The 229128-nt window shown below is 68.6% G+C and carries 208 protein-coding genes, 3 rRNA genes and 2 riboswitches (2 of these 213 running past the window's edge); of the genes, 120 read left to right on the top strand and 91 right to left on the bottom strand.

The annotated features are described in order from the left end of the window. Nucleotides 1–210, bottom strand: the 5' end (the start) of a protein-coding gene (gene bdeA, locus SD37_RS25720) for a bis(hydroxyethyl) terephthalate hydrolase (protein WP_044851171.1). Its footprint begins 648 nt before the window's first position; only the first 210 of its 858 coding nucleotides appear in the window; the start codon lies at nucleotides 208–210; its stop codon lies off the left edge, out of view. Between the two features lie 139 nt (nucleotides 211–349). Here bdeA and SD37_RS25715 point away from each other — a divergent pair, with 139 nt between their 5' ends. Both SD37_RS25715 and SD37_RS25710 read left to right on the top strand, forming a co-directional pair. Continuing rightward, nucleotides 350–946, top strand: coding sequence for a QsdR family transcriptional regulator (locus SD37_RS25715; RefSeq protein WP_044851170.1), 597 nt, complete (start codon nucleotides 350–352; stop codon nucleotides 944–946). A 48-nt stretch (nucleotides 947–994) separates the two neighbouring features. Further along, a complete protein-coding gene (locus SD37_RS25710; RefSeq protein ID WP_044851169.1) occupies nucleotides 995–3379 on the top strand; it encodes a LuxR family transcriptional regulator in 2385 nt (794 codons plus the stop codon). Nucleotides 3380–3434: 55 nt separating this feature from the next. On the opposite strand, the gene SD37_RS25705 is transcribed toward SD37_RS25710, so the two are convergent. Then, a complete protein-coding gene (locus SD37_RS25705; RefSeq protein ID WP_044851168.1) occupies nucleotides 3435–4448 on the bottom strand; it encodes a prenyltransferase/squalene oxidase repeat-containing protein in 1014 nt (337 codons plus the stop codon). Nucleotides 4449–4483: 35 nt separating this feature from the next. After that, a riboswitch (cobalamin riboswitch) is annotated at nucleotides 4484–4610 on the bottom strand. 109 nt (nucleotides 4611–4719) lie between these two features. Beyond that, nucleotides 4720–4835, top strand: a riboswitch (cobalamin riboswitch). Between the two features lie 83 nt (nucleotides 4836–4918). On the opposite strand from SD37_RS25705, the gene SD37_RS25700 reads away from it, so the two are divergent. The 6 genes from SD37_RS25700 to SD37_RS25675 are packed head-to-tail and all read left to right on the top strand — an operon-like array spanning nucleotide 4919 to nucleotide 12446. After that, nucleotides 4919–7411, top strand: a complete 2493-nt coding sequence (locus tag SD37_RS25700; RefSeq protein WP_044851167.1) for a hypothetical protein — start codon at nucleotides 4919–4921, stop codon at nucleotides 7409–7411. Continuing rightward, a complete protein-coding gene (locus SD37_RS25695) occupies nucleotides 7408–7992 on the top strand; it encodes a hypothetical protein (RefSeq protein WP_044851166.1) in 585 nt (194 codons plus the stop codon). Before SD37_RS25700 ends, SD37_RS25695 begins: the two co-directional genes overlap by 4 nt. Nucleotides 7993–8009: 17 nt before the next feature. Continuing rightward, nucleotides 8010–8930, top strand: coding sequence for a YML083C domain-containing protein (locus tag SD37_RS25690; RefSeq protein WP_236725115.1), 921 nt, complete (start codon nucleotides 8010–8012; stop codon nucleotides 8928–8930). Next, nucleotides 8930–10039 carry an energy-coupling factor transporter transmembrane component T gene (locus tag SD37_RS25685; protein ID WP_044851165.1) on the top strand — a complete coding sequence of 370 codons (1110 nt, stop codon included), beginning with the start codon at nucleotides 8930–8932 and terminating at the stop codon, nucleotides 10037–10039. The genes SD37_RS25690 and SD37_RS25685 overlap by 1 nt, the downstream gene beginning before the upstream one ends. Further along, nucleotides 10036–11631 (top strand): ABC transporter ATP-binding protein, encoded by a 1596-nt coding sequence (locus tag SD37_RS25680; protein ID WP_044851164.1) that lies wholly within the window; start codon nucleotides 10036–10038, stop codon nucleotides 11629–11631. Before SD37_RS25685 ends, SD37_RS25680 begins: the two co-directional genes overlap by 4 nt. Further along, nucleotides 11628–12446: an ECF transporter S component family protein gene (locus SD37_RS25675; protein WP_044851163.1), complete on the top strand. Its 819-nt coding sequence runs from the start codon at nucleotides 11628–11630 to the stop codon at nucleotides 12444–12446. Before SD37_RS25680 ends, SD37_RS25675 begins: the two co-directional genes overlap by 4 nt. Before the next feature lie 48 nt (nucleotides 12447–12494). On the opposite strand, the gene SD37_RS25670 is transcribed toward SD37_RS25675, so the two are convergent. Beyond that, entirely contained in the window at nucleotides 12495–13118 is a 624-nt protein-coding gene (locus tag SD37_RS25670; protein ID WP_044851162.1) for an SRPBCC family protein, read from the bottom strand. A gap of 138 nt (nucleotides 13119–13256) precedes the next feature. Between SD37_RS25670 and SD37_RS25665 the strand changes: the two genes are divergently transcribed. From SD37_RS25665 to SD37_RS25650, 4 genes are all read left to right on the top strand, one after another. After that, the gene (locus SD37_RS25665) at nucleotides 13257–13892 is read left to right on the top strand and encodes a TetR/AcrR family transcriptional regulator (protein WP_044851161.1); all 636 of its coding nucleotides are present in this window, start codon (nucleotides 13257–13259) and stop codon (nucleotides 13890–13892) included. A gap of 91 nt (nucleotides 13893–13983) precedes the next feature. Next, nucleotides 13984–14616: a hypothetical protein gene (locus SD37_RS25660; RefSeq protein WP_083255078.1), complete on the top strand. Its 633-nt coding sequence runs from the start codon at nucleotides 13984–13986 to the stop codon at nucleotides 14614–14616. A gap of 112 nt (nucleotides 14617–14728) precedes the next feature. Continuing rightward, entirely contained in the window at nucleotides 14729–15025 is a 297-nt protein-coding gene (locus SD37_RS25655; RefSeq protein ID WP_037313469.1) for a hypothetical protein, read from the top strand. A 202-nt stretch (nucleotides 15026–15227) separates the two neighbouring features. Further along, nucleotides 15228–15461 carry a hypothetical protein gene (locus SD37_RS25650; RefSeq protein ID WP_044851160.1) on the top strand — a complete coding sequence of 78 codons (234 nt, stop codon included), beginning with the start codon at nucleotides 15228–15230 and terminating at the stop codon, nucleotides 15459–15461. Nucleotides 15462–15491: 30 nt separating this feature from the next. Here the strand turns inward: SD37_RS25650 and SD37_RS25645 are convergent, their stop codons facing one another. Further along, nucleotides 15492–15716, bottom strand: a complete 225-nt coding sequence (locus tag SD37_RS25645) for a hypothetical protein (protein ID WP_044851159.1) — start codon at nucleotides 15714–15716, stop codon at nucleotides 15492–15494. Nucleotides 15717–16016: 300 nt separating this feature from the next. Here SD37_RS25645 and SD37_RS25640 point away from each other — a divergent pair, with 300 nt between their 5' ends. Both SD37_RS25640 and SD37_RS25635 read left to right on the top strand, forming a co-directional pair. After that, nucleotides 16017–16286, top strand: a complete 270-nt coding sequence (locus tag SD37_RS25640) for a hypothetical protein (protein ID WP_236725114.1) — start codon at nucleotides 16017–16019, stop codon at nucleotides 16284–16286. Between the two features lie 15 nt (nucleotides 16287–16301). Beyond that, the gene (locus tag SD37_RS25635; protein WP_044851157.1) at nucleotides 16302–17015 is read left to right on the top strand and encodes a hypothetical protein; all 714 of its coding nucleotides are present in this window, start codon (nucleotides 16302–16304) and stop codon (nucleotides 17013–17015) included. A 163-nt stretch (nucleotides 17016–17178) separates the two neighbouring features. Here the strand turns inward: SD37_RS25635 and SD37_RS25630 are convergent, their stop codons facing one another. Beyond that, nucleotides 17179–18831, bottom strand: coding sequence for a glutamate--tRNA ligase (locus SD37_RS25630; protein ID WP_044851156.1), 1653 nt, complete (start codon nucleotides 18829–18831; stop codon nucleotides 17179–17181). A 244-nt stretch (nucleotides 18832–19075) separates the two neighbouring features. Between SD37_RS25630 and SD37_RS43245 the strand changes: the two genes are divergently transcribed. Then, complete coding sequence (locus SD37_RS43245; RefSeq protein ID WP_167369658.1) at nucleotides 19076–19252, top strand: hypothetical protein; 177 nt, start codon at nucleotides 19076–19078, stop codon at nucleotides 19250–19252. Here the strand turns inward: SD37_RS43245 and SD37_RS25625 are convergent. Continuing rightward, nucleotides 19199–20140 (bottom strand): MBL fold metallo-hydrolase, encoded by a 942-nt coding sequence (locus tag SD37_RS25625; RefSeq protein WP_044851155.1) that lies wholly within the window; start codon nucleotides 20138–20140, stop codon nucleotides 19199–19201. The genes SD37_RS43245 and SD37_RS25625 overlap by 54 nt on opposite strands. A gap of 82 nt (nucleotides 20141–20222) precedes the next feature. On the opposite strand from SD37_RS25625, the gene SD37_RS25620 reads away from it, so the two are divergent. Beyond that, entirely contained in the window at nucleotides 20223–21092 is an 870-nt protein-coding gene (locus tag SD37_RS25620; protein ID WP_044851154.1) for a LysR family transcriptional regulator, read from the top strand. A 38-nt stretch (nucleotides 21093–21130) separates the two neighbouring features. On the opposite strand, the gene SD37_RS25615 is transcribed toward SD37_RS25620, so the two are convergent. From SD37_RS25615 to SD37_RS25600, 4 genes are all read right to left on the bottom strand, one after another. Continuing rightward, a complete protein-coding gene (locus SD37_RS25615) occupies nucleotides 21131–21547 on the bottom strand; it encodes a hypothetical protein (RefSeq protein ID WP_044851153.1) in 417 nt (138 codons plus the stop codon). Nucleotides 21548–21567: 20 nt separating this feature from the next. Then, the gene (locus tag SD37_RS25610; RefSeq protein WP_236725113.1) at nucleotides 21568–21978 is read right to left on the bottom strand and encodes a VOC family protein; all 411 of its coding nucleotides are present in this window, start codon (nucleotides 21976–21978) and stop codon (nucleotides 21568–21570) included. Between the two features lie 98 nt (nucleotides 21979–22076). Continuing rightward, nucleotides 22077–22568: an MSMEG_6728 family protein gene (locus tag SD37_RS25605; RefSeq protein ID WP_044851151.1), complete on the bottom strand. Its 492-nt coding sequence runs from the start codon at nucleotides 22566–22568 to the stop codon at nucleotides 22077–22079. A gap of 43 nt (nucleotides 22569–22611) precedes the next feature. Further along, the gene (locus SD37_RS25600; RefSeq protein ID WP_044851150.1) at nucleotides 22612–23517 is read right to left on the bottom strand and encodes a glutaminase; all 906 of its coding nucleotides are present in this window, start codon (nucleotides 23515–23517) and stop codon (nucleotides 22612–22614) included. 170 nt (nucleotides 23518–23687) lie between these two features. Between SD37_RS25600 and SD37_RS25595 the strand changes: the two genes are divergently transcribed. Next, nucleotides 23688–25085: an amino acid permease gene (locus SD37_RS25595; protein WP_044851149.1), complete on the top strand. Its 1398-nt coding sequence runs from the start codon at nucleotides 23688–23690 to the stop codon at nucleotides 25083–25085. Between the two features lie 65 nt (nucleotides 25086–25150). On the opposite strand, the gene SD37_RS25590 is transcribed toward SD37_RS25595, so the two are convergent. Together SD37_RS25590 and SD37_RS25585 are read right to left on the bottom strand one after the other, a co-directional pair. Further along, nucleotides 25151–26635, bottom strand: a complete 1485-nt coding sequence (locus SD37_RS25590; protein ID WP_044851148.1) for a CoA-acylating methylmalonate-semialdehyde dehydrogenase — start codon at nucleotides 26633–26635, stop codon at nucleotides 25151–25153. A 26-nt stretch (nucleotides 26636–26661) separates the two neighbouring features. Beyond that, nucleotides 26662–27531: a Cgl0159 family (beta/alpha)8-fold protein gene (locus tag SD37_RS25585; RefSeq protein ID WP_044851147.1), complete on the bottom strand. Its 870-nt coding sequence runs from the start codon at nucleotides 27529–27531 to the stop codon at nucleotides 26662–26664. 116 nt (nucleotides 27532–27647) lie between these two features. Here SD37_RS25585 and SD37_RS25580 point away from each other — a divergent pair, with 116 nt between their 5' ends. Beyond that, nucleotides 27648–28397 carry a GntR family transcriptional regulator gene (locus SD37_RS25580; protein ID WP_044851146.1) on the top strand — a complete coding sequence of 250 codons (750 nt, stop codon included), beginning with the start codon at nucleotides 27648–27650 and terminating at the stop codon, nucleotides 28395–28397. On the opposite strand, the gene SD37_RS25575 is transcribed toward SD37_RS25580, so the two are convergent. After that, nucleotides 28377–29834 carry an APC family permease gene (locus tag SD37_RS25575; protein WP_044851145.1) on the bottom strand — a complete coding sequence of 486 codons (1458 nt, stop codon included), beginning with the start codon at nucleotides 29832–29834 and terminating at the stop codon, nucleotides 28377–28379. The genes SD37_RS25580 and SD37_RS25575 overlap by 21 nt on opposite strands. A 358-nt stretch (nucleotides 29835–30192) precedes the next feature. Between SD37_RS25575 and SD37_RS25570 the strand changes: the two genes are divergently transcribed. Further along, nucleotides 30193–30408 carry a hypothetical protein gene (locus SD37_RS25570; protein ID WP_065912976.1) on the top strand — a complete coding sequence of 72 codons (216 nt, stop codon included), beginning with the start codon at nucleotides 30193–30195 and terminating at the stop codon, nucleotides 30406–30408. Between the two features lie 145 nt (nucleotides 30409–30553). On the opposite strand, the gene SD37_RS25565 is transcribed toward SD37_RS25570, so the two are convergent. Continuing rightward, nucleotides 30554–30871, bottom strand: coding sequence for an amino acid permease (locus tag SD37_RS25565; protein ID WP_052674908.1), 318 nt, complete (start codon nucleotides 30869–30871; stop codon nucleotides 30554–30556). Between the two features lie 32 nt (nucleotides 30872–30903). Here SD37_RS25565 and SD37_RS42795 point away from each other — a divergent pair, with 32 nt between their 5' ends. Then, nucleotides 30904–31140 carry a hypothetical protein gene (locus SD37_RS42795; protein ID WP_145926725.1) on the top strand — a complete coding sequence of 79 codons (237 nt, stop codon included), beginning with the start codon at nucleotides 30904–30906 and terminating at the stop codon, nucleotides 31138–31140. Nucleotides 31141–31388: 248 nt separating this feature from the next. Here the strand turns inward: SD37_RS42795 and SD37_RS25560 are convergent, their stop codons facing one another. Beyond that, entirely contained in the window at nucleotides 31389–31838 is a 450-nt protein-coding gene (locus tag SD37_RS25560) for a MoaF C-terminal domain-containing protein (protein ID WP_037313393.1), read from the bottom strand. A gap of 99 nt (nucleotides 31839–31937) precedes the next feature. Next, the gene (locus tag SD37_RS25555; RefSeq protein ID WP_044851143.1) at nucleotides 31938–32411 is read right to left on the bottom strand and encodes a carboxymuconolactone decarboxylase family protein; all 474 of its coding nucleotides are present in this window, start codon (nucleotides 32409–32411) and stop codon (nucleotides 31938–31940) included. A gap of 228 nt (nucleotides 32412–32639) precedes the next feature. On the opposite strand from SD37_RS25555, the gene SD37_RS25550 reads away from it, so the two are divergent. From SD37_RS25550 to SD37_RS25505, 10 genes are all read left to right on the top strand, one after another. Further along, complete coding sequence (locus tag SD37_RS25550) at nucleotides 32640–33521, top strand: SIS domain-containing protein (RefSeq protein ID WP_044851142.1); 882 nt, start codon at nucleotides 32640–32642, stop codon at nucleotides 33519–33521. 7 nt (nucleotides 33522–33528) lie between these two features. Further along, nucleotides 33529–34434 carry a 1-phosphofructokinase family hexose kinase gene (locus SD37_RS25545; RefSeq protein WP_044851141.1) on the top strand — a complete coding sequence of 302 codons (906 nt, stop codon included), beginning with the start codon at nucleotides 33529–33531 and terminating at the stop codon, nucleotides 34432–34434. A gap of 340 nt (nucleotides 34435–34774) precedes the next feature. After that, on the top strand, nucleotides 34775–35656 hold the full coding sequence (locus SD37_RS25540; protein ID WP_065912975.1) for a class II fructose-bisphosphate aldolase: 882 nt from the start codon (nucleotides 34775–34777) through the stop codon (nucleotides 35654–35656). Nucleotides 35657–35737: 81 nt separating this feature from the next. Continuing rightward, nucleotides 35738–37129: an ABC transporter substrate-binding protein gene (locus tag SD37_RS25535; protein ID WP_044851139.1), complete on the top strand. Its 1392-nt coding sequence runs from the start codon at nucleotides 35738–35740 to the stop codon at nucleotides 37127–37129. Continuing rightward, nucleotides 37129–38070 carry a carbohydrate ABC transporter permease gene (locus tag SD37_RS25530; protein ID WP_044851138.1) on the top strand — a complete coding sequence of 314 codons (942 nt, stop codon included), beginning with the start codon at nucleotides 37129–37131 and terminating at the stop codon, nucleotides 38068–38070. Before SD37_RS25535 ends, SD37_RS25530 begins: the two co-directional genes overlap by 1 nt. A 19-nt stretch (nucleotides 38071–38089) precedes the next feature. Then, a complete protein-coding gene (locus SD37_RS25525; RefSeq protein ID WP_044851137.1) occupies nucleotides 38090–39019 on the top strand; it encodes a carbohydrate ABC transporter permease in 930 nt (309 codons plus the stop codon). A gap of 6 nt (nucleotides 39020–39025) precedes the next feature. Next, nucleotides 39026–40093, top strand: coding sequence for an ABC transporter ATP-binding protein (locus tag SD37_RS25520; RefSeq protein ID WP_044851136.1), 1068 nt, complete (start codon nucleotides 39026–39028; stop codon nucleotides 40091–40093). Beyond that, nucleotides 40090–41946 (top strand): DUF5107 domain-containing protein, encoded by a 1857-nt coding sequence (locus SD37_RS25515; RefSeq protein WP_044851135.1) that lies wholly within the window; start codon nucleotides 40090–40092, stop codon nucleotides 41944–41946. The genes SD37_RS25520 and SD37_RS25515 overlap by 4 nt, the downstream gene beginning before the upstream one ends. Nucleotides 41947–42072: 126 nt before the next feature. After that, nucleotides 42073–42858, top strand: a complete 786-nt coding sequence (locus SD37_RS25510; RefSeq protein ID WP_044851134.1) for a DeoR/GlpR family DNA-binding transcription regulator — start codon at nucleotides 42073–42075, stop codon at nucleotides 42856–42858. 601 nt (nucleotides 42859–43459) lie between these two features. Then, entirely contained in the window at nucleotides 43460–46594 is a 3135-nt protein-coding gene (locus SD37_RS25505) for a TIM-barrel domain-containing protein (RefSeq protein ID WP_236725112.1), read from the top strand. 48 nt (nucleotides 46595–46642) lie between these two features. On the opposite strand, the gene SD37_RS25500 is transcribed toward SD37_RS25505, so the two are convergent. Then, nucleotides 46643–47284 carry an FMN-dependent NADH-azoreductase gene (locus SD37_RS25500; protein ID WP_044851132.1) on the bottom strand — a complete coding sequence of 214 codons (642 nt, stop codon included), beginning with the start codon at nucleotides 47282–47284 and terminating at the stop codon, nucleotides 46643–46645. Nucleotides 47285–47366: 82 nt separating this feature from the next. Here SD37_RS25500 and SD37_RS25495 point away from each other — a divergent pair, with 82 nt between their 5' ends. The 3 genes from SD37_RS25495 to SD37_RS25485 are packed head-to-tail and all read left to right on the top strand — an operon-like array spanning nucleotide 47367 to nucleotide 49015. Continuing rightward, nucleotides 47367–47846 carry a MarR family winged helix-turn-helix transcriptional regulator gene (locus SD37_RS25495; RefSeq protein ID WP_145926724.1) on the top strand — a complete coding sequence of 160 codons (480 nt, stop codon included), beginning with the start codon at nucleotides 47367–47369 and terminating at the stop codon, nucleotides 47844–47846. A gap of 42 nt (nucleotides 47847–47888) precedes the next feature. After that, a complete protein-coding gene (locus SD37_RS25490; protein ID WP_044851130.1) occupies nucleotides 47889–48482 on the top strand; it encodes an ATP-binding protein in 594 nt (197 codons plus the stop codon). Beyond that, nucleotides 48479–49015: a hypothetical protein gene (locus SD37_RS25485; RefSeq protein ID WP_052674907.1), complete on the top strand. Its 537-nt coding sequence runs from the start codon at nucleotides 48479–48481 to the stop codon at nucleotides 49013–49015. Before SD37_RS25490 ends, SD37_RS25485 begins: the two co-directional genes overlap by 4 nt. Nucleotides 49016–49059: 44 nt before the next feature. On the opposite strand, the gene SD37_RS25480 is transcribed toward SD37_RS25485, so the two are convergent. From SD37_RS25480 to SD37_RS25460, 5 genes are all read right to left on the bottom strand, one after another. Next, a complete protein-coding gene (locus tag SD37_RS25480) occupies nucleotides 49060–49773 on the bottom strand; it encodes an ABC transporter ATP-binding protein (protein WP_044851129.1) in 714 nt (237 codons plus the stop codon). Further along, entirely contained in the window at nucleotides 49763–50536 is a 774-nt protein-coding gene (locus tag SD37_RS25475; protein ID WP_044851128.1) for an ABC transporter ATP-binding protein, read from the bottom strand. Before SD37_RS25475 ends, SD37_RS25480 begins: the two co-directional genes overlap by 11 nt. Beyond that, complete coding sequence (locus tag SD37_RS25470) at nucleotides 50533–51663, bottom strand: branched-chain amino acid ABC transporter permease (RefSeq protein ID WP_044851127.1); 1131 nt, start codon at nucleotides 51661–51663, stop codon at nucleotides 50533–50535. The genes SD37_RS25475 and SD37_RS25470 overlap by 4 nt, the downstream gene beginning before the upstream one ends. Further along, nucleotides 51660–52631 (bottom strand): branched-chain amino acid ABC transporter permease, encoded by a 972-nt coding sequence (locus tag SD37_RS25465; protein ID WP_044851126.1) that lies wholly within the window; start codon nucleotides 52629–52631, stop codon nucleotides 51660–51662. Before SD37_RS25465 ends, SD37_RS25470 begins: the two co-directional genes overlap by 4 nt. Before the next feature lie 113 nt (nucleotides 52632–52744). Next, nucleotides 52745–53899 carry a branched-chain amino acid ABC transporter substrate-binding protein gene (locus SD37_RS25460; protein ID WP_044851125.1) on the bottom strand — a complete coding sequence of 385 codons (1155 nt, stop codon included), beginning with the start codon at nucleotides 53897–53899 and terminating at the stop codon, nucleotides 52745–52747. A 485-nt stretch (nucleotides 53900–54384) separates the two neighbouring features. Here SD37_RS25460 and SD37_RS25455 point away from each other — a divergent pair, with 485 nt between their 5' ends. Next, nucleotides 54385–55200, top strand: a complete 816-nt coding sequence (locus SD37_RS25455) for an alpha/beta hydrolase family protein (RefSeq protein ID WP_044851124.1) — start codon at nucleotides 54385–54387, stop codon at nucleotides 55198–55200. On the opposite strand, the gene SD37_RS25450 is transcribed toward SD37_RS25455, so the two are convergent. Further along, complete coding sequence (locus SD37_RS25450; protein ID WP_044851123.1) at nucleotides 55166–56134, bottom strand: LysR family transcriptional regulator; 969 nt, start codon at nucleotides 56132–56134, stop codon at nucleotides 55166–55168. The two genes, SD37_RS25455 and SD37_RS25450, sit on opposite strands and share 35 nt — an antisense overlap. Before the next feature lie 100 nt (nucleotides 56135–56234). After that, on the bottom strand, nucleotides 56235–56663 hold the full coding sequence (locus tag SD37_RS25445) for a PaaI family thioesterase (protein ID WP_037313324.1): 429 nt from the start codon (nucleotides 56661–56663) through the stop codon (nucleotides 56235–56237). Between the two features lie 109 nt (nucleotides 56664–56772). Here SD37_RS25445 and polA point away from each other — a divergent pair, with 109 nt between their 5' ends. The 7 genes from polA to SD37_RS25410 all read left to right on the top strand — a co-directional run bounded on the left by polA (nucleotide 56773) and on the right by SD37_RS25410 (nucleotide 67568). Further along, on the top strand, nucleotides 56773–59514 hold the full coding sequence (gene polA, locus SD37_RS25440; RefSeq protein ID WP_044851122.1) for a DNA polymerase I: 2742 nt from the start codon (nucleotides 56773–56775) through the stop codon (nucleotides 59512–59514). A 64-nt stretch (nucleotides 59515–59578) separates the two neighbouring features. Next, nucleotides 59579–61183: a S1 family peptidase gene (locus tag SD37_RS25435; RefSeq protein ID WP_044851121.1), complete on the top strand. Its 1605-nt coding sequence runs from the start codon at nucleotides 59579–59581 to the stop codon at nucleotides 61181–61183. Further along, nucleotides 61180–63423, top strand: a complete 2244-nt coding sequence (locus tag SD37_RS25430) for a serine/threonine-protein kinase (protein ID WP_044851120.1) — start codon at nucleotides 61180–61182, stop codon at nucleotides 63421–63423. Before SD37_RS25435 ends, SD37_RS25430 begins: the two co-directional genes overlap by 4 nt. A 12-nt stretch (nucleotides 63424–63435) precedes the next feature. Further along, on the top strand, nucleotides 63436–64860 hold the full coding sequence (locus tag SD37_RS25425) for a VWA domain-containing protein (RefSeq protein ID WP_044851237.1): 1425 nt from the start codon (nucleotides 63436–63438) through the stop codon (nucleotides 64858–64860). Then, the gene (locus tag SD37_RS25420) at nucleotides 64857–65945 is read left to right on the top strand and encodes a hypothetical protein (protein WP_044851119.1); all 1089 of its coding nucleotides are present in this window, start codon (nucleotides 64857–64859) and stop codon (nucleotides 65943–65945) included. Before SD37_RS25425 ends, SD37_RS25420 begins: the two co-directional genes overlap by 4 nt. Then, nucleotides 65942–67231 carry an ABC transporter substrate-binding protein gene (locus SD37_RS25415; protein ID WP_083255076.1) on the top strand — a complete coding sequence of 430 codons (1290 nt, stop codon included), beginning with the start codon at nucleotides 65942–65944 and terminating at the stop codon, nucleotides 67229–67231. Before SD37_RS25420 ends, SD37_RS25415 begins: the two co-directional genes overlap by 4 nt. A gap of 10 nt (nucleotides 67232–67241) precedes the next feature. Beyond that, a complete protein-coding gene (locus SD37_RS25410) occupies nucleotides 67242–67568 on the top strand; it encodes a CU044_2847 family protein (protein ID WP_044851118.1) in 327 nt (108 codons plus the stop codon). Nucleotides 67569–68011: 443 nt separating this feature from the next. Here the strand turns inward: SD37_RS25410 and SD37_RS25405 are convergent, their stop codons facing one another. From SD37_RS25405 to SD37_RS25380, 6 genes are all read right to left on the bottom strand, one after another. Continuing rightward, complete coding sequence (locus SD37_RS25405; protein WP_065912974.1) at nucleotides 68012–68590, bottom strand: TetR/AcrR family transcriptional regulator; 579 nt, start codon at nucleotides 68588–68590, stop codon at nucleotides 68012–68014. Then, nucleotides 68587–70482 carry a YhgE/Pip domain-containing protein gene (locus tag SD37_RS25400; protein WP_044851116.1) on the bottom strand — a complete coding sequence of 632 codons (1896 nt, stop codon included), beginning with the start codon at nucleotides 70480–70482 and terminating at the stop codon, nucleotides 68587–68589. The genes SD37_RS25405 and SD37_RS25400 overlap by 4 nt, the downstream gene beginning before the upstream one ends. Beyond that, the gene (locus SD37_RS25395; protein ID WP_044851115.1) at nucleotides 70479–71186 is read right to left on the bottom strand and encodes an ABC transporter ATP-binding protein; all 708 of its coding nucleotides are present in this window, start codon (nucleotides 71184–71186) and stop codon (nucleotides 70479–70481) included. The genes SD37_RS25400 and SD37_RS25395 overlap by 4 nt, the downstream gene beginning before the upstream one ends. Nucleotides 71187–71343: 157 nt before the next feature. Then, the gene (locus SD37_RS25390) at nucleotides 71344–72273 is read right to left on the bottom strand and encodes a GNAT family N-acetyltransferase (RefSeq protein WP_044851114.1); all 930 of its coding nucleotides are present in this window, start codon (nucleotides 72271–72273) and stop codon (nucleotides 71344–71346) included. 32 nt (nucleotides 72274–72305) lie between these two features. Continuing rightward, on the bottom strand, nucleotides 72306–73208 hold the full coding sequence (locus SD37_RS25385; protein ID WP_044851113.1) for a GNAT family N-acetyltransferase: 903 nt from the start codon (nucleotides 73206–73208) through the stop codon (nucleotides 72306–72308). Further along, the gene (locus tag SD37_RS25380; protein WP_044851112.1) at nucleotides 73205–74068 is read right to left on the bottom strand and encodes a class I SAM-dependent methyltransferase; all 864 of its coding nucleotides are present in this window, start codon (nucleotides 74066–74068) and stop codon (nucleotides 73205–73207) included. Before SD37_RS25380 ends, SD37_RS25385 begins: the two co-directional genes overlap by 4 nt. A 304-nt stretch (nucleotides 74069–74372) precedes the next feature. Here SD37_RS25380 and rpsA point away from each other — a divergent pair, with 304 nt between their 5' ends. Further along, nucleotides 74373–75872: a 30S ribosomal protein S1 gene (gene rpsA / locus SD37_RS25375; RefSeq protein WP_037313285.1), complete on the top strand. Its 1500-nt coding sequence runs from the start codon at nucleotides 74373–74375 to the stop codon at nucleotides 75870–75872. A 164-nt stretch (nucleotides 75873–76036) separates the two neighbouring features. On the opposite strand, the gene SD37_RS25370 is transcribed toward rpsA, so the two are convergent. After that, nucleotides 76037–76261: a hypothetical protein gene (locus tag SD37_RS25370; RefSeq protein WP_044851111.1), complete on the bottom strand. Its 225-nt coding sequence runs from the start codon at nucleotides 76259–76261 to the stop codon at nucleotides 76037–76039. Between the two features lie 196 nt (nucleotides 76262–76457). Here SD37_RS25370 and coaE point away from each other — a divergent pair, with 196 nt between their 5' ends. Then, complete coding sequence (gene coaE / locus SD37_RS25365; RefSeq protein WP_044851110.1) at nucleotides 76458–77642, top strand: dephospho-CoA kinase; 1185 nt, start codon at nucleotides 76458–76460, stop codon at nucleotides 77640–77642. Between the two features lie 3 nt (nucleotides 77643–77645). Here the strand turns inward: coaE and SD37_RS25360 are convergent, their stop codons facing one another. The 5 genes from SD37_RS25360 to SD37_RS25340 form a co-directional block, all read right to left on the bottom strand. Beyond that, entirely contained in the window at nucleotides 77646–78272 is a 627-nt protein-coding gene (locus SD37_RS25360) for a response regulator (RefSeq protein ID WP_037313277.1), read from the bottom strand. Next, complete coding sequence (locus SD37_RS25355) at nucleotides 78269–79537, bottom strand: sensor histidine kinase (RefSeq protein ID WP_044851109.1); 1269 nt, start codon at nucleotides 79535–79537, stop codon at nucleotides 78269–78271. The genes SD37_RS25360 and SD37_RS25355 overlap by 4 nt, the downstream gene beginning before the upstream one ends. Continuing rightward, the gene (locus SD37_RS25350; RefSeq protein ID WP_044851235.1) at nucleotides 79534–81054 is read right to left on the bottom strand and encodes an ArnT family glycosyltransferase; all 1521 of its coding nucleotides are present in this window, start codon (nucleotides 81052–81054) and stop codon (nucleotides 79534–79536) included. Before SD37_RS25350 ends, SD37_RS25355 begins: the two co-directional genes overlap by 4 nt. Before the next feature lie 89 nt (nucleotides 81055–81143). Then, entirely contained in the window at nucleotides 81144–82676 is a 1533-nt protein-coding gene (locus SD37_RS25345; protein WP_044851234.1) for an ArnT family glycosyltransferase, read from the bottom strand. 140 nt (nucleotides 82677–82816) lie between these two features. After that, nucleotides 82817–83332 carry a ribonuclease FAU-1 family protein gene (locus tag SD37_RS25340; protein WP_044851108.1) on the bottom strand — a complete coding sequence of 172 codons (516 nt, stop codon included), beginning with the start codon at nucleotides 83330–83332 and terminating at the stop codon, nucleotides 82817–82819. 142 nt (nucleotides 83333–83474) lie between these two features. Between SD37_RS25340 and SD37_RS25335 the strand changes: the two genes are divergently transcribed. Both SD37_RS25335 and uvrB read left to right on the top strand, forming a co-directional pair. Then, entirely contained in the window at nucleotides 83475–84797 is a 1323-nt protein-coding gene (locus SD37_RS25335) for a DUF5685 family protein (protein ID WP_044851107.1), read from the top strand. 91 nt (nucleotides 84798–84888) lie between these two features. Next, nucleotides 84889–87048: an excinuclease ABC subunit UvrB gene (gene uvrB, locus SD37_RS25330; protein ID WP_044851106.1), complete on the top strand. Its 2160-nt coding sequence runs from the start codon at nucleotides 84889–84891 to the stop codon at nucleotides 87046–87048. A 73-nt stretch (nucleotides 87049–87121) separates the two neighbouring features. On the opposite strand, the gene SD37_RS25325 is transcribed toward uvrB, so the two are convergent. The 5 genes from SD37_RS25325 to SD37_RS25305 form a co-directional block, all read right to left on the bottom strand. Then, on the bottom strand, nucleotides 87122–88531 hold the full coding sequence (locus tag SD37_RS25325) for a S28 family serine protease (RefSeq protein WP_044851105.1): 1410 nt from the start codon (nucleotides 88529–88531) through the stop codon (nucleotides 87122–87124). A gap of 89 nt (nucleotides 88532–88620) precedes the next feature. Next, nucleotides 88621–89391, bottom strand: a complete 771-nt coding sequence (locus tag SD37_RS25320) for an enoyl-CoA hydratase/isomerase family protein (RefSeq protein ID WP_044851104.1) — start codon at nucleotides 89389–89391, stop codon at nucleotides 88621–88623. Nucleotides 89392–89439: 48 nt separating this feature from the next. After that, a complete protein-coding gene (locus SD37_RS25315) occupies nucleotides 89440–89862 on the bottom strand; it encodes a hypothetical protein (RefSeq protein ID WP_044851233.1) in 423 nt (140 codons plus the stop codon). 257 nt (nucleotides 89863–90119) lie between these two features. Continuing rightward, nucleotides 90120–91079, bottom strand: coding sequence for an ABC transporter permease (locus SD37_RS25310; protein ID WP_044851103.1), 960 nt, complete (start codon nucleotides 91077–91079; stop codon nucleotides 90120–90122). Next, complete coding sequence (locus SD37_RS25305; RefSeq protein ID WP_083255075.1) at nucleotides 91072–93993, bottom strand: alpha/beta fold hydrolase; 2922 nt, start codon at nucleotides 93991–93993, stop codon at nucleotides 91072–91074. Before SD37_RS25305 ends, SD37_RS25310 begins: the two co-directional genes overlap by 8 nt. 274 nt (nucleotides 93994–94267) lie before the next feature. On the opposite strand from SD37_RS25305, the gene SD37_RS25300 reads away from it, so the two are divergent. Both SD37_RS25300 and SD37_RS25295 read left to right on the top strand, forming a co-directional pair. After that, a complete protein-coding gene (locus tag SD37_RS25300; protein ID WP_037313260.1) occupies nucleotides 94268–95242 on the top strand; it encodes a TerC family protein in 975 nt (324 codons plus the stop codon). A 30-nt stretch (nucleotides 95243–95272) separates the two neighbouring features. Then, entirely contained in the window at nucleotides 95273–97231 is a 1959-nt protein-coding gene (locus tag SD37_RS25295; RefSeq protein WP_044851101.1) for a S9 family peptidase, read from the top strand. A 97-nt stretch (nucleotides 97232–97328) separates the two neighbouring features. Here SD37_RS25295 and SD37_RS25290 read toward each other — a convergent pair whose 3' ends face one another. The 3 genes from SD37_RS25290 to SD37_RS25280 form a co-directional block, all read right to left on the bottom strand. Next, nucleotides 97329–97985, bottom strand: coding sequence for an RES family NAD+ phosphorylase (locus SD37_RS25290; protein ID WP_037313256.1), 657 nt, complete (start codon nucleotides 97983–97985; stop codon nucleotides 97329–97331). A 275-nt stretch (nucleotides 97986–98260) separates the two neighbouring features. Continuing rightward, nucleotides 98261–98842, bottom strand: a complete 582-nt coding sequence (locus SD37_RS25285) for a hypothetical protein (RefSeq protein ID WP_044851100.1) — start codon at nucleotides 98840–98842, stop codon at nucleotides 98261–98263. Nucleotides 98843–99165: 323 nt separating this feature from the next. Next, the gene (locus SD37_RS25280) at nucleotides 99166–100146 is read right to left on the bottom strand and encodes a LacI family DNA-binding transcriptional regulator (protein ID WP_044851099.1); all 981 of its coding nucleotides are present in this window, start codon (nucleotides 100144–100146) and stop codon (nucleotides 99166–99168) included. Between the two features lie 121 nt (nucleotides 100147–100267). Here SD37_RS25280 and SD37_RS25275 point away from each other — a divergent pair, with 121 nt between their 5' ends. From SD37_RS25275 to SD37_RS25260, 4 genes are all read left to right on the top strand, one after another. Next, on the top strand, nucleotides 100268–101758 hold the full coding sequence (locus tag SD37_RS25275) for an FGGY-family carbohydrate kinase (RefSeq protein ID WP_044851232.1): 1491 nt from the start codon (nucleotides 100268–100270) through the stop codon (nucleotides 101756–101758). A gap of 12 nt (nucleotides 101759–101770) precedes the next feature. Then, nucleotides 101771–102175, top strand: a complete 405-nt coding sequence (locus SD37_RS25270) for an NUDIX hydrolase (RefSeq protein WP_083255074.1) — start codon at nucleotides 101771–101773, stop codon at nucleotides 102173–102175. Between the two features lie 212 nt (nucleotides 102176–102387). Beyond that, complete coding sequence (locus SD37_RS25265; protein ID WP_044851098.1) at nucleotides 102388–102873, top strand: MmpS family transport accessory protein; 486 nt, start codon at nucleotides 102388–102390, stop codon at nucleotides 102871–102873. 56 nt (nucleotides 102874–102929) lie between these two features. After that, a complete protein-coding gene (locus tag SD37_RS25260; protein ID WP_044851230.1) occupies nucleotides 102930–103697 on the top strand; it encodes an ABC transporter permease in 768 nt (255 codons plus the stop codon). Here the strand turns inward: SD37_RS25260 and SD37_RS25255 are convergent. From SD37_RS25255 to SD37_RS25220, 8 genes are all read right to left on the bottom strand, one after another. Further along, nucleotides 103660–104346, bottom strand: coding sequence for a histidine phosphatase family protein (locus SD37_RS25255; protein ID WP_044851097.1), 687 nt, complete (start codon nucleotides 104344–104346; stop codon nucleotides 103660–103662). The genes SD37_RS25260 and SD37_RS25255 overlap by 38 nt on opposite strands. 17 nt (nucleotides 104347–104363) lie before the next feature. Then, nucleotides 104364–106232: a Na+/H+ antiporter gene (locus SD37_RS25250; RefSeq protein ID WP_083255313.1), complete on the bottom strand. Its 1869-nt coding sequence runs from the start codon at nucleotides 106230–106232 to the stop codon at nucleotides 104364–104366. A gap of 40 nt (nucleotides 106233–106272) precedes the next feature. Continuing rightward, the gene (locus SD37_RS25245; protein WP_044851095.1) at nucleotides 106273–106668 is read right to left on the bottom strand and encodes a VOC family protein; all 396 of its coding nucleotides are present in this window, start codon (nucleotides 106666–106668) and stop codon (nucleotides 106273–106275) included. 5 nt (nucleotides 106669–106673) lie between these two features. Further along, nucleotides 106674–107078, bottom strand: coding sequence for a helix-turn-helix transcriptional regulator (locus SD37_RS25240; protein ID WP_201769687.1), 405 nt, complete (start codon nucleotides 107076–107078; stop codon nucleotides 106674–106676). A gap of 119 nt (nucleotides 107079–107197) precedes the next feature. Continuing rightward, nucleotides 107198–110296: a glycosyl hydrolase 2 galactose-binding domain-containing protein gene (locus SD37_RS25235; protein ID WP_174567854.1), complete on the bottom strand. Its 3099-nt coding sequence runs from the start codon at nucleotides 110294–110296 to the stop codon at nucleotides 107198–107200. A 139-nt stretch (nucleotides 110297–110435) separates the two neighbouring features. Next, nucleotides 110436–110828, bottom strand: a complete 393-nt coding sequence (locus tag SD37_RS25230; RefSeq protein ID WP_145926723.1) for a YchJ family protein — start codon at nucleotides 110826–110828, stop codon at nucleotides 110436–110438. A gap of 24 nt (nucleotides 110829–110852) precedes the next feature. After that, nucleotides 110853–111344 carry a hypothetical protein gene (locus tag SD37_RS25225; protein ID WP_236725108.1) on the bottom strand — a complete coding sequence of 164 codons (492 nt, stop codon included), beginning with the start codon at nucleotides 111342–111344 and terminating at the stop codon, nucleotides 110853–110855. A 607-nt stretch (nucleotides 111345–111951) separates the two neighbouring features. Beyond that, nucleotides 111952–113211: an HNH endonuclease signature motif containing protein gene (locus tag SD37_RS25220; RefSeq protein ID WP_065912973.1), complete on the bottom strand. Its 1260-nt coding sequence runs from the start codon at nucleotides 113209–113211 to the stop codon at nucleotides 111952–111954. Between the two features lie 274 nt (nucleotides 113212–113485). Here SD37_RS25220 and SD37_RS25215 point away from each other — a divergent pair, with 274 nt between their 5' ends. Both SD37_RS25215 and SD37_RS25210 read left to right on the top strand, forming a co-directional pair. Then, nucleotides 113486–113782 carry an antibiotic biosynthesis monooxygenase family protein gene (locus SD37_RS25215; protein WP_044851986.1) on the top strand — a complete coding sequence of 99 codons (297 nt, stop codon included), beginning with the start codon at nucleotides 113486–113488 and terminating at the stop codon, nucleotides 113780–113782. Between the two features lie 87 nt (nucleotides 113783–113869). Next, on the top strand, nucleotides 113870–114667 hold the full coding sequence (locus SD37_RS25210) for a DUF1684 domain-containing protein (RefSeq protein WP_174567853.1): 798 nt from the start codon (nucleotides 113870–113872) through the stop codon (nucleotides 114665–114667). On the opposite strand, the gene SD37_RS25205 is transcribed toward SD37_RS25210, so the two are convergent. The 7 genes from SD37_RS25205 to SD37_RS25175 form a co-directional block, all read right to left on the bottom strand. Next, nucleotides 114649–115644 (bottom strand): BtrH N-terminal domain-containing protein, encoded by a 996-nt coding sequence (locus SD37_RS25205; RefSeq protein WP_044851987.1) that lies wholly within the window; start codon nucleotides 115642–115644, stop codon nucleotides 114649–114651. The genes SD37_RS25210 and SD37_RS25205 overlap by 19 nt on opposite strands. Nucleotides 115645–115690: 46 nt before the next feature. After that, nucleotides 115691–118597, bottom strand: a complete 2907-nt coding sequence (locus tag SD37_RS25200) for an alpha-L-fucosidase (RefSeq protein ID WP_044851988.1) — start codon at nucleotides 118595–118597, stop codon at nucleotides 115691–115693. Between the two features lie 157 nt (nucleotides 118598–118754). Further along, entirely contained in the window at nucleotides 118755–119441 is a 687-nt protein-coding gene (locus SD37_RS25195) for a hypothetical protein (protein WP_044851989.1), read from the bottom strand. Between the two features lie 36 nt (nucleotides 119442–119477). Then, complete coding sequence (locus SD37_RS25190; protein ID WP_044851990.1) at nucleotides 119478–120203, bottom strand: HEAT repeat domain-containing protein; 726 nt, start codon at nucleotides 120201–120203, stop codon at nucleotides 119478–119480. Between the two features lie 190 nt (nucleotides 120204–120393). After that, nucleotides 120394–120888 (bottom strand): AMIN-like domain-containing (lipo)protein, encoded by a 495-nt coding sequence (locus tag SD37_RS25185; protein WP_044851991.1) that lies wholly within the window; start codon nucleotides 120886–120888, stop codon nucleotides 120394–120396. Nucleotides 120889–120965: 77 nt separating this feature from the next. Further along, the gene (locus SD37_RS25180; RefSeq protein ID WP_044851992.1) at nucleotides 120966–121994 is read right to left on the bottom strand and encodes a DUF6734 family protein; all 1029 of its coding nucleotides are present in this window, start codon (nucleotides 121992–121994) and stop codon (nucleotides 120966–120968) included. 32 nt (nucleotides 121995–122026) lie between these two features. Continuing rightward, nucleotides 122027–122206 (bottom strand): hypothetical protein, encoded by a 180-nt coding sequence (locus tag SD37_RS25175; protein WP_044851993.1) that lies wholly within the window; start codon nucleotides 122204–122206, stop codon nucleotides 122027–122029. 164 nt (nucleotides 122207–122370) lie between these two features. Between SD37_RS25175 and SD37_RS25170 the strand changes: the two genes are divergently transcribed. Continuing rightward, a complete protein-coding gene (locus SD37_RS25170) occupies nucleotides 122371–123564 on the top strand; it encodes a hypothetical protein (protein ID WP_083255312.1) in 1194 nt (397 codons plus the stop codon). Between the two features lie 270 nt (nucleotides 123565–123834). On the opposite strand, the gene SD37_RS25165 is transcribed toward SD37_RS25170, so the two are convergent. Beyond that, the gene (locus SD37_RS25165) at nucleotides 123835–124995 is read right to left on the bottom strand and encodes an HAF repeat-containing protein (RefSeq protein ID WP_418189787.1); all 1161 of its coding nucleotides are present in this window, start codon (nucleotides 124993–124995) and stop codon (nucleotides 123835–123837) included. 304 nt (nucleotides 124996–125299) lie between these two features. Then, nucleotides 125300–125524: a helix-turn-helix transcriptional regulator gene (locus SD37_RS25160; RefSeq protein ID WP_065912972.1), complete on the bottom strand. Its 225-nt coding sequence runs from the start codon at nucleotides 125522–125524 to the stop codon at nucleotides 125300–125302. Between the two features lie 363 nt (nucleotides 125525–125887). On the opposite strand from SD37_RS25160, the gene SD37_RS25155 reads away from it, so the two are divergent. Together SD37_RS25155 and SD37_RS25150 are read left to right on the top strand one after the other, a co-directional pair. Next, nucleotides 125888–126166, top strand: coding sequence for a type II toxin-antitoxin system Phd/YefM family antitoxin (locus tag SD37_RS25155; protein ID WP_044851995.1), 279 nt, complete (start codon nucleotides 125888–125890; stop codon nucleotides 126164–126166). Next, nucleotides 126159–126563, top strand: a complete 405-nt coding sequence (locus SD37_RS25150; protein ID WP_044851996.1) for a type II toxin-antitoxin system VapC family toxin — start codon at nucleotides 126159–126161, stop codon at nucleotides 126561–126563. The genes SD37_RS25155 and SD37_RS25150 overlap by 8 nt, the downstream gene beginning before the upstream one ends. Before the next feature lie 64 nt (nucleotides 126564–126627). Here SD37_RS25150 and SD37_RS42790 read toward each other — a convergent pair whose 3' ends face one another. Beyond that, the gene (locus SD37_RS42790; RefSeq protein ID WP_145926721.1) at nucleotides 126628–127449 is read right to left on the bottom strand and encodes a hypothetical protein; all 822 of its coding nucleotides are present in this window, start codon (nucleotides 127447–127449) and stop codon (nucleotides 126628–126630) included. Between the two features lie 515 nt (nucleotides 127450–127964). Next, the gene (locus tag SD37_RS25140) at nucleotides 127965–128642 is read right to left on the bottom strand and encodes an MBL fold metallo-hydrolase (RefSeq protein ID WP_044851998.1); all 678 of its coding nucleotides are present in this window, start codon (nucleotides 128640–128642) and stop codon (nucleotides 127965–127967) included. A 107-nt stretch (nucleotides 128643–128749) separates the two neighbouring features. Here SD37_RS25140 and SD37_RS25135 point away from each other — a divergent pair, with 107 nt between their 5' ends. Together SD37_RS25135 and uvrA are read left to right on the top strand one after the other, a co-directional pair. Further along, nucleotides 128750–129985: an acyltransferase family protein gene (locus SD37_RS25135; RefSeq protein WP_044851999.1), complete on the top strand. Its 1236-nt coding sequence runs from the start codon at nucleotides 128750–128752 to the stop codon at nucleotides 129983–129985. A gap of 77 nt (nucleotides 129986–130062) precedes the next feature. Then, nucleotides 130063–132918: an excinuclease ABC subunit UvrA gene (gene uvrA, locus SD37_RS25130; protein ID WP_044852000.1), complete on the top strand. Its 2856-nt coding sequence runs from the start codon at nucleotides 130063–130065 to the stop codon at nucleotides 132916–132918. Nucleotides 132919–132991: 73 nt separating this feature from the next. On the opposite strand, the gene SD37_RS25125 is transcribed toward uvrA, so the two are convergent. Then, on the bottom strand, nucleotides 132992–133633 hold the full coding sequence (locus SD37_RS25125; RefSeq protein ID WP_044852001.1) for a fibronectin type III domain-containing protein: 642 nt from the start codon (nucleotides 133631–133633) through the stop codon (nucleotides 132992–132994). Between the two features lie 267 nt (nucleotides 133634–133900). Between SD37_RS25125 and SD37_RS25120 the strand changes: the two genes are divergently transcribed. The 4 genes from SD37_RS25120 to SD37_RS25105 are packed head-to-tail and all read left to right on the top strand — an operon-like array spanning nucleotide 133901 to nucleotide 136359. Beyond that, complete coding sequence (locus SD37_RS25120) at nucleotides 133901–134452, top strand: sigma-70 family RNA polymerase sigma factor (protein ID WP_161780883.1); 552 nt, start codon at nucleotides 133901–133903, stop codon at nucleotides 134450–134452. Next, complete coding sequence (locus tag SD37_RS25115) at nucleotides 134449–135159, top strand: anti-sigma factor family protein (protein ID WP_044852002.1); 711 nt, start codon at nucleotides 134449–134451, stop codon at nucleotides 135157–135159. The genes SD37_RS25120 and SD37_RS25115 overlap by 4 nt, the downstream gene beginning before the upstream one ends. Beyond that, on the top strand, nucleotides 135156–135629 hold the full coding sequence (locus SD37_RS25110; RefSeq protein WP_044852003.1) for an SRPBCC family protein: 474 nt from the start codon (nucleotides 135156–135158) through the stop codon (nucleotides 135627–135629). Before SD37_RS25115 ends, SD37_RS25110 begins: the two co-directional genes overlap by 4 nt. Nucleotides 135630–135639: 10 nt before the next feature. Then, complete coding sequence (locus SD37_RS25105; RefSeq protein WP_236725107.1) at nucleotides 135640–136359, top strand: carbon-nitrogen hydrolase family protein; 720 nt, start codon at nucleotides 135640–135642, stop codon at nucleotides 136357–136359. Here SD37_RS25105 and SD37_RS25100 read toward each other — a convergent pair. Then, entirely contained in the window at nucleotides 136329–137747 is a 1419-nt protein-coding gene (locus tag SD37_RS25100; RefSeq protein ID WP_052674986.1) for an MFS transporter, read from the bottom strand. The genes SD37_RS25105 and SD37_RS25100 overlap by 31 nt on opposite strands. Before the next feature lie 115 nt (nucleotides 137748–137862). On the opposite strand from SD37_RS25100, the gene SD37_RS25095 reads away from it, so the two are divergent. After that, nucleotides 137863–138264: a winged helix-turn-helix transcriptional regulator gene (locus SD37_RS25095; RefSeq protein WP_037313195.1), complete on the top strand. Its 402-nt coding sequence runs from the start codon at nucleotides 137863–137865 to the stop codon at nucleotides 138262–138264. Here the strand turns inward: SD37_RS25095 and SD37_RS25090 are convergent. After that, nucleotides 138254–138835, bottom strand: coding sequence for a DUF6000 family protein (locus SD37_RS25090; RefSeq protein WP_044852005.1), 582 nt, complete (start codon nucleotides 138833–138835; stop codon nucleotides 138254–138256). The two genes, SD37_RS25095 and SD37_RS25090, sit on opposite strands and share 11 nt — an antisense overlap. A gap of 81 nt (nucleotides 138836–138916) precedes the next feature. Continuing rightward, entirely contained in the window at nucleotides 138917–140239 is a 1323-nt protein-coding gene (locus SD37_RS25085; protein ID WP_044852006.1) for a cation:dicarboxylate symporter family transporter, read from the bottom strand. A 204-nt stretch (nucleotides 140240–140443) separates the two neighbouring features. Between SD37_RS25085 and SD37_RS25080 the strand changes: the two genes are divergently transcribed. From SD37_RS25080 to tnpC, 6 genes are all read left to right on the top strand, one after another. Next, a complete protein-coding gene (locus SD37_RS25080; RefSeq protein ID WP_044852014.1) occupies nucleotides 140444–142066 on the top strand; it encodes an ATP-binding protein in 1623 nt (540 codons plus the stop codon). Then, complete coding sequence (locus tag SD37_RS25075; RefSeq protein ID WP_044852007.1) at nucleotides 142063–142731, top strand: response regulator; 669 nt, start codon at nucleotides 142063–142065, stop codon at nucleotides 142729–142731. The genes SD37_RS25080 and SD37_RS25075 overlap by 4 nt, the downstream gene beginning before the upstream one ends. A gap of 37 nt (nucleotides 142732–142768) precedes the next feature. Beyond that, a complete protein-coding gene (locus SD37_RS25070; RefSeq protein ID WP_044852015.1) occupies nucleotides 142769–143134 on the top strand; it encodes a MerR family transcriptional regulator in 366 nt (121 codons plus the stop codon). 18 nt (nucleotides 143135–143152) lie between these two features. After that, the gene (locus SD37_RS25065) at nucleotides 143153–144103 is read left to right on the top strand and encodes an alcohol dehydrogenase catalytic domain-containing protein (RefSeq protein WP_044852008.1); all 951 of its coding nucleotides are present in this window, start codon (nucleotides 143153–143155) and stop codon (nucleotides 144101–144103) included. Nucleotides 144104–144265: 162 nt separating this feature from the next. Then, on the top strand, nucleotides 144266–144814 hold the full coding sequence (locus tag SD37_RS25060) for a snapalysin family zinc-dependent metalloprotease (protein ID WP_044852009.1): 549 nt from the start codon (nucleotides 144266–144268) through the stop codon (nucleotides 144812–144814). Between the two features lie 77 nt (nucleotides 144815–144891). After that, on the top strand, nucleotides 144892–146337 hold the full coding sequence (tnpC, locus tag SD37_RS25055; RefSeq protein WP_083254876.1) for an IS66 family transposase: 1446 nt from the start codon (nucleotides 144892–144894) through the stop codon (nucleotides 146335–146337). A gap of 47 nt (nucleotides 146338–146384) precedes the next feature. Here the strand turns inward: tnpC and SD37_RS25050 are convergent, their stop codons facing one another. The 10 genes from SD37_RS25050 to SD37_RS25005 all read right to left on the bottom strand — a co-directional run bounded on the left by SD37_RS25050 (nucleotide 146385) and on the right by SD37_RS25005 (nucleotide 158494). Beyond that, nucleotides 146385–147638: a choice-of-anchor Q domain-containing protein gene (locus SD37_RS25050; protein ID WP_044851955.1), complete on the bottom strand. Its 1254-nt coding sequence runs from the start codon at nucleotides 147636–147638 to the stop codon at nucleotides 146385–146387. Nucleotides 147639–147807: 169 nt separating this feature from the next. Beyond that, on the bottom strand, nucleotides 147808–148392 hold the full coding sequence (locus SD37_RS25045; RefSeq protein ID WP_044851956.1) for a hypothetical protein: 585 nt from the start codon (nucleotides 148390–148392) through the stop codon (nucleotides 147808–147810). 85 nt (nucleotides 148393–148477) lie between these two features. Further along, entirely contained in the window at nucleotides 148478–149884 is a 1407-nt protein-coding gene (locus SD37_RS25040) for a beta-N-acetylhexosaminidase (protein ID WP_145926720.1), read from the bottom strand. Nucleotide 149885: 1 nt separating this feature from the next. After that, a complete protein-coding gene (locus tag SD37_RS25035) occupies nucleotides 149886–150767 on the bottom strand; it encodes a carbohydrate ABC transporter permease (RefSeq protein ID WP_044851957.1) in 882 nt (293 codons plus the stop codon). Next, nucleotides 150758–151717 (bottom strand): carbohydrate ABC transporter permease, encoded by a 960-nt coding sequence (locus SD37_RS25030; RefSeq protein WP_044851958.1) that lies wholly within the window; start codon nucleotides 151715–151717, stop codon nucleotides 150758–150760. The genes SD37_RS25035 and SD37_RS25030 overlap by 10 nt, the downstream gene beginning before the upstream one ends. A 4-nt stretch (nucleotides 151718–151721) precedes the next feature. Then, entirely contained in the window at nucleotides 151722–153005 is a 1284-nt protein-coding gene (locus SD37_RS25025; protein WP_044851959.1) for an extracellular solute-binding protein, read from the bottom strand. A 12-nt stretch (nucleotides 153006–153017) separates the two neighbouring features. After that, nucleotides 153018–154148: a lactonase family protein gene (locus tag SD37_RS25020; RefSeq protein WP_044851960.1), complete on the bottom strand. Its 1131-nt coding sequence runs from the start codon at nucleotides 154146–154148 to the stop codon at nucleotides 153018–153020. A 27-nt stretch (nucleotides 154149–154175) separates the two neighbouring features. Further along, nucleotides 154176–155564, bottom strand: coding sequence for a GntP family permease (locus SD37_RS25015; RefSeq protein ID WP_044851961.1), 1389 nt, complete (start codon nucleotides 155562–155564; stop codon nucleotides 154176–154178). After that, nucleotides 155561–157156: an N-acyl-D-amino-acid deacylase family protein gene (locus SD37_RS25010; protein ID WP_044851962.1), complete on the bottom strand. Its 1596-nt coding sequence runs from the start codon at nucleotides 157154–157156 to the stop codon at nucleotides 155561–155563. The genes SD37_RS25015 and SD37_RS25010 overlap by 4 nt, the downstream gene beginning before the upstream one ends. Before the next feature lie 33 nt (nucleotides 157157–157189). Then, nucleotides 157190–158494, bottom strand: coding sequence for an amino acid deaminase (locus SD37_RS25005; RefSeq protein ID WP_044851963.1), 1305 nt, complete (start codon nucleotides 158492–158494; stop codon nucleotides 157190–157192). Between the two features lie 269 nt (nucleotides 158495–158763). Here SD37_RS25005 and SD37_RS25000 point away from each other — a divergent pair, with 269 nt between their 5' ends. From SD37_RS25000 to SD37_RS24990, 3 genes are read left to right on the top strand one after another with little or no spacing between them, the layout of a single operon-like run. Continuing rightward, a complete protein-coding gene (locus SD37_RS25000; RefSeq protein ID WP_083255310.1) occupies nucleotides 158764–159741 on the top strand; it encodes a sugar kinase in 978 nt (325 codons plus the stop codon). Next, entirely contained in the window at nucleotides 159738–160502 is a 765-nt protein-coding gene (locus SD37_RS24995) for an IclR family transcriptional regulator (RefSeq protein WP_037313154.1), read from the top strand. Before SD37_RS25000 ends, SD37_RS24995 begins: the two co-directional genes overlap by 4 nt. Then, on the top strand, nucleotides 160499–160882 hold the full coding sequence (locus tag SD37_RS24990) for a RidA family protein (RefSeq protein WP_037313152.1): 384 nt from the start codon (nucleotides 160499–160501) through the stop codon (nucleotides 160880–160882). The genes SD37_RS24995 and SD37_RS24990 overlap by 4 nt, the downstream gene beginning before the upstream one ends. A gap of 68 nt (nucleotides 160883–160950) precedes the next feature. Here SD37_RS24990 and SD37_RS24985 read toward each other — a convergent pair whose 3' ends face one another. The 3 genes from SD37_RS24985 to SD37_RS24975 all read right to left on the bottom strand — a co-directional run bounded on the left by SD37_RS24985 (nucleotide 160951) and on the right by SD37_RS24975 (nucleotide 163065). Continuing rightward, on the bottom strand, nucleotides 160951–161946 hold the full coding sequence (locus tag SD37_RS24985; protein WP_044851964.1) for a 1-aminocyclopropane-1-carboxylate deaminase: 996 nt from the start codon (nucleotides 161944–161946) through the stop codon (nucleotides 160951–160953). Further along, nucleotides 161943–162590 carry a GntR family transcriptional regulator gene (locus SD37_RS24980; RefSeq protein ID WP_044851965.1) on the bottom strand — a complete coding sequence of 216 codons (648 nt, stop codon included), beginning with the start codon at nucleotides 162588–162590 and terminating at the stop codon, nucleotides 161943–161945. The genes SD37_RS24985 and SD37_RS24980 overlap by 4 nt, the downstream gene beginning before the upstream one ends. 115 nt (nucleotides 162591–162705) lie before the next feature. Beyond that, a complete protein-coding gene (locus SD37_RS24975; RefSeq protein ID WP_037313143.1) occupies nucleotides 162706–163065 on the bottom strand; it encodes a DUF1844 domain-containing protein in 360 nt (119 codons plus the stop codon). 268 nt (nucleotides 163066–163333) lie between these two features. Here SD37_RS24975 and infC point away from each other — a divergent pair, with 268 nt between their 5' ends. The 7 genes from infC (at nucleotide 163334) to pheT (ending at nucleotide 170234) form a co-directional block, all read left to right on the top strand. Further along, a complete protein-coding gene (gene infC / locus SD37_RS24970) occupies nucleotides 163334–163909 on the top strand; it encodes a translation initiation factor IF-3 (protein WP_044851966.1) in 576 nt (191 codons plus the stop codon). A gap of 70 nt (nucleotides 163910–163979) precedes the next feature. Next, entirely contained in the window at nucleotides 163980–164174 is a 195-nt protein-coding gene (rpmI, locus tag SD37_RS24965) for a 50S ribosomal protein L35 (RefSeq protein ID WP_007028043.1), read from the top strand. A 62-nt stretch (nucleotides 164175–164236) separates the two neighbouring features. After that, the gene (gene rplT, locus SD37_RS24960) at nucleotides 164237–164614 is read left to right on the top strand and encodes a 50S ribosomal protein L20 (RefSeq protein WP_037313135.1); all 378 of its coding nucleotides are present in this window, start codon (nucleotides 164237–164239) and stop codon (nucleotides 164612–164614) included. Then, a complete protein-coding gene (locus SD37_RS24955) occupies nucleotides 164611–165453 on the top strand; it encodes a TrmH family RNA methyltransferase (RefSeq protein ID WP_083255309.1) in 843 nt (280 codons plus the stop codon). Before rplT ends, SD37_RS24955 begins: the two co-directional genes overlap by 4 nt. A gap of 40 nt (nucleotides 165454–165493) precedes the next feature. Next, nucleotides 165494–166324: a DUF6159 family protein gene (locus tag SD37_RS24950; RefSeq protein WP_044851968.1), complete on the top strand. Its 831-nt coding sequence runs from the start codon at nucleotides 165494–165496 to the stop codon at nucleotides 166322–166324. Nucleotides 166325–166598: 274 nt separating this feature from the next. Continuing rightward, nucleotides 166599–167663, top strand: a complete 1065-nt coding sequence (gene pheS / locus SD37_RS24945; RefSeq protein WP_037313125.1) for a phenylalanine--tRNA ligase subunit alpha — start codon at nucleotides 166599–166601, stop codon at nucleotides 167661–167663. Further along, a complete protein-coding gene (gene pheT, locus SD37_RS24940) occupies nucleotides 167664–170234 on the top strand; it encodes a phenylalanine--tRNA ligase subunit beta (protein WP_044851969.1) in 2571 nt (856 codons plus the stop codon). It begins immediately after the preceding gene. 97 nt (nucleotides 170235–170331) lie between these two features. Here the strand turns inward: pheT and SD37_RS24935 are convergent, their stop codons facing one another. Next, nucleotides 170332–171024, bottom strand: a complete 693-nt coding sequence (locus SD37_RS24935) for a DNA alkylation repair protein (protein WP_037313118.1) — start codon at nucleotides 171022–171024, stop codon at nucleotides 170332–170334. 185 nt (nucleotides 171025–171209) lie between these two features. Here SD37_RS24935 and SD37_RS24930 point away from each other — a divergent pair, with 185 nt between their 5' ends. Beyond that, nucleotides 171210–172799 carry an alpha/beta hydrolase gene (locus SD37_RS24930; RefSeq protein WP_044851970.1) on the top strand — a complete coding sequence of 530 codons (1590 nt, stop codon included), beginning with the start codon at nucleotides 171210–171212 and terminating at the stop codon, nucleotides 172797–172799. A 216-nt stretch (nucleotides 172800–173015) separates the two neighbouring features. Next, nucleotides 173016–173510: a hypothetical protein gene (locus tag SD37_RS24925; RefSeq protein ID WP_037313113.1), complete on the top strand. Its 495-nt coding sequence runs from the start codon at nucleotides 173016–173018 to the stop codon at nucleotides 173508–173510. A 44-nt stretch (nucleotides 173511–173554) separates the two neighbouring features. Here the strand turns inward: SD37_RS24925 and SD37_RS24920 are convergent, their stop codons facing one another. Further along, nucleotides 173555–174520: a helix-turn-helix transcriptional regulator gene (locus SD37_RS24920; RefSeq protein WP_044851971.1), complete on the bottom strand. Its 966-nt coding sequence runs from the start codon at nucleotides 174518–174520 to the stop codon at nucleotides 173555–173557. Between the two features lie 117 nt (nucleotides 174521–174637). Here SD37_RS24920 and argC point away from each other — a divergent pair, with 117 nt between their 5' ends. Genes argC through argH form a run of 8 tightly spaced genes read left to right on the top strand, consistent with a single transcriptional unit; the run spans nucleotide 174638 to nucleotide 182176 of the window. Then, a complete protein-coding gene (gene argC, locus SD37_RS24915) occupies nucleotides 174638–175666 on the top strand; it encodes an N-acetyl-gamma-glutamyl-phosphate reductase (protein WP_044851972.1) in 1029 nt (342 codons plus the stop codon). Next, nucleotides 175663–176823, top strand: coding sequence for a bifunctional glutamate N-acetyltransferase/amino-acid acetyltransferase ArgJ (argJ, locus tag SD37_RS24910; protein WP_044851973.1), 1161 nt, complete (start codon nucleotides 175663–175665; stop codon nucleotides 176821–176823). The genes argC and argJ overlap by 4 nt, the downstream gene beginning before the upstream one ends. Then, nucleotides 176820–177740 carry an acetylglutamate kinase gene (gene argB, locus SD37_RS24905; protein ID WP_044851974.1) on the top strand — a complete coding sequence of 307 codons (921 nt, stop codon included), beginning with the start codon at nucleotides 176820–176822 and terminating at the stop codon, nucleotides 177738–177740. Before argJ ends, argB begins: the two co-directional genes overlap by 4 nt. Continuing rightward, complete coding sequence (locus SD37_RS24900) at nucleotides 177737–178930, top strand: acetylornithine transaminase (RefSeq protein ID WP_044851975.1); 1194 nt, start codon at nucleotides 177737–177739, stop codon at nucleotides 178928–178930. The genes argB and SD37_RS24900 overlap by 4 nt, the downstream gene beginning before the upstream one ends. A 16-nt stretch (nucleotides 178931–178946) precedes the next feature. Continuing rightward, entirely contained in the window at nucleotides 178947–179873 is a 927-nt protein-coding gene (argF, locus tag SD37_RS24895) for an ornithine carbamoyltransferase (protein WP_037313095.1), read from the top strand. Next, nucleotides 179870–180391, top strand: coding sequence for an arginine repressor (locus tag SD37_RS24890; RefSeq protein ID WP_037313092.1), 522 nt, complete (start codon nucleotides 179870–179872; stop codon nucleotides 180389–180391). Before argF ends, SD37_RS24890 begins: the two co-directional genes overlap by 4 nt. After that, entirely contained in the window at nucleotides 180381–180734 is a 354-nt protein-coding gene (locus tag SD37_RS24885) for an adenine nucleotide alpha hydrolase family protein (RefSeq protein WP_044851976.1), read from the top strand. The genes SD37_RS24890 and SD37_RS24885 overlap by 11 nt, the downstream gene beginning before the upstream one ends. 26 nt (nucleotides 180735–180760) lie before the next feature. Further along, a complete protein-coding gene (gene argH / locus SD37_RS24880) occupies nucleotides 180761–182176 on the top strand; it encodes an argininosuccinate lyase (protein ID WP_065912971.1) in 1416 nt (471 codons plus the stop codon). A gap of 61 nt (nucleotides 182177–182237) precedes the next feature. On the opposite strand, the gene SD37_RS24875 is transcribed toward argH, so the two are convergent. From SD37_RS24875 to SD37_RS24865, 3 genes are read right to left on the bottom strand one after another with little or no spacing between them, the layout of a single operon-like run. Beyond that, on the bottom strand, nucleotides 182238–182876 hold the full coding sequence (locus tag SD37_RS24875) for a TetR/AcrR family transcriptional regulator (protein ID WP_044851978.1): 639 nt from the start codon (nucleotides 182874–182876) through the stop codon (nucleotides 182238–182240). Beyond that, nucleotides 182876–183547: a DUF4166 domain-containing protein gene (locus SD37_RS24870; protein ID WP_044851979.1), complete on the bottom strand. Its 672-nt coding sequence runs from the start codon at nucleotides 183545–183547 to the stop codon at nucleotides 182876–182878. The genes SD37_RS24875 and SD37_RS24870 overlap by 1 nt, the downstream gene beginning before the upstream one ends. Then, nucleotides 183544–184119, bottom strand: a complete 576-nt coding sequence (locus SD37_RS24865) for an SRPBCC family protein (protein WP_044851980.1) — start codon at nucleotides 184117–184119, stop codon at nucleotides 183544–183546. Before SD37_RS24865 ends, SD37_RS24870 begins: the two co-directional genes overlap by 4 nt. A gap of 119 nt (nucleotides 184120–184238) precedes the next feature. Between SD37_RS24865 and SD37_RS24860 the strand changes: the two genes are divergently transcribed. From SD37_RS24860 to SD37_RS24800, 13 genes are all read left to right on the top strand, one after another. Then, nucleotides 184239–184874: a DNA-3-methyladenine glycosylase gene (locus SD37_RS24860; protein WP_174567852.1), complete on the top strand. Its 636-nt coding sequence runs from the start codon at nucleotides 184239–184241 to the stop codon at nucleotides 184872–184874. Between the two features lie 32 nt (nucleotides 184875–184906). Then, nucleotides 184907–186181, top strand: a complete 1275-nt coding sequence (gene tyrS, locus SD37_RS24855; RefSeq protein ID WP_044851982.1) for a tyrosine--tRNA ligase — start codon at nucleotides 184907–184909, stop codon at nucleotides 186179–186181. A 347-nt stretch (nucleotides 186182–186528) separates the two neighbouring features. Beyond that, nucleotides 186529–188043 (top strand): 16S ribosomal RNA (locus tag SD37_RS24850). Nucleotides 188044–188366: 323 nt separating this feature from the next. Then, nucleotides 188367–191501 (top strand): 23S ribosomal RNA (locus SD37_RS24845). An 85-nt stretch (nucleotides 191502–191586) separates the two neighbouring features. Continuing rightward, nucleotides 191587–191703, top strand: a 5S ribosomal RNA gene (rrf, locus tag SD37_RS24840). The 16S, 23S and 5S rRNA genes sit together here, the layout of an rRNA operon. A 164-nt stretch (nucleotides 191704–191867) precedes the next feature. Further along, nucleotides 191868–193844, top strand: coding sequence for a hypothetical protein (locus SD37_RS24835; protein ID WP_044856630.1), 1977 nt, complete (start codon nucleotides 191868–191870; stop codon nucleotides 193842–193844). Continuing rightward, entirely contained in the window at nucleotides 193837–194826 is a 990-nt protein-coding gene (locus SD37_RS24830) for an HAD-IIA family hydrolase (protein ID WP_044856631.1), read from the top strand. The genes SD37_RS24835 and SD37_RS24830 overlap by 8 nt, the downstream gene beginning before the upstream one ends. A 22-nt stretch (nucleotides 194827–194848) precedes the next feature. Then, on the top strand, nucleotides 194849–195073 hold the full coding sequence (locus SD37_RS24825; protein ID WP_418189786.1) for a hypothetical protein: 225 nt from the start codon (nucleotides 194849–194851) through the stop codon (nucleotides 195071–195073). Nucleotides 195074–195076: 3 nt separating this feature from the next. Beyond that, the gene (locus SD37_RS24820) at nucleotides 195077–195892 is read left to right on the top strand and encodes a TlyA family RNA methyltransferase (protein ID WP_044856633.1); all 816 of its coding nucleotides are present in this window, start codon (nucleotides 195077–195079) and stop codon (nucleotides 195890–195892) included. Continuing rightward, the gene (locus tag SD37_RS24815; RefSeq protein ID WP_044856634.1) at nucleotides 195889–196800 is read left to right on the top strand and encodes an NAD kinase; all 912 of its coding nucleotides are present in this window, start codon (nucleotides 195889–195891) and stop codon (nucleotides 196798–196800) included. The genes SD37_RS24820 and SD37_RS24815 overlap by 4 nt, the downstream gene beginning before the upstream one ends. Nucleotides 196801–196904: 104 nt before the next feature. Beyond that, nucleotides 196905–198701, top strand: a complete 1797-nt coding sequence (gene recN / locus SD37_RS24810) for a DNA repair protein RecN (protein ID WP_044856700.1) — start codon at nucleotides 196905–196907, stop codon at nucleotides 198699–198701. A 149-nt stretch (nucleotides 198702–198850) separates the two neighbouring features. After that, complete coding sequence (steA, locus tag SD37_RS24805; RefSeq protein ID WP_044856635.1) at nucleotides 198851–200035, top strand: putative cytokinetic ring protein SteA; 1185 nt, start codon at nucleotides 198851–198853, stop codon at nucleotides 200033–200035. Next, nucleotides 200032–200979, top strand: a complete 948-nt coding sequence (locus SD37_RS24800) for a copper transporter (RefSeq protein WP_044856636.1) — start codon at nucleotides 200032–200034, stop codon at nucleotides 200977–200979. The genes steA and SD37_RS24800 overlap by 4 nt, the downstream gene beginning before the upstream one ends. Before the next feature lie 75 nt (nucleotides 200980–201054). On the opposite strand, the gene SD37_RS24795 is transcribed toward SD37_RS24800, so the two are convergent. Both SD37_RS24795 and SD37_RS24790 read right to left on the bottom strand, forming a co-directional pair. Then, nucleotides 201055–201774, bottom strand: coding sequence for an aspartate/glutamate racemase family protein (locus SD37_RS24795; RefSeq protein WP_065912970.1), 720 nt, complete (start codon nucleotides 201772–201774; stop codon nucleotides 201055–201057). After that, a complete protein-coding gene (locus SD37_RS24790) occupies nucleotides 201774–203216 on the bottom strand; it encodes an NCS1 family nucleobase:cation symporter-1 (RefSeq protein ID WP_065912969.1) in 1443 nt (480 codons plus the stop codon). The genes SD37_RS24795 and SD37_RS24790 overlap by 1 nt, the downstream gene beginning before the upstream one ends. 158 nt (nucleotides 203217–203374) lie before the next feature. On the opposite strand from SD37_RS24790, the gene SD37_RS24785 reads away from it, so the two are divergent. Both SD37_RS24785 and SD37_RS24780 read left to right on the top strand, forming a co-directional pair. Then, entirely contained in the window at nucleotides 203375–204052 is a 678-nt protein-coding gene (locus tag SD37_RS24785) for a GntR family transcriptional regulator (RefSeq protein WP_044856639.1), read from the top strand. 172 nt (nucleotides 204053–204224) lie between these two features. Then, nucleotides 204225–205253 (top strand): hypothetical protein, encoded by a 1029-nt coding sequence (locus tag SD37_RS24780; protein WP_145926719.1) that lies wholly within the window; start codon nucleotides 204225–204227, stop codon nucleotides 205251–205253. 262 nt (nucleotides 205254–205515) lie between these two features. On the opposite strand, the gene aroA is transcribed toward SD37_RS24780, so the two are convergent. Continuing rightward, nucleotides 205516–206799, bottom strand: a complete 1284-nt coding sequence (gene aroA / locus SD37_RS24775) for a 3-phosphoshikimate 1-carboxyvinyltransferase (RefSeq protein WP_044856641.1) — start codon at nucleotides 206797–206799, stop codon at nucleotides 205516–205518. A gap of 88 nt (nucleotides 206800–206887) precedes the next feature. Between aroA and SD37_RS24770 the strand changes: the two genes are divergently transcribed. The 9 genes from SD37_RS24770 (at nucleotide 206888) to SD37_RS24730 (ending at nucleotide 216118) form a co-directional block, all read left to right on the top strand. Continuing rightward, a complete protein-coding gene (locus tag SD37_RS24770; protein WP_081736149.1) occupies nucleotides 206888–208588 on the top strand; it encodes a CTP synthase in 1701 nt (566 codons plus the stop codon). Continuing rightward, on the top strand, nucleotides 208585–209220 hold the full coding sequence (locus SD37_RS24765; protein ID WP_037303216.1) for an NUDIX domain-containing protein: 636 nt from the start codon (nucleotides 208585–208587) through the stop codon (nucleotides 209218–209220). Before SD37_RS24770 ends, SD37_RS24765 begins: the two co-directional genes overlap by 4 nt. Before the next feature lie 105 nt (nucleotides 209221–209325). Next, nucleotides 209326–210228, top strand: a complete 903-nt coding sequence (gene xerD / locus SD37_RS24760) for a site-specific tyrosine recombinase XerD (RefSeq protein WP_044856642.1) — start codon at nucleotides 209326–209328, stop codon at nucleotides 210226–210228. A 90-nt stretch (nucleotides 210229–210318) separates the two neighbouring features. Further along, entirely contained in the window at nucleotides 210319–211335 is a 1017-nt protein-coding gene (locus SD37_RS24755) for a ParA family protein (RefSeq protein WP_037303211.1), read from the top strand. Beyond that, the gene (locus SD37_RS24750) at nucleotides 211332–211757 is read left to right on the top strand and encodes a hypothetical protein (RefSeq protein ID WP_044856643.1); all 426 of its coding nucleotides are present in this window, start codon (nucleotides 211332–211334) and stop codon (nucleotides 211755–211757) included. Before SD37_RS24755 ends, SD37_RS24750 begins: the two co-directional genes overlap by 4 nt. Then, entirely contained in the window at nucleotides 211757–212692 is a 936-nt protein-coding gene (locus SD37_RS24745; RefSeq protein WP_044856644.1) for a segregation and condensation protein A, read from the top strand. The genes SD37_RS24750 and SD37_RS24745 overlap by 1 nt, the downstream gene beginning before the upstream one ends. Continuing rightward, a complete protein-coding gene (scpB, locus tag SD37_RS24740) occupies nucleotides 212689–213402 on the top strand; it encodes an SMC-Scp complex subunit ScpB (protein WP_044856645.1) in 714 nt (237 codons plus the stop codon). Before SD37_RS24745 ends, scpB begins: the two co-directional genes overlap by 4 nt. Beyond that, nucleotides 213392–214144, top strand: a complete 753-nt coding sequence (locus tag SD37_RS24735) for a pseudouridine synthase (protein ID WP_037303202.1) — start codon at nucleotides 213392–213394, stop codon at nucleotides 214142–214144. The genes scpB and SD37_RS24735 overlap by 11 nt, the downstream gene beginning before the upstream one ends. A 105-nt stretch (nucleotides 214145–214249) precedes the next feature. Further along, nucleotides 214250–216118, top strand: coding sequence for a Xaa-Pro dipeptidyl-peptidase (locus SD37_RS24730; RefSeq protein ID WP_044856646.1), 1869 nt, complete (start codon nucleotides 214250–214252; stop codon nucleotides 216116–216118). A 74-nt stretch (nucleotides 216119–216192) separates the two neighbouring features. On the opposite strand, the gene SD37_RS24725 is transcribed toward SD37_RS24730, so the two are convergent. From SD37_RS24725 to SD37_RS24715, 3 genes are read right to left on the bottom strand one after another with little or no spacing between them, the layout of a single operon-like run. Continuing rightward, nucleotides 216193–217389: a cation:proton antiporter gene (locus tag SD37_RS24725; protein ID WP_044856647.1), complete on the bottom strand. Its 1197-nt coding sequence runs from the start codon at nucleotides 217387–217389 to the stop codon at nucleotides 216193–216195. Between the two features lie 6 nt (nucleotides 217390–217395). Then, entirely contained in the window at nucleotides 217396–217878 is a 483-nt protein-coding gene (locus SD37_RS24720; RefSeq protein WP_037303196.1) for a cation:proton antiporter regulatory subunit, read from the bottom strand. A gap of 15 nt (nucleotides 217879–217893) precedes the next feature. Then, a complete protein-coding gene (locus tag SD37_RS24715) occupies nucleotides 217894–218286 on the bottom strand; it encodes a DUF4267 domain-containing protein (protein ID WP_044856648.1) in 393 nt (130 codons plus the stop codon). Between the two features lie 208 nt (nucleotides 218287–218494). Between SD37_RS24715 and cmk the strand changes: the two genes are divergently transcribed. The 7 genes from cmk to SD37_RS24680 form a co-directional block, all read left to right on the top strand. Continuing rightward, entirely contained in the window at nucleotides 218495–219199 is a 705-nt protein-coding gene (cmk, locus tag SD37_RS24710) for a (d)CMP kinase (RefSeq protein ID WP_044856701.1), read from the top strand. Continuing rightward, nucleotides 219196–219864, top strand: a complete 669-nt coding sequence (locus tag SD37_RS24705; RefSeq protein WP_044856649.1) for a lysophospholipid acyltransferase family protein — start codon at nucleotides 219196–219198, stop codon at nucleotides 219862–219864. The genes cmk and SD37_RS24705 overlap by 4 nt, the downstream gene beginning before the upstream one ends. Nucleotides 219865–219869: 5 nt before the next feature. Then, nucleotides 219870–221354, top strand: a complete 1485-nt coding sequence (der, locus tag SD37_RS24700; RefSeq protein ID WP_065912967.1) for a ribosome biogenesis GTPase Der — start codon at nucleotides 219870–219872, stop codon at nucleotides 221352–221354. A 246-nt stretch (nucleotides 221355–221600) separates the two neighbouring features. Then, nucleotides 221601–225503 carry a Pls/PosA family non-ribosomal peptide synthetase gene (locus SD37_RS24695; protein ID WP_044856651.1) on the top strand — a complete coding sequence of 1301 codons (3903 nt, stop codon included), beginning with the start codon at nucleotides 221601–221603 and terminating at the stop codon, nucleotides 225501–225503. Between the two features lie 20 nt (nucleotides 225504–225523). Continuing rightward, entirely contained in the window at nucleotides 225524–226936 is a 1413-nt protein-coding gene (locus SD37_RS24690) for a M1 family metallopeptidase (protein ID WP_044856652.1), read from the top strand. Nucleotides 226937–227494: 558 nt separating this feature from the next. Further along, nucleotides 227495–228061 (top strand): hypothetical protein, encoded by a 567-nt coding sequence (locus SD37_RS44240; RefSeq protein WP_335622486.1) that lies wholly within the window; start codon nucleotides 227495–227497, stop codon nucleotides 228059–228061. Nucleotides 228062–228538: 477 nt separating this feature from the next. After that, nucleotides 228539–229128, top strand: the 5' portion of a protein-coding gene (locus tag SD37_RS24680; protein ID WP_044856654.1) for a glycosyl hydrolase family 95 catalytic domain-containing protein. It continues 1696 nt past the right edge of the window; 590 of the gene's 2286 nt are visible here — the first part of the coding sequence; its start codon is at nucleotides 228539–228541; its stop codon lies off the right edge, out of view.

Here is a 229128-nt window from a genome sequence, read left to right as displayed (position 1 = left end):
GTAGTAGATGGTGCCGCCGCCGAAGCCGGTGACGGCCAGGCTCGACACCGAAGTCTGCGACACCGCGAACGAGCCGCGGGAGGCTTCGATGCTGCTTTCCGTCGGGTCCGGCCCCCGCTCATAGGGGTTGTCGGCGGCGTAGGCCGTGGGAGCGACCGTGAGTGCCGCGACGGTGGCCAGTCCACAAAGGATCCGGGTCGTACTACGCATGGTGCCGTCTCCGTTCGCCGTTGAACACAGTCCGTGGTGATGGACTGTGGCAAACGGCCGCCGGGGCCGCATCGGCGAAATCGCCAGTGTTCGTCCGCGGCCACGTTCAGCGGGTCCGCCGCCCGTACGATCGGCGATCGTGAACCCCTCAGCCGAGGACATAGTCCGCACCGCGGCGCGGTGGATCGATCGCGGCATCCGTGTCGACACGTCCGCCTTCGCCCAAGACCTGGGCATCTCGCGCAGCACCCTGTTCCGCCGCGTCGGCAACCGGGAAGACCTGCTCGGTGATGCCCTCTATTACCTGTCCGAGCGCACCCTGACCGCCGCCGCGCGCACCTGGGAGCGCGATGAGGGCGATGTGGTGCGTAATGCGGCGGGCGAACTGCGCTGTCTCGCGATCATGCGCGAATACCGGTCGGTCCTGGCGGCGAGCGCCGGGTTCCGCCGCTTCCTCGACGACGAGCCGGTGCTCGCGATCCGGCTGCTCACCGATCCGGACGGGCGGGTCCAGCCGAGGGTGATCGCGGCGCACGTCGAGTTGCTGCGCCGCGACGTCGACGACGGCGGCTTCGTGCCCGCGGTCAGCCTGGACAGCCTCTGTTACGCGATCGTCCGGCTGGGGGAGGCGTTCCTGTATTCGGACGTCCTCGCGTCACGCACACCCGATCTCGAGGCGGCGTCGACGCTGCTCGCGGCGCTCGTGGAAGGAAAGGTGCCCAGCAGGATCTTGTGAAACACTTGCGCTTGGTGTTTCATCGAAAGGGATTTCGAGGAGGCGCCGATGCCTGTCCGGGACGTCGTGTACCCGCTGCGGGGCAGGGACGATCTCTTCGGCGGGCTGCGGTCGGTCGCCGGGCACGCCGTGCTGGTCCGCGGCGCGGAAGGACTCGGGAAATCGGCGCTCCTGACCGAGCTGCGCGGCGCGTCCGGCGTCCGCCTGCTCGGCGTACGGGGCCTGCGAGCGGAGCGCGCGCTGCCGTTCGGGGCGCTGCACCGCCTGTTCGGCGCCTCGGTCACCGGGGGAGCGGAAGCGCATCGGCGGCTGAGCGAACTCCCGGGGCCGGCGATCTGCTGGGTGGACGACGCGCAATGGGTCGACGCGGAATCCTTGGCGGCGCTGGGTTTCGCGGCCCGGAGGCTGTCCGGGACCCAGGTCGGGATGGTGCTCGCCTCGCGGTCCGGATCCGACGAGTTCGAGTCCGTCGAGCTGGCCCCGTTGACCGCCGAGGCGGCGGACCTGCTGCTGCGTGACCGGAGTGTGCCCGCCGGGGTACGCCCGCAGCTGGTCGAACTGGGCGGTGGGAATCCGGCGGACCTCGTCGCGCTGGCGGCGCAGCTCACCCCGGCTCAGGCCGCGGGCCGGGAGCCGGTGTCGCCGGTCCTGCGGGAACGCCTGGCCGGGTACGCCGCCCGGCTGGACGCGATGCCTGCCGAGGACCGCGTCCGGTTCCTCGCCGCCGTCGTGGATTCCCCGGCGAGCAAGGTGGCGCAAGCGACGTGGTCGGCGGCGGCGTCACCGTCGGATCGCCGCGCGGCGCACGCGCGGCTGGCCGCCGAGGGGGAGGGACCGGACGCGCTCTGGCATCTCGCGATGGCCACCGCGACGCCGTCCGCCCCACTCGCCGACGCCCTCGCCGCCGCACCGGCGGCGGACCACGCGGCCTCGGCCAGGCAACTCGAACGCGCCGCCGCCCTGGCCGTCGATCCGCCGGTACGGGCGGCCAGGTTACTGGCCGCCGCCGACGCCGCCTGGCAGGCGGGGAGGCCGGGCTGGGCGCGGCTGCTGCTCTCTCGTGTCGACGCTGAACCGGGCGCGGTGGCGTTGCTGCACGGGGAAATCGAACTGCGTGACGGCGATCCCGCGGTCGCCACCCACGAACTGGGCACGGCCGCGGAACTGCTGCCCGATCCGGCCGCCGCGCTCCTGCTGGCCGGTGAGGCGCGCAGGCTCGGCGGCGACCTGAGCGGGTACCGGGGCCTGGCGCGGACGGTCCCCGCCGGAGACGGACTGGCCTCCGCCCATTTCAGCGGTCTCACCTCGGTCTACGCCGGACGTCACGACGACGCCGTAGACCCGCTGGAGGAGGCCGTCCGCCGGGGGATGGGCGACGCCGACGTCGCCGGTGCTGTCTGGGCCGCCGAGGCCGCCTTCGCCCGTGGACACGCCGAACGGGCCCATGAGTACGCGGCCGCGGCCGTGAGCCGCGCGCGGCTGGGCAGGCGGCACGCGGAACTGCCGTGGGCGCTGATCTACCTGTCGCTGTCCGCCATCGCGCTCGACCGCCTCCCTTGCGCGCGGGCGGCGTCCCGCGAGGGCCTGCACGCGCCCCACAACCTGCGGATGGAGCATCTGACGTTGCTCGGGCTCGCCGCCGCGTTGCTGGGCGAACGGGCACCCGAACTGGGCGAGGCGGCAGGCGGGATCGCCGAACGCGGCCTCGGCAGGCCCGCCGCCGTCTCGGCGTGGGCGAACGCCTGCCTGGACCTGGCCGAAGACCGGCCGGACGACGCGCTGAGCAGGCTCGAAGACCTCGCGTCGGGGGTTTCCGGCGACCAGCCGGTGATCCGGGTCCTCGCCACCCCGCAACTGGTCGAGGCGGCCGTCCTCGCCGGGCGGCCCGAACGCGCGCGGACGGCGCTGGAGGTGTTCGATCGCTGGACCCTCGCGGGGGCGGAACCCTGCTGGCTCGCGCTGAGCCACCGCTGTCACGCGCTGACCGCCGAGGATCCGGTGGGGGCGGAACGGCGTTTCCGGGCGGCGATCGAGGCGCACCGGCTGGCGGGCGGCGCCGTCGAACTCGCCAGGACGCGGTTCGCGTACGCCACCCTGCTGCGCCGCCATCGGCGGACGAGGGACGCGCGGGATCAGTTCCGCGATGCCTTGCGCGGCTTCGAAAACGTCGGCGCGACCCGGTTCGCCGAACGGGCCCGCGCCGGCCTCCGGGCGACCGGCGAGACCGTCGACGCGCCGCACCGGTCCCTCGCCGGGCTCACCCCGCAGCAGTCCGCCATCACGCGCCTGGTCGCGGCGGGGGAGACGAACAAGGAGATCGCGCGGCGGCTGGTGATCAGCCACCGGACCGTGGATCACCACCTGCGCAACATCTTCACCGCTTTGGGAGTGCGCTCACGCGTCGAACTCGCGCGCCGCTTCGCCGACTCGTGAGCGCACCTCTCCCCGCGCCGCGTTTAGTCCTCTGGATGCGGCAGCTTCGCGTCCTCTAAACGCGGGGGCAGGCGAGCACCGGTGCCTGCGGACGGCCACCGCCGTGCAGGTCGCTCAACGGAACCCTCGCCAGGCCGAGGATCGCCTGGGCGGTCGCGCGCGGGGCGGTCGACGGGTTCAGGCCGGTGGCGTCGTAGGCGATCGCGCCCCGGTCCGCCACCGCGCCGGTGCAGCCGATCTGCAGCGACCGCAGGAAGTCGCGCGCCTTGGCCGCCGCGGCGGGACGGTGACCCGCGAGCGCTTCGGCGGCGAGGCCGGTGCTGTTGGCGTTGGGCGCGTTCGTGCCGAACCCGAAGCCGCCGTCCGCGTGCTGCTTGGTGACGAGCCAGGCCGTGCCCTCGCCGGCGTTCACCGCGTCACCGGTGGCGCGCAGCGCCTGGACGACCGTCGCGGTCGCGTCGACGTCGCTCGTGCACGTCGCTTCCCCGAAGTTCAGCGGGAAGCCGCCGTCCGCGCATTGCGTGCCCGAGAGGAAGGTCACGGCGGACGCGGGAGCGCCCTCGGGGGTGCGGTCGAGCGCGAGCAGCGCGAGCGACTGCGAAAGGGCGTTGGAGTAGTCGCCGAACGCGGACCGGTCGGAGAACCGGCCGGACGGCGTGAGCAGCGAGAGCAAGCCCGCCTTCAGGTCGACACCGCCGAACGACGACGGGTTCGCGCCCCGGATCTGCGCGGCGAGCATCAACTTGGCGTGCGCGCCCGCGTAAGCCTCGGCGCCACCGCCGACGTAGCCGGTGGTGATCTCCGGCTTCGCCAGCCACGCGATCGCCTTGCCCGCGTTCGTGTCCGACACCCCGGCGGCGGCGAACGCGAAGACGGCGTCGATCGTCAAGCCCTGGTCAGGGAACTTCTGGCCGCCGAAGTCAGCCTCGAACCGTTCCCCGTCGGTCAGTTGCCTGGCGAGCCAGCCCGCGGCGGCGCCGGCCTTGTTCGTGGTGGCCGCGGCCGCCGCCGGGGCGGCGACCACTCCGAGGCCGCACAGCATGACGACGGCGAGGACGAAACGTCTCATGAGAACCCTTTCCCGCATTTCCACGACAGGAGTCGGTGGTGACACCGCGCGACGTGGGTGACCGGGCTCGCCGGGAAGGCATACCGTTGCGGGACAGCGCCGGACTCTCACCGGACTTCCCCCACGACCGCGCTGAATCGGACGGTCCGAAGAATGTCATCCCTGGCGCGTGCCGCGGTACCGCCGCACGCGAGCGGTGCTGTGATCCTGGCAACGACCTGGTCAGCGGTGCCTGCCGCCGAAGATCGGGTGCTAACCTCGGCTGGCTCGACAATTCAACACCGCCGCCCGTGACGGGGAAGCCGGTCGAAATCCGGCGCTGTCGCGCAACCGTGGGCCCTTTCACCAGGGCGAGCCGGGATACCGAACGGGCGGACGAACGAACCAGAAGTCCGAACCACTGTCGCGATAAACAGGGGTGACCGCGGCGTTCCGCGCCTGTCCTCCGTCGTGCCGCAAAGGAGGAGTACATGCGCCGCGGATCTCTGGCCGCCTTGTCCTTCGCCGTCAGCGCCGGAGTGGTCGCCGCACTGCTCACCGGCACGGCGACGGCCGCGAGCGACCGTGATGCGGCGCAGGCGAATTCCCGGTGGCTCGCGTCGAAACTGAAGCCGGACGGCACGCTCGACGATCCCAACGGCGGCGCGTTACCCGACCACGGGCTGATGCTCGACGTGGTGTTCGCGATGTACGCGGCGGGCGAAGGCGCGCGCGCCGAACCGATCATGAAGTTCCTCGACGACCAGGGCCACGCCACCGACTACTTCACCTGGGACGGCTTGGTCCCCGGAGCCGGGTACGACGCCGTCATCGTCGGCGGCGCGGTGGCGAAAACGCTGGTCGCCGCCCAGGTCTCCGGCCGGGACCCGCGGAACTTCGACGGCCACGACATGGTCGCCGAGACCCACGGCGCCATCATGCGCCAGGGCCCGGACAAGGGCCGGATCAGCGACTACTCGAAGAACCCGGACCTGGCGGGCTCCGTGACCAACAACGCCAACATGTTCGGCCAGGCGCTCGGTGTCATCGGGCTCGCGGCGGCGGGCGAGAACGAGCGGCTCGCCATCGACAAGCTGCTGACCCAGCAGTGTTCCGAGGGCTACTTCCGCATCTTCTTCAGTGACGTCAAGACGACCGAGACCGGCGACCACGTCCGCCCGGGCGGTTACAAGGTCGCGACATGCGACGAGGGCAAGGCGACCGACCAGTCCGCGCCGGACGGCGACGCCACCGGCCTTTCGCTGTCGGCGCTGCTGGCCGCGCGGAAGGCGGGCGCGACCGGACTCGACGCGCCGATCGCCAAAACCGTTTCCTGGCTCACCGCGCACCAGAGCGCGGACGGTGGCTGGGGCGGCGGCGTCGGCACCGAAGCCCCGAACACCAACAGCACCGGTCTGATCGTCCAAGCGCTCGCCGACGCCGGAGGAGCGGAAGCGGCGGTGGACCGCGGGATGCGCTTCCTCAAGTCCGCGCAGGCCACGGCCGCGGCCGACTCCGGCACCAGGCTCGCGGACGACGTCGGCGCGATCGCCTACAGTCCCGCGGCCTACCGGGCCGCGCGCACCGGCGGCATCAGCGGGCTCGACACCTGGATCCGCGCCGGTGCCCAGGGCTCGCTCGGGCTGGCACAGACCGGCTTCTACGCGCTCGCGAAACGTGCCGGGCCACCGCCGAACCCGGGCACGGTCATCGTCACGCCGCCTGCGGCCAAGCCCGCCACCGGGCCCACCCCGAAGGCCGGTGCGGCGAAACCGAAGAGGACGGGACCGAGGGGGACCACGGTTCTCCGGAACCCGCCGGTGACGGCGGTCCCGCCCGCGGGCACGGGTACGGCGACGCCGTCGGCCCGCCTGGGCGCGTACCTGGCGAACCGGCTGGTCGGCGGCGACCACGTCGAGGTCATCGAGGACGGCAAGACCTACGTCGACTACGACGCCACCGCGGAAGTCGTGCTCGCGTTGCGGGCGCTGGACGAGCAACCGGACACGGTCGCGCGCGCGTCGAAGTTCCTGCTCACGCCGGAGGCCGTGCGGGCCTACGCGCATGGCGCGCCGTACGAACAGGGCGGGGCGTCCTACGCCGGGCCGCTGGCGAAGCTCGTGCTCGTCGCCGAGTTCGCGAAGGCTTCCGATGTCGCGGCTCAGCTGCAGGCCGAGTTGGTGGCACTGCGCGGTCCGGACGGCAGGTTCACCGACACCGGTTCCTTCGCCGACGCGGACGAGACGGTCGAACGCCACTCCTGGGCCCTGCTCGCCACCGCCGCCGAACCCGGTGCCGCCGTCGAACTGCTCCTCGCCGCCCAGTGCGCCGACGGCACGTTCCCGAAGCACCTCGACACCCCGGAGTGCGGATCCGGTGACCTCGGCGCGACGGCCGCGGCCGTCACGGCCCTCGCCGCGCGGCCGTTCACCGACGTCGCACCCGCCACCAAACGGCCGGACGGCTGGTCCGAGCGGCGCGTGTCGGCGTTCACCGCCGCGGTGGGCGCGCTCGGCGTCCGGCCGACCGGCGAAGGCATGGTGACCGGTGAGGCGGGGGAACCGGACGTCGCGCTCAGCGCCGCCGTCGCCGCCGCCCGGCAGGTGGCGGGGCTGGACGCGAGCCGGACCGCGCGTGCGCTGGGCGGACTCGTCCAAGCCGACGGCGGCTTCGTCAAGGGATCCGCCGCGGGCGACGGGAGCACCGACTTCCCGACGAGCTTGGCGGCCGCACCGGGCGTCGCCGGCCGTTCGTGGCTCACCGCGGCGGATTCGCCGTTGTCGCCCGCGCTCCGGCTACCGCTTTCCGAGGTCACCACGGCCGACGCCGCGCACGCCATGTCCGGCTCGCAAACATCGGCCGCCGCCCCGCCTTCGTGGCTGACATGGGGCCTGGCCGGACTCGCCGGGGCGCTGCTGCTCGCGGTGATCACGCTGGTTTTCCTGCTTCGCCGGTTCACCAACACCAAGGGGGTCTCGTCATGAGAAAACTGCTCGCCGTCACGTCTGTCCTCATCGGACTGACGATCGCCGTGCCCGCGACCGCGCAGGCGGTCGATCCGGCCAAGGGGTACAACGGCGTCTGCACGGGGAACGACGCCCTCACCGGCGTCACCGTCGTCGTCGACTTCCAGGAACTGAACGGCAACGGCGGCACCGCCGCGCCGACGATCACGCGCTGCTCGCCCAACGCGAGCCCCGGCACCGCCCGTACGGGCATCAAGGCATTGCAGGACGCGGGTATCGCCGTCGCCGGGACCGCGCGATGGGGCCTCGGTTTCGTCTGCCGCCTGGAGACCCGCCCGTCCGCGACCGAAACCCTTCCGCTGTCGGGCAACCCGAACTACAAGGAAGCGTGCGTCAACACCCCGCCCGCGAACGCGTACTGGGGTTACTGGTACGCCGACGGAACCGGGGCCTCCTGGACCTACAGCACCCAGGGCGCCCTCAACCGCAACGTCGTCCCCGGCGGCTTCGAAGGCTGGTCGTTCTCGCTGAACAAGTCCGCCTCGACCAACCCGCCGCCCCGGGTCACCCCGTCGAACCCGGCCCGCACCGTCCAATGAGGAGGGTCTTCGGCCTGGTGGCGGCGATCGTCCTGATCGCCGCCGCTTCGCCGTCCGCCTACGCGATCGATCAGGGCAAGGGCCATCCCGGTTTCTGCAAGGACGCCACCGGCGTCACCGTCATCGTCGACTTCCAGCAACTCGGCGGCACGACCATCGTGCGCTGCTACCCCCAGTCGTCCCGCGGCACCGGACTGGACGCGCTCAAGGGCGCGGGTTTCCAGATCGCCGGGGTGCAGCGCTGGGGCGAGGGATTCGTCTGCCGGATCGAGAACCGGCCGTCCGCGACCGAGCAGCTTCCGGTCGCCGGCCGCGAAAACTACCGTGAGCAGTGTGTCGACACTCCTCCGGCCGGCGGGTACTGGTCCTATTGGCATGCCTCGAACAACTGCGCCTGGGACTACAGCCAGTGGGGCGTGAAGAACCGGGACTTCGTTCCCGGCGGGTTCGAAGGCTGGTCGTTCTCGCTGAACGCCACCACGGAGACCAATCCGGTTCCCCGCGTCTCCGCGGTGCGGCCCGGGACCGAAGGCCAGCCTTGCGTACCCCGTGAGGAGGCGAAGCCGGTCACCGGCGATCCCGGCGAACGGCAGCGGCCCCAGCCTCAGGCCGGAAACGGGCAGCAACCAGGCGAAGGCAGGCAGGCGCCCGCGGGCGGGGAGCCCGGTGCGGGAGCACCTCCGGTCGCGGGGCAGAGCCCGGGGGCGTTGCCGCCGCCGAAGCCCCGTCCGAGCGCGTCGGCGCGGCCGAAGGCGAAGGATCCGTCGACCAACGTCGCGTTCACCGGCGGGGAGAACGCCGAGGACGTCAACGCGCTGATCGAACGCGAGTCCGGCGCGAGCGACTGGGCACCCTGGGCGGCGGGCGGCGCCGTCCTGGTGCTGTGCGTGGCCGGATTCCTGGTGGCGCGCAGGCGTAAACGCGCGCAGGGAGCCTGATGACCTCGTATTTCCTGCCGCGCGACCTGCATCCGGCCGCCTGGTGGGTGTGGGCGCTGGGGCTGGCCGTCGCGGCGGCCCGGACGACGAATCCGTGGCTGCTGCTGACGATCGTGGCCGTCGCGGGCTATGTCGTGGTGGCCCGGCGCTCCGAGGCCCCGTGGGCGCTGGCGTTCCGGCTCTACCTCTATCTCGGCGCGATCATCGTGGCGGTCCGGGTGTTCTTCCGGCTCGTCTTCGGCGGTTCCGAGGGATCCACGATCATCCTGCGGCTTCCCGAAATCCCGCTGCCCGCCTGGGCGGCGGGGATCCGGCTCTTCGGTGACGTTTCCGCGGAATCGTTGCTGGGCGGGCTTTACGACGGGATGCGGCTGGCGGCGATGGTGATCTGTCTCGGCGCGGCCAACGCGCTGGCGAATCCGAAACGACTGCTCAAGGCGATGCCGCCCGCGTTGTACGAGGTGGGCACGGCGGTGATCGTCGCGCTGTCGGTGTTCCCGCAGCTCGCCGAGAGCGTGCTGCGGGTCCGGCGGGCCCGGAAGCTCCGGGGCGGTTCGGGCAAGAAGGCCAAGGCACTGCACGCCATCCTCATCCCGGTACTGGAAGACGCCCTGTCCCGCTCGCTGCAGCTCGCCGCGTCGATGGACTCCCGCGGTTACGGCCGCGCGGGGCGGATCGAGGCGCGCGCCCGGCTGCTCACCGGCACGCTGATGATCGCCGGACTGCTCGGCGTCTGTGTCGGCGTTTACGCCACTTTGGACGGTTCGACGCCCAGATATCTCGCCGCACCGGTGCTTTCCGCCGGCGTGGTGATCGGGCTCGCCGGATTCTGGTCCGCGGGCAAACGCGTCCGGCGCAGCCGCTACCGCCCCGATCGCTGGCAGCCGGCGGAACTCGTCGTCGCCGCGAGCGGGATCGGCGTCGCGGGCGTGCTGTTCATGACCTCCAGCGTGAACCCGATGGACCTCAACCCGTCGCTGATCACCCTGTCCTGGCCGTCGCTTTCGTGGCTGCCGCTGCTCGGTGTGCTGGTCGGCGTGCTGCCCGCCTTCCTGACCCCGGTCCCCGAACCCCCGTACGCCGCGCTCGAAGAAGAAGTGCACGCATGATCGAACTGAACCACGTCACCTTCACCTACCGCGACCGCTCCGAACCGGTGCTGGCCGACGTGACGCTGTCCATCGGCGAGGGTGAACTCGTGCTGTTCGCTGGCCAGACGGGGGCGGGGAAGTCGACGCTGCTCGGCACGATCAACGGCCTCGTCCCGCATTTCACCGGCGGCCATCTGGAAGGCACCGTGTCCGTCGACGGGGTCACGACGCGGTCGCGGCCACCGCGCGAGTTCGCGCATCTGGTCGGCGTCGTCGGGCAGGATCCGCTCGCGGGTTTCGTCACCGACACCGTCGAGGACGAACTGGCGTACGGCATGGAACAGCTCGGCCTCGACCCGCAGGTGATGCGCCGCCGCGTCGAGGAGACCCTGGATCTCCTCGGCATCGCCGAACTGCGCAGGCGCGCGTTGCGGACGCTGTCCGGCGGGCAGCAGCAGCGGGTGGCGATCGGGTCGGTGCTCACCACGCATCCGAAGGTGCTCGTGCTGGACGAACCGACGTCCGCGCTGGACCCCACCGCCGCCGAGGAGGTACTGGCGACGTTGGCCAGGCTGGTGGAGGACCTCGGCACGACGGTGCTGATGGCCGAACACCGGATGGAACGCGTGATCCCGTTCGCGGACCGGATGATCTACGTTCCGGGCACCGGGGGAGTGGTGGATGGCCCGCCGCCCGAGGTGCTCAAGGACATGCCCATCGCGCCGCCGATCGTCCAATTAGGACGGCTGGCCTCATGGGACCCGCTGCCGATGACCGTGCGCGACGCCCGGCGGCGCGCTTCCTCGCTGGCATTGGGGACCCCGCCGGTCCGGAGCGCGAGCGAGGGCGAGGAGGTGCTCACCGCGTCCGGGATCGTGGTGCGGTACGGGCCGAAGGTCGCGGTGCGGGAGGCCGACCTCACCCTGCGCGCGGGCGAAGTACTCGCGATGATGGGCCGCAACGGCTCCGGCAAGTCGTCACTGCTGTGGGCGGTCCAGGGCTCCGGGCCCCGGCAGGGTGGCAAGGTCACCGTCGAGGGCAAGGACCCGAAGACGCTGAGCAGCGCCGCGGCCCGCGCGCTCGTCGGCATGGTGCCGCAGACCGCGAGCGATCTGCTGTATCTCCAGACCGTCGCCGCCGAATGCGAAGCCGCCGACGCGGAGTCGGGTGCGGAAACGGGATTCTGCCGTGCACTGCTCGACAGGCTCGCCCCGGGCATCGATCCCGGCTCGCATCCTCGCGACCTTTCGGAGGGACAGCGGCTCGCGCTCGTGCTCGCGGTGCAGTTGTCGGCCGCGCCCCGGGTCATGCTGCTGGACGAACCCACCAGGGGCCTCGACTACACGGCGAAGGCCGCGCTGGCGCAGATGATCGCGTCACTGACGGCCGAGGGCAAAGCGGTCGTGGTCGCCACGCACGACGTCGAGTTCGTCGCGACGGTCGCGCAACGCGTGGTGGTGATGGCGGAAGGGGAGATCGTCTCCGACGGCCCGACCGACCGGGTGCTGGGCGGCTCGCCGGCGTTCGCGACGCAGGTCGCCAAGATCCTCGGCGAACCGTGGCTCACCGTCGACGACGTCCGCTCGGCGCTTCCGCAGGAGGTCCCGTGACCGCCGCGCCCGCGGTCCGGCTGGGCCCGCGCTCGGCACTGGTGCTCGCGCTCGCGTCGCTCGCCGGGCTGATGATGTTCCTGTGGCCGCTGCTGGTCCGCGTCGAACCGCAGTCGATGCAGCACGGTCCGGACGCGCCGTTCGTGTTCATCGGCCTCCTCCCCGTCCTGATCGTCATCGTGCTGGCCGAGATGTCGGAAGGGGGCATGGATTCCAAGGCCCTCGCGATGCTGGGCGTCCTCTCGGCGGTGAACGCGGCGTTGCGCCCACTGGGGGCGGGCACCGCGGGGATCGAGACCGTGTTCTTCATCCTGGTACTGGCCGGACGGGTGCTCGGGCCGGGATTCGGGTTCGTGCTGGGCTGTACGTCGCTGTTCGCTTCCGCGTTGCTGACCGCCGGAGTCGGGCCGTGGCTGCCGTTCCAGATGATGTGCTCGGCGTGGATCGGGATGGGCGCGGGACTGCTGCCGCGCCGTGTCACCGGCAAGGCCGAGATCGCGATGCTGGTCGGCTACGGGATCTTCGTCGCGTACGTCTTCGGATTCCTGATGAACCTGTGGTTCTGGCCGTTCATCACCGACGCCGAAGTGCCGTACCACGATGGCCACATCTCTTACGTGCCCGGCGCCCCGGTGCTGGAGAACCTGCACCGGTTCGCCGTGTTCACCCTGCTGACCTCGACGGCGGGCTGGGACACCGGACGCGCGATCACCAACACGGTGGCGATCCTGGTATTGGGCCCCGCCGTGCTCGCCACGCTGCGACGGGCGTCGCGGAAGGCGTCCTTCGGCCGGGAGTTCCTGCCCAGCTCGTGAGTGGTGATGACGGTTCTAACCGTCATCACCACTCACGAGGGGATGTGGTCAGCAGCGGGATTCGGCGGCGGCCTTGAGGTCCTTCAGCCAGGCTTCGAGCCCCCAGCCGAGGTACTGGGTCGCGGTGGCCACGTCGGCCTCCACCTGGGCGCCAGACCAGTTCTCCTCGGTACGGACGAGGACGCCGCCCTTGACCTCGGTGAAGTTCCAGACGTGGATGCCGTTGTCGATGCTGAGCCCCTCGCCGAGGGCGGGGCCGCTCCAGCGGAGGCACTTGCCGCGCTGGATCTGGTGGACGGTCGAGGTGATCGACAACGTGGTGGCGGGGGTCGTCGCGGTGGGCGGCACCGGGGTGGTCCAGCGGAAGCGTGAGTTCTTCCGGAGCGGGCCGTGGTCCAGGCGTTCGTTGCTCAAAACCGGCTCTTGCCACGACGGCCAGCGCTCGACGTCGGTCTGCAGGCGCCAGATCTTGCTCAGGGGCGCCTTGACGAGGGTCTCGGTCCGGTAGTGGATCGGCGCTTTCGTGTCGATCGTCTTTCCCTGGCACGAAAGCGGAGCGGGGGATCCGGTGGTGGCTGCCTGGGCGGGCGTCACCGTCCCGCTCAGGAATCCGATGGCCAGTGGGAGAGCGAGCACGACGATCCGGCGACGGCGCTTCTGGGTGTCCGACATGGTTCTTCTCCTTCGTCCGACGAGTGGGTTAGCTCTTCTTGCGATAGTTAGAAGCTATAACCACGAACGAGTGAGTGTCAATAGGGAAAGTGATAGCCTCTAACTGGTCAGGGCGCCGAGGCTGGGAAGGAGTGGCCGATGGACACGGACGGGACGACCTCGCGAGAGCGGTACCGGGCTCAGGTGCGCGCGGAGATCAAGCAGTACGCGTGGGAACAGTTGGCCACGACGGGCGTCTCCGCGCTATCCCTCAACGCGATCGCCAAACATGTGGGGATGAGCGGTCCCGCGCTCTACCGGTACTTCGCCAGTCGCGACGACCTGATCACGGACCTCGTCCGCGACGCCTACCGCGGCCTCGCCGACGCCGTCCTGGCGGCGGACGGCGGCGTGGCCGAAGTCGCCTACGCCATAAGGGAATGGGCGCTGGCCGACCCGCAGCGCTACCTGCTCGTCTACGGCACGCCGATCCCCGGCTATCACGCGCCCGGCGACACCACGGGGATCTCGAACGAGATCATGAAGGTGCTGCTCGACGTCCACGAAGCGCACGCCGGGCGTGGCAGGCCGACGCCTTTCGACGCTCATCTCGAAGATCATCGCGAGTGGGCGGGCGGTCATCCGGCACCGTCGGCGGTACTCCGGCGCGCCATCACGTTCTGGACGCGGATCCACGGCGTCCTGTCGCTCGAACTCGCCGGGCATTTCGCCGGTATGGGGTTCGATCCCGCCCTGCTCTTCGCCGCCGAACTGGACGACATGCTCGCGGACTGAGGGCATTCTCCATAATGGACAGTTCCCGCTCAGTGGGGCACTCAGGCCGGTTTTCCCGCTGTGCGGTGATTTTCCGTGCTAACTTCCCGGAATGCGCGGAGGATCCAGGGTTCCTTTCGGTAGGACGCTCGCGGTGGCCGTGTCGGTGTTCCTGGTCTCGCTCGTCGGCGCCGGGGCGACGGCGAACGCGTCCGGCACGCAGACATCGCGGCACGGCTGCGAATGCGCGACCCCTTCGATCGACCGATTGCAGCAGTGGCTCGCGTCCGGCGAGGGGACGACGGTTCCGGCGACCGGCAGCCTGCTCGTCCGGGAGCGCGGCGGGTACGCGGCCAAGGTGGACTTCCTCAACGCCGAGTGGCATGTGATCGTGGTCTGGCTGGGGAATCGCTTCGAGGCGCAGGCCGATCTTTCGAAGTCCGCCGGTTTCTGGATGACCTACAGCGCGACGGACGACCTCTACGTTCAGCTGCGCCCGGCGTCGCATTGGAGCGGCGGCGACAAGTGGCTCACGAAGGTGCCGTCGACCGGCGGGAAACTCGTGAAGAGGTTCTTCAGCTTCGCGCCCAGCGCGTGGACCACCCTGCCCGAACTGGGTGAACCGTCGTATTCGTTCGCGTCGGCGCTGACCGAGGCGCGCGGCCTGGTCTTCGTCGGCAAGACCCCGAACAGGCTCGATTTCCGCGGCCTCGCCATCGATCGCTACCGGCCGCCCTGTCTCTGAACGCGTCCGCGTCGAGAGGGCTTGCGGCAGGCCGTCACGCACGGTGCCCGATTTGTCCTGTACGGTGGACTTTCAGCCGCCCCGTGCTCGACCGATCCGAGGAGTACCCCTGATGAGCCTGTTCGACTCGCTGAAGGAGAAGGCCGCCGAACTGCTGGGCGGCGCGGGGGACAAGGTCAGCGAGCTGACCGGCGTCGACCTTTCCGGCGCCGCCGACCAGGTCACCCAGTCCGCCGAGGGACTGACCGAGACCGGTCAGGGCCTCGCCGAGAACGCCACCGCCGCGGGACAGGACGCCGTCGATTCGGCCACCGCGGCCGGTCAGGGCGTCGTCGACTCCACCGGTGCGCTCGGCGACGCCGCCACCGGACTGGCCGGCGGCGTGTTCGACCCGAACGCCCGGGGCTGACCGCCCCCGATCCCCGGTATCCGCGAGATCTCGCGGATACCGGGGATCGTCATATCCGCTAGGTGAGCGGGTTGTCCTGATATGTGCTGCGGAAGCAGCCGCCGCCGTTGACCCGGTGCGGCTGTCGCGGAAAAAAAGACCACCGTCCGCGTGCGGTTCGACGCTATTCTCGGGGAACTGATTCATTCTGTGGGGAGCGGATATGGTCGGGATCTGGATAGCACTCGGCGTACTCGTCCTGGTGATCGGCATCGCCGTGGTCACCGATCTGCGGGATCGGGGGCGAGGCGGTACCCGCGAGTTCATGCTGCCGAGCTGGGCCTCGCGGCGGGCGGACTACACGGAGAACGACCTGGTCCACGGCCGCTGGGTCGCCAAGTCACCGCGCGAACAGGAGGAAGAACTCCAGCGCCGGTACAAGTCGGGTGACGAGTGAACGGTCCGTAGTCCGTCCGAAGTGGACGGTCTACGCCGCGGGCCTGCTCCAGCGCCACGCGTCGTGCAGGACCGCGATCAGGGCTTCGTCGTCGGCGAAGGTCGGTTCTTCCCCGACAGGCACCCAAACCCGGTCGACGATCTCGCCGTGCCGTCGGCGGATCACCGAGATCCCGGCGTAGGACAGCGCCGTGCCGCCGCCGGCGGCCACCCGCCGGGACTCCCAGCGCAGCTGGACAACGCGATCAGCGCTCATGGACCACAACTTTCCGTACTTGCGTACAGGGTAAGTCGTCTCTCGGTGCTCGCGCGTTTCACATCGTCTCCACCGGGTGTCGGGCAAAGATGCTCGACACCCCCGGCGAGCTGCGGATTCCCGCCTGGAATTCGAGCGTTCTGGTGAATTTCGTGGAACGGGCGACGTTACGTCGAGCTGGTGACCCCGATCACAGCGAATGCCCCGATCGTGGGAACATGACGGCGTACGGCACCGAAACCCGGAGGGTGAATGCTCCGCAGAATGCGTCGTTGGCTCGAATTGCTCAGTCTCGGCGGTTTGGCGGTGGTCGGCTTCGCGGTCGGTATCGCGCAACAACTCGGCTGGCTGGACAAGGTCGCGGCGAAGGGGGTCACCACTTTGACCCTGATCATGGTGATCGGTGTGGTCGTGGTGCTGCTCATCGAGCTGACGCCGTTCGCACTACGACGGCGCAATCGAGGTGCACAAACGGTTTCCGGACGCCGCCTTCGTGAGCACGGGCATCACGAACTGCCTGAAGACGCTCGCCCGGCTGCATCGGCGGCTGGCGACATGATCCGTTTCTGAGCGAGGGGTGCAGTGATGCGAGAACTGGACGAGTTCGAAGACGGCTTGATCGAGCGCTTCCGGAACCATCCAGTGCTGCGGGGTGTCGCGGACCTGTCGCTGGAGGACCTGCACACCGTCCTGTCGCAGCGGCGCTTCCTGTCGCTGGCCTTCACCATGGCCTACGACCTGGCGATCGACCTGCTCACCGACGAGCAGTCCATCCGGATCGCCCGCGTGATCATCCGCGAGGCGTACCCGGAAAACACGTCACCGGGCAGTACACCCTCGCACCGCGAGGACCTGATGGCCGACCTCCTCGCCCTCGGCGTCCCCCGCGAGGCGCTGGTGCGGTCCCGGAAGACCCTCGCCACGTCGGCCTGTATCGACACCACCATGGAGTTGATCGCGACCGCCGGGGAGTCGAAGTACGCGGACGTGGAACTCCTGACGATCCTGCGATTCTGGGGCGAGGTCCTGGTTTCGGTCGAGTACGGCGAGCTGTGGCGCCGGGTCGGCCCGATGCTCGGCGACAAGTCCGTCTTCTACTGTCCGCACCACGTGCACGACGCGAAGTCCCGTCCGCTCGCGGCCGCCTCGCCGCTTTCGCTCACGCCTTCCGACCAGCTGGGGTCGCGGCTCGTGCAGCTGATCGACTCGCACGAGGCCCGGGAGCGGTTCCGCGACACCGAGCAGGCCGTCGTCGCGATCAAGTCGGCCTTCTACGACCAGTTCACACTCGGCTCGTGAGTGGTAATGACGGTTCTAACCGTCATTACCACTCACGAGGTCCTGCACCGGCCGCGTGGGCTGAAGCGCCCTTCAGCCCCTCCAAGGTGCGCGGGGCGTGGGCCGGGGTGGTCGTGAGTGGCAAGTGTCGTTCTAACGGCACTTGCCACTCACGAGGCAGCACCTAGCCGACGAGACCGGAGAACCGGCCCAGCGTCTCCTCGCGGCCCAGCGCCTGCGTGATCGAGTGCAGATCCGGGCTCCGGGTCGAACCGGTGATCGCGATCCGGATGATCTGCGAAGCCTCGCGAATGGAGCCGGGGAAGCCTTCGGGGTTCTTCTTGAACTCCTTGGCGTTCTTCGCGAAGCCGTGCTTCGCCGCCACCTCGCGGATCTGCTGGAACCACTCCTGGCCGTCGTCGAGCTGCTGGTAGTTCCCGACGAAGTCGCGCGCGACGGCCTGGACGACCTCACGGTCGACGCCCAGCGCGGCGATCCGCTCGTCGTCGGGGCCGGCGACGGCGGCGTGCAGCTGAGGGAAGAAGAAGCCGTAGACGGCGCGGAACTCGCTCCACTTCTTCAGGTCCTTGCGCGGGTTCTCGGCGCCGTCGCGCTCGACGGCGAGCGCCCGCAGCGCGAGGTCGGGTTCGGCGTCGAGCACGGTCCGCAGCTCGGGGTCGAACCGCTCGGCCCAGGCGCGGACCTCATCGAGGATTTCGGCGCCGGAGAGCGTGGCGATGTGGTCGGCCGAGATGTCGTCGAGTTTGACCAGGTCGACCAGCGGTCCGGCGACGCCGCATTCGTCGAGGTTGATCGGCTCGTCCAGGGCCTGGTCGAGCGGCATTTCGGCGAGACGGCCGTTGGCGAGGCCGCGCAGGTAGTACAGGACGGCCTTGGCGGGGTAGCCGGACTCGATGTAGAAGTCGACGCTCGCTTCGGGATCCTTGCGCTTGGACAGCTTGCGCTTGCTGCCGCCCTCCTGCTTCATCAGCGGCGCGATGTGCGCGTAGGTGATCGGCTCGAAGGCGAGCGCGTCGAACAGCTGCTGGTGCACCGGCACCGACGAGATCCACTCATCGCCGCGGATGACCAGGTTGACGCGCATGAGGTGATCGTCCACGGCGTGCGCGAAGTGGTAGGTCGGCAGCCGGGGGCTCTGGTCGGAGCTCTTCAGGATGACGACGTCGTTGCGGTTGGCCTCGGCTTCGAGCGGGCCGCGGATGGCGTCGGTGAACCGGGCACGGGCGCCGGTGTCGTCCGGGGCGCGGAACCGCACGACGTACGGGTCGCCGGCGTCGAGTTTGGCCTGGACGTCGGCGGGGTCGGCGTCCCGCCAGATCGCCCACGAGCCGTAGTAGCCGGTCGGCAGCTTCGTCGCCTGCTGCCGCGCGGTGATCGCCGCCAGCTCTTCCTTGGTGGCGAAGTCGAGATACGCGCGGCCGAGGCGGAGCAGGTGCCGGACGTAGGTCAGGTAGATCTGCTCGCGCTCGGACTGCTGGTACGGGCCGTAGCCGCCGCCGCGGTGGATGTCCTCGTCGGCGGCGAGGCCGAAGTAGGAGAAGCCGCGCTCGAACTGGTCGATGGCACCCTCGACCTCACGGGACCGGTCGGTGTCCTCGACCCGGACGAGGTACCGGCCGCCGCTGCGGCGGGCGACGTCCTGGTCGATGGTGGCGACGTAGATGCCGCCGATGTGGACGAATCCGGTCGGCGAAGGGCCGAAGCGGGTGATCAGCGCGCCTTCGGGGAGGTCGCGGGCGGGGTACCGCTGTTCCCAGTGCTCGGGTTCGGGCAGGTCGGCGGGGAAGAGGGCGTCGATGACTGCTCGGTCCAGCATGGCGGTTCAGATCTCCCGGCGTCGTGGTGCATGGCGGTTTTCGCCACCGAGGAGCCTAACCGTCCGGCCCGGTCACCTGACGAGGGTGGTCCCGCTGAGGAGTGCTCCACTTGCGCGACCCGCTTGAAGCGAGTGGAGCAGTCGAAAGCCACACGTCGCCCATGGTGCTTCGCACTGTCGGCGGCGGGGTCCGAACCTGCACGATTTCGGTACCGAACACCGCAGGTTCAGAGGGAGTTTTCCAATGAAGACCACCGTTTCCGACGATATCCGCCGCTTCTTCGCCGACTCCGGGATCGACGTCTCCGCGGCGGGCCAGGCCGAAGTCGAGGTCGTGATCGACCACTTCGACAACCGGAAGAACACGTCAAGCGGAGGCGCTTTCGGCTGTTTCACCGGCGCCTGCTGCCTGATGGCCTGAGTGGTCCGCGCAGAAGCAGCCGACGCCCTTCGCTATCCAGTCCCGGCCTTCCCATTCGGGGTGGCGTTCGATCACCAGCGCTTCGAGTTCCGCGGCGATCGTCTCTTCGGGGAGAGCCGAGTCGCGGCGGCGCCAGGTCTCGTCGCGCAGCAGTTCGAGGTACTCGCGGACGTCGGTCAGGATCCGGCGCCCGGAGACGTCGCCATGGCCAGGGACGACGAGGTCCGGCCCGGCGGCGTCCAGCCGTCGCAGCACCTCGATCCACCGCGATCCCGAGACGTCGGTGTCGTACGGCGGGAACCACGGGAAGATCGCGAACTGGCCCGCCTCGACCAGATCCCCGGTGAACAGCACGCCGGCGTCGGGGACGGTCACCACCTGATCACCCTGGCTGTGGGCGCGGCCGGTGGCGCCGAGCCGCACGACCCGTCCACCGAGATCGAGGTCGTATCCGTCCTCGTAGACCACGTCCGGAGCGATCAGCTCGACGTCCTCCAGGTTCCGTGCGACCGGGGCGCCGAGGCCGCGGAACATTTCGAGATAGCCCGGTCCTTTGTGGACCAGATCCGCCGCTTGTGCGCTGTTGACGAGGTAAGTGGCCTGATCCGCGAAAACCTGTGCGCCGAACGCGTGCTCGGGGTGGAAATGCGTCGTGGTCAGGTACAGACGGCGGCCACGGGCGTGCTCGACGGCGAAGGCGAGCACCTTCTCGGCGTTGCGCGGCCCGAGCCCGGTGTCGACGACCAGCACCGAACGCGTGCCCCCGATGACGCCGATATTGGGGACGAGTTCGACGCCGCGGTTCGGGATCACCACGACGTCGCGGGCGACTTCGACGGCCTGGCCGGGGTCGACGGCGGGCTCGTGGACGAGTGGTTCGAAGGGCATGATCCCAATCTCCCGCCGGTACCCGGCCGCCGTCCAAGTCCGATTTCGACGCCCCGATACCGGATGGGTATCATCGCCGGTGATGGAACTCCGCCTGCTGCGCTACTTCGTGGCCGTGGTCGAGGAGCGGCACTTCGGCCGGGCGGCCGCGCGGCTGAGGATGACCCAGCCGCCGCTGAGCCGGGCCATCCAGCAGCTGGAGCGCGACCTGGGCGTGGTGCTGCTGCTCCGCTCGGCCGCCGGCGTCGAACCCACCGCGGCCGGGAACACCCTGTACGCCGAGGCCCGTACCCTGCTGGACCAGGCCGAACGCGCCCGCGCTCTGGTGAGGGCGGCGGCGGGCCCCGCGACGCTCACCGTCGGCATCCTGGCCGACGGCGCGGGGGAGACGGGCGACCTGCTGGCCGCGGCGTTCCGCCGTCGTCATCCCGAGGTCTCGATCCGGTTCCGTGAGGCGGATTTCACCGACCCCACCACCGGCCTGCGCGCCGGTCTGGCCGACGTCGCGCTGACCCGGTCGCCGTTCGACGAAACCGGCCTCAGCGTCCGCGTCCTGCGCTCCGACCCGGTCGGGATCGTCCTGCACGACGGTGATCCGCTCGCCGGCCGGGCGTCAGTCCGGCTGGCCGACGTCGCCGATCGGCCCTGGTTCCAGCTGCCGGACGGAACGGACCCGGTCTGGCGCGAGTACTGGAACGGGACAGTGCCGGTCGGGGGGCGGCCTGCGGGCCCGGTGGTGCGCACGGTCGCCGAATGCCTGCAAGCGGTCCTGTGGAACGGGGCGACCGGCATCGCGCCGCGCGGGCACGCCCTGCCCGGTGGACTCACCTGGGTGCCGCTGACGGACATGCCGCCGAGCCCGCTCGTCGTCACCTGGGTGACTGGCCAGGACAGCCCGCTGATCCGCTCGTTCGCGAAGACCGCGATGGTCGTGAGTGGTAAGTCGCGTTAGAACGACACTTACCACTCACGACCCACGTGCCCCACTACTCAGGTGCTGGGCCGCCCCATTTCGTGCCCTGGGCGCCCCTCGGTGCGGCGTCGCCGCTTGAGCTGCTCTTCGTGCAGATGCAGCCGCCCGTCCGTCAGGTCGTCGGCGACGTCCCGGGTCATTCCGCGGAAGGTCCCGTAGTAGCCGTCGTCGTATTCCTCGACCACCTGGAACGTCCATCGATCCGCCAGGACGTTGAGCCCGATCAGCTCCGTCTCGATCCGGTCCGCCCAGTCCGGATGCCCGGCCTTCCTGAGCTTTTCGACGGCCTCGCCGAGTGCGAAGTCGGCGGTTCCGGTGAGGTGATGGAACGCGTACAGGTGGCCGCGCGCCTGCTCGACCGTTTCGAGGGCGAAGACCAGCTTTCCGACGGCGTCGATCGTCTCGTCGTCAGGTTCTGTGGGTGATCCGGCCATGACCCGGTGATTCCCTGTCGTCAGCCCAGTGAAACCGTGCCGTCTTCGGAGATGTGCCAGGTGGGGTTGTGGGCGATCTCCCAGACGATGCCGTTCGGATCGCGGACATGGGCATGGAAGATGCCGCCGAATTCGCCGGGCTGCGGCTCCTTCAGGATGGTTCCGCCGGCGGCGGTCATGGCGTCCACGACCGACCGGACCTCTTCGGGGCTGTCGACGTTGTGCGAGACCGTCACACCGGAGACCGTGGGGTGGTCGGAACCGTCGGCGAGATCGCGGGTGAAACTCGCCGCGTCGAACAGGCCCAGCACCACGCCCGGCGCCACCTGGAAGAAGATGATCTCGCCCGGTACGTCGGCCAGCGGATGCCAGCCCAGCGCGTCCGCGTAGAAGCGCCGCGCGGCGTCCAGGTCGGCGGTCGCGAAGGTCATGAAGTGCACGTTCTGCCGCACTGTGTCCCCTTCCGTCGACGATCAGCCTAGAGCTGGTCACCGCACCACGTGGCTCACTCCCTTGTGGAAGCGTTTCATCAGGATCCTTTCCGGACGGGAATCCGTCGTGGACGGTCCGACTCGGGCCAGAGGTAGGGCAGGTCGTCGGGCACGTCCGGGAACCGCGGGCGGTAATGCTCCGGCAGTTTGCGGACGAGGGCGGACTGGTGGCTCAGGTGGAATTCGGTGTCACCGAGCCAAGGTGGCAGGCCGTCGTCCTCCGCCAGTTCCGCTTGGGTGCGGACCCGGTCCAGCCCGGTGGCGTGAAGCAGGTCGAGCCGCAGGGTTTCCCGGCAGGTGTCCTGCCTGCCCGTCGCGCGCCAGACCTCGCAAACGTCGAATCCGTACCGGACGAGCGCCTCCTCGTAGCCCGCCCACATCGCCGCCGCCGGATGGTGGCGCCAGCCGTAGCCGGGCACCGTCAGCGCGCGCAGGACCTGGATGGTCTCCACGCGCTGCTTGCCGAGCCGTCGCTGATCGAGTGCGGCGGCCGAGGCCCGGAAGTCGGCGAGCGGGAGGAACGTCTGCACGCGGGCTGGCTTCCCGGTCCGCCGGACTTCGAAACCGCGCTGGTCAGAAGATCGACCAGCCGGTGAGGGTGGTGAACCGGTCCAGCGCCGCGACGCCCGCGACGGAGTTGCCCCGAGCGTCCAGGCCGGGGCTCCAGACGCAGACCGCGCACCGGCCGGGGACGATCGCGACGATGCCGCCGCCGACGCCACTCTTGCCGGGAAGCCCGACACGGTAGGCGAATTCCCCCGCCGCGTCGTACGTGCCGCAGGTCAGCATCACCGCGTTGACCCGCTTGGCCGCGCTGAGCCCGAGCAGCCGGGTGCCGTCGTTGCGGACGCCGTGCCGGGCGAGGAACACCGCCGAGCGCGCGACGTCCGCGCAGTTCATCGCGATCGAGCATTGGCGCACGTACTGGTCGAGGACGTCGGGCACCGGACGGCGCATGTTCCGGTAGGACGCCATGAAGTACGCGAGCGCGCGGTTGCGGTCGGCGTGCCCGGCCTCGGACGCGGCGACCTCGGCGTCGATCCCGATGTCGGCGTTCCCGCTTTCCTCGCGCAGGAAGCGAAGCAGGGTTTCCGCCGCGTCGCCGTGGTGCGCGAGTTCGTCGGTCACCACGAGGGCGCCGGCGTTGATGAACGGGTTGCGGGGGATCCCGTCCTCGTTTTCCAGCTGTACCAGCGAGTTGAACGGGTTGCCTGATGGTTCGCGGCCCACCCGCGTCCAGACCCCGTCGCCGTGGGAAAGCGCGAGCGCGAGGGTGAAGACCTTCGACATGCTCTGGATGGAGAACGGTGTCCGCCAGTCGCCGACCCCGTGCAGCCGACCGTCCACTTCGGCCACCGCCATCCCGAACCGCCGCGGTTCGACCCTGGCCAGTGCGGGGATGTAGTCCGCGACGGAGCCGCGGCCGATCTCCGGCGCGACGTCGTCGGCGATCCGGTCCAGCAGCGCTGCGAGGTCCACGGCCGTAGCGTAAGAGGCCGCCTTCGCGCGCGAAGATCGGGGTTCGCGAGTGAACTTGTCAAATCGAAAAGGGAAATACCAGGAAAACCACCGGAGTGACGTCCGGCACACCTTAAGTCTTCCTTAGCAGTGTTGGTGACCTGCCGCACACGCTCTAGCGTCTGGCAACCATGGATTCCTCGCTGCTCACCGAAAAAGGTGAAAGCTACTCAAAAGCGCTGGGCAACCGCCAAGTGCAGATGATCGCCATCGGCGGCGCGATCGGCGTCGGGCTTTTCCTCGGTGCGGGTGGCAAACTCCACCAGGTCGGACCGTCGCTGGTCCTGTCGTACGCGCTCTGCGGCATCGCCGCCTACTTCGTGATGCGCGCACTCGGCGAACTCGTGCTGCACGAGCCGACTTCCGGCAGCTTCGTCACCTATGCCCGCAAGTTCATCGGGCCGTGGGCGGGCTTCGCCTCCGGCTGGATGTACTGGGTGAACTGGGCGATGACCGGGATCGCGGAGATCACCGCGGTGGCCATCTACGTGCACAAATGGCTGCCCGACGTGCCGCAGTGGATCACCGCGCTGGTCGCGCTCGGTGTGCTGATCGTGGTGAACCTGCTTTCGGTGAAACTGTTCGGCGAACTGGAATTCTGGTTCTCGGTGGTCAAGGTGCTGGCCATCGTCGTCTTCCTCGTCACCGCCACCGGGCTGGTGCTCACCGGCGCCGACATCGGTGGCACCACGGCGGGCGTGCACAACCTGACGGCCCACAATGGATTCTTCCCGGCCGGTATCGGTATCGCGCTGATGACGCTGCAGGCGGTCATCTTCGCGTATTCCGCGATCGAGGTCGTCGGTATCGCCGCCGGTGAGACCAAGGACGCCCGCAAGGTGCTGCCGAAGGCCATCAACGGGGTCGTCTGGCGGATCGGCGTGTTCTACGTCGGTTCCGTGCTGCTGCTGGCGATGCTCCTGCCGTGGCCGTTCTACAACGGCGGCGAAAGCCCGTTCGTCACCGTGTTCAGCCGCCTCGGGATCCCGGGCATCGGCGACGTGATGAACGCCGTCGTGCTCACCGCCGCGCTGTCGAGCTGCAACTCCGGGCTCTATTCGACCGGCCGCATCCTGCGCGCGCTCGCGGACAAGGGCGAGGCGCCTGGGTTCGTCGGCCGGATGAGCAGCCGTCACGTGCCCTACGGCGGCATCCTGTTCACTTCGGCCGCCTACGTGCTCGGCGTGGTGCTCAACTACCTGGTGCCGAAGGACGCTTTCGACATCGCGATCGCGATCGCCTCGCTCGGCGTGATCACGACCTGGGCGACGCTGATCTTCTGCCAGATGCGGCTGCGTCAGGCGGCGCTGCGCGGGGAGCTGGAACGGCCGTCCTACCGGATGCCGTGGGCGCCCTACAGCGGCTGGGCGACACTGGGCTTCCTCGCGCTGGTCGTCGTCCTGATGGGCTTCTCCGACGGCGCGGAGAAGATCGCGTTCTACTCCATTCCCGTACTCGTCGTCGTCCTGGCGGTCGGCTGGCGTTTCGTCGGGAACCGGCAGCGGCGAATGCGGCGCCAAATGCGCTGATCGTGGCCCGCGTTTAGTCCTCTGAATGCGTGGGGGAAACGCATCCAGAGGACTGAACGCGGGAGTCAGCTGGACGTCGGGAAGTTGAAGCCGGCGGCGCTGTGCGGCCATCGGGTGGTCACGACCTTCGCCCGCGTGTAGAACCGGACGCCTTCCGGGCCGTGGATCGGGCTGTCCCCGATGAGGGAGTCCTTCCAGCCGCCGAAGGAGTAGTAGGACATCGGCACCGGGATGGGCACGTTCACCCCGATCATCCCCACCTTCACCTCGCGCTGGAACTTCCGCGCCGCCTCGCCTCCGCCGGTGAAGATGGCCGTCCCGTTGCCGTAGGGGTTCGCGTTGATCAGTGCGATGGCCTCGTCCACAGTGGACACCCGCACGATCCCGAGTACCGGCCCGAAGATCTCCTCGCGGTAGGCGGACATCTCCGGCGTGACGTTGTCCAAAAGAGACGGTCCGACGAAGAATCCCTCCGGATGTCCGTCGACCCGAAGTTCCCGGCCGTCGACGACCACGGTCGCGCCCTGCTCCGCGCCGAGGGCGACCGAGCCGATCACGCGTTCCCGCGCGGCCTGGGTGACGACCGGGCCCATGTCGTTCCCGTCCTCGTGACCGGGGCCGACCTTGATCTCGGTGGCCTTGCGCTTGAGGATCTCGACCAGTTCGTCGCCCGCCGAGCCGACGGCGACGCCGATCGAGATCGCCATGCAGCGCTGCCCGGCGGAACCGAACGCGGCGGCCGTGAGGTGGTTCGCGGCGTATTCGAGGTCGGCGTCGGGCAGGACGACGGCATGGTTCTTGGCCCCGCCCAGCGCCTGCACGCGTTTGCCGGTGGCCGTCGCGCGTTCGTGGACGTACTTGGCGATCGGGGTGGAGCCGACGAAGGACACGGCGGCGATACCGGGATGGTCGAGGATGGCATCGACAGCGACCTTGTCCCCGTTGACGACGTTGAACACGCCGTCGGGCAGCCCCGCCTCCGCGTACAGCTCGGCGACCAGCCGGGAGGCGGACGGAACCCGTTCGCTGGGCTTGAGCACGAACGTGTTCCCGGTCGCGATGGCGATCGGGTGCATCCACAACGGGACCATGATCGGGAAGTTGAACGGCGTGATCCCGGCGACCACGCCGAGCGGCTGGCGGAAACTGTGGACGTCGACGTCCCGCGAGACCTGGTCGGAGAAGCCGCCCTTCAGCGCGTCGGCGATCCCGCAGGCGTATTCGACGATCTCCCGGCCGCGGACGATCTCGCCGCGCGCGTCGTCGAGTACCTTGCCGTGCTCGGAGGAGATGATCCCGGCGAGTTCGTCCTCGTGCCGCACCAGCAGCTCGCGGAAGGCGAACATCACCTTCGTCCGCTGGGACAACGACGAATCGCCCCACGTCTCGAACGCCTTGCCCGCGGCCGCCACCGCGGTGTCCACATCGGACGGTTCCGCGAGCAGCACCTCCGCCTGCGGGCGTCCCGCCGCCGGGTCGTACACGGGAGCGGTGCGGGTGGAGCCCGCCGTGGTCGCGGTGCCGTTGATCCAATGCTCGATGGTCTTCACGGGACAGCCTTTCACCGGTGGTGGATTCACAGCAGCCCGACGGCCGTGTCGACGGCCTTGGCGACGTCGCCGTCGTGCGGGTAGAGCAGGGACCGGCCGACGACGAGGCCCTGCACGGTCGGGAGCGCGAGCGCCCGCTGCCAGGCGGCGAACGCGGCGTCGGGATCCTTGACCTCCCCGCCCAGCAGGACGGCGGGCAGGGTGGAGGCGGCCAGCACGCGCTCCATGTCCTCGACCACCGGGAGTTTCAGCCAGGTGTAGGCCGACGAGCGGCCGAGGCCGGAGGCGATGGTGATGGAGCGGATCACGGCGTCGGGGGAGAGGTCGTTGCGGAGCCGTCCGTCGACCCAGTCCGCGAGGAACGGTTCGACCATCGCGATCAGTTTCCGGTCCGCCAGGCCGTTGATCGCGTTCGCGGTGTTCTCGAGGACGCCAGGGGTCGCCGGGTCGGTCAGGCAGATCCTGGTGAGCGTCTTGCCGCCGTCGAACCGCATCCGTTCGATCGCCTCGGCGTCGTAGCAGGCGAACCGGTCGTCGATCTCGAAACTCGATCCGGCGAGGCCGGTGCGGTTCATGGAACCGATGACGGTCTTGCCCTCCAGCGCGCCGAGGATCAGCAGATCGTCGATGACGTCCGGGGTCGCCAGCACGCCGGTGACCCCGGGTCGCTCCAGTGCCAGGCAGAGGCGGTCCAGCAGTTCGCCGCGGTCGGCCATCGCGAGCGGGTCGGAGCCGACGCCGTTCGCGCCGCGCGCCGGATGGTCGGCGGCGATGATCATGGCGGCGCCCTTGTCGTTGAACGGCGACTTCGCCCGGACCCGGGCGGCCGCGGCCGCCGCGATGGCCTCCGGATCGCGGACCCGTGCGGCGACTACCCGGCGTACTGTGTCCGACACCCTTGATCCTCCTGGCTCGCGTGGTACCTCGACGTTCGCAAGGGTCCGGAACTTTGTCAAGACATATGGACATAAGGTCATAACGACCACAGGGCTCCCCGCGGTAGGCTCCGCGCATGAATCCCTGGGCACCCGGCGAGATCGTGGTGGATCCGAACAGCCCCGAGCCGCTGTACGCCCAGGTCGCCCGGCAGCTCCGGGCCGCGATCGAGGACGGCAGGCTGCCGAACGGCGCGAGGCTCGACAACGAGGTGGATCTGGCCGCGCGGCTGTATCTGTCGCGGCCGACCATCCGCCAGGCGATCCAGTCACTGGTGAACCAGGGGCTGCTCGTCCGCAAACGCGGCGTCGGCACGCAGGTCGTGCGCACCAAGGTCGCCCGTCCGCTTCGCTTGAGCAGCCTCTTCGACGATCTCAGCGAACTCGGGGACAAACCGGAGACCGTCGTCCTGGTCAACCAGGTCGAGCCCGCCGGTGAGGACGCCGCCGAGCGCCTCGAAACGCCCGGACTGACCCGGGTCCGGCGGCTCAAGCGGGTGCGCTCGACCGGCGGCGAACCGCTGGCGGTCATGAACAACTACCTGCCCGACGGCGTCATCGACCCGGACGACGACGAACTGCGGGCCAAGGGCCTCTATCAGCTACTGCGATCAGCGGGCGTCCGGTTGCACGCCGCCCAGCAGAACGTCGGCGCCCGCGAGGCGACCGAGGAGGACGCCGAACTGCTGGGGGAGAAGCCGGGGGCGGCACTGCTCACCATGCGGCGCACCACCTACGACGACGCCGGCCGGGTCGTCGAGTACGGGTGGCATCTCTACCGCGCCTCGCGCTACTCGTTCAACCTCTCACTGACCAACAACGTCTGACGCCCTCGGCGCGGGATCGCGTTCCAGGTCGGTCTCCAGCGCCGCGTACACCGCCGGGCGGAACCGGCGCAGCCAGCCGGCGAGGGCGAGCCCGGCCAGCGCGACGAGCAGGAGTAGCCACGGCAGCAGCGGTACGACGCCGTTGCTCGACCCGGCGAGGGTCGGGAAGTTGAGGATCGCCAGCGTCACGATGAGCCCGAGCCCCGCCGCGCCCAGCCCGGGAGCGATCAGGGTCTTCACGATCCGGCGGTCGCGGGTCCGGCGGAAGTAGACCAGGATCGCGACCGCCGCGAACAGTTGCAGGGTGAGAATCCCGAGGGTGCCGAAACCGGTCATGCTCGCCGTGAGATCGGCGACCGGATCGAGCCCGGCGAGCCGGAACCCCAGTGCCACCAACGATCCGAAGGCCAGTTGGACGATCGAGGCGTGGCGCGGCGCGCCGTTGCGCGGATCGGTCCTGCCCAGCAGGCGCGGCAGCACGCCGGCCCGGCCCAGCGCGTACAGGTAGCGGGTCGCCGAATTGTGCAGCGCCAGCAGGGCCGCGAACAGGCTGACCACCAGGAGCAGCAGCATCACCTTGGTCAGCGGGCCGCCGAGGTACTCCTGGGCGACCGAGAGCACGAGGTCCCCGCTCGACAGATGCGCCGCGGCCACGTCCTGTGCCTGTTCGGCGCCGATCGCGCTGACCACCGCCCAGGTGGTGAACGCGGCGAACACGCCGATGAAGCCGATGGCGATGTAGGTCGCCCGCGGGATCGTCCGCTTCGGATCCTTGGCTTCCTCCCCGAACAGCGCCGTCGCCTCGAACCCGATGAAAGCGTTGGCGGCGAACAACAACGCCAGTCCGCCCGCACCCTGGAACAGGACGGACGGGCTGAACGCGGCGAACGAGAAGCCGTGCCGGAACAGCACGCTGAAGTCCATCACCAGCAGGATCGACACTTCAAGGATCAGGGAGACGCCCAGTACTTTCGCGCTGACCGCGATGCCCCGGCGGCTGAGCAGAAGGACCAGCACGACCGAAAGCGCGCTCCAGAACAGCCAATCGAGTTTCAGGCCGAAGACGTCGTCGATCGCGGTGGAGGTGAAGAACCCGCTCGTCCCGATCGCGCCCGCGACGAAACAGTTGTAGCCGAGCATCGCGATGAATCCGGCGACGAGCCCCGGCGTCCTGCCCAGCCCCTTGACCACAAAGGCGTAGAAGCCGCCCGCGCTCGTGAGTACCCGCGACATCTGCGCGTAGCCGACCGCGAACAGCAGCAGGACCACGGTGGCCAGCAGGAAGGCCGCGACCATGCCGCCGCCGTTCCCGACCGCGATGCCGATGGCCGCGATCACGACCATCCCGGTCAGGGGCGCGACGGCGGCGAGCACGAGGAAGACGATGCCCGGTACGCCCAGGACGTTCTTGGCGAGCGACGTGCCGTCTCGGCTCATTCACTGACTCCTCATCCGCGCTGGAGGAGCCAGTATGGGAGCGCGTCCCGGCCCGTCGTTTGTCGCTGCGCGCGGATCGCTTGCCCGTCAGCGCTGGGTGACGGCGACAGGTACCCGAGTGTGCGCGGATTGACCGGAATCGACGCGTTTGAAGTCCGCGCGAGTGGTTACGGCGGAGCTTCTCCGTGGCGCGATTAGGCTATTCGAACGCATTCACCCACTACGTTCACGTCACCCGATCGAATTGGGTACCCGTCATAATGGGCCGCTCGCCCGACAGGTGGCCCGGTGTTCCGTTAATTGGGGGTACCTCACGGCAAGTGCCCCCTTCGTCGCTGTCCGAAAAGGGGGCACTCGGGTGGACAGGCCGCTCGGAAAGTACACGCTGCTGGTTTCGGAAGACCCTGACGAGATGGGGAAGGCGCTCGCCGGCCTTCTCGGCGAATCCCGGTTGCACTCGAATTCCGCGCCGAAGGGTTCGACGGGGCGGGGGAATGCCCGCCAGACGAAGAACTTCACCGTCGCCTACGTCGAGTATCCGCCCGCGGCCGGACTGCGGGTCGAATGCGGCTGAGCGCGATGCTGGGCCGTGCCCTGCCGCAGCCCCTGCACTCCGAAGAGGTCCTCAACCTCGGCCGTCAGCCCGCCAAAGGCTGGACCCAGCGTCCCTCAAGGAGGCCTTCACGGAACGCGAGGGGATCAGCCACGGGCGGCTAACGCTACTCCGGCGCCGCCGCACCGGCGCGCTTCGAGAACTTCAGGTACACCAGCCACTTCGGCAGCGCGCCGTCACGGCCCATCGCGGCGCCGAGTTTCGCCATGCTCGCCACGAAGACGTTGAGCACCCCGAGGGTGACCACGACCGCGATCACCGCGGCGACCGCGCGGACGGAGGTCCCGAGCCCTTCCCCGAGCATCGCGGCCAGCGGCGCCTGGGTCTCACCGGCTCGCGGTCCGAGCACGAGGATCGTCATCCCGCCGACGGCGAGATAGAGCACGCCGATGATGAGAATGGAGATTCCCGTCGCGAGGGGCATGTCTGCTTCGGTTTCCGGAAATCGGGCGCCAGATGAGTGACGGTTTCCCAACCGGTGAAGGACCACACCGGCAGGCTGATCGCGGTCGCGACCCCGGCGAATCCGTGCGGCGCGAAAGGCTGGAGATTGGCGGTGTCCGCTTTCGGCGCCGCGAGCACCACGGCACCGCCGAGACCATCGTCATCGTCCGGCCGCCGCCGACCAATTCGGTGACATGCGTGGCCCCGAAAGCGCTGGCAGCGGGCATTCCCGCCAGTGTGCCGAAATAGAACCACCAGCCGGTCACCGCCGAGGTCTTCGGCCCGAACGCCCGCAACGCGAACGTCGCGGGCCAGCCGGCGTCCGGATGTCGTCCGGCCAGTGCGCCGAACGTCGCCGACGTACAGCGCGACGCCCTGCGGCACCGTCAGATGCCGGCTCTTCGATCGAGACGGATGCTCGACCGTTGATCGACTCATATCCGTCTGATACCCGGCGAGCGCTCCGGGTTAACTTTCGGCGGAGAACTTTGTCGCGGTCACGATCGTGGCCCGGGAAAGGACGGCCACCCGTGCGGCTTGTCCAAGATCTCGATCGTCGCCTGGTCCACCAGAAAGTATTGCCCGCCGTCTTCGCGGGGATTCGTATACGCCGCCGTCGCGATCGAGCGGCCGAAGTCGGCCATCACCGCGATGGGATAGCCGCCGTCGAAGATCTCGCCGTGCGCCGCCGTCGCGACGGTCCCGGTTTCGTACCAGGTGACGAAATACTGCGCCGGGCCGGTTTCGAAGACGCGTAAGGTCGCCTCCTTCTGCCGGACACCGGCGAAGTCGCCGGACACCCCGGTCCAGATCATCGTCGTCCTGTCCGCGTAGTGCTGTTCCAGCACGTTCCCCGAGCCGTAGTGGAAGTTCGCGCGGAGCCCGACGAGGTCGGTGCTGAGCGGATGGGTCCCGGTCACGGGGAAGAAGCGGACGTCGAGTCGCACGGGCTGAACCTCCGGATCGCTGGTATCCGCAGGTTTAGCAGCCCGGCGCGCCTCGATCGTTGTCCGGTGAAGCGATCCTGTTGTCGGTGGACGCGAGGATCAGGCGAACATGCCGGGCCGGTAGTCGCCCGCCGGGGTCCTGGCGATGACGTTGAGCCGGTTGTACGCGTTGATCGTGGCGACCAGTGAGATCAGCGCGCCGATCTGCTCGTCGTCGTAGTGCTTGCGCACCTGGGCCCAGGTCTCGTCGCTGACGCCCTCGTGCGCGTCCGCGATGCGGGTGCCCTCTTCGGTGAGCGCCAGCGCCGCGCGCTCCGCCTCGGTGAACACGTTCGCCTCCCGCCAGGCGGCGACCAGGTTGAGCCGCACCGACGTCTCGCCGGCGTGCGCGGCGTCCTTGCTGTGCATGTCGGTGCAGAAGCCGCAGCCGTTGATCTGGCTGGCGCGCAGCTTCACCAGTTCCTGGGTCGCGTGCGGCAGCGAGGACTCCTCGATCGGACGGCTCGCGGCGCCGAGACGCTTGACGTACTTGAGGACGACTTCGTTCTCGAACAGGTTCACGCGGGGTTCCATGATCTTTCCTCTCCGTCGGTTGCTGCACATATGACGGGTCTGCCGGAGAGGTTGTGACAGCTTTCGGAGTGACGCCGGTCACGGTGCCGGTCCGTCGCGGTCGACCAGAGCATCGCGCACATCTGCGCGAAGCAAATGCGTGAAACTGCGCTAACAGAGCATTGACGTTGCACAAAACTGCACCTAACGTGACAGCTACTGCGCACAACTGGCACGGATGGGGAGTTCATGAGCGGGACCTTCATGGCGGCGGAGATCGCGAGCCAGCCCGGCTGCTGGCGGGACGCGGGGGCGCTGGCCTCGGCCAACGGTGATCTGCTGCCGCCGCCGGGCGCGCGGGTCGCGATCGTCGGCTGCGGCACCTCGTGGTTCATCGGCCAGGCGTACGCCGTCCTTCGCGAATCCGCCGGACTCGGGGAGACCGACGCGTTCGCCGCGTCGGAGTTCCCGGCCGGCCGCGGCTACGACCACGTCGTCGCGCTGACCCGGTCGGGTACGACGACCGAGGTCCACGCCCTGCTGGCGAAACTGCGGGGCAAGACGCCGACCATCGCGATCACCGGCGTGCCCGGTGAGATCGAGGGCGCCGCGGACACCATCGTCGACCTGTCCGTCGTGGACGAGCGCTCGGTCGTGCAGACCCGCTTCGCCACCACGGCGCTGGCGATGCTGCGCGCGCACCTCGGGGAGGATCTGAGCGCGGTCGCCGACCAGGCCGAACGTGTGCTCGCCGACCCTCTGCCCGACGAACTCGTCGGCGCGGAACAGTTCAGCTTCCTCGGCACCGGCTGGTCCGTGGGCATCGCGAACGAGGCCGCGCTCAAGTTCCGCGAGGCCTGCCTGCTGTGGACGGAGTCGTACCCGGCGTGGGACTACCGGCACGGCCCGATCAGCATCAGCGAACCCGGCCGCGTGACCTGGATGTTCGGGCAGGCGCCGGACGGGCTGGCCGACGACGTCGCCCGCGCGGGCGGCCTGTTCGTCGAGAGCGGCCTGGACCCGCTCGCCGACCTGGTCCGCGCGCAGCGGGTGGCCGGGGCGATCGCCGCCCGCAAGGGGCTCGACCCGGACAACCCCCGCAGCCTCACCCGTTCCGTCGTCCTGACCTGAGGCAGCCGTGATCGTCACCGTCACGCCGAACGCCGCGCTGGACGTCACGTACACAGTGGACGATCTACGGCGCGGTGACGTCCATCGGGTGAGCGACGTGCGGACCCGTGCGGGCGGCAAGGGCGTCAACGTCGCCCGCGTCCTGCACGCGCTCGGTGCCGACGTCCGCGCGATCCTCACGGCGGGCGGTGCGACGGGGACCGCCGTCGTGGACGACCTCACGGCGGTGGGGGTCGCCGCGGATGTCGTCCCGATCGGCGGCGAAACGCGGCGCACCACCACCGTCCTCGCGGCGGACGGCTCGGTCACCCTGCTCAACGAGCCAGGGCCGCGGCTCGCGGACGGCGAATGGCAAGCGCTTGCGTCGGCCGTCCGGGCCCGGAGCGCGGACGTGCTGGTCTGCTCGGGGAGCCTGCCGCCGGGAGCCGGGAGCTACGCTGAGCTGCTCGGCAGCTCTCCGTCCATTCTGGACACTTCCGGTGACGCGCTGCTCGCCGGGCTGGCCGGGCGCCCGTCCGTGGTCAAACCGAACGCCGACGAACTACGCGAGGTCACCGGCCTGCGGGATCCGGTGGCCGCCGCGGCGGAACTGCGCAAGGCCGGAGCGGGTGCCGTCGTCGTCTCACTGGGTGCCGAGGGACTGCTGGCGGTGACCGGATCCGGCACCTGGCACGCGGCACCGTCCACTGTGCTCAGTGGTAACACCACCGGCGCCGGTGACGCCGTCGTCGCGGCGTTGGCGCTGGGATTGAGCCGCGCCGACCCGTGGCCGGACATCCTGCGCCGGGCCGTCGCGCTGTCCGGGGCGGCCGTGCTCGGCCCGCTCGCCGGCGACGTCGACCTCGCGCACTACCAAGCCGAACAGGGGCTGGTCGCCGTGCGCGCCCACCTATCGAGGGTAAGGCAACCATGACGTGATCGTCCCAGTGCTTGGCGACAGGCGAGTGTCTTCCCGATGGGGCAGGGCGTGTCCCATGGCTGTCCGCAAGGGACAGGTTCTCGCGAATCGATGTCCGATTGATGCTCATATGTACGGTCCCGGGCGGGGTCGTGAGTGGCAAAGAGGGTTAGAACGCTGTTTGCCACTCACGACCATCTCGCGAGGCCGGGCGAAATGCTCAAGTCGGACACTTGTGGCCGGGAACTGTCCCTTGTGGACACACGCGGGTCGCGGCCCGGCTTCCATCGGCTACTCGGCCCCGCCTCGGGCCGCGCCGTATGTGCCTTACCTGTCAATAGACTAGGAGACCCTCATGCCTCTGGTGGGAACCGGGGAGATCGTCGGAGCCGCCGCGGCGGCCCGGCACGGCTGTGGCGCGTTCAACGCGATCCAGCTCGAACACATCACCGCGATCGTCGACGGCGCGGCCGCGGCGGAAACACCGGTGATCGTGCAGCTGAGCCAGAACGCCGTGAAATACCACGGCTCGCTGGCACCGGTCGGTACCGCGGCACTGGCCGCCGCCAGGGCCGCGGCCACCCCGGTCGCGGTGCATCTCGACCACGCCGAATCGGCCGACCTCGTCCGCGAGGCGGTGGCGCTCGGCTTCGGATCGGTCATGTTCGACGCGTCCAAACTGGACTACACCGACAACGTGCGCGCGACCCGTGAAGTCGCCGCGTACTGCCACGACCACGGCGTATGGGTCGAGGCGGAACTGGGCGAGGTCGGTGGCAAGGACGGCGTCCACGCGCCCGGCGCGCGCACCGATCCGGACGAGGCGGCGGAGTTCGTCGCCTCCACCGGGGTGGACGCGCTGGCGGTGGCGGTGGGCAGTTCGCACGCCATGCTCACCCGTGACGCCGCGCTGGACTTCGAGCTGATCTCGCGGCTCCGGGGGCACGTGCCGGTGCCGCTGGTGCTGCACGGTTCCTCCGGGGTGCCCGACGACGGCCTGGCCGAGGCGGTGCGGGCCGGGATGACGAAGATCAATATCGCCACCCAGCTCAACAAGGTGTTCACCGCGGCCGTCGCGGGCGATTGGCGGGGGCATCCGGAGCGGGTCGATCCGCGCAAGTACCTCGGTGCGGGGCGGGCCGCGGTCGCCGTCGAGGTGCGGCGTCTGCTCGGTGTGCTCAAGCTGGGGCGTACTGAACCGGAAAAGGTGACGATTGAGCAGACTTTGCGCGATTGAGTGTTGACATGTGCGTGAAACCTCACAAAACTGCGCAACAACAAGCAGAACTTGTGTGATCTTCGATCCAGGTGGTGGCGGATGCGGGTAGGCAAGCTCACGGCATTGACGGCAGGGGCGGCGCTCCTGCTCGCGGGATGCGGCGGCGGGGACACGGCCGGTGGCACCGGCGAGAACGCGCTCCCGGGAGTCGATCAGTTCCTCAACGCGCCTTGTCCGGAGGCGGCGGTGAAACCCGCCACGGACAAGGAGTTCACGTACTGGTCCATGTGGACGGCCGACGAACCGCAGGGCAAGGTCCTGCAGAAGGCCTTCAAATGCTTCCAGGAGAAGACCGGCGTCAAGGTCGACGTGCAGTGGCTGGGCCGCAAGGCCTACACCCAGAACCTGGTGCCCGCGCTGAACACCGACGCCGTGCCGGATCTGTTCGACCAGGACGTCAGCAAGGTCGGCGCGGCCATCATGACGCCGGGCGGCACGCAGAGCGTCGACGACGTGTTCGCGATGAAGGTCGGTGAAGGCGACAAGACCGTCAAGGACGTGCTTTCGCCCAGCTCGTACGACTTCCCGCAGAACAAGGACCGCGAGGGCCACAACTTCATGGTCCCGTACACGATCCAGTCGAGCGCCTGGTGGTTCAACAAGGACGCCGCCGGTGACATCCAGCAGCCGAAGACGATGGACGAGCTGATCGGGCTGTTCGACAAGGCGAAGGCCGACGGAAAGGCCGCGATCAGCCTCGACGGCGACATCCCGTTCTACAACATGTACTTCTACACCCAGCTCGCCGAGCGGTACGTCGGCGCGGGCGGGCTGTACAAGGCGGCGACCGACAAGACCGGCCAGACGTGGAAGACCGATCCCGGTTTCCTCAAGGCCGCCACCGAAACCGCGAAGCTGCCGAAGTACTTCATCGACGGCTGGGACGCGGCGAAGTTCCCGCAGGTGCAGCAGCGCTGGGCCGACGGCGACTCCCGCTTCCTCTACGTCGGCAGCTGGGCGCCGAGCGAGACCCGTGAATACCTGGACAAGCAGGGCGCCGGGACGAAGATCAACTACGGTTCGTTCCAGTTCCCGATGCCCGCCGGTGCCACGCACGACACCGTCGAGCAGATGTCGATCGGCTTCTCGGTGACCAAGAAGGCCAAGCACGCCGAGGCGGCCAAGGCATTCATCGCCTACTTCCTCAACAAGGACCTGCTGTCCGGGATCCCCGCGGTGGCCGACAACCTCGTGCCGCGCGCCGACCTCGCCGTGCCGGACGACCTCAAGCAGGTCAAGGCCGCGATGGACGACCCGAAGAAGGAACACGTCCTGCAGTACGACGGGATCGACGGCATCGCCGGTGGCAAATGGCAGACCGACGTCTTCGACCCGGCCGACATCGCGTTGCTGAAGGGGCAGATCACCCCGGAGCAGTTCGTGGACCAGCTCGCCACCAAGGGCGCCGAGTTCTGGAAGAACCAGGGTTGATGGCCACGGTCACGACGACGAAGGTGCGGGTCCCGGAGGCCGGGGCCCACCTGCGCCGCAAGAAACGGCTGTTCTGGCCGTTCGCCGCGCCGGCGCTGGTGCTGTACCTGGCCTTCCTGGTGCTGCCGACGATCGCGACCGTGGTGCTGAGCTTCACCAGCTGGGCGGGCGCGGGGGACACGCCGGAACCCAACGGCGTCACCAACTACACGCAGATGTGGTCGAGCGACTCGTTCCAGTACGCCTTCCGCAACACACTGGTCTACGTGTTCCTCGGCGGGATCGGCACGTTCGCGCTGGCGTTCCTGTTCACCATGGTGCTGCGGGACATGAAGGGCGGGAAGACCGTCCGCGCGATCCTGTTCTTCCCCAACATCGTGGCGCCGGTGGCGCTCGGGATGTTCCTCGGCTTCGTGTTCAAGTACCAGCCGGGGAAACAGGGGCTGGCGAACTACGTGATGGAGAGCCTCGGCGCGGACGCGGCGAAGTTCCTGGCACCGTCCAATGTGACCGGTGTGGTGACGGCGTCGCTGATCTGGGCCAGTTCGGGTTTCTACATCACCATCCTGATGGCCGCGGTCGACCGGATCCCGCCGTACCTCTACGAGGACGCCGAACTGGGCGGTGCTTCGCCGTGGCAGAAGTTCCGCAACATCACGCTGCCGATGACGTGGGACGTCGTCGGTGTCGCCGGGGTGCTGTGGACGATCAACGCGCTCAAGATCTTCGAGCTGGTGTTCGTACTGGCCGGGCCGGGCACCTACGCCCCGCCCAACGAGGCCTGGACGCTGGGGATCTACGTGTTCGACCGGACCTTCGGCTCGAACGGCACCCCGGACTTCGGCGCCGCGTGTGCCTGCGCGGTGGCGATGATCGCGCTGGTGTCCGTGCTCGTCGTCCTGTTGCGCCGGTTGATGCGCCGTGACGCGATCCAGTTCTGAGTTGTCCATGGGAGACGACATGTCCGTCACCGACGTCGAGGCGCCAGCACGGCCCTCGCCGAAACCGGTGCGCAAGCCACCGCGCAAACCGCGCCCGGCGCCCGGCTCGAAAAAATTCAGCCCCTTGCGGGTGCTCGGTTCCACCATCGTGTGGCTGTTCACCGCCGGCAACATCCTGGTGCTGTACTGGCTGCTCACGGCGTCGTTCAAAACGCCGGTGGAGATCTTCACCAAACCGTTCGCCCTGCCCTACCAATGGTTCCACGTCGGCAAGCCGTTCCGGAACTTCATCTACGCCTGGAACAACGCCGGTTTCGGCGACGCCGTGCTGACCACCGTGGTCCTGGTCGGGCTGGCGACGGTCGTCACGGTCGCCGTCTCGGCCCCTTGCGCGTACGCGCTGACCCGCCTCGGGGTCCGCGGCGCCGGGCCGATGACCAACGTCGTCGCGATCGGGATGGGCGTGCCGTTCCAGACCGTGATCATCCCGCTGTTCGTGGTGCTCAGCAAAGTGCACCTGGACAACGAATACGGTCTGTTCGTGCTGTACGTGGCGCTGTCCATCCCGTTCACCGTGTTCCTGATGACCGGCTTCTTCCGGTCGCTGCCGGACGAACTGGAGGAGGCGGCCGCGCTCGACGGCGCGTCGCCGATGCGCACGTTCTTCTCGGTGATGCTGCCGCTGACCCGCGGCGGCATGATCACGGCGCTCACGCTGAACGCCATCGGCCTGTGGAACGAGACGCTGCTGGCGATCGTGTTCCTCAAGGACCAGGCGCATTTCACCCTGTCCCGCGCGCTGTTCACCTTCTACGGGGCCGCGAGCTACCAGTCGGAGTACGGCGGCCTGATCGCCGGGGTGGCGATCGTCGTGCTCCCGATGCTCGTGCTCTATCTCGTGCTCGCCCGCCGGATCATCACCGGCCTGACCCTCGGCGCCGGAAAGTAGGACCTGATGGCCACCGTGACCTTCTCCGACACCACCCGCTTCTACGCCGGGGTGGACCGCCCGGCGGTCGACGGCCTCGACCTCGAGGTCGCCGACGGCGAATTCCTGGTGCTGGTCGGCCCTTCCGGCTGCGGGAAGTCGACGACGCTGCGGATGCTCGCCGGGCTGGAAGGCGTCGACGACGGCTCCATCCACATCGGCGACCGCGACGTCACCGAACTGCCGCCGAAGGACCGGGACATCGCGATGGTGTTCCAGAACTACGCGCTCTACCCGCATATGACGGTGGGGGAGAACATCGGCTTCCACCTCAAGCTGGCCAAACTGGGCAAGGCCGAACGCGAACGCAAGGTGCGCGAGGCCGCGGCCGTGCTCGACCTGACCGAGTACCTCGACCGCAAACCCGCGAAGCTGTCCGGCGGGCAGCGGCAGCGGGTCGCGATGGGCCGGGCGATCGTCCGCGAGCCGAGCGTGTTCCTGATGGACGAACCACTGTCCAATCTGGACGCCAAACTCCGGGTGCAGACCCGCACCCAGATCGCGTCGCTGCAGCGGCGGCTGGGCATCACGACGCTCTACGTCACGCACGACCAGGTCGAGGCGATGACCATGGGGGACCGGGTCGCCGTGCTGAAGGACGGGATCCTGCAGCAGTGCGACACCCCGGTCGGGCTGTTCGCGCGGCCGGTCAACGTGTTCGTCGCCGGGTTCATCGGCTCGCCCGCGATGAACCTGCTGGAGACCACTGTGGACACCGACGGTGCCGTCGTCGGCGGTACGCGGCTGCCGCTGACCCCGGCGCAGCGGTCGGCGCTGACCGGTCCCGGCATCGTCGTCGGTGTCCGGCCCGAGGGCTGGACGATCGGGGACGGCGGCTACGAGGCCGTCGTCGAGGTCGTCGAGGAACTGGGCAGCGACCAGTACCTGTACTGCCGGGACGGCGACCGCGTGCTCACCGTCCGCACCCCGGGGATGGCACCGTGGCAGCGCGGTGAGCCGATCTCCCTGACGCCGCAACCGGGCGCGGTGCACCTGTTCGACGCCGCGACCGGCGACAGGCTTCCGGACGCATGACCCGCCTGTACCGCACCGGGCTGGTGCTTCCGGCCGCCGAGCTGGGCCCGGAGAACCCGTTGCCGCCGCTGCGGAAACCCGAGGCGGTGGCCAAGGTGTCCAATGTGGACGAGCTGCCGCCGGAGCTGGCGGAGGGCATCGGATACGGCAGGCTGGACACCCCGTTGCCGTGCCTGCTGCAGGACGGCTACACCCGGGATCGTGAGGAACGCGAGCTTCCGGCGCTGGTGCTGGAGAACGACCGGCTCCGCGCCACCGTGCTGCCTTCACTGGGCGGGCGGCTGTACTCGCTGGTCCACAAGCCGTCCGGACGCGAACTGCTCTACCGCAACCCGGTGTTCCAGCCCGCGAACCTGGCCCTGCGGGACGCGTGGTTCGCCGGTGGCGTCGAGTGGAACCTCGGGAGCACCGGGCACACCACGCTGACCTGCGAGCCGATGTTCGCCGCGGAGATCGAGGGCCCGGACGGCACGCCGGTGCTGCGGCTGTGGGAATGGGAACGCACCCGCGACCTGCCGTATCAGATCGACTTCTGGCTGCCCGAAGGTTCGGACCACCTGCTCGTGGCGGTGCGGGTGCGGAATCCGCATCCCTACGACGTCCCGGTGTACTGGTGGTCGAACATCGCGGTCCCGCGGAACGACGGCACACGGGTGCTGGCACCCGCGACGCAGGCGTGGCACTACGGCTATTCGGGGCGGTTGGATCTGGTCGACGTGACCGGAGACCTGACCTACCCGGCCCGCGCGGAAGCCGCGGCGGACTACTTCTTCGAGGTGACCGGAAAGCCGTGGATCGCGGCCGTCGAGAGCGACGGGACGGGGCTGGCGCAGCTGTCCACCGGACGGCTGCGCGGGCGGAAGTTGTTCCTGTGGGGCGAGTCGGCGGGCGGACGCCGCTGGCAGGAGTGGCTGGCCCCCGGCGCGGGCGGCTATCTGGAGATCCAGGCGGGGCTGGCCCGTACGCAGCTGGAGCATCTGCGGTTGCCGCCGGGGGAGGGCTGGGACTGGCTGGAGGCCTACGGTCCCGTCACCGCGGATCCCGCGCTGGTGCACGGAGACGACTGGGCGACGGCTCGCGAGGCCGTCGCCGCCGGTCTGCCGTCGGCGGAAACCCTGGACGAATACCACGACGCCTGGCGGAAGATCGCCGACGCCACCCCGGAATCCTTCATGGCCACCGGTTCCGGCTGGGGTGCGCTGGAGAACCGGCGGGCGCCGATGTGCCTGCCCGGTACGCCGTTCCCGGACGAATCCCTCGGGCCCGACCAGGAGCCGTGGCTCGCGTTGCTCGACGGCACGCCGCCGGACGGGGATCCGCTCGCCGTGCCCCCGGCCACGCTGGTGAACCGGTATTGGGCGGATCTCATGGAGTACGCCCCCAAGAACTGGCTGACCTGGTACCACCGCGGTGTCGCGCATTGGGCGGCCGGACGGCACTCGGACGCCGTCCGTGCCTGGCGCGAATCGGTGTCGGCGGCCGAGAACCCTTGGGCACTGCGGAATCTCGGGGTCGCCACGGCCGGACCCGAGGCCGCTTGGCTGTACCGGCGGGCTGTCGCCCTCGCGCCGTCACTGCGCCCGTTGGTCATCGAGGCGATCGCGGCGCAACTCGCCGCCGGACTGCCGGGAGAAGCGGCCGCGTTGCTGGACGGACTTCCCCGCGAAGGCCGGATCGCCTTGCTGGCCGCCCGTACCTGCCTGGCGCGAGGCGACCTCGCGGGCGCCAAGGCCATTTATGACGACGGCTTCGAGGTCGCGAACCTCAGGGAAGGGGAAACCTCTCTTTCGGACACCTGGGTGGCGGTTTCCGAGGACCCGTTGCCGGAACAGCACGACTTCCGGATGAAGTGACCGGCCGGCCCACCGGACCGGCGTGCCGCTCGCGGCGGACAACCGCGATGCAGCATACTGCTCGAAACAGTGGCCGACAGCGCAACGCCATGCGCGATAGGCCGCAGGGAGCTAGGAGTGGCGCGGATGGCCCGGCACGAACGGCTGAGCACCCTGCTGGACCTGTTGGGGCAGCGGGAAAAGATCGACGTCGAGGACGTGGCCGAGGAGTTGAACGTCTCCGCGGCCACGATCCGGCGCGACCTCGACCACCTCGCGGAACAGCAGCTGCTCACCCGCACCCGGGGTGGCGCGGTCGCCAACGATCTCGCCTACGACCTGCCGTTGCGGTACAAGACCGCGCGGCATGTGCCGGAGAAACAGCGGATCAGTGTCGCCGCCGCGGCGATGGTGGCACAGGGCATGGTGGTCGGTCTCAACGGCGGGACGACCACGGCCGGGGTCGCGCGGTCGCTGGCCACGCGCTCGGATCTCGCGAGCCTGCGTGATTCGCCGGGACTGACGGTGGTCACCAACGCGCTGAACATCGCGCACGAACTGGCCGTGCGGCCGCATGTGAAGATCGTGGTGACCGGTGGGGTCGCGCGCCCGCAGTCGTTCGAACTCAGCGGTCCGCTGGCCACGCGCGTGCTCAGTGAGCTGACGATCGACCTCCTGTTCCTCGGGGTCGACGCGTTCGACGCCGAGGCGGGCGCCTTCGCCCACCACGAGGGGGAGGCGAGTATCAACCGGCTGATGGTCGAACGGGCGGAACGCGTCGTCGCGGTCGCCGACGGTTCGAAGCTCGGCCGCCGTGCGTTCGCGCGGATCTGCGCGACGTCGCAGGTGCACGCCCTGGTCACGGATTCCCAGGCGGACCCGAAGGCGCTGCGTGCGTTCGAGGCCGCCGGGGTCGAGGTCCAAGCCGTCTGACCGAATCCTCAAGCGCGCGAAGGCCCCCTTCCCTCGGCTCAGCCGAGGGAAGGGGGCCTTCACGCGCTTCGCCGAGAGGCATCCTTTCGTGCCTTGAGGGTCAGGGGGCCCGGCAAAGTCGCATAGCTGCTGGTCCGTGCTGCCCGGCACGGCGACCGGCGTGAGGGGTGTGTGGATATAGGGACGTTCAACGTCCCTATATCCACACACCCCTCACTAGCGGTAACACTTGTGCGCCGCCAACCACAGCGAGTGCCTTCACGGACTCCCCGCTGCGGGGAGTGGTGGGTCTGGTGGTCAGTGCTGCTCGAGGTGCGCCGGGTTCTGGGGGCATGTCCCTGACCCTCTGTTGAGCAAGCCAGGGCAACCGAGTGTGACCCCCGCGTCCATGAAGGAATTGGGACACTCAACGTCCCGATTCCTTCATAGACGGCTGCACCATGACAAAGAGGGCCTTCACGGCTTTCGAGCACTCCTTGTGCCATAAGGATCTTCGGCCGACCCGACGAAAGTCGGCAGCACCTCTTCGGCGGGTGACTTCGCGCGAACCGTGCGCTATACAGAGACCATATTGCGTGTTCATGCGCGAAAGGTGTCTCGAATGAGCAGAGTTGCGCAATCCCTGAGTTGTTTGGCCGCAGTGGCCCTTCTCGGGCTTTCCCCGGTCGCCGCCCACGCCGATCCGGCCGCGGCGCCGTCCGGCAAGCTGGGCGATCTCACCGGCATCTCCGGTGACGGCCCCACGGTCACCCTGAAATCGGGAAGCGCCGCGGTGCGCGTCAGCTTCCCGGCCGAAGGCGCCGTCCGCGTCTGGCTGGCGCCGGACGGCACGTTCACCGATCCGGCCGGGAGCAAGATCGTGCTGCCGCGCACGGGCGACCCGGTCACGCCGAAGAAGACCGACAAGGGGGACTACTGGGCGGTTTCCACGGCCAAGGCGACGCTGCGGGCGTACAAGCACCCGATGCGGCTCGCGCTGTACGACGGCGCGGACCGCAAGCGGCTCTGGGAGGAGTCGGCGCCGCTGTCCTGGACCGACAAGCAGACCACACAGACCCTGGCGCGGACGGCGACCGAGCAGTTCGTCGGCGGCGGTGAGCAGAACGGCCGGTTCAGCCATCGTGACCAGAAGATCCGCATCTTCGCCGACTACAACTGGAACGACGGCGGGGCACCGAATTCGCAGCCGTTCTACGCCTCCACGGCGGGATACGGCGTACTCCGCAACACTTTCTCGCAAGGTACGTACGCCTTCACCGAGCCGGTGCGCACCACGCACGACGAGCGTCGTTTCGACGCGACGTACGTCGTCGGCGCGGGGCTCAAGGACGTCATCACCGGCTACACCGATCTGGTCGGGAAGCCTTTCCTGCCACCGCTTTACGGGCTTGAGCACGGTGACGCCGACTGCTATCTGCACAACGCCAACCGCGGTGAGCGGCATACGCTGGACGCGGTGAAGATCGCCGAGGGGTACACCCAGCACGGGATGCCGAACGGCTGGATGCTGGTCAACGACGGTTACGGCTGCGGGTACGAAAACCTCCAGCAGACGGGCGAGGGCCTGCGCAAGAACAACATGCAACTCGGCCTGTGGACCGAGAACGGGGTGCCGAACCAGGTCGAGGAGGTCAAGGCCGGGGTCCGGGTCCGCAAGCTCGACGTCGCGTGGGTCGGCCCGGGCTACCAGTTCGCACTGGACGCCTGCGACACCGCGCACAAGGGCATCGAGGACAACAGCGACGCGCGAGGTTTCGTCTGGACGCCGGTCAGCTGGGCGGGCGCGCAGCGGTGCGGTGTGCTGTGGAGCGGCGACCAGGCCGGCTCCTACGACTACATCAAGTGGCAGATCCCGACCTACGCGGGCGCCACGACCTCGGGGATCGCGTACAACACCGGTGACATCGACGGCATCTTCGGCGGCAGCCCGCAGACCTACGTCCGCGACCTGCAGTGGAAGGCCTTCCTGCCGGTGTCGATGACGATGGACGGCTGGGCGGCGTCGGACAAGCAGCCGTGGCGGTACGGCGAGCCGTACACCTCGATCAACCGCAAGTACCTGCTGCTCAAGGAACGGCTGCTGCCCTACACCTACAGCCATTCGGTGGAGGCGCACCAGACCGGTGTCGGCCAGGTCCGGCCGCTGGCGCTCGAATATCCCGACGATCCGAACGTCTGGGGCGAGAAGGCGAAGTACGAGTTCCTGTCCGGCAAGGACTTCCTCGTCGCGCCGGTCTACGAGAACTCCACCGTCCGCAACGGCATCTATCTGCCGAAGGGGACTTGGGTCGACTACTGGAGCGGCAAGACCTACACCGGACCGACCACTGTGGACGGTTACGACGCGCCGCTCGACACGCTGCCGTTGTTCGTCCGCGCCGGGGCCGTGGTCCCGATGTGGGCCGAGGGCACGAAGTCGTGGCAGACCCGGGACAAGGGCGTCCTCGACCTCGACGTCTACCCGCAGGGCAAGGGCTCGTTCACGCTCACCGAAGACGACGGCGTGACCAGGGCGTACAAGAACGGTGACCAGGCGAAGCAGACGTTCACCGTGGACGCGCCGACGTCCGGCCCCGGCACGGTGACCGTCGGGATCGGTGCCGGTTCCGGTTCCTACGCCGGGAAGCCCGCGTCGCGGAACTACCAGCTGACCGTCCACACGGGAAGCAAGCCCGGCAGTGTGCTGGCCGGGATGACGGCCCTCCGGCAGTACGGCAGCAAGGCCGAACTGGACGCGGCGCCGTCGGGCTGGTGGTTCGATCCGGCCACGGGTGGGGTCGTGCGGGTCAAGACCGGCAAGATCGGCGCCGGTGACCGGCAGGACATCCGGCTGTTCGGGACCAGCGCGGTCGGCGGGTTCTTCCCCGAGGACCACAACGGAGCGGTGACGCTGTCCGTGCCCTCCGTCGCCGGCCCCGGCCAGACCGCGACCGGCACGCTGAGCTTCACCAACGGCACGCCACTGCCGGTCCGCGACGTCGCGTTCTCGCTGCCCGCCAACGGTTTCCGGGCCGAGGTACCCGCCGGTCCGCGACTGGTGATGCCCGGGCAGACCGTCCGGGTCCCGGTGAAGGTCACGCCGGACGCGGGGATCAAGCCGGACGACTACCAGCTCACCGCGACCGCGTCCTATCAGGCGCGGCTCGGGGAGAACCGGGTCGCCGACTCGGTGACGGTCACCGTGCCGCACGGTTCACTGGCCGCGGCCTACGGCAACGTCGGGGTCACCGACGCGGCCCACGTGGCGGTAGGGGACATCGACGGCGGCGGCAGCAGTTTCCGGGCGGAAGGCCTCGCCGAGGCAGGACTCAAGCCGGGTGCGGGCTTCTCCGCGCTCGGTGCTCAGCTGACCTGGCCGCAGACCGGCACCGGGCAGAAGGACAACGTCCTCGCGTCCGGCCAGACGATCGCGGTCCGGGGCACCGGGGCGAAACTCGTGCTGACCGGAACCGGTACGGGCACGGCGAAGGGCACTGTCGTCGTCCGCTATGCCGATGGCAGTACGAGCCAGGCCGAACTCGGCTTCCCCAACTGGTGCTGCGCCGACCCCGCCCAGTACGGAGCGACCACGGTGGCGACCGTGATGGGCAAGAACACCCGCGCCGGCGCCGCGTACCCGACCGTGCCGTACCGGGTCTTCGCGAACTCCGTCCCGCTGACCACGGGCAAGGAGGTCGTCGCGGTGACCCTTCCGTCCAACACCGCGATGCACGTCTTCGCCGCGGGCATCGGCTAAGTCTCGTGAGTGGTAATGACGGTTAGAACCGTCATTACCACTCACGAGTCAGGCGGCGACGGGAGTCCACAAGGCGTCGATGGCGCGTTCGGCCTCGGCCTGGCTGGCGTCGGCCAGCGGGATCAGGTCCGCCATCGCCGGGTTGACCTTCGCCATGGTCAGCTCGGCGATGACGACCCGCGGTTCGAGGCCGGTCAAGGCCACGCCGTGCGGGATCCACGATTCCGCGTGATCCCAGCCCGCGCGAGGGGTGCCTTCGCCATAACCGCCACCGCGTGAGGCCAGGACGATGAAGTCACGGCCGCCGAGCAGGCCCTGTTTGGTCTGCGGATCGAAGGACAGCCCCGGCACGATGAGGTGGTCCACCCAGGCTTTGACCGTGCTCGGCGGGCCGAAGTTGTACAGCGGCAGGCCCAGCAGGATGGTGTCGGCCGACTTCACCTCGCCGACCAGTTCCGTGAAGAGCCGCCACCTCTCGGCCTGTTCCGGCGTGTGCTGATCCGGCGGGGTCAACCTGGCCACGTTGCCCACCGCGTCGAAATGAGGCAGCGGGTCGGCGCCCAGGTCGCGGTAGGTGACGGTGCCTTCCGGATGCGCGGCGCGCCAGGCCGCGGCGGCCCGTGCGGTGAGACGGCGGCTGGTCGAGTTCTCGCCCGTGATGCTCGAGTCGATGTGCAGGAGATGCGTCATGCCTATTATCTTGCATGGATCATTTGTGTAACGCAAACCATTGATGCTGCGGGGTCCATTGGGCGGAACGTACACTCGACGGGTGCCCGAGCTCCCGGTCGTCAACCAGCCCCCGCATCGCTGCGGCGCGCTGCTCGACCACGTCACCCGCCGGATCCGGCTGCGCAGCGAATCCGTCCTGGCGCCGCTCGGCCTGCGCCCACGGCATCTCGTCGCGCTGACCGTGTTGCGCGACTTCCACGGCTGCTCGCAGCAACAACTGGCGAAGACGCTGGAGATGGACGGCACGAACATCGTCGGTCTGCTCAACGACCTCGAAGCGGCGAACCTCGTCGAGCGCCGCCGCTCGCCCGAGGACCGGCGGCGGCACATCGTCGAACTCACCGACGTCGGCGCGAAGCAACTCGTGAAGGCGGAATTCGCGCTCGCCGGCGTCGAGGACGAGGTGCTCGGCGCACTGGACCACGATCAGCGCGAGACGCTGTACGCCCTGCTGCACCAGGCGACCAGCCGGACCGAGCGCGGTGCGTGTCTCGAAGCCTCCCACGCCGACGACTGCTGAGATCTGCCGCACAAGTGGCCGCCGACCAGTCAGAATGTCAGGGTGAGTGACACGGGCGCCGGGTGGCGCAGCACCACGCACTACTGGGCCACTTCCGTCGATGCCGACCATTTGGCGCGGATCCGCCGGAAACCGGGGGAGTTCGCTCCCGGCGGGGTCGCACACCTCGTCCTCGAAGTACTCGCTTATGCGGCGGAAGAAGCCGAAAGCAACGGGGGCGAGCGCGCCACCGTCACGCTCCATCCCGACGGGTCGATCTCCGTGGCGGACAACGGCCGGGGCACCGCCACCCGGGACGACGGGCACGGCGGCTTCGTGAAGAAGCCGGTCATGTCGACGAAGGATCTGCGCTTCTTCGACTTCCCCGACGCGCAATGGCTCCCGGACGGCCATCCGCGGCGCGGGATATCGGTTGTGGCCGCGCTGAGCGACTGGCTCGTGCACACCAACCGGCGGAGCAACGGCTCCTGGACCCAGCGTTACGAACGCGGCGTCCCGGTCACCGATCTGACCCCGATCGCGGACGACGGCACGACCGGGACGACCGTGCGGTTCCTGCCCGGCGCGGAAGTCGGCCCGGCGCGGCTGCCGGACGTCGACGGCTGGCTGCACCTGAGCGTGGAGGTCGTCCGATGAGAAAGTGCGTGACGGTGGCCGCGGCGGCGCTCCTCCTGCTGTCCGGCTGCTCCGGTGGCGAACCCCAGGCGGCGCCGTCGAAAGCCGTCTACGACCTGCCCGCCCGCGAGGTCCGGCCGGACGAGACCGCGCTGCACCTGCCGCCGGCGCTCAACGGGGAGACCGAGTTCTCCCTCATCGGGCTGGCCGCCGGACTGCCCAGCCTCACCGGCAGCCACGCCGAGTTCGAGGCGAAGGGACAGTTCGTCCGGCTCCGGCTGGTGGTGACGGGAAAGGGCCTCTCCGGGATCCTCTTCGACACGCGGCGCCAGCAGCTCGTCACCGATTCCGGCGCGGTGATCGGGGTCGACAACCAGGCCATGACGATCAAGCGCCAGCCGGACAAGTTCGAGCTGGGGCGCGGGGTACGGGTCGAGTTCGATCTCTACTTCGACCTTCCCAAGGAGGCGAAACCCGTGCTGCTGCGGGCTTTCGGCGGTCCGACGCTGACCGACATGAAGAACCTCACCGGCACCGACATCAAGCTGGCATGAAAAGGGCCCCGCCGCGAAAGCGACGGGGCCCTTTTCGAAAGGCGTCAGACGCCCAGATCACCACCGAGGTAGGCGGCCCGCACCTGCGGGTCGTCCAGCAGCTCGGCACCGCGGGCGCTCTTGACCACCTGACCGGTCTCCAGCACGTACGCGCGGTCGGAGAGCTTCAGCGCCTGCTGCGCGTTCTGCTCCACCAGCAGGACCGTGGTCCCGCGCTTGTTGATCTCGCGGATGATGTCGAAGATCTGCGCGATCAGCATCGGCGCCAGGCCCATGGACGGCTCGTCGAGCAGCAGCACCTTGGGCTTGGTCATCAGCGCGCGGCCGATGGCGATCATCTGCTGCTCGCCACCGGACATCGTGCCGCCGAACTGGGTCTTGCGCTCGTTCAGCCGCGGGAACAGCTCGTAGACCTCGTCGAGGTCGGCCTTCAGGTCGTCCTTGCGGGTGTAGGCACCCATCAGGAGGTTCTCCTGCACCGTCATACCGGGGAAAACGCCCCGGCCTTCCGGTGACTGGCCGATCCCGAGTTCGACCCGTTTGTGGCCGGGTGTCTTCGAGATGTCCTTGCCGTCGAAGAGGATCCGGCCGCTGGTCAGCGGACGCAGGCCCGAGATCGTCTTCAGCGTCGTGGTCTTGCCGGCGCCGTTGGCCCCGATGAGCGAAACGATCTCGCCCTCACCGACCTCGATGCTCATTCCCTTGAGCGCGGCGATCTTCCCGTAGTGGACGTTGATGTCCTGAACCTCAAGAAGCATCTTCCGCCACCCCCAGGTAAGCCTCGATCACCTTTTGGTTGTTCTGCACCTCGTGGGGGAGCCCTTCTGCGATCTTCTGGCCGAAGTCGAGCACGGCGAGCCGGTCGCTGATGTGCATGACCAGGCTCATGTCGTGCTCGATGAGCAGCACGGTCCGGCCGTCGTCACGGATCTTGCGGATCAGCTGCTGCAGCGAGTTCTTCTCCGCCGGGTTCATGCCGGCGGCGGGCTCGTCGAGCAGCAGCAGCTTCGGGTCGGTCGCGAGCGCACGCGCGATCTCCAGGCGGCGCTGGTCGCCGTAGGAGAGGTTCTTCGCGGTGTTGTGCTCGACCCGGCCGATGCCGACGAAGTCCAGCAGTTCCCTCGCCAGTTCGCGGCCCCGCTTCTCCTCCTTGCGGTGCACGGGCAGGCCGAGCGTCGCCGAGATCGCGCCGGTCTTGTGGTGCGAGTCGGCACCGACCATCACGTTCTCGAGCGCCGACATGTTGTGGAACAGCCGGATGTTCTGGAACGTCCGGGCGATCCCGGCCTGGTTGATCTTGAACCGCTTCATCCCGTCGACCCGGGTGTCGCCGAAGCGCACCTGGCCTTCGGTCGGCCGGTAGACGCCGGTGACCACGTTGAAGACCGTGGTCTTGCCCGCGCCGTTCGGGCCGATCAGCGCGAAGATCTCACCCTGGTTGATGGTGAGGTTGACTTCCTTCAACGCCGTGACACCGCCGAAGCGCATCGTCACGTTGTCGAATTCGAGCAGCGCGCTCATTTCGTCACCTCCGCCGAAGCCTCGGAATCCGGACCCGCGACTTCGGCGCCCATGGCACCCATCCCGCCCGTTCCTTCGTGTAGTTCCGCCTTGCGCTGCCGCGACGGCAGCAAGCCCTCAGGCCGGAGCGCCATCATCAGCACGAGCACGGCACCGAAGAACAGGATCCGGTACTCCTGCACGACGCGGAAACGCTCCGGGAGCCAGGCGACGAGGAACGCGCCGAGGATGACACCGGGCAGGTTGCCCGCCCCGCCGAGCACCACGGCCGCGAGGATGGTCGCGGACAGGATGAACGGGAAGTTGTTCGGCTCGATGAAGACGGCCTTGCTGGCGTAGACCACGCCCGCCATCCCGCCGAGCATGGCGCCGATGGCGAACGCCAGCAGCTTGAACTTGAACGTCGGGACACCCATCAGCTCGGCGGCGTCCTCGTCCTCGCGGATGGCCGCCCACGCCCGGCCGACCCGGCTCTTGTGCAGCCGCACCGAGAACACGATCGCGATCACGATCGCGGCCAGGATCAGGTAGTAGTACGGCGCCGGGTCGAGCAGGAACTCGACACCGAACATCGGCTCCGGGTGCGGGACGTTGGTGATACCGCGCGCGCCACCGATGGCGTCGGTGTTGGTCGCGGTGATCCGGACGATCTCACCGAAGCCGAGCGTGACGATGGCCAGGTAGTCACCGCGTAGCCGGAGTGTCGGCGCGCCGAGGATGACGCCCGACATCGCCGCCAGGAAGATGCCGAGGACCAGACATCCCCAGAATCCCCAGCCGTACTTGGTGCCCATCACGGCCAGCGTGTACGCGCCGATCGCGAAGAACGCGACGAAGCCGAGGTCGAGCATGCCCGCGTGACCGACGACGATGTTGAGGCCGATCGCCAGCAGGATGTAGATCCCGACCGGGAAGATCAGGACGGTGGTCCAGTCCGCGTCCGGGGACATGAACGAGCCGATCGCGGGCGCCGGCAGGATCAGCGCCCCGATGATCAGGGCGAGGTAAACGCCATAACGCTGCCAATGCGGAGCCCGCGCCCACCAGTCCCGCATCCCGTCGATCGGGTGAAACCCGGCGCGCGTGGGCGTTCCGTTTTCTGTAGCCACTTCTTCGTTGCCCTTCATGCGCGTGCCCGCTGCAGCGATTCACCGAGAATGCCGGTGGGACGGAACATCAAGACCAGCACCAATACCACGAAGGCGGTGACGTCCTTCCAAGCCGAACCGAAGAAGATGGAACTCCAGTTCTCCACCAGGCCGAGCACGATGCCACCGAGCAAGGCGCCGCGCAGGTTGCCGATACCTCCCAGCACGGCCGCGGTGAACGCCTTGATACCGAGGAGGAAACCGATGCGGTAATCGGTGTTCTCGTACTCCATGACGTACAGCGCCGCGGCGACACCGGCCATCGCGCCACCGAGCAGGAAGGTGAGCCGGACGATCTTGTCGATGCTGACACCCATCAGCACGGCGGCCTCGGGATCCTGCGCCGTGGCACGGATACCGCGGCCGATGCGGGTGCGGCTGACCAGCTGGTCGAGCACGATCATCATGATCACGGCACCGACGACGACGAACACGTGGTCCGTGCGCACGACGCCGTTGCCGATGTGGAACAGCGGGTCGTGCGGGATGAACCGGGGCGCGTTCTGTTGCACGCGGCCGGACTTCCCGGTGATCCACTCGATGATGTGGAGACCGAACGCCTCCTGCAGGAACAGCGAGGCGCCGATGGCGGAGATCAGGGCGGCCAGGCGGGTCGCGCCCTTCTTGCGGAGCGGCCGGTACGCCACTTGCTCCAGCAGGACCGCCGCGCCGCCGGACACGGCCGCCGAGGCGATGATGATGACCAGCAATACGGCGATCATCCCGAATACGCCGAGCGTGATCGGCGCGGTGCCGCCCGCGATGGTGATCAGGATGAACAGGGACGTGACCGTCCCGATCATGAAGATCTCGGAATGTGCGAAGTTGATGAGCCGGAGCACGCCGTAGACCATTGTGTAGCCGAGGGCGATGAGGGCGTAGATGCTTCCGGCGACCAGTCCGCCGATGGTGCTACCGAGGAACTGGGCTTGCAGATCTTGAAGCATGACGTGGATGCCTTACGGGACGGGGCGAGCATTTCTTCGCCACATTTGCGGGAAGCGGGGGTGCTGTGCTCGCACAGCGCCCCCGCTCCCGTTAGGTGTTCCTACCTGCTCCGTCAGCCGTTGAGCTTGGCTTCGGTCGAGGCGCCGAGGTTCTTGATGACGCCACCGGTGACCTGGTAGACGTAGATCGCGTTCGTCTGCGGCTCGCCGTTCTCCTTGAACTTGACCTGCTTCGAGGCACCCTTGAAGTCAACGGTCTTCAGGAACTCGTTGATCTTCTCCGAGGTGGTGTTACCGGCCTTGACCGCGTTGATGATGGCGGTCGCGGCGTCGTAGCCCTCGGTCGCGTAGATCGCCGGGTCGACGTTGAACGCGGCCTTGTACTTGGTCACGAACTCGTCGCCGGATCCGGCGTCCTTGATGTTGCAGGGGCAGCCGATGACGGCCTTCTCGGCGGCAGCGGCGCCGGCGCCGCTGACCAGCTGAGCGTCGAGCGAGCCGTCGCCGGTGGCGAAGGTGGCGGTCACGCCGCCGTCACGCAGCTGCTTGAGCAGACGACCACCCTGGGCGTAGTAGCCACCGAAGGTGATGACGTCCGGGTTCGCGGCCTTGACCTTCTGCACGGTCGAGGAGTAGTCCGACGCGTCCTTGGCGAACTTGTCGCGCTCGGTCGGGACGTTCTTCTCCTTGAAGGTCTTCTCGAAGGCGTCCGCCAGGCCGACGCTGTATTCCTGGTCGTCCGAGATGACGTAGGCCTTCTTCGGCGACTTCGCCGTGATCAAGAAGTTGGCGATGGCCGGACCCTGGTCGTTGTCGTTCGCGACGACGCGGTGCCAGTACTTCCAGCCGTTCGAGGCGAGACCCGGGTTCGTCGCCGACGGCGAGACGCTCGGGATCTTGTTCTGCTCCAGCTGACCACCGATGGCCTTCGACTCGCCGGAGAAGGCCGGGCCGATCAGGGCGGTGATCTTGTCCTGGCCGACGGCCGTCGCGATCAGCGACGTCGCCTGCTCGGGCTTGCCCTGGCTGTCGTATTCCTTGAGTTCCAGCTTCGTCGCCGGGTTCGTCTTGTTGTACTCGTCGATAGCGAGCTTGGCGCCGTTGCGGGGCGGGATCACGATCCCGGAGTTCTCACCGGTGAGGTCACCCATGAACCCGATCTTCAGCGTGCTGCTGTCACCGCTGCCGGACGAGCTGCTGCCGCCTGCACAGCCCGCCAGCGCCAGCGACGCAGCCGCCGCGACGGCGAGAACCCGTCCAAAACGCACTCCTGACACCGACTACCTCCCATGACCAACCAGCCGCCGGTAGGCGTTGCCCCCGACACAGGGGCTAGGTTAGGGCAGGAAGATATCCCCCTACGCCATGATCTGCACAGGCGCCCATCACTCTGTGTCCACATCGTGACGGTCGAAACCGGAACGAATTGCACGAAAAGGCGAATGTTGCCGGTTGGCGAGTCTTCGCTGGTCACGCTGGGGATTCACCGTTACCACAGCGATCATGCTTGTGGGTAATGATCATGTTTCAGCCGCGTATCTTGCGCTTTTTCACCACCTTCGTGGGCGGCCGTTCGCCGTAGCAAGGCTGCCCCAAAGGGCGTCAACCGTGCCCTCCTTCTCCTTGTCTCGATGACAACCGATGACAACCGATGGTTGTCATCGGGGTCCGAACGGCTGTTGGAGCACCGCCCCGGTCTCGCGGTTGGCTGTTCCCAGAGCCGGGAAACACCGAAGAACTGGGAGAAACGACGATGAGCGTCGAACTGAGCGGAGCGATCGAAGGCGTGGCGGCGGGAGTCCCGTTCGTGGCCTTGCCCCCGTCGGAGCACGAGCGGACGGCGCCGATGGTGCTCACCTGGCATCTGCTGGGCGCGCCGTTCAGCGAGGCGGCCATGGCGGCGGCGCTGCCGATGCGGGACCTGCCGGCGTGGCGCGTGCACCTCGGGTTGCCACTGACCGGGAAACGCTTCCCCGAAGGCGGTTTCGAGGGCTTCTTCCGCCTCGCGAGCGAGGACAACGTGCTCAACGTCGTCGAACCGCTCACCAAACAGGTCGAGGCGGAGTTCCCGGCGGCGCTGGCGGAGCTGCGGTCACTTTTGTCCATTGAGGACGGTCCGATCGGCCTGGTCGGCGGCTCGCAGGGCGGTGCGGTCGCCCTGCAGATGCTGACCCACGCCGAGCTCCCGGTCGCGGCGGCGGCGCTGGTGAACCCGGTGACCCAGCTGGCGCCGGTGATCGCCGCGAACGAGCGGGTCTACGACGTCACCTACCACTGGTCGGACCGGTCGCGCGCGGTGGCGGACGAGTACGACTACGTGCGGCGGGCGGAGGAACTGACCGCGCCGGTCCTGCTCGTCATCGGCGAGAAGGACGACGTCTCGATCACCGAACCGGCCGAAGCCCTGCACAAGGCGCTGGGGGAGCGGCGATCCGAGCTGGTCACCATCCCGGGCATGGCGCACGAATTCGCCGAAGCGCCGGGAATCGAACCCGCGCCGCAGACCGCGCACGCCAAGCTCGTCGACGCCGAACTCACGCGCTGGTTCGCCCGGCACCTAGCTGTCTGAGGTCGTCGTCCGGCAGCCAAGACCGCCCGGGATCGTAGGCGCACCAACCCTCTTCGTGGCTGGTCCGGCCCACGAGCGCCAGCAGGCGCTTCACGGCCGGGCCCTCGCCGCGCCGCCACACCACTGACCACGGGAACAGCGGTGAGGGCTCGAAAGGCAGGATTCGCAGCTTGAGATCGGAGGCGAGGTCCATGTCGGCACCGGCGAGGGTGACCCGCAGTTTGCCGTAACGGGTCTGTTCCAGGGTGTGCCGGAGGTCGTAGGTGACACCCGAATCATCGATCGGGACGTCGAATTCCTTGCATAGGCGTTGCAAATAAGAAAGCCATTCGACCGGACCCGCCAATTGCGGAAGCCAGATACCTTCGTCCCGGAGGTCGGACAGCTTGAGCACCTCATTGTCCGCGAGCGGATGTTCCGGGGCGAGGAGGGCGACCAGCGGTTCGAGCCGGACGAGCCGGTGCTCGAGTTCGGCGGGCACTTCGCGGCCGAGGTCCGCGACGCGGCCGAACGCGAGGTCGATCTCGCCGCGGACCAGCGGATCGAGCGCGTTGGCCAGCCCGTGCCCGGCGATCCGCTCGACCGCGAGGGCGGGATCGCGCTGGGCGACGCGCCTGAGCATGTACATGGGGGCGAGGCGCGGGTCGATGATGTCGAGGCGCGGAGGGCGGTCTCGCAGGCCCATCGCGGCGACGGCGGCGTCCGCGGCGCGGATCAGCTCGCGCGCGTGCGGGAGGAAGCGGTCGCCGTCGGGGGTCAGCTCGACGGAGCGGTTGGTGCGCCGGAACAACTGGACCGACAGGGCGTCCTCGAGTTTCCGGACCCGCTTCGACAGCGCTTGCTGGGTGAGGAACAGGGATTCGGCCGCGCGACCGAAATGGCCGTGGTCGGCGGTCGCGACGAACGCGCGCACCTGTGCCGTGTCGAGGTCCACGCCTGCTCCCGTCCGGTGTCGTGAAGGGGCCCTCGTGAGTGGGAATGACGGTTAGAACCGTCATTACCACTCACGAGACTTGACCGACTTGTCCCCGGGCTCAGACGCCCGGCGGCCGCTCCCGTACGACGCAGGTCAGCCGCGCGGTGCACGAACGACGGCCCTGGTCGTCGGTCAGGACGATCTCCGCGGTGATGGTCCCGCGGCCGACGTGCACCGGGGTCGCCACGCCGGTCACCCGGCCGGAGCGGACCGCCCGGTGGTGGGTGCACGAGAGTTCGAGACCCATCGTCGCCTTGTCGGTGCCGGCGTTGAGCGCGGCGACCATGGAGCCGAGCGCCTCGGCGACGACGGCGTTCGCGCCGCCGTGGAGGAGGCCGTACGGCTGGAGGTTGCCCTCTACCGGGATGCTGCCCACCACTCGTTCGGGGCTGAATTCGCTGATTTCGAGCCCGAGCTTGTCGTTGAGCTGCTGGCCGGCGAAGGCCGGGTCGATCCCGGCGAAGGATTCGAGGGCTTGTTCGGTCACGCAAAGCTCCTTAACATTCATGTTCCCGCGACCATGATCGCGTCCCGCCGACAGGCCGCAACAGACACGACAGGCAGGACTGTCGGACCCTCACCCTAGACTCGCTCTCGTGAGCCCGAGTGAGAACACGACCGTTGCCAACGCCACACCCGCCACCGCACAGGCCGAGCGGCCCAAACTGCTGCTGATCGACGGCCATTCGATGGCGTATCGCGCGTTCTTCGCGCTGCCCGCGGAGAACTTCAAGACCAAGACAGGGCAGACGACGAACGCGGTGTTCGGGTTCACCTCGATGCTCATCAACCTGCTGCGCGACGAGGCGCCCACCCACCTCGCGGTGGCGTTCGACCTCTCCCGCAAGACGTTCCGCTCGGAGACGTTCGCGGAGTACAAGGCCAACCGCAGCAGCACCCCGGACGAGTTCAAGGGCCAGGTCGGGCTGGTCGAGGACGTGCTGAAGGTCCTCGGGATCCCGGCGCTGACCAAAGAGAACTACGAAGCCGACGACATCATCGCCACGCTCACGACACAGGCGACCGCCGAAGGCTTCGACGTCCTCATCTGTACGGGTGACCGTGACGCGCTCCAGCTGGTGACCGAGCACGTCACCGTGCTGTACCCGAAGCGCGGGGTCTCGGAGATGACCCGGTTCACCCCGGAGGCGGTCGAGGAGAAGTACGGCCTCACCCCGGCGCAGTACCCGGACTTCGCCGCCCTGCGTGGCGACCCCTCGGACAACCTGCCCAGCATCCCCGGCGTCGGTGAGAAGACGGCCGCGAAGTGGATCAGGCAGTTCGGCTCCTTCAACGAGCTGATCGACCGGGTCGACGAGGTCAAGGGCAAGGTGGGCGACGCGCTGCGCGAGCACCTCGGCGCGGTGATGCTGAACCGCCAGCTCACCGAGCTGATCCGCGACGTCGAGCTGGAACTCGGCCCGTCCGGTCTCGAACTGCGGCCCTGGGACCGCGAGGCCGTCCACGCGCTGTTCGACGAACTCGAGTTCCGTGTCCTGCGTGATCGCCTCTTCGCGACCCTGCAGAGCGCCGAGCCCGAGGCCGAAGAGGGCTTCGAGGTCAGCGGCGCGAAGCTCGCCCCGGGCGGGCTCACCGCCTGGCTTGCCGCGCACACCGGCCAGGACGCGCCGGTCGGCCTGGCGTTCCGCACCACCGGTGCCTCGGTCCGCTCCGACCTGAAGGCCATCACCTTCGCGGCGCCGGACGGCGAGGGCGCGTATGTCGACGTCACCGCGATGGACGCCGAGGACGACAAGGCGCTCACCGCCTGGCTCGCCGACGAGAAGGTCCAGAAGATCGGCCACGAGCTCAAGGTCCCGTTGCACGCCGTCCGCGCGCGCGGCTGGGCGTTCGCGGGGCTCGTCATGGACACGGCGCTCGCGGCCTACTTGGTCCGGCCCGGCCAGCGCACCTTCGAACTCGACGACCTGGTCCTGCGTTACCTGCACCGCGAGCTGCGCTCCGAGGCCGACACCGGCGACGGGCAGCTGTCGCTGCTCGACGGTGGCGCCGAGGACATGGAGCAGAAGGAGATCCAGGCCGAGCTGGTCAAGGCCCGCGCGGTCGCCGAACTGGCGGGCGCGCTGACCAAGGAGCTGGAGGAACTCGGCGGCGCGCAGCTGCTCGTCGAGCTGGAACTGCCGCTCCTGCAGGTGATCACCGGTCTCGAAGCGGCGGGGATCGCCGTCGACATCGAGCATCTGACGGATCTGGAAGCGCACTACCTCAGCCGGGTCACCCAGGCCGCGGACGAGGCGTACGCGGTCATCGGCAAGCAGGTCAACCTCGGTTCGCCGAAGCAGCTGCAGGTGATCCTGTTCGACGAACTCGGCATGCCGAAGACCAAGCGCACCAAGACCGGCTACACCACCGACGCCGAGGCGCTGCAGAGCCTGTTCGAGAAGACCGAGCACCCGTTCCTGCAGCATCTGCTGGAGCACCGGGACGCTACCCGACTGCGCACCACGGTCGAGGGCCTGATCAAGGCGGTCGCCGACGACGGCCGCATCCACACCACGCTGCTGCAGACGATCGCCGCCACCGGACGGCTCTCCTCGATCGACCCGAACCTGCAGAACATCCCGATCCGCACCGAGGAAGGCCGCCGCATCCGCGACGCGTTCGTCGTCGGCGACGGATACGCCGAGCTGATGACGGCGGACTACAGCCAGATCGAAATGCGGATCATGGCGCATCTCTCGCAGGACGAAGGACTGATCCAGGCCTTCAACAGCGGCGAGGACCTGCACACCTTCGTGGCGTCGCGCGCGTTCTCGCTGCCGCCGGAGGAGATCACGCCGGAGCTGCGCTTCCGGGTCAAGGCGATGTCGTACGGCCTGGCGTACGGGTTGTCGGCGTACGGGCTTTCGCAGCAGCTGCGGATCTCGACCGAAGAAGCCAAGGAACAGATGGAGGCGTACTTCTCCCGGTTCGGCGGCGTGCGCGATTACCTCCATTCGGTGGTCGGCGACGCGGCGAAGGTCGGTTACACGGAAACGATCTTCGGTCGCCGCCGCTATTTGCCGGATCTCAACAGCGACAATCGCCAGCGCCGGGAAATGGCGGAGCGGATGGCGCTCAACGCACCCATTCAGGGCAGCGCGGCCGACATCATCAAGGTCGCCATGCTGAATGTGCATCGTGCGCTGACCGAGGCGAAGCTGAAGAGCCGCGTATTGCTGCAGGTCCACGACGAACTCGTCCTCGAAGTCGCCGAAGGTGAGCGCGAGCAGCTGGAAGCGTTGGTGCGTCAGGGAATGGGCTCCGCCTACGAACTGGCCGTCCCGCTCGAGGTGTCCGTCGGCTACGGGCGGTCCTGGAACGACGCCGCGCATTAGGCCTCGTGAGTGGTAATGACGGTTAGAACCGTCATTACCACTCACGATCGGTAGGGTCTTACGGGTGGGTTCCGAGCGAAGACGCTGGCGGGTGCGGTTGCGCGATCACCGTGGGCGGATCCTGGGTGCCGGGACCATGCTCGACGGGGAGCACCTCCTCACCTGCGCTCACGTGATCGAAGGCCACGACGAAGTCATCGTGGATTTCGTGGCGATTCCCGGGGTGGAGCCCGGATCCGCCACGATCGTCGCGCAGGCGGCACCCATCGGTGACGACGGCGGCGACGTCGCATTGCTCCGCTTGCGTCACCCCGAGGAACAGATCACCGGCGCCCCGCTCCACCGGACGGCCCTCGAAGACAACCAGCGCGTCCGTGCATACGGCTTCCCGCAAGGTTCGGACGGCATGTGGTCGTTGGCGACCGTCGTCGGCGACGGCGGGCACGGCCTCGAACGCGTCCAGCTGCACCGGACCTCCGACGCCGAGCCGATCACGCACGGGTTCAGCGGCGCCGCGGTGATCGCCGACAAGACCGGGCACGTCGTCGGCATGGTCGCGACCCGGTACGCGACCGAGGCCGCCCGCGTCTCCTGGATGATCCCGGTCGAGACCATGCTCGGGTACCTGCCGGAACTCCGCCGCTGGGCCGAGGGCAGCCCGGCGATCGACCCGAGTTTCGTGCGGTACCCGGAACCGCCCGCGATCGACGTGCTGTTCGCCCGCGAGTTCGCCCAGTGGCTCGGCGGGCACGGCCGGTCGGACGTCTGGGTGATCATCATGGGCGCGGACGATTCCGGCGTCGCGGCCTCCTTGCGCCGCGCGGTCGTCCTCGCCGACCGCGAACACGGCGCGGGCCGGAGCGCGGCCGGGCCCACGGTGCCGCCGGTGGGCAGTGTCGTCCTCGCCGTCGACGCGGTCGGCAAGACCGCCGACGAGGTCCGCCGCCGCATCTCCGAACGGCTCGACGTCGCGGCGGATTCGCCCGCCGGCCGTCACGGGACCGGCCGGACGGTCGTCGTCTACGGGATCGACGAGTCGGCCGAACCCGACGAGCTCGTCGGCGAGGTGCTCGTGCCCCTGGCCCAGCGCGCGCACGAACTCGGTCTGCGGCTCGCGCTGGCCTTCCGCGAGGAGACCTCGCCGGGGGTGAACGTGGTCCGGTCGAGCACCGACGTCCTGCCCGCCGACGAGGACGACATCGAGGGCCGCCTGAGCCTGCTGGAGACGCGGCTGGCCGAACTCGACAAGCTGGAGAAGGACAATCTGAACGACGCCCCTCGCTTCACCGGCGCCCCGGACGCCCAAGCCAGAGTGCGGCGGTTGAAAGGCGCGGTGACGCAATTGCGTTCGGCGGAGCGGGACGGGGAGGCCGAGTGGGTGAAACGGCATCTGCCCGCCTGCGAGCGGACCGTGGCCAGGGCCGTGGAACGCGCCCGCGACCTGCGCCGTCTCCTCGACGAGAACCTCGCCCGGCGCGCGGAACTTCGCGCCCGGCTCGACGCGTACGGCGAGATGGCCCGTAACAACGGCCTCGTCGAGGACGTCGAACTGGACGCCGCCTACGCACCGGCCTGGCGGATGCTCTTCGAAGGACCCTGCGACCTCGGGGCCGCGGCGGACGCGGTCGAGCAGTTCGCGAACATCGTACGGAAACGGATCGACGGATGACGGCCTGTGCCCGGGACGGCTGCCATGGCGAACTCGGCAAGACGGGTTTCTGCAAGGTCTGCGGGCTGCGGCCCGGAACACCGGAAGAGCCCGTGCGGCAGGACAGACCCACGTTGGTGATCCCCGGGCCGGGGGAGACGCCGACCAGGATCACGAGCACCGTGGTGACCCGCTCCCAGCAGATGGCCGGCCACGCGACCGCGGACGACCGTGTCCCGCTGCCGCTCGTCGAACTCCCCGACCTCGCGGGCCGTCTGCTGACCGGACCGCATGTCCCGGAAGAGGAACGGTTCTGCGGCAAGCTCGGGTGCACCGGTACTCCGGTCGGCCGCTCGATCGGCGGCGGGCCCGCGCCCACCGAGGGGTTCTGCCCGGTCTGCCGGACACCGTTCTCCTTCTCTCCCAAGCTCGCGGCGGGCGACGTGGTCGACGGCCGGTACCACGTGCTCGGCTGCGTCGCGCGCGGCGGACTCGGTTTCGTCTACCTGGCAACGGATTCGCGGCTCGGTGGCAGGCACGTCGCGCTCAAGGGCCTGATCAACACGAACAACACCGCCGCCGTGCGGATCGCGGAGACCGAGAGCCAGGTGCTCACGTCGCTGGATCATCCGAACATCGTCCGGATCCTCAACGTGGTCGAACACGACGGCTTCCGCTACATCGTCATGGAGTTCGTCGACGGCCTTTCCCTGCGGGAGATCAAGAACCGCGGCCGGGCGGGGCTGGATTCCAGCGAGGGACGGCTGCTGGTCGAGCACGTCGTGGCCTACGGGCGCGAGATCCTGACCGCGCTCGACTACCTGCACGGTGAGGGCCTGCTGTACTGCGACATGAAGCCGGACAACGTGATCCACGGCGAAAAGCGGATCAAGGTCATCGATTTCGGCGCCATCCGCAAGATCTCCGACGACGAAAGCCCGGCCGTCGGAACCGAGCACTACCAGGTGTCGCCGCGGGAACGGGCGAAACACGGCCTCACCGTCCGGTCCGACATCCACACCGTCGGCATGACCCTGCGGGAACTCTTCCAGGCCAGCGACGGCTGGTCGGTCACCCCCGACGCGCGCGGCGTCCGGTTCGGCATCGAATCGTTCATCCGCGTCCTCGATCGCGCGACCGCCCCGTTCGACCGGCGGTTCGCCACCGCGCACGAGATGCTGGTCCAGCTCGACGGCGTGCTCGCCGAGATCCTTTCCTTGCGGGACAGGCAATCCCGGCCCGCCGGATCGACGCTGTTCACCGAAGGGGCGGTACTGCTCGACGCGGGACTCGGCCAGGCGCCACCGCTGGAGCACTGGACGCGGGGGACGCCCGTGTCGCTCGGCGAACGGCCGTCGGCCGCGGAGATCGCCCTCGGCCTGCCGGTGCCGCGCGAGGATCCGGACGACCCGCGGGCAGCCTTCCTGCGCACTGTCCGAGCCCCCGACGCGGCGCGGCTGCTGAAGAAACTCGACAAGGTGCCCGGTTCGGTCGAGGTCGAGTTCCGCCGGTGCCGGGCGCGGCTGGAACTCGGGGCGATCGTCGAAGCCGCGCGGGCGGTGGCCGAGGCCGAACGTCTGCTGGGCGAGCGCGCCGCTCAGGACTGGCGGGTGGCGTGGCACCGGGCGCTGCTCGCGCTCGGGGCGGGTGATTTCGCCGCGGCCAAGGAGAACTTCGACGCCGTGTACCGCGACATCCCCGGCGAGGAGCCGCCGAAACTCGCGCTCGGCCTCTGCGAGGAGCACCTCAACGGCGCTGCCGCAGCGGAGCGCTACTACGACGCCTTGTGGGCGCGGGACCGGACTCAGGTCAGCGCGGCGTTCGGGCTCGCGCGGGTCCGGTTGTCGCGGGGCAACCGCGCCGCCGCGGTCGAGATCCTCGACCAGGTCCCGGAATTCTCGCGCTACGACGAGGCGGCGCGGATCGCCGGGGTGCGGGTGCTGTCCGCGCCGATGCCGGGCACCGGGGACCTTCCGGTGTCGGCCGAACTCGACGACGCCGTGGAGCGGCTGTCCGCCTTGGAGCTCGACGGCGACGCCTTCGACCGGCTGGTGACGGCCGTGCGGGAGACCGGGCTGGCGGGGGTGCTCCTCGGACAGGACGGCATCACCGACGGCGTGATCCTGCGCGCGGACGAGACGGGCGCCCGCACGGTGCTGGACAAGTCGTACCGGCGGCTCGCCCACCACGCGCCCGGGCCAGGACCGCACGACGTGCTGATCGATCTCGCCAACTCGGTGAGACCGGTGACCCTGGTGTGAGAGAGGGGAATGATGAGCGGGGAGCCGAGTCTGGGCCTCGAAGTGCACCAGAACAAGTTCCTGGCCGAGGGGGACCGGGCGATGACCGCGATCGTCCGGGTCGTCTCCCGCGGTGGCGAGGCGACCGTCGCCAGGACGGCCGCCGAGGTGCTGATGATCGACTGCTCCAGCTCGATGCGGTTCCCCAGCACCAAGATCGGCGAGGCGAGACGAGCGGCCGCGGCCGCCATCGACGTCCTCCCCGACGGCGTGCGCTTCGCGGTCATCCAGGGCACCGATCGCGCGAAGACCATCTACCCCGCCGAGGACGGCCTGGTGACCGCCTCCGCGCGGACCAGGGCGGAGGCGCACGCCGCCGTCGAGCACCTCGCGGCGGTCGGCGGCACCGCGATGGGCACCTGGCTGGCCAAGGCGCGTGACCTCTTCGAACGCGTACCCGGCGCGGTCCGCCACGCCATTCTCCTGACCGACGGCCGCAACGATTCGCAGACCAGGTCCGAGCTGATGAACGTGCTCACCAGCTGCGAGGGCCGGTTCGTCTGCGACGCCAGGGGGATCGGCGACGGCTGGGAGCCGGCGGAACTCACTCAGATCGGCCGGGTCCTGCGCGGCAACGTCGATTCCGTCGTCGAGGACGACAAGCTCGCCGAGGATTTCCGTCAGCTCATCGAGAGGGCGATGACCAAGGTGCTGCCCGAGGTCCGGCTGCGCGTCGGCACCATGCCGTTCAGCAGGCTGCGGTCGGTCAAACAGGTCTTCCCCGACGAGTACGACCTCACCGACCGGTGCCGGGAGGTCGCCGTGCGCGAGGTGGAACTCTCACTCGGCTCGTTCGCGAGCGACGAGACGCGGGACTACCAGGTGATCCTGGATCTCGATCCGGACCTCGAACCCCGCCACGGGCAGGACCGCCAGCTGGCGTGGACGGAACTCGTGCCTGTTCCCGGTGCCACGACCGAGGGGGACGCGCTGGCCATCGAGGGGCGGTGGACCCGCGATCCGGTCCCGCCGACGCTGATCCACCCGATGATCTCGAAGTACGCGGCTCAGGCCGATCTCGCCGAGGCGTTGACCGCCGGAGGTGACGCCTACGCGGCCGGTGACCAGGCCGGGGCCGAACGGCACTGGGGCCGGGCGGCCGTCCTGGCCGCCAAAGCGGAGGACGAGGACACTCTCGGCCGTCTCACGGGTGTCGTGGAGATCGTCGACGCGGAGAAGGGTGTCGTGCGCCTGCGCGCGGACGCGACGCGCAGCCACGCTCTGCATGTCGTTATCCCTTCGAGGGTTTCGGAAATCGCGCCCGCGCAGGAAGATCGTCCGGTGTCCGAACCCGCCGAGGCGCCACCGGTCGTCTGCGCCGTCTGCTCCGGGCTGTCCCCGGCCGGGGCGAACTTCTGCGTCGGCTGCGGCAGGCCGTTCGACGAGGCGGTTTCGTGACGGCGACCCGGGTGCGGCTGGTGCGGCTCCGCACCGGCCTGCTGGCGCTCACCCTCGCGGTCCTCGTGGTCTCCTTGTGGGCGTTCAACAATGTCCAGGACACGGCGGAGAACGTCCGTGACCGGACCTCCCAGGCGGTCCTCGAAGTGACCGCCGCGCGGTCGGCGCTGGTGGCCGCCGACGCCGCCGCGATCGCCAGTTTCGCCTCGGGACAGGCGAAACTGGCCGGGCCGGGCCAGGAGTACTCGAATCAGCTGGCGCTGGCGAGCCAGAGCCTCGCGCGGGTCGCGGAGTTCAACCAGGCAGGCGAAGCAGGCGGCAACGCGCTGCAGGTGGTGGAAAGCCAGGTCGCGGCCTACTCGGGCTCGATCGGGCAGGCCGACGTGCATCTGCGGCAGCCGGACGCCGCGGTGCTCGGCGCGGTCGACCTCTGGCACGCCTCCCGGCTGCTGCACGCCGCCGGTGGCGTCCTCGACGAGCTGGAATCCTTACAGGGCAAGCAACGTGCCGCCTTGGACACACAAGTGTCGTCGACCGGCGTGAGCCTCGCGATGCTCCCGCTGTGGCTCCTGCCGGTAGCGGCGCTACTGGTCCTGCTGGTGCTCACCCAGCTGTACCTCAAGAAACGCTTCCGCCGCGTGGCGAACCTCCCGCTGCTCGGGGCGACCGCGCTGATCGCCGCGATCGGGGTGGCACTGGTGTTCACCCTGGTCAGCCGCGACCGGCTCGACTCGGTCGGGGAGCGGCTCGACGACGTCGCCGCCGCACGGGACGCGCAGATCCAGGCCGCCGACGACGAGGGCCAGCGACGGCTCGCCGACCTGGTGAGCGAGTACTGCGATCAGGAGCAGGGATGCGGCGTGACCGCCGACGAATTCCGGGCGAAGGCACGGCAGGCCACCACGGTGTCGACGGACAACACGCGGGTGGCCACCGCGGGCGTGAAGGCCGTGGCGGCCGACGCGGCGGGAGCGGCCGAATCCGGCGGGCGGGAGTTCCTGATCCCGGCGGGCACGCTGCTCGCGGGCGGACTGGTCCTGCTCGGGCTCCACGCCCGCATCGACGAATACCGGTATCGCCCGTGAAACGGTTGCTGGCTTTGCTGATGGCGCTCTCGCTGGTCGCGGGCGGCTGCTCGGCGTCGCCCGACGGCGGGTCCGTCGTGGTGCTCGCGTTGTGGACCGGTGCCGAGGCGGACGCGTTCCGGCAGGTGCTCGACGCGTTCAAGGCAGACACCGGGGTCGGCTACCTCTATCAGGGCACCCGTGCCGTGGACCAGGTGCTCGCCTCGGACGTCCAGCGCGGCACCCCGCCGGACGTCGCCGTCCTGCCCAACGCCGGGGTGCTCGCGAAGTACCAGAAATCGGGCGATCTGCTGCCGCTGGGCGACGATCTCTCCGCGACGATGGCGGGCTCCTTCAGCCCGCAATGGGTCAGCCTGCAGAAGATCGGCACCCAGCAGCTGTACGCGGTCGCGGTGAAGGCCGATCTCAAGAGCGTGATCTGGTACAACCCGGCCCAGCTGACCGGGGTCCGCCCGACGTCGTTCGAAGGTCTCCGCGCGTTCTCCGCCGGGCTGACGGCCGCGGGCGCCACCCCGTGGTGTGTCGGGATGGGGGCGCCGCCCACCTCGGGCTGGCCGGGCACCGACTGGATCGAGGACATCCTGCTGCATTCGGCGGGACCCGAGAAGTACTGGCAATGGGCGTCCGGCGGGTTGCGGTGGACGTCACCGGAGGTCAAACAAGCCTGGCTGGACTGGGGTTCCCTGCTCGACCCCGCCGGGATCCGCGGCGGTACCGCGGCCGCGCTGCTGACCGACTTCGGCGACGCGGGCAAGCCGATGTTCGCCGCCCGGCCGGGTTGCGTGCTCGAACATCAGGCGTCGTTCATCATGAGCCGCTACCAGGGCCTGAAACGGGCCGACGGGACTTCTCCGCGCCCCGGCGCCGATTTCGACTTCCTCCCGTTCCCCGGCCGCGAGGTCTCCGAGGTCGCCGCCGACCTCGCCGGCATGTTCCGGGACACCCCGCAGGCGCGGAAGCTGATCCGGTACCTGGCTTCGGAGAAGGCGCAGCGCGTGTGGCCGTCCATTCCGCGCGCGAGCGCGTTCTCCGCCAACCGGAAACTAGGTCTCGACGTCTACACCGACCAGGTGAGCCGGAAGGTCGCGGACACGCTCACCTCGGCGCCCGCCCTGTGCTTCGACGCCTCCGACCTGATGCCCGCGGCGATGACCGGCGCGTTCCACCGCGCCGTCCTGGAGTACCTGAGCAACCGGGACCGGCTGGACACCCTGCTCAAGCAGCTCGACGACGTCCAGAAGAGCATCCAGCCCGGCGAATGGCTGAAGATCCAATGTGGACAGTGAAGGAGTACCGGTGCACGAGCTGACGCGGTTCCCGCTCGAAGGCGGCGGTTCGGTGGTCGTCGAGATCGACCCCCTGCCCGGCACCGCCCGGGTCTCCCGGCGCGACGACCTGATCGAGGACGCCAAGGGATCGTTCGAGGCGGCGCTGGCGAACGTGCGGGACGCGGCCGCGTCGGCGCTGGCCACCTTCCGGTCCATGACCAAGGGGCCGGACGAGGTCGAGATCAAGTTCGGCGTCAAGCTGACCGCGCAGGCGGGCGCGGTGATCGCGAAGACCGGGCTGGAAGGCAACTTCGAGGTGAAGCTGAAGTGGGTCCGGGAGCCGGAGGGCTCGTGAGTGGTAATGACGGTTCTATTGAGGGGTAAGCCAAATGTGGCGCGTCCCGGTGCGGGTCCGGACTGGCTGACGGAAGCCGGGCCTTGACCGCGGGTGTCCACAAGGGACACTTTCCCGGCGATCAATGTCCGACTTGAGCAGTTTGCCCGGCCTCGCGAGGTGGTCGTGAGTGGCAAATAGGGTTCTAACCCTCATTGCCACTCACGACCCCGCCCAGGACCGCACAGATCGACATCAATCGGACACCGAGTCGCCGGAAACTGTCCTTTATGGACAGTCAAGAGGCGCGCCCCGCCTCCTCGGGGAACCCCTCGCCGGGCACACGGTAGTGAAGGCCTCCTTCGCTACCGTGAGGGCAGACAAGGGGGACCTTCACGGCGGCGAGCCGATCACGCCACGTTTGCCTTACCCCGCTAGAACCGTCATTACCACTCACGACCGGGTCAGCGTCCCAGGCCCCGGATCAGCACCATCACCGACTCCCGCACGTCGGCCCTCGTCCGCTTCGGCTGGAACCCCTGCCAGTCCAGGGCGACCACCAGCATCGTGCCGAACAACCCGGCCGCGGCCGTCGGGATCTGGACGCCGTCGGGCAGCCGCCCGGCGGCGTCCAGCCGGTGCAGCTGTTCCCGCACGATCGAGATGATCTCCTCGCGCAGCAACGTCAGCGTCTCGTGCCACGTGCCGGGCGTGCGCCACATCTCGCTGACCAGTATCTGGGAGAAACCGGGGTATTCGGCGATGAACTCCAGCGCGGCGTCCACTTGCGAGGAGATCACGTCCATCGGGTCGCCGTCGCCGGTGGCCGCGCGCAGCCGGTCCGCGAGCACACCGACGCCGTAGCGCAACAGCGCGTCGACGAGACCGTCCTTGCTGCCGAAGTTGTAGTAGACGGTGCCCTTGGCGACCTTCGCCTCGGCCGCGATGTCGTCCACCGTCAGCCCGACGAGGCCGCGGCTGGCCGACAGCCGCAGCGTCGCCTCGAACAACTTCTGCTTCGTCGCCTCACCCCGGGTGGTCACAACGCCAGCTCGGGTTTCAGCGCCGACACCGTCCACGTACGGCGTTTCCGCGCGGCCAGCGTCGAAACCAGGATCCCGCCGACGAGGTAGCCCACCAGGACACCGATGTCGCCGAGGATCTCCATGGACGCGCCGCTGTAGAGCAGGTGCCGGAACCCGTCGATCGCGTACCCCATCGGCAGCGCGATGTGCAGCGGGTACAGCGCGTCCGGGATGGTCTGCCAGGGGAACGTGCCGCCCGCGCTGACCAGCTGCAGCACCAGGAGCACCAGGCCGAGGAACTTCCCGACGGCGCCGAAGAAGGCGTTGAGCGCGTGCACCACCGCGGTGAAGGTGAGCGACACCAGCACGGCGAACCCGATCGCGCCGAGCGGATGCGCGACCTTGATGCCGACCAGCCAGGTCACCGCGCCGAACAGCACGATCACCTGCGCGATCCCCAGCACCGCCGAGGGGAGCCAGCCGCCGAGCGCGACCTTGAACGGCGACGCGCCGGCGGTCAGCGCGCGGGTCGAGAGCGGGCGCAGCAGCAGGAACAGCACGAACGCGCCGATCCAGGTCGCCAGTGAGATGAAGAACGGGGCGAGGCCCGCGCCATAGGTCCCCGCCGAGGCGACGCCGGAGGAGTTGACCGCGACCGGGTCGGCGATGGTGTTGGCGGTGGCCGCGCGGGTGGGGTCGTCGGGGTTCGGGATCTCCTTGAGCCCGGCGGCGAGCCCGTCGCGCAGCTTCACCGCGCCGTCGGCGAGCTGGTTCGTGCCGGTGACCGCGGACTGCTCGCCCTGGTTCAGCTTCGCCGCGCCGTCACGGAGCTGATTCGCCCCGTCCGAGGCCTGCGCGATCCCGCTGGTGAGCTGCGGGGTCGCCGAGGCCAGCTGGTGCGCGCCGTCGGACACCTGGCGCGCGCCGGAGGCGAGCTGGCCGAGCTGGCTGTTCGCGGTCTGGATCTTCGTGTTCGCCTGGTCCACCGGCGAGCGGAGCGTGTCGAGGCGGCTCAGGATCTCCTGCACCTGGGTCTCCGGGACACCGGCGTTCCGCAGGTCCTGGGCGAGCTGGGTGCGGTAGTTGTCGAGCTTGGCCTGGATGTCCCCGGACGCCGTCGCCGCGAGCGAGGCCGCGTCGGCGACCTTCTGGTTCCCGTCGGCGACCTGACCGGCGCCGTCGGCGAGCTTCTGCGTCTGGGCAGGCAGCTGGGCGGTGCCCGATTTCAGGGTGCTGAGCCCGGTCGCCAGCTGAGAGCTGCCGGAGGCGAGCTGCGACGCGCCGTCGGCGAGTTGCTGCTGACCGGTCTTCAGTTTGCCCGCGCCGTCGGCGAGCTGCGAAGCACCTGTCGAGGCTTCCTGGATCTTGCCGTAGATCGTCGAGAAGCCGACCAGGAACTTGTCCGCGGCCTCGCTGCCGACCTTCTCGGCGATCGTCTTGCGGACCTGTTCGGCCACCTGTTTCGCGATGGTGCCCGACAGATAGTTGTTGGCGTCGTTGGTCGTCAGCGTGATCGTCGCCTGCTGGGGCTGGAAGTTGCCGGACGACAGCAACGCCGCGGAGAAGTCACGCGGGATCCCGATGGCGAACGAATAGGTGGCGTCGCGGACGCCCTTGGCCGCCTCCTCGGGGGAGACGTCGTGCCACTGGAAGGTGCCGGATTTGACCAGTTCGTCGGTCACTTCGCGGCCGACGTTGCGCTCCGCGCCCGCCGAGTCCTTCGCACCGGCGTCGGAGGTGTAGACGGCCGCCGGGAGCTTGTCCAGCCGCGAGTAGGGGTCGTAGTTCGCGTAGAGGTAGAAGGACGCGTACAGCAGCGGTACCAGGACGAGCGCGACCATGGCGAGCTTCGGCAGGACGCCGCTGCTCAGCCGGCGCAGCTCGTTGGCGGCGATCCGGACGGGGTTCATTCCTGGTCTCCTGAGGTCTCTGGGGTTTCGTCCGGCACGGTCTCTTCCAGCGTCGTCTCCGCCGGGATCGCGGCGGGCGCGCAGCGCACGGGGTCCGGCTGGTCGAGGCCGCCGAGGAGGGCGGGCTTCGACGGCAGGGCCGAAACGGGGGTCGTCGCGGTCAGCACGACGACGGCGAGGCCGCGACCGGCGTGCTCACGGGCGACCCGCGTCCAGCCTTCGACGTCGCTGGTGTGTCTGTCCGGGGTGTCCAGCACGAGTACGCCGACGCCCTCGCGGCTCGCGGCGAGGGCGGTCAGCAGGCGGGTGCGCGTCACCGCTTCGATGTTCTCGAAGCGGGTGGTGGCGAACGCGGCGGCGCCGTGCTCGGCCAGCCAGCTCGCGACGGCGGCCTTGCCTGCCGGGCGCTTGGCCAGTTCCAGTTCCTCCCCGACGACGACCTGCAGCGTCAGCGCGCCGTCCGGCTCGCTGACGCCGGGGGAGTCGACGACGGCGACGACCTTCCGCGCGTCGCCGCCCTCGACGGTCACGGTCCCGGTCGCAGGCTTCAGGCGCCCGGCCAGCGCCAGCCCGAAGGCCGTGACGCCGACTCCGGGCTCGCCGTGCACGATCGCCAGCTCACCGCCCGAGACGGTGAGCGAGGTGGGCGACAGCAACGTGCCGTGGGGCCCGGTGACGGACACCCTGTCGGCTTGAACCCGCACGAAGAACTCCCAGGTCGATGACTCGTGGAACTTTTAAACTGACTGGTCAGTTCAAAAGTTAACGTTGACCTGGGAGGTGAGCAACCGCGCGGGGCCTACGTCACACCCATGGGTGACGAAACCGCCGCAAAACGGACGGAACACCGCCGCTTTTCGGCTAGCGCAGCGCCGAAGCCGGATGGACCTCCCAGGACGTCCACAGTGGACGATAACCCTGCCGGTGCCAGAACACCGAGGAGAGCGGGTTGGTCGGGTTGTAGTAGAGGTAGGTGCCGTCCGCGCCGTCGGCGTCGAACTCCTTGTGCACCACGGACATCAGGGCCTGTCCGAGGCCGCTCCCGCGCAGGCCGGGCATGGTGACCACGTTGTTGACATAACCCCAGCGGCCGTGGGGGAGCAGTTCGGCCTCGGCGGACCCCGGCGTCGAGGCGATCCAGGCGGCGTGCGCGAACGCGGCGACCTCCCCGTCCCGCTCCGCGAGCCACAGCAGCGGGGTGTCCTTGTCGAGGGCGCGCTCCAGCCCCGGGGCGAGCAGGGCGTCGGCGTTCGGGCGGTGCCGCGTGGCGACCTGCCCGATGTAGTCGTGCGTCGACACGGCCATCGCGAGCACTTCGTCGAAGTCGTCGGGCCGGGCCCGGCGGACGGTCACCCCGTCGTCGGCGGGTTCCTCGCGGTGGCGCCCGGTGCGCACGGCGAGTGCCGACATCGGCACCAGCCCGTGGTCGAGCAAGGCGCGGATCGCCTCGGCGTCGCGGCTCGGCCAATTGACCACACAGGACGAATCCTCGCCGGGTGATTCGGCGTCCATCCACGTCCGCCACGCGCGCAGCAGGACGTCCATCCCCTCGGTGCCGGTGTCCCCGATGAAGGGGAACAGCTGGCGCACGTCGGCGGCCGACCACAGCAGCGGGACGTCGTCCGGGCCGTGCAACTGCCGCTGCACCACGCCGGTCACCTGGATCCCCGACGCCGTGGCGGCGTCGACGCGCTCGCCGGCGACCGGCGGCGGGGGCGCCTCGGGCAGCAGCCTGTCGATCGCCGCGAACCGCGTGCGGTGCGCGTCGAACAACGCCTTCTCTATTTCCATTCCGTCCCCAGTGTCCGTAGCGCCGATCACCGCTACCGCAGTGCCGCGGCCGGGCTCACCGCCCACGTCGTCCATAGTGGACGATAACCCTGCCGGTGCCAGAACACCGGGGACAGCGGATTGGCCGGATTGTACGAGACGAAGGTACCGCGCGACGACGGCGAGAACAGCTCGTCGTGCGCGACCGCGGTCAGCGCGCGCCCGATCCCGCGGCCCCGTGCGGCCGCGGTGACCGCGAGGGTGCCGAGGTAACCCCATTCGCCGGGCGGCAGCCGTCCGGCGAGCGCGTCACCGGGGGCCGGTGAGCGCTTTCCGCCGGTCACCATCCCGACGGTGACCCCTTCTTCTTCGGCGACCCAGGCCCGGCCGCCGAATTGCAGGCCGCGGCGGACCTCTTCGGCGAGCAAGGCCTCGGCGCCGGGCCGGACGACGCCATGGCCGACGAACGAGGTGTAGCGGAGTTCCTCGAACCGGAGAGCGACGATCTCCTCCAGGTCGCCGCCGGCGGACTCCCGGACGGTCACCCCGGGCACCGTGTGCCCGTCGCCGGGGGACGGCGCGCGGACCGCCAGTGCCAGTTGCGGTGCGAGCCCGTGGTCGAGCAAAGCGCGTGCCACCACGACGTCGCGGCTGGGCCAGGTGACCGTGCACGACGAATCCGGTTCGGCGGCGGCGAGCGAGATCCGCGTGCGCCACACGGAGAGCAGCGCGTTCATCCCCGCGCCGGCGTCGTCGGGGAGGACCGCGGAGAGGATCTGCAGCCGAGCCGGGCTCCAGAGCCGTTGCCACGAACCGACCGGGAACCGCAGCCGCGCGATCGTCCCGACCGCGCCGCCCGCCTCGACGGGTTCGCCGGGCGGGAGCGGCGGCGGTGGCGGGAGCAGCGGATCGAGCGCGGCGAAGCGCGCTGCCTGCGGATCCGCCTGCCGCGTCATCCCCGCTGGGTGCAGAAGATCGCCGTGCCGGGGAAGAGCTTGCCGCGCAACGGGCTCCACTGCCCCCAGGTACGCGAGTGGCCCTCCGGCCAGGCGGGCTCGATGAGGTCTGTGAGGGTGAAACCGGCATCGGCGAGCGCGCGGACGTAGTCGCCGATGGTGCGGTGGTACTCGACGTACGTCGCGACGCCCTCGTCGTCGACCTCGACGTACGGGGTGCGGTCGAAATACGGCTGGGTGACGGTGAGGCCCTGCGGTCCGGGGTCGTCGGGGAAGATCCAGCGCATCGGATGAGTCACCGAGAACACCCAGCGGGACCCCGGCCGGAGTACCCGGTGCACTTCGGCGAACACGACGTCCACCGAGGCCACGAACGGGATCGCGCCGAAGGCCGAGCACGCCGCGTCGAAGCTCGCGTCGGCGAAGGGGAGCGACTCCGCCGTCGCCTGCACGAGCGGGACGGCGGGACCGGTCCGGTCGTTGCCTTCCCGCGCGTGCCGGAGCATGCCCGCGGAGAGATCGGTCGCCACCGCTTCGGCGCCCTGCGTGGCGAGCCAGCGCGAACAGGCCGCCTGCCCGCAGCCGACCTCGAGGATCCGCTTGCCGCCGACTTCACCCAGAAGTGCGACGTCGGCCTCGCGGACGCCCTCCGGGCACCAGACGAAGTCCGCGTCGCCGAGGAAGCCGCCGTGGGTCGCCTGGTAGTCGTCGGCGTCGGCGTCCCACCAGGCCAGGTTCGCGGCCGTCGCCTCCGGCGCCGAGACCGCCCGGTAGGCGACCCCCGCGGTGCCGAGCCGCTCCTCGGCCTGCGCGTGCCGTTCGGCCGCCGATTCCCGCTCGGCGGCGGACTGCTGACTCAAACCGATATCCTTTCCCCAGGTCAGGGCTTCGCGGCCCAGATCGTCCGCCCGCTGTGATCGCGGGTGTGACCCTGATTGTGCCGTGTACAGGGGGCCGCGTAGGATATCTGTTAGCGCAGTGGGTTCGCGCTACTCTTTCCCCCGGTTCGCTCAGCGTCCGGGTCAGGGGGTCGCGTACCGGATGCGGTGATGCTCGCGGTCGTTCCCTGTGGACGTTTGCTCATGTGGTCACCTCATGCCGGAAGAGCCCATGGTGCCCTAACTGCAAACCCACTACTTCCCATCCACCGGAGCAACCCGCCTAATGACGACCGACACCGCCACCGCCCCGACCGCCCCCACTGGGCCCCAGCAAGTCGCTATCAACGACATCGGGTCGGAGGAAGACTTCCTCGCAGCGATCGACAAGACGATCAAGTACTTCAACGATGGCGACATCGTTGAAGGCACCATCGTCAAGGTCGACCGCGACGAGGTCCTGCTCGACATCGGCTACAAGACCGAGGGCGTCATCCCCTCGCGCGAGCTCTCCATCAAGCACGATGTCGACCCGGCTGAGGTTGTCACCGTCGGCGATGAGGTCGAAGCCCTCGTTCTCCAGAAGGAGGACAAGGAAGGCCGTCTGATCCTGTCCAAGAAGCGTGCGCAGTACGAGCGCGCCTGGGGCACGATCGAGGAGCTCAAGGAGAAGGACGAGCCCGTCAAGGGCACCGTCATCGAGGTCGTCAAGGGCGGCCTCATCCTGGACATCGGCCTGCGCGGCTTCCTGCCGGCGTCGCTGGTCGAGATGCGCCGCGTCCGCGACCTGCAGCCGTACGTCGGCCGTGAGCTCGAGGCGAAGATCATCGAGCTGGACAAGAACCGCAACAACGTGGTCCTGTCCCGCCGTGCCTACCTGGAGCAGACCCAGTCCGAGGTGCGCAGCGAGTTCCTCAACGCGCTCGCCAAGGGGCAGGTCCGCAAGGGTGTCGTGTCGTCCATCGTCAACTTCGGTGCCTTCGTGGACCTGGGTGGCGTCGACGGCCTGGTGCACGTCTCCGAGCTGTCCTGGAAGCACATCGACCACCCGTCCGAGGTCGTCGAGGTCGGCCAGGAGGTCACGGTCGAGGTTCTGGACGTCGACATGGACCGCGAGCGCGTCTCGCTGTCGCTGAAGGCGACCCAGGAAGACCCGTGGCGTCAGTTCGCCCGCACCCACGCGATCGGCCAGATCGTGCCGGGCAAGGTCACCAAGCTCGTCCCGTTCGGTGCGTTCGTGCGCGTCGAGGAGGGCATCGAGGGCCTGGTGCACATCTCCGAGCTGGCCGAGCGCCACGTGGAGATCCCGGAGCAGGTCGTCCAGGTCAACGGCGACGTGATGGTCAAGGTCATCGACATCGACCTCGAGCGTCGTCGCATCTCGCTGTCGCTGAAGCAGGCGAACGAGGGCGTCACGCCGGAGACCGAGTTCGACCCCACTCAGTACGGCATGGCCGCCGAGTACGACGCCGAGGGCAACTACATCTACCCCGAAGGCTTCGACCCGGACACCCAGGAGTGGCAGGAAGGCTTCGACAAGCAGCGTGAGGAGTGGGAGCGTCAGTACGCCGAGGCTCACACCCGCTACGAGGCTCACATGAAGCAGGTCCAGAAGGCCGCCGAGGCCGACGCCGAGGCCGCTGCGGACGCCGCGACCGGTGTCACCTCGAGCGACTCGGGCGAGCAGAGCTACACCTCCGCTCCGGCCGAGGCCAAGAGCGGTGGCACGCTCGCCAGCGACGAGCAGCTCGCGGCTCTCCGCGAGAAGCTCTCGGGCGGCGCGTGATCAAGGCGCTCAGCCAATAGCTGACAGACAGCGGCCCCGGTCCACCACGGACCGGGGCCGCTGTCTTGTGCCCACCACCCCCCGCTTTTCGTCCTCTAAATGCGGTACTTGCGCACGGCAACTACCGCCACCAGAGGACTAAACGCGAGAGAGAGGAGAGGGCGTCAGGAGGTGACGGGCCGGACGGCCGGGACCCAGACGCGTTCGAGTGCCGCGGCGCGGGCCTTGCGGCGGAGTCCGGCGAAGCTGTGCTTGGCGGGAACCAGGAGCGCGCTCAGCCACGTGCGCCGATATTCGGCGAGGGCCTCGGCCACGGGACGATGGAGGACACAGTGCACCAGCCCCGGCGAACCGAGCCGGTGCCTTCCGACGTGCTTCCCGTCTGCCATCTTTCCTCCGTGTGGGCTACCTTCGCCGCGCACGGTACGCAATCAGGCCCCCGAAGCCGTGTAACCGACCGGCGTGTCACCCATAAAGGTTGAGTCACGCGTCACGATGATCTTGCCTTTTGCATCCTTCTGTGCCGGATGTGTACCTCACTTAACCCTGTGCGGTCGCCCGAGGTCGCGCACTAGGCTGATCGTCATGTTGCGTGTGGGCCTGACCGGCGGGATCGGCGCTGGAAAATCAACGGTGGCGAACCGCCTTTCCGAGCACGGCGCCGTCCTCATCGACTCCGACAAGATCGCCAGGGAGGTCGTCGAGCCGGGGACACCGGGCCTCGCCGAGCTCGTCGAGGCGTTCGGGGACGACATCGTCGCGGCCGACGGTTCACTCGATCGTGCCGCACTCGCCGCCAAGGCCTTCGCCGACGAGGAGGCCCGCAAGCGGCTGAACTCGATCGTCCATCCGAAGGTCGGCGCCCGGACGGCCGAGCTGATGGCGAGCGCCGCGCCGGACGCGATCATCGTGCACGACATCCCGCTCCTCGTCGAAGGCGGACTCGCGCCGATGTACCACCTCGTCGTCATGGTCGACGCTCCGGAGGAGGTCCGCGTCCGCCGTCTCGTCGAGTCCCGGGGGATGGCCGAGACCGACGCGCGCGCCAGGATCAAGGCACAGGCCACCACCGACCAGCGCCGGGCCGTGGCCGACGTCTGGCTCGACAACAGCGGAGCGGCCGACATCGTGCTCGCCGACGTCGACGCGTTGTGGGCCGACAGGCTGACCCCGTTCGAAGCCAACGTGCGGCTCCGCAAGCCGCGCCCGCCGATGTCGCCGAAGATCGCGCCGTACGACGAGACCTGGCCCGCGCAGGCCGAGCGGGCGCTCGCGCGGATCCGCGTGGCGGCAGCGGACAAGGCCGTGCGGGCCGACCACATCGGTTCGACCTCCGTGCCCGGCCTGCCCGCCAAGGACATCCTCGACCTCCAGCTCACAGTGTCCACTTTGGACGACGCCGACGCGCTGGCGGACGCCCTTTCCGACGCCGGTTTCCCACGCGCGGAAGGCGACTGGTTCGACGACGCGCACGGCGAAGAGGGCACCTGGGCGAAACGGTTCCACTTCGGCGGCGACCCCCGGCGCCCGGTGAACCTGCACGTCCGGTCGCAGGAGACGCCGGCCTGGCGGCTCGCGCTGCTGTTCCCGGAGTGGCTGCGCCAGAACCAGGACGAGCGGGACGCCTACGCGGCGGTCAAGCACGCCATGGCCGCGAAGCACGCCGGCGACGGAAGTTTCGAGCGGTACACCGACGACAAGCAGGACTGGATCGACGAGGCCTTCGTCCGGGCCGCCGCGTGGGCCGAGTCGACGGGCTGGACGCCGTAGGGCTCAGCTCCCGAGGAGCCCCCGTTCGAAAGCGGTCGCGACGGCGGCCGCCCGGTCCTTCACCCCGAGCTTCGCATAGGCGTGCACGAGGTGTGTCTTCACGGTGGCCTCGCTGATGAACAGCTGTTTCGCGGCCTCCTTGTTGGTCGAACCCCGCGAGATCAGCGTGAGGACCTCGATCTCCCGGCGGCTCAGCGGTTCCGGCGCGGGTGCGCGCATCCTGCCCATGATCAGGTCGGCGACGGCGGGGGAGAGCACGGCCTCCCCGCGCGCCGTCGCGCGCACGGCACGGAAGAGTTCCTCGCGCGGAGCGTCCTTGAGCAGGTAACCGGTCGCGCCGGCCTCGATCGCCGGGACGACGTCGGTGTCGGTGTCGTAGGTCGTCAGCACGAGGATCCGCGCGGGGTTGCCGCGTTTCGCCAGTTCCGCGATCGCGGCCACCCCACCGGAGCCGGGCATCCGCAGGTCCATCAGCACGACGTCGGGGCGCAGTTTCTCCGTCAGCGCGACGGCTTCGTCGCCGGACGCCGCTTCGCCGAGTACCTCGAATCCCTGGTCCGCGGTGAAGATCCCGCGCAGCCCGTCACGGACGATCGGGTGATCGTCGGTGATCAGCAAGGTGATCGTCATGGACGGGCCTCCAGTGCGATGGCGGGAAGGTTGGCCGAAACGGCCGTCCCGCCGCCCGGCTCGGATTCGAGGTGCAGGGTGCCGGCAAGCCGGGCGACCCGGGCGCGCATCCCGGGGACGCCGAAACCGCCCTCACCGGAGGAGACGACCACGCCGGGATCGAAGCCGCGGCCGTCGTCCCTGACGTCGATGGTCACCTGATCGGCCATGTACGACAACGTGAGTCCCACGATCGTCGCGGCGGAGTGCTTCTCGACGTTGGCCAGCGCCTCCTGCGTGATCCGCAGCAGGGTCGCCTCGATCTCGGGGTGCAATGCCCGCGCGGTCCCGGTGGTGGTGAAGCGGACCTCGACGCCGGTCCGCTCGCCCCACAGCCGGGAGACCTCGTCGAGCGCCTCCGGCAGCGTCGCGCCCGCCAGCGGCTGGGGGCCGAGCGCGCGCACCGAACGCCGTGCGGCGGTCAGGTTCTCGCGCGCCAGCGCCATCGCGGTGCCGACGTGCCGCTGCCATTCCGCGGGATCGCCGTTCGCCTCCGCGGCCGCCTCCAGCTGGGTGATGATCCCGGTGAAGCCCTGGGCGAGTGTGTCGTGGATTTCCTGGCTCAGCCGCTGGCGCTCGTCGAGGACACCGGCTTCCCTGGCCTGGGCCAGCAATTGCCGCTGCAGCCCCGCGTTCTCCTCCTGCGCGGCGGCGAGTTCGTCGAGTACGCGTTTGCGTTCCGCGTGCTGACGCGCCATCGCCGCCGAGACGAGTCCGCCGCCTCCGATGGCGGCCGTCTGCACCAGCGTGACCACGAGCCACAACGCGGGCTGCTCGGCGAAGGCCTGGATCGGCCCGCCGTTGGGCAGTGTGTTGATCAGCGCGGAAACCACGAAGACCCCGGCCAGCGCGAGCGGGGCGGGCCGCAGCCGCATCGCGTCGAAGAACCCGGTGATCATGAAGATGAGGAACACCGTGTCATGTGCTTCGAGCACCGCGGCGATCGCGACGAGCCCGGTGAAGGACACGGCGACGACCACCGGATGTCCGGCCCACCGGGCCGGGACGAGGGTGAAGGACACCAGCAGCCAGGCCGCGGCGATCCCCGCCAGTTTCAAGGTGACGGCGGGATCGTTGCCGGAGAGCAGCAAGCTCAGCACCGTGCTCAGCGCCAGCAGCGCGTACGGCAGGAACCGCTCGATCCGGCCACCCCACGGCCGCCGCGGCGCCCGCCCGTCCCCTGGGGACGGCCACAGCGAGTCCTGCCACCGGATCCAGCTGGTCATACCCGGAATTCCCGCAGCCCCGGCCACGCGGTGGCCCAGGATTCGGTGTGCCCGGTGACCAGCCAGATCGGCATCCCGCGGCTCACGTTGCGGACGCCGAGCGCGTTGTCGACGCGGGAAACGATCCGGGCGTCGGTGAACGAGCGCAGCAGCCGCGCCGGATCGGGCCCGACGAACAGCACGGTGTCCGCGGTCTCCGGCGGACGGCCGAAGTACCAGAAACCCCGGCTGGGACTGTAAACGGCGGGCAGACCCAGGTCGGGGCCGTACCGGTCCAGCGCCCCGGCCTGCCAGTACCCCGCCGTCAGCAGGGTGGTGCGTGCCCGCTGCTCCGGTGGGAGCCGGTGATAGGCGTCCGCGACCGACCGGGCGAGGTCCGGCCAGCCGATCTCCTCCAGCGCGTACGCCGGACGCGGTACGTCGCGGCCCTCCGCGAGCCAGGCCGCCGGCCACACCGGGAGCGCGTAGGGGAGGGTGTACAGCGCGGACAACAGGAAGACCGGCCAGGTCGGGATCCAGCGGAACCACGAGGACGGCTTCACCTGTCCGAAGTGGACGGCCGCGCCCGCCCAGAGGACGCCGAACATGCCCGCCGCGTAGTAGTACCGGCCTCCGGACAGGATGAACAACACGATCACGCCGACGGCGGTCCAGCCGAGGAACCGGTACTCGCGCAACCGAGGGGAGAACAGCAGGACCCAAAGTCCATAAAGGACACCGACGACACCGATGCCGAGTCCGGCGCCGGTCAGCAGGGCGGGCAGGAACCCCGCCCGGCCGCTCCAGCCGCCGGTGGCCTCGTGCGCGATGACGTCACCCATCTCCAGCTGCGGCCAGCCGTTCGCGGCCTGCCACCACACGGTGGGCACCAGGGACAGCGCGGCGACAACCGCGCCGATCCACAGTTTGGGCCTGCGCAAGAGATCCCGGGGGCCGAAGACGAGGATCGCGACCCCGGCGGCGACCCAGAACGTCGCGACGAGGAGCTTGACGTTCAGTGCGACGGCGGTGGCGACGCCCAGCCACAGCAACAGATTGTCGTCGCGGGTCCGCATCCATCGCACGAGCAGCCACACGACGAGCGCCCACAACGCCGGGTCGATCGTCGACGTGGCCAGGTAGTGCCCGCTGCCGAGGAACTGCCCGCAGATGGCGTACGCGGCGGCGGCGCGGGTCTGCGCCCGGCGGTCGCCGCCCATCTCGTAGGCGATGAGCCCGGTGAACACGACACCGGCGGCCGTCGCGAGGACGGCGGGGAGGCGGAACACGAAGACGTTGCCCGGCGCGAGGGAGTCCATCGCCCACGCCAAAAGCGGCAGCACCGGCGGCTGGTCGGCGTAGCCCCAGGCCAGCCGCTTGCCGGCGGAGAGGAAGTACAGCTCGTCACCGAAGTAGCCGTACCGCCACGCCGTCGCCATCAGGACCGCCGCGGCCGCCGCGGCGAGCAGTGCCACCGGAAGACGGGCGAACGCCGCCCCGGGCACGGTCGGTGTTTCGGCCGCGCTGGCGGCTTTCATCCAGTCCTCGCAGATCCCTCGGGTGCCGGTCCCCTCGCACCCTACGTCCCACCGGCGTGGCGCGTCGGTCGTGAGCGGACCGGCGAGGCTCAGGAGCCCCAGTCCGTGAGTCGCGGCCACACCGTCCCCCAGGTTCCTTTCAAGCCGGTGGCCAGCCAGATCTTCATACCCTGACTCACGTTCGGGATCCCGGCCCGGTTGTCGAGCGTGCCGACCTCGCGCAGCCGCGTGAAGTACGGCACAAGCGCCGACGGGTCGTTCCCGACGAACAGGACGTCGCGCGCCGAGTCCGGCGGCCTCGGCAACGTGGCATAGCCGCGATTGGGGCTCGACGGTGACGGGAGTCCCAGGTCCGGTCCATAGTGGTCGATGGCACTGGCCTGCCAGTACCTCGCCGCGACGATGCCGGTGTGGGCCGGATCGGGTACGGCGCGATACGCCTGCGCCACCGATTCCGTGATCTCCCGCCAGCCGATCTCCTCGGTCGCGAAGACCGGCCGAGCCCAGACCGGCGTGCTCGCCACCGACGACTGCGGAAGGACCGGGAGCCGCAGCGGGACCGTGATCACCGCGGCCAGGACGAACACCGGCCAGGTGGCGACCCAGCGCCAGTACTTCGACGCTTGCCCCGCCTCGATCTCCACCGCGGCGGCGGCGAACAGCGGGGCGAACATCCCGGCCGCGTAGTAGTAGCGCCCGTTCACCAGCAGGAACACCGCGAGCACGCCGACCGCGGTCCATCCCAGGAACCGGTACGGCCGCAGGCTTCCGGATCGCACCAGCCGCCACAGCCCGTAACAGAAGAGGATCATGCCGACGGGGATGCCCGCGCTCATCACCAGCGTCGGAACGAAGGTGACCCGCCCGCCCCACTCCGCCGAGACCTCCTCGGAGATCGCCGCGCCCATGCTCAGCTGCGGCCACCCGTGCGCGGCCTGCCAGACGAGCGTGGGCGCGATCATCACGGCGGCGAGCACCGCGCCGCCCCAGAACGCCGGACGGCGGAAGAGGTCGCGGGGCCCGCAGACCGCGACGGCCATCAGTGCGACGACCCAGAACGCGCCGATGAGGAACTTCGTGTTCAGCGCGAGCCCGGTCACCACGCCGCCCCAGAGCAGCAGCCCGTCCGCGCGGGTCCCCACCCACCGGACGAGCAGCCAGATCAGCAGCGTCCACAGGAACGGGTCGATGGTGCTGGTCGCCAGATAGTGCCCGCCGCCGAGCATCTGGGTGGACAGCGCGAAGGTGGCCGCCGAGATCACCTGCGCCCGGCGGCCACCGCCGAATTCCCTGGCGATCAACGCGGTCAGCACGACACTGGCGACCATCGCCAGCATCGCCGGTATCCGCAGGACGAAGGGAGAATCGGCGCCGAACGCGTCCATCAGGCGCGCCAGGACCGGCAGGAGCGGCGGCTGGTCGGCATACCCCCAGTCCAGATGCCGGCCGGCCGCCAGGAAGTACAGCTCGTCGCCGAAGTAGCCGTAGCGCCCGGCCGTCGCCGCGAGCACCGCCCCCATCGCACCGGCGATCGCCAGCACCGGTGTCCGCGCGAACGGCGCGATCACCGGCCGTTCCCCTCCGCCGTACCGTTCCCGGAGTTCCCCGGTCTCGGCGACCATGGACATCCGCCCCTCTCGCTCGGTTCCGCTCATGATCGAGAATCCCGTACCGGGGCGGCGCGGTGAATCCTTCGGCCGGACGGGAGCCGCTCAACCGGGAGGATGGGGCGGGGTCAACCGATCGATGGACCCCCGCGCGGTCAGTGCCGTCGCCAGCCGAGCGTGACGTCCTTTGTGGACAGCCAACCACGCAGGTCGTGACCGTGCGAGGCCAGTCCGTCCACGGTCGTGTGACTGATGCCGAGCGCGCGTTCGCCGTCGGCGGGGGAGAGCAGCCCGGCGGTGACGGCGGCGAGGAGTTCGTCGGCGTCGATCACCTGGACGGATTTCTTGTCCCGCAGGACGAGGTCGAGATAGAGGTCGGTGGCGATCCAGACACCGTCTTCGCGGCGGATGTCGACGACGTCGAGGTAGAAGTCCTGATCACGTTCGTGGCCGGGGTTGAACCAGAAGTCGGTGATCCGCAGGCCGAGGTCCGGCAGCAGCCAGGATTCGAGGTAGTGGAACTGCGTCCGCCCAGGCGTCGGCCGCGCCATGTAGAGGCCGAAGGGTTCTTCGCGGTATTCCTCGACGTCCCTCACGATGCCCTTGGGATCCGTGTTGGTCTTCGTGGCCGGATCGAAGTACTCGACCTTGGGCGGATGCGGCGCGGTCATGGGCCCATCTTGGAAGGCCCCGGCGTCCGCGAACACCGCCCAACCGGGTGGACGATCACGTTTTCCCGGTTTCCCCGGAGCAAGCCGCCATCGCCGGATAGGGTGCGCTGGTTCCGCCGTAGGGGTGAGTGGGAGACGACGCATGTTCGGGATCATCAGGCCGTGCCGGCACCGGCTTTCCGCAGGTCTGCACGCGGATTGGCTCGCCCATCTCTGCGGCCTCTGCCTGACGCTGCGCGACGAACACGGACATCTCGCCCGAATGGTCACGAACTACGACGGCTTGATCATCTCCGCCCTCGTCGAAGCCCAGGCGCCGCGCGCGGAGGGACGGCGCGACGCCGGCCCCTGCGCGCTCCGGGCGATGAAGGGAACGTCGGTGGCGCAGGGTGGCGGCGCCCAGCTCGCGGCGGCGGTCTCCCTGGTGCTGGCGTCGGCCAAGATCAGTGACCACGTCGAGGACCGTGACGGGGCCTTCGCGCGGCGGTCCGTCGCCGTCGCGGCGAAGCGGATGGCGACGCGCTGGGCGGATCAGGGTGGCCGGACCGGTACGCGGATCGGGTTCGACACCGGGGTCCTGACCGAAGCCGTCGACCGCCAGGGGGAGATCGAACGGGCCGTCCGCCTGGGCGATTCGGCCCTGCTGGCCACCGAACCCGCCGAACTGGCGACCGCGGCCGCGTTCGCGCACACCGCTGTGCTGGCAGGCCACCCGGAGAACGCGGCGCCGCTGGCCGAGGCCGGGCGCCTGTTCGGCCGGGCCGCGCATCTGCTCGACGCCGTCGAAGACCTCGCCGAAGACGAGGCCGCCGGCGCGTGGAACCCGCTGACGGCCACCGGCACCGGCCTCGCCGAGGCGCGACGGCTGTGCGACGACGCCGTGCTCGGCGTCGAACTGGCCCTTCGCGAGGTGAGCTTCGTCCAGCCCACGCTGGTGCACGCGCTGCTGGTGCACGAACTGCGCCAGGCGGTGCGGCGCGCCTTCGGGCACAGCCTCCTCGGACCCGCGCACGGACATGGTCACGGCCCGCAGCAGCCGCCTCCGGGCTGGATCGGGCCAGGTCCGCGGCCGCAGCAGCACCCCCATCAGCCCTATCCGCAGCAGCAGTACCCACAGCAGCCGTACCCGCAGGGCGGTCACCAGCCGCCGCCTCCGCCGCCGGGTGCCCCGGGCGGCGGCGGCCCGCCCCAGGAGCCGCCGAAGAAGAAGGGGCGGCACAGCGGCGGTGTGCCGATCGACGGTCAGGGCGGCGGCTGCTGGGTGCCGAAGTTCCGGGTCCCGCCCCGGCCGCGGAACTTCTTCTTCGGGTGCGCCGTGGCCACCTACATGTGCTGTTCGTGCCAGTTCTGCTGCCGCGACCCGTTCCCCGGCCCGTGGAGCGGGAAGCCGCGGGAAGCCTGTTCGAACAACTGCGACGGTTGTGACTGCTGTGATTGCTGTTCCTGCTGTGACTGTTCGTGCTGACTCGTGAGTGGTAATGACGGTTAGAACCGTCATTACCACTCACGACCACGCTGAGCGGAAACTGTCGGACCTTGCGCCTACTCTGGTTCCCGTGGCTTTCGCATCCGAACACCCCGTACTCGCCCAGTCGGACTTCCGCCCCGTCACCGAGATCCCCCGGACCGGTGGCCGGTTCGAGGTGGTCAGCGAGTACAAGCCCGCCGGTGACCAGCCGGCGGCCATCGACGAGCTCGAACGGCGGATCAACGCGGGCGAGAAGGACGTCGTGCTGCTGGGCGCCACCGGTACCGGTAAGTCGGCGACCACGGCCTGGCTGATCGAACGCGTCCAGCGCCCGACGCTGGTGATGGCGCCGAACAAGACGCTCGCCGCGCAGCTGGCGAACGAGCTGAGGGAGTTGTTCCCGCACAACGCGGTCGAGTACTTCGTCAGTTACTACGACTACTACCAGCCCGAGGCGTACATCGCCCAGACGGACACCTACATCGAGAAGGACTCCTCGATCAACGACGACGTCGAGCGGCTTCGGCACTCGGCGACGATGAACCTGCTGTCGCGGCGCGACGTCATCGTGGTCGCGAGTGTGTCGTGCATCTACGGCCTCGGCACGCCGCAGTCGTATCTCGACCGGTCGACGAAGCTGAAGGTCGGCGAGCAGCTGGACCGCGACGTCTTCCTCCGCGCGCTGGTGGACGTGCAGTACACCCGCAACGACATCGCCTTCGCGCGCGGCACCTTCCGCGCCAGGGGCGACACGGTCGAGATCATCCCGGCGTACGAGGAGCTGGCGATCCGCGTCGAGTTCTTCGGTGACGAGATCGAGAAGCTGTATTACCTGCACCCGCTCACCGGCGACATCGTGAAAGAGGTCGACGAGGTCCGCATCTTCCCGGCCACGCACTACGTCGCGGGCCCGGAGCGGATGGAGAAGGCCATCCACGGTATCGAGGCCGAACTGGAGCAGCGCCTGGCCGAGCTGGAGAAGCAGGGCAAGCTCCTCGAAGCCCAGCGGCTGCGGATGCGCACCGCGTACGACATCGAGATGATGCGCCAGGTCGGGTTCTGCTCCGGCATCGAGAACTACTCGCGGCATATCGACGGTCGCGAGGCGGGGTCCGCGCCCGCCACCCTGATCGACTACTTCCCGGAAGACTTCCTGCTGGTCATCGACGAGTCGCACCAGACGGTCCCGCAGATCGGCGGCATGTTCGAAGGCGACATGTCGCGGAAGCGGAACCTGGTCGAGTTCGGGTTCCGCCTGCCCAGCGCGGTCGACAACCGGCCGCTGACCTGGGAGGAGTTCAGCGACCGGATCGGACAGACGGTGTACCTGTCGGCGACGCCGGGGCCGTACGAGATGGGCCAGGCGGGCGGCGAGTTCGTCGAGCAGGTCATCCGGCCGACCGGCCTGGTCGACCCGAAGGTGGTCGTGAAGCCGACCGAGGGCCAGATCGACGACCTGGTGCACGAGATCCGCGAGCGGGCCGAGAAGGACGAGCGCGTCCTGGTCACCACGCTCACGAAGAAGATGTCCGAGGACCTCACCGACTACCTGCTGGAACTCGGCATCCGGGTGCGGTACCTGCACTCCGAGGTCGACACCCTCCGCCGGATCGAGCTGCTGCGGCAGCTGCGGGCGGGCGATTTCGACGTGCTGGTCGGGATCAACCTGCTCCGTGAGGGACTCGACCTGCCCGAGGTCTCGCTGGTCGCGATCCTCGACGCGGACAAGGAGGGCTTCCTCCGCAGCGGTACCTCGCTGATCCAGACGATCGGCCGCGCGGCGCGAAACGTGTCGGGTGAGGTGCACATGTACGCGGACAAGATCACCGACTCGATGCGGCACGCCATCGACGAGACCGATCGCCGCCGTGCCAAGCAGGTCGCCTACAACGAGGAGCGCGGCGTCGACCCGCAGCCGCTGCGGAAGAAGATCGCCGACATCCTCGACCGGGTCTACAGCGAGGCCGAGGACTCGGAGGAGATCGTCGCCGTCGGCGGTTCGGGCCGGAACGTGTCGAGGGGCAAGAAACCCGAGCAGGGCGACAGGGTGCGCAGCTCCGGGATGCTGACCGACAAGGACGTCTCCGGGATGCCCCGGGCCCAGCTGGCGGATCTCATCCAGCAGATGACCGACCAGATGATGCAGGCCGCGCGCGACCTGCAGTTCGAACTGGCCGCCCGGCTGCGGGACGAGGTCGCGGACCTGAAGAAGGAGCTTCGCGGCATGGACGCGGCCGGCATCAAGTGAGCACGCGTTTCGTCCTCTGGATGCGGTAGTTGCACGCGCAAGGAACGCAACCAGAGGACGAAACGCGGGGATCTCAGAGGCGCGGGCGCTCCAGCAACGTCAGGTCCGCGTCGAAGTCCGGGAACCCGGCGGGTACCGAACGTGTGGTGACGCCGGGCGTAACCGGCGGCAGGCCGGCCCAGCGCCGTACGGTGTTCGTCGCTTCGCTCGCCTGTGCGGCCGGAAGCTGGGCGATCCGGGCACCGTGGTTCCCGCCCGGCACGGTGTAGCTGTAGGAGTCCTTCGTGCCGAAGCCCAGCCGGAACGGCTCGGCACCCCACGGGTCGTTCCCGCCGTAGACGAACAGCAGCCGCTTGCCCTGCGACTTCACCCAGAAGTCGATGTCCGGCATGGCCAGGTGATCGAACCGGGGGATGTCGACCGACTTCGGCACGAACGTCCGCGCCGCGTTCCGGCCCGGGTACCGCAGAAGATCCCGCAGGTAGCTCTCGTAGGACTCCGGGGCGCCGAGCTGGTACGCCGCCTGGAAGTAGTACGGGACATAGCGTTCGAGGTTCTGGTCCGAATAGGTGTTGAGGCTTTCGACGCGCTCGAACCAGGCGAAGACCTCGGCCGCCGGGGCGCCCGGCTTCGGCACCGTCGCGCAGTCCGCCTGCTTCTGGTACTGCCAGAACGCGAAGTACGAGTCGATGACCGAGATCTCCAGCGAGACATCGGCCGAGCCGACGGTCGTGAACGTGTAACCGTTCTTGACCGCGTCGGCCTCGGCGAGCGCCGCGAACTCGGAACGCCGCGTGAGCACGTCGCGCTGGACGGCCTTCAACGCCGAGCGGCAGGCGGGGTCGTCGCCGACGTTCGCCAGGAACCGGTTGTAGCGGTCGTGCGAGTCGATGACGTCGTTGGGTGCGACGTAGGGGATCGTCGCGTCGACGTCGTTCGGGAAGAACCTACGGAAGTAGGTCGCCGTCATGCCGCCCTTGCTGCCGCCGGTCGCCAGCCACTTGCCGGGGTAGATCCGCTTGAACGCCTCGACGGCGCGGTGCTGATCCGCCGCCGCCTGCCAGATCGTCAGCTGCTTGCCCCAGTCCGGCCGGTCCGGCCGCGAGGGGGTGAAGAACCGGTATTCCATCGACAGCTGGTTGCCGTCGACGATCTGCGTCGGCTCGGAGCGGTTGGCCGATTCCGACACGTTGTACCCGCTTGTGTACACCACGGTCGGCGAGCGGAATTCCTTGTGCAGCAAGGTGAATCGCTGCTGGAAGGTACCGGCGCCCGGCCTGCGGTGGTCGACGGGCTGGGTGTAGGTGAGCTTGAAGAACCGGTAGCCGGTCGGCGCCGGATTCTCCGAGACGACGGTCAACCCGGGTATCCGCCCGAGCGCGTCCTTGATGTCCTCCGGTGCCGCCTGCGCGGCCGGGGTCAGCCCGGCCAGTGCGAGCACGGTGATCGCCAGAACCGACCACGCCGCCGTGAGCTTCCGCATCGATGCCCTCCCCATCGCCGACCTTCGAGCGGTCGGATACTCACAGAGTCCCCGCCGGTCGGCAATCGGCTATCCGGTCGAGCCCGTGCTCAGGCCTGGCCGCGGAGCACCCTGTCGACGTAGGCATTGATGGCCGCGAGCGCCTCAGGGGAGCTCCACAGTTCGAGGACATGGGCGTCGTCGCCGGTGCGGTGTTCCGCGATCCGCTCGTGGAACGGTCGGTGCAGCTGGGCCTTCGTGTGCGCGTACGCGGCCGCGGGGATCTCGGCGAGCTTCTTGGCCAGCTCGACCGCTCGCGGCAGCACGGTCTCCGGCGCGGTCACCTCGTCCACCAGACCGAGCCGGAGCGCGTCGTCGGGCAGGTGGGTTTCGCCGAGGAACGCCAGCTCACCGAGGATGTCGGCGCCGAAGCCCGAGCGCAGGATCTCCAGCGCCGCCAACGGGAACGGGACGCCGACGAGCAGTTCGGTGACCCCGATCCGGCTCGGGCCCGAGGCGAGGATCCGGCGGTCGCAGGCGGCGGCGAGCACCGCCCCGCCGGCGATCGCGTGGCCGTTGAGGGCCGCGACCACCGGACCGGGGAAGCCGAACACCGAAAGGAACGCGTCCGACAACGCGGGCAGGAAGTCCTCGATGTAACCGGCGCCGCCGTCATGCACCCGGCGCAGGTCGACGCCCGCCGAAAAGATGCTTCCCGAGCCTGTCAGCACGACGCCGCGATAGCCGCCGAGCTGGACGTCTTCGAGGCGGACGATCAGTTCCTGGCAGAACTCGGTGTCGAGGGTATTGGCTTTGCCGTGCTGCAGGGTGACGACGGCGATCCCGCCTTCGTCGTCCACGCGGATCGAAGAGGTGGCCATGAGCCCGACCGTACCCGAGCCGGCGGACCTCTACAGTGGAGTCGCGTCTCAGTCGGCCAGGCGCACGGTGACCGTGGGGCTGAAGGAGCGCTTGCGATTCCACCCGGTCTCGGCGCCGATGCTCAGCTGGATGGCCCGGTCGGCGGGCGCCCAGTAGCCGGTGCGGACGAAATACGCGTCCATGGCGCACAGCCTGCTGCAGGACTTGCGGTTGCAGATGGTCTCCCAGCCCCATTGCCTGCCGCTCTCCTCGACGCCGTTGCGGCGGACGAACAAATGCGGGTTGCCGATCTCGCGGCAGTAGGCGCTGCCCTCGGAGATGTAGAGGACGCCGTCGATCTTGTAGAACCGCTTGTTGTCGAGAAGTGTCACCTGACCCGAGACGGCGAATCCGACTCGCCCGCCCTTGCCGGAGCTCATGGTCCAATCAAGAGCGAATTCCTGGACCGGGATCTCGATCGACTGGGTCATGGTGACATCCCCGCTTTCTTCTCGCGTCGGCACCTTCGCACTGAAGATAAGGATTTCCCGGAGGTCGTCGATGGTGAAGGGGAACTTTTCACCCGATGAGTCGATGATCTGAAAAACGATGTTCTCATGCGCATGAAACACCGATTACCGGCGCTAACGGGTGAAGGTCGCCACGGCCAGTGAAAACCGGGGCCCACCAGGGAAGAGGATTTCGTCTTCCCGGTGGACCCCGGTGTTTTTTCAGTGCGGAAACGCTCTCAGCTGGTGATGTCCTTCGTCGCGAATCGCCGACCGGCGAGCAGGAAGAACACGGTGCCGTACAACGCGGCCGACAGCATGCCGTTGGCCATGTTCGTCCAGTCGATATCGGTCGAGATCAGATCCATCCACGAGAACGCGAAATGCGTCGGCAGGTAGTCCCGCAGCCCTTCCAGCGCGGTGATCTGATCGAGGATCTGCGAAACGATCGCGACGATCACCGCCCCGCCGACGGCACCCAGCGGGGCGTCGGTGGCGACCGAGAGCAGCATCGCCAGCCCGGCCACCCACGCCAGCTGCAGGATGATGTAGATCGTCGCCAGGCCCATGGCCACGAGGCTGTCGCCGAAGGTCACCGCGTCCCCGGTCGGGCTGATCGCGTCGCCCGCTCCGTACCAGATGACGCCGACCGCCAGCGAAACCAGCGGCAACAGGATCAGCGCGGCCGCCGAGAGGATGCCGGAGACGATCGCCTTCTGCCGCAGCACCCGGTGCCGGGGGACCGGCATCGCGAGCAGGTACTTCAAGCTCGACCACGACGCCTCGCTCGCGATCGTGTCGCCGTAGAACAGCGCCACGATCATCGGCAGCAGGAACGTTCCGGAGACGAACAGCGCGAGCACCACGAAGTTCGGCGCGCTCGCGGTGGCGAGGTCGACGAAACCGCCGCTGCGGCGGTTCGGGTTGGCCTGCCCGATCTCGAACGCGATGACCAGGATGAACGGCAGCAGCGCGACGAACCCCAGCATGAACTGGGTCCGCCGCCGTTTGAGCTGCCGTTTCAGCTCGACGCCGAGCCGCAGGGTCCGGTCGGCGCGGTACCCGGCCACCGCCCCGTCCGGGCCGACCTCGGTCCGTTCGTGCGAAGCGACCTCGGTCAGCTCCAGCAGCGCGGCCGGGTCGGTGTGCACGCCATGATCCGCCCGGGTCACCGGGGAAGAACCATTGGTTTTACTCACCCTTCGAGTCCTCTCCGACCAGCTGCAGGAACGCGTCTTCCAGACGGCGCCTCGGCCCGGCCTGTTCGACCGCGACCCCGGCGCGCACGAGGGCGGCGACCGCCTCGGCGCGCGCGAGACCGTCGAGATCCGCGTGGACCAGTTCCCCGTCGACGTCGACGCCGGAAACGCCGCCGACTTTCCGCAGCGCTTCGGCCGCCTCGGCGGGCTTGTCGACCCGGAAGGTCGCCTCGCCACTGGACGCGGCCAGTTCGCCGACCTCACCCGAGGCGACCAGCATGCCGCGGTGCATCACGACCACGTGCGTACAGGTCTGCTCGACCTCGGCCAGCAGGTGGCTCGAAACCACCACGGTGCGCCCGGTCGCCGCGTAGCGCTGGAGCACCTCGCGCATCTGGTGGATCTGGGGCGGGTCGAGCCCGTTGGTCGGTTCGTCGAGCACCATGAGCTCCGGCAGGCCGAGCATCGCCTGCGCGATCGCGAGCCGCTGCCGCATTCCCTGGCTGTAGGTGCGGACCCGCCGGTTCACCGCGTCGCCGAGCCCGGCGATCTCCAGTGCCTCGGCGAAATGGGCCTTGTCCCTCGGGCGGCCCGTGCTCGCCCAGTACAGCTCCAGGTTCTCCTTGCCGGACAGGTGCGGCAGGAACCCCGAACCCTCCACAAAGGACCCGATCCGGGACAGCACCGGCGCGCCGGGCGCGATCAGGTGGCCGAACACCCGGATGGTGCCCGCGGTCGGCGTGATGAGCCCCATCAGCATGCGCAGCGTCGTCGTCTTGCCCGCGCCGTTCGGCCCGAGCAGGCCGAGGACCTGGCCGGGTTCCACCCGGAACGACAGATCCTTCACCGCGACGAATCCGCCCGCGTACGCCTTGCGCAGTCCTTCGATCACCAGCGGCGTCTTCGCCAGGCTCTCGTCGACGTCGTGGGCGCGGCGGCGGCGGAACGCGGCGATCACCGTGATCGCGATACCCGCGAGCAGCGTCCCGGCGATCCCGAGCAGCTGCGCCGTCGGCGCTCCCACCCCGACCGAAGTGCCGTGGACGACCGGGACGCCGAGCTGTCCGCCGTCAGCCAGTCCGACGCGGAACACCGCGGGTTCGACCGGGGTCGCGAACGACTGGTCCGTGGTGCCGACGACGAGCCGGAGCGTATGCCCGGCCTCCAGCGGCCGCACGATGCCCGGCAGGGTCACCGTCACCTCGACCGGGCTGCCGTCCGCGGGCAGACCGGAGACGCGGAACGGGGCGACCGCGTTCGCCGGAAGCGCGCGCACGCCCTCGGAGTTGACGTCGTAGAGCTTCGCGAACAGGACGGCTTCCTTCTGCGGCGCGGCACCGGAAGAGTTCACCACTGGATCGGCCGAGACCTGCAGCCGGACCGTGGACGAACCGGCCACGATGGTCTGCGCGTCGAGGGGCCGCGTCGTGAACTGCGCGGCCTGACCGGGCGGGTCCACAGTGAACAGTCCGGACAGCCGGGAAGAACTGGCCACCGCGCCGTTCAAACCGGGGATGCCGCTCACCGCGGCGGGGTTGCCGCCGGCGGGCCGGACGACCGGCTGGGCCGGGCCCTCCAGGGTGAACCGCCGTCGTTCGGTGGCGTCGCCGGTGGCGCCCGGGTACGCCGGTGCGGTGACCGTCCGGACCGACGGGGCGCCGTTGGCGCGCAGCGTGCCCTGGATGTCGTAGCTGAACCCGGTACCGGGATCGGTGCCCTGCCCGGTGAGGGAGAACTTGAGGAAGTCGGCGATCGTCGCCCGCAGCTTCTGCCCGGGTTTCCCGCCGTCGTGGCCGCCGGTGTACCAGATCGTGCGGACCTTGCCGCCCGCCGCGGCGATCTGCCGGGCGGTCGCGTCGGACTGGTCCAACCCGAACAGGGTGTCGCTTTCGCCCTGCACCAGCAGGGTCGGCACGGTGATCTTGTCCGTCACGGACGCGGGGGAGACGCGGCGGAGCAGGTCGATGGTGCGCGGGCTCGCCTTACCGGTGGTGGCGAGTTCGGTGTAGGCCTGGCAGACGTCGGCGGTGAACCGTCCACAAGGGTCGGCCGGGCCGCTCGGTGGCCGCTGGCCGTTCGGGCCGCCGAGCGGAAGGGACTGCGCCGCGGCGCCCGCGGCTCCCGCGCCCTGTGCCGCACCGGATTCGCTCGTCTCGTCACCGGCTTCGGGCGCGTCGTTGGCGGGAGAGCCACTCTGCGCCGCGCCGGAGCCGGCGGAGAAGAAGATGCCGGCCCACGACTTCTTGAAGACGCCGTCCGCGGTGAACGCGCCCGCGGCCGGAGTGGTGGCGGCCGGGGCCGTCGCCGAGGCCGCGTTCGGGAAAAGGCCCTGCGCGAGGTCGTTGTAGGTGATCACCGGCGCGATCGCGTCGACCCGCTTGTCGGTCCCGGCGAGCAGCAGGGACAGCGCGCCGCCGTACGAGGCGCCGGACGCGGCCACCTTCGGATCGCCGTTCTCGCTGAGCACTTCCGGCCTCGTGGCGAGGTGGTCGATCAGCTTCCGGGCGTCGGCGACCTCGCGGTCGGGGTCGTTCAGCGCGATCTTGCCGGTGCTGCGGCCGAAACCGCGGGCGGACCAGGCGAGTACGACGAAACCCTTGTCGGCGAGTTCGCGGGCTTCGGTGGCGACACTGTTCTTGTCGCCGCCGAAACCGTGGGCGAGCAGGACGGCCGGAGCCGGGGTCCGCTCGGGGACGTACATCGTCGTGTCGATCTTGACGACCTCCGGCGAACCCGGTGTTTCGGGCAGGTCGAGGGTCGCTTCCTGGGTTTTCACTGCGGACGGCGCGGGGTCGCTGGTCGTCCACACGACGGCCGCGGCGGCCAGGACCACCACGACCGCGGCGAGCGCGGTGAGCTTCGCGCCTCGCGTGCGAGGGAGCGGGATTCGGGGCACGGAATGACCGTATTTCACCGATGCTGAGAGTCGCCCGTCCGGCTCACGCGGACCACACAAGCGGGATCGGTGTGACGGGAGTTACGCCATCATCTTGGTGACAAGGGCAACCTTAACTGGCGTCATGCGTACAGACAGGTCAAACTGGACCAGCTGTGAGGGGAGTATTCCTTCGCGGCGGTGTCGTCAGCACGGTGGCCTTCGCAGGCCCCCGGCACCGTCGGCCGGTCTCGTACCGGCGGAAGAGACCTCCGGTTAGTTGCTGCTGTGCACTATCCGGAGGGTTGGTTAGATGTCTGTTCCCCTGTGGCTATGGATCGCCACGGTCGGCGGTCTGCTCGCGCTGATCGCACTCGACCTCGTCATCGTCGATCGCAAGCCGCATGAGGTCACCACCGGCGAGGCCGCCAGGTGGGTCATTTTCTACGTCGCGGTGGCCGTCGCCTTCGGTATCGGCGTCTGGGTCTTCGCCGGACACGACCCCGGGGTCCAGTTCTTCACCGGGTACATCACCGAGTACTCGCTGAGCGTCGACAACCTGTTCATCTTCATGATCATCATGACGTCGTTCAAGGTGCCCGCGATCCACCAGCACCGGGTGCTGCTGATCGGCATCCTGCTCGCGCTCGCCATGCGCAGTGTGTTCATCGCCGTGGGCGCCGCGCTGATCGCGCAGTTCGTCTGGGTCTTCTTCCTCTTCGGCGCGGTCCTCATCTGGACCGCGATCAGCATGGTCCGCAACAAGGACGAAGAAGAGGAATACGAGGAGAACGCGCTCACCCGCTGGGTGCGCAAGCTCTTCCCGGTCACCGAAGAGTGGCACGGGCACAAGTCCTTCGTGAAGAAGGACGGCAAGCGCTGGATCACCCCGATGTTCCTGGTGATCGTCGCGATCGGCAGCGCCGACCTGCTGTTCGCCGTCGACTCGATCCCGGCGATCTTCGGCATCACCCAGGAGGCGTTCCTGGTCTTCACCGCCAACGCGTTCGCGCTGATGGGCCTGCGCCAGCTGTACTTCCTGCTCGGCGGCCTGGTCACCAAGCTGGTGTACCTGTCCTACGGTCTCGCGGTGATCCTCGCCTTCATCGGCGCCAAGCTGTTCCTGCACGCGCTGCACGAGTACCACGTGGTGCCGGACTGGCTCGACATCAACAACTGGGTCTCCCTCGGTGTCATCGTCGTGGTCCTGACCGTGACGACGCTGGCCAGCCTCGCTAAAGCGAAGAAACTGGAAGCCGCCGAGCGGGAGTCTTCGATCAGTAGTTAGAACTGCTAAGGATCGGGTACCGTCGGGGCCGTGCGTCCCGTTGACATCGAAGCCCTGACGGTCCCCGGCGCTCCCGCGCTGCGCGGAGACCTGCTGCTCACCGCCGTGAGCAGGCCTGATCTGAAGACGAACAGCTACCGCGGTGGCCTGCGCCGGGTCGACCTCGACGGCGGGGAAGGGCCCTGGACCCACGGGATCCAGGACTCCGCCCCCGCCATCTCCCCGGACGGGCGGTGGGTCGCCTTCCTCCGCGCGGGGGAGGGTTCCGGTCGCGAGGCCAAACCGCAGGTGCACGTGATCGCCGCGGCCGGGGGTGACGCGAAGCGGATCACCGACCTTCCCCTCGGCGCCGGCGCCCCGGTCTGGGCTCCCGATTCCCGCCGGATCGCCTTCGTCGCCCGCGTGCCCGAGCCGGGCCGTTACGGCACGGAGAACGCGGACGGCGAAACCCCGGAACCGGGCGAAGAAGCACCGCGGCACATCACGAACCTCTTCTACCGGGTCGACGACGTCGGCTTCCTCAACGACCGTCCACAACGGCTGTTCGTCGTGGACGCCGTCGCCGCGCTGGACGAGCCCGCCCCCGTCGACCTCACTCCGCTGACCGACGACCGTGCCGACGTCGAGCATCCTTCGTGGACGGTCGACGGTGAGTCCGTCCTGATCGTCGCGCCCCGTGACTGGGCCGCCGAAGACACCGTCCGCTCGGACGTCTACGCCGTCCCCGCCGGGGGCGGTGAACCGCGACTTCTGGTGCGGACACTGGGTACCGCGGCCAAACCGGCTTCCGCGCCGGACGGCTCGATCCTGTTCTACGGCACCGAATTTCCCGGTCTGGAAGAGGTCGCCCGCAACACCGGGCTCTGGCACGCGCCGTGGCCCGGCGGCGGCGACCCGTCGCTCGCGCGGCGGCTGACCGACGTCGAATCGGTGGATTGCGACATTGCAGCCGGCCCTCCGGTCGTCCTCGGCGATGAGGCGCTGGTCGTGGTCCGCCACCGCGGTGCCGCCGAACTGCGCGTCGTGCCGCTCGACGCCGACCTGGCGGAGCTGAAAACGTTGCGGTGCCTGGCGGGTGAATCCGCCGCGGTGAAGTCGTTCACCGTCGACGGCGAACGGATCGCCGCGGTGATCGGGACGCCGGAGAGTTCCGGCGATGTCGTGCTGCTGTCCGGAGCGAGTCCCGCCGTGCTCACGGACTACTCGAAAGCGTTGCGGGACACCGGGATCCGTCCGCTGGAGGAGCTGGACGCGACCGCGTCCGACGGCTATCCGGTGCACGGCTGGGTGGTCCGCCCCGAGGGCGAAGGGCCCCATCCCGTCGTCCTGATGGTCCACGGTGGACCGTTCGCGCCGTACGAATGGAAGGTCTTCGACGAGGCGCAGGTGCTCGCCGCGGCGGGCTACGCCGTCATCCTGGGGAATCCGCGCGGTTCCGCCGGCTACGGCGAGAGCCACGGCCGCAGCATCGTCAACGGCTTCGGCACCGTGGACGCGCTGGATCTCCTGACCCTGCTGGACGAAGCGCTGAAACTGGCCGACCTGGACGGCGACCGCGTCGGCGTCATGGGCGGTTCATACGGCGGCTACATGACCAGCTGGCTCGCCGCGCACCACGGCGGCCGGTTCCGCGCCGCGTGGAGCGAGCGCGCGCTCAACGCCTTCGACTCGTTCACCGGCAGCTCGGACATCGGGTGGTTCTTCGCGGAGGGCTACGTCGGGGACGATCCCGACGAGCAGCGCAAGTGCAGCCCGCTGACCTATGCGGGGAAGATCGACATCCCGTTCATGGTCGTGCACTCCGAGCAGGACTGGCGGTGCCCGCTGGAGCAGGCGCAGCGGATGTACGTGGCGCTGCGACGGAACGGGGCTCCCGCGGAATTCCTGCTGTTCCCGGGCGAAGGCCACGAACTCACCCGTTCGGGGAAGCCGCGGCACCGGGTGCAGCGGTTCGACGCCGTGCTGGAGTGGTGGGGCCGCCACCTCTGATCTCCGGGTCTATGAACGCTATGAAAGGTCCTTTCCTTGCAAAATTTGCAAGGAAAGGACCTTTCATAGCACGGGGGGACACGGGGCAGGAGCGGGTTCAGCTCAGCAGCGTGTAGTTCAGCTCTTCGCACACCCGGCCCAGCGGGACGTCGAGTCCCGGATGGTCGAGGGGGAGCAGTACGTCCGGCGCGACCGGCAGCGAGTTCCCGGCGGGCGGATCCCACAGCGCGAGCGCGGGGCCGCCGGAATCCATGGACGACCGGTACCAGACACCGTCGAGGTCGCCGAAGGCGGCGCGGATGGCGCGGGCCCACGCCTGGGTGATCTTCTTCGGGCCGCTGGAGATCTCCTGCGAGGCGCCGACGCGGGTCGGCCACAGACCGGCGAGGTCGAGCAGCCGCAGTGTGCGGGTCGGCCGGACGACGACCAGGCGCGGGCCGCGGGATTTGCGGTCGACCGTGGACGTGGTCTGGAAGACCTCCGCGATGCTGGTGCGCACGGTGAGGCCGAAGTACAGGACGCCGTTGCCGGGGTCGGTGACCGGGCGCCCGCCGCGACCGGGGGTCTGCGGATCGAAGCGGCCGTGCGGGAGCGGGCCGCTGTAGCGGAACGAATTCCACTGCTGGGGGTGATTGCCGTGCGCGGTGAAGATCCTGACCAGCCTGGTGCCGGGGTGCACCGTCACCACGTCGCTGGTGCGGTGCAGCTCCTTGACCAGGACAGAGCGTGCGGGCGGCAGAGGGAGCCGGGCCATACCTCGGGAGTCGTCCGTCCTTGTCGGGTGATCTTGCTCGGTGGGATCAGCCTACGGCCTACCCCCGACTGAAATTTTCCGTCGTCGGGCAGAACACCTTAGCGTCTGAGGTGAACCCGCGTCCGCGATCGACGTCGGCGGGGTGCCGGCTGGTGGGCCACGTCACGTTGAGTGGACAGGGCACCCCGCCACCGCGATAGCCGGGGCCTTCGGCCAGGGCGGGTTCACGCGTGTGGTCCTTTTCCGGGTGCATCTCAGCTCCGCCGGCGGGCACCTCAGAACGGAGACCCTAGCGTGGCCACCAGCCTGGCGACGTGCTCGGGATCGCCGCCGGAAAGCAGCCATTGGCGCGGGGTGGCGGGATGGTCGTTGATCACCAGATCGGCCTGCGGTGTGCTCATGAACGCGGCCACGACCAGCGCGGGCTGGTCCTCGGGCACGGCGCGCAGCACGACCTCCAGGCCGGGCAGCACCCCGGAGCCGGTGAACTGCCAGGCGGGCAGCCGCCAGCCCTGGTCCTTCCAGCCGGTGAGCCTGCCCTCCTTGAGACGGTGGCGGATGCGGCTGTCGTCCACACCCAGCGCCTTCGCCGCTTCCAGCACACTGAGCGCGGAATCCGCGAGTACGGCGTGCGCGGCGACCGTGCGGGCACGGAAGTCCGGTTCGTCCTCGCTGCGGGGCGAGATGTCCAGCCCGACGTCGGTGAGCGCCGCACGCTGATCCGCCGAGAAGTAATGCGACGGATCGGGGTTCGGCGGGGACAGTTTTCGCGCCGCGTCCTCCACGAGGGTCAGGAACTCGTGGGCGTCGACCTTGAGGCCGGCCTTGGCGAGGACGTTCTCGAGCGCTATGGACATGCGCCTAGGGTAACGCGTCTGTGCGGGTTCGTGCGGTCTCATCTCGATTTCGTGGGTGAATTCACCAGAGATGAACACAGAGCGCACGGAATCAAACACGCGCAGTAGGCAATTTCGCCACAGTGTGCCCGGATCGGGCGGCCTTGTCCAGGCTCCCCGGCTTGACAGGCCGCTAAAGGCAACTTACCTTCCGAATGGTAATCGATTTCTTTCCCACCGCTTCGGGGAACCCGGCTGGTGTGGGGCCGGCTTGGGGGAACAAGGGGGTGGGGCGTTCCTGGGCGGCCGGTGCGAACCGGTCGCCCAGGCACGTCGTGCGTCCTTCAGTCGCGCCTCGAACTCCGGCGCACGATCAGTTTCGCCTGCAACGTGGTCGTCGTGGCCTTGCGCGTACTGTCGCCGATCCGGGCGAGCAGCAATTCGGCGGCGACCCTGCCCACCTCGTTCGCGGGCTGGGCGACCACCGTCAGCGGCGGATCGATGAGCGTCGTCCACGGAGCGTCGTCGAAGGACACGATGCCCACGTCCTGTCCCGATCGCAGCCCGCGTGAGGCCAGCGCCTCCAGTACGCCGATCGCCATCGTGCTGTTGCCGATCAGCAGCGCGTCCGGCGGCTCCGGCTCGTCGAGGAGGCTGAGCGCGGCGAGCCTGCCGCCCTCGGCCCGGAACTCGGCACGCCGGGTGAGCGCGTTCTCCGCGCCGACGGCGTCGGTGTAGCCGGCCAGCCGGTCTTCGGCCGTGCGGACCCCGGGTGGCCCGCTGACGCACGCGACCCGCCGGTATCCGCCGTCGAGCAGGTGCTGTGTCGCGTCGCGGGCGGCGAGCCGGGTGTCGACCAGCACCTGGTCGCCGGTGTTCTCCGACAGCGGCCTGTCCACCGCGACCACGGGTGTGCCGCGCTGGGTCAGCCTGTCGACGTTGGTGGCCCGGCCGGTGGGGGAGAGCACCACGCCGGCGACCCGCTCCTGGAGGGCGACGTCGATGTAGCGCCGCTCCTTCTCCTCGTTGTCGTCCGCGTTGCACAACACCACCGAGTAGCCCGCCGTCTGCGCGATGTCCTCCACGCCACGGGCGATCGCGGTGAAGAAGGGGTTCTCCACGTCGGAGATGATCAGCGCGAGTACCGCGGTCTCCTGACGGCGCAGATTCCTCGCGAGCCCGTTCGGGTGGTATCCCAATTCCGCGGCGGCGGCCTGTACCCGGGCCGCGAGGGCCGGATCCACAGTGGACTTTCCGTTGAGCGTCCTCGACACGGTCGCCGTCGAAACCCCGGCCTTCGCCGCCACGTCGTTGATGGTGGCCACCGTGACCTCCCCTTCTGCAGGTGTCTTGACACCTTCGCACGGGAAGAATAGCTTGGCCGACAATCGTTACCATCCGCTGATCGCGTTATGCGCTGATCGCGTTCCGGAGTTCGGAGGTGCCGTGGGCGACCCGGGCCTGGTGCTCGGCATCGACATCGGCACCTCGAGTTCCAAGGGGGTGCTCGTCGATTCCCGGGGCACCGTGGTGGCGCGGGCGTCCCGGCCGCACGAAACCTCCCGTCCCCGGCCTGGCTGGTTCGAGCACGACGCCGAAACCGTGTGGTGGCAGGATTTCCTGGCCTTGGCCAGGAAACTTTCCGCGGGCGCCGGGGATCATCCCATCATCGGGGTCTCGGTCAGCGGGATCGGACCGGTGCTCCTGCCCGCCGACTCTTCCGGGAAACCCTTGCGCCCGGCGATCCTTTACGGCGTCGACACCCGTGCGTACGACGAAATCCGGGAATTAACCCGGGAATTCGGTGAAGAATCCATTGTGGAACGCGGCGGAAGCGCACTCGGCTCGCAGGCCGTCGGCCCGAAATGGCGGTGGCTGGCCAAGAACGAGCCGGAGGTTTTCGAACGGGCGAAACTCTTCCTGATGGCGAGTTCGTTCCTCGTCCTGCGCCTGACGGGGGAATACGTCCTCGATCACCATTCCGCGAGCCAGTGCGACCCGATGTACGACCTGCGTGAAGCCCGGTGGGCGCCGGACAGGGTCGCCGCGATCGCCCCCGGCGTCGAACTGCCCAGGCTCGCCTGGCCGACCGAGGTGGTCGGCGCGGTCACCGCCGAGGCGGCCGCGGAAACCGGCCTGCCGCAAGGGATCCCGGTGACGGCGGGCACGGTGGACGCCTGGGCCGAGGCGACCGGGGCCGGCGTGACCTCGCCCGGGGACACGATGCTCATGTACGGCACCACGATGTTCCTGATTCAGGTGCTCTCCGATCCCCGTCCCGGCCCCGGGTTGTGGACGACCCGCGGCGTGGTCCCCGGCAGTTATTCGCTCGCGGCGGGGATGGCCACCTCCGGGGCGATCACCGACTGGCTGCGGGATCTCTTCGGCGGCGAGTTCGGGGATCTCTCGGCCTCGGCGGGCAGGGTCCCGGCGGGCAGCCGGGGGTTGCTGATGCTGCCGTACTTCGCCGGGGAACGGACACCGATCCCGGATCCGGACGCGCGCGGCGTCATCGCCGGGCTCACCACTTCCCACGGCCGCGCCGAGTTGTACCGCGCGGCGCTGGAGGGCACGGCGTACGGGGTGCGGCACAACCTCGAAGCCATGCGGGAAGCCGGGGGCGGCGCGCGCCGGTTCGTCGCCGTCGGCGGCGGGACGCGAGGCGGGGTGTGGACGCGCATCGTCAGCGACGTCGCGCGGATCGATCAGGAGATCCCCGCGGAAACCATCGGGGCCGCGTTCGGCAACGCCGTTCTCGCGTCCGTGGCGCTGGGGCGGGAACCGGATATCGAAGCCTGGAACCCCGTCGCCGAGATCGTCCGCCCCGGCGCCGACGCCGATGTCTACGACGAGTTCTATCCGCACTACCGCGCGCTCTACCGGTCCACGGTGGACACCGCGCATTTCCTCGCGCGGCACGCCCTCGCTTCCGGGTGACAGAATCGGATCGTGTCCGCATCCGAGATCGATTCACTGGCCTGGATCCACGTCCGCGACCGCCGTCTGCTGTCGGTACGGACCGAAGGCAAGGCCAAGTTCTACCTGCCGGGAGGCAAACGTGAGCCGGGGGAGGGTGATGTCGCCGGGCTGTGCCGGGAGATCAGGGAGGAACTCGGCGTCGAGCTCGACCCGCTCAGCTTCCGCTTCTTCACGCTGCTGAACGAGCAGGCCGACGGTTTCGCGGACGGCCGCCGGGTCCGGATGACCTGTTACACCGCCGAGCATCACGGCGAGCTCCTGCCCGGCCGGGAGATCGCGGAGTCGGCCTGGCTCACGTCGGCCGACGCCCACCTGTGCCCGCCCGCGGGCCGGCGGGGCCTCGGGATGCTCGCGGACGCCGGGCAGGTGGACTGACCGGCCGAGCCCGCGCTGTCACCCAAAGTGAGCTGTCCGGCTCTCCCCGTTTACGCCGATCGCCCGATGACCAGGTACGCCACCTCGGCGAGGACACCCAAAAGGGTGAATATCGGGTTTCTTCCCGATAACGGCTAACGCGGAGTCACCTTCGAACGAGAAGTAGTCGACGCACTCGACGGAAGTGCGCTCGGACGAGAGAAGACCTCTCCATGGGTGTTCCCACCGCGACCCCTCCGGCATCGGCGCCGGCATCGGGTGCCCCGGGCAGGCTGAAACCGCTCGGGACCGTCGTGGTCGTGCTGGGTGTGATGGCCGTCGCCGTCACCTTGACCAGTTACGTACTGCCGAAGGCGTCCCGGCCGGTGCAGAGCCCGCCCGCGCCCCAGGTCGAACAGGCCGCGGCCGCCGTGCGCACCGTGACGCATTCGGTCGTCTACGAGCTTTCCGGCGCGAAGGGCGCGCAGAACGTCACTTACGTCGCGCAGGGCTCGGAACTCATGCAGAAGACCGAAGTGACGGCGCCGTGGAGTACCGCCTTCGAGCGCAAGAGCCAGGAAGGCCGCGACGAGTTCTACAGCGTCTCCGCGCAAGGGTCGGGCACCGGCGCGCTGAAGTGCCGGATCGTCGTCGACGGCGAGGTCGTCAGCGACCACACCGCTCCCGCCGCGGGCGCGCCGGTGACCTGCACGGCCTGAAACCCATCCCGATGATCCCCAGGGCCTGACCGCGTTTCTGCGGCAGGATGACCGGGATGACTGATGGTGCGATCGCCTTCGGCCCCGTCCTCGCCGCGGTTCTCGTCGCGCTGGCGATCTTCGGCGCGGCCGTGGTGCATTTCGGGCAACTGGGCGAGGGGAGGGCGGTGCTGTTCGCGGCCGCCCGCGCCGTGGTGCAGCTCGCCGTCGTTTCGCTGGTGATCGTCGGGATCTTGAAGTCCGGCTGGCTGACCGCCGGATTCGTGCTGCTGATGTTCGCGATCGCGGCGGTCACCTCGGCCCGCCGGATCGGCGTGCCGAAAGAACCGGCGTGGGTCGCGCTCGCCATCGCGGCCGGCGTGGTGCCGGTGCTGGCGCTCGTGCTCGCGACCGGGGTGGTCCCGTGGCGGCCCATCGCGATCGTGCCGATCGCCGGGATCGTCATCGGCGGCGCGATGTCCGCGACTTCCCAGGCCGCGCGGCGCGCCCTGGACGAACTCGTGTCCCGGCACGGCGAGTACGAAGCCGCGCTGGCGCTGGGTTTCCTGCGCCGCCCGGCCGCACTGGAGATCTGCCGACCCTCGGCGGGACAGGCCCTGATCCCCGCACTCGACCAGACCCGCACCGTCGGCCTGGTGACCCTGCCCGGCGCCTACGTCGGTGTCCTCCTCGGTGGCGCCGGGCCGCTGCAGGCCGGGGTGACCCAGGTGCTCGTGCTCATCGGATTGCTGGCCGCGGAGGCCGTCGCGGTCCTGGTCGCCGTGCACCTGGTCGCGGCCGGGCGGATCAGCCGAAAGGCGACTGAAGATGCGACGTGTCGTTGAACCGCCGCACCATCCACTCGTCGCCCGACACCACCAGATGTGAGATCGAGCCGTTGTCCGCGCCGAGGAACGCGAACCGGTTCTTCGCGGCACTGGCCTGCGCGAACACCTCGCCGATCACGCCGCCGTGGGTGAACACGGCGATCCGCCGGTCCGGGTTGGCCGCGGCGAGCCTGCCGATCGCCGCCTTGATCCGGCCGCTGAAGTCTTCCATCGGCTCCGCGCCCGGGATGACGTCCCAGCGCTGTTCCCGCCACAGCTTCTCGACGATCGGGTGGCCTTCGTGGGTGTAGCGGCGGAAGAGCCCGCCCTCCCAGTCGCCGAGGTGGATCTCCCTCAGGTCGGCTTCGAGTTCCGGCTTGAGCCCGAGCTTCGCGGCGAGCGGTGCCGCGGTCTGCGAGGTCCTCCGCAGCGTCGTCACGTACAGCGCGGAGATCCGTTCGTCCGCCAGGCGGCCACCGACGCGTTCGGCGTGCTCCCGGCCTTCCGGCGCGAGGTCGGGGTCGGCCTGGCCGTCGACCATGTCGAACGGCGTACTGGCCTTGGCCGGAGCCGATTCACCGTGGCGGACGAGGAAGATCTCGGTCGCGCCGGGCGGCGGGGAGAACCGGTGCTGACGGTATTCGATCTCCTGCTCAGGGGTGCTCATGCCCGGACGATACCGAGTCAGCCCAGCTGTTTGTCGACGAAGCACCAACGCCAGGTCTCGCCGGGCTCCTGACTGCGCATCACCGGGTGCAGGGTGTCATGGAAGTGCTGCGTCGCGTGCTTGGACGGCGACGAATCGCAGCAGGCGACGTTCCCGCATTTGAGGCATTTGCGCAGGTGGACCCAGGTGGTCCCGTTCGCGACGCATTCGGCGCACACGTCGGCCGCGTCGGGCTGGACCTCCGGCCAGCTCTTGGCCAGATGCTTGCAGGATCCCGCCGTCGCGGCGGGCGTGCGCAGTTCGCGATCGGAGTCCGGCACGGTCTCCTCCTCCCTGTCCAGCATGGATTCCTCGATGTCCAGGCGTTCGAGGATCCGGCGCAGGACATCATCATCGGCCATCCCGGAGTCGCGCGCCTCCAGGAACTTCGCGCGTTCGACTTCGAGCAGTTTCAGCCGCAGGCGCCGGTAGGCGTCGCTCGGCGTCTCGGTGAGCGCGCTCTGCCTGCCGAGCTCTTCCCACGCCGAATCGGACCGGTGCTGCAGCCGGCTGCGCAGGCGCTCGACGATGTCGTCCGGGTCTTCGGGGGTCCGGACCTTCTCCAGCTCGTCAAGCGCGGCCCGCGTCATGTCGTGGAGCACGGCCGCCTCCTGCAGCGCGTCCTCGCCGGGATCGGGCGGGGGCAGTTTCAGGCGGCGCACCAGCACCGGCAGCGTCGTCCCGTGCAGCAGCAGTGTTCCCGCCACGACGACGAACGCGACCAGGACCAGCACGGCCCGCTGCGGGGTGTCCGCGGGCAGCACGAACGCCGCCGCGAGCGTGACGACCCCGCGCATGCCCGCCCAGGCGATCACGGCCGAATACCGCCACGGCCAGGCGTGGCGGCGGAACAGCCGCCGGGCGAGCCCGATCCCCGCCATCCAGACGATGCGGGTGACGATGGTCGCGGCGAGCGTGGCGAGGCAGATCACGACGAGCTGGAGCGCGCTCAGGCCGCTGTCGCCGACCTCGGTCATGATCCGGCGGACCTGCAGCCCGATCAGCAGGAAGACGATGTTCTCCAGCAGGAACTGGATGGTCTGCCAGTTCAGCCTGCTCGCGAGCCGGGACCGGCCGGAAAGCATGCTGGGCGCCTTGTGCCCGAGGATCAGCCCCGCGACGACCACGGCGATCACCCCGGAACCGTGGATCGCCTCGGCGGCGATGTAGGCGATGAACGGGACCACCAGCGAGAGGGCGGTGTCGGTGACCGGGTCCTGGAGCCGGGTGCGGATCATCGCGGCGATCGCGCCGACGGCGAACCCGATCACCAGCCCACCGCCCGCGGCGAGCAGGAAATCCCCGCCCACCTGCAGCAGGCTGACCGAACCGGCGATGGCCGCGATGGCGGTCCGCAACGCGACCAGCGCGGCCGCGTCGTTGAAGAGGCTTTCGCCCTCCAACAGCCTGGTCAGCTTGCGCGGCATCCCGACCTTGCGGGCGACCGCGGTGGCCGCGACCGCGTCGGGCGGGGCGACCACCGCGCCGATCGCGAGCCCGGCGGCGAGCGGCAGACCGGGGATCACCAGCCACGCCACGACACCGACCGCGGCCGTGGTGAAGATGACGAGTCCCACCGACAGCAGCAGGATCGGCCCGCGGTTACGGCGGAAGTCGATCAGCGACGTGCGGATCGCGGTCGCGTACAGCAACGGGGGCAGCAGCCCCAGCAGTACGACCTCCGGGTCCAGTTCGTAGTCCGGGATACCGGGGACGTACGAGGCGACGACCCCGACCGCGATCAGGCACAGGGGCGCCGACCAGTCGAGTTTCCGCGCCGCGGCGGTGACCAGGAGGACGGCCACCACCAATGCCACGAGTTCTACCGCGATCTCCACGCCGCTCATCATCACCTGAGTGCCCCGGTGCGCGCGCACCGAGGCCGGGCTACCGCTGTTCGATCCGCACCAGGTTGCCGGCGGGGTCGCGGAAAGCGCAGTCGCGGACGCCGTGGGGATGGGTGAGCGGCTCCTGGACGACGTCCGCGCCGGTCGCCTGGATCCGGTCGAACGTCGCGATCAGGTCCCGGGTGGCGAGCAGGATGGTCGCGTAACAGCCCTTGGCCATCAGCTCGGCGATCGTGGCGCGTTCTTCGCCGGTGAGCCGCGGATCGGCGGCCGGGGGACGCAGGACGATCGTCGTCCCCTGCCCTCCCGGTGGCTCGACGGTGATCCCGTTCGGGCCTTCCTCACGTACCTCGAAGCCCAGGATGTCGCGATAGAAGGAAAGGGAAGCCTCGAGATCGTCGGCGGGGAGGAAGGGCGCGTGAATCGAGAGGGTCATACGACTCAAGGTAGGTCGGCGCGCGGAGGCGCCGCTTCTCGATTCCTGATCGGCCGCATGACCTGTTTGACGACGCAGCCGGGCATGCCCCGGCCGTCCTCCGCCGCCTGTTTGCGGTACACGCTCGGCGAGACGCCGACCAGCTCGGAGAACCGGGTGCTGAAGGTGCCCAGTGACGAGAAGCCGACGTCGAAGCAGACCTCGGTGACCGACATGTCCCCGCGCCGCAGCAGCATCATGGCCCGCTCGATCCGGCGGGTCATCAGGTAGCTGTAGGGCGATTCGCCGTACGCGGCCCGGAACTCGCGGCTCAGGTGCCCGGCCGAGACGTGCACCCCGCGCGCCAGCGCCTCGACGTCCAGCGGCTGCGCGTAGTCACGGTCGATCCGGTCGCGGACGCGCCGGAGCATGGCGAGGTCGCGCAGGCGCGGGTCGGGTTTGCCGGTCACCCGGTCAGCGTAACCCACGCTGGGACGCCGAAAGGCCCCTTCGCCGGGCGGCGAAGGGGCCTTTCAGGCGACTCCCCTGGCTAGAGGGTGATCTTGTCGACGTTGGGGCCGCCGTTCGCCGTGGTGGCGACCGCCTTGATCTTGTTCACCCCCGCCGCCAGCGTCACCCGGACGGTTTTCGTCGTCCAGGCCGGCCAGGTACCGGTGCTGCCGAAGGCGACACCCGACGCGCTGATCGAGCCGTTGACGGAGAAGTCCAGCGGACGGCTCGTCGTCGTCCCGTTGGCGTACCGGACGACGACGTCGTAGGTGCCCGCCGACGGCACGGTGACCGTCCACTCGACCGAGCTGCCCGCCACGTTGTCGTAGTTGACGAACCCGGTCCCGGTGTAGCCGGCGTGGTTGGACTCCACCGCGCCCTGGACGATCGTGGCGTCCTCGGCCTGGTAGTCGACCGGGTCGCTCGGGCCGGGGCCGGAACCGTCGGCCGGAACGGTCTGCGTGCCGGTGTTCCAGCCCGAGATCCGCACCGACGGCTTGGATCCCTTGAGGTCGGCGGTGCGGTACTTCGCGGTCAGCGTGGTCGTTTCACCCGGCCACAGGCTCACCGCGTTGTCGTTCCATTCCACCGGGAGCACCGGCTTGCCCGCGGAATCCACCACCTTCGAGTCGACGTAGAACGCCGGGAGCTTGCCGCCGGAGGTGTTCTTCAGCGTCACGGTCGTGGTGGTGGTGCCGTCGGCTCCGGCGACCGAGTTCGCCGTCGCGCCGACGGCCGACTGGCCGAGGTTGTTCAGCCCGGACAGATCGGCGAAGGCCGACTGGGGGGTGTAGTACCAGTCGCTGCCGCCCCAGTTGAGCGTGTCCGCCTTGGTGGAGAGCCAGTACACGTTCCGGCTGACCTCCTTGCCGGACGAATCGGTGAGCACCAGCTTCGCCAGGTAGGTCGTCGACAGCCCGCTCACCGCCGGGACGGTGACCGCGGTGGCCTTGGCGCCCAGCGCGCCGACCGAAAGCCCGGTCTTGGTGTTGCTGTACTTCTCCGTGCCGTCGAGGTTGTACAGCTTCGTGGTCGCCGTCAGCCCGCTCACCGCGTTCGACGTCTGGTTGATCACCACGACCGAGCGGTTGTCGTGCGAGTACTGGATGTGCAGCGGCTCATTGGCCTTCTTCGCGCCGTAGTAGGCGCCGTTCTGGTCCATGTAGGCGTCGAACAGCTGCCAGTGCAGCGAAGTCCACGGGCTGTTGAGCATCCAGTAGATCAACCCGGTCGACGGGTTGGTCGAGTCGGTGTAGTTGCGTGAGTGCGACTCGAATTCCGCGCGGACGTTCTCGTACTGCGAGAGCTGCGCCTTGCGCACGAAGTCGTTCAGGTTCGCCGACGCGCCATAGCGCCTGGTGAGCGCGTCACCGAACAGCTTCAGGTTCCCGAAGGTGTCGGAAGACGAGCGGTGGTACTGCTTGGCCGACGGGTTCTTCCACATCGTGTCCAGTTCGCTCGCCGACATCATCCGCTTCAGGGTGTCCATCGTCGGGATGTCGACGCCCGCGCTGGTCTCGGAGTTGAAGCTCCACGCCCCGCCACGGTCCTTTTGCGACTTGTCGTACCAGTACACCGGCGGCACGTAGTCGTACGGGCCGTTCATCTTCATCCCGGACGCGCCGGTGATCGGGGACGGCCTCGCCGAAGCCGCCGGGATCACCGGGAGCAGGAAGTCGGCGGCCTTCATCGCGTCGAGGTAGCCCTGCTCGATCCGCCTGTCCGGCGCGAAGTCGGAGCCGATGTGGAAGGAGATGACGCTCGGGTGGTCACGCAGGCGCTCGGCCTCGGAGAACATCGACGCCTTGGCGACCGGGTAGTCCGACTCGACCCACGGCTCACCCTTCTCCTCGCCGTTGACCTGGCCTTCCCATTTGTCGCAGCATTCCCAGCCGGGCATCGTGAGCACGCCGAGGTCGTCGGCGATGTCGAAGAACTCGTCCGGTTCGATGTGGCCTTCCAGCCGGACCGTGTTGAGCCCGAGGTTCAGCACGTACTTGAGCTTGTCGGCGGCCGCGGTCTCGTTCCAGCGCAGGAACAGATCCGGCGTGTAGCCGCCGCCCCTGATCAGCAGCGGTTTGCCGTTGACGCTGTACTGCCGTCCGCCGCTGGAGTTCAGCGTCGCCTTGACGTCGCGGACACCGAACTTCGACTTCGCGGAGTCGGACGGCGTGCCGCCGACACTCGCGGTCAGGTCGAGGTCGTACCGGTGCTGGCCGCCCATGCCGGCCGGCCACCAGACGTTCGGGCGGTCCAGGCCGACCACCGGGAAGGTGACGGTCTTGCGCTCCTTGGCCGCCAGCGAGACGGTCTGGCTGACCGGCTTGCCCGCGACCGTGCCGGCCACGGTGGTCTGCACCGCGTTCGCCGAGTCGTTGCGGACGTCGGCCTTCACCGTGAGGTCGGCGTGGTCGAGCGCGGAGTTCAGCTTTTGGATCACGTGGGCGCTGCGCAGGGCGACCGCTCCGCTGCGCCGGACCAGGACGTCACGGACGATGCCCATGTTCTGGTCCGGCGGGGTCTGCGCCCAGTCGATCCAGCCCATCGAGAGATCCTTGTTGGGATCGTTGGGATAGACCTTGAAGGCGACGCTGTTGACACCCGCGCGCACGTGCGCGGTGATGTCCAGGTCATGACGGGTGTAGGCGCCGTTGACCTGGTCCTTCGTCGCGACCTTGGTGCCGTTGACCCAGACGTCGGCCTTCGAGAGCACGCCGCTGAAGTCGAGGTAGGTGCGCGACGAGGTGTCGTCGACGTTCAGGTCGGTGCGGTACCACCACGGCACGGAGAACTGCGCCGCCGGGACGTTCTGCATGTTCGTCGAATAGAACGGGTCGGCGTACTTGCCGTTCTGCAGCAACCCGGCGTAGACCGTCGACCGCGACGAAACGGGGTACCAGCCGGAGGTGGGGAAGCCCGGCTTCGACACCGCCGAATCGTCGCTGACCTGCGCCGAGGACTGGATCACGTAACCGGGGATCGGGGTGGCGTTACCCGCGGCGGCGCCGACGGACAGCGGCACGGCCACTTCCGCGCCGGTGGCGGCGGGAGCGGTGGTCACCCCGCAGACCGCGGCGGCCAGCGCGGTGACGGTCATGGCCAGTAACGGGATCCGGGTTCTCTTCTGCCGAAAACTCACGAGCGCGCCTCCTCGGGCACACGGCGGCGGACCTGGGGTGGAAATCGTTAAGAAAGTTCCCTAACAATGTGGGGAGATAGTAGCCGCCTCGCCACGTGGGGAACAGACCCTTGCTGCGGGTTTGTCAGCGGCGAGCGGGTCAGCCGACGGGCGCCACGTAGATCCACTGCCCGTCCACGCGGGCGAAGCGGCTGTTCTCGTGCATGCTGTCGGCCCGGCGACCTTGCCGGTAGTGGGCCCGGAACTCCACGGTGCCCTCGTTCTCCAGCAGTCCGCCGCCGGTCTTGCCGAGGATCTCCAGGAACGTCCAGCGCTGGTCCGGGTCGAGTTCGAGGTCCGCGGGCCTGGTCTCCGGGTCCCAGGTCTTCGTGAGGTACACCGTGTCGCCGACGGCGAACGCGCTGAACCGCGACCGCATCAGGAGTTCGGCGGTCGGCGCGGTCGCGGTTCCCCGGTGGAAGCGGCCGCAGCAAGCGCCGTAGGGCTCGCCAAGGCCGCACGGGCAACGGGCTTCGTCGGTGATCGCAGGCACGCGGGTGATTGTGTCATCGCGCCGTCAAGGCGAGGGGAACTCGACGGCGAGTTCGACCGCCGTCTCCAGGGTCGCTTCGCTCGGCCGTCCGGCCTGGGGAGCGGACTCGGCGATCACGACCAGCCTCTGCCGCAGACGGGAGTCGTAGTTTTCGCCGGTGAAGCGGCTTCCGTGGTGCGTCTCGCCGTAGAGCGCGACGTTGCCGGTGCCGTCCCTGTCGATGAGCCGCTTCAGGTCGCTTGCCTCGCTCGCCTTCGGCATCTTCACCCACGCGATGGATACCGCGATGGTGTTCCCGGAGCCGTCGTCGACGGTGACGAACATGCGATCGAGATCGGCGCAGGGATGACGCAGGAAGAACTTCTGGACCTCGCCGAAGGAATGCGGTCCGCATTTCAGTTCCTGTTTCGCGGTTTTCTTGAGCTGCCGCCAGCCCAGACGCTGCCATGCCTCGGCATGACGGCCCTTCTTCGCGGAATTCTTACCGGCGCTCTTACCGGATGTCTTGCCTTTCAAGGCTTGACTCGCGGCTGAGTCGAGGGTGGCGGCACCGCCTCCACCTGCGCCGACGCCGACCCCGACCACGGCGACCACTCCCGCGGTGGCCGCCGCCGCGAGGCTGTTTCGGCTTGTCCAGCGGCCTTTATCGTCGCGTGGTTGATCGGGTCTTCCCATGATGTGTTCCGTCCCCTCCCAAGTCCGGAACGGACGATCCTGCTCCGGGATCTGGGGGAGGATCGAGGGCTTTCCGGGGAATACGCCCGGATGGCGCAATCGGTGGTCTCCTTTCTTCACCGGTCTGTTGTGACGGTTCGGCCGGCTCGCCGTGCGGCGGTCTTGGTGGGTCTTGTGTGTGGGCGCGTTTAGCCGGCTAAACGCGGTTCGGGGGTGCGGCCGAGGGTGGTGCGCCGGGCTTGTCGTAGCAGGTCGAGGTATTGGGGCCGGATGAACTCCGGTAACCCGTCTGCGGCCATGCGGACTTCCCAGTCGCGGATGCTCAGGGCTCGTTGTTGGTGACGAGTCGTCTGTGCCTCGGGCATCTCCGGTGGGTCGTCTGTCTGTGGGCATGCCGAGGGGCCCGTCGCCGGTGTGGCTGGCGCGGGCTCCTCGGGTGGCGTAGGGATCAGGCGGCGGCGCGGTGCAGGATGTTGCGCCGGGTTCGCCGTAGCGGGTCCAGATACTGGGGCGGGATGAACTCGGGTAGCCCGTCGGCTGCCATGCGGACTTCCCAGTCGCCGTGGTGGATCAGCCGGTGGTGGAAACCGCACAGCAGCGTGAGATTCCGCAGGTCGGTCGGTCCGCCGTCTGCCCAGTGGTGAATGTGGTGGGCGTGGCAGTTCTTCGGCGGCCGATGACAGCCCGGGAACGCGCAGCCCCCGTCGCGGATGTTCAACGCCCGTCGCTGACCGGGAGTGACGAACCGTCTCAGACGCCCCACATCCAGCGGCTCACCAGCCGCGTTGAGAACGACCGGCAGCAGCAGGCAGTCGCAGGCCGCCATCCGAGCCTCGCGAGCGGTCATTGTCCCGACGTAGTCCACACAGGCGGTCCCAAGACCGGTCTTCAGCTCGTCGAGGCCGATGGTGACGTGCACCAGCGTCCGGTAGCCGGAGGTGCCGGGCTGGTCGGGGCAGGCGATCGCCAGGTCGACCAGGTCCACCCACGCATCACCCAGGCGCTCGGGTTTCGTCCGCAGATCGGCTTGGCCGAACTCGTCGACCGGGCGCGGCGCAGCGTGGGCCTCGAGGGCGGTGGCGGTGCGGGCACCGGCTTCGTCGTCGAGGAGGCCGTTCAGTTTCCAGAACCCGTCTTTGCGGCGTTCCAATGTCAACTCGCGGCGCGGTTGCTTCGGTTCGGGCTCTTTCGGCTCGGCACCGTCGGGGTCGAGCCAGCCGAGTAGGTTCTGTTCGGCTTCGGCCAGCTGCCGGGGCCCGGCGTGCCGGGCCAGATCGGCAAGGGTCCTCTCCGCGCTCTCCCGGTCCTCCACCGATGTATCCAGCGGCAGGCTCGCCAGGAAGTCCAGAATCTGCTGGATTCGCTCGTCCCCGACCGCCCCCTCAGCAGCAGCGGCAGCGGTAGCAGGCGCCACAGCCGGAAGCTCCCTGCCATCCAAACCACGCGTGGGATTCAGCGCGATCGCCCGATTCACCACAGGTCGCGCTTCACCGAAGGAAAGCCCGGCCACGTCAGCGAACCATGTGGCCGTCGATCCGTACCCGTACAAGTCTTTCGCGCCCCGAGACTCGATCTCCGCCAGATACTGCCCCAGTCCGGCGGTGGCGACCCTGATCACCTGCAGGAACTGTTGCACGCCATGGGCAAGCTCCAGCTTGCCGGCGCGCCATAACTCCTGCGGCAACTCGGGAAGGATCGTCTCGGACACCTCACGATAATACCAAAGAATTCGAACACGTGTTCTTAATTTTAAGTGATAAGGAATCAGTGACTACTACTAGTGGGTGATGCGAACCGGGTGACACCCGGTATTCAAGAGAGCTCAGTCGAGAACCAAAGCAGTTAGTCGACTAATTGCGAAGCAGTCGGCCGTCGGCACGTTCACCGTGTGGTTCCAAGTGCTCACACCATCACCGACCGTGCCGCCGACGAGAAGAGCCAGTCGGCGCTGGACAGGTTGTCCGTCGCCTAACATCTGCGTCATGACGACAGTGGAACTGACCCGCTTCAAGGTCCCGGCCGACCGCGCGGACGAACTGCTCCAGGCCCGCCCCGCGATGCTCGCCGACTTCCGGGACGACCGGGAAGGGTTCCTCGACGCCCAGCTGATCCGGGTCGACGACGAGACCTGGCTCGACGTCGTGTGGTGGCGATCGTCCGAGGACTTCGCCGCGTCCCGCGAGAAGGGCGCCAACCTGCCGGGGATCAAGGCGTTCTTCGCGCCCATCACCGAACTGGTCTCCGCGGAGGAAGGCACCACCGCGGACTACCGGGCCTGAGCGCCGCCCACATTCCGGGACGGGAAATATCGCCGCCGCCGCGCCGTTGACCCGTGAGAAGACGCGAGGTCACGGAAGGGATCGGCGATGAGCACAACCCTGGACACGTTCACCCGGGACTGGCAGGACTGGAAGACCCAGCGCGAGCGTGATCTCGCCGATCCGCTCGGCTGGCTCGCCCTGGTCTCGCTCGACTGGCTCGAGGACAAGCCGCGCGCGTACGAGGGGCTGCCCGGCTTGTGGTGGCAGGACGCCGACGCGGCGTACCTCGACCCGCAGGGCGCGGACGTCTCACACGACGGCGAGCGGATCACCGGCGTCCGCCGCTTCGAACTGGTCAACAGCGGTGCGACCACCCGGGTCGTGGCCGGGGACATCGAGATCGAGGTCGCGCGCCGCGGTGGGTACCTGATCCGCGTGCACGATCCGAAAGCCCCCGTGCTCAACGCCTTCCGCGGTGTCCCGGCGTACGAGCCCGACGAGTCATGGGTGCTTACCGGCACCTTCGAGGCCTTCGGCGAGCCGCGGCCGACCACGGTCGGGGCGGTCGTCGAAGGCCTCAGCCATGTGTACGTCTCCCCGGGCATCGTGCGGTTCGAACACGACGGCGAGGAGTACACGCTCACCGCGTTCAACGGCAAGCAGGAGGGCCTGAACATCCTGTTCACCGACGCGACGAGCGGCGTCACCACCTACGCGGCGAACCGGTCGCTCGCGGTGGCCGCCCCCGCGGCGGACGGATCCGTCGTCCTCGACTTCACCCGCGCCACGAATTTGCCGTGCGCGTTCACCGATTTCGCCACCTGCCCGTTGCCGCCGGCGGGAAATCGGCTGCCGTTCGCGGTCGAAGCGGGGGAGAAGCTCCCCTACGAGCGACAGGGCTGAACCGTCGCCAGCGCCGTCATCGCCTCCTGTTCGCGTCGAGCCAGCTCGGACAGGACGGCGGAGGCGTCGGACAGATGCCGTGCATCGCCCGTTTCGCCGGCGTTCTCGAACAAGCGCGCCACTTCGGTCCACAGTGGAGTGATCTGGCGGTACTTCTCGGCGGCGGTACGGAGACCGGCGTCGTCGACGAGGGTCGCGCTCTCCTCCAGGAAGTCGCGGTAGATCCGGCGGAAGAGCGCGCCGCCGGTCCCCGCTTGTTCCATCAGGACGGCGGCCTGCGGCAGGTCGCGAGCGGGATCGCTGCTGCGGTCGAGCCATTTCCGTACCTGGACGGCGGCTTTGCCGATCCCGCGGTGGCCGAGGTTGGCGATGGGCGGATTGAGGAACTCCGCCGCGTTGGCCCGTACGGCCGAGCGAACGGCGTCGGCGAGCGGAACGGGAGTCGCGTCCGCGGCAAGGGTGAATGAACGGTTCTTCGCGGTCATCGGGCCCTTCTCCGCGCGGGCGCGTGCCAGGCTCCCCAGTGACGTCGATACGGAACCACCCTGCTGAGCCGTGTCGACGAGGTACGCGCGCTCGTCGTCGTAGCCGTACAGGGCGACGAAGTGCCCTCCGAAGTGGACCTTCGACGTGAAGTACTCCAGGTGGTACGAGTCGAGCTGCAGGCCGACAGGGACACCCGCGTCGATCTGCTCGGCCGCGTTCCGCCACGCCGTGCGCGCCGACGTCGTTTCCTTGACCCGCAAGGTCAGCCCGAGGCGGTCGGCCAGCTTCCGGGTGATCTCGGCGGGTTTGCGGCGCCCGCCGAGAAAAGGGAACGGCAGGTTCTTCCCGTCCCAGTAGATGAAGCCCAGCCCTTCCCCGAGTCCGAACAGCATCGGCTCGGACAGCTCGACCCCGGCATGGCGCAGGAGGACGTCGAGAGTGCTGGTCTCGCAGTGCTCGCCGCCTGTCGTCTTCACATCGTCGAGGATCATGGGACCAGCCTTGACCCTCTCCCGGGGAGAGGGTCAAGCAGGTACCTCACCCCAGTGACAGCCGATCGAGATCCGGGGCGGACGCGTGGTCGTTGTGGAGCTTGATCGTGTTCGCCCCGGCGCGCAGCTCGACCGGGACCGAGGTCGTGTACTGGGTGTTGTTGCCCGCGCCGTCGACCTTGACCTCGACCGGTGTGCCGCCGTTGACCGTGACGAAGTACGAGCGCGGTCCGTTGACGGTGAAGTCGATGTACAGGGTGTAACGCCTCGCCTCGGCCACGGTGACGTTCTCGAACAGCACGAACGCGCTCGGATCGCCGCCGATGTTGCGCACCTTCTGACCGCCCGAGCACACCCCGCAGTTCGTGACGCCCGCGCTGCCGACGTCGTTCGCCGAGTCTTCGGCCTCCCGCATGAAGACCCGGTCGGACGGCCGTGGACTCACCCGCACCGGCTTGCTCACCGCTTTCGCCCGCCCGAGCAGGTCGAAGGTCGCGGTGACCGGGATGTCGGCCGTGGTGACGCCTTCTGGGGAGTCGAGGGTCCATGAGGCTTCGAGTTCCTGCCCGACGCGCATCGACGCCGCCGTGGCCGGGGCACCCCGCAGGGTCCAGCCCGCCGGGACCACCGGCGCCATGGTGACCCGGCCGATGGCGTCATCGGCGTCGAGCCGCAGCTTCGCGGTCACCTTCATGGACTGGCGCCCCGGGGAAAGCCATTGGACGCCACCGGGTTCGACGGTCAGGGTCGTCTTCGGCGTGTACGACTCGGGCGGCAGGGGAGCGACCGCGATCCGGTCGAGCCCCGGTCCCGTGGCGGCGCCGCTGAACACCTTGACGGTATTGGCGCCCGCCTTTAGCGGGACCGGCATCGCGGTCGAGGCCACGATCCCTGGAGTGTTCGCGTCGATCGCGGTCTCGACGGGGGCTCCGCCGTTGACGCTCACCGACACCGACGTCGCGGATCCGCTCGTGGTGTCGAGCTGAAGCCGGTAGGTCCCGGCTTCCGCGACCGTCACCTCCGGGAAGGAGACCGCGTTGCGTGGGCCGCCGCCGAGCCCGGTGACCTGGAACGATCCGGAGCAGGACGCGCACCGGCCGAGATGGGCGCGGCCGTCGTGGTCATTGCGGAAGGACTCGGCCTCAAGCGGCACCTGGGTACCGGGGAAGGAACTCGGATAGCCGTACGCCACCTTGATCTCATCGATCGCCAGCTGCCGGTAGAACGGCTTCGCCTGCGGCCCGGACCAGGTGTTGAGTACCTCGAGTTTGACGAAGCGGGTGTGCTGCTCGCCGAGTTCGACGAACTGCACTCCGCGGGCACTCGGCATCGCCCCGGTGCGGACCGGCTTGCCCCAGTTCCTGCCGTCGTCGCTGACGTAGACGCGGTAGTCCTGGATCCGGGACGAGTCCTCCGGCCTGCCGAAGGATTCGCGCGCGTGCGTCGGCGACATTTCACGCTGGTTCACCGCGAGGTAGGTCGCCGTCCGCCGCTTGCCGAGATCCAAGGTCAGCGAGACCGGCTGCTTGCCGTCGGCGTCCCAGTAGTTCTCGAAGTTCCCGTCGACGAGATTCGACGCCGGATGGCCCGCCCGCGACGACGAAGCGGTGGCCTTGATCGTGCGGGAGTCGTGGAAGTACTGCTGGCCGGCCGTTTCCACCTTGAACACGGTGTCGTAGATGTCCCAGCCCTTGATGTCCACAATGGTCAGGTAACCGCCGGACTGACTGAACCGCAGTGGCGCGCCCGAGCGCAGATCGGACACCTTCGTGACCTTGTAGCCGTTGTCGCGCAAGCGAAGCAGGTCGGTGCGCGGCCGGGTGACGACGTGGAGGTACTGCGTCCTGGCGTCGGGCTCGACGGTGATGACGCCGTGCGCGCCGTCGTTCCAGAAGCCAGGCTGCATCCCACCGTACATGTACCCACCGCCTTCCTTGCCCTGAAGCGAGGATTTGATCGGCGGTACCCAGCTCGCCATGAAGTTGTTGTACGCCTCTTGCTGCGGCGGGAACTTCCCGTTCACCATGGGGGTTTCGGCCATCAGCGACTTCATCGACGAACCGGCGTTGGTGATGTAGCGCCCGGTGGACAGCCGGAAGTCGACGGCCTGGTCGGTGCCGTCGTACCACCAGCCCCCGTTGGTGGGCAGTTTGTAGTCGGCTTCGGTGAGCCTCGGCATCGGGGTGAACGCGGCCTGCGGATAGTCGTAGGACGGCGTGATACCGGTCTTCTGCTCGTTGCTGACGGTGTCCATGATCGGCGTGTCCTCGTTGTTGTTGCTCAGCAACCAGGACGGCCGTTTCTCACGGATCTGTTCGTAGAGCTTGTTCTTTTCCCAGTACTCGTTGTCGTTGTCGATCCAGAACCCCGCGAGATCCGAGTAGCGGTCCATGACCTCGTGGAAGAGGTCGTAGGAGTATTCGCCGAAACCGGGCCGCGTGGTCAGGTCGACCTGCTTGCCCTTGTAGGCGGAGTACGCGGCGGAATCCAGCGACTCGACGCCGGTTTCCTTGTGCCACTGGGGATCGTCGGTCATGTAGAGGATCGTTCGGACCCCCTTGGCGTTGCCCGCCTTGACGAGTTCACCGAGCAGATCGCGTTGGGTGGCACAGCTTCCCGGGACCTTCGACGGCCACGGCCGCGCGTAACCCAGCCTGCTGTGGAAGGTGGCGAGCACGATGTAGGAGGCGCCGAGCTTGCGCGCCTCGTCCACCCAGTAGTCGGCGCTCCAGCCGCCGTCGGTGACGGCGCGTTCCCAGGCCGCGCAGTCGGTGTGGCGCGGCGCGGTGAACATGCCCCAGTGCAGGAAGAGTCCCGCGGTCGCCTCGCGCAGCCATTTCTGGCGGGGGTGGTGCACCTCCGCGTTCGCCGTCGTCGTGGTGAGCAGCCCCGCCAGCAGGGCGAGGACCACGGCGAGCCAGGCGGTGCGTTGCGCTCGAACTCTCATGACCATCCGCTCTCATCCAGGGCGTGGTTGCCGAGAGATCCGATGATTGCGGCTGATATCTGCGTGGTCAAGCCCCGCTGACCGGGACATAGGATTAGTCATCGGAGGTATGGCGTGACAGAACCCTCTCGTCGAGAGGACGAGAGGGCCTGTCGATCGTGCTTCAGATGTTGAAGCCGGGGTGGGTCGCGAAGGCGTTGTCGATCACGAGATTCCCGCGCTGGCGGGCCCGTTCACGCAAGGCCGACGTCGTGCGGGCACCCTGGGCGTAGAACCACCACAGGTAGAGCGCCCCGTACATCCAGGCGCCTTCGTAGCCCCAGGTCGAGTCGGCGCCGCTCTTGCCGGCACCGAACACCGAACCCGCCGGGAAATTCGCGTTGTGCGGCTTCCCGCCCTGATGCCGCGATTCGTGGATCAACGTCTCCGCACGGCCGGGGACGTCCTTGGAGTACCAGAAACCCAGGTACAACTCGATCCGGTCGTCGGTGAACGGCCCGCTGAAGGACGTGGCGATGGCACTGCCGTCGCCACACAGCGAACGGAGGTCGTCACAGTTGTCCCGGACGTAGCGGCGCGCCCAGTTCAGCATCGGCCCCGAATAGGCGTCGTTCGCGTAGTCCTGTGCCGAATAGGTCAGCAGGTAGCACGCGTTGAACGTCCGGGCCAGCGGCTTGTCGGTGTTGCACGCGTCTTCCCAGCCGAACCCGTCGTCCCAGTAGTCCTTGTTGCCCGAGAAACCGTACGTGTTCCAGAAATAGTCGATGTAGGTCTGATTGCAGATCGAGGCACCGTAGAAATTGTCCCCGGTCACGTTCTTGTCCGGCACGGTGTAGCTGCAAGTGGCCATCGGAGATCACCTGTCTGTAGAAGGAATTCGTTCGATTCAGGAGCGCGGGGGCTCCGGTGGAGGCACGTCGTCGGCGCGCGTGTCCTTCACGTGGCGCCCGCCGACGGCCTGCGGGACACCGCGGACGTCGACGCGCCGGATGTTCAGCAGGCGCTCGTCTTCGGTGCCGCTGAGCGCCTCGCGCACCTGGGCGGCGAGGTCGGGGTCACCGGTCTCGGCGATGGCCTGGATCGCCGCGCGCCGCACCGTGAACACCTCGTGCCGGACCTGCCGCAGCAGCAGGTCCTTGGCCGCGCTGTCGCCGGTGGAAGCCAGGCGTGCCAAGGCTTCCACGGCGGTGGTGCGGATGATCACCTCTTCGCCGACGGTGCTGATCCCGTGCGCCGGGTCGTCGGAACGCTCCGGCGGGATCGGCTGGCGCAGCACGTTTTCGAGCACCGATACGGCCGCTGTGTGCCGTAGATCGGTGAGCAGCTGGACCAGACCCCAGCGTTCCAGGTACTGCTCCTCGGACAGGGCGTCGTACTGCTCGCCGAGGGCCGGGACGACTTCGTCCGCACGTTCACGAAGCCGGTCGAGGCTCCGCTGGTAATTGCGTTCGGCGTCTTCACCGGACGCGGCCATGGTCTCGGCGGCCTGGGTCACCAGTTCGCCGATTTCGCTGTTCGAAAAGCTTCCGAGACCCGATCCGCTCGGGCCGGCTTCGAGGTTGTCGCCACCCGGGCCCAAGGACGGGGTGTCGGGATTGCGTGGGGTCGGCATGAGGTTCTCCTTCGCAGCGGCGATGATGCTGACGGAAGGAAGGAACGCGACGCCGGGCGGCAGATACCTGATTTCCCGAAAATTCCCCTTTCGGGGTGTCCCGGGATTTTCACCGCGGGAATCCGAAAAGGATTTTGCTCACCGGAAACCGGATGGTCGGTGAAAAGCCTTCACGGATTCCCGCTCGTGATCAATGGCCGACGTCGATGACCACGCGGTTGGGGGCGGTCAGTGTGAACACGGTGACCGGCGTCCTCGACCGGACGCCGAGACCGAGGGACAAGGTGCCTTCGTAGTCGCCGGTGACCGCGACCGCCATGACGTTGCGCAGGCCGCGGGTCCGGAACTTCTGCGGACCGGGGTAGGTCGGATTCCCGGCCGCGTCGTGTGCGGCCGCCGGAGTCGCGGTGACCGCGATGAAATACTCGCCGGTCAGCCAGACGATGTCGCCCGATCCGTCGGCGATCAGTTCGTCGACGAGGTCGTACCGGACCGCGGGGACCGGGCCCGCCGTCAGGTCGAGCACGATCCGGTCGAATCCGGTGTTCAGACCGGTGCGGATCCCCGTCATCGCGGGGATCGTCTGCGCCGCGACGGACGCGGGCGAGGCCGCGGCGATGGCGCCGGTCAACATGAGTGTCGTGGCGGCGAGCGCGCCGAGCGCGCGCCGAAGGGTGATGGTCATGGCGATGACCTCCTGCCGGAATACTGGTTCCGGGAAGACGCCTGTGCGGCGGGAAGGTTGTATTCTTCGCTTTATCGTTACTGATCGCCGAAGACGCGTCGAGCGATCTCGAAGTCGGCGGGAAAATGGTTTTTCACTCGCTCGGTGAGCCATCGCATGTAGCGGAGATCGCTTTTCGCGGAGGCGATGAGATGCGTGAAGCACTGGGCGACAGCGACCTTTTCGTCGAAGGTGTCGTGCTGGGAGGCGAAAACGCATTGCACGTCCGTGGCGGTGCCGCCCCAGCACAGCGCGCCGAGAAGATACTGCTCGACGACCAGGTTGAAATCCTCGAGTGGGGCGAGCCGTCGCCAGGCCGCCTGGTTCTCGGCCGACTCGACCAGCCGGATGCCGAGATCGGCGTAGCGGCGAAGCAAGGAAACGGCCGTACCCCCCACGATCCCGGTGCAGAGCGCGGCCTCTCCGGCGTAGTCGCCGAGTTCCTCCGGCAGGAACCCGCCGGTCGCCCGGATGGCCGTGATGACGGCCGCCGGCCGGTAGTAGCCCGCGTCGGAAGCCGGTGCGTGCTCCGGATTCTGCGCGACGATCGCCCCGGAGAGGCCCGTGGCCGGGAAACCGGGCCAGAGGAACACGTCGTTGTCGCTGTGCAGGAAGGGTTCGGTCTGCTCGCGGTAGGCGTGCAGCTTTCCGAGCGCCCACCAGGACGGGTCCTGCCCGGCGAGTTCGTTCAACGAGAGCGAGACGTCGTCGAAGGGCAGGCGCAGTCGCTCCACGAGCAGTTCGTGGCCCTGCTCGTCGGTGACCAGCGCGGTCGTGGGGAACAGGCCGGACGCGAGGCGGAACGACAGGATCCAGGACAGGGCGTGGAAGAAGTCGCTCGGCCAGTGTCTTCCGTGCTGGTGGCGATACGGTTTGCTCCAGAAGGACCAGACCGCGCGCCGGATCGGTTGCCCCGTCGTGTCGCCGGGGCGGACGACCCTGACCCGTGGCGGAACCCAGCCCGGCTCGCCGATCCCGCCGTACTCGCCGGGCGCCGGGGATTCGGGTGCCAGGAGATGGCCGCCGATGGCGACCGCGAGGTAGGGGCCATATCCGTAGTACGGCATCGCCGTGATGTTCGGGGCGCGGAGCGGGAACGTTACGACGGGCCGGAGCCACGGAATCCGCTGAGGTGGAGCACGGCGACCGCGGTCGCCGTGCCGAGTGCCGTCACCACAAGGGATCCGGTGAGTAGATAGAGACCCCCGACGCCGGCCAAGGAGGTCTTGATCAATTTCACGATTCCGTCGTGCTGTTTGCCGGACGCTTCTTTGGCCATTGTCGAACCCCTCGTGTGTGGTGTACTAGTACACCGTAGGACGCAGTGGCCGGTGAGCGGCTTCGCCGGTTCTGATCTTTCGCGGTCAGGAGGAGTTTCTTGTCGTCGTCTCGCGCCGCGAATTGTCGATCATCACCGCGAATCGGATCGAGGTGGAGGGCGTCGTGACAATTCAGCTGGAGGGGGAGCGCCTTGACGGTGCGTATTCCATCGCCGCGGTCGAGGCCGCGCTGCGCTGGCTCGCGGGCCGCAAGGACGGCGAACCGCTCAGGTTCCTGCGCTACGCGATCGAAGACCCGGCGAGCGAATCGGCCGCGGCGCTCGCCTGCCTGGTCCGGCCGACGGCGTCGATGACCGCGGCGACTCCCGAGGTGCGGGCGCTCGCGGTCTGGGGAGTGATCCTCGACGGGATCGGGAAGATCGGCTCGACGACCGAATCCCGGCGCCGGAATGCCTTGCACGCCGCGTTCCGGCTGGGCAGGGTGAGATGGAGATCGACGCTCGACGACCGCTTCACGCAGCTGAAGAGCCTGCCACGCGTGTTCGGCGACCCGCCGCCGACGACCACGACGCCGATGCACAAGGCTTGGCGCCGGGCGGTGAGCGACAAGCTTTCCCCTTGTCTGGCAAGAAATCTGGCGCTGCTCGCGCACGACGGCGAGGCGTGGCGGCCTTACGTGGAGATCGCCAGGGCCTCGGCCGAAGCCGAAGAGCCGACTCGGTCGCCTTGTCGTCGAGCGCCGTCGTCCGGAGCGCAGCCGGTGTACCTGGAACGGCTGCTGGTGGCCGTGGAAATGCGGCGCAGAACGGTGTATCGCCGCTTGACGGTACGCGATGTCGTCGCCTGTGAGGACGGCGTCGATCGGTACCGGGCGCACGCTTCGACCGGCTGGACGGGGGATCTGGCGCCGATCCCCGTCAAAGCGATCTTCGGTTGCCGTGTCGGGACTTCTCCGGGAGTGCGACCGGGAGACCCGCACGTCGTGAACCTGCTGTTCCCGAAACCACTGGGCGATGGGGAGCGCCACGAGTTCATTTCCCTTGCCTGCGACGACGATCTCGAAGAGGAACGGCATTGGATCAACGTCGACGTCGACCATCACGGGATCGCGCCGGGCGTGGTCGACGGCGAGGGCAGGGTGACCGGGGGTTTGAGCATCAGCGTCACCTTCGACGACTGTGTCCCCGAGGCTTGCTGGTGGTATGCGGAGCAGACCGAGTACGAACGGCTGGTGCGGCCGCCTGCCGGTGACCGGCATCTGCTGGAGATCCGGAGCGGCGTCGTGGAGCACACCTTCCTGGCACCCTGTCAGCCGAGGGAGGGGTACGGCATCGCCTTCCGGTGGCCGCGATCTTGACGAAGCGAAGCCACATCCGGCTTCGACGTGGCTCGCTTCGGTGGTTTTCCGGCTAGTTGCCGGTGTTGCCGCCACCCTTGCCGTCGTCGCCGTGAATCGCCATCAAAACCTCCCTGGGTCATGTTCGGGGTCGCGGCGAAACTACCCAGGGTAAGCGTGACTCTTGGTAATGGGGTGTGTCTTTCCGTAGTTCCCGGGCGCGATAGATTGGCGCCGACTTTCCCTGGAACGGGGCCGTCCGATCGTGTCGGACGGCCCCGCTTCGAAGCCCTAGCGGAGTGTCCAGAACACCGCGTGGGTCTTCCCGGTGGAGGTGTCGGCGGTGCCGACGACCCGGCCACTGTCGGTGATCCGGTAGGCCTGGCCGCGGCTGCCGCCGGGCAGCTGGCCGAGTTGCGTGCGTTGCCCGTCGCGGTACCAGACGGTCGCTTGACGCTGGAAACTGCCCGCCGCGGTGCCATAGGCGTCGACCGCCTCGACTTCGGCGCCGAGGTTGTCGTCGGCCAGGACGGTCAGCCTGCCGTCGGGATCCCAGAGCACCGCGTTGCGGCGAGGGGCGTTGAGGTAGCCGGTTCCGACGACGTACCCGGTGGAACCGATGTGATAGAGCCAGACCGAATGAGGGCTGGGCCAGTCCAGGCGATGGATCGTGCCGTCCCGGTCCCAGGTTGCCGGGATCGGGGGCCCGCTCCTGGTCTCGACCATCGACCCGGCGGTCACCCCGGCCTTGTTGATCCGGCCGGCCCCGCTGCTCCAGCTCTGTGGCGCCAGCTCGGTGATCGGCCCGCCGTTCACCCACCGCACGGCGTGGTTCGCCCCGGCGCGCATGGCGCTGCCCGCGATGATCTGGCCGTCGCCGGAGATACCCTCGGCCATGCTCCAGGTCTCGCCGGGCAGCACGCCCAGGTCGGTGGCCTGGCCGTCCGGGTCCCAGCGGAAGCCGTGGAACTGGTTGTCCGGTGTCAGCCAGTTCCCGATGGCCACACCGGTGTCGCTGATCGCCGACGCGGTGGCGTTGTGATAGCCGGGCGGGACCTGCAGCGTGGTCGCCAGCCCGGCGGCGTCCCAGCGGGTGGGCACGGCGTCGGTCGCTGTCAGCACGTAGCCCACGGAAACCCCGTGGGTGTTGATGTCACGTACTTGCCCCTCGGTACCGCCTGGAGTGGGCAGCGCCATGATCTGGCCGCTGGCGTCCCAGCGGACCGGGCGTTTGCGCTGCGGATTGGGACCCGACATCGACAGCCCCACCATCACCCCCGCCTCGTTGACCGCCAGGACCGTACTGTTGTCGTCGCCGGGCAACGTGCCGAGATCGACCGGTCCGACCGGAGTGGCCTGCGCCGTCCCCGTCAGCGCGCCGGTGAAAACGACGAACGCCACCGCGAGCGACCAAGCCTGTCTTCGGCTGCCGCCCACACGATTCCTCATCATGATGACTCCCCAATCATGCTCGGGCGGAGTTCCGCCCCTTCTCGTCGAACAGTAATGGAACCGCTTCGCTAATTGCTCCCGCGATGATGATGTTCCACACGAATAGCCGACTGATTCCGGTTGCGCCATTAGCCCTTGTGGCCCAAATGGGAATGGCGAATAGCGGCAAACGGCCCAATGGGGGGCGGTTGGCCATTTTCTTCCTGGATTCCAGGTATCGGACGGGCTCCGGATTGGAAATACAAGGAAGGGTGAATTCCCCTCGTTATGGCGAACGCCCCGGCCGAGACTGTGCCTGAAGACGCTACCGCCCGGTCAGCTCGCGCCGACCAGTGTCGGTGAGCATGTAATACGGCCGCCCTTCGGCTGCGGACTTGTCGAACTCATGGGCGATCCAACCGCGGTTACCCAACACGTCCAGCATCTCCGCCAGTCGTCGATGACTGACGGACGCCGCACGCCGGAGATCCCTCGCGTAGAAGCGGGCTTCGGCGCCTCCCGCGAGGAGCACCGCCGTTAACCTGCTCATTTCTCGGGCTGTGCGCATGAACCGATTCCAGGCCTCGCCGTCGTGTTCCGACGGTTTCGGAGGCCGAGCGAAACGCGATGACGGATAGCCGACCCATCCTGCCGAAGGCCACCTTCTTGACTTGGCATGCTTCTGGGCGGCTATGCCGGAAGCGCCGTCGTCGTTTCTCGGCGACGGCTACCGCTGATCCGCGAAGCCGGCCACTCTGAGGGCATCGGGCGAGACCTGTTCGCGCTCGGCCGCCGGAAGATCGATCGGGCCGAACCGGTCGTGCCGACACGGCCGGGGTACGGCGTATCGCGTCATCGGCCCACAAATCGGCCTGGTGTAGCCCCAGGAGCTACGCCAGGCTACACTCGCTTCATGAAGGTGATCACCCAGCGCGAGTTTCGTAACAACTCCGCCGCTGTCATGGACGCCGTCGAGGCCGGGGAGGTTTATCACGTCACCCGCAACGGGGTCGAGGTGGCCGAACTACGGCCGATACCTCGTAGGCGGCGTCTGACCGCTGAGGAGTTGGTCCAGAAGCATCGAGGGTTGCCAAAGGTCGAGGCGGCTCAGATGAGGCAAGAGGCTGACGAGTTCTTCGGTACCGAAGACCGTGTTGATTCTGACGACGTATGGGAGCAGGAGCGTGGCTGAGCGTCATGAAGCAGGTGTGCTTGACACCTGTACCTACATCGACCTTGGCCTGCTTGAACCTGCTGTACTGCCGAAGATCCCGGAACTCACCGCTGTCACCATGGCCGAGCTCCATCAAGGGGTGGCGATGGCGAAGGATGCCGCGGTTCGCGCCGCGCGCACTGAGAAGCTCGGTGCCGCCATCGTCGACTTCGCCCCGCTTCCGTTCGACGGTGACGCCGCCGCCCGGTATGGAACATTGGTCGCGCTCGTCCTCGCGGGGAAGCGGGACCCGCGACCTCGGCGGATGGATCTGATGATCGCCGCCATCGCATCGTCGCGGGCTCTGCCGCTCTATACTCGCAACGCTGATGACTTCAAAGGTTTGGGCAACATGGTCGAGGTCGTCGCGGTCTGAACGGCGTCGAACGGGCCGCCGATCTGGTTTGGCAGGTGGGCGCTACATGAGCAAGCGCGATTGCTTATCGGAAGCTCAGTGAGAAGATCGACCCGTCGGATGTAGCCGAGTAGAACTCGTTCGAGTCATCTGACTCCACTTGCTCTTCAGGGCGAGACAACTGTTCAATGGTTTCATATTCGGGCTGGGGTAACTGTTCGGCGAAGGTAACCTGGGCTTCGATGACAGGTTCGGGTCTGTCTTGACCGAGCGTTTGGTCGACAGATTCGCTGATCGCATTCCTGGCCGTGATCTGCCTTCCCGCGAAGCTGAATGTAACGCTGGTGCCGACGGCGTTTCCGAATGGCGTGGAAAAGTTTACGCGGTCTCGTGGGCGACGCGTGAGCCGGTTGCGCATGACGTCGGGCATCCAGTGTTCGAGTCCGGTGAAGTTGCCGCCGAAGTCGGCGAGCATTGCCCATGATGCTCTCACTGCAGCGTTCGTGAGTGCGTGTGAGGACAGATCTCTGGTGTCTTCTCCTAAACGAAAGTGGCCAGCCTCGTTGATCCAGGTCGAGCTGACTTCGTGTTTGGGCTCTTCCTCGTCGGCGGGATCGATTGCGAGGTAGGAAAGCGCGCCGTTGAAGGCAATTATGGAAGTGGCAATGCCGGAGGGAATCCTCCCGTCGACGGTGATGCCGTCGAGTTGCCGAACCGCCTTTTGTAGCTGTCTTATCGCCGTGCTGCGACTTTTGGTCCCCTTGCATTCTAGCGTGCGGATTCTGTAATGGTTTCTGGCGTGAGGCGTCGGCGGCGACAAGGAGATAGTCGGGGCGGTTTTTTCCACTTTTCCGCACTGCGCGTGGCGCTCCCCCTGCGAAAACATAGCGATCGTCCAATGTCGCATCCACGTCGACGATGCTGACAGGAGCGCGGCCTGCGCCGGTCCAAGCAAACCATCGGCGAGCCAGGAGGCCGCCGAATGCGATGCCCATCTCCTCGGACGTCACGCGTCGCTGGTTGCCTGCAATACGGCAGCCCGCGTCGCTCACCTTGAGGCGTCGTGATTTCTTGTCGACGACATCGAAGAAACCCAAATAGCGCAGGAGTCCCCATTGCGTGTACATGTCGAGCACATCGTCTTGGTAGCGCGGCGCTGTCGCATAAGCGAGTTGGTGTAGTGCTTCGACCGGGCGAAGCACTACACCTTTTTGCAGGCTGGAGGCGGGTGACAGGGTCTTGCCAGGATTGACGAAACCCGGCGCGTTCATGACGCGGCGGATGAGCCCGTGACTGCTTTCTCCGTGTAAGTAAGCGTACGAACCGACAACCTTCCTCGCCTGCTCAAGATCCACATCTCCAGTGTCTCAGCAAACGAAGGTTCCAGCCAGGTTGTATGCCCCGTTCGGGAGCGTCGTCAGCTCACCAGCCGCGTTCGCGCCACTCGGCCAGATGCGGCCGCTGCTCACCCAGCGTCGAGTCGTCCCCATGCCCCGGATAGAACCAAGTCTCGTCCGGCAGCTCATCGAAGATCCGCGACGAGACATCGTCGATCAGCGACTTGAAGTCCTCCGGCGAACCGGTCTTCCCGACACCACCCGGGAACAGGGAGTCGCCGGTGAACAGGTGCGGGTGCCCGGCCGGGTCGCGGTACAGGAGCGCGATCGAGCCGGGGGTGTGGCCGCGCAGGTGGATCACCTCGAGGGTGACCTGCCCGACCTTGACCGTGTCGCCGTGCTCGACCAGGAAGTCCGGCGGGATCGGCAGCGGTTCGGCGTCCAGCGGGTGGGCGGCGGTGTTCGAGCCGTTCGCGCCGGCGACGGCGCCGAGGGCCTGCCAGTGGTCCTGGTGCTGGTGGGTGGTCACGACGGTCTTCAGCGCGGGCCTGTCGGGGCCGTGGCCGATGAGGTCGGAGATCCGTTCCGGGTCGTTCGCGGCGTCGATCAGCAGCGCCTCGTTCTCGGTGCGGCAGACGAGCAGATACGCGTTGTTGTCCATCGGACCGACCGACAGCTTCGTGATGGTGAGCGCGTCCAGGGTGCGACGGGCGGCGTCACCGCCGGGCTCGACATGCCCGGTGTAGGTCTCGACGATGTTCACAGCGCACACGGTAGTCGTTCGCCTGCAATCGGTTCCACCCGCACAGGCGACGCACAGGAGCGGGTCGTAGGCTCGCGTCACCCCGCCAGCCGAACCACAGGACACCCGTGCCCGACCCTTCGCCGCCGACCGGAACGCGCGCCCCGCGCCGGATCAGCTGGGACCTGCTCCGCGTGGTCGCCGTCTTCGCGGTCATGCTCGGGCATGTGACCCATCAGGGTGCTCTTCTGCATCCCGAACTGGTGGGGTACCCCTTTCGGGTCACCGCTCAGTTCGGTGCGGCCATCCTTCTGGTGATTTCCGCCTACTTCGTGTGCGCGAGTCTTCGGAAGGGTGAACCTCGGCGGTGGCTGTGGAACCGGATCGCGCGGCTGGTGCCCGCGTACCTGGTCGCCGTGATCGTCACCTACGTCGTCGCCCGCTACGCGACGATCCGCTTCAGCGGACTGCCGTTCCCGCCCGGCCTCTCCGGCTTCCTGTTCGGCGTCCCGCAGGGGCCGCCGACCGATCCCTCGCCGTGGTACGTCCCGACCGGCGCCGACCTGCTCGCCAACCTGGGCATGGTCCAGGAATGGGGCTGGCGCTACGAACTCTTCTACTACCTCGACGGCGCGTACTGGACATTGCCGGTGCAGCTCATGGCGTTCACCGCCGCGGCCCTGCTGTGGCCGCGGCGGTGGCGCACCCACCGGCTCACCGTGGGGCTGCTCTGGGCGCTGGTCCTGGTCCCGCTGTTCCTCCGGTTCGTTGTGTTCGACCCGCTCTCGACGCCCAAGCTCGCGGAAACCTTCTTTTACGGCCTGGGCCTGCACCGCGTGCACGTCTTCGCCATCGGCATCGCGATCTGGCTGTGGGCGAAACGGCGGCTGGCGCACTGGCATCTCGCGCTCTTCCTGCTCGCCGCCTGCGCCGCGCAGGACCTGCAGGTCTTCCCGTTCCACCAGTCGCTGCCCAACGATCCCGAGCGCTGGCCGTCTGCGATCGGCTTCGCGATCATGGTGCTGCTGGTGTGTCTGGCCGCGCGCGGACCGGACTGGCGGTTCCCCGGCCTCGCCCGGATCGCCCCGGCTGTCACCTGGCTAGCGGGCATCTCGTATGGTCTTTATCTGGTGCACCAGGAACTGGGTTACATCCTGGCCCGTGCCCTGCTGAACGTCGGCGTCCCCGGCTGGCTGCGTCTCCCCATCGTGCTGGCCGCCGCCGTACTGGCGGGCTGGGCGGTCACCGCGGGTGTGGAACGGCCGGTCCACCGGTGGCTCACCGCTCGCCGGGATCGACGCGAAAAGCCTGGAAAACCGCAGGTCAAGGACTCGGAACCGGTTTCTGTCGGTGGTGCCTCGTAGCATGGAAGCGGCCGCCCGTGCAGCTATCGACCGGGCCGGCGACCGCAGCTGAGAATGAAACCTGAAGGGACCCTGGCGTGGCTGATCGCCTCGTTGTTCGCGGCGCCCGCGAGCACAACCTCCGCGGCGTGGATCTCGACCTGCCCCGCGACAGCCTGATCGTGTTCACCGGCCTGTCCGGGTCCGGAAAGTCGAGCCTCGCCTTCGACACCATCTTCGCCGAGGGGCAGCGCCGTTACGTCGAGTCACTGTCGGCTTACGCGCGCCAGTTCCTCGGCCAGATGGACAAGCCGGACGTCGACTTCATCGAGGGCCTGTCGCCCGCGGTGTCGATCGACCAGAAATCCACCTCGCGCAACCCCCGTTCGACCGTCGGCACCATCACCGAGGTCTACGACTACCTGCGCCTGCTGTACGCCCGCGCCGGCAAGGCGCACTGCCCGCAGTGCGGGGAGGCGATCAGCAAGCAGACCCCACAGCAGATCGTCGACCAGGTGCTCGCCATGGAGGAGGGCACCCGCTTCCAGGTGCTGGCGCCGGTCGTGCGCGGGCGCAAGGGGGAGTACCTCGACCTCTTCGAGAACCTGCAGCAGCAGGGCTACGCGCGCGTCGTGGTCGACGGGACGGTCCATCCGCTCACCGACCCGCCGAAGCTGAAGAAGCAGGAAAAGCACCAGATCGCCGTCATCATCGACAGGCTCTCGGTGAAGACGAGCTCACGGCAGCGGCTCACCGACTCGGTCGAGACGGCGCTCCGGCTGGCCGACGGCCTGATCGAGCTGGAGTTCGTCGACCTGCCGGAGAACGATCCGCACCGCGTGCGCGGCTTCTCCGAGAACCTGGCCTGCCCCAACGGGCATCCGCTGGCGATCGAGGACCTCGAGCCGCGGTCGTTCTCTTTCAACGCGCCCTATGGCGCCTGCCCCGAGTGCACGGGTATCGGCGTCCGCAAGGAGGTCGACCCGGAACTGGTGGTCCCGGACGACGAGCTGTCGCTCGGCGAAGGCGCCATCGCGCCGTGGGCGGGCGGCCAGAGCGCGGACTACTTCATCCGGCTGCTCGAATCGCTTTCGGAGACCATCGGCTTCCGCATGGACACGCCGTGGCGCAAGCTGCCGGCGAAGGTGCAGAAGGCCGTCCTGCACGGCGTCGACGAGCAGGTCCACGTCCGCTACAAGAACCGCTACGGCCGCCAGCGTTCGTACTACGCGGCCTTCGAGGGTGTCATCCCGTTCCTCGAGCGGCGCCAGGAGCAGACGGAATCCGAGTACATGCGCGAGCGGTACGAGGGCTACATGCGCGAGGTCCCGTGCCCCGCTTGCCAGGGCACGCGGCTCAAGCCGGAGATCCTCGCGGTCACCCTGGAGCACAAGACCCAGGGCGACCGGTCGATCGCCGAGGTGTGCGCCCTGTCGATCGCGGAGGCGTCGCAGTTCCTCGACGAGCTGGAACTCGGCAAGCGCGAGCAGGTGATCGCCGGCGCGGTGCTCAAGGAGATCCAGGCGCGGCTGCGCTTCCTGCTCGACGTCGGCCTCAACTACCTCTCGCTCGACCGCGCCTCCGGGACGCTGTCCGGCGGCGAGGCGCAGCGGATCCGGCTCGCCACGCAGATCGGTTCCGGTCTGGTCGGCGTGCTGTACGTGCTGGACGAGCCGTCGATCGGGCTGCACCAGCGGGACAACCACCGGTTGATCGAGACCCTGGTCCGGCTGCGCGACCTCGGCAACACGCTGATCGTCGTCGAGCACGACGAGGACACCATCCGCTCCAGCGACTGGGTGGTCGACATCGGCCCCGGCGCCGGTGAGCACGGTGGCCACATCGTCCACAGCGGACCGTACAAGAAGATCCTGCGGAACAAGGACTCGATCACCGGCGCGTATCTGTCGGGCCGCAGCAAGATCGAGGTCCCGGCGATCCGGCGCCCGGTCGACAAGAAGCGGCAGCTGACCGTCGTCGGCGCCCGCGAGCACAACCTGCGCGGTCTCGACGTGTCGTTCCCGCTCGGCTGCCTGGTGTCGGTCACCGGTGTCTCGGGTTCCGGGAAGTCCACCCTGGTCAACGACATCCTCGCGACCGTGCTGGCGAACAAGCTCAACGGCGCGCGCCAGGTCCCGGGCCGTCACACGCGGGTCAACGGCCTGGCGAACGTCGACAAGCTGGTCCGCGTCGACCAATCGCCGATCGGCCGCACCCCGCGGTCCAACCCGGCGACCTACACCGGCGTCTGGGACCACGTGCGCAAGCTGTTCGCCGCGACCACCGAGGCAAAGGTGCGCGGCTACCAGCAGGGCCGGTTCTCCTTCAACGTCAAGGGCGGCCGGTGCGAGGCCTGCGCCGGTGACGGCACGATCAAGATCGAGATGAACTTCCTGCCGGACGTCTACGTCCCGTGTGAGGTGTGCAAGGGCGACCGGTACAACCGGGAGACCCTCGAAGTGCACTACAAGGGCAAGACCGTCTCCGACGTGCTGAACATGCCGATCGAAGAGGCGGCCGAGTTCTTCGAGCCGATCAAGGCGATCCACCGGCATCTGGCGACCCTCGTCGACGTCGGCCTCGGCTACGTCCGGCTCGGGCAACCCGCGCCGACGCTCTCCGGCGGCGAGGCGCAGCGCGTGAAGCTCGCCAGTGAACTGCAGAAACGGTCCACCGGCAAGACGGTCTACATCCTCGACGAGCCGACCACCGGTCTGCACTTCGAGGACATCAGCAAGCTGATCGGCGTGATCAACGGGCTGGTGGACAAGGGCAACACGGTGATCGTCATCGAGCACAACCTCGACGTCATCAAGACCTCGGACTGGATCATCGACATGGGGCCCGAGGGTGGTTCCGGCGGTGGCACCGTGATCGCCGAGGGCACTCCGGAGTACGTCGCTTCGGTTCCCGAGAGCTACACCGGCGAGTTCCTGAAGACCGTTCTCGCCTGAGGTCGCCCAAAGTGTTATGAACGGGACTTTCATTGCAAAATTTGCAATGAAAGTCCCGTTCATAACATCGGCACTAGACGGGCGTCTTCCCCGTGGTCCGGTCCAGCACCGGGGAAGCGGGCCCGTAGTAGAAGGCGCGCAGCCGGTACGAAGAACCCTCCTCGCCCGGCAGCGAAGCGAGTCCGGCCGACGTCGTCCCCGGATCCGACATCTCGACGGGCTCGAAGTCGGGAGCACCCGGTTTCCTGATCTCCACGAGGAAACCGTCCTCGTCGCTGGACCGGTCCGTCCAGCTGAACCGCACCATCTCCTCCGCGGCGGGCTCCGCCCGGAAGGCCGCGGGAGCGGCCGACTGGCCACCCGTGCGCAGCGAGACCGGCGGCCCGGCAGAGCCAGAACCAGCCGGTCCGGAAACCGTGACGGCCTCGGACACGGCGCCGTAGAACGGCCGGACCCGGTAGTAGAACCGTGTTTCCGGGATCAGGTCCGGATGCCGGTAGGAAGTCTGCCGCGGCGGCAAGAACCGCAGGATCGTGTAGTCCCCGTGCGGATCGGTGGTGTACTCGACGATCCGGCCCGCGGCGTCCGGATCGTCGTCCGGCCAGCTCAACTCGATGTTCACCGGATCCGTCAGTGTCGCGCGGAAACCGGGTTCTTCGCCGCAGCCCGACACGAAAGCCGCCAGCAGCAGAACGGCCGCGAGTTTCCTTGGCACGCCTCGTCCCTCCCGGGAATCAGGCGGCGGAGTCCGGAGACGTCAGCATACGAGCGCGCCCGGTGATCGACAAGCCCCCGGCAAGACCCGGTTGAACCGTTCGGCCACAACGTCCGTGTGGGAGGCAAGAGGAGGCGGCCATGGAGAACCGAGGAGAGGCCGGTGCCGATGCACAGTTCGATCGCGGCGCGCGCCGAACGATCCACCTTGCCCGTGCGGGTTGCAGTACTGTCCTCGCCGACCCAGAAGACCGTCGGGAGGACACGAGTGGCGATCGGTGGCTGGCGGCCGAAAAAGGCCAAGGGCGAGGACCTGGTCCGGCACTTGTACGCCGAACACGGGAGAAGCCTGCTGGCGTACGCGACGAGGCTGACCGGGGACCGCGCGGCCGCGGAGGACGTCGTACAGGAGACCTTGGTCCGGGCCTGGAAACATGCCGAAGACCTGCAGAACGACGCGAAAGGCTCGGTGCGGGGCTGGCTGCTCACGGTCGCCCGCAACATCATCACCGACCGCGCGCGGGCCAGGGCGGCGCGGCCGCCGGAAGTGCCGGAGCCCGAGGAAGGCGTGCCGACCCCGGCGGTGGAGCGGGATCACGCGCAGAGCGTCGTGGATTCCATGGCCGTGCTCGGGGCGATGGACGGCCTGTCCACGGAGCATCGTGAGGTCCTGGTGGAGATCTACTACCGGGGCCGGACGGTGGCCGAAGCGGCGAGATCACTGGGCGTCGCGCCGGGTACCGTTAAGTCGAGATCTTATTACGCCTTACGGGCGCTCAGAGCCGTGATGTCGGGAACCGGGAAGGAGGTAGCGCGATGAGTGCGGTGGGACACGACCAGGGCCAGCTCGCCGCCTACGTCCTCGGCGGGCTCACCCCGGCGGAGGCGGCGACGTTCGAGACGCATCTCGCGAATTGCCCCACGTGCCGTCGCGAGGTGCGGGAGCTGGCGGAGCTGCGGTATCACCTCGACGAGGTGCCGCCGGAGGCGTTCCTCGAAGGGCCGCCCGACGGAGGCGACCTGCTTTTGCAGCGCACGCTGCGTCAGGTCCGTGAAGAGGAGGGCGCCCAGGAGCGCAAGCCGCGGCGGTTCCTCGCCGTGGCCGGGGCGGCCGTGCTGGTCGTCGTGGCGCTGGGCGCCGGCGTGCTGGTCGGGCGGCAGACGTCGCCCGAACCGTCGACGGTGGCCCTGCCGGTGCCGACGGTGACAGCCCCGGTACCGGGGACCCGCGATCTCGCGGCCACCGACCGGGAAACGGGCGCGCAGCTGGCGGTCCGGGTCGTCCCGGCGGCGGGCTGGGTCCGGCTCCACGCGAAGGCCGAAGGCGTCCGTGAAGGCGAGAAGTGCCAGCTCGTCGTGGTGACCAAGAGCGGTGAGCGGGTCAGCGCGGGCAGCTGGCTGGTTTCGGCGAAGGGGGAACGCGAGGGCACCGGGATCGACGGTTCGGCGTTGGTCGCCCCGGACGACGTGGCTTCGGTCGACGTCGTGACCCTGGACGGCCGGAACCTGGTGTCGGCGCAGGTATGACGGGCTCGCACCCACGTCACGGAAGCGGTCGATACCGCTTCCGTGACACGTGGGTGCTCCCGGCCTCGCCCAAGGCGGTTTTCGACGCCGTCGTCGACCTCGCCGCGTACCCGCTGTGGTGGCGTGACGTCCGATCGGTCAGCAAGGTCGACGAAGACACCGCCGAACTCGTCTGCCGGTCGAGGTTGCCGTACGCGCTGACGGTGCGGATGCACCGCGACCGGCAGGACGAACACGAGGGCCGGGTGCGGGTCCTGCTCAGCGGGGATCTGGAAGGGACGCTGGCCGGCGCGCTGAGCCCGGCGGAAAGCGGCACCCGGCTGGAGATCACCCAGGAGGTCGAAGCCCGGAAACCGCTGCTGCGCAAGCTCGACAGTGTCGCCAGGCCGGTGTTCCGGATCAACCACGCGCTGATGATGCGACGCGGCCAACAGGGATTACGGGGATATCTGCTCGGCCTCGCGGGATAGGGTCCCGGGTATGACGTTGCGTGTCGCCACCGTGCAGCCGTTCACCGTCCCCGCCGACCTCTCCGCGAACATCGCCGAACACGCGAGGCTGCTGCGGATCGCGGACGCCGATCTCTGCGTCTTCCCCGAACTCTCCTTGACCGGTCTCGAATTCGAGGCGATCGCCGCCGACGAAGGGCTCTGGCTGACGCCGGACGATCCGCGCCTCGAACCGCTCCGTGAGGCTTGCCGGGCGAGCGCGGTGCACGCCGTCGTCGGGCTCCCGCTCCTGGAGGGCGGCCGGCGGTACATCGGTTCGCTCGTCCTCGGCCCGGCCGGGGAAACCGTTGCCACGTATGCGAAACGAAACCTGCACAACAGCGAAGAGGAACTTTTCGACGCCGGTGAGCGGCAGGTGATCATCGAGGTCGGCGGCAGGCGGCTCGGCCTGGCGATCTGTCTCGACGCCGCCGATCCGGAGCACTCCAGGGAACTCGCCGAAGCCGGGGCCGAGGTCTACGTCCTCAGCGCGCTTTTCAGTGAGGGCCAGGAAGGCCGCCTGCTCGACCAGGTCGGCGTGGCGGCGGGCCACGGGATGTGGGTGGTGCTTTCGCAGTATTCCGGCAAGACCGGCGGGATGGCCGCGTTCGGCGGCAGCGGGGTCTGGAAACCCGGAGGCGCCGCCGAGGTGCGTCTCGGCGGCGAACTCTCCGAATGGGCCTACGCGACCATCACCGGGGAGGCTTCCTGAGGCGCGCGGCCCCGCAGGGCCACGGCCGCGACGAAGACGGCGAGAGCGAGCAGGCCGGCGCTCAGCGCGTACGCGGTCCGGTAGCCGCTGGTCAGCGCTTCAGCCGTGGTCGCGCCTTCCGCCAGCAGTGATCCCGTCCGGGACGCGGCGGCCGTCGCGAGCACCGCGGTACCGACCGCGGCGCCGATCTGCTGGGTGGTGTTGATCAGCCCCGAAGCGACCCCGGCGTCGGCGGGCGTGGTCCCGGACATCGCCTGCCCCATCAGCGCGGGCATCGCCGCGCCGAACCCGACGCCCATCAGGACGAGGGCGGGCAGGACATCCGTCGCGTAGTTCCCGTCCGCTTCGACCGTGGCGAGCAAGCCGAGCGCCAGCGCGACCAGCGAAAGCCCGGTGACGAGCACCGTCCGCGCCCCGAAGCGGTGATTCAGCTTCTCGGCGAAGACCAGCGACATCACCGCGATCGTGACCGGTGCGGGCAGGAAGGCGAACCCGGTGCTCAGCGCGTCGAGTTCCAGTACCCGCTGGAGGTAGAGCGCGGTGATGAACTGGAAACCGAACAACCCGGCGACCATCAGGACCATCACCGTGTTCGCGCCGGACACCGCCCGGACGCGGAAGATCCGCAGCGGCAGCAACGGTTCACGCGCCTTCGCCTGCCGGAGCACGAACCCGGCGAGCAGCAACAGCGAAACCGCGAGCAGGCCGAGGGTGCGGGCGTCGGCCCAGGTGTACTCCTCGGCCTTGACGATCGTGTAGACCAGCAGCATCAGCCCGCCGGTGACCAGCCCGGCGCCGATGACGTCGGTGCCGCCGCGCAGTCCCGCGCCGCGGTCGGTTTCGAGCAGCCGGACGGCCATCACCAGCGCGACTACGCCGATCGGCAGGTTGACGAAGAAGGTCCAGTGCCAGTCGAGCAGCTGGGTGAGCGTGCCGCCCGCGATGAGCCCGATGGACGATCCCGCGGCCTGGGTGAAGCTGTAGACGCCGATGGCCTTCGCGCGCGCCCGCGGCTCCGGGTAGAGCGTGGTGATCATGCCGAGCACGACGGCCGAAGCGAGCGCGCCGCCCGCGCCCTGCAGGAAGCGGAACACGATGAGCTGGGTCTGGTCCTGGGCGATGCCGGACAGCAGTGAGGCGAGGGTGAACACGCCGAGCCCGGCGAGGAACACCCGTTTTCGGCCGAGCAGGTCGCCCAGTCTGCCGGACAGCAACAGGAGCCCGGCGAAGGCGATCAAGTAGGCGTTCACCACCCAGGCGAGCGAGGACGAGGTGAAGCCGAGGTCGTTCTGGATCGCGGGCAGCGCGACGGCGACGATCGAACCGTCGAGGACGACCATCAGCGAAACGGCGGTGAGTACGGCGAGAGCGAGAGCGCGTCGAGGCATGGAGGGACCCCTCTGTGAATTACGTGGAGACTTTCCCCAGGTGATGCCTTGGTGCATCACTTGTTACAGCGCTCATCTTGTGTGACTCTGTTCCCTGCCGGAAGGAGGCACTTTCATGTCCCAGGGGAACACCGATGTGACCGCGCAGGCCAGGGTGGTCGACCCGGAAAAACTCGAGGTGTGCACGGTGCTCGAGGTGATCAACCGGATCAGCGGGAAATGGGCGATCGGCATCCTGCTGGAGGCCACCCGCGGTCCCGTGCGGTTCACCGAGCTGGAGCGGTCGGTGGAGGGGATCAGCAGGCGGATGCTCACGCTGACGTTGCGGAACCTCGAACGCGACGGCCTGCTCGTCCGCACCGTCTACCCGACCGTGCCGCCGAAGGTGGAGTACGAGGCGACAGCGATGGCGAAGGAGCTGTACGCGTCGCTGAGCGGCCTGCTGCACTGGGCGGAACGTCACCGGGACTCGATCGCGGCCTCCCGCGTCGTCTACGACGAGAAGGTCAGCGCCTGACGGCCACCGCGTGCACGGCCCGCTGGACATGCGAGCACAGCAGGTCGAAATGCCACTTCTGGAACGCCAGGTCCGTGCTGTTCTCCGCCGACCAGCTTTCCCACAGGCCGCCCGGCCGCAGGTAGCGGGACGTGTACGCGGTGGTGAGGTCGGCGTCGATGTGGTGCAGGGCGGCGAGCGCCCACGCCTGGTCGTAGCGCAGCTCCGGCCGCGCGAGGTAGTGGTCCAGATAGGACACGAGGATCTCGGCGTCGGCGAAGGTGCCGAACCGGGCGAGCGCGAAACAGTAGCCCTGGCCGGCGAAGACCATGCCACTTTCCAGGAACAGTTCCCGGATCCGCCCGCGCCAGGCGGTGCGCCGATCGGCGCCGATCAGCCACGCGGCGGTGATCCGCTCGCGCCAGCCGTGGTCGAACAGGAACGCCAGTTCCTCGTCGGTGATCCGCGCGGCGTCCTCGGCCAGGTCGCGCAGGAAGACCTCGCGTTCGGGACCGCGCATCATCCCGTCGAAGTTGCCGTGCAGCAGCTTCGAGTATCGCGAGATCACGTAGCGGTCGATGGCGTCCGGCATACCCGTGAGTTTCCCAGAAAACGAAGAACCGCGGTGCGAGGACGGGGGACCCTCGCACCGCGGTTTCATTCTCGCCGTGGGCTAAACGCGCGCCACGGCCTTCTCCCTGTCTTCGTCACGGTCCTCGTGGGGATCCGAGGCGTGATCGTCGATCAGGGTGGCTTCGTCGAACGGGGCCTGTCCGCTGAAGACCAGGTTGGCCCGGTCGCGGTCGAACTCCTTGGTCCACGTTCCGACCAGGACGGTCGCGACGGCGTTGCCCGCGAAGTTGGTCAGCGCGCGGGCTTCGGACATGAACCGGTCGATGCCGAGGATGAACCCGACGCCGTCGACCAGTTCCGGCCGGTGCGACTGGAGCCCGCCGGCGAGGGTGGCGATCCCGGCGCCGCTGACGCCTGCCGCGCCCTTCGACGCGATGATCATGAACAGCAGCAAGGAGATCTGCTCGCCGACGCCCAGCGGCTGGTCCTGCGCCGTGGCGATGAACAGCGTCGCCATGGTCAGATAGATGGCCGTGCCGTCGAGGTTGAACGAGTACCCGGTGGGCACGGTGATGCCGACGACCGGCTTGGAGACGCCGAGGTGTTCCATCTTCGCGATCAGGCGCGGCAGGGCCGATTCGGACGACGAGGTCGACAGGATCAGCAGGAATTCGCGGCCGAGGTAGCGGAGCAGGGTGAAGATGTTGATCCTGGCGCCGAGCCACAGGACCGAGCCGAGCACACCGAACACGAACACCAGGCAGGTCAGGTAGAAGCCGACCATGATGACGGCGAGGCTGCGCAGCGCGCCCCAGCCGGTTTCGCCGACCACCGCCGCGATCGCGCCGAACGCGCCCACCGGGGCGGCCCACATGATCATGGCGAGGATCCGGAACACGAGCCGCTGGATGTGCTCGATGCCGCGGCGGATCGGCTCGCCCTTCGTGCCCAGCTTCTGCACGGCGAAGCCGGCGAGCAGCGCGACCAGCAGCGTCTGCAGCACCTGGCCTTCGGTGAAGGCGGAACCGAAGCTGGTGGGGATGATGCTCATCAGGAAGTCGACGGTGCCTTCGCCGCCCTCAGCCTGCTTGTGCGCCTTCGCGGCGGCGGCCGGGTCGAGGTGCAGCCCGGCGCCCGGGTGCAGGAGGTTGCCGACGACGAGACCGATCGCGAGCGCGAACGTCGACATCATCAGGAAGTAGCCGAGCGACAGCAGCCCGACCTTGCCGACCTTCGCGGCCTTCGCCACCGATCCGATACCGAGCACGATGGTGCAGAAGATGATGGGGGAGATCATCATCTTGATCAGGTTGACGAAGCCCGTGCCGAGCGGCTTGAGCTCCTTGGCCACACCCGGAGCGGCGAACCCGACGATGACGCCGAGGACCACCGCCGCGATCACGGCCAGGTACAGGTAATGCATTTTGTCTCGGCGACGCGGCGCCGCGTCGGGCGTTGTAGGCACCTTTGCCTCCAGCTCAGGATGGTGTCCGGGATTGCCGGTCACTATCACCCGGGCAGGTGAGCTGGGTCACGGTTGTGTTCATTGAGTTCGCGCGAGCGGTTTCCCGGGAATTCCGGCCGGGCGGGCTGAGCGGCCGGTCCGCCGGTGTGCTGGTATGAGCGGGTGCCCTCGACGACGCGGATCCGGACCAGGCGTGGCAGTCTCGCCCGCCAGCTGCTGATTCTCCAGCTCGTCGTGCTTTTCGTACTCGTCGCGGCCGGATTGACCTTCGCCTATCTCGATTCCGTCCGCGCCACCGAAGACCGCGCGCGGGACAAGGTGACCGCGGTAGCCGAAGCCGTCGCGGACGCCCCCGGGGTGCTGGCCGCACTGTCCACTTCGGAGCCGACCCGGACACTGCAGCCGTTCGCGCAGAGTGTCCGCGCGGATACGGACGTGGACTTCGTGACCATCATGGACAAGAACGGCATCCGCTACACACACCCGAATCCGGCGCTGATCGGGCAGCCGTTCATCGGGAACATCGGCGAGGCGCAACGCGGCGGCAAGGTCGTCGAGACCTACGCCGGTTCGCTCGGCCCGTCCGAACGCGTCGTGGTCCCGGTGCGCGGCGCCGCCGGGCAGGTCGTCGCGCTGGTGTCGGTCGGCATCACCGTCGAAATGATCGACGCCGAACTCCGGGAACGCCTGTGGCCGCTGATCGGGGTCGCGGTGGCCGTTCTGGTGGTCGGCGGGATCGGCAGCTACCTGGTCAGCGCCCGGCTCCGGCGGCAGACCAGGGGGATCGCGCCCGAGGAACTGAGCAACCTGTTCGAGTACCACGAAGCCGTGCTGCATTCGGTGCGCGAGGGGCTGCTGCTCGTCGGCGGCGACGGGCGGGTGGTGCTGTGCAACGACGGCGCCCGCGCGCTGCTCGGCGTCGACGGCGATCCGGTCGGCCGGGAACTGTCCGCATTGGACATTCCGGAAGACCTCGTCGAGGTGTTCACCTCGGGGGAGGAGCGCACCGACGAACTCCACCTCACCGAGGCCAGGGTGCTCGTCGTCAGCACGGCGCCGGTGCGCTCGCGCGGAAAGGCGATGGGCACCGTCGTGATCCTGCGCGACCACACGGAACTCCAGGCGCTGACCGGTGAGCTGACCACCGTGCGCGGACTGGCGGAAGCACTGCGTTCCCAGGCGCACGAGGCGGCGAACCGGCTCCACACGGTCGTTTCCCTGGTCGAGATCGGCCGTCCCGAGCAGGCCGTCGAGTTCGCGACCGAGGAACTCGCGCTGGCGCAGGAACTCACCGACCGGGTGGTCGGCGCCGTCGCCGAGCCGGTGCTCGCGGCGTTGCTGCTGGGCAAGGCGGCGGAGGCGAGTGAGCGCGGCGTCGAGTTCACGATCACGCCCGACACCGTCATGGAGGATTCGGACACCGGGGTCCCGCCGCGCGATCTGGTGACCATCCTCGGCAATCTGATCGACAACGGGATCGACGCGGCGGCGGGCAACGCCGGCGGCGGCGGACGCCCCGGCGTCGAAGTGACCGTGCGCTCGGACGCCGAGGAGCTGCTGCTGCGGGTCGCCGACACCGGACCCGGCGTGGACGACGTCGAGGACGTCTTCCGGCGCGGCTGGTCCACCAAACCCGAAGACGGCCACGGACTCGGCTTGGCACTGGTGGGTCAGGCGGTGCGGCGGCACAGTGGGACGATCGACGTCGGCCGCGACGAGGGCGCGGTGTTCACCGTGCGGTTGCCACTGAAGACGCCGCAGTCGCCGAAGGAGCCGACCCGATGATCAAGGTGCTGGTCGTCGAGGACGAACCGGTGGCCGCCGACGCGCACCGCGTCTACGTCGAGCGGATGCCCGGCTTCACCGTGGCCGGCGTCGTCCACTCCGGCGGCGACGCGCTGCGGTTCTGCGAACGCGAGCCGGTCGACCTGGTGCTGCTGGACTTCTATCTCCCCGACACGCACGGCCTCGCGGTCTGCCGGTCGCTGCGCGCGGCCGGTCTCCCGATCGACGTCATCGCGGTGACCTCCGCACGGGATCTGGCGCTGGTCAAGGCCGCGGTGTCCGTCGGCGTGGTGCAGTACCTGCTCAAACCGTTCACCTTCGCCTCGCTGCGGGAAAAACTGGAGCGCTACGCGGAGTTCCACGGCGCGTCGGGGGAGGTCACCGGACAGGCCGAGATCGACCGGGCGCTCGGCACCCTGCGCACCACCGAGCGGCAGTCGCTGCCGAAGGGGATGAGCGCGCAGACCCTGGAGTCCATCACCGAAGTCCTCGCCTCGGCCGCGGACGGCCTGTCCGCCGGGGCCGCCGCGACCGCGATCGGCGCCTCCCGGGTCACCGCACGGCGCTACCTCGAATACCTCGCCGACAACGGCCTCGCCCAGCGCGAGCCCCGCTACGGCCAGGTCGGCCGCCCCGAGGTCTGGTACAAACCGAAAACCGTATAACGACCTATACCGTGGCGCACGGGCTAACGTGGACTTCGTGAAGATCGGCGAACTCGCGCGGAAGACCGGGGTCAGTGTCCGCGCGCTGCGCTATTACGAGGAAGAGGGCTTGATCAGTCCGGGCCGCGAGGGCAATGGCTACCGCGACTTCTGCGAAGGTTCGGTCGAGGCGGTCCTGCAGATCCGCGGGATGCTCGACGCCGGTCTGCCGGTCAGGCTGATCCGCGAAGTCCTCCCGTACCTCGACGGGCCGGGGGAAGTGCGGCCGAAGGTGCCGTGCGAGTACATGATCGGCGAGGTCGCGCGGCAGCGGGAAGTGCTCGACCGCCGGATCGCGCTCATGACCCGTAATCGCGACGCCCTCGACGCGTACCTGCGCGACTTGACCCTCACACAAACGTGAGGGTTTTAGCGTGCGGCCATGACTTCGATGCGCGCGCTGCGACAGGACTCCGCGAACGGTCCTGAAGATCTCCATCTGATCACCGACGCTTCCGTTCCGGTGCCGGGACCAGGCGAAATCCTGCTGAAGGTCAGCGCGGCGGGCGTCAACTTCGCCGACGTCATGCAAACCCGGGGCACCTACGAAGGCGGTCCGAAGGCGCCGTACATCGCAGGCTTCGAAGCCGCGGGTGAGGTCGTCGGGCTGGGGGAGGCGGTGACCGGGGTCGCGCTCGGCGACCACGTCGTCGGAACCGGTGGCGGGGCCTTCGCCGAGTACATGGTCATGCCCGCGGCCGGCGTGGTCCCGGTACCGGAGGGCTGGTCGGACGAACAGGCACCCGGGTTGCTGCTGAACTGGGCCACCGCGCTCGCCGCGCTCAAACCGCTGGGGCGGCTCGCCGCCGGGGAGACCGTGCTGGTGCAGGCGGCGGCGGGCGGGGTCGGCCAGGCCGCGGTCCGGCTGGCGAAGCACTACGGCGCGACCGTCATCGGCACCGCGTCGCCGGGCAAGCACGACCTGGTGCGGGCGGTGGGCGCCGATCGCGTCCTCGGCTACGGAGAGGATCCCGGTGCGGTGGATCTCGTTCTCGAGTCCGTCGGCGGGGCGACGTTCGCCGCGAGCCTCGCCGCCGCCAAACGCGTCACCGGGCGGGTCGTGGTCTACGGCGTCGCCGGGGGAGAGGCCGCGATCACCAACCGCGAACTGAACTTCCGGCACCAGATCCACCTGATCGGCCTGCACCTCGGTGTCCTGATCGAACACGCGCCGGGGATCTTCGCGGACCTGATGGACGAGCTGCGCGAGCTTGTCGCCGCCGGCGTCTGCGCGCCGGGAAAGCCGACGGTCCACGACCTCGCGGACGGGCCCCGGGTGCTCGCGGAACTGGAGGCGCGGACCACCGCGGGCAAGCTGGTGCTGCGGCCCTGAGCGCCGCGGGCCGAATATCGTCGTATGCGAACGCGTGCATGTCAATAGGACGAAAGTGTTGGTAAATCACCAGCCGCCGGAAGCGACGAAAGTCGGTGCCCGCTCGCGGGTTCCGCTCCTAGATTCACGAACCATTCCGTTGTCCTCACAAGGAGTGGGTCCATGGCAAGGAAGTTCTTCGTCTCCGCGTCCGTGAGCTTGGCGCTGCTCGCCGTCCCGGTGACCGCCGGGCAGGCCACGGCCGCGGTCCAGCCTGCTCAGCAGGCCGCGGCGGTGACCACGGTCTACTACGACGCCTCGGGAGCGCCCAGCTTCCGTGCCGCCATCCAGGCGGGTGCGGCGAACTGGAACAACTCGGTGTCCAACGTGAAGTTGCAGGAGAGCTCGTCGGGAGCCACCCTGCGCTACACCGAAGGCAACGACCCGTCGGGTTCGTACGCCCAGACCGACGGTCACGGCCGCGGCACCATCTTCATCGACTACACCCAGGCGAGGGAGTACGACCAGACGCGGATCGCCGCGCACGAGACCGGCCACGCGCTCGGCCTGCCGGACCACTACGAGGGCCCGTGCTCCGAGCTGATGTCCGGTGGTGGCCCCGGCCCGTCCTGCACCAACGCGAAGCCGAACGCCACCGAGGTGTCGAAGGTCAACTCGCTGTGGGCCAACGGGTTCCGCGCGGCCGGCGCCGTCCAGCGCATCTACAACTGATTCCTCGTGAGTGGTAATGACGGGTAACTAGTCAGGTCCCGGTCACGTGGTGATCATGGTTCTGCGATGATCACCACGTGGCCGGGGGTGAGCGTCCGTCGTATGACGAGTTGGCTGCTCTGGTCGTGTCTCAGGCGGAGACGATCCGGGTGTTGCGGGCCGAGGTGGAGCGGTTGTCCGCGCGGGTCGGGGAGCTGGAACGGCAGCTGAAGACCACGTCGCGGAATTCGTCGAAACCGCCGTCGCAGGATGTGTATGTCAAGCCGGCGCCGAGGTCGTTGCGCCGGAAAACCGGTCGTGGGCAAGGGAAACAACCCGGGGCGCCGGGCGCGAGCCTGACACTGGTCGATAATCCCGGCACCGTGGTTGATCATGTTCCGTCGGCATGTGCGGGCTGCGGGACAGGGCTGTCGTGCCGTCCGGATGTGGGCGTGGTGCGCCGTCAGGTGCATGATCTGCCCGAGATCGTCCCGGTGGTGACCGAGCATCGTCTGTATCAACGTCGCTGCCGGTGCGGGGTGCTGACCACCGCGCCCGCCCCGGCCGAGGCCACCGCTGCGGCCTGCTATGGGCCGAATGTGACCGCGTTGGCCGCGTATCTGCTGACCTATCAGCATCTTCCGATCTCCCGTGCCGCTGAACTGCTGGCCGAGGTGACCGGTATGGCGGTGTCCACCGGCTGGGTCAGCTCGGTGCTGGGGCGTCTCGCGCCCGGGCTGGCCCCGTTCGTCGAGGCCGTTCAGGCAGCGATCGTGGCGGCGCCGTTGGCGCATTTCGACGAGACCGGTGTCCGGGTGCTCGGCAAGAACAGGTGGCTCCACTCGGCCAGCACGCTGTGGTTGACCGTCTATTTCCTGCATGACAAACGCGGCCGCGAAGCGATCGACGCGTTCGGGATCCTGAACGGCTTCGCCGGCATCGCGGTGCACGACGGCTACCACTCCTACCGCACCTACGACCTCACTCACGCCCTCTGCAACGCCCACCACCAGCGGGAGCTCCAAGCCGCGGCGGAGACCCATCCCGATCAGGCCTGGCCCACCGGGCTCAGTGATGTCCTCGACGAACTCAACGCCGCCGCCCACACCGCCCGTGACCTGGACCTGTCCGAGATCCCCGACGACGTCCTCACACCGATGACCGGCCGCTACGACACCCACGTCCGCACCGGCCTGGACCTGCATCCGCGCAACCAACGAGGCCACCCCAAAGGCGGAAGACCCACCCAATCCCAGGCCCGCCGCCTGCTCGAACGACTCGAGAAATACCGCGGCGACACCCTGCGGTTCGCGTTCGACCTGACCGTTCCCTTCACCAACAACCAGGCCGAACGCGACATCCGCATGACCAAAACCCAGCTCAAAATCACCGGCGGATGGCGCACCCACCACGGCGCCACCACCTGGCTCACCGTGCGCTCCTACATCTCCACCATCCGCAAACACGGCCTCAACACCCTCACCGCGCTCCGCGACGCCATCACCGGAAACCCCTGGCTACCAACCCGACCCGCAACCACCTGACTAGTAACAATGACGGTTCTGACCGTCATTACCACTCACGAGATTTTCTAATCCGAGAACTCGTAGGCGCCCGCGTCCACCCGGGCACCGGCGTACACGACGTTCCCGTCGACGTCACGGTCGGCGTATTTCGTGGTGCCGAGGTCGATCGCCGGGCTGCCCGACCGCAGGATCAGGTTCGTCGCTGAGGTGTACTTCGGGTCGGCCACCTTGTCCGTCGCGCCCGGCGTGAACTGCCGGAGCCCACCGAAGTAGACATTGTGGTCGGTGGCGGTGAAGGTCGAGTCCGCGTAACCGACCTTGTACGCCGCCTGCACGACGTTCTGCGTCATCCTCAGCATCTGGTTCGTGCAGCCGCCGTAGCAGACGAAACCCTCCGACTCGGCGTTGGTGAGCTGGAGCGAGTTGTTGCGGAACACGGTGCCGAGGACCGGGCCGTTGCCGTCCTCGGCCCCGCGCGTGATGATCCCGCCGCGCGTCTTGGCGCCGAAGACGGCGTTGTACTCGAAGACGTTGCCGGTCGAGACGCCGTCGGGATCCTTGGTGTCCGTGCCGAGTTCGGTGAAGGTCTCGTTGTCCTCGGAGATGTTGTGGTGGATGACGTTGCGGGATCCGTAGAAGATCTCGACCGCGGCGCCGTCGAGGCCGCCGAAATCGTCGGCTTTCGCGATCGAGCCGCTGATCCGGTTCCAGCCGATGTCGGAGTCGTTGCCCTGGACCAGCACGGCGAACGCGCCGGAGTCGTCGTTGCCTCCCGGGGTCACCACGGTCATGTGGTTGTTGTCGACGAGGTCGTTCTGCGTGACCTCGGTGCGATCCGCCGACGGCGCGAGGTACACGCCCGCCCCGGCGCCGGTGATCAGGTTCGACAGCACCTTGTTGCGGTCTCCGGTCACCTTCACCCCGGCCCACGAGCAGCGACCGGCGTCGGCGGCGACACCGATCTGCAGATCCTGGACGACGTTGTCGTCGCCGGGCAGGGCCACGCAGGCTTCGGCGTTGCCCTTGATGATCGGACGGGCGCCGGTGCCGTACGCGCCGATCGTGACGCCTGAGCCCTTGACGGTGAGACCGCCGGACCAGGCTCCGCCGCGGCGCAGCAGAACGGTGTCGCCCGCCGCGAACGTGGTGGCGGAGACCTTCGCCAGTGATTTCCACGGCGCCTGCTGCGAGGTGCCGCTCGCGGTGTCGCTACCGGCGACCTGATCGACGTAGTAAGTCTTCGAAGCGGCTTCGGCCGTCGTGAACCCGGTGCACGCGAGGGCGGCGAGCACGGTCACGGAAAGCAGTTTCCAGGACATCCCACGGAAGCTAACCGGCGTCCGCACAAGGCTCGTACAAAGACATCCGCCGCTCTGGCATAAGCCGCCGGTCAGAGCCGCCGCCCAGGTCACCGGGCCCGAAAGTTGGTCGTGAGTGGTAAGTGTCGTTAGAACGACACTTACCACTCACGACAGGACGGGTGGCTTGCTATTCGAGGGCGCGGTCTCGCGGCGATTCGATGGTCAGGGGAGCCGACGAGTCGCCGGTGAGCTGCCGCAGCTGGGTCATGGTCCGGTCCAGCTGCTCCGCCAGCCGAGGGATCGTGCTGGACGGGATATAGGCCTCGGCCCCGGCATCGAGGAGGCGGCGCACCGGGCCTTCGTACTTGACCCCGAGTTCGGCGTCCTCGATCTCCGTGATCACGATCCGCGCCTTTGGGTACAGCGCGCGAAAGTTCCCGATCAGCTGCGGGCTGGCGGGCGGGACCAGTAGGACGTCGACGGTCGGGGGAGCCGAGTGCAGGTCCAGCACGAGGTAGCCGGGGCCGAGCCGCTCGGACAGCGAGTCGCGCGCCGAAGCCGAAAGCTTCATGGCGGTGGCCACGACAGTGATGTCCTCGGAAGCGGGGGCTGCGAACCCCTTGGCCTCGGGATACGCGCCGGAAATCTTCGCGATCGTCTCGCCGTCGCGAGTGATGAGCACGTCCTCGCCGGGGCGGAGAGCGTCGATGAGCGCTACGAGTTCTTCAGGGAGCTGGGTGGCGTCGACCCACCGCGCGGACTGATCACTCATCACTCCATGATGGCCCCCTTCCGGTACCTGAGCGCAAGGAAGGCGCACCGGACGTGGGAACCAAGCGGCCCGCGCGGCATAACCTCTACCGAGGCCGTCCCGAGACTCCCGGCCGCGTCTGCCAGGGACGCGGCCCGTCGAGCGGCCGGTACTCGACGCCCAGCGCGTCCAGCCGCGGCAGATGGTGATCCCGCAGCCGCGGCAGGAACTCCGCGTAGTCCCGCCCCACCGGATCGCTCCACGCCACCTCGGCGAACGCGCACAGCCGCGGGAAGGCGGCGTAGTCCACCCGCCGCACGGTGTCGAGATGCTCCGACCAGACCTGCGCCTGGGTACCGAGAATCGATTTCCCGGCCGGAAAATCCGCGGGCACCGGCTCGTAACCGTAGAAGTCCTCCAGAGTCCTCAGGTAGCCGACGGGGATCGGCTCGTCGAGGTGGTCGGACTGCCGGTGGTCCAGATACACGTGGTCCTCGGGGCACATGACGACGTCGTGCCCGGCGGCCGCCGCACGCGCCCCGGCCGCCTCGCTCTGCCACGAGCCGATGACCATCGGCGGCAGGTCACCCGCTTCCAGCACCTCGTCCCAGCCCAGCGGACGACGTCCTCGTTCGACCAGGTGCCGCGCGATCTCGCGGACGAACCGGCCGTGGTCCTCGGTCGCGCCGGGCACCTCGTCGCCGCCTAGGGCGATGACCTCCGAAGGGAAGATCTCCAGCACGTGGTCGAAGACACCCTTGAAGAAGTCCACTGTGGACTTCTCCGTGTTCAGCAGCGACGTGCTGATACCCCAGCTCGTCCAGACCTCCCAGGGTTCGGCGGTCTCCGGTCCGAGTTCGGGATAGGCGGCGATCGCGGCCCGCGCGTGCCCGGGGATGTCGACCTCCGGGACCACCGTCACCGAGCGCGCGGCGGCGTAGGCGACGATCTCGCGGAGATCATCGGTCGTGTAGAACCCGCCGTGCGGGCGCCCGTCGCGTTCCGGTCCGTCGTGCCGCCCGACCATGGACGACTCCCGCCAACCGCCGACCTCGGTCAGCTTGGGGAACTCGGGGATCTCGATCCGCCAGCCCTGGTCATCGGTCAGATGCAGGTTGAGCACGTTGAGCTTGTGCGCGGCGAGCAGGTCGACGAACCGCAGCACCTCGGCCTTGGTCCGGAAATGCCTTGCCACGTCGAGCAGACAGCCGCGCCAGCCGAACCGCGGATGGTCGGTGACCACACCGCACGGGATCATCGTCTGTCCGTTGTGGATGGACGCGGCCCGGAACGCGTCCGGCCCGATGAGCTGCCGGAGCGTCTGACGGCCGTAGAACTCGCCCGCCGCGTCTGCCACATGCAGGGTCACACCGGACGGGTCGATCTCCAGCCGGTAACCCTCGGCGGGCAGCCCGGCCGCCGCGCGGACGTCCACTTCGGACGGTACCGGGCATTCTCCCGGCAGCGGTTCCACCGAGACGGGACGGGGGAGGAGCGTTTCGAATCCCGGCATGTCAGCCCTTCACCGCGCCGCCCATGACGGACACGAGTCGTCGTTGGACAAGGATGAAGAACACCAGCACGGGGATGGTCATCAGGGTCGAGCCCGCCATCACCGCGCCCCAGTCGGTGTCCTCCGGTTTGAAGAACACGAGAATCGCCAGCGGGAGCGTCTGGTTCTCGGTGTTGGAGATGATGAACGTCTTCGCGAACAGGAAGTCGTTCCAGGCGTGGATGAACGCCAGCACACTGATCGCCACCAGCCCGGGCGCCACCAGCGGGAAGAGGATCTGCCAGGTGAACCGCATGCGGCTCGCCCCGTCGATCTTCGACGCCTCTTCCAGCTCCTGCGGCACCGCGGCGACGAAGCCGCGCAGCATCCAGATCGCGAACGGCAGGCTGAACGCCAGGTGCACCAGGATCAGCGAGCCGAGGTGGTTGGTGCCGAACGCCGGAGCGACGTCGCCGACCGACCGCATCAGGAAGAACAACGGGATGGTCAGCGCCTCCACCGGCACCATCTGGGCGACCAGCACCATCACCAGCAGGACGGTCTTGCCCTTGAAGTTGAACCGGGTCAGCGCCACCGCCGAAAGGAACGAAAGCAGCAGCGACAACGCCACCACCACGACGGCCACGATCACGCTGTTCAGGAAGAACATCGCGAAGCCCTCGCCGCTGAGCACCCGTTCGAAATGCTCCAGCGTCGGCGTGAGCGTCCAGGGGCGCGGGTTCTCCGCCTGGATCTGCCCGGTGGGCTTGAACGCCGAAAGCACCATCCAGTACACCGGGAACGCGACCATCCCGGCGATCACCACGCAGATGATCTCGGCGATCAGCCTGCCGGGCCGTTTGACCCGGCGGGCGCTCCGGGCGGGAGCCGTGGTCACACCCATCCCGCGCTCCGGCGTTGCGACCGGACGTACAACCCGGTGATGGACAGCAGCAGCAAGGTCATCACGACTCCGAGTGCCGCGCCGAGACCGTATTCCTGTCCGGCGAAAGCCTGTTGATAGGCGAAGACGTTGAGCACGAGGTTGCGCCCGGCCACGCCGCCGCCGTTGGTCATCACGTAGATCTGGGTGAAGATCTTGAAGTCCCAGATGATCGACTGGATCGTGGCGATGGTCAGCAGCGGCCGCACCATCGGCAGGGTGATCGACCACGTGGTGCGCCAGGTCGACGCGCCGTCGAGGTACGCGGCCTCGATGACCTCCTCCGGCACGCCCTTGAGCCCCGCGTACATCGTCACCATGACGAACGGGAACGAACACCAGATGACCTCGGCGGCCACCAGGCCGAACGTGCTGTAGGTGTCGAAGGTCCAGGAATGGTTCGCCATCCCGGTGAACCCGAGGCCCGAAAGCACCTCGTTGACCAGGCCGAAATCGGCGTCGAACAGGAACAGCCAGACGTACGAGCCCGCCATCGCCGGTGTCGCCCACGCGGCCAGCGCCGCCAGGAACAGCGGGACCCGCGCCCAGGCCCGGACCCGGGTCGCCAGCACGGCGAGCCCCGTGCCGAGCGCGAGACTGCCGACGACGCAGACCGCGGTGAAACCGAGGGTCTTGGCCAGCACCTCCCAGAACTGGACGTTCTCCAGCAGTTCGACGTAGTTGCCGAAGCCGAGGAACACCAGCGGCGCGTTGCCGACGGCCTGCGGCTGGCCGTAGTCGTAGAACGAGATCAGGACGAGCTGGTAGATCGGGTAGACCAGCATCGCCAGCAGCAGGATGCCGCCGGGAGCCAGGTAGAGCAGGGCGGCCCGCCCGTCCCGGCGACGGCGGGGTGACCGCCGTGCCGGGGCGGGCGAGGCCGCGGTGCGCGGGATTTCCTTGATCACCATGGGATCAGCCGAACGCCTTGTTCATCTCGGCGGTCGCGGTGGCCAGCGCGGCCGCCGGATCCTTGCCACCGGTCGCGATCTGCTGGATCGCGGTCGGCAGCACGTTCTGCGCGTCGATCTTCGACCACGCCGCGGTGGCGGGGACGAACTTCGTGCCCGCGGTGAGCGTGTCGACGAACGGCTTGACCGACGGGTCGCTCGCGGCGACCTTCTGCTGGACGCTGGCGAGCGTCGGCAGGTTGCCCATGGCGGTGTACATCTTCTCCTGGTACTTGGCGCCACCGAGCAGTTCGGTGAACTCGACCGCGAGGCTCTTGCGCTTGGTCGCGTTGAACACGCCGAGCAGGTTGCCGCCCGCGAACGCCGGGGCGATCTTGCCCGCCTCGGTGCCCGGGATCGGGATGATCGCGTACTTCCCCTTGACCTGACCGGCTTCGACGGCCTTGCGGTTGAAGTCACCACCGATCGACATCCCCGCCTTGCCGCCGGCGAAGGCCGTGATGCTCTGCGTCCCGGTGAGGTTGGCGCACTGCTCCGGCGGGCAGATGTCCGCCTTCAGCAGGTTCGCGTACGCCGTCACCCCGGCCTTGGCCTGTTCGGAGTCCATAGTGGACTTCCACTTGCCGCCGTCCTGCTTCGCGATCTCGCCACCGTTCGCCCAGACGAACGGCAGCATCGCGTAGGTGTACTTGCCACCGACGGAGATGCCGTACAGCTCCGGCTTCCTCGCGCGGATGGTCCTCGCGGTCTCGGTCAGTTCCGCCAGCGTCGCGGGCGGCTTGAGGCCGAGTTCGGTGAAGAGGTCCGTGCGGTAGTACAACGCACGGATGCCGGTGAACCAGGGGAGCCCGTAGGTCTTGCCGCCGGATTTCGCCGTCTCCAGTACCGCCGGCAGGATGTCGGCGCCTTCCTTCCACGACGAGAGATCGCCGGTCAGGTCGGCCAGCGCGCCGGTGGCGGCGTAGCTGGAGACGTCGGTGTTGCCGAACTCGGCGACGTCCGGCGCGCTGGCCGGATCGTTGAAGGCGCCGGAGAACTTGTCCGCGCGGCCTTCCACCGGGATCCACTGGACGTCGACCTCGACCCCGGAATGCGCCGCCTTGAACTCGGCGATCGCCTCCTTGACCGCGGCCTCCTTGGGGGCGCGGTTGGCTTCGTCGAACAGCCACACCCGGACCGTGCCGGTCTTCTCGTCACCACCGCTCGCGGCGGGGGTGTTCTGCGCCGGCGCACAGCCTGAGACGAGGCCGATCGCCGCGAGGCCCGCGATGAGCACGCGAGTTCTCATGGGAGTTTCTCCTTAGGTGAAAAAGACGGAATTGACCTGGGCGAGCGCCAGTTTCCCGGCGACGGCACCAGGAAGACCGGTGTCGGGATCGCGCGGCAGCCAGCTGAGCGTGCCGGACTTGTCGCTCGAGACGTAGAACCAGCGCTCGGTCGGGTCGAGGGTGAAGTGGCGCGGGTACACGCCACCGACGGGCGCGTTGTTCAGCAGCTTCAAGGACTTCCCGTCCTCGCCGACGCCGAACGACGCGATGGTGTCGGAGCCGCGCACCGACGCGTAGACGAACCTGCCGTCCTTGGACGTGGTGATCTCGCCCGGATACTGCTCGCCGGGCGTGCCCGCCGGGACGGCCGGGACAACCTGGCTCGCGGTGAGCTTCCCGGTGGCCGGGTTCCACGCCGCGACAGTCACCTCGGCCCGCAACTCGCCGAGAATGTAGGCGTACTTGCCGTTGGGGTGGAACGCGAGGTGCCGGGGTCCCGCGCCCGACGGGAGCTTCAGCTGCTGGTTCAGCTTGAGCTTCCCGGTCGCGACGTCGAGTTTGTAGACGTAGACCGAATCCGCGCCGAGGTCGACCGCGAGCACCCACTTGCCGGTGGGGTCGTTGACCACCTGATGGGCGTGCGCCTGACGCTCGGCGCCCTTGTGCTGCGCCAGATCGACGACGTCGCCGAGTTTCCCGCCCGCGAGGATCGGCAGGACGACGACGCTGCCGCTGCTGTAGTTCGCGGCCAGCACGTACTTCTGGCTCGAGTGGACGCTCAGATGCGTCGGGTGCTTGCCCTTCGCCGATTTATTGTTGAGCAGCTTCGGTTTCGCCGGATCGGTGAGACTCAGCGCGGAGATCTGGCCGTTCTCGTCCTCATTGGTCACATACAGCGTCTTGCGGTCGGCGCTGATGTCGAACCAGGAGGCGTTGCTGATCCCCGGAATGGTCCGGTCGACGACGAGCGCGTTGGTCGCCGCGTCCCGGTGAGCGACATCGAGCCCGTGCCCGGAACTGGTGTAACTGCTGATGTAGATGGCCCCGGTTCCCTTCGGTCCGCAGGTCTGTTCGGAAGCGTTCGCGAGCTGGGAACCGAGAACGGTGGTGAGTCCAGCCGCTCCGACGGCGCCGAGGAAGGTGCGTCGATCGAGTCCGGTCATCGTGATTTCTCCCAGATGTCGGGTGGTTTAAACCACTGCCATGAGCAATGCTGCCACGCCGAAACCGGAAACGGAAAGGACGGTTTCCAGGACGGTCCAGGTTTTCAGGGTCTGCGGCACGGTCATGTTGAAGTACCGCGAGATGATCCAGAACCCGCCGTCGTTCACATGCGAGGCGATGATCGACCCGGCCGAGATCGCGACGACCAGCAGCGCGAGCTGGATCTGGGAATAGCCCAGCGTCGCCACCGTCGGCGCGACGATGCCGCTCGTGGTCACGATCGCGACGGTCGCCGAGCCCTGCGCGATCCGCATCCCGCAGCTGATCACATACGCGGCGAGGATGACCGGCAGGCCGGCGTTGTCCAGCGATCCCGCGACGGCCTTGCCGATACCGGTGGCGGACAGCACGGCACCGAAGAACGCGCCCGCGCCGACCACCAGCAGGATCATCGCGACCGGGCGCAGCGACTTCGCGGAAAGCTCGCTCAGGTCCTTGCCCGTCAGACCGCGGCGCAGGCCCAGCAGCCACGACGCGAGCAGCACCGAGATCGTCAGGGCGACCGCCGGGGTACCGATGAACGCGGCGACACCGGCGGGCGCGGAGTTCTTGGGCAGCCAGATGCTGCCGAAGGTCCCGGCGAGGATCAGCACCAGCGGGACCGCGATGATCGCCAGCACCAGGCGGAGCGACGGCGGGTTCTCCTCCTTTTCGCCTTCTTCCTCGGCGACCAGGAATTCCGCGGGGACCTCGACGTCGACGCGTTTGCCGATCCAGGTCGAGTAAGCGACGCCGCCGACGAGGAACGCCGGGATACCGCAGACCAGGCCCATCAGGATGATCCAGCCGAGTTCCACGTGCAGCAAGCCGGCCGCGGCCACCGGCCCGGGGTGCGGCGGGAGGAACGCGTGCGTGATGGAAAGACCGGCGAGCAACGGCAGCGCGTACAGCACCAGCGAGCGGCCGCCCTGTTTGGCGGCGACGTAGACCAGCGGTGCCAGCACGAAGATGCCGATGTCGAAGAAGACCGGGATACCGAAGACGAATCCGGCGAGGCCCATCGCCAGCGGGGCCCGCTTCTCACCGATGGCCCGCAGCAGCGCGCCGGTGAGCACCTTCGCCCCACCGGAACGCTCCAAAATGGACCCGAGGATGGTGCCGAGACCGATGATCGCGGCGATATGCCCGAGGATCCCGCCGAAACCCTTTTCCAGCAGGGAGTCCGACGCCTTCTGCGCGGAACCGACGATCTGGCCGACCGGCAGGCCCGCGGCCAGCGCGGTCAGCAGGCCGACCACGATCAGCGCGATGAAGGGCTCGAGTTTGACCTTGATGATGAGGAACAGCAACACCGCGATCGAGACGGCGGCGAGGGTCAGGAGCCCTCCCGTCGAATGTTGGAGCCAGTCGATCATCGGACACTCCCGGGGTTGCGCAGTGAATGGCCGGCGAGGGCGCCGGTCGGTTGACCATCGTCGATGGCGGCGACACCGTTGACGAAGACATGGGGGATACCGGCGGCCTGCTGCCGCGGTTCGTCGAACGTGGCGGTGTCGGCGACGGTTTCCGGGTCGAACAGCACGAGGTCCGCCGCGTATCCGGCGCGGACGAGGCCCCGGTCGGTCAGCCGCAGGCGTTTCGCGGCGCGGCCGGTGAGGTGGGCGACGCATTCGGCGAGGTCGAGAACGCCGAGTTCGCGGACATAGCGCGCGAGATAACGCGGGAACGTGCCCCAGGCGCGGGGATGCGGCCGCGCTCCGACGAGAAGTCCGTCGCTGCCACCGGTGTGCGTGCGGTGACGCATGATCGCCTGGACGTTCTCCTCGTGCCCGACGTGCATCAGGCAGGACGTGCCGAGCTTTTCCGAAAGCAGGACGTCGAAGTACAGGTCCGCGGCCGGTCTCCCGGCCCGCTGGGCCGAAGCGGCGACGGAATGCCCGACGAGGTGAGAGTTCTCGTCCCGCCGGACGCCGTTGATCTCGATGGCGTCCCAGTCGATCGGCACTCCGTGTGCCCCGTCGGAGCCGGTCTCCTCGATCTCGGCGCGGATCCGCTCGCGCGTGTCCACATCGGACAGTCGGGTCAGGGTGGCGTCGAGGCCGCCTTCGGTCGACCAGCTCGGCAGCAGCGCGGAAAGGTAAGTGGCGCCGGGAAGGTAGGGATAGGTGTCCAGCGAGATGTCGCAGCCGTCGTCCAGTGCCTGGTCGAGCAGCTCCAGCAGCTGGGGTGCCTTGCCCTTGTTCACCGAGAAGTTCATCGTGGCGTGCGCGAGGTGCAGCGGGCAGCCCGACCGGCGGGAGACGTCGACCATCTCGCCGAAGGCTTCGAGCGCGCCCTTGCCGTAACTGCGGTGGTGCGGGCTGTAGAAACCGCCGTTCTCCCCGACGACCCGGCACAGCTCGACGAGTTCCTCGGTGGTGGCGTACATACCGGGCGTGTAGGTGAGCCCCGACGACATGCCCATGGCGCCCTCGGCCAGCCCGGTCGCGACGAGTTCCTTCATCGCGTTCATCTCGGCCTCGGTCGCGGGCCGGTCTTCCCAGCCCACGGTGAGCATCCGGACGGTGCCCTGCGGCACCAGGTAGGCGGCGTTGACCGCGATCCCGGCGTCGAGCCGGTCGAGGTACTCACCGACCGAGCGCCAGTTCCAGTCGAACCCGGCCGGGTCGTCGTTCCATCCGGCGAGCTGTTGGCGCAGCGACGCGAGGACGTCGTCGTTCACGGGCGCGTACGAGAGCCCGTCCTGCCCGAGAACCTCGGTCGTGACGCCCTGCGAGAGCTTCGCGAGGTGGTCCGGGTTCGCGAGCAGCTGGAGATCGGAATGCGAATGCATGTCGATGAACCCGGGTGCGAGCACGAGTCCGTCGGCGTCGATGGTGCGGCGGCCCGCGAGCGAGCCGGGTTCGGCGACACTGGCGATACGGCCTTCCGAGATGCCCACGTCGTGCCTGGTGAGCGGATCCCCGGTGCCGTCGGCGACCAGTGCGGAGCGGACGACGATGTCCATGGTGATTCTTCCTCTGCGGCGGTGGAGGACGGATCAGAAATGGGTGCGGACGAAATCGAGCACGGTCTCGCCGTCGGGGCCGACGACCGGGATGAGGGGCCATTTGTCGAAGACGGTGCACGGATGCGACAGGCCGAGCGCGATCCAGTCGCCGACCTCGACCGGCGACGACGCGGGCAGCGTGAGGAAGGCGTGCTGGTCGTTCATCTTCTGGATGGAATGACCTTCGAGCGCGGACGGCGGCCCGTCGCCCTTGCGGATCAGGCGCGGCTCGGGCATGCCTTCGTCGAAGGACGCGTCACGTTTGCCGATGGTGAGCAGCGCGAGTTCGTCCGTCGGCTTCGACGTCACCTGCGCCCAGGCGCGCAGCGCGGGACGGAAGGACGCGACGCCGCCGATGCGCGGATGTTCGCCCAGCGGGGAGATCACCCGGTAGAAGCCGTCGTCGTGGGTCACGTAGGCGCCGCTGCGCAGGATCGGCAGGACGTCCAGGCCACCCCAGTCCTTGGTGAGCTCGTCGGCGACGCGGTCGAAGTAGGCGCTGCCGCCACCGGTGACGATGATCTGCCCGGCGTCGTCGAGCAGCCCTTTTTCGGCGAACGCGAAGACCAGGTCGCGCAGACCGTCCACATAGGAGCTGATCAGCTGGAGCGACTTTTCGTCGGTGTGGTGGGAAAGCGCGCCTTCGTACCCGCCGGAGCCCCGCAGCCGCAGGGCCGGGCTCGCGTGCGCGGCCTCGGCGACGGCGAGCGCGGTCTCGGTGTCGCGGACACCGGTGCGGCCGCCCTCGGCGCCGAGTTCGACCAGGACGTCCACCTTGCGGCGGGCACCACGCAGGGCCTCGGTCATCAGCTCGACACCGCGGACCGAGTCGACCCAGCAGACGAACTCGAAGTCGTCGTCGGCGTCCAGTTCCGCGGCGAGCCACTTCAGGCCGGACGGGTCGAGCAGCTGGTTCGCCAGCAGGATCCGGGAGACCCCGAACACCCGGTAGATCCGCAGATGCCCGGCGTTCGCGCAGGTGATGCCCCAGGAACCGTGCTTCAGCTGCCGCTCGAACAGCTGCGGCGCCATCGTCGTCTTGCCGTGCGGGGCCAGCGCGACCCCGCGTTCGGCGCACCAGCCCGCCATCGTGCGGAGGTTGTGTTCGACGGCCTCTTCGTCGAGGACCACGAACGGGCCGAGGAAGCCGTCGTCGAACAGCTTCGCGCCGCGGGCCGCGGCCTCGCCGATCGTGAGCCCGGACAGCGAAGGCGCCACCGAGCGGAAGCGCCAGTCGACGCGTTCCTCCCGGATGGCCGCGACCGCGGCGGAATCGATGGTGCCGGCTTGGAACATGAGGTTCACCTCGGTTGCGTATGTTGCAACGGACGTTGCGCATATTGCGTGGGATAGGTGTAGCATCCGGTCCGCTGGAGGTCAACGGCGTGACGACTAGGAGACGCGAAGGTGACAAGCGAGCCTCGGCCGCCCGGGAATCTTTTGATCTTTTGGGGTCGCGCCTTTTCGGCCGGAGGCCCCGCCATCGCGATGGCGGGGCGCTTTGCGGTCGTGAGGCGGAATGAATTCTCGACGTGCGCCCTGGCAGCGGGATGGCGGTCGGCGCGATGAAGAGCACTGACGTTTTGTGCATCGGGGAGTCGATGGCCTTGTTCGTACCGGCCGAATTCGGGCCGCCCGACGAGGTACGGAAGTGGGTGCGGACCATCGGCGGAGCCGAATCGAACGTCGCCTGTCATCTCCCGGCACTGGGTTTCGCCAGTGCGTGGGTGAGTGCCGTCGGCGACGATCCGTTCGGCCGCGCGCTGGTGCGTGAGATCGGTGAAGCGGGGGTGGACGTCAGCGCGGTCGTGGTCGATCCGACGCGCCCGACCGGGCTGTACATCAAGGAGAGCGGAGCGGACGGCAGCCCCGTGCGCTACTACCGCAAAGGCTCCGCCGCGTCCGGGATGGACGCCGGGCTGCTGGGGAAACTCGACCTCGACGGGGTGCGCGTCATCCACCTGTCCGGGATCACCCCCGCGCTGTCGGACGGCTGTCTCGACCTGGTGCGGGCCCTGATGGAACGACCGCGGGGCGGCACGCTGGTGTCGTTCGACGTGAACTTCCGGCCCGCGCTGTGGACCGGACGTGACCCGTCGGTGCTGGCCGGGCTGGCCGCCCGCGCCGACATCGTGCTGGCGGGCGAGGACGAAGCCGAGCGTGTGTGGGGGACCGGCGACCCGGAACGGCTGCGTGCCGCGGTGCCCGGGCCGAAGACGCTGGTCGTCAAGCACGGGGCCCGCGGGGTGACGCTCGTCGACGGCGACGAGCCACCGTTGTTCTCACCCGCGCTCCAGGTCGAGGTCGTGGAGCCGGTCGGCGCCGGTGACGCGTTCGCGGCCGGTTTCCTTGCCGCCACCCTGCGCGGCGACGACCCCGCGACCCGGCTCCGCCGCGGTCATCTGCAGGCCGCGGCCACCCTGCTGACCCACGACGACGTGGGGACCCCGCTCCCGGAATCCGTCGTCGAAGCGCTCCTCGGCGCGGATGAGGCAGCATGGGCGGCGGCGAAGCTGACGGACAAGGGATTGGTGAGCGGATGAGTCAGAGCCTGGACCGGGCGCTCACCCTGCTGAGCGGGCTCGCACGCGAGCCGAAGACACTCGACCAGCTCGCCGAGGAGATCGGCGTGCACAAGTCGACCGTGCTGCGGCTGCTGCGCACCCTGGAGACGCACCACTTCGTGCGCCGGGAGGGGCAGCGGTACTACCGGCTGGGCAGTGCGCTGTTCGACCTCGCCCAGCAGGCGCTGGAGGACCGCGACGTCCGCCGCACCGCGCAATCCGCGCTCGCCGGGCTCAACGCGCGGACCGGGCACACCGTGCACCTCGCGTCCTATGAGGACGGAGAGGTCGTCTACATCGACAAGTTCGAAGGCAGGCATTCGGTGCGGATGTACTCCCGCATCGGCAAACGCGCCCCGCTGCACTGCACCGCCGTCGGCAAGGTGCTGGTCGCGGCGATGACGCCGGAGAAGCGGGCCGACGTGGTGTCGAGGATCGACTTCTTCACCCGCACGCCGAACACGATCACCACGCCGTCGGCCTACGAGACCGAACTGGATCTCGTCGCCGACCGCGGCTACGCGGTGGACAACGCCGAACACGAGGACTTCATCCATTGCGTCGCCGCGCCGGTCCGCGGCCCGGGCGGCGTGGTGCTGGCCGCCGTGTCGGTCTCGGTGCCGAAGGTACTGCTCGACTACGACGGTCTGATGGCGCTCGTGCCCGAGCTGCTCGCCGCGGCCGAGGAAGCTTCCGTCCACAGTGGATGGACGGGGAACCGAAAGGGGAAGTTGGAATGAGCAAGACCGCGATCAGCACGGAGAACGCGCCGACGCCGGTGGCCGCGTTCTCGCAGGCGGTCCGCAAGGGCAACATCCTGCAGGTGGCCGGCCAGGTCGCCTTCGACCCGGCCACCGGCGCCATCGTCGGCGAGACCGTCGGTGAGCAGACCGAGCAGACGTTCAAGAACATCGAAGCGGTGCTCGAGGCCGCCGGTTCGAGCCTGGCCGACGCGATGATGGTGCGCGTGTACCTGACCGACGTCGACCACTTCGGCGCGTTCAACGAGGTCTACAACAAGCTGATCGGCGAAGCGCCGCACCCGGCCCGCACCACCGTGTACGTCGGCCTGCCTGCCGGGCTGCTGGTGGAGATCGACGTCCTGGCCGTGACGGACTAGCCCCGCGCGCGCCATGAAAGGTCCTTTCCTTGCAAATTTCGCAAGGAAAGGACCTTTCATGGCAGCCGTTACAGCACGCTCGTGTACCCGTTAAGCGCGGGCTGCCCGCCCAGGTGCGCGAAGAGCACATTCGAGTCCTTCGCGATCTCCCCGCGCGAAACGAGGTCGATCAGACCGGCCATCGACTTGCCCTCGTACACCGGATCGGTGAGCACGCCCTCCAGCCGTGCCAGCGTCCGGATGGCGTCCAAAGTGGACTCGTCCGGGATGCCGTAGATCCCGGCGTGGTAGCGCTCGTCCAGTTCGACCTCGTCGATCTCACTGGCGCTGATCAGCTCCGCGGTCGCGCGGGCGATACGGGTGATCTGGTCGCGGGTCTCGGCCGGTTTCGCCGAACCGTCGATGCCGAGGATCCGCCGGGGCTTCCCGGAAAGCGCCGCCCCGGCGACCATCCCGGCCTGGGTGCTGCCGGTGACCGAGCAGACGACCACCGTGTCGAAGAAGACGCCGAGTTCGGCCTCCTGCGCTTCGAGTTCGACCATCCAGTTCGCGAAACCGAGCCCGCCGAGGCGGTGGTCCGACCCGCCCGCCGGGATCGCGTATGGCTTGCCGCCGGAGGCCTCGATCTCCTTGACCGCGTTCTCCCAGCTCTCCTTGAAGCCGACGCCGAATCCGGCTTCGACCATCCGGATGTCGGCGCCGAGGATGCGCGAGAGCTGGATGTTGCCGACCCTGTCGTAGAGCGGGTCGTTCCAGTCCACCCAGCTCTCTTGCACGAGCACGGCCTTCAGCCCGGCTCGCGCGGCGGCCGCGGCGACCTGGCGGGTGTGGTTCGACTGCACGCCGCCGATCGAGATCAGCGTGTCCGCGCCCGAGGCGAGCGCGTCGGCGACCAGGTATTCGAGCTTCCGGGTCTTGTTGCCGCCGAACGCGATGCCCGAGTTGACGTCCTCGCGTTTCGCCCAGACCTTCGCGCCGCCGAGGTGGGCGGTGAGCCGGTCGAGCGGGTGCACGGGGGAGGGGCCGAACAGCAGCGGGTAGCGCGGGAAATCGGCGAGGGTCATGGCGTCTCCAGGAGGGCTTCGAGTTCGGTCCAGATCGTGGCGGTGATCGAGCAGGCCGCGTCGGCGTCCCCGGCCTCGATGGCGTCGATCAGCTCCGCATGGCGCTGGACCGACCGGTGCGCGGGCAGGGAGCCGAAGCGGGCGTACTCGAGACGCCGGAGCAGCGGGGTGTAGCGGGCCAAGGTCGCGGCGACCGCCCGGTTGCGCGCTGCGTGCACCGGGACGTCGTGAAGTTCGTCGTCGGCGGCGATCGCGGCCGCGATGTCCCCGGCGGCGATCGCTTCGGCGAACCGGGTGTTGGCCGCGCGCATCACCGCGACCTCGGTCGCGCCCATCCGGGGCGCGCCGACCCGGACCGCGAACTCCTGCAGCGTGCGGACCAGCTGCAGGGCGTCGCGGACATCGTCGGGGACGAATCCCGTCACCCGCGTGTAGCTCTGGGGCTTCGACTCGACGAGACCGTCCTCGACGAGGCGCAGCAGCGCCTGGCGCACCGGCGCCCGGGAGAGACCCAGCTGCTCGGCCAGATCGCCGTCGCGCAGGTTCGTCCCTGGCGGCAGCGTCCCGTCGATGATCGCCCGGCGGATGTTCTCGTAGGCCTCGTCCCGGAGAAGGGACCTCGGCACCTTCGCTAACCCACTCACATCTGAAATGTTAGTCGACGATCGCGCTGTCCGGTAGCGCGCGTGTCATAAGGGGTCCCCATGGGACCAAATTCGTCCCATGGGGACCCCTTATGACACTTCGGAGGGGAGGGCCTTAGTACACAGGCCCCGTGTACTTCTCGCCCGGTCCCTGCCCAGGGGCGTCCGGCACGGCCGAAGCCTCGCGGAACGCCTTCTGCAGCGACTGCAGCCCGTCGCGCAACGGGCCCGCGTGCAGGCCGAGGTACTCTGCCGACGCGGTGACCAGCCCGGCGAGGGCGGTGATCAGGCGACGGGCCTCGTCGAGGTCGCGGTGCGGCGAGTTGGCCGGGTCCTCGTCGGCGAGGCCGAGCCGTTCGGCGCCGGCGGAGAGCAGCATGACGGCCGCCCTGCTGATCACCTCGACGCTCGGGATGTCCTCCAGGTCGCGGACGTCCGGGGAATACGGGGGTTGCTGAACGGGTTCATCTGACACGTCTGGTACCCTTCCACGAGCGACCAGCCCCCGAGCGATCGGGGGCGGCAAGTGGAGCCCCGCTCCCACCCGTGTCACCGCCGCAACATCAGGTGTCCGGGTCCGGTCTCGCCAAGACGATTTCGGGCGTCGAGGCGGTGTGTTCGGTTCTGGAGATCGAACACGATCGGAAAGAGTGGGCCCCGCGTACCGCACGGTACCGGGGCCTTAGGTATGTGGGCACCAGGTCGAAACGGTAGAAGAATTTACCTCGAACCAGGGAGGCCCCATCAGCTCCGAGACACGCATCAACGACCGAATCCGGGTACCGGAGGTCCGCCTCGTCGGACCCGCCGGTGAACAGGTCGGCATCGTCCGGATCGAAGATGCGCTGCGGCTGGCACAGGAGAACGATCTCGACCTCGTCGAGGTTGCTCCGCAGGCACGCCCGCCCGTATGCAAGCTCATGGACTTCGGCAAGTTCAAGTACGAGAGTGCGCAGAAGGCCCGCGAGTCCCGCCGCAACCAGCAGCTCACCGTCATCAAAGAGCAGAAGCTGCGGCCGAAGATCGACCAGCACGACTACGAGACCAAGAAGGGTCACGTGTCGCGCTTTCTGGCGGCAGGCAACAAGGTCAAGGTCACGATCATGTTCCGCGGTCGCGAGCAGTCCCGGCCGGAACTCGGGTTCCGGTTGCTGCAGAAGCTCGCCGACGAGGTGACCGAGCTCGGTTTCGTCGAGTCGTCGCCGAAGCAGGACGGTCGCAACATGATCATGGTGCTGGCCCCGCACAAGAACGTGAAGCCGATCAAGGCCGCGAAGCCGGCCAAGGACGACTCGCCCGAGCCGCCCGCCGACGCGTAGCGCCGACCAGCACATGTCAGCGGCACACCGGAAATCACCGGTGTGCCGCCGCACGAAAGAGGACAACGTAATGCCGAAGATGAAGACGCACAGCGGGACGTCGAAGCGAGTTCGCGTCACGGGTTCGGGCAAGCTGCGCCGCCAGAAGGCCGGCCGCCGCCACCTGATGGAGAAGAAGTCCAACAGGCTCACCCGTCGCCTCGAAGGCACGACCGAGATCGCCAAGAACGACGTCGGCCGCGTCAAGCGCCTTCTCGGCCGCTGACACCCCGCACTTTGTAAACGCCGGGCGCGCCAGCGCGCCCCCAGATCGACAGGATGGACCCAGTGGCACGCGTCAAGAGGGCTGTCAACGCCCAGAAGAAGCGTCGCGCGACTCTCGAGCTCGCCAGCGGCTACCGCGGCCAGCGTTCGCGGCTGTACCGCAAGGCGAAGGAGCAGACGCTTCACTCGCTGAACTACGCCTACCGGGACCGCCGTGCCCGCAAGGGTGACTTCCGCCAGCTGTGGATCACCCGTATCAACGCGGCCGCTCGCGCCAACGGCGTCACCTACAACCGCTTCATCCAGGGTCTCAAGACCGCGGGTGTCGAGGTCGACCGCAAGATCCTCGCGGACCTCGCCGTCAACGACGCCGCCGCGTTCGCCGCGCTGGCCGAGCTGGCCAAGGCCAACGTGAACACCGAAGAGAAGAAGTCGGCCTGACCGGCCACCGCGCTCTTCCGCAACCCGGGGCGGCTCCGTTCACCGAACGGACGCCCCGGGTTGTTGCTGCGCGCAAGCTCACCCGCCGGGCGGAACGCGAGAAGACCGGGCGATTCCTCGCCGAGGGCGCGAACGCGGTCGAAGCCGCGCTCACCCACGCGCTCGAAGACGGTGGAACGGTGCACGAACTGTTCGTCACCGAACGCGCCGCCGGGCAGCACGAACGTCTGCTCGCCACCGCGCACGAGGCGGGTGTCCCCGTCTCGCCGATCTCCGACCGCGCCGCCGAGGGGCTGTCCGAGACCGTGACGCCCCAGGGCATCGTCGCCGTCTGCGCGCTCGTCGACCGTCCACAAGAGACCGTCCTGAAGCCGGGCGCGAAGCTCGTCGTCGTCCTCGTCGACGTCGCGGACCCCGGCAACGCGGGCACCGTGATCCGGGTCGCGGACGCCGCCGGCGCGGACGCGGTCGTCCTCGCGGGCGACAGCGTCGACCCGCACAACGGCAAATGCGTCCGCGCGGCCGCCGGCAGCCTGTTCCACCCCGCCATCACCCGGATCCGGGACGTCGACGCGGCCTTGAAGGCCTGCTCCGCCGCCGGTCTCCGCACTTTCGGCGCACACGGCTACGCCGACACCGAACTCGATCAGGTGACCTTCGACCAGCCCGTCGCCTGGGTGTTCGGCAACGAGGCGCACGGCCTGCCGGGCACGGTGCTCGACGCCGTCGACCTCGCGGTCAGGATTCCGATGTACGGCCGGGCGGAAAGCCTGAACCTCGCCACGGCCGCGGCGATCTGCGTGTACACCAACGCGATGGCGTCGCGGACGGCTCGCTAGGCTGCCGCTCCACCATTTCCGATGATTCACTGGGGGAATCATGGGGCGTATCGCCCGTTCTTTCGCCTTGTTCGGTGCTTCTTGGCGAGTTCTGCGGTCCCGCAAGGAACTCGCCGTCTTCCCGGTGCTCGCGGCCGTCGCCGGGCTGCTGGTCGCCGCGGTGTTCCTCGGCTCGGGCTACTGGATCTCCCACGCCGAGATCGCCGAGCACTCGCGGCTGACGCCGGGTTCGTACGTGATGCTCGGCCTGTTCTACCTCGCGGCCGCGTTCGTCACGGTGTTCTTCAACGCCGCGCTCATCTCGCAGGCCGACGTCGCTCTTCGTGGTGACGACCCGCGGGTGGCCGCCGGGCTGGCCGAAGCGGGGCGCCGATGGCTGCCCCTGCTGGGCTGGGCGGCGGTGACGGCGACGGTTTCCCTGATCCTCCGCGAGATCGAGCGCCGTTTCGCGTTCGTCGGCTACTTCGTCAGCGGGCTGATCGGCGCGGCGTGGAACCTGATCACCTACCTCGTCCTGCCGGTGATGATGATCGAGGACGCCGGTGTCCGGCACGGGGCCAAGCGCTCCGCGGAGCTGCTCAAACGGACCTGGGGCGAGCAGGCCGCCGGAAGGTTCGGTATCGGGTTGGTCGGCTTTCTGCTGTCACTGGCCGGGTTCGCGGTCATCCTGGGCGTGGCCTTCCTGCTCGGCGGCACCATCACGATCTTCGTCGCTGTCGGCCTTTCACTCGTGTGGGGGTTCTTGGTCTCCATCGTGTGCACGACGCTGGCCGGGATCTATCAGACCGCTTTGTACCGCTACGCCGCGGACGGAATCGTCCCGGAGGAGTTCGGCAAGGTGGACTTCGAGGGCGCCTTCGCCGGACGCTGAGCGGGAATACGATGGCCTCGCGGGGCGCGACCACGTAGAGTCGTGGGCACTACGCCTTTCGGATCACGACACAGGGGAGCCCTCATGGAACGCGGTGTTCGTTCCAGCACCTTGTTTACGGCGTAACGCGCGTATTTCGCACTCCCGAGTGACGGTGTGCCCAGCCCGAGGGTGATCGGGGGCCACTGTTCGCTGTCCCATAGAATTCAGCAGCTGCTAAACCCATGTGTGCGCTCGCGTGCACCGGACCAGTCCCAGCGGACGCCGAGGAGTTATGTCCGAAGCCAACGACAAGCAGGACCCCCAGGCGGGAGCGCTCGCGCCGGAAACGTTGACGGCCGCCGTCAAGCGGGCCGAAACGGAGTTCGCCGCCGCGGCGGATCTCGACGCGCTGGCGGCGGTCAAACCCGCCCACCTCGGGGACCAGTCTCCGCTGCTGCTCGCGCGCCGCGAGATCGGCGCCCTGCCGAAGCAGGAGAAGGCCGACGCGGGGAAGCGGGTCAACGAAGCGCGGCAGAGCATCCAGGCCGCCTTCGACGCACGCCGCGCCGTGCTCCAGGTCGAGCGCGACGAGAAGGTGCTCCGCGAGGAGACCGTCGACGTCACGCTGCCGTGGGACCGGGTGCCCCGTGGTGCCCGGCACCCGATCGCGACCCTGTCGGAGCGGATCGCCGACGCCTTCGTCGCGATGGGCTACGAGGTCGCCGACGGCCCGGAACTCGAGGCCGAGTGGTTCAACTTCGACGCGCTGAACTTCGGCAAGGACCATCCCGCGCGCCAGCTGCAGGACACCTTCTATCTCGGTGAGGAGGGCTCCGGCCTGGTGCTGCGCACGCACACCTCGCCGGTACAGGCCCGCACGCTGCTGCACCGCGACCTTCCCGTGTACGTCGTCTGCCCCGGCCGCACCTACCGGACCGACGAACTCGACGCCACGCACACCCCGGTGTTCTCGCAGGTCGAGGGGCTCGCGGTGGACAAGGGCCTGACGATGGCGCACCTCAAGGGCACCCTCGACGCCTTCGCCCGCGCGATGTTCGGCGAAAGCTCGAAGACCCGTCTTCGCCCGCACTTCTTCCCGTTCACCGAGCCGTCAGCCGAGGTCGACGTCTGGTTCGAGGAGAAGAAGGGCGGCGCCGGCTGGGTCGAATGGGGCGGCTGCGGCATGGTCAACCCCAATGTCCTGCGTGCCTGCGGCGTCGACCCCGAGGTCTACTCGGGCTTCGCCTTCGGCATGGGTATCGAGCGCACGCTGCAGTTCCGCAACGGAATCCCGGACATGCGCGACATGGTGGAGGGCGACATCAGGTTCACCCTGCCCTTCGGAACGGAGGCCTGAGTGAAGGTCCCAGCCAGCTGGCTGACCGAACACCTCGACGTCGACGAGGAGGTCACCCCCCAGGATCTGGCCGACGCCTTCGTGCGCATCGGCATCGAGGTCGACGACGTCCGCAAGCTCGAACCGGTCACCGGCCCGCTCGTCGTGGGCCGCGTGGCCGAGATCGAGGAGCTGACCGAGTTCAAGAAGCCGGTCCGCTTCTGCCGGGTCGACGTCGGCGAGTCCGACGAAGGCAGCGACAAGCCCGACGAGAACGTCGACGCGGATGACGACGACGATGACGAAGGTCCTTTCGAGGACGACGGCCCGACGGGGATCAAGACCCGCGGGATCATCTGTGGTGCCACGAACTTCGCCGAGGGCGACCTGGTCGTCGTCGCGCTGCCCGGCACCGTGCTGCCCGGCGGTTTCGAGATCGGTTCGCGCAAGACCTACGGCCGGCTCAGCGACGGGATGATCTGCTCCGCGCGCGAACTCGGCATCGGTGACGACCACTCCGGCATCCTGGTGCTGCCGCCGAGCACCGCCACCCCCGGCGAGGACGCGAACCGGCTGCTGGGTCTCGACGACACCGTCATCGAGGTGACGCAGACCCCGGACCGCGGCTACACGTTGTCGGTCCGCGGTCTGGCCCGTGAACTGTCCAACGCGCTCGACGTCCCGTTCGGCGACCCGGCGTCCATCGAGGTCCCCGAGGCCGAGACCGACGCCTGGCCGGTGCACATCGAGGACACCGAGGGCTGCCGCCGGTTCGTGCTGCGCCGGGTCAAGGACCTCGACGCGACCGCGCCGACGCCGTGGTGGATGCGGCGCCGCCTGATGCTGGCGGGGATCCGCTCGATCTCGCTCGCGGTCGACGTGACCAACTACGTGATGCTCGAACTCGGGCATCCGCTGCACGCGTTCGCGACCGCGTCGGTCAAGGGCGATCTGGTGGTGCGCAAGGCGAAGCCGGGCGAGAAACTGACCACTTTGGACGATGTCGAGCGCACCCTCGACGCGGACGACGTGGTGATCGCCGACGACACCGGCGTCATCTCGCTGGCGGGCACGATGGGTGGCGCGTCGACCGAGATCACCCCCGAGAGCACCGACGTCCTGCTCGAGGCCGCGCACTGGGATCCGTCGTCGATCAGCAGGACGGCCCGCCGTCACAAGCTGTTCTCCGAGGCGGCCAAGCGGTTCGAGCGGTTCACCGACCCGCAGCTGTGCGCGGTGGCCGTCGAATTCGCCGCCCGCCTGCTGCGCCAGTACGGCGACGGCTCGATCCTGCCCGGCCGCACCGACGAGGGCGGCGTGGAGCCGAACCCGCCGGTGACCATGCCGATCAGCCTGCCCGACCAGGTCGCCGGCGTGCGCTACGAACGCGGTGTCACGGTCAGGCGCCTCTCGCAGATCGGCTGCAAGGTCAACGTGGGCACGGCCGAAGACGGCACCGCGCTCGTGACCGCGGTCCCGCCGAGCTGGCGCGGTGACCTGGTGCAGCCCGCCGACCTGGTGGAGGAGGTGCTCCGGCTGGAGGGTTACGACAGCATCCCGTCGGTGCTGCCCGACGCTCCGGCAGGCCGCGGCCTCACCGACACCCAGCGCCGTCGCCGCTCGGTCGCGCGTGCGCTGGCCGAGGCGGGCTACGTCGAGGTGCTGCCCTTCCCGTTCATCTCGGCTTCGGTCTGGGATTCGTTCGGGCTGCCCGAAGACGACGTCCGCCGCCGTACCGTCCAGATCCGCAACCCGCTGGAGTCGGACAAGGACCGGATGGCGAGCACGTTGCTCCCGGGGCTGCTGGAAATGTTGCAGCGTAACGTTTCCCGCGGCTTCAAGGACGTGTCGCTGTTCCACATCGGACAGGTCGTGCTGCCCGCGGAGAACCCGGTCCCGATGCCTTCGCTCGGCGTGGACCGGCGGCCCGCCGACGAGGAACTCGCGGTTCTGGAGGCGGCCGTCCCGCCGCAGCCGATGCACGTCGCCGTCGTGCTCGCGGGCCAGCGGGGCCGCGCTGGCTGGTGGGGCGAGGGCGAGCAGGCGAACTGGGCCGATGCGGTGCAGGCGGCCCGGCTGGTCGCGCAGGCCTCCGGGGTCGAGCTGACGACGGCGGCCTCGGACCAGCCGCCGTGGCACCCCGGCCGGTGCGCGCAGCTGCGCGTGGGTCAGTGGCCCGTCGGATACGCCGGTGAGCTGCACCCGAAGGTCGTGGAAGCGCTCGGGCTGCCGCCGCGCACCGTCGCGATGGAACTCGACCTGGACGCGATCCCGATCCCGGACGGCCGTCCGGCGCCGCGGATCTCGGCCTACCCGCCGGTGCTGCTCGACGTCGCGCTTGTCGCCGAGGCGAGGGTGCCGTCGGCCGACCTCGCCGAGGCGTTGCGCGAAGGCGCGGGCGAACTGCTCGAAGAGATCACGCTGTTCGACTCCTACCAGGGCGAGCAGCTGGGCGAGGGCAAGCGTTCGCTGGCGTACAAGCTCCGGTTCCGCGCCGCGGACCGCACGCTGACCGTCGACGAGGCCACGAAGGCCCGTGACGCAGCCATCGCGGTCGCCGGTGAGCGCTTCGGCGCGAGCCTGCGGGCCTGACCCCGGCTCCTAGCGCGGTACACCCCGAGTGTGGAGGATTTGGGACGTTCACCGTCCCAAATCCTCCACACTCGAACCTCGAAGGCACCAGCGAACCTCAACCACCCAGATGCTTGAGCGCCTCCCGCCGGGACAGCGGGGAGAGCGCCGGATGCGCGGCGACGAACGCGCGCACCCAGTCCGGCTCGGTCTTGGCGTACGCCCGCAGGGCCCAGCCGATTCCCTTGCGCAGAAAGAAGTCCCTGTCGTCGAGGTTCGCTTCGACCGCGCGGGTGAGCAGGTCGGTGTCGGTGGCGTCCTTGGCGCCGATCTGGCAGATCACCGAAGTACGACGGCGCCATCTGTCCTCGTCGTAGGCCCAGGTCAGCATGAGCGGGGCTACCGTCTCCGGCTCCGCCCGCAGGATCGGCCCGACGCGGCGGATGGCGAGTTCGTCGACATGGTCCCACCAGGCGCCGGTCACGATCATCTCCTCGTACAGGCCCAGCAGCCCGCTGTCCTGCAGGTGGGCGTAGGCGCGGTGACCGGAAAGGTCGATGGCGGCATACCGCTCCTCGCGGAATTCCGCTTCGCGCCACAAGGTGAGCACGGCGGTGGAGAAAGTCACCTCATCGGGTAGCAAATGGTGCGCGAAGACCGATTTCAGCAGGGCCGCCCTAGCGGGTTTCTGCACACCGAGGAACGGCATTTCCGACTTCATGTACGCCCGCATCGCCGTCGCCTTCTCTGGATCGGCCAGTCCGGCCAAACCGTTGCGAACCGCCGAAACCAGGCTTTTCACCACGTCCACGCGCACTCCTCTCCCAGTCGGGCGCCGCGAGCGTACGACAAGGGACCGACAAGACGGATATGCCCGGATCGAGATCTGGATACCGACTAAAGAGGGATGGCGGCGGACGTGTCGGTCAGCGAGATTGAAGCCGGTTCTCGGTAGCTTCGGCCCGACCGGGTCGCACGCGGACGAAAAGGAACACAGTGAAGAAATTCGTTGCCGCCCTGGCGGTCGCGGGGATCGGCGTCGGCACCATGGCGATCGCTCCCTCCGCCACGGCCGCCTCGGCGTCGGACTTCGATCCGAAGCCCATCAGCTGGGGAGCCTGCACCCGTCCGAGCCTGGTCAAGGCCGGCGCGGAATGCGGCTTCCTCGAGGTCCCGCTGGACTACGCGAAGCCGGACGGGGAGAAGATCTCGGTCGCGGTCTCGCGCGTCAAGCACAAGTCCGCCCAGTCGCAGGGCATCATGGTGGTCAACCCCGGCGGCCCCGGTGGCTCCGGCCTCGGCCTCTCGACACTCGGCCAGTACGTGCCGAAGGGCGCGGGCCTGGAGTACGACTGGATCGGCTTCGACCCGCGCGGGGTGGGGGAGAGCAAGCCGTCGCTGACCTGTGACGGCAACTACGCCTCTTACAACCGCCCGCAGTACGTGCCGACCACGCGTGCCATCGAGAAGACCTGGCTCGACAAGGCGAAGGGCTACGCGAAGGCGTGCGCCAAGAACGGCGCGATCCTCGACCACATCAAGACCATCGATGTCGCGAAGGACGTCGACAGCCTGCGCAAGGCGCTGGGCGAGAAGCAGATCAACTACTACGGCTTCTCCTACGGCACCTACCTCGGTCAGGTGTACAGCTCGCTGTACCCGCAGAACGTGCGGCGGATGGTCTTCGACGGCACGGTCGATCCCCGCGACGTCTGGTACCAGGCGAACCTGAACCAGGACATCGCCTTCGACAAGAACATCAAGACCTACTTCGGCTGGCTCGCCAAGTACGACGACGTCTACCACCTCGGCAAGACCGCGTCGGCGGTGGAGAAGCTGTGGTACGCCGAGCAGAAGAAGCTGTACGACAAGCCCGCGGGCGGTGTCATCGGCGGTTCCGAATGGACGGACATCTTCCTGCAGGCCGGGTACTACGTCTTCGGCTGGGAGGACATCGCGAACGCGTTCTCCGGCTGGGTCCACAAGGGTGACTGGCAGACCCTGAAGGGCCTGTACGACGACTCCAACCCGCCGGGTCAGGACAACGGGTACGCGGTCTACGCGGCCGTGCAGTGCACCGACGTGGCGTGGCCGCAGAACTGGAACCGCTGGAAGTTCGACAACTGGATCACGCACTTCCGGGCGCCGTTCGAGACCTGGGGCAACGCCTGGTTCAACGCGCCGTGCCTCAACTGGCCGGCGAAGCCGGGCAAGCCGGTGGAGATCGACGGTCGCAAGGTGCCGGGAATCCTGCTGGTCAACGAGGAGAACGACGCAGCGACGCCGTACCCCGGCAGCCTCGAAGTCCGCAAGCGTTACCCGAACTCCAGCCTGATCAGCGCGCCCGGGGGCACCACGCACTCCGGTTCGCTGTCCGGTGTGTCCTGTGTGGACGACAAGATCGCGGACTACCTGCTGACCGGGAAGCTGCCCGCGCGCAAGCCGGGCAACGGTTCGGACGTGCAGTGCTCCCCGGTCCCGCAGCCGGTGCCGGACGGTGCGTCGGCCACGGCGAAGAAGTCGGACGTGCCCTCGTCCGTCGCCGAGGTGAAGAAGGAGGCGCTGGCCCAGGCGCTGCCTTTCTGAGCCTGACAGCCTTTCAACGCCTTCCGGTGCCCCGCTTCGGATACTTTCCGGAGCGGGGCACCCGCGTTTAGTCCTCTGGATGCGGGGTGTTCAGTGGGCATGACCGGCACCCTTTCGGCCCGGAGCGCACCGAAAGTACCGGTCATCCACCGTCCGGACGCCGATTCCCGCCGCCGGGCCGGGGAATTGTCGGCACCGCCCGTTAGCGTCCCCGGCATGACCATTGTCGAAGAGCACCGGACCGAGATCCGCGTGCAGGACACCGTTTACCGCATCGAGGTCGCCGCCCGTGAGGGTGGCGGCGCGGCCGGGGAAGACCGCTGGGTGACCGTCATGGTCGGCGGAGCCGGACCGCATGAGGAGCCTGTCGCCGAAGGCAGGCTCGATATCGACGCCGAGGCCGTACCGGCTTTGGCGACCGTCCTTTCCGACACGCTGATGGCGTTCGCCGGACGGGGCACCGGCCGGAACGGTCGCCGAAGATCGGCCGACCGTCCCGCGCACCAGGGCCTGCCGTGGTCCGATGAACTCGACGCCGAACTGGAAAGCCGTTGGCTGGCCGGGGAAAGCGTCGAGGAGATCGCGCGGCGGTTCGAGCGGACGCCGGGTGGCATCCGGGCCCGGCTGCCCAGGGTCGGCTGCGACCCGGAGCGCCGGGGCGCGTACCTCCCGATCCCGCCCAGTCAGCGAGAGGTGGGTGAACTCGGCTGAATCCAGGTGGCCGCGAGGGCAGGGCCCGCCCTCGCGGCCACTCCTCAGTCCACTGTGGACGAAATACCGCGGTTCATCCGCGCCGCCATCTCCCGGAGGTGGTCGATCAATTCCGGCGGCTCGTGCACGGTGAACTCGCAGCCGAGACCCAGCAGCCGGAACGCGAGCCAGTCGAGGGTGTCCGCTCCCGCGTTCAGCACGCAGGTGCCGTCGTCGAGCGGTTCGAGGTCGCCGATGCGGTCCCCGATCGCGGGGGCGACCTGGTTGATCGGCGCGTGCAGGGTCACTCGCGCGCTGTAGGTGGGAAGGAGGCTGTACATCCTGTCGGTGACATAGGCGGCGACGTCCTCGGCGGGGGGTCGCCGTGGGGTGGCCCGGCCGCCGGTCGCCCGTGGTCCGGTGATCCGGTCCGCCCGGAAGATCCGCCAGTCGTCGCGGTCGAGGTCGTAGCCGAGCAGGTACCAGCGGCGGCCGGCCGAGACGAGACGGTGCGGTTCGACGTGCCGCCGGGTTTCGGTGCCGTCGCCGGTCCGGTAGCCGAACCGGGTCCGTTCGGTGTTGGCGATCGCGCCGGCGAAGACGGTGAGGTGTTCCGGGTCGACCGCGGGGCCGGTTCCGGGCAGGGGCACGGTCGCGGCGCCCAGCGCGCCGACGCGGTAACGCAGCCGCGAGGGCAGCACCTGTTCGAGTTTCGCCAGCGCCCGCACCGAAGACTCCTCGATACCCGAGATCGCCTGACCGGCCGCGCTCCGGAGACCGACCGCGATCGCGACGGCCTCCTCGTCGTCGAGCAGCAGCGGTGGCATCGCCGCGCCAGCGCCCAGCCGGTAACCGCCGTCCGAGCCCCGCGACGCCTCGACGGGGTAACCGAGCTCACGCAGCCGGTCGACGTCGCGCCGGATGGTCCGCTGGCTGACCTCCAGCCGTCGCGCGAGTTCGCTGCCGGGCCACTCACGCGGTGTCTGCAGGAGCGACAGCAGGCTGAGCAACCGGGCGGGCGTGTCCGTCATGCGGTAAGGATGCCCTGGGAAGGGGACAGGAGATGACCTATATCGGGTGAGCGACGCGACAGTGTTCGAGCGAGCTTCCGTTTGATTGAACTTGCACCGCTGTGCATAATCATTCGTATGACGGTGAAGATCGCGGTGGCCGGAGCCAGCGGGTACGCGGGCGGCGAACTCCTGCGCCTGCTGCTGGCCCATCCCGAAGTCCAGATCGGCGCGCTGACCGCGGCCAGCTCCGCGGGGACGCCGCTCATCCAGCACCAGCCGCACCTCGCGCCGCTGGCGGACCGTGTCCTGCTGGAGACGACCCCGGAGACCCTTGCCGGGCACGACGTCGTCTTCCTGGCGCTGCCCCACGGTCACTCCGGGGCCATCGCCGCCCAGCTCGGACCGGACGTCCTGGTCGTCGACCTCGGCGCGGACCATCGGCTGGCGAACGCGGCCGACTGGCAGCGCTGGTACGGCGGCGACCACGCCGGACAGTGGCCGTACGGCCTTCCTGAACTCCCTGGCGCCCGCGAGCGCCTCGCTGGGACCAAGCGCATCGCGGTCCCCGGCTGCTTCCCGACGGGCGGTTCGATCGCCCTCGCCCCGGCGCTCGCCGCGGGCCTGATCGAACCGGAGATCGCCGTCGTCGCCGTGACCGGGACCTCGGGTGCGGGCAAGAGCCTCAAGCCGAACCTCCTCGGTTCGGAGGTGATGGGGTCGGCCTCCGTGTACGGGGTCGGCGGCGCCCACCGGCACACCCCTGAATTCGCGCAGAACCTCTCGGCGATCTCGGGGGAGCAGGTCAAGGTCTCGTTCACCCCGGTCCTCGCCCCGATGCCGCGCGGCATCCTCACCACCGCGAGCGCCGCGCTCAAGGCCGACCTGGACGCCGACGGTGCCCGCGAGGTGTACGAGAAGGCCTACGCCGCCGAGCCGTTCGTCCAGCTGCTGCCGCCGGGCCAGTGGCCGTCGTCGGCCTCGGTGGTCGGCTCGAACAACGTCCAGCTGCAGGTCACCGTCGACGCCGACACCCGGCGCCTGATCGTGGTCGCGGCCATCGACAACCTGACCAAGGGCACCGCGGGAGGTGCCGTGCAGTCGATGAACCTCGCGCTCGGCCTCCCCGAAACCACCGGACTACCGACCGTAGGAGTCGCTCCGTGACCGTCACCCAGCCGAAGGGATTCCGCGCCGCGGGCGTCGCCGCCGGGATCAAGGCCGAGGGCAAGCTCGACCTCGCGCTCGTCGTCAACGACGGGCCGCTGCAGGTCGCGGCCGGCGTGTTCACCCGCAACGTGATCAAGGCCGCGCCCGTGCTGTGGTCGCAGGAGGTGCTGAAGCAGCAGCGGCTCAAGGCCGTCGTGCTCAACTCCGGCGGCGCGAACGCGGCCACCGGCCCCGGTGGCTTCCAGGACACGCACAAGACCGCCGAGAAGGTCGCCGAACTCCTCGAGGCGGGCGCGATCGAGGTCGCCGTCTGCTCGACCGGCCTGATCGGTGAGCGCCTGCCGATGGACGCGCTGCTGTCGGGCGTGGACACCGCCGTCAGGGAACTCGGGACCGGTGCCGAAACCGATCTCGCCACCGCCACCGCGGTCATGACCACCGACAGCAAGCCGAAGCAGGCGGTCGCTAAGCACGAAAGCGGCTGGAGCGTCGGCGGATTCGCCAAGGGCGCCGGCATGCTCGCGCCGAACCTCGCGACGATGCTCTCGGTCCTCACCACCGACGCGGTCGTCTCGCCGGAGGTCCTCGACCGAGCCCTGCGTGCCGCCACCGGCCTCACCTTCGACCGGCTCGACGTCGACGGCGGCACCTCCACCAACGACACCGTCCTCGTGCTCGCGTCCGGCGCCAGCGGCGTCGAACCGTCCGAGACCGAACTGACCGAACTGCTCACCACTGTCAGCCTCGACCTCGTGCTGCAACTGCGCGCGGACTCCGAGGGCGCCACCAAGTACGTCGACGTCACGGTCACCGGCGCGGCGAGCGAGGCCGACGCGATCGCCGTCGGCCGGACGATCGCCGAGGACAACCTGGTCAAGACCGCGTTGTTCGGTTCGGATCCGAACTGGGGCCGGATCGCCATGGCGCTGGGCCGGGTCCCCGCCGAGATCGACCCGGAGAAGGTCTCCATCACGATCAACGGCGTCACCCTGTTCGCCAAGGGCACGACGGCCACCGACCGCTCCGAGGCCGACCTTTCCGGACGCGACATCACGATCGTCGTCGACCTCGGCCTCGGCGAAGGCGAGGCGACGATCTACACGACCGACCTCTCGCACGCCTACGTCGAAGAGAACAGCGCGTACTCGTCATGAGCCCTTCCGAATCCACGGTCCCCGCGGACGAGCGGCTCGCGACGGCCGCCGAGAAGGCCGCGATCCTCATCGAGGCCCTGCCCTGGCTGCAGCGTTTCCACGGCGCCACCGTCGTGGTGAAGTACGGCGGCAACGCCATGATCGACGAGACCCTCAAGCAGGCTTTCGCCGAGGACATGGTGTTCCTGCGGATGGCCGGGCTGCGCCCGGTCGTGGTGCACGGCGGCGGCCCGCAGATCACCGCGATGCTCAACCGGCTCGGCGTCGAAGGCGAGTTCAAGGGCGGCCTGCGCGTCACCACCCCGGAGACGATGGACATCGTCCGCATGGTGCTGACCGGACAGGTCAGCCGCGAACTCGTCGGGCTGATCAACGCGCACGGCCCGTACGCGGTCGGCATCTCCGGCGAGGACGCGCGGCTGTTCACCGCCGAGCGCAAACAGGCCACTGTGGACGGTGAGCAGGTCGACATCGGGCTCGTCGGCGAGGTTTCCGAGGTCAACCCGGACGCGGTGCTCGACATCGTCAACGCCGGGCGCATCCCGGTGGTCTCCACGGTGGCCCCGGACGTCGACGGTGTGGTGCACAACATCAACGCCGACACCGCCGCCGGCGCGCTCGCCGCCGCGCTGGGCGCGGAGAAGCTCGTCGTCCTCACCGACGTCGAAGGCCTCTACGCCAACTGGCCGGACCGTAGCTCGCTGGTCGACCGCGTCCGCGTGGACCGCCTCGAAACCCTGCTGCCCGGCCTCGCCAGCGGCATGATCCCGAAGATGGAGGCCTGCGTGCGCGCCATCCGCGGCGGCGTCCGCCGCGCGCACGTGATCGACGGCCGCATCGCCCATTCGGTGTTGCTGGAGGTCTTCACCTCCCGTGGCATCGGCACCATGGTCTTCCCCGAAACGGAGCTCCCGTGACCCCCCTCAAGTCCAATGCAGACGGCCAGGAGCACTGGAAGTCGTCCCTCATGGACAACTACGGCACACCGGCGCTGACCCTGGTCCGCGGTGAGGGCGCGAAGGTCTGGGACGCCGACGGCAAACCGTACGTCGACCTGGTCGGCGGGATCGCGGTCAACGCGCTGGGCCACGCCCATCCCGCCGTGGTCGCCGCGGTCTCCGAACAGGTCGCGAAACTCGGGCACACCTCGAACCTCTACGTGAACCCGGTCGTCGTCGAGTTCGCCGAGACGCTCCTGGACGTCGCCGGTCTGTCCGGCAACGCGAAGGTGCTGTTCGTCAACTCGGGCGCGGAGGCCAACGAGGCCGCGCTGAAGATCAGCAGGCTCACCGGGCGCACCAAGATCGTCGCCTGCGAGGGTGCCTTCCACGGCCGCACCATGGGCGCGCTGACGCTGACCGGTCAGCCGTCGAAGCGGGACCCGTTCGTGCCGCTGGTCCCGGGTGTCACCCACGTTCCGTACGGAGACGTCGACGCGCTCCGCGCCGCTGTGGACACCGACACGGCGGCGGTCTTCGTCGAACCGATCCTCGGGGAGGCCGGGGTGATCCCGGCGCCGGACGGCTACCTCCAGGCCGCGCGGGAGATCACCAAGGCGACCGGAACGCTGCTCGTCGTCGACGAGGTCCAGACCGGCATCGGTCGCACCGGCGCGTGGTTCGCCTTCCAGCACGCCGGCATCGTCCCGGACGTCATCACCCTGGCCAAGGGTCTCGGCGGCGGCCTGCCGATCGGCGCGGTCATCGGCGTCGGCGAGGTGGGCGAACTGGTGAAGCCGGGGCAGCACGGGACCACCTTCGGCGGCAATCCGATCTGCTGCGCCGCCGGGCTCGCCGTGCTCAAGACCATCGCCAAGGACAACCTGAACGACCACGTCTCCGCGCTGGGCAAGGACATCGCCTCTCGCGTGGAGGAGCTCGGCCATCCGCTGGTGGCCGGGGTCCGCGGCGCCGGGCTGCTGCTCGGCATCGCGCTCCGCGAACCGGTCTCGGCGGCGGTCGCCAAGGCCGTGCAGGAGGCGGGCTACCTGGTCAACCCGGTCGCCCCGGACGCCATCCGGCTCGCACCACCGCTGATCCTGAGCGCCGAAGAGGCCAGCGGATTCCTCGAAGCCCTTCCCGGGGCGCTCGATTCCACCACCACCTAGGACAGAGACGAAACCGATGCTCCGCAACTTTCTCCGCGACGACGATCTCAGCCCGGCCGAACAGGCCGAGATCCTGGACCTCGCCGACCAGTTGAAGGCCGAGCCGCTGAGCTCCCGCGCCCTGGAGGGCAAGTCCGTCGCGGCGATCTTCGAGAAGAACTCCACCCGGACCCGGTTCTCGTTCGAGGTGGGCATCGCCCAGCTCGGCGGGAACCCGGTGATCGTCGACGGACGCTCCATGCAGCTCGGCCGCGAAGAGACCATCGAGGACACCTCGCGGGTGCTTTCGCGCTACCTGGACGCGATCGTCTGGCGGACCTTCGCCCAGAAGCGCATCGACGCGATGGCGTCGGCGGCGAGCATCCCGGTGATCAACGCGCTGACCGACGAGTTCCACCCGTGCCAGGTGCTCACCGATCTGATGACCATCCGTGAGCGCAAGGGCAAGCTCGCCGGGCTCACCCTGGTCTACCTCGGTGACGGCGCCAACAACATGGCGCATTCGCTGCTGCTGGGCGGGACCACGGCCGGGATGCACGTGCGCGTCGTCTCGCCGGAGGGCTTCCAGCCGGATCAGCAGGTCATGCTCGACGCCAAGCACCGGTCGACCGAGACCGGCGGCAGCACCACGGTCTTCACCGATCCGTACGCCGCCGTCGAAGGCGCGGACGTCGTCGTCACCGACACCTGGACCTCGATGGGCCAGGAGAACGACGGCCTCGACCGTGTCGGCCCGTTCCGGGAGCTGCAGGTCAACGCCGCCCTGATGCGCCGGGCGGCGGACGAGGCGATCGTGCTGCACTGTCTGCCCGCCCACCGTGGCTGGGAGATCACCGACGAGGTCATCGACGGCCCGTCGAGCGCGGTCTGGGACGAGGCCGAAAACCGGCTGCACGCCCAGAAGGCGTTGCTGGTGTGGCTCCTGGACGAGAAGCGACGATGACCGGCAGCAGGGTCACCCGGCAGGCCCGGATCACCGAACTCGTGTCCACGATGGCCATCCGCAGCCAGACCGAGCTCGCGAAGCTCCTGGCCGCGGAAGGCATCGACGTCACCCAGGCGACGTTGTCGCGCGACCTCGACGAACTGGGCGCCGTGAAGCTGCGGGGCGCCGATTCCGGCGCTCCGGTGTACGTCATCCCGGAGGACGGCAGTCCGGTACGCGGGGTGCAGGGCGGGACTTCCCGGCTTTCGCGGCTGCTCGCCGAGCTGCTCGTTTCGGCGGATTCGTCGGGGAACCTGACCGTGCTGCGCACCCCGCCCGGGGCGGCGCAGTTCCTCGCCAGCGCCATCGACCGGGCGGCGCTGGAGGAGGTCGTCGGCTCGATCGCGGGCGACGACACGGTCGCGGTGATCGCGAGGGAACCCTTGTCCGGCAAGGATCTGGCCGAGCGCTTCATGGCGCTGGCCCGAAGGTCGTCCACAGTGGACGGCGGTGAGGAGGCCGAAGGTGACGCCTGAGGGGTTCACCTTCCCGGAAGACCCGGAGAAGCTGGTCGTCACCTTCGACGAAGGGGTGCCGGTCGCCATCGACGGGGAGACCGTGACCCTGCTGGAGGCCTTCCAGCAGGTGAACCGCCGCATCGGCGCCTTCGGGCTCAAAGGCCGCGAGATCTACGAGGGGCCCGGCGCGGCCGCGCTGGTCACCGCGCACGAGGAACTGGAAAAGGTCAGCCTCGGGCAGGTGTCCGGCGAAGTCCGGCTGATCCTGCACCGCGGGAACGCGGTCGTGAATTCCGCGCGCGACGAGCGCGCGCTGTACGACTTCACCACAGGCGCTACCTTCGACCGGTCAGTCGCCTGAAGAACCAAGGAAATCCGAGGAGTGTTGTGAGCGGGAATGAGCAGCCGGTGCAGCTGTGGGGCGGCCGGTTCGCCAGCGGACCGGCGGAGGCGATGGCGGCACTGAGCGCCTCGACCCATTTCGACTGGCGCCTGGCGCCGTACGACATCGCCGGGTCTCGGGCCCACGCGCGAGTGCTGCGGAAGGCCGGGCTTCTCACCGAAGACGAGCTGACGGGCATGCTCGCCGCGCTGGACACCCTCGCGCAGGACGTCGCCTCGGGCAAGTTCACCCCGGCCGTCGCCGACGAGGACGTCCACACCGCGCTCGAACGCGGCCTGCTGGAGCGGGCGGGCACCGATCTCGGTGGCAAGCTGCGGGCGGGGCGTTCGCGCAACGACCAGGTCGCGACGCTGTTCCGGATGTGGCTGCGCGACGCCGCCCGGCGGGGCGTCGCCGGCACCCTGGGCGTCGTCGACGCGCTGGTTTCCCAGGCGGACCGGCATCCGGACGCGATCCTGCCGGGGCGTACGCACCTGCAGCACGCCCAGCCGGTCCTGCTCGCGCACCACCTGCTCGCGCACGGCCAGTCGCTGCTGCGCGATGTCACCCGGTTGCGTGACTGGGACGCTCGCACCGCCGAATCGCCCTACGGTTCCGGCGCGCTCGCGGGCTCCTCGCTCGGCCTCGACCCCGAGGCCGTCGCCGAGGATCTGGGCTTCGACACCAGCGTCGAGAACTCCATCGACGGCACCGCTTCGCGCGACTTCGTCGCCGAGTTCGCCTTCGACGTCGCGATGCTCGCGGTCAACCTGTCCAGGATCGCCGAAGAGGTGATCATCTGGAACACGGCCGAATTCGGTTACGTCACCCTCGACGACGCGTGGGCGACCGGCAGCTCGATCATGCCGCAGAAGAAGAACCCGGACGTCGCCGAGCTGACCCGGGGCAAGGCCGGACGGCTCATCGGCAACCTGACCGGCCTGCTCGCGACGCTCAAGGCGCAGCCGCTGGCGTACAACCGGGACCTGCAGGAGGACAAGGAGCCGGTCTTCGACTCCGTCGAACAGCTGGAACTGCTGTTCCCGGCGATCGCGGGCATGCTCGAGACGCTGACCTTCCACACCGACCGGCTCGCCGAACTGGCGCCCGCCGGCTTCACCCTCGCCACGGACATCGCCGAATGGCTCGTGCGCCAAGGCGTTCCGTTCCGTGTCGCGCATGAGGCGGCGGGGGAGAGCGTCCGCGTCGCCGAGGGCCGCGGTGTCGGGCTGGACGAACTGACCGACGAGGAATTCGAGAAGATCAACCCGGCGCTGACGCCCGCCGTGCGCGAGGTGCTGACCGTCGAAGGCTCGGTGCGTTCACGCAACGCCCGCGGCGGCACGGCCCCCGAGCGGGTCGCCGAGCAGCGGGACCGGCTGGTCGCGCGGGTCGCCGAACACCGCGCTTGGCTGAGCTGACCTCTTTCGCGTGAAGGCCCCCTTTCCCCGGCTCAGCCGGGGAAAGGGGCCTTCACGTACTTCAAGATCGCCTCGCGGTCTTCCGGAGCTTCGCCCGCATCGCGCGGGTCGCGACCGGTCCGAGTCCTTCGAGGACATCGACCAGGACAGCCAGCTGCCCCAGCGCGGCCAACGCCTGCTCGGCGCCGTCCGGGTCGACCGACTCGAACAGCGTGAGACCGAGGAAGCCGGCGGAGACGGCGTAAGCCAGCCCTTCGGTCTGGGCCAGTTCGAGCACCGGCGAACCGGCCAGCACGCGGTCGAGGGTCCCCTGGACCTCGCGGACCCATTTGTCCAGCGCCTGCCGCGTCGCCTCGGCCAGCCGCCCGCCGGCCTGCGCGCCGGCGAGCGCCTGGGCGAGGACCGTCATGTTCCCCTCGGCGCGTTCCTCCGCGTGGATGGTCCGGCCCAGGTCCAGCAGTTCGCCGAGCGTGGTCACTTCGGCGAACCGGTCGTGGAAATGGGCGACGCGGCTTTCGGTCGCCGTCACGCAGGCCTGCGCGATCAATTCCTCGACACTGCCGAAGTGGTAGAAGATCAGCGCCTGATTGGTGCCTGCCGCGGTGGCGACGGTCCTGGCCGAAACGGCGGTGATCCCGCTGGTGCGGATGGTTTCCAGCGCGCCGTCGATCAACCGCTGTTTCGTGCTGGGCCCGTTCATCAATCCAGGACCTTCTCACGCAGGGGCTTCACCGCGCCGCTCACCCCCGGCCGCAGGTCGACGAACCGAGCCTCGAAAGCGCCCCGGTAACCGAACAGCGGCCCGAACCGCGGGTTCGTCACCCGGATCTCGATGCGGAAGAGTCCACTCTCGTCGTCGAACCATTCGTCGACCTCGGCCACACCGACGACGGATCGCGGCACCACACACCGGAACGGGCCTTCGCGGAGCCGGAACTCCTCCGACCGGATGCGGAAGCCGCCGTCCGGTCGCACCGTCAGGTCGAGATCGACGGCGAGGTGCTGGTGCGTCCCCAGGTAGTCGACGATCTTCCCGCGCTCGGTGCTGTAGATCATCTGCGCGTCGAACCGGCGTCGCCGTTCCGGTAGTTCGAAGGTGCGGACGAACGACACCGTCTCCCTGCCGAGCGAGTCGACGTACGGATAGTTCTCGATGGTGAAAGGGACGTTGCGGCCACGGTCCGGGAACAGGATGTGCCTCGACGCGCCGAGTCGCAGGAACGGTGTGACGTAAGCGGCGCCACGCCAGATCTCGTCCATCACGCCGACGCCGATCATCCCGACGCCGTTCTCCGTGCTCAGCGAAAGCCGTTCGCGCATCCGCGGGTGCAAGGACGCGAAGTCGTCACCCAGCGCTTCTCGGAAGATCATGCCTGCTCCAGGGTGTCGAGAATGCGGGGCGCGACGCCGTCCTTGCCCGGTCGCGGGCTCCTGCGGCAGCGTCCCGCCGAGGGTGAGAGCAACGGGAGTTCTTCCGGCGGCCCGCCGGTCTCGAGCCACAGGCGGAGCCTGTCGAACGACCAGGCCGTCATCCAGCCGAAGAGCGGCCGGAACAGCAGGTCGGCGAACCTGCCGAAGACGCCCCATCGAGTGGTGTAGTCGAAGCCGGTGACGAACCGGACGCCGCCGTCGACCGGGGTGTAGCGCCAGTAGCCGGAACCGGACTTGATGAGCGACATCGGATCCGCGGAGGCGAACCGCAACGCGGAGGTCCGGCCGCCGTCCGGTCGTGTGCTCTCCCCGGCGTGTGTTCCGGTCCCGGTGACGACGAACCCCAGGAACTCGGTCGTGTACCGGAACCGTCCCGGTGAACCCGCGATCGGTTCGATCCGCGCGAAGCGGAGATCCCACCGTGCGTGCAGACGCGGGTCCTGCGTATATCGCCACAGCGTCTCGAGGTCGGTGCGGATCACCGTTTCGACGTAAAGCGCTCTTCGTTTCATGGAGCCCCCTCCAGGTTTGAGCGACCGCTCAAATCACTGTAGAGCATGGTTGAGCGATCGCTCAATACCCCGCCCGTTAAGGTCGACCAGGGAGAACGCGACGTAAAGGAGTGCGGAACGTGGAGACCGGCAGACAGTTCACCCGGCGGGAGCTGGCGCTGGATCCGGTGGAGCTGTCCACGCTCCTGCTCGGCGCGGTGCTCGAAGCGACCGGTCCCGACGGCACCGTCGCCGTCCGCCTGGTGGAGGTCGAGGCCTATCGCGGACTCGACGACCCCGCGTCGCACTGCTATCGCGGCAAGACCCCGCGCAACGCGGTCATGTGGGGACCCGCGGGACACCTGTACGTGTACTTCGTCTACGGCATGCACTTCTGCGCCAACGTCGTCGGCACCGAAGACGGTCAGCCGGGTGCCGTGCTGCTGCGGGCCGGAGAGGTGGTGGCCGGCGCGGACATCGCCAAGGCACGCCGCCCGTCCGCGCGGGGCAACGGCGAACTCGCCAAGGGACCGGCCATCCTCACCTCCGTGCTCGGCATCGACCGGGCCGAGAACGGCGTCGATCTGACCGATCCCGCGTCCCCCGTCCGGCTGTTCACCGGCGAACGCGTCCCGGAAACGGCCATCCGCACCGGGCCCCGGGTCGGGGTCGCGATGGCGATGGACACGCCGTGGCGGTTCTGGATCGACGGCTCGCCCGCCGTCTCCACCTATCGCCGGGGCGGCAAGCGACGGGCGGCGGCCCCCGGCCGATAGTCGGTTGACCTGGTGCGGGAGGATCTACAGGCGTGAGCGAGCACATCCTTGACGAGCTGACCTGGCGCGGCCTCATCGCGCAATCCACCGACACCGACGCACTGCGGCGAGACCTCGACCAAGGACCCCTCACGCTTTATTGCGGATTCGACCCGACCGCGCCCAGCCTGCACGCCGGCAACCTGGTCCCGCTGCTGATGCTCTCCCGCTTCCAGCGCGCCGGACACCGGCCGATCGTGCTGGCCGGGGTCGCCACCGGGATGATCGGCGACCCGCGCGACACCGGTGAGCGCACCCTGAACACGGTGGACACCGTCTCCGCGTGGGCCGACCGGATCCGTGGGCAGCTGGAGCGGTTCGTCGACTTCGACGACTCGCCGACAGGCGCGATCATCGAGAACAACCTGGACTGGACCGCGAAGCAGAGCGTGGTCGAGTTCCTGCGCGACGTCGGCAAGCACTTCCCGGTCAACATGATGCTGAACCGGGAGACGGTGAAGCGCCGTCTCGAAACCGACGGTATCTCCTACACCGAGTTCAGCTACCTGCTGCTGCAGTCGCAGGACTACCTGCACCTGTACCGCGAATACGGCTGCAAGCTGCAGATCGGCGGCTCGGACCAGTGGGGCAACCTCGTCGGCGGTGTCGACCTGATCCGCCGGACCGACGGCGGGCATGCCCACGCGCTGACCGCGCCGCTGGTCACCGACTCCGACGGGCGCAAGTTCGGGAAGTCCACCGGTGGCGGCAGCGTCTGGCTCGACCCGGAGATGACCTCGCCGTACGCGTGGTTCCAGTACTTCCTGAACGTCGCCGACGCCGACGTCATCCGCTACCTGAAGATGTTCTCCTTCCTCGGACAGGAGGAGATCGCGGCGCTCGCCGAGGACACCGAACAGCGCCCCCACCTGCGGTCCGCCCAGCGGAAGCTGGCGGAGGACTTCACGACGCTGGTGCACGGCGAGGCGGCGACCCGGCAGGTCATCGCCGCGAGCCAGGCGCTCTTCGGGAGGGGAGAGCTGCGTGAACTCGACTCGTCGACCCTCGACGCCGCCATGGCCGAGGTGCCCAACGGCAAGGTGGACCCGAACGGCGAGTCGACGATCGTCGACCTGCTGATCGCCGCCGGGCTCGTCGACAGCAAGGGCGCCGCGCGCCGCACCGTCAAGGAAGGCGGCGCGTACGTCAACAACACGAAGATCGCCGACGAGGAGTGGAAGCCGTCCGCGGACGACGCTCTGCACGGCCGCTGGCTCGTGGTCCGCAAGGGCAAGCGCAACGTCGCCGGCGTGCGCGTCGGGGGCTGAGCGCGGCCCGGGCCCGAAACAGGGGCCTTGACCTGCGGAAACGCAGTTAAGGTACCCCCCTGTTTCGGGCCCTTCCGGGGCGTGTAAAGTTCTCCAAGTCGCCAGGGAAACCGGGTGGCCGACCGGGACACGAACCAAGCTCTCGCTCAGCGCGATTGAGTGGGTGTCCCACCAAAAACTGCTAGGAATGACTGCTTCGGATAAGGCCGTGTGAGTGCGGTGCGATCTGGGGTGTGTTGCTTGAGAACTCAACAGTGTGCTAGTGAACTAAGCCAGTAGAGCTTATGTATTTGAACCTCGTTTGAGGTTCCTTTGAGAGCATTAAATTGCCTCGATCAAATTTGACATTGTTGGAGAGTTTGATCCTGGCTCAGGACGAACGCTGGCGGCGTGCTTAACACATGCAAGTCGAACGATGAAGCCTTCGGGTGGATTAGTGGCGAACGGGTGAGTAACACGTGGGCAATCTGCCCTGTACTTTGGGATAAGCCTGGGAAACTGGGTCTAATACCGGATATGACTGAGCCTCGCATGGGGTTTGGTGGAAAGCTCCGGCGGTACAGGATGAGCCCGCGGCCTATCAGCTTGTTGGTGGGGTAATGGCCTACCAAGGCGACGACGGGTAGCCGGCCTGAGAGGGTGACCGGCCACACTGGGACTGAGACACGGCCCAGACTCCTACGGGAGGCAGCAGTGGGGAATATTGCACAATGGGCGCAAGCCTGATGCAGCGACGCCGCGTGAGGGATGACGGCCTTCGGGTTGTAAACCTCTTTCGCCAGGGACGAAGCGCAAGTGACGGTACCTGGATAAGAAGCACCGGCTAACTACGTGCCAGCAGCCGCGGTAATACGTAGGGTGCGAGCGTTGTCCGGAATTATTGGGCGTAAAGAGCTCGTAGGCGGTTTGTCGCGTCGTTCGTGAAAACTCCACGCTTAACGTGGAGCGTGCGGGCGATACGGGCAGACTTGAGTTCGGTAGGGGAGACTGGAATTCCTGGTGTAGCGGTGAAATGCGCAGATATCAGGAGGAACACCGGTGGCGAAGGCGGGTCTCTGGGCCGATACTGACGCTGAGGAGCGAAAGCGTGGGGAGCGAACAGGATTAGATACCCTGGTAGTCCACGCTGTAAACGTTGGGCGCTAGGTGTGGGCGACATCCACGTTGTCCGTGCCGTAGCTAACGCATTAAGCGCCCCGCCTGGGGAGTACGGCCGCAAGGCTAAAACTCAAAGGAATTGACGGGGGCCCGCACAAGCGGCGGAGCATGTGGATTAATTCGATGCAACGCGAAGAACCTTACCTGGGCTTGACATGCGCCAGACATCCCTAGAGATAGGGCTTCCCTTGTGGTTGGTGTACAGGTGGTGCATGGCTGTCGTCAGCTCGTGTCGTGAGATGTTGGGTTAAGTCCCGCAACGAGCGCAACCCTTATCCTACGTTGCCAGCGCGTTATGGCGGGGACTCGTGGGAGACTGCCGGGGTCAACTCGGAGGAAGGTGGGGATGACGTCAAGTCATCATGCCCCTTATGTCCAGGGCTTCACACATGCTACAATGGCTGGTACAGAGGGCTGCGATACCGCGAGGTGGAGCGAATCCCTTAAAGCCGGTCTCAGTTCGGATCGCAGTCTGCAACTCGACTGCGTGAAGTCGGAGTCGCTAGTAATCGCAGATCAGCAACGCTGCGGTGAATACGTTCCCGGGCCTTGTACACACCGCCCGTCACGTCATGAAAGTCGGTAACACCCGAAGCCCATGGCCCAACCCGCAAGGGGGGGAGTGGTCGAAGGTGGGACTGGCGATTGGGACGAAGTCGTAACAAGGTAGCCGTACCGGAAGGTGCGGCTGGATCACCTCCTTTCTAAGGAGCAACACATCCACCCCGCCGGGATACCCGGACCAACGGTGGTGGAGTGGGCACGGCTCAACACCCGACTGTGGTGTTGCCGGGCTTGCTCAAGGAATTGTGGAACTACTGGTTATGGTGTCGCCGGCTTCTGCCGGGACGTCCAAGTACTGCATCTTCGGGTGCGTGGAACGGGTGCTCCTGGGGAGTCGGAGGGATTGTTCGCTGGCACGCTGTTGGGTCCTGAGGCAACACGCCGAGGGGCTGGACACAGTCCCGGGGACGTTTGTTTCTGGTGTGGTGTTTGAGAACTGTAGAGTGGATGCGAGCATCTTTGTGGTCAAGTTATTAAGGGCACATGGTGGATGTCTTGGCTTCAGGAGCCGATGAAGGACGTGGGAGGCTGCGATATGCCTCGGGGAGCTGTCAACCGAGCTGTGATCCGAGGATTTCCGAATGGGGAAACCCAGCACCAGTTATGTGGTGTTACCCGCATCTGAATATATAGGGTGCGTGGAGGGAACGCGGGGAAGTGAAACATCTCAGTACCCGTAGGAAGAGAAAACAACCGTGATTCCGTGAGTAGTGGCGAGCGAAAGCGGAAGAGGCTAAACCATGCACATGTCAAGCTGTCAGGCGTTGTGTGTGTGGTGTTGTGGGACCCGCCTTGAAGAGACTGACATTTCTTCGGGTTGATGTGCTGGTTAGTGGAACGCCTTGGGATGGGCGACCGGAGTGGGTGAGAGTCCCGTACGCGAAAACCAGTTTCAGAGACCTTGGTGGTGTTCCCGAGTAGCAGCGAGCTCGTGGAATTTGCTGTGAATCTGCCGGGACCACCCGGTAAGCCTAAATACTTCCTGAAGACCGATAGCGGACTAGTACCGTGAGGGAAAGATGAAAAGTACCCCGGGAGGGGAGTGAAAGAGTACCTGAAACCGTGTGCCTACAAGCCGTCAGAGCCCGAGCAACATCTTTGATGTTTACGGTGATGGCGTGCCTTTTGAAGAATGAGCCTGCGAGTTAGTGCTGCGTGGCGAGGTTAACCCGTGTGGGGTAGCCGTAGCGAAAGCGAGTCTGAATAGGGCGATTGAGTCGCGTGGTCTAGACCCGAAGCGGAGTGATCTACCCATGGCCAGGCTGAAGCGTCGGTAAGACGACGTGGAGGGCCGAACCCACTTAGGTTGAAAACTGAGGGGATGAGCTGTGGGTAGGGGTGAAAGGCCAATCAAACTCCGTGATAGCTGGTTCTCCCCGAAATGCATTTAGGTGCAGCGTCACGTGTTTCTTGTTGGGGGTAGAGCTACTGGATGGTCTAGGGGCCTTACCGGGTTACCGAAATCAACCAAACTCCGAATACCAATAAGTGAGAGCGTGGCAGTGAGACGGCGGGGGATAAGCTTCGTCGTCGAGAGGGAAACAGCCCAGAACACCAGCTAAGGCCCCTAAGTGTGTGCTCAGTGGGAAAGGATGTGGGATTGCCCAGACAACCAGGAGGTTGGCTTAGAAGCAGCCACCCTTGAAAGAGTGCGTAATAGCTCACTGGTCAAGTGGTCCTGCGCCGACAATGTAGCGGGGCTTAAGCACACCGCCGAAGCTGTGTCATTCACACAATACATCGGTTGTTCTCCTTGCGGGAACGATCTAGTGGTGTGGATGGGTAGGGGAGCGTCCTGCATCCAGGGAAGCGGCGGCGGAAGCCAGTCGTGGAGGGTGTGGGAGTGAGAATGCAGGCATGAGTAGCGAATGCAGAGTGAGAAACTCTGCCGCCGGATGACCAAGGGTTCCTGGGCCAGGCTAATCCGCCCAGGGTAAGTCGGGACCTAAGGCGAGGCCGACAGGCGTAGTCGATGGATAACGGGTTGATATTCCCGTACCCGAGCACGTGCGCCCAGGATGAGGCGGTTGATACTAACCACCCAAAGCCTCGTGTTGAAGCCTTCGGGTGGATGCGCGAGTGTGGAGCGTGGGATCTGATTCCGTAGTAGTCGAGTGATGGGGTGACGCAGGAAGGTAGCTCCGCCAGTGAGTGGTAGTACTGGTGTAAGCGTGTAGGCCGAAACATAGGTAAATCCGTGTTTCATCAAGGCTGAGACGTGATGCGTAGCCGATTGAGGTGAAGTAGAGTGATCCTATGCTGCCGAGAAAAGCCTCTAGCGAGTGCGTGCACGGCCCGTACCCCAAACCAACACAGGTGGTCAGGTAGAGAATACTAAGGCGATCGGGTGAACTGTGGTTAAGGAACTCGGCAAAATGCCCCCGTAACTTCGGGAGAAGGGGGCCAGGGTTCTTGAAGTCCTTTACGGACTAGGGAATCGTGGCCGCAGAGACCAGCGGAAAGCGACTGTTTACTAAAAACACAGGTCCATGCGAAGTCGCAAGACGATGTATATGGACTGACGCCTGCCCGGTGCTGGAACGTTAAGAGGACCGGTTAACCTTTCGGGGTGAAGCTGAGAATTTAAGCGCCAGTAAACGGCGGTGGTAACTATAACCATCCTAAGGTAGCGAAATTCCTTGTCGGGTAAGTTCCGACCTGCACGAATGGCGTAACGACTTTCCGGCTGTCTCAACCACAGGCCCGGCGAAATTGCACTACGAGTAAAGATGCTCGTTACGCGCGGCAGGACGGAAAGACCCCGGGACCTTTACTATAGTTTGGTATTGGTTTTCGGTTCGGCTTGTGTAGGATAGGTGGGAGACTGTGAAGCTGGCACGCTAGTGTTGGTGGAGTCGTTGTTGAAATACCACTCTGGTCGGATTGGGAATCTGAACCTCGGACCATGATCTGGTTCAGGGACAGTGCCTGATGGGTAGTTTAACTGGGGCGGTTGCCTCCTAAAGAGTAACGGAGGCGCCCAAAGGTTCCCTCAGCCTGGTTGGCAATCAGGTGTTGAGTGCAAGTGCACAAGGGAGCTTGACTGTGAGACAGACATGTCGAGCAGGGACGAAAGTCGGGACTAGTGATCCGGCACCACCTGGTGGAAGGGGTGTCGCTCAACGGATAAAAGGTACCCCGGGGATAACAGGCTGATCTTGCCCAAGAGTCCATATCGACGGCATGGTTTGGCACCTCGATGTCGGCTCGTCGCATCCTGGGGCCGGAGTAGGTCCCAAGGGTTGGGCTGTTCGCCCATTAAAGCGGCACGCGAGCTGGGTTTAGAACGTCGTGAGACAGTTCGGTCCCTATCCGCCGCGCGCGTAGGATACTTGAGGAAGGCTGTCCCTAGTACGAGAGGACCGGGACGGACGAACCTCTGGTATGCCAGTTGTCACGCCAGTGGCATGGCTGGTTGGCCACGTTCGGAAGGGATAACCGCTGAAGGCATCTAAGCGGGAAGCCTGTTCCAAGATGAGGTATCCCACCCCTTGTGGGTTAAGGCCCCCAACAGACCATTGGGTTGATAGGCCAGAAATGGAAGCACAGTAATGTGTTGTCGAGTTGACTGGTACTAATAGGCCGAGGACTTGCCCACAAAGATGTTACGCATCCACTCTACAGCTCTGAAACACCACACAACCACACATCAGGTGTGAGCGTGTGTGGGTGTTTCACAGTGTTTCGGTGGTCATAGCGTCAGGGAAACGCCCGGTCCCATTCCGAACCCGGAAGCTAAGCCTGACAGCGCCGATGGTACTGCAACCGAAGGGTTGTGGGAGAGTAGGACACCGCCGGACTAACTTCAGGACAGGGTCCTGACCAGGGTCGAGAACCTCTGACAGGTTCTCCCCGGTCAGGGCCCTGTCTCTTTTCATGTCCATGGACGGACTACAGTGGTCCGTTGGCGCGCCTTGAAGGCGTCGCCGGTATCGAAACTTTTTCAATAGTGGCAGGAGGCCAGGTGTCCGAGTTCGGTCGACGTGACTCAGATGATGGCGCGTCCGGCCGGTCGGGTCGCCGGGACGACAGTCCCCGCGGAGGCCGGTCTGACGCGCAGCGAGGTGACCGGCGCGGTTCCGCCGGCGGTGGACAGGACCGAGGTGGCCGCGACGGCGGCTACCAGGGCCGTCCGCGCCGTGACGACCGCGGTGCCCGCGGTTCGAGCGGTTATTCCGGCAAGCCCGGCGGTTCGAGCAGCTACTCCGGCAAGCCGGGGCGAAGCGGCGACGGTCCCCGCGACCACCGCTCCGGCGGCAGCCGGTTCGCGGGCCAAGGCCGCGACGAGAACCGCCCGCGCTACACCGGCGACGACCGTCGTGGCCCTGGTGCCGGCGATCGTCGCGACGAGCGCTCGGGCGGCCGCGACAACGACCGCCGTGGCGGCTACCGCTCCGACGACCGGCGTGACAGCCGTGACAGCCGGGGTGGCGACCGCGGTGGTTACCGCCCGGACAACCGGAGCGGTGACAGCCGCGGCGGCGACAACCGTGGCGGTGACCGCGGTGGCTACCGGTCCGACAACCGTTCGGACAGTCGCTCGGACAACCGTTCCGAGGGCCGGTACGAGAAGCGCACCGACAGCCGTGACAACCGGGGCGGCTTCCGTTCCGACAACCGCGACAGTCGTGACAGCCGTGGCGGTGACCGCGGTGGTTACCGTTCGTCGGACAGCCGTCCCGAGCGGCGCTACGACAACCGCTCCGACAGTCGCTCGGACAACCGTTCCGAGGGCCGGTACGAGAAGCGCACCGACAGCCGCCCGGCCCGGTCCGGCTACGGCTCGGACAACCGCGGCCGCTCCGACGACCGTTCGTCGTCCGGCAACCGCTACGAAGGCCGCCCGCAGGGCAAGTCCTACGGTGACCGCGACAAGCGGGGCGGCAGCGACGACCGTCGTCCGTCCTACCGCGACGACCGTGGTGGCGCGCGTACCGGTGGCTACACCGGCGGCGGCGACCGCCGTGACGACCGGCGTGGTCCCTCCTCCGGCGACCGTCGTCCCAGCGGCGGTGGCTACGAGCGCAAGCCCTACGGCGACCGCGACAACCGGGGTGGCGACAACCGCGGTGGCGGCTTCCGCCCCTCCGGCGACCGCCCGGAGAAGCGCTACGACGACAAGCGCGGCGACTCCCGCGGCGGCGAAGGCCGGTTCGAGCGCAAGCGCGACGACCGTCCCCAGCGCGACCGCTCCGAGGGCCGCAAGGACTTCCGGTCCACGCCGCGTACCGACGACAAGCCGGTCGACGACGAGACCTTGGCGCGCGAGCTGCTCGAGGCCCCGGAACTGCCTGAAGGCATCGAGTTCTCCGACCTCGACGAAGAGGCCCGCCGCGAACTCCGCACCCTGCCCAAGGGGCTCGCGGAAACCGTGGGCAAGCACCTCGTCGCGGCCGGTGGCCTGGTCGACGAAGATCCTGAAGCCGCGATGGAGCACGCCAAGTACGCGAAGGCCAAGGCGTCGCGGGTCCCGATCGTCCGTGAGGCGCTGGGCCTGGTCGCCTACCACGCGGGCAACTGGTCCGAAGCGCTGTCCGAGCTGCGGGCCGTCCGCCGGATGACCCGGTCCGACGAGCACATCGCGATCATCGCCGACGCCGAGCGCGCCATCGGGCGCCCGGAGCGGGCGCTGGACCTCGCGAAGGAGGTCGACAAGGAGCGCCTGTCCAAGGCGACCCAGATCGAACTCGCGATCGTCGCCGCCGGCGCGCGCCGTGACCTCGGCCAGCTGGACGCCGCCGTCGTCTCCCTGCAGGGCGACGACCTCAAGGCGGAGAAGCGCGACCCGTGGAGCGCCCGGCTGTTCTACGCCTACGCCGACAACCTCGCCGCCGCCGACCGCAAGGACGAGGCGATCCGCTGGTTCCTCAACGCGGCAGAGGCCGACGAGGAGGACGAGACCGACGCCGCCGAGCGCGCCGCGGAGCTCACGAATGGCTGACGCCCTGTCGGCCGGATACGACGCGGTCCTGTTCGACCTCGACGGCACGGTCTATCACGGCAGCACGGTCGTCCCGGGCGCCCCGGAAGCACTCCGGGCGCTCCGGGACACCGGCACGGCCGTCCGCTGGGTGACGAACAACGCCTCCAAGGCACCCGAGGAGGTCTCCGCGCACCTGGAGGCACTCGGACTGCCCGCCACCCCCGACGAGGTCCACACGAGCTCCCAGGCCGCCGCCGCCCTGCTGGGTGAGCGGCTGCCCAAGGGCGCCGTCGTGCTCGTCGTGGGTACGGAGTCGCTCGCCGCCCAGATCGAGTCGGCGGGGCTGCGCACGGTCCGGGAAGCCGGGCCGGACGTGGCCGCCGTGGTGCAGGGACATTCCCCGGAGAACACCTGGGCCGCCCTCGCGGAGGCGTGTCTCGCCATCCGCGCGGGCGCGCTGTGGGTGGCGACCAATGTCGACGCGACCCTGCCGTCCGAACGCGGACTGCTGCCGGGCAACGGATCGATGGTGGCCGCGCTGCGCACCGCCACCGAGGTCGAACCGCTGGTGGCGGGCAAACCGGCGCCTTCGCTGTTCACCACGGCGGCGCGGGACGCGGGCGCGGAACGGGCCCTCGTGGTCGGCGACAGGCTGGACACCGACATCGAGGGCGCGGTCGCGGCCGGGATCGACGCGCTCTGCGTGCTGACCGGGGTCGCCGACGCGGCCTCCCTGATCAAGGCGAGGCCCGAGGAACGGCCGCGGTACCTCGCGTGGGATCTGTCCGGCCTCGGCGGCCGCGCGGATCAGCTCGAGGTCGGCCCGAAGGACGGCTGGCGCGTCACCGCACAGGGTGACGTGCTCGAGGCCGAGGGTGAGGGCGACTCCTTGGACCTGCTGCGCGCGGTGTGCGCGGTGGCCTGGGAGTCGGGGATCACCGAGGTCCGCGGTGTGGGCGACACCGCCCGCGCCGCGCTCGGCGAGCTGCGCCTCGCCTGACCAGCGCTGCTAACTTGGTGGGGTGCAAGACCACTTCCACCCCGTTCCGCGACCCCCGGTGCCCGGCCCCCCGCCGGTCCAGACCGACCACTTCGCGCAGCAGGACACGGATCCCCGTGCCGGGATCGGCGAAGCCGTTGCGGGTCTCGACGACCTCGCCTCGCTTCCGCTCTCCGAGCACGTCGACCGCTTCGAAGCCGTGCACACCGAGCTGACGGTGGCGCTGTCCACCATCGACAAGGTCTGACGCGTGCCCAAACGCGCCCGCCTGGACGCGGAACTCGTCCGGCGGGGTCTGGCCCGCTCCCGCGAGCAGGCATCCGCGCTGATCGCCGAGGGCAAGGTCAGTGTGCGCGGGATGGTGGCCACCAAACCCGCGACGGGGGTCGAGTCCGGTGCGCCGATCGTGGTGCGGGACGGCGATGACCCCGGCTGGGCCTCGCGCGGCGCGCACAAACTGCTCGGCGCGCTCGAAGCCTTCACACCGCAAGGTCTTTCCATCGAGGGGAAGCGCTGTCTCGACGCCGGCGCTTCGACCGGTGGCTTCACCGACGTCCTGCTGCGCAACGGCGCCGCCACGGTGATCGCCGCCGACGTCGGCCGCGGCCTGCTGGACTGGCGCCTGCGCACCGACGACCGCGTGGTCGTCCTCGACAAGACGAACGTCCGCAACCTGACCCCGGAGGACCTCGGCGGGCAGGTCGACCTCGTGGTCGGGGATCTCTCGTTCATCTCGCTCAAACTCGTCCTGCCCGCGCTGGCCGCCTGCGCGCGGGACGGCGCCGATCTGGTGCCGATGGTGAAACCGCAGTTCGAGGTCGGCAAGGACCGGCTCGGCAGCGGCGGCGTGGTCCGTGACCCCCAGCTGCGGGCCGAATCGGTGCTGGGCGTGCTCGCCGAGGCCGAGAAGCTGGACCTGCGCTTGCGCGGCGTCGTGGCGAGCCCGCTTCCGGGACCGTCCGGGAACGTCGAATACTTCGTCTGGCTTACCCGCGGGACGGGGGAGACCGTCGGCACCGACGCCGAACGGCTCGTCCGGACCGCAGTCCTGGAGGGACCCCAATGAGCGAACGCGAGGTGCTGCTGGTCGTGCACCCGGACCGGGACGCGACCCGGGACGCGGCACGCGAGGTATCGGCCCGTTTCGCCAAGGCCGGTGTGCGGCTGCGGGTACTCGACGAGGACGTCCGGGAGATGCTCGAGGCGGACGGCGGGATCGGCGCGCCGTGCACGGTCATGGCGCCGGAACAGGATCCGGCCGCCGGGACCGAGCTGGTGTTCGTGCTCGGCGGCGACGGCACGTTGCTGCGGGCCGCGGAACTGGCGAGGCCGAACGGTGTCCCGGTGCTCGGGGTGAACCTGGGCCGGGTCGGATTCCTCGCCGAGGCCGATTCGGACAAGCTGGCCGACACCGTCCAGCGTGCCGTCGACGGCGACTACCAGGTCGAAGAGCGGATGACCGTCGATGTCATCGTCACCGTCGACGGCGAGGAGACCGTCAACACGTGGGCGCTCAACGAGGCGAGCGTCGAGAAGAGCTCCCGCGAGCGCGTCCTGGACGCGCTCATCGAGGTCGACGGCAGGCCCGTGTCGTCCTTCGGCTGCGACGGTGTCCTGTGCGCCACTCCGACCGGCTCGACGGCGTATGCGTTCTCCGCGGGCGGCCCGATCATCTGGCCGGACGTCCAGGCGCTGCTGGTGGTGCCGAGCAACGCGCACGCGATGTTCTCCCGGCCGCTGGTCGTCTCCCGGGACTCAGAGATCACCGTCGCCATCGATCCGGACGGCTCGCCCGCCGTCCTGACCTGCGACGGATCGCGGACCTTCGATCTTCCGGCCGGGGCGGCTGTGCGGGTCACCTGCGGGCGGGTGCCGGTGCGCCTGATCCGGTTGTGGGAAGGCCCCTTCACCGACCGGCTGGTGCACAAGTTCTCGTTGCCGATCAAGGGCTGGCGGGAGCGACACGCCCGCTGAGGGATGTCATGAGGGGTCCCCTTAAGACGAATTTCGTCTTAAGGGGAACCCTCATGACGTGCCGGGTGCGAGATTAGTCGGGGTAGGCCGCTACGGTGGGCGTCGTGCTGGCCGAGATGCGCATCCAGGGCCTCGGAGTCATCGAGGACGCCCTGCTGGAACTGCACGCGGGCTTCACCGTCGTCACCGGTGAGACGGGTGCGGGCAAGACCATGGTCGTCAGCGGGTTGCACCTGCTCTCCGGCGGCCGAGCCGAAGTGTCCAAGGTGCGAACGGGAATGCTGAAGGCCTTCGTGGAAGGCCGATTCGAGCTGGGCGGTGCCGAGGGCGCCACCCGGATAGTCACCGACGCCGGGGCGGAGGTCGACGAGGACGGCAGCGTCATCGCGCTGCGCGCGGTCTCGGTCGACGGCCGGTCCCGCGCCCACCTCGGCGGCCGTTCGGTGCCGGTCGGTGTGCTGGCCGACCTGTCCGAGCAGCTGATCGCGGTGCACGGGCAGAACGATCAGCTGCGGCTGCTGCGGCCCGCCGAACAGCGCGCCGTGATCGACAGGTTCGCCGGGGAGGCCGTCACCGAACCACTGGAGCAGTACCGCGCGGTACGGGACGAATGGCTCGCCGTCGTCGCCGAACTGACCGAGCGGTCCACGCGCTCCCGCGAGATGGCCCAGCAGGCCGATCTGCTGCGTCACGGTCTCGCCGAGATCGACGCCGTCGCGCCGGAGCCCGGCGAGGACACCGAACTCACCGAGCAGATCAAGCGGCTCGCCGCGGTCGACGAACTGCGGGCCGCGGCCAGTGCGGCGCACGCGGCCGTCGCCGGTTCGTCCGAGGGGGATCCCGACGTCCCCGGGGCGCTCGGGCTGATCGGCGAGGCGTCGCGCCAGCTGACCGGTTCCGAAGACGCCGTGCTGCGCGAGCTGGGCCCCCGCCTCGACGAGGCTTCGGTGCTGCTGTCCGAGGTGGGCACCGAGCTGGGGAGCTACCTCGAAACGCTCGACGCCGACCCCGCGCTGCTGGAAAAGGTACTGGCGCGCCAGGCCGACCTGAAACGGCTCACGCGCAAGTACGCCGCCGATGTGGACGGGGTGCTCGCCTGGGCCGACGACGCGCGCCGCCGGATGTCCACGATGGACACCTCCGAGGAGGCACTGTCCGAACTGGCCACTCGCCGTGACGCGCTCGCGGTGACGCTCGCCGAGCACGCCCTCCGGCTGTCGGAGGCTCGTGTCGAGGCCGCCGCCGAGCTGGCCGAGGCGATCACCGCCGAGATGTCCGGGCTCGCCATGGGACAGGCCGAGATCGAGATCACCGTCGAGCGGCGCACCGTCGAGGAGAGCGATCCGCACGCCGTGCGGGTCGAAGGCAAGCTCGTGCACGCCGGCCCCGACGGGGTCGACGACGTCGAGCTGCTGCTGCGCGCGCACAACGGCGCGCCGCCGCTCCCGGTGCACAAGGCCGCTTCCGGTGGTGAGCTTTCCCGCGTGATGCTGGCGATCGAGGTCGTCCTCGCGCATGCGGACACCGTGCAGACACTGGTGTTCGACGAGGTCGACGCCGGGGTCGGCGGCCGTGCGGCGGTCGAGATCGGCAGGCGGCTCGCGCGGCTGGCGCGCAGCCACCAGGTGCTGGTGGTCACGCACCTGCCGCAGGTCGCCGCGTTCGCCGATCAGCATCTGGTGGTGGACAAGGGCACCAGTGGCGGGGTGACCCGCAGTGGCGTGCGAGTGCTCGAACAATCCGAGCGGGTCGTCGAACTCGCGCGGATGCTCGCGGGAATGGAAAGCACCGAGACCGGCCGGGCGCACGCCGAGGAATTGCTCGCCGTGGCCGAAGCCGACAAGAGCGCGCCGGACAAGCCCAAAGCCCGCCGCGGCGGCAAGCGCAAGAAGGCCAAGTAACGGGCCTCGTGAGTGGTAATGACGGTTCTAACCGTCATTACCACTCACGAGACGACTCGGGAGCGGCGCGTCCCAGTGTGGGTTAATCGGCGTGTTCCCATCGGCGTGGCGGACGCATAAGGCCGCACCGATTTGTCACTATCGGTCGCATGAAGCTCACCGGCTTGCTCACGCGTAACCAAGAGACCCTCCCCGGGATCACCGGCGTCGCCAGGGTCGACAGGCGTACACGCGAGCTTCTCCGTCGGCTGAGCCCTGGCGACATCGTCGTCCTCGACCAGCTCGATCTCGACCGTTCGACGGCCGACGCCTTGGTGGAGGCCGAAGTCGCGGCGGTGGTGAACGCCTCGCCGTCGATCTCCGGCCGGTTCCCCAACCTGGGGCCGGAGGTCCTGCTCGAGGCGGGGGTCCTCCTGGTCGACTCGGTCGGCGGCGAGCTGCTGCGCAAGGTGAAGGACGGTACGAAACTCCGCCTGCACGAGGGCGTCGTCTACATCGGTGAGCGGCAGATCGGATCGGGGATCCAGCAGACGCGGGAAAGCGTCGCGGACCAGATGATCGAGGCCAAGGCCGGGATGTCCACCCAGCTGGAGGCGTTCTCCGCGAACACGATCGAATTCCTCCGCCGGGAACGCAGTCTCATTCTCGACGGTGTCGGCGTACCGGAGATCCGGGTTCCGTTGCGGGACCGGCACGCCCTCGTGGTCGCGGGTGGCAACGGTCACGCCGAGGACCTCAAAAAGCTGAAGAAGTACATTTCCGAGCACCGGCCGGTGCTGATCGGCGTCGACGCCGGTGCCGACACCCTGCGCGCGCAGGGCTACCTGCCGGACGTCATCGTGGGCGACCCGCACGGGATCGGCGCGGAAACGCTGCGCAGCGGCGGCGAGGTCGTGGTCCCGGCGCAGCCGGACGGGCACGCGCCGGGCGTCGAGCGGATCCAGGACCTCGGGATCGGCGCGGTCACCTTCCCCGCGACGGGCAACGCCGAGGACCTGGCGCTGCTGCTGGCCGACGCGCATGAGGCGAGTCTCGTGGTCACCGTCGGTTTCCAGGCGACACTGCGGGAGTTCCTCGACCACGGCCGGTCCGGGTCGAACCCGTCGACGTTCCTCACCCGGCTCAAACTCGGCACGAAACTGGTCGACGGCAAGGCGGTCGCGACCCTGCACCGCAGCCGGGTGTCGATCGGCGCCGTCATCCTGCTGGTACTGGCGACCCTGGTGGCCGTCGCGGCCGCGCTGCTGGTCTCCGACGTGGGTTCGGTCTACCTCGACTGGATCCGCGACACCTGGAACTCGTTCATCGCCTGGGGCAAGGGACTTTTCACGTGATTTCTCTGCGGTACCACATCGTTTCCATCGCCGCCTGCTTCCTGGCGCTCGCCATCGGCGTGGTGCTCGGATCCACGGCGCTGAACGGTTCGCTGCTGTCCGGTCTCGCCGGGCAGAAGGAGGACCTGGGCACCCAGGTCGCGGAGCTGGAGGCGCAGCGCAATTCCCTCAACGCCAGGCTCAGTGACGCGGACGCGTTCGCCGGGGCGCTGGGACCGAAGGTCCTCGCCGGGCAGCTGGACAAGCGTTCGGTGGTACTGGTGACCACCGAAGACGCGAAGCCCGCGGACCGTGACGCGCTCAAGCAGCTCGTCGGGCAGGCCGGGGCCTCGGTCACCGGCGAGATCCAGCTGACCGAGGCGTTCTCCGACCCGATGCGCTCCGATCAGCTGCGTGACGTCGTGACCCGCCTGCAGCCCGCCGGGGTCCAGTTCCCGACCGCGGGCGACCCGGGCACTCTCGCGGGCGCGCTGCTCGGTTCGGTGGCCTTGCTGAACAAGGACAACGCGCAGGCGCAGTCGACGCCGGTGGAGCTCGCGGCCGCGCTCGGCGGGCTCACCGACGGCGGTTTCCTCAAGGCGGGGCAGGATGTGAAGCCCGCCCAGCTCGCGATCGTGCTCACCGGCTCGAAGTACACCGGCGACGGCGCGGGTGACCGGGCCTCGACGATCGCGCGTTTCGCGGCGCAGCTCGACCGTTCGGGTGCGGGCACGGTGCTGGCGGGCGACGCCGGATCGGCCGACGGCACCGGCGCGATCGGCGTCGTGCGCGCCGACACCTCGGCGACGTCGATCCTGTCCACTGTGGACAACGCGGAGACCGCGGCGGGCCGGATCACCACGATCATGGCGCTGCGTGAACAACTCGAGGGCGGTGCCGGGCGTTACGGCATCGCGGGCAACGCCCAGGCTCCCGCCCCCGGTATCGCCGCGAAAGGCAACTAGCCGCAGGCGACCGAACGAGCCGCGTTTCGTCCTCTGGATGCGGTACTTGCGCGTGCAACTACCGCATCCAGAGGACTAAATGCGGGGTTGGCGGGGCCAGAGGCGGGGTTTGGGCAGGGGGCGGGCGTAGGAACCGGCCCGGCTGGTCTTGAGGCCGAGGGCCACCAGGGATTCGGCCAGGCGGACGGCCGCGGCGACGCCGTCGATCACCGGGATGTCCAGCATCGCGGAGATCCGCCGGTCCAGTCCGGTCATCCCGGCGCAGCCGAGGACGAGGACTTCCGCACCCGCGTCCCTGGCGCGGCGTCCGGCGGTCAGCAGGGCCGATTCCGTCCGGCGTTCGTCGTTCAGTTCGAGGACGCCGAGTCCCGCGCCCAGGACGCCGACACAGTTCTGCGCGACTCCCGAGGCGTGCAAGCTGTCTTCGATGAGCCCGCACGTCCTGTCCAATGTGGTCACCACGCCGTACCGTCTGCCCAGCAGGCAGGCCAGATGCGCGGCCGCCTCGGTGATGTCGACGACCGGGACGTCGAGCAGTTCGCGCGCCCCTTCCCGTCCGTGCTCGCCGAAACCGGCCATCACGAGCGCGTCGAAGGGTTCGTCCATGCCGTTGAGCAGGTCGAGGACGGCCGCCGCGCTCAAGAAGCTGTCCAGCCAGCCCTCCGCGGATTCCGGACCCCACAACGGCGTTCTGGCCAGGATCTCGGTGCCCGGGCTCGCCGCGGCACGGGCACCGGCCTCGATCTCCTTCGTCATGGCCTCGGTCGTGTTGCAGTTGGTGACCAGGATCCGCATCACGCGACCCGCTGTTTGCGCGTGACGACCAGATAGAGCGCGGCGGCCGTCGCCGTGCCGATGAACCACGAGTACGGCGCCGCCGGGGCGAAGTACGGCACGAGTGCGATGACCGCGGAAAGAGCCGCGGTGGGCAGGAAGGTGATCATCGCCGGCGGGTTCACGCCGTGTTTGTAGTGATACGGCGACTCCGGCCCCGCCACGAACAGCTTGGCGACGTCGATCCTGCCCCGTTTCACCAGGTAGTAGTCGACGATCATGATGCCGAACAGCGGGCCGAGGAAGGCGCCGAGGCCGCCGAGGAAGTAGTTGACCACGGCGGGGGAGGAGTACAGCTTCCACGGCAGCACGCACAGCGCCGCGACCGCGCTGATCATCCCGCCGATGGTGAAGGTGATCCGTTTCGGCCAGATGTTGGCCAGGTCGTAGGCGGGGGAGACGAAGTTCGCGACGATGTTCACGCCCATGGTGGCGATCGCGAAGGTCAGCGCGCCGATGATCAGCACCGGGGTGTTGTCGATGCGGGCGAGCAGTTCCGCCGGGTCGGTGATGGCCTCACCGAACACCTGCAGGCTGCCCGCGGTCACCAGGACCGACAGCAGCGCGAACGCCGTCGAGTTGATCGGCAGGCCCCAGAAGTTGCCGCGCCGCACCGTTTTCTGGTTCGGGGCGAACCGGGAGAAGTCGCAGAAGTTGAGCATCAGCGTGCCGTAGATGGACAGGATGAGGCCCACGGCGCCGAACCACTGCCGCACCTGCTCCCCGGTGGACAGTGCCTTCGGGTTGCTCGTCAGCGAGATGTTCCAGTCCGCGGCGGCCAGGATCCATACCGCGAGCGCGATCATCACCACCCAGATACCGGGACCGCACCAGTCCTGGAATTTGCGCACCGCCTCCATCCCGCGGGTGAGCACCAGCGCCTGCGCCAGCCACAGCGCGATGAAACAGATCCAGCCGAGCGCGTGCAGGCCGAGGAAACCGACCTCTGTCAACGGTTTCAGCCCCGGATCGATCGCGAGCACCAGCAGCGTGATGGCCACCGAGGCGAGATAGGTCTGGATGCCGTACCAGAAGATCGCGATGATCGCGCGGATCAGCGCCGGCAGGTTCGCGCCGAAAGTGCCGAAGCTGATCCGGGCGACGACGGGGAAGGGGACGCCCGTCTTCTGCCCGATCCGGCCCATCAGGTTCATGCCGAAGTAGATGAGCACGAAGCCGGTCAGCAGCGCGGTGAACCCCTGCCAGGCCGAGAGCCCGAGGACGAACAGGCCCGCCGCGAACGTGTAGTTGCCGAGGTTGTGCACGTCCGACATCCACAGCGCGAAGATGTCGTAGACCTTCCATCGGCGTTCTTTCGCCGGGGCCAGGTCGGCGTTCCAGAGCCGGGGATCGGGTCCGGCCGCGGTGGACATCGCGGACCGGGTGTCTGGGGCGGCGGTCATACAGGCCTCCGGATCGACGTGTGACGGCAAGCGCTGGTCGATTTGGTATCCCAAAATTTGGTATCCCAAATATCACCCCGCAGTGCCCCGTCGTCAAGGTTTCTGCCGATAAACTCGGGTTACGAGCTGTTACGGCTGTGTTGAGCGAGGGGGATGGAGTGGCCGAGGAAGGACCGCGGCAGCCGCTGGCCGCGACCCGGCAACGGGTCCGCGACGAGCTGCGCGAACGGATCCTCGCCGGGCGGCTGAAGCCGGGGGACCGGCTCGTCGAACGGGAACTGGCCGAGGATCTCGGCGTCTCGCGGGTCCCGGTGCGCGAGGCCATCCGCAGCCTGGAGGCCGAGGGTTTCCTCACCGTCCAATCTCCCCGTCGCATCGTCGTGCGACGGCTGGCCAGGGCCGACGTCGAGGAGCTGTTCGACGTCCGGGAGGCGCTCGAAGGCCTCGCCGCCGGCTTGGCGGCCGAGCGGGCGGGCAAACCGCGGCTCCGCGCGCTCGAACGGCTGCTCGCCGACGCCGCCCGTGCCACCGAGGGCGGCGACCCGGCCCGGATCACCTCGCTCAACACCCGTTTCCACGACGAGATCGTCGCGCTGGCGGGCAACGGCCTGCTGCACGAGATCCTGCGGCCGCTCGAAGGCAGGCTGCGCTGGCTCACCAGCCAGAACGAGCACTGGGGCGAACTGCTCGACGAGCACCGCCGTCTCTACGAAGCGATCGCTTCGGGCGACGCGGACCGCGCGCGGGCCCACGCCGTCGAGCATGTGCGGGTCAACCGTGAGGTCACACTGAAGACGTTGTTTCCCGAAGACGGCGGAGAACGCACCGCGGGCTGAAACCGCCTGCTCGGATGCATTTCTCGGCATGTATAGGAACTCTCTCTACCATTTTTTTGTTCGAATGCGGGAGGTAACCCCTAATCACGAAAAAGCACCCCTAACATCGCCCCCTCCCATGGTGATGAATGCCATCCTTGGTCGCGTTCACCAACACTTTCTGGAGGGAAACGTGCACAGATACCGGCTACTGGGTGGCGCTTTACTGGCCGCGGCTGCCTTGCTCGTCCCGACCTCGACCGCATCCGCCGCGGAGGCCTGCACCTGGCGTCCGACGGCACTTCCCGTGCCGAGCAAGAGCGGGCTGCCGACCGCGACCGACCACCAGGGCGGCTTCGCCGGCACCGCCGGCACCGCCGACGGCCAGCGGCCGATCGCGTGGAAGAACGGCGCGTACTCCGTCCTCCCCGGGCTCGGCCCCCTGCGCACCTACGACGTGGCCGACGAGAACCGCGCCGGCACGATCGTCGGCACCGCACAAGTCAACTACTTGGGATTCTCCGCGAGCACGGCGTTCCGCTATCGGGACGGCGTGATGGAGGAGCTGCCGAAGCTGGGGAACAACACCAAGGCCGCCGCGCTCGGCATCAACGACGCGGGCGACATCACCGGCTTCGTCTGGGACGACGGCAGCGGCCTGACCACGGTGGTGCGTTGGCCTGCCGCGCAACCCGGCACCGTCACCACCCTCCCCGGTCTGGCTCCCCACGCCACCAGGCCCGAGGCGGTCGACGAGGACGGCTCCGTGTTGGTGCTGCGTGACTCCGGTCTCGCGGTCTGGCGGGCCGGCACGATCACCCAGCTCGGCACGCTGCCAGGCCTCCGCACTGCCCGCGCCAACGCGTTCTCCAACGGGCGCGTGGTCGGCAACGCCGTGTACAACGACAAGAAGGTCGGCGTCTACTGGGACCAGCAGGGCGCCGCGCACGTGCTGCCCAACTCGAGCTACAACCTGTCCAACACCAACCCGGGCTTCGACATCAATCGGGACGGCCTGATCACCGGCCGGATCGACGAGGCGCACGGCGGCAACGACAACAGCGGCACCGGCTACGGCGTGTGGAAGCAGGGCGCGTGGGTGTCGAACTTCGGCGACATCAAGCTCGACATCCCGTCCCGGATCGGCGACGACGGCACGGTGGCGGGGGTGCGCATGGACGCCGAGCGGATCTTCCACCCGTACGTCTGGCGCTGTTCCTGATCACCAGCCGAGCCTCCTGAGCACCTTCGCCGACCGGCCACTGAACCGGAATCCTCCCCGGCCACCTGAGCGGTGGTACCCAGGTTCGTGAAGACCTCGTGACGATGTGGGAATCGGGACGTCGAGTGTCCGGATTCCCACATCGTCGATCCGGAATCCGCCCTTACCCCTCAATAAATCGAAGTCAAATTTCAGCATGGCGAAATACTCGCCAACCGCGGGGTCCGACACCTGGGCTCTGCGACCCGATCGCCGGTCGCGCTCAAAGCATCGCGGTCCAGGCTTCGGCGAACCCGGGATAAGTCTTCCCGACCGTCTCCGGGTTCTCCACCTCGATCCCCTCGACCCGCAGTCCCAGCACGGCGGCCGCCATCACCAGACGATGGTCGTCGTAGGTGCGGAACTTTCCGCCGTGCAACGGGGCGGGCGTGATCCGCAGCCCGTCTTCGGTCTCGCGGACGTCGGCGCCGAGAGCCGAGAGTTCCGTGGCCAGCGCGGTCAGCCTGTCGGTCTCGTGGCCACGCAGATGCGCCACTCCGGAGATGATCGACGGGCCCTCGGCGAAGCACAGCAGCGCCGCGATCACCGGCGTGAGTTCGCCGACGTCGTGGAGATCCAGTTCGACGCCGGGGATCGTGCCGCTGCCGGTGACCGTGAGGCCGGTGGCGTTGAGTTCGGCGGTCGCGCCGAGGAGGGGCAGCAGGCTGCGGAGCCAGTCGCCGGGCTGGGTGGTCTGCTGTGGCCAGCCCGCGATCCGCACCGTGCCGCCGGTCACGACCGCGGCGGCGGCGAACGGGGCGGCCGTCGAGAGATCCGGCTCGACGACGTACTCAGGGCAGGAGAGCCTCGTCGGGGGGACGTAGAACTCGGTCCCCTCGCGGTCCACGGTGGCGCCGAACCGGCGCAGCATCTCCACGGTCATCGCGATATGCGGTTCGCTCGGCACCGCGCCGCCGACCAGGCGCACGGTGACCCCCTGCTGGAACGACGGCCCCGCGAGCAGCAGCGCCGACAGGAACTGGCTCGACGCCGAGGAGTCCAGATCGACCTTGCCGCCCCGCAGCCCGCCTTCGCCGTGGACGGTGAACGGAGGCGCCTCGCGGCGGTCGTCGTCGATGCGGGCGCCGAGGCCGCGCAGCGCCTTCAGCAGCGGCCCGATCGGACGGCGGCGGAGGGCCTCGTCCCCGTCGAACAGCGCCGGGCCGGTGCCCAGCGCCGCCAGCGCGGGGGTGAACCGGGCGACCGTGCCCGCGTTGCCGAGTTCCACCCGGACGGTCTCGCCGGGATGGACGCGGCCGGGGCCGAGCGGATGCACGAGGTAGCCGCCGATGCTGCCCTGCGAGTGGGCGCCGAGGGCGTAGATGGCGCCGAGCATGAGCCGCGCGTCCCGGGAGTCGAGCGGGGTCCGCACCCGCGTCGGCGCGCTGGCGAGCGCCGCGAGGACGTAGGCCCGGTTGGTGATCGACTTCGAACCGGGGACGCGGACGTCCGCGTCGAGCGGGCCTTCCGCGACCGGTGCGGTCCAGGTGTCGTGCGCGTCTGTCACGCCGCGAGGGTAGCGGTTTTCCACTCCATCGGACGCTTGCGGCGTGGCCACTGAGCGCCCCGGCGGGCGTGCGATAAGGTGGAAGCCCGTGGGACTTCAGTCGCGGGCTACCAAGTATGTCTTTGTCACCGGAGGCGTTGCCTCCTCTCTGGGTAAGGGACTCACGGCTTCCAGCCTGGGTCAGCTCCTTACCGCACGTGGGCTCCGGGTCACGATGCAGAAGCTGGATCCGTACCTCAACGTCGATCCAGGCACGATGAACCCGTTCCAGCACGGTGAGGTGTTCGTCACGGACGACGGCGCCGAAACCGATCTGGACATCGGGCACTACGAGCGTTTTCTCGATCGGTCCCTCGACGGCAAGGCCAACGTCACCACCGGACAGGTCTACTCCGAGGTCATCGCCAAGGAGCGCCGTGGTGAGTACCTCGGCGACACCGTGCAGGTCATCCCGCACATCACCGACGAGATCAAGGCCAGGATCACCGCCGCCGCCGGCGCTGACGAGGACGGGAACAGCCCGGACGTCGTGATCACCGAGGTCGGCGGCACCGTCGGCGACATCGAGTCGCTGCCGTTCCTGGAGGCCTGCCGTCAGGTCCGCCACGACGTCGGCCGTGACCAGTGTTTCTTCCTTCACGTCTCGCTGGTGCCGTACCTCGCCCCCTCGGGTGAGTTGAAGACCAAGCCGACCCAGCACTCGGTCGCCGCGCTGCGCAACATCGGCATCCAGCCGGACGCGCTCGTCTGCCGCGCCGACCGTGAGCTGCCAGAGGACCTCAAGCGCAAGATCGGCCTGATGTGCGACGTCGACACCGAGGCCGTCATCGCCTGCCCCGACGCCCCGTCGATCTACGACATCCCGAAGGTGCTCCACCGTGAGGCGCTCGACGCCTACGTGGTGCGCCGTCTCGGGCTGCCGTTCCGCGACGTCGACTGGACCGTGTGGGGCGACCTGCTCGACCGCGTGCACAACCCGTCGGAGACGGTGCGGGTCGCGGTCGTGGGCAAGTACATCGACCTGCCGGACGCGTACCTGTCGGTGACCGAGGCGCTGCGCGCGGGCGGGTTCGCCCACCGCGCCAAGGTCCAGATCGTCTGGGTCGCCTCGGACAGCTGCGAGACCCCGGCCGGTGCCGCCTCCGCCCTGTCCGATGTGGACGGTGTGCTGATCCCGGGCGGGTTCGGCATCCGCGGCATCGAGGGCAAGGTCGGCGCGATCGCCTACGCCCGGACCCACGGGCTGCCGCTGCTGGGCCTGTGCCTCGGCCTGCAGTGCATGGTGATCGACGCGGCGCGGAACCTGGCGGGGATCACCGACGCGAACTCGGCCGAGTTCGACGACACGAGCGCGAACCCGGTCATCTCCACGATGGCCGACCAGCGTGACGTCGTCGCGGGCGAGCGCGACATGGGCGGGACGATGCGGCTCGGCGCCTACGTCGCCAAGCTCAAGCCGGGCTCGCAGGTCGCGAAGGCGTACGGCAGCACCGAGGTCTCCGAGCGGCACCGCCACCGCTACGAGGTCAACAACGCCTACCGCAAGCGCCTTTCCGCGGCAGGCCTGGTGTTCTCGGGTACCTCGCCCGACGATCACCTGGTCGAGTTCGTCGAGCTGCCCGCCGACAAGCACCCGTTCTTCGTCGGCACCCAGGCGCACCCGGAGCTCAAGAGCCGTCCGACCCGGCCGCACCCGCTGTTCAGCGCGTTCGTGAAGGCGGTCGTGGACCGCAAGGTCGCCGAGCGGCTCCCGGTCGAGCTGGCCGAAGCACCCGCGGTGGCGAGGTGACCGAGCCCGGTAAGCACGAGTTCACCGTCGCGTCCACAAGGGACGTCCACATCGGACGTGTCGTGGGGCTGCGGGTCGACGAGGTCGTGATGCCCGGTGGCGGCACGGCCCGCCGTGAGGTCGTCGAACACCTCGGCGCGGTCGCCGTCGTCGCGCTCGACGGCGAAGGCGTGGACAGCTCTGTCACGCTGATCCACCAGTACCGCCACCCGATCGGGCGGCGGCTGTGGGAACTGCCCGCCGGCCTGATCGACAAGGCGGGGGAGGACCCCGTCGGCGCGGCGAAACGCGAGCTGGTCGAAGAGGTCGGGCTCAGCGCCGAGCGCTGGGAGACCCTCGTCGACGTCGCGGCGTCGCCCGGGTTCACCGACGAGGTCGTCCGCGTCTACCTCGCCCGCGGACTGTCCGAAGTGGACAGGGAGATCCTCGGTGAGGAGGAGGCGGACCTCGTCACGGCGAAGTTCCCGCTCGCCGAGGCGGTCCGGATGGCGCTGGCCGGTGAGCTGGTGAACGGGGCGACCGTCGGCGGTGTGCTGGCCGCGCACGCGGTGCTCTCGGGCGCGGCTTCGACCCGTCCGGCGGACGCGCCTTGGGAGGACAGGCCGACGAAGTTCGCTTCGCGGAACGTCTAGTGCCTCGTGAGTGGTAATGACGGTTAGAACCGTCATTACCACTCACGAGGCGGCTGGTCCTAGAGTGTCGGTGTGTCACGGGCTGGCGGTGCCGGAGTCGCCCAGGTGGTCGCCGCTTACCTCGACCATCTGGTGGTCGAGCGCGGAACCGCGAGGAACACCCTCGACAGCTACTCCCGTGATCTGCGCCGGTACGCCGAGTACCTCGGTAGCGCCGAGGTCGAGCGGTTCGCCGACGTCACCCCGGCGCACGTCACCTCGTTCGGCGCGGCGCTGCGCGAAGGCGACGAGGAGCATCGGCCGCTGGCCGCGTCCTCGGCGGCTCGCGCGCTCGTCGCGGTGCGGGGACTGCACAAGTTCGCGCACGCCGACGGCATCACCGAGCACGACCCGGCCCGTGAGGTCCGCCCGCCCGCGGCGGCGAAACGGCTGCCCAAGGCGCTGCCGGTGCACGATGTGCTGAAACTCCTGGAGACCCCGCCACCGGAGGGTGAGCGCCCGTTGCGGGACCGGGCGCTGCTCGAACTGCTCTACTCCACCGGAGCGCGGATCTCCGAGGCCGTCGGGCTCGACGTCGACGACATCGACGACGCCGAACGGACCGTGCTGCTCGACGGGAAGGGCGGCAAACAGCGCATCGTCCCGATCGGCCGTCCCGCACTCGAAGCGGTGCACGCCTACCTGGTCCGGGCGCGGCCGGTGCTCGCCACGCACGGCCGGGGGACACCCGCGATGTTCCTCAACGCCCGCGGCTCCAGGCTTTCCCGGCAGAGCGCGTGGCAGGTTCTCAAGGACACGGCCGAATCCGCGGGCATCACGGCCGGCGTCTCCCCGCACACGCTGCGCCATTCCTTCGCCACGCATCTGCTCGAAGGCGGCGCCGACGTCCGCGTCGTGCAGGAGCTGCTCGGCCACGCTTCGGTGACCACCACCCAGGTGTACACGCTGGTCACGGTCAACACGCTCCGCGAGGTCTACGCGACAGCACACCCCCGCGCGCTCGGCTAATCGACCCGATCGGCCCCGGCGAGCCGCTTTGGCTCGATTCGCGATCCGCGCATAGGCTGCCGAGGACCTAGCCGAAGGAGCTTTCGCGCCATGTCGACACCGAACGAGCCGGCGAAGCCGTCCGCGTCCGCCGGGTCGGCCGCGGCGAGCCTCAGCCAGGTGACCATCGCAACCCCCGCCGAACACGACGGCGACGAACCGTCGGAGGACACGATCTCTTCCCGCGGCCGCAAGGCCAAGCGCGCCAAAGAAACCAAGCAGCAAGAACTCGAGAGGGACGGCATCGGGCCCACCGGCCGTCCGCTTCGCGAGATCCCCGAACCGCCGGTCCTGGAGCGGCACGGTCCCGCACTGGTGATGGCCATGTGCAACCAGAAGGGCGGCGTCGGCAAGACCACCTCGACCATCAACCTGGGCGCGGCGCTCGCCGAATGCGGCCGCCGGGTGCTGCTGGTCGACTTCGATCCCCAAGGCGCGCTTTCGGTGGGCCTCGGCATTCAGCCGCACGAGCTGGACCAGACGGTCTACAACGTCATCATGGAGCGCTCGGTCAGCATCACCGACGTCATCCGGAAGACCCGGGTCGACGGCGTCGACCTGCTGCCGAGCAACATCGACCTGTCCGCGGCCGAGGTCCAGTTGGTCGCAGAGGTAGGGCGCGAACACACTTTGTTACGGGTCCTTCGTCCGGTCATGAACGACTACGACTATGTTCTTGTCGACTGCCAGCCCTCGCTAGGCCTGCTGACGGTGAACGCACTGACCGCCGCGGACGGTGTGATCATCCCGCTGGAGTGCGAGTTCTTCAGTCTGCGAGGCGTAGCGCTCCTGATCGACACCATCGAGAAGGTGCAGGAACGCCTCAACCCCAAACTGGACATCACCGGGATTCTCGCCACCATGTACGACCCGAGAACCCTGCACTCGAAGGAGGTCATGGCGAGAGTGGTGGAGGCATTCGGCGACATCGTGTTCGACACGGTGATCAATCGCACCGTGCGGTTCCCCGAGACGACGGTCGCGGGCGAGCCGATCACGACCTGGGCCCCCAAATCAGCCGGCGCGGCGGCTTATCGCGCGCTGGCCCGTGAGGTGATCGCCCGGTGAGCAGGCGCGCTTCCCTGCCCGGAGCATCCGAACTGTTCAGGATCACCTCCAGCCCAGCCCTCGATCTTCCGCCCGCGCCCGAGCAGCCGGCCCCCTCGACGGGGAACGGCGACGGGAACGGCTCGGCGGACGGGGACGGGCGGGCGCACAAGGAACAACTGGCCCGGGCCGCGCGCAGCGGGTCGGGACGGACCAAGCACGACGCGAAGATCACCGTCTACGTCTCCGGCGACGAACTGCTGGCGATGGAGCAGGCCAGGCTGAACCTCCGGGCGAAGCACGGGCTCGTGCTCGATCGCGGCAGGCTGGTCCGCGAGGCGGTGGCCGTGCTGCTGGCCGATTTCGACGCGGCCGGTGAGGAGTCGGTACTCGTCCAGCGCTTGCGGGCGGGCACCGAGGACGGGAAAGAGACCGAGAACTGATGGACGATCCGGCGGCGGCCGCGCACAGCGGCCCGGAGCCGGTCGAGCGGGCGGCAGCGGACGAGACCCCCGTCGTGCACGAGACCGTGCACGGCGGGATGGTCCCCGAAGGACTGGCCAACGAAGAGCTGAGCACGTCCAAGTTCAAGGTGAACCTGGCGAACTTCCAGGGCCCCTTCGATCTGCTGCTCCAGCTGATCTCACAGCACCAGCTCGACGTCACGGAAGTGGCACTGCACCAGGTCACGGACGATTTCATCGCCTACACCCGTGCGCTCGGCACGGAATGGAACCTCGACGAGACGACCGAGTTCCTGGTCATCGCGGCCACCCTCCTCGACCTCAAGGCGGCGCGGCTCCTGCCCGCCGCGGAGGTGGAGAGCGAGGACGACCTCGCCCTGCTCGAAGCGCGGGACCTGCTGTTCGCGCGCGTGCTGCAGTACCGGGCGTACAAGCAGGTCGCGGCGCTGTTCGGCGAGCTGGAGGCCGGCGCGCTGCGGCGCTACCCGCGGTCGGTCGCGCTCGAAGACCGGTTCATGGGGCTGCTGCCCGAAGTGATGCTCGGCGTCGACGTGGGGAAGTTCGCCGAGATCGCGGTCGCGGTCTTCAAACCGAAGCCGCCGCCGACGGTGTCGATCGCGCATATCCACATGGGCCGGGTCTCGGTGCGCGAGCACGCCGCGTTGCTGCGGCTCAAACTCGCGGAGCGCGGTGAGGCGACCTTCGGCGAGCTGGTCGAGGACTGCGAGCACACCGTCGAGATCGTGGCGCGGTTCCTCGCGCTGCTGGAGCTGTACCGCGAGGCGACGGTCCAGTTCGAGCAGGTGGAGGCGCTCGCCGAACTGCACGTGCGCTGGACCGGTGGGTCCGTGGCGGAGGCGTCGGTGGCGGCCGAACAGGACCGCGCCGTCGCGGAGGACGAGGAGTACGGGTGAGCCCCGAAGAGACCGAAAGCCCCGAAGTGAGCGAAGGCGCAGAGGTGAGCGAAGGCGCCGAGGTGAGCGACAACGCTGAAGCCTCCGAGACCGAGGGGGAGGCGGGCGAAACGGAGCCGCCCGCCGACGAGGGACTCGTGGCGACGGGTGACGGGGACTACCCCGACGTCACCTCGGACGAGGCGCTCGAAGCCGCCCTCGAAGCGCTGCTGCTGGTCGTGGACTCGCCGATCGACGAGGAATCGCTCGCCGAAACCATCGGGCAGCCGAAGTCGCGGGTGATCGTCGCGCTGCGCACGATGGCGCAGAAGTTCACCGACCGGACGAGTGGAATCGACCTGCGCCGCGTCGGCGAAGGGTGGCGGTTCTACACTAGGGACGTCTATGCCCCGTTCGTGGAGAAGCTTCTGCTCGACGGCCAGCGTTCCAAGCTGACGCGAGCCGCACTGGAGAGCCTCGCCGTGATCGCCTACCGGCAGCCGGTGACCAGGGCCAGGGTCGCCGCCGTCCGAGGGGTGAATGTGGACGGGGTGATCAGGACGCTGCTGGCACGCGGCCTGATCGAGGAGATGGGGACCGACCCCGAAACCACTGGCACGCTGTATGTGACGACCGAGCTGTTCCTGGAGCGACTGGGCCTGTCGTCCCTGGCCGACCTTCCGCCCATCGCTCCGTTGCTACCCGAAGTGGACACCATCGATGACATCTGACCCGCATCCCGACGGCATTCGGCTGCAGAAGGTCCTTTCCCAGGCCGGCGTCGCCTCCCGGCGCGCGGCGGAGGACCTGATCGTGCGCGGTCGCGTGAGCGTGGACGGCAAGGTGGTCACCGAACTCGGCCGCCGGGTCGATCCGGACAACTCCGTGATCCACGTGGACGGCACCCGCGTCCAGGTCCGCGAGGACCTCGTCTACCTCGTGCTGAACAAGCCCAAGGGCGTGCACAGCACGATGAGCGACGACCGCGGCCGCCCCTGCGTCGGAGACTACCTGCGCGGCCGGTACGAGGAGACGCCCGGCATCGTGCACGTCGGCAGGCTCGACGAGAACACCGAAGGCCTCCTGCTGCTCACCAACGACGGCGACCTCGGCCACCGGCTGATGCACCCGTCGTTCCAGGTGCTGAAGACCTACTTCGCCGAGGTCGAGGGCATCGTCCCGCGTGGCCTCGGCAAGGAACTGCGGGCGGGCTTCGAGCTGCCGGACGGCATCGTCAAGGTCGACCAGTTCCGGGTCAAGGACATGCTGGCCGGGCGGACCCAGATCGAACTGGTCATCCACGAAGGCCGCAAGCACATCGTGCGGCGCCTGATGGCGGCCACCGGGCATCCGGTGCGCAAACTGGTCCGGACCGCGCTCGGCGACGTCCAGCTCGGTGCCCAGCGGTCGGGATCGATCCGGCGGCTCAACCGCGGTGAGGTCGGTTCGCTCTACCGCGCCGTCGATCTGTAAGCCCGGACTGTAAGACTTTCCGCTCTACTGCGCGCGCGATCATCGCGTTTAGCTCTCCTTGACGGGCTTCAGCCGACGGGGAAGGGCTCGACCGTGAAAACTGTTGTGCTGGCAGGGATTCTGGCGGTCGCCGCGGCCGTGGTCGTGGCGCCGCAAGCCGCGGCGAAACCGCGAAGCAGCGAACCGGTGTACGACTTCGCCCAAGCCGTCCGCGAGACGGCTTGGGTGGACATCGGCCTCGACGGGGACGGTGACGGCCGCTCCGACCGGGTCGCCGCCGACATCATCCGGCCGAAGGAAGCGGCCGCGCGGGGCGTCAAGGTCCCGGTGATCATGGACGCGAGCCCGTACTACTCGTGCTGCGGCCGGGGCAACGAAAGCGAGCTCAAGACCTACGACTCGGCGGGCAGGCCGGTCGGGTTCCCGCTCTTCTACGACAACTTCTTCGTGCCCCGCGGGTATGCCGTGGTCCTGGTGGATCTGGCCGGTACCAACAAATCCCGCGGCTGCACCGACATCGGCGGGCCCTCGGACATCGACTCGGCCCGCAAGGTCGTCGACTGGCTGAACGGCCGGGCGAACGGGTACACCACCGCGACCGGCACGGCGAAGACGCTCGCCTCGTGGTCGACCGGCGCGGTCGGCATGATCGGGAAGTCCTACGACGGCACGGTCGCCAACGGCGTCGCGGCGACCGGGGTCGACGGGCTCAAGACCATCGTGCCGATCGGCGCGATCAGCTCCTGGTACGACTACTACCGCTCCGACGGCGCGAACCTGCGCCAGGGCAGCCCGGCCGGGCTGGCGCAGACCGTCTCGCAGCGCAACGGCGGCCAGAACTGCTCCGCGGCGAATCAGAAGCTCACCGCGGGCGCGACCTCGAACGGCGACTACAACGCGTTCTGGCTCGACCGCGACTACGTCCAGAGCGCTTCGAAGGTGAAGGCCAGCGTGCTCGCTTCGCACGGCCTGGGTGACCTCAACGTCAAGACGATCAACTTCGGGCAGTGGTGGGAAGCGCTGCAGGTCGAGCGCAAGATCTGGCTGACGCAGGCCGGGCACGTCGACCCGTTCGACTACCGGCGGTCGGCGTGGGTCGACACCCTGCACAAGTGGTTCGACCACTACCTGCTCGGCATCGACAACGGCATCGAGAAGACCCCGGGCGCCAGCGTGGAACGCGAACCCGACGTCTGGGTGGACCAGCCGGCGTGGCCGGCGGGCAGCGCCGTCACCCTGCGCCCCGCGTCCGGGAGCACCCCGGGTGTCGGCACGCTCGGCACGACTGCCGGCACGGGCACGGTGTCGTTCACGGACTCCTCCGGCCAGACGTCGTCCGGCTGGGCGGCGCGGCCGACGGAGACCTCCAGCGGGCGCGTGCTGTTCAGCACCGGTGCGCTCGCGAAGGATCTGCACGTCTCCGGGACCGCGAAGGTGACGGTGACCGCGACGCCGTCGACGTCCACCGCGCGGCTCTCGGCGATCTTGGTCGACTACGGCCCGGCGACGATCCGGAACTACACCGGGCCGAAGGAGGGCATCAAGAACGAGATGACCCAGTCGTGCTGGGGATCGAGCGCGACCGGCAACGACGCCTGCTATCTGAACACGAGCACGGACGCGGTGTCGGTCGGGCTGAACATCATCAGCCGGGGTTGGGCCGATCTGGCCAACTTCCGGTCGCTGAGCCAGGAATCGCCGCTGACGCCGGGGCAGCCGTACACGATGACGTTCCGGCTGGCGAGTACGGACCATGTCGTGCCGCACGGACATCAGCTCGCGCTGATCATCGGCGGGACGGACGGGTCGTTCATCTCCGGTCCGGCGCAGTACCCGAAGATCACGGTGGATCTGGGCAAGACTTCGCTGGCTCTGCCCGTCGCGGGGCCGGGACCGGCGGCGGTTCCGGCGACGCTCCCGGCTGCTCCGGTGCAGATCGCTCCGGCGGGTGTTTCGGGGCTTGAGCGCGGCTAGCCGAGTGTTATGAACGGGACTTTCATTGCAAAATTTGCAATGAAAGTCCCGTTCATAACAGGCGCGTGCGCGTGTCAGCCGGTCTGGGAAGCGGGGCTCTTCGAACCGAAAGGCTTCCGCTGCAGAGCGCGCGCCACCGGCTCGACGATCCGCGCCGCCGTCGGGCCGAGCACGGCCATCAGGAGCACGTAAGCCGTCGCGAGGGCCGCCAGTTCGCCGGTCACCGCGCCCGCCGCCACCGCCAGCCCGGCGATGACGATCGAGAACTCACCCCGGGCGACCAAGGCCGCTCCGGCCCGGGCCCGGCCCATTTTCCCGATGCCTTGCCTTCGCGCGGCCCACCAGCCGGTGCCCACCTTCGTGAGCGTGGTCGCCACCGCCAGCACGACCGCCCAGCCGAGTACCGGCGGGATCGACGCGGGGTTCGTGTTGAGCCCGAACACGACGAAGAACACGGCCGCGAAGAGGTCCCGCAGCGGCTCCAGCATGTGTGTCGCGTTCTCCGCCGTGGAGCCGGAGATCGCGATGCCGAGCAGGAAGGCGCCGACCGCGGCCGACACCTGCATGGCCGAGGCGAGACCCGCGACGAGCAGCGCGGCGCCGAGGACCTTGAGCAGGAACACCTCGCGGTCCGGGCTGTCCACCGCGGCGGAGACGTAGCGGCCGAACTTCAGCGCGATCACCAGGACCACGGTGATCACCATCAGCGAGATCCCGACCGCCTTCATCCCGCCGAGGAAGCTCACGCCGCCGAGCACGGCGGTGAGGATCGGCAGGTAGAGCGCCATCACCAGGTCCTCGAACACCAGGATCGACAGCACCACCGGCGTTTCCCGGTTACCGAGCCGCCCGAGGTCGCCGAGGACCTTCGCGATGATCCCGGACGACGAGATGTAGGTGACACCCGCGAGTACGAACGCGCCGATCGGTCCCCAGCCGAGGATGAGCGCGACGATCGCGCCCGGCGCCGCGTTGAGGACGATGTCGACGAGCCCCGCCAGCCACGAGCGCTTCAGCCCGGTGAACAGCTCGGCCGCCGAATACTCCAGTCCCAGCAGCAGAAGCAGGAGGACGACGCCGATCTCGCTGGCGAGGTGGGTGAACTCGCCGATGTCGCCGAGCGGGATGATCCCGCCCTGCCCGAAACACAGGCCGCCGATCAGGTACAGCGGGATCGGGGACATCCCGATCTTCCCGGCGAGGCGCCCCAGCACGCCCAGCCCGAAGAAGACCGCCCCGAGTTCGATCAAGGACAGTGCGGTGTGATCCATCCGCGGTCAGCCGTACTTGAGGATCTTGACGGCGGACTCGAGTCCTTCGGACGTGCCGACCGCGACCAGGACGTCGCCCGCGGTGAGGTTGAAGTCCGGGGTGGGGGAGGGGTGGACCTGCCCGGCCCGCATCACCGCGACCACCGAGACACCGGTCCTGGTGCGCAGGGCGGTGTCGCCGAGTGTGCGGCCGTCGAACGGCGACGACGTCTTGACCGGCAGCTGCTTGGTGTTGATCCCCGGCAGATCCCGGTGTTCCTCGGTGAGCTGGGCCACCAGCTGGGGCGCGCCCAGCAGGTTCGCGAGCGCGCCCGCTTCGTCGGTGGTGAGCGGAAGTGAGGCCAGGCAGGCGTCGGGATCGTCCGTTTTGGACACGATCAGTTCGACATGTCCGTCGCGATGGGTCACCACGCCGACGCGGCGGCCGTTGCGGGTGGCGAAGTCCTTGCGGACGCCTATTCCAGGGAGCGGGGTCACTTCGACGTTCACGTGAACAACAGTAACTCACTGTCCGTTTCGCGCCGGTCGGACGAGGAACAGCGCCGAGATCAGCACCATCAGGGCGGCCGTCGCGCCGTGGATACCGAGCGCGGCGCCCACCGACCCGTTGTGGGTCAACACGATCAGCATGTCGCCGAACGGGATGAAGGCCAGGGCGAGGAGTGCCCAGCCCAGTGCGCGGACGTTCCGGAAGAGGATCAGCGCGAGCACCACGAGCGCCGTACCGATGTCGCGGACTCCCTTGACCGCGAGGATCGGATCACCCGCCAGCGGCATGACCGACAGGCCGAAACCGCCTGTCTGGGTCTGCGGGAAGAACACGTAGCCGGAACCGAAGTAAAGGACGAAGAGGACGAGGGCGATGGAGAGGACGTAGGCGATCTTGATCCTGGTCATGGTCTCTGACTCCAAGAGCTAGCAGTGCTAGGAACAACGGCAACGCTAGCAGTGCTATCGCTAGCTTGTCTAGCGTTGCTAGAAGTCGAATCTCGCCACTTCGCCGTGGGCGGCTGAGGCGCGCCGTTCGCCACCAGGCAGAATGGACATCGATCAGGTGAGCGACGAAGAGCTGAGGAGAGTTTCGGTGGCGGGAGCCCTGCGTGGTGTGGTCGCGATGGACGGCCCGTCCGGAACCGGGAAATCCACCGTCTCGCGGCGGCTCGCGGCGAAGCTCGGCGCCGGCTACCTCGACACGGGGGCGATGTACCGGATGGTCACCCTCGCCGTGCTGCGCGCCGGGGTCGACCCGGCCGACGCGGACGCGGTCGCCGACGTCGCCGTGAAGGCCGAACTCGGCATCGGGACCAGCCCTGACGAAGCGACCGTGACCCTGGCGGGCGAGGACGTCGCCGCCGAGATCCGCGGCGCGGACGTCACCACCGCGGTGTCGCCGGTCTCCGCCGTGCCCGCGGTGCGCGAACTCCTGGTCGCCCGGCAGCGCGAGCTCATCGCCGAGGTGCTCGACCGCGTCGGCGGCATCGTCGTCGAAGGCCGCGACATCGGCACCGTCGTCGCGCCGGACGCCCGGCTCAAGGTCTTCCTCACCGCTTCGGCCGAGGTCCGCGCCGCACGCCGCAGCGCGCAGGACTCCGCGGCCGGTCGCGAGTCCACCGTGGATGTCGCGAAGGCGGCCGTGGAGCGGCGCGACCGCCTCGACTCCACGCGGGCGGCTTCGCCCCTGCGCGCGGCCGAGGACGCCGTCGAGGTGGACACCTCGGCGCTCAACATCGACCAGGTGATCGTCGCGCTCGCGGAACTGGCCCTGCACCGCGGTCTCCTCGAAGACTGCCCCGCCGAGGCCGCCAGGTGACCGCGAAAGGACTGCCCGAGGGCGCCAGTGGCCCGATGCACACCTTCGGGCGGGGGATCTCGAAGTTCATCGTCCGGCCCGCGTTCCGGGTCCGGGTCCACGGAGCCGAACGCGTGCCGTCGTCCGGTCCGGTGGTGTTCATCGCCAACCACAGCTCGATGGTGGAACCTCAGCTGTTGTTCGGAATGTTCTCGCGGCGCACCGCGTTCCTGGTCAAGGCGGAGCTCTTCAAGGGTTTCGTCGGCTGGTTCTTCCCCAAGCTGGGCCAGATCCCGGTGAAACGGGGTGCGGTGGACCGCAAACCGCTGATGACGGCGGTCAAGGTGCTCGAGGACGGCGGTGCGGTCGGGATCTTCCCCGAAGGCACCCGCGGTCCCGGTGACGCCGAAAACTTCGAGCGCGGCGCGGCCTTCCTGGTCCGCGCCGGGAACGCGACCGTGGTTCCGGTCGCCACTCGGGGAACGTACAAACCCGCCGGCGCCAAGAGGCGCTGGCGGCCACGTGTCGACATCATGGTCGGCGAACCTTTCACTCCCGCGATCGGGAAGGGAAGGACAGGGCTGGAGGAGGGAACCGAGCGGCTTCGTGTCGCGCTCGCGGACCTCGTGAAGGCACTGGACGAATGGCGCTTGGAGCACGGGCTCCAAGACACGCGACAGGATTGAAACAGATGACAGAGCTTGACGGAGTCGGCGAGATCGACGGCTCCTGGTCCGACGAGTCCGAATTCACCGCGCTGGACGCCCAGATCGCCGCGGGCGAGGCCGAGGAGGAGGCGCAGCTCGCGCAGCCGGTCCTCGCCGTCGTCGGCAGGCCGAACGTGGGCAAGTCGACCCTGGTGAACCGCATTCTCGGCCGCCGCGAGGCGGTCGTGCAGGACGTCCCCGGCGTGACCAGGGACCGCGTCGCCTACGACGCCTTCTGGGCGGGCCGCCGGTTCACCCTGGTGGACACGGGCGGCTGGGAGCCGGACGCGACCGGACTGCAGGCCGCCGTCGCCGCGCAGGCGGAGATGGCGATGGCCACCGCCGACGCGGTGCTGCTGGTCATCGACGCCAGTGTCGGCGCGACGGCCACCGACGAGGCCGTCTCCAAGGTCCTGCGCCGCTCGAAGAAGCCGGTGCTGCTCGCCGCCAACAAGGTCGACGACGACCGCCTGCTCGCCGACACCGCTTCGCTGTGGTCGCTCGGCCTCGGCGAGCCGTACCCGGTCAGCGCGCTGCACGGGCGCAGCTCGGGCGACCTGCTCGACGCGATCGTCAAGGCACTGCCGTCGATGCCGCGTGACGGCGACCGCGCCACCACCGGTCCGCGCCGCGTCGCGCTGGTCGGCAAGCCGAACGTGGGCAAGTCCAGCCTGCTGAACAAGCTTTCCGGTGAAGTACGGTCCGTTGTGGACTCGGTCGCGGGCACCACCGTCGACCCGGTCGACTCGCTGGTCGAACTGGACGGCGACACCTGGCGGTTCGTCGACACGGCGGGCCTGCGCAAACGCGTCAACTCGGCGAACGGCGCGGAGTACTACGCCTCGCTGCGGACCAAGACCGCGATCGACGCGGCGGAGGTCGCGATCGTGCTGCTGGACGCCGCGGAACCGCTTTCGGAGCAGGATCTGCGGGTGCTGACCATGGTCGTCGAGGCGGGGCGCGCCTGCGTGCTCGCGTTCAACAAGTGGGACCTCGTCGACGAGGACCGCCGCCACGCCATGGTGCGCGAACTGGACCGCGGTCTGGTGCGGGTGCCGTGGGCGGAGAAGGTCAACATCTCCGCGCTCACCGGGCGATCCGTGCGCAAGCTCGCGCCCGCCCTGCGGACCGCGCTGAAGTCCTGGGACCAGCGGGTTCCCACCGGCCAGCTGAACGGCTGGCTCGCCGACCTCATCGCCGCGCCCCCGCCGCCGGTGCGCGGCGGCAAGCAGCCGAAGGTGCTGTTCGCGACCCAGGCGGGTATCCGGCCGCCGACGCTGGTCCTGTTCACCACCGGCTTCCTCGAGGCGGGCTACCGGCGCTTCATCGAACGCAAGTTCCGCGAGCGATTCGGCTTCGAAGGCAGCCCCGTCCGGGTGAATGTCCGCGTGCGGGAAAAGAAGCAAAGGCCCAAGGCAGGCGGAAAAGCGGTCAGCGGAAAAACGGCTGGGAAACCGAAGAATCGCTGATTTCTCACGATGTAGGTAAATGTTCCACTGGTCGGACACGCCGATGACCTCGGGTTTCGGCGTGTCCACCGGTGAGGTTCGACACTCTGCCGAGACCCTTCCGAGATATGCCGCTGACCTGCGGTAAAGTCATAGGTCTGCTAGCGGGCGCCTCATTCGGAGAGCGAGCCCGAATGACGCACTTCGCGAAAGGTGTGTGATGGGCTTGAGCGCCCATGGTTATGTCCTGCCCGTGGTGACCGCCCGATGACGCTGACCGCCGACTCCCGTCCGCCCTCCTGCGCCGCCGACGGCGCGGTCGCCCCGCCGGAAACCCCGATCGCCGACCGCGCCTTGTTCTGGTCCGGGCTCGGCGCCGGGGAGCGCACCCTGATCGACATCCTCGCCGAGACCGCTCTCCGCCACCCCAACGCGGGCGCGATCGACGACGGCGAGACGACGCTCTCCTACCGCAAGCTCGTCGAAGAGATCGACGACTACGGCCGCAAGCTGACCGCCAACGGCGTCGGCGTCGGCGACCGGGTCGGCGTCCGGATCTCCTCCGGCACCGCGGAACTGTACGTCGCCATCCTCGCGATCCTGTCCGTCGGCGCCGCGTACGTGCCGGTCGACGCGGACGACCCCGACGAGCGCGCCGACCTGGTCTTCGGTGAGGCCGCCGTCGCCGCCGTCGTCACCGATGGCGGCGCGATCACCGTGCTCGGCTCGCCGGGCGGCATCGAGGGCTCGCCCGCCCCGGCCGACGACGCTTGGATCATCTTCACCTCCGGTTCGACCGGTAAGCCGAAGGGCGTCGCGGTCTCGCACGCCTCGGCCGCCGCGTTCGTCGACGCCGAGGCCCAGCTGTTCCTCACCGAGGAGCCGATCGGCCCCGGTGACCGCGTGCTCGCCGGCCTGTCCGTCGCCTTCGACGCGTCCTGTGAAGAGATGTGGCTCGCCTGGCGCCACGGCGCCTGCCTGGTCCCGGCGCCGCGTTCGCTGGTGCGCACCGGCGTCGACCTCGGGCCGTGGCTGGTCGCGCAGGGCATCACCGTCGTCTCGACCGTCCCGACGCTGGCCGCGCTGTGGCCCGCCGACGCGCTCGAAGACGTCCGTCTGCTGATCTTCGGTGGCGAAGCCTGCCCGCCCGAGCTGGCCGAACGCGTCGCCGTCGAAGGCCGCGAAGTCTGGAACACCTACGGCCCGACCGAGGCCACCGTCGTCGCCTGCGCCGCGCAGATGACCGGTGAGGGCCCCGTCCGGATCGGCCTGCCGCTCGTCGGCTGGCAGCTCGCCGTCGTGAACGAGGCTGGCGAGCCGGTGGCGATGGGGGAGACCGGCGAACTGGTCATCGGCGGTGTCGGCCTGGCCCGCTACCTCGACCCGGAGAAGGACGCCGAGAAGTTCGCGCCGCTGCCCTCGCTGGGCTGGCGCCGCGCGTACCGCAGCGGTGACATGGTCCGTGCCGAGGCCGAGGGCCTGCTGTTCCTCGGGCGTCTCGACGAGCAGGTCAAGCTCGGCGGCCGCCGGATCGAACTCGGCGAAGTCGACGCCGCGCTCCAGTCCCTGCCCGGGGTGCAGGGCGCCGCGGCCGCGATCCGCCGCACCAAGGCGGGTAACCAGGTGCTGGTCGGGTACGTCGTGCCCGCCGAAGGCGTGAAGTTCGACCACGACGAGGCCGCGACCCGGCTGCGTGAGCAGCTGCCCGCCGCGCTCGTCCCGCTGCTTGCCCTGATCGACGACCTGCCGACGCGGACCTCCGGCAAGGTCGACCGAAACGCGCTGCCCTGGCCGCTGTCCACTGTGGACGCGGCGAAATCCGGTCTGTCGCCGACGGAGAGCTGGCTCGCCGAAGGCTGGGCGGAGATCCTGGGCGTCTCGGTCGACAACCCGAAGGCCGACTTCTTCAGCCACGGCGGCGGAAGCCTGACGGCCGCGCAGCTGATCGCGCGGATCCGCACCCGGCACCCGCAGGTGTCGGTGAACGACATCTACGCCAACCCGAAGCTCGGCGCGCTGGCGTCGCTGCTGGACACGCTGAGCGGTGAGAAGACCGAACGCCGCGACATCGCGCCGACCCCGCGCAAGGCGGGGATCATCCAGTCGCTGCTGATGATCCCGCTGATGGGCCTGGTCGGCCTGCGCTGGACGACGATCGCCGCGACGTTGTCGAACGTGCTTTCCCTCGCCGGTTTCGGCTGGGCGCCGACGCTGAACTGGGCGTGGATCGCCGTGGCGTGGGTCGTGCTGTTCAGCCCGGCGGGCCGGATCGCGATCTCGGCCACTGGCTCGCGGCTGTTGCTGCGCGGGGTCCGCCCCGGCAGCTACCCGCGTGGCGGGAGTGTCCACTTGCGACTGTGGACGGCCGAGAAGCTCGCCGAGTTCAGCGGTGCGGACAGTGTCGCGGGCGCTTCCTGGATGACGACGTACGCCAAGGCCCTCGGCGCGCGGATCGCCAAGGACGTCGACCTGCACTCGCCGCCGCCGGTCACCGGCATGCTGAAACTCGGCCGCGGCGCCGCCATCGAACCCGAGGTCGACCTGACCGGCCACTGGGTCGACGGCGACCTCGTGCACATCGGCAAGATCCGGATCGGCGCGGACGCGCGGATCGGCTCGCGCAGCACGCTGTTCCCCGGCGCGCGGATCGGCAAGGGCGCGGAGATCGCGGCCGGGTCGACCGTGCGCGGCGTCGTCCCCGCCGGACAGCGCTGGGCGGGCGCCCCCGCGGCGAGGACCACCAAAGACTCGTTGAAGTGGCCGTCGAGCCGCCCGCCGCGTTCGCGGTTCTGGTCGTCGATCTACGGCGCGACCTCGGTCGCTCTCGGCCTGCTGCCCGCCGTCGCGGCCCTTCCGGCGGTCGCGATGCTCGGGTACGGGATCGCCGGCGCTCCTTCGCTGGGTGCCGCGCTCGGCCAGGCGCTGCTGTTCACGCCGCTCGCCACCATCGCGTACTTCCTGACCTACGCCCTGCTCGTGCTGGCCGGTGTCCGTTCGCTGAGCATCGGCATGGTCGAGGGCTACCATCCGGTGCACGGCCGGGTCGCGTGGCAGGTCTGGGCGACCGAACGGCTGATGGGCATGGCGCGTGAGGGACTGTTCCCCTTGTACGCCAGCCTGTTCACCCCGGTGTGGCTCCGGATGCTCGGGGCGAAGGTCGGCCGCAACGTCGAGGCGTCCACCGTCCTCGCGCTGCCGAAGATGACGCAGGTGGACAGTGGCGCGTTCCTGGCGGACGACACCATGGTCGCCACCTACGAACTCGGCCACGGCTGGCTGCACGTCGCGCCCGCCCGGATCGGCAAGCAGGCGTTCCTCGGCAACTCGGGGATGGCCGCCCCCGGTCGTTCGGTACCCAAACGCGGTCTGGTCGGCGTGCTGTCGTCGGCTCCGCTGAAGGCCAAGAAGGGCTCGTCGTACCTCGGGATGCCGCCGCTGCCGGTCCGCCGGTCGGTCGGCGAATCCGACACGAGCCGCACCTACACGCCGCCGCTGCGGCTGAAGGCGGCCCGCGCGCTGGTCGAGCTGTGCCGGATCGTCCCGGTGATGTGCGGTGTCGCGCTCACCGTGCTGGTGGCCGCCGGGATCTTCGCGCTGGCCGGTGCGTACGGCTTCCTGGTCGCGCTGCTGCTCGGCGGGCCGCTGCTGCTCGCCGCCGGTGCCGTCGCCGCGCTGACCGCCACCGCGATGAAATGGCTGCTGGTCGGCCGGTTCCGCGCGGTTGACCATCCCTTGTGGAGTTCGTTCGTCTGGCGCAACGAACTCGCCGACACCTTCGTCGAGGCGCTCGCCGTCCCGTGGCTGGTCGGTTCGCTCGGTGGCACGCCGCTGCTGCCCGCGTGGCTGCGCACCATGGGCGTCAAGATCGGCAAGGGTGTCTGGCTGGAGACGTACTGGCTGCCCGAATCGGACCTCGTCAGCCTCGGTGACGGCGCGACGATCAACCGCGGCTGTGTCGTGCAGACGCACCTTTTCCACGACCGCATCATGACGATGTCGCCGGTGACCCTGGACGAGGGAGCGACGCTCGGGCCGCACGGTATCGTGCTGCCTGGCGCGAGCATCGGCGCGCGGACGACCGTCGGACCGGGATCTCTGGTGACCCGGGGCGACGCGGTTCCCGCCGACTCGCGCTGGCTGGGGAATCCCATCTCGGCCTGGACGAAGTAGGGAAGCGGGGTTCTTCGCGGGTGAATTCGAAGGCCTCCGCGCAGCCCTCGCCCGGCGCGGACACCTCCGGCGACTCCTATCTGCCCCTGCACGGCAACGGCGGTTACCGTGTCCGGCACTACGATCTGGAGCTGGACTACAAGATCGGTCCCAACCGGCTGTCGGCCTCCGCGACGATCACCGCGGAGGCCACGCAGGCGCTGTCGCGGTTCACGCTCGACTTCGGCGAATTCCGGATCAACCGGGTGCTGGTCAACGGAAAACCGGCGAAGTACACGCGGCGCGGGTACAAGCTGCAGGTGAAGCCCGCGAAGTCACTGCCCGCCGGGAGCGAGTTCGTCGCGGAGGTCTTTTACGTCGGCAACCCGCGCCCGATCGCGGGGCTGTGGGGCGACATCGGCTGGGACGAACTCACCGACGGCTCACTCGTCGCGAGCCAGCCGGTCGGGGCGCCGTCCTGGTTCCCGTGCAACGACCATCCCGCGGACAAGGCGACCTACCGTGTCGCGCTGACGACGTCGTCGCCGTATCTGGTCGCCATCACCGGGAACCTGGTGTCACGGTACGAACGCGCGAGCACCACGAAGTGGGTCTTCGAACGGCCCGAGCCGACGCCGACCTACCTGATGAGCGTCCAAATAGGACGGTACGACGACGTCGAGCTGGTCTCCGGCCCGCAGCCGGGCTGGTTCTCGCATCCCGAGGCCGCGGCCTATCGCCTCAACCTCGACGGTGGTTCCGTGGTCACGTCGGTCCCGCAGCGGGCCGCCGTGCCGCCGCGGCTTCGCCGGGCGTTCTCGCGTGATTTCGGGCGACAGGGCCGGATCATGGACTCGCTGCAGCGGCTGTTCGGGCCGTATCCCTTCGGTGAGTACGTCATCGTGGTCACCGACGACGACCTCGACGACCCGATCGAAGCGCAGGGCATGTCGATCTTCGGCGCCAACCACGTCGACGGACGGCGTACCCACGAGCGGCTCGTCGTGCACGAACTGGCGCATCAGTGGTTCGGCAACAGCCTGACCGTCGCCGACTGGCGGCACATCTGGCTGAACGAAGGCTTCGCGACCTACGCCGAATGGCTCTGGTCCGAGGAATCCGGCGGGCAGAGCGCGCACGCCTGGGCGAAGACGTGGCACGCGCGGATGAAGGCCAAACCGGCGGACCTGCGCCTGTCCGACCCCGGCGTGGCGCGGATGTTCGACGAACGGGTGTACAAACGCGGCGGCCTTCTGTTGCACGCCTTGCGTTCCACGGTCGGCGACGAGGTGTTCTTCCCGCTGGTGAAGGCGTGGGCGATGGAGAACCGGCACGGTCTGGTGACGACCACCGCTTTCGTGGCGCTGGCCGAGCGGTTCGCGGGACGCTCTCTCGCCGGCTTCTTCGATGCCTGGCTGGACGCTCCGGCGCTGCCTCCGCTCCCCGCCCTCTGACTCAGGCTGGCTGGTTGCTGGATGTGCTGATGTCGCGAAAGCCACTTTCGGGACATCAGATGTCCCGAAAGTGGCTTTCGCGACATCAGCGGGTTTGTCCACAGTGGGGCTGATGTGGCGAGTTGTCCACAGGCCGGCGGAAGGTACTGGCGGACTGGAGTCCGAACGGCCGACGATCAGGAGGTGAAACCCGGAGAGTGGGCTCGTGATCCTGAGGGCCTCTACCAACGAAGCCGTGATGGCGTGATCACCGTCGCCCGGCTCGAAGAACTCGGTGTCCCATCGAGGACGTGCTATCGGCGATGCCGGCCGGGTGGGCCTTGGCGGCGGTTGCTTCCCGGCGTTCTCCTGCTCAATTCGGGCACGCCGACGCGACGGCAGCTGGTGGTTGCCGCTCTCTTGTACGCCGGGCCTGATGCGGTCGTGACGGGAGCCGCCGCTTGCCGACGGCAAGGATTGCGGGCGCTGCCGGACGAGCCGTTTCGTGTTCACCTTCTCGTCCCCCTGGAACGCAAGATCGGCAGTTCGGGACACGTGGTCGTCGAGCGGACGACTCGGATGCCGCAGCCGGTCCTCACCGGTGGAATACCGCTGGCACCTTTGGTCCGGGCAGTTCTCGACGAATGTCGCCGGCTCGGTTCCCGGCAGCCGGTTACGAGTTTGCTCGCCGAGACGGTCCAGCACGGTGTGCGCGTCGCGGACTTGTTCGCGGAGCTCGATGCCGGAAGCAGTCGCGGTACGGCGATGCCGCGTGAAGTTCTGCACCGGATCGCCGACGGCGCCAGGTCGGTCGCGGAAGTCGACGCCATGAGGGTGTGGAGATCGACCGGTTTACCCGAGCCGCTTTGGAATCATCAGTTGCGAGACGAGAGCGGTGAATACATCGCGACGCCCGACGCGTACTTCGTGGACGTGGAGTTCGCCTGGGAGATCGACTCCTATGACTTCCACTTCGGTAAGCGGCAGTACGCCGCGACTCTGGCGAGAAACGGTAGATACGCGGCCGCGGGGATCGCGGTGCTCCAGACACTGCCGAGCCGATTGCGGTCGGAGCCGGATCAAGTCGCCGCCGAACTGGTGTCCGCGTTCCGTGCGGCCAAAGCCCGCAGGAGTCGCGTCGCATGACGCACCGGTGAGTCGGTGGCCCGCGCCAAGGACGTCTCGCTATCGTCCCCATACCGAAGACGGGGGAGGGAAGATGAGACGGAAGAAAGACGACGATCTGCGGCCCATGGGGTGACCGTACGCGGCAAGGGGCGACGTACGGTCCCGGTCGCGCCCGAACTCCGCCCCTTGCTGGATGCCTATCGTCGGCACCGTGCCGACTTGCCGGGTGGCGGTGAAAGTCCGGCGTTCTCCTCGATGCCCACAGGCGGCGGGTGGCGCCGGCGTCAGTGAAAGGCCTCGTGTTCTTCTTCGGGCGCTTGATCGGTCTGCCCGGGCTGTTGGTCCGGACATTGCGCAAGCCCAGCTGACCGATAGGTCGGATGTCTGTACGGCTGCGTGGGTGAACAGTCTGGCCAAATCCCAGCTATCTCTGGAAGCATCCCGTCCGCCAGGGTTTGACCCTGGCGAAACGTAATATGTATCCGGAGGCGACTCATGGCCGAGCTGTCCAGGCGATCCATGCTGAAGGTCACCGCGGGGGTGGCCGCGGCCGGTGGGCTCTGGGCTCAGGGCGCCCCTCCGGCGCTCGCCGGACAGGGCGCCCACCGCCGGATCGTCGACGACGCGCGCATGGTCTGGAAGCGCATGCCGAAGAGCTGGCAAGAAGGCCCGTTCCTCGCCAACGGCTTCCTCGGCGTGCAGTTCTACGCGGGCGCGCAGTCGAACGTCCTCAAGGTGATGCTCAGCCACTCGCAGGTCCAGGACCAGCGCGGACAGTGGGAAGCGGGCATCGGGTACTCGCGGCTCCCGATCGGCTACCTCACCCTCACCTTCGAGGGCGCGATCACGGCGGTCGACTGGCATCTCGACCTGTACAACGCCGAACTCGGCGGCACGATCACCACCACCCGGGGCTCAGTGCGGTTCTCCGCGCTGGTCCACAACGACCAGGATCTCCTCCTCGTCTCGCTCACCGGGGAGGCGGCCGCGGAGTGGGGGTTCACTCCGCTCAAGTCGGCGACCACCCGGACGGTCCGCAAACCGCCCGACTACACGGCCAACCCCGATCCGAAGCTCGCCACCGC

The organism is Amycolatopsis orientalis, assembly GCF_000943515.2.
In the GTDB taxonomy this organism is placed as follows: Bacteria; Actinomycetota; Actinomycetes; order Mycobacteriales; family Pseudonocardiaceae; genus Amycolatopsis; species Amycolatopsis orientalis.
This window is presented reverse-complemented; position numbering and strand designations above follow the sequence as displayed.

What these genes read in the sequence shown, in the direction of transcription:
- SD37_RS25710 (WP_044851169.1), top strand. Translation starts at nt 995, where the DNA reads ATGCCTGTCCGGGACGTCGTGTACCCGCTGCGGGGCAGGGACGATCTC.
- SD37_RS25705 (WP_044851168.1), bottom strand. Translation starts at nt 4,448, where the DNA reads ATGAGACGTTTCGTCCTCGCCGTCGTCATGCTGTGCGGCCTCGGAGTG.
- SD37_RS25700 (WP_044851167.1), top strand. Translation starts at nt 4,919, where the DNA reads ATGCGCCGCGGATCTCTGGCCGCCTTGTCCTTCGCCGTCAGCGCCGGA.
- SD37_RS25695 (WP_044851166.1), top strand. Translation starts at nt 7,408, where the DNA reads ATGAGAAAACTGCTCGCCGTCACGTCTGTCCTCATCGGACTGACGATC.
- SD37_RS25685 (WP_044851165.1), top strand. Translation starts at nt 8,930, where the DNA reads ATGACCTCGTATTTCCTGCCGCGCGACCTGCATCCGGCCGCCTGGTGG.
- SD37_RS25680 (WP_044851164.1), top strand. Translation starts at nt 10,036, where the DNA reads ATGATCGAACTGAACCACGTCACCTTCACCTACCGCGACCGCTCCGAA.
- SD37_RS25670 (WP_044851162.1), bottom strand. Translation starts at nt 13,118, where the DNA reads ATGTCGGACACCCAGAAGCGCCGTCGCCGGATCGTCGTGCTCGCTCTC.
- SD37_RS25665 (WP_044851161.1), top strand. Translation starts at nt 13,257, where the DNA reads ATGGACACGGACGGGACGACCTCGCGAGAGCGGTACCGGGCTCAGGTG.
- SD37_RS25660 (WP_083255078.1), top strand. Translation starts at nt 13,984, where the DNA reads ATGCGCGGAGGATCCAGGGTTCCTTTCGGTAGGACGCTCGCGGTGGCC.
- SD37_RS25655 (WP_037313469.1), top strand. Translation starts at nt 14,729, where the DNA reads ATGAGCCTGTTCGACTCGCTGAAGGAGAAGGCCGCCGAACTGCTGGGC.
- SD37_RS25650 (WP_044851160.1), top strand. Translation starts at nt 15,228, where the DNA reads ATGGTCGGGATCTGGATAGCACTCGGCGTACTCGTCCTGGTGATCGGC.
- SD37_RS25645 (WP_044851159.1), bottom strand. Translation starts at nt 15,716, where the DNA reads ATGAGCGCTGATCGCGTTGTCCAGCTGCGCTGGGAGTCCCGGCGGGTG.
- SD37_RS25635 (WP_044851157.1), top strand. Translation starts at nt 16,302, where the DNA reads ATGCGAGAACTGGACGAGTTCGAAGACGGCTTGATCGAGCGCTTCCGG.
- SD37_RS25630 (WP_044851156.1), bottom strand. Translation starts at nt 18,831, where the DNA reads ATGCTGGACCGAGCAGTCATCGACGCCCTCTTCCCCGCCGACCTGCCC.
- SD37_RS43245 (WP_167369658.1), top strand. Translation starts at nt 19,076, where the DNA reads ATGAAGACCACCGTTTCCGACGATATCCGCCGCTTCTTCGCCGACTCC.
- SD37_RS25625 (WP_044851155.1), bottom strand. Translation starts at nt 20,140, where the DNA reads ATGCCCTTCGAACCACTCGTCCACGAGCCCGCCGTCGACCCCGGCCAG.
- SD37_RS25620 (WP_044851154.1), top strand. Translation starts at nt 20,223, where the DNA reads ATGGAACTCCGCCTGCTGCGCTACTTCGTGGCCGTGGTCGAGGAGCGG.
- SD37_RS25615 (WP_044851153.1), bottom strand. Translation starts at nt 21,547, where the DNA reads ATGGCCGGATCACCCACAGAACCTGACGACGAGACGATCGACGCCGTC.
- SD37_RS25610 (WP_236725113.1), bottom strand. Translation starts at nt 21,978, where the DNA reads ATGACCTTCGCGACCGCCGACCTGGACGCCGCGCGGCGCTTCTACGCG.
- SD37_RS25595 (WP_044851149.1), top strand. Translation starts at nt 23,688, where the DNA reads ATGGATTCCTCGCTGCTCACCGAAAAAGGTGAAAGCTACTCAAAAGCG.
- SD37_RS25580 (WP_044851146.1), top strand. Translation starts at nt 27,648, where the DNA reads ATGAATCCCTGGGCACCCGGCGAGATCGTGGTGGATCCGAACAGCCCC.
- SD37_RS25575 (WP_044851145.1), bottom strand. Translation starts at nt 29,834, where the DNA reads ATGAGCCGAGACGGCACGTCGCTCGCCAAGAACGTCCTGGGCGTACCG.
- SD37_RS25565 (WP_052674908.1), bottom strand. Translation starts at nt 30,871, where the DNA reads ATGCCCCTCGCGACGGGAATCTCCATTCTCATCATCGGCGTGCTCTAT.
- SD37_RS42795 (WP_145926725.1), top strand. Translation starts at nt 30,904, where the DNA reads ATGAGTGACGGTTTCCCAACCGGTGAAGGACCACACCGGCAGGCTGAT.
- SD37_RS25555 (WP_044851143.1), bottom strand. Translation starts at nt 32,411, where the DNA reads ATGGAACCCCGCGTGAACCTGTTCGAGAACGAAGTCGTCCTCAAGTAC.
- SD37_RS25550 (WP_044851142.1), top strand. Translation starts at nt 32,640, where the DNA reads ATGAGCGGGACCTTCATGGCGGCGGAGATCGCGAGCCAGCCCGGCTGC.
- SD37_RS25540 (WP_065912975.1), top strand. Translation starts at nt 34,775, where the DNA reads ATGCCTCTGGTGGGAACCGGGGAGATCGTCGGAGCCGCCGCGGCGGCC.
- SD37_RS25535 (WP_044851139.1), top strand. Translation starts at nt 35,738, where the DNA reads ATGCGGGTAGGCAAGCTCACGGCATTGACGGCAGGGGCGGCGCTCCTG.
- SD37_RS25530 (WP_044851138.1), top strand. Translation starts at nt 37,129, where the DNA reads ATGGCCACGGTCACGACGACGAAGGTGCGGGTCCCGGAGGCCGGGGCC.
- SD37_RS25525 (WP_044851137.1), top strand. Translation starts at nt 38,090, where the DNA reads ATGTCCGTCACCGACGTCGAGGCGCCAGCACGGCCCTCGCCGAAACCG.
- SD37_RS25520 (WP_044851136.1), top strand. Translation starts at nt 39,026, where the DNA reads ATGGCCACCGTGACCTTCTCCGACACCACCCGCTTCTACGCCGGGGTG.
- SD37_RS25515 (WP_044851135.1), top strand. Translation starts at nt 40,090, where the DNA reads ATGACCCGCCTGTACCGCACCGGGCTGGTGCTTCCGGCCGCCGAGCTG.
- SD37_RS25510 (WP_044851134.1), top strand. Translation starts at nt 42,073, where the DNA reads ATGGCCCGGCACGAACGGCTGAGCACCCTGCTGGACCTGTTGGGGCAG.
- SD37_RS25505 (WP_236725112.1), top strand. Translation starts at nt 43,460, where the DNA reads ATGAGCAGAGTTGCGCAATCCCTGAGTTGTTTGGCCGCAGTGGCCCTT.
- SD37_RS25500 (WP_044851132.1), bottom strand. Translation starts at nt 47,284, where the DNA reads ATGACGCATCTCCTGCACATCGACTCGAGCATCACGGGCGAGAACTCG.
- SD37_RS25485 (WP_052674907.1), top strand. Translation starts at nt 48,479, where the DNA reads ATGAGAAAGTGCGTGACGGTGGCCGCGGCGGCGCTCCTCCTGCTGTCC.
- SD37_RS25480 (WP_044851129.1), bottom strand. Translation starts at nt 49,773, where the DNA reads ATGCTTCTTGAGGTTCAGGACATCAACGTCCACTACGGGAAGATCGCC.
- SD37_RS25475 (WP_044851128.1), bottom strand. Translation starts at nt 50,536, where the DNA reads ATGAGCGCGCTGCTCGAATTCGACAACGTGACGATGCGCTTCGGCGGT.
- SD37_RS25470 (WP_044851127.1), bottom strand. Translation starts at nt 51,663, where the DNA reads ATGAAGGGCAACGAAGAAGTGGCTACAGAAAACGGAACGCCCACGCGC.
- SD37_RS25465 (WP_044851126.1), bottom strand. Translation starts at nt 52,631, where the DNA reads ATGCTTCAAGATCTGCAAGCCCAGTTCCTCGGTAGCACCATCGGCGGA.
- SD37_RS25455 (WP_044851124.1), top strand. Translation starts at nt 54,385, where the DNA reads ATGAGCGTCGAACTGAGCGGAGCGATCGAAGGCGTGGCGGCGGGAGTC.
- SD37_RS25430 (WP_044851120.1), top strand. Translation starts at nt 61,180, where the DNA reads ATGACGGCCTGTGCCCGGGACGGCTGCCATGGCGAACTCGGCAAGACG.
- SD37_RS25425 (WP_044851237.1), top strand. Translation starts at nt 63,436, where the DNA reads ATGAGCGGGGAGCCGAGTCTGGGCCTCGAAGTGCACCAGAACAAGTTC.
- SD37_RS25400 (WP_044851116.1), bottom strand. Translation starts at nt 70,482, where the DNA reads ATGAACCCCGTCCGGATCGCCGCCAACGAGCTGCGCCGGCTGAGCAGC.
- SD37_RS25390 (WP_044851114.1), bottom strand. Translation starts at nt 72,273, where the DNA reads ATGGAAATAGAGAAGGCGTTGTTCGACGCGCACCGCACGCGGTTCGCG.
- SD37_RS25385 (WP_044851113.1), bottom strand. Translation starts at nt 73,208, where the DNA reads ATGACGCGGCAGGCGGATCCGCAGGCAGCGCGCTTCGCCGCGCTCGAT.
- rpsA (WP_037313285.1), top strand. Translation starts at nt 74,373, where the DNA reads ATGACGACCGACACCGCCACCGCCCCGACCGCCCCCACTGGGCCCCAG.
- SD37_RS25370 (WP_044851111.1), bottom strand. Translation starts at nt 76,261, where the DNA reads ATGGCAGACGGGAAGCACGTCGGAAGGCACCGGCTCGGTTCGCCGGGG.
- coaE (WP_044851110.1), top strand. Translation starts at nt 76,458, where the DNA reads ATGTTGCGTGTGGGCCTGACCGGCGGGATCGGCGCTGGAAAATCAACG.
- SD37_RS25360 (WP_037313277.1), bottom strand. Translation starts at nt 78,272, where the DNA reads ATGACGATCACCTTGCTGATCACCGACGATCACCCGATCGTCCGTGAC.
- SD37_RS25355 (WP_044851109.1), bottom strand. Translation starts at nt 79,537, where the DNA reads ATGACCAGCTGGATCCGGTGGCAGGACTCGCTGTGGCCGTCCCCAGGG.
- SD37_RS25350 (WP_044851235.1), bottom strand. Translation starts at nt 81,054, where the DNA reads ATGAAAGCCGCCAGCGCGGCCGAAACACCGACCGTGCCCGGGGCGGCG.
- SD37_RS25345 (WP_044851234.1), bottom strand. Translation starts at nt 82,676, where the DNA reads ATGGTCGCCGAGACCGGGGAACTCCGGGAACGGTACGGCGGAGGGGAA.
- SD37_RS25340 (WP_044851108.1), bottom strand. Translation starts at nt 83,332, where the DNA reads ATGACCGCGCCGCATCCGCCCAAGGTCGAGTACTTCGATCCGGCCACG.
- SD37_RS25335 (WP_044851107.1), top strand. Translation starts at nt 83,475, where the DNA reads ATGTTCGGGATCATCAGGCCGTGCCGGCACCGGCTTTCCGCAGGTCTG.
- SD37_RS25325 (WP_044851105.1), bottom strand. Translation starts at nt 88,531, where the DNA reads ATGCGGAAGCTCACGGCGGCGTGGTCGGTTCTGGCGATCACCGTGCTC.
- SD37_RS25320 (WP_044851104.1), bottom strand. Translation starts at nt 89,391, where the DNA reads ATGGCCACCTCTTCGATCCGCGTGGACGACGAAGGCGGGATCGCCGTC.
- SD37_RS25315 (WP_044851233.1), bottom strand. Translation starts at nt 89,862, where the DNA reads ATGACCCAGTCGATCGAGATCCCGGTCCAGGAATTCGCTCTTGATTGG.
- SD37_RS25300 (WP_037313260.1), top strand. Translation starts at nt 94,268, where the DNA reads ATGTCTGTTCCCCTGTGGCTATGGATCGCCACGGTCGGCGGTCTGCTC.
- SD37_RS25290 (WP_037313256.1), bottom strand. Translation starts at nt 97,985, where the DNA reads ATGGCCCGGCTCCCTCTGCCGCCCGCACGCTCTGTCCTGGTCAAGGAG.
- SD37_RS25285 (WP_044851100.1), bottom strand. Translation starts at nt 98,842, where the DNA reads ATGTCCATAGCGCTCGAGAACGTCCTCGCCAAGGCCGGCCTCAAGGTC.
- SD37_RS25265 (WP_044851098.1), top strand. Translation starts at nt 102,388, where the DNA reads ATGGGTGTTCCCACCGCGACCCCTCCGGCATCGGCGCCGGCATCGGGT.
- SD37_RS25260 (WP_044851230.1), top strand. Translation starts at nt 102,930, where the DNA reads ATGACTGATGGTGCGATCGCCTTCGGCCCCGTCCTCGCCGCGGTTCTC.
- SD37_RS25255 (WP_044851097.1), bottom strand. Translation starts at nt 104,346, where the DNA reads ATGAGCACCCCTGAGCAGGAGATCGAATACCGTCAGCACCGGTTCTCC.
- SD37_RS25250 (WP_083255313.1), bottom strand. Translation starts at nt 106,232, where the DNA reads ATGAGCGGCGTGGAGATCGCGGTAGAACTCGTGGCATTGGTGGTGGCC.
- SD37_RS25245 (WP_044851095.1), bottom strand. Translation starts at nt 106,668, where the DNA reads ATGACCCTCTCGATTCACGCGCCCTTCCTCCCCGCCGACGATCTCGAG.
- SD37_RS25240 (WP_201769687.1), bottom strand. Translation starts at nt 107,078, where the DNA reads ATGCTCCGGCGCGTCCGCGACCGGATCGACCGTGACTACGCGCAGCCG.
- SD37_RS25215 (WP_044851986.1), top strand. Translation starts at nt 113,486, where the DNA reads ATGACGACAGTGGAACTGACCCGCTTCAAGGTCCCGGCCGACCGCGCG.
- SD37_RS25210 (WP_174567853.1), top strand. Translation starts at nt 113,870, where the DNA reads ATGAGCACAACCCTGGACACGTTCACCCGGGACTGGCAGGACTGGAAG.
- SD37_RS25205 (WP_044851987.1), bottom strand. Translation starts at nt 115,644, where the DNA reads ATGATCCTCGACGATGTGAAGACGACAGGCGGCGAGCACTGCGAGACC.
- SD37_RS25200 (WP_044851988.1), bottom strand. Translation starts at nt 118,597, where the DNA reads ATGGTCATGAGAGTTCGAGCGCAACGCACCGCCTGGCTCGCCGTGGTC.
- SD37_RS25195 (WP_044851989.1), bottom strand. Translation starts at nt 119,441, where the DNA reads ATGGCCACTTGCAGCTACACCGTGCCGGACAAGAACGTGACCGGGGAC.
- SD37_RS25190 (WP_044851990.1), bottom strand. Translation starts at nt 120,203, where the DNA reads ATGCCGACCCCACGCAATCCCGACACCCCGTCCTTGGGCCCGGGTGGC.
- SD37_RS25185 (WP_044851991.1), bottom strand. Translation starts at nt 120,888, where the DNA reads ATGACCATCACCCTTCGGCGCGCGCTCGGCGCGCTCGCCGCCACGACA.
- SD37_RS25180 (WP_044851992.1), bottom strand. Translation starts at nt 121,994, where the DNA reads ATGCCGTACTACGGATATGGCCCCTACCTCGCGGTCGCCATCGGCGGC.
- SD37_RS25175 (WP_044851993.1), bottom strand. Translation starts at nt 122,206, where the DNA reads ATGGCCAAAGAAGCGTCCGGCAAACAGCACGACGGAATCGTGAAATTG.
- SD37_RS25165 (WP_418189787.1), bottom strand. Translation starts at nt 124,995, where the DNA reads ATGATGAGGAATCGTGTGGGCGGCAGCCGAAGACAGGCTTGGTCGCTC.
- SD37_RS25160 (WP_065912972.1), bottom strand. Translation starts at nt 125,524, where the DNA reads ATGAGCAGGTTAACGGCGGTGCTCCTCGCGGGAGGCGCCGAAGCCCGC.
- SD37_RS25155 (WP_044851995.1), top strand. Translation starts at nt 125,888, where the DNA reads ATGAAGGTGATCACCCAGCGCGAGTTTCGTAACAACTCCGCCGCTGTC.
- SD37_RS42790 (WP_145926721.1), bottom strand. Translation starts at nt 127,449, where the DNA reads ATGCGACATTGGACGATCGCTATGTTTTCGCAGGGGGAGCGCCACGCG.
- SD37_RS25115 (WP_044852002.1), top strand. Translation starts at nt 134,449, where the DNA reads ATGAGTGCGGTGGGACACGACCAGGGCCAGCTCGCCGCCTACGTCCTC.
- SD37_RS25110 (WP_044852003.1), top strand. Translation starts at nt 135,156, where the DNA reads ATGACGGGCTCGCACCCACGTCACGGAAGCGGTCGATACCGCTTCCGT.
- SD37_RS25105 (WP_236725107.1), top strand. Translation starts at nt 135,640, where the DNA reads ATGACGTTGCGTGTCGCCACCGTGCAGCCGTTCACCGTCCCCGCCGAC.
- SD37_RS25100 (WP_052674986.1), bottom strand. Translation starts at nt 137,747, where the DNA reads ATGCCTCGACGCGCTCTCGCTCTCGCCGTACTCACCGCCGTTTCGCTG.
- SD37_RS25095 (WP_037313195.1), top strand. Translation starts at nt 137,863, where the DNA reads ATGTCCCAGGGGAACACCGATGTGACCGCGCAGGCCAGGGTGGTCGAC.
- SD37_RS25090 (WP_044852005.1), bottom strand. Translation starts at nt 138,835, where the DNA reads ATGCCGGACGCCATCGACCGCTACGTGATCTCGCGATACTCGAAGCTG.
- SD37_RS25085 (WP_044852006.1), bottom strand. Translation starts at nt 140,239, where the DNA reads ATGCATTACCTGTACCTGGCCGTGATCGCGGCGGTGGTCCTCGGCGTC.
- SD37_RS25075 (WP_044852007.1), top strand. Translation starts at nt 142,063, where the DNA reads ATGATCAAGGTGCTGGTCGTCGAGGACGAACCGGTGGCCGCCGACGCG.
- SD37_RS25065 (WP_044852008.1), top strand. Translation starts at nt 143,153, where the DNA reads ATGACTTCGATGCGCGCGCTGCGACAGGACTCCGCGAACGGTCCTGAA.
- SD37_RS25060 (WP_044852009.1), top strand. Translation starts at nt 144,266, where the DNA reads ATGGCAAGGAAGTTCTTCGTCTCCGCGTCCGTGAGCTTGGCGCTGCTC.
- SD37_RS25050 (WP_044851955.1), bottom strand. Translation starts at nt 147,638, where the DNA reads ATGTCCTGGAAACTGCTTTCCGTGACCGTGCTCGCCGCCCTCGCGTGC.
- SD37_RS25045 (WP_044851956.1), bottom strand. Translation starts at nt 148,392, where the DNA reads ATGAGTGATCAGTCCGCGCGGTGGGTCGACGCCACCCAGCTCCCTGAA.
- SD37_RS25040 (WP_145926720.1), bottom strand. Translation starts at nt 149,884, where the DNA reads ATGCCGGGATTCGAAACGCTCCTCCCCCGTCCCGTCTCGGTGGAACCG.
- SD37_RS25035 (WP_044851957.1), bottom strand. Translation starts at nt 150,767, where the DNA reads ATGGGTGTGACCACGGCTCCCGCCCGGAGCGCCCGCCGGGTCAAACGG.
- SD37_RS25030 (WP_044851958.1), bottom strand. Translation starts at nt 151,717, where the DNA reads ATGGTGATCAAGGAAATCCCGCGCACCGCGGCCTCGCCCGCCCCGGCA.
- SD37_RS25025 (WP_044851959.1), bottom strand. Translation starts at nt 153,005, where the DNA reads ATGAGAACTCGCGTGCTCATCGCGGGCCTCGCGGCGATCGGCCTCGTC.
- SD37_RS25020 (WP_044851960.1), bottom strand. Translation starts at nt 154,148, where the DNA reads ATGACCGGACTCGATCGACGCACCTTCCTCGGCGCCGTCGGAGCGGCT.
- SD37_RS25015 (WP_044851961.1), bottom strand. Translation starts at nt 155,564, where the DNA reads ATGATCGACTGGCTCCAACATTCGACGGGAGGGCTCCTGACCCTCGCC.
- SD37_RS25010 (WP_044851962.1), bottom strand. Translation starts at nt 157,156, where the DNA reads ATGGACATCGTCGTCCGCTCCGCACTGGTCGCCGACGGCACCGGGGAT.
- SD37_RS25005 (WP_044851963.1), bottom strand. Translation starts at nt 158,494, where the DNA reads ATGTTCCAAGCCGGCACCATCGATTCCGCCGCGGTCGCGGCCATCCGG.
- SD37_RS25000 (WP_083255310.1), top strand. Translation starts at nt 158,764, where the DNA reads ATGAAGAGCACTGACGTTTTGTGCATCGGGGAGTCGATGGCCTTGTTC.
- SD37_RS24995 (WP_037313154.1), top strand. Translation starts at nt 159,738, where the DNA reads ATGAGTCAGAGCCTGGACCGGGCGCTCACCCTGCTGAGCGGGCTCGCA.
- SD37_RS24990 (WP_037313152.1), top strand. Translation starts at nt 160,499, where the DNA reads ATGAGCAAGACCGCGATCAGCACGGAGAACGCGCCGACGCCGGTGGCC.
- SD37_RS24985 (WP_044851964.1), bottom strand. Translation starts at nt 161,946, where the DNA reads ATGACCCTCGCCGATTTCCCGCGCTACCCGCTGCTGTTCGGCCCCTCC.
- rpmI (WP_007028043.1), top strand. Translation starts at nt 163,980, where the DNA reads ATGCCGAAGATGAAGACGCACAGCGGGACGTCGAAGCGAGTTCGCGTC.
- SD37_RS24950 (WP_044851968.1), top strand. Translation starts at nt 165,494, where the DNA reads ATGGGGCGTATCGCCCGTTCTTTCGCCTTGTTCGGTGCTTCTTGGCGA.
- pheS (WP_037313125.1), top strand. Translation starts at nt 166,599, where the DNA reads ATGTCCGAAGCCAACGACAAGCAGGACCCCCAGGCGGGAGCGCTCGCG.
- SD37_RS24925 (WP_037313113.1), top strand. Translation starts at nt 173,016, where the DNA reads ATGACCATTGTCGAAGAGCACCGGACCGAGATCCGCGTGCAGGACACC.
- SD37_RS24920 (WP_044851971.1), bottom strand. Translation starts at nt 174,520, where the DNA reads ATGACGGACACGCCCGCCCGGTTGCTCAGCCTGCTGTCGCTCCTGCAG.
- argC (WP_044851972.1), top strand. Translation starts at nt 174,638, where the DNA reads ATGACGGTGAAGATCGCGGTGGCCGGAGCCAGCGGGTACGCGGGCGGC.
- argB (WP_044851974.1), top strand. Translation starts at nt 176,820, where the DNA reads ATGAGCCCTTCCGAATCCACGGTCCCCGCGGACGAGCGGCTCGCGACG.
- argF (WP_037313095.1), top strand. Translation starts at nt 178,947, where the DNA reads ATGCTCCGCAACTTTCTCCGCGACGACGATCTCAGCCCGGCCGAACAG.
- SD37_RS24890 (WP_037313092.1), top strand. Translation starts at nt 179,870, where the DNA reads ATGACCGGCAGCAGGGTCACCCGGCAGGCCCGGATCACCGAACTCGTG.
- SD37_RS24875 (WP_044851978.1), bottom strand. Translation starts at nt 182,876, where the DNA reads ATGAACGGGCCCAGCACGAAACAGCGGTTGATCGACGGCGCGCTGGAA.
- SD37_RS24870 (WP_044851979.1), bottom strand. Translation starts at nt 183,547, where the DNA reads ATGATCTTCCGAGAAGCGCTGGGTGACGACTTCGCGTCCTTGCACCCG.
- SD37_RS24865 (WP_044851980.1), bottom strand. Translation starts at nt 184,119, where the DNA reads ATGAAACGAAGAGCGCTTTACGTCGAAACGGTGATCCGCACCGACCTC.
- SD37_RS24830 (WP_044856631.1), top strand. Translation starts at nt 193,837, where the DNA reads ATGGCTGACGCCCTGTCGGCCGGATACGACGCGGTCCTGTTCGACCTC.
- SD37_RS24815 (WP_044856634.1), top strand. Translation starts at nt 195,889, where the DNA reads ATGAGCGAACGCGAGGTGCTGCTGGTCGTGCACCCGGACCGGGACGCG.
- steA (WP_044856635.1), top strand. Translation starts at nt 198,851, where the DNA reads ATGAAGCTCACCGGCTTGCTCACGCGTAACCAAGAGACCCTCCCCGGG.
- SD37_RS24795 (WP_065912970.1), bottom strand. Translation starts at nt 201,774, where the DNA reads ATGCGGATCCTGGTCACCAACTGCAACACGACCGAGGCCATGACGAAG.
- SD37_RS24790 (WP_065912969.1), bottom strand. Translation starts at nt 203,216, where the DNA reads ATGACCGCCGCCCCAGACACCCGGTCCGCGATGTCCACCGCGGCCGGA.
- SD37_RS24755 (WP_037303211.1), top strand. Translation starts at nt 210,319, where the DNA reads ATGTCGACACCGAACGAGCCGGCGAAGCCGTCCGCGTCCGCCGGGTCG.
- SD37_RS24745 (WP_044856644.1), top strand. Translation starts at nt 211,757, where the DNA reads ATGGACGATCCGGCGGCGGCCGCGCACAGCGGCCCGGAGCCGGTCGAG.
- SD37_RS24735 (WP_037303202.1), top strand. Translation starts at nt 213,392, where the DNA reads ATGACATCTGACCCGCATCCCGACGGCATTCGGCTGCAGAAGGTCCTT.
- SD37_RS24725 (WP_044856647.1), bottom strand. Translation starts at nt 217,389, where the DNA reads ATGGATCACACCGCACTGTCCTTGATCGAACTCGGGGCGGTCTTCTTC.
- SD37_RS24715 (WP_044856648.1), bottom strand. Translation starts at nt 218,286, where the DNA reads ATGACCAGGATCAAGATCGCCTACGTCCTCTCCATCGCCCTCGTCCTC.
- der (WP_065912967.1), top strand. Translation starts at nt 219,870, where the DNA reads ATGACAGAGCTTGACGGAGTCGGCGAGATCGACGGCTCCTGGTCCGAC.
- SD37_RS24695 (WP_044856651.1), top strand. Translation starts at nt 221,601, where the DNA reads ATGACGCTGACCGCCGACTCCCGTCCGCCCTCCTGCGCCGCCGACGGC.
- SD37_RS44240 (WP_335622486.1), top strand. Translation starts at nt 227,495, where the DNA reads ATGCCGCAGCCGGTCCTCACCGGTGGAATACCGCTGGCACCTTTGGTC.